General features: G+C 64.6%; 205 protein-coding genes, 4 tRNA genes and 1 pseudogene (2 of these 210 only partly in view). 122 read left to right on the top strand and 88 right to left on the bottom strand.

The features are described from left to right. The 3 genes from ACZ1II_RS09575 to miaB all read right to left on the bottom strand — a co-directional run. Nucleotides 1-149: the start of an IS5 family transposase gene (locus tag ACZ1II_RS09575; protein WP_465144525.1), read on the bottom strand. 979 nt of this gene lie to the left of the window's left edge; the window shows 149 of its 1128 coding nt (coding positions 1-149); its start codon is at nucleotides 147-149; the stop codon falls past the left edge of the window. 78 nt (nucleotides 150-227) lie between these two features. Next, nucleotides 228-923, bottom strand: coding sequence for an alpha/beta fold hydrolase (locus ACZ1II_RS09580; protein WP_465146217.1), 696 nt, complete (start codon nucleotides 921-923; stop codon nucleotides 228-230). Continuing rightward, the gene (miaB, locus tag ACZ1II_RS09585) at nucleotides 920-2254 is read right to left on the bottom strand and encodes a tRNA (N6-isopentenyl adenosine(37)-C2)-methylthiotransferase MiaB (RefSeq protein WP_465146218.1); all 1335 of its coding nucleotides are present in this window, start codon (nucleotides 2252-2254) and stop codon (nucleotides 920-922) included. The genes ACZ1II_RS09580 and miaB overlap by 4 nt, the downstream gene beginning before the upstream one ends. A 513-nt stretch (nucleotides 2255-2767) precedes the next feature. On the opposite strand from miaB, the gene ACZ1II_RS09590 reads away from it, so the two are divergent. From ACZ1II_RS09590 to tatC, 10 genes are all read left to right on the top strand, one after another. Beyond that, nucleotides 2768-3226, top strand: coding sequence for a surface-adhesin E family protein (locus tag ACZ1II_RS09590; RefSeq protein ID WP_465146219.1), 459 nt, complete (start codon nucleotides 2768-2770; stop codon nucleotides 3224-3226). 112 nt (nucleotides 3227-3338) lie between these two features. Continuing rightward, nucleotides 3339-3569, top strand: a complete 231-nt coding sequence (locus ACZ1II_RS09595; RefSeq protein ID WP_465146220.1) for a hypothetical protein — start codon at nucleotides 3339-3341, stop codon at nucleotides 3567-3569. 121 nt (nucleotides 3570-3690) lie between these two features. Further along, nucleotides 3691-5439 carry an arginine--tRNA ligase gene (gene argS / locus ACZ1II_RS09600; RefSeq protein ID WP_465146221.1) on the top strand — a complete coding sequence of 583 codons (1749 nt, stop codon included), beginning with the start codon at nucleotides 3691-3693 and terminating at the stop codon, nucleotides 5437-5439. Between the two features lie 3 nt (nucleotides 5440-5442). Then, nucleotides 5443-6225 (top strand): SPOR domain-containing protein, encoded by a 783-nt coding sequence (locus ACZ1II_RS09605; protein WP_465146222.1) that lies wholly within the window; start codon nucleotides 5443-5445, stop codon nucleotides 6223-6225. Between the two features lie 276 nt (nucleotides 6226-6501). Beyond that, a complete protein-coding gene (nagZ, locus tag ACZ1II_RS09610) occupies nucleotides 6502-7512 on the top strand; it encodes a beta-N-acetylhexosaminidase (RefSeq protein WP_465146223.1) in 1011 nt (336 codons plus the stop codon). A 2-nt stretch (nucleotides 7513-7514) separates the two neighbouring features. Continuing rightward, a complete protein-coding gene (locus tag ACZ1II_RS09615; protein WP_465146224.1) occupies nucleotides 7515-8327 on the top strand; it encodes a segregation and condensation protein A in 813 nt (270 codons plus the stop codon). Between the two features lie 17 nt (nucleotides 8328-8344). After that, entirely contained in the window at nucleotides 8345-9010 is a 666-nt protein-coding gene (scpB, locus tag ACZ1II_RS09620) for an SMC-Scp complex subunit ScpB (RefSeq protein ID WP_465146225.1), read from the top strand. Between the two features lie 107 nt (nucleotides 9011-9117). Beyond that, nucleotides 9118-9357 (top strand): twin-arginine translocase TatA/TatE family subunit, encoded by a 240-nt coding sequence (locus ACZ1II_RS09625; RefSeq protein WP_465146226.1) that lies wholly within the window; start codon nucleotides 9118-9120, stop codon nucleotides 9355-9357. 24 nt (nucleotides 9358-9381) lie between these two features. Continuing rightward, nucleotides 9382-9792: a Sec-independent protein translocase protein TatB gene (tatB, locus tag ACZ1II_RS09630; RefSeq protein WP_465146227.1), complete on the top strand. Its 411-nt coding sequence runs from the start codon at nucleotides 9382-9384 to the stop codon at nucleotides 9790-9792. Between the two features lie 36 nt (nucleotides 9793-9828). Continuing rightward, a complete protein-coding gene (gene tatC, locus ACZ1II_RS09635) occupies nucleotides 9829-10647 on the top strand; it encodes a twin-arginine translocase subunit TatC (RefSeq protein ID WP_465146228.1) in 819 nt (272 codons plus the stop codon). 157 nt (nucleotides 10648-10804) lie between these two features. Here the strand turns inward: tatC and ACZ1II_RS09640 are convergent, their stop codons facing one another. The 3 genes from ACZ1II_RS09640 to ACZ1II_RS09650 form a co-directional block, all read right to left on the bottom strand. Continuing rightward, nucleotides 10805-11224 (bottom strand): hypothetical protein, encoded by a 420-nt coding sequence (locus tag ACZ1II_RS09640; protein WP_465146229.1) that lies wholly within the window; start codon nucleotides 11222-11224, stop codon nucleotides 10805-10807. Continuing rightward, nucleotides 11224-13620: a DNA translocase FtsK gene (locus tag ACZ1II_RS09645; RefSeq protein ID WP_465146230.1), complete on the bottom strand. Its 2397-nt coding sequence runs from the start codon at nucleotides 13618-13620 to the stop codon at nucleotides 11224-11226. The genes ACZ1II_RS09640 and ACZ1II_RS09645 overlap by 1 nt, the downstream gene beginning before the upstream one ends. Before the next feature lie 111 nt (nucleotides 13621-13731). After that, entirely contained in the window at nucleotides 13732-14292 is a 561-nt protein-coding gene (locus ACZ1II_RS09650) for a thiamine phosphate synthase (RefSeq protein ID WP_465146231.1), read from the bottom strand. Between ACZ1II_RS09650 and ACZ1II_RS09655 the strand changes: the two genes are divergently transcribed. Both ACZ1II_RS09655 and ACZ1II_RS09660 read left to right on the top strand, forming a co-directional pair. Next, the gene (locus ACZ1II_RS09655) at nucleotides 14291-14953 is read left to right on the top strand and encodes a YggS family pyridoxal phosphate-dependent enzyme (RefSeq protein WP_465146232.1); all 663 of its coding nucleotides are present in this window, start codon (nucleotides 14291-14293) and stop codon (nucleotides 14951-14953) included. The two genes, ACZ1II_RS09650 and ACZ1II_RS09655, sit on opposite strands and share 2 nt — an antisense overlap. Before the next feature lie 97 nt (nucleotides 14954-15050). Next, a complete protein-coding gene (locus ACZ1II_RS09660; protein ID WP_465146233.1) occupies nucleotides 15051-15476 on the top strand; it encodes a hypothetical protein in 426 nt (141 codons plus the stop codon). A gap of 243 nt (nucleotides 15477-15719) precedes the next feature. Here the strand turns inward: ACZ1II_RS09660 and ACZ1II_RS09665 are convergent, their stop codons facing one another. Continuing rightward, on the bottom strand, nucleotides 15720-16226 hold the full coding sequence (locus ACZ1II_RS09665) for a hypothetical protein (protein WP_465146234.1): 507 nt from the start codon (nucleotides 16224-16226) through the stop codon (nucleotides 15720-15722). Nucleotides 16227-16561: 335 nt separating this feature from the next. Between ACZ1II_RS09665 and rplU the strand changes: the two genes are divergently transcribed. The 4 genes from rplU to ACZ1II_RS09685 all read left to right on the top strand — a co-directional run bounded on the left by rplU (nucleotide 16562) and on the right by ACZ1II_RS09685 (nucleotide 18707). Continuing rightward, nucleotides 16562-16858 (top strand): 50S ribosomal protein L21, encoded by a 297-nt coding sequence (rplU, locus tag ACZ1II_RS09670; RefSeq protein WP_132268078.1) that lies wholly within the window; start codon nucleotides 16562-16564, stop codon nucleotides 16856-16858. 24 nt (nucleotides 16859-16882) lie between these two features. Beyond that, nucleotides 16883-17152: a 50S ribosomal protein L27 gene (gene rpmA, locus ACZ1II_RS09675; protein ID WP_021233962.1), complete on the top strand. Its 270-nt coding sequence runs from the start codon at nucleotides 16883-16885 to the stop codon at nucleotides 17150-17152. 262 nt (nucleotides 17153-17414) lie between these two features. Continuing rightward, on the top strand, nucleotides 17415-18002 hold the full coding sequence (locus ACZ1II_RS09680; protein WP_465146235.1) for a GNAT family N-acetyltransferase: 588 nt from the start codon (nucleotides 17415-17417) through the stop codon (nucleotides 18000-18002). 192 nt (nucleotides 18003-18194) lie between these two features. Beyond that, nucleotides 18195-18707 (top strand): GNAT family N-acetyltransferase, encoded by a 513-nt coding sequence (locus ACZ1II_RS09685; RefSeq protein WP_465146236.1) that lies wholly within the window; start codon nucleotides 18195-18197, stop codon nucleotides 18705-18707. Nucleotides 18708-18719: 12 nt separating this feature from the next. On the opposite strand, the gene ygfZ is transcribed toward ACZ1II_RS09685, so the two are convergent. Then, on the bottom strand, nucleotides 18720-19478 hold the full coding sequence (ygfZ, locus tag ACZ1II_RS09690; protein WP_465146237.1) for a CAF17-like 4Fe-4S cluster assembly/insertion protein YgfZ: 759 nt from the start codon (nucleotides 19476-19478) through the stop codon (nucleotides 18720-18722). Nucleotides 19479-19687: 209 nt separating this feature from the next. On the opposite strand from ygfZ, the gene ACZ1II_RS09695 reads away from it, so the two are divergent. After that, a complete protein-coding gene (locus tag ACZ1II_RS09695) occupies nucleotides 19688-20266 on the top strand; it encodes a nitroreductase family protein (RefSeq protein WP_465146238.1) in 579 nt (192 codons plus the stop codon). Nucleotides 20267-20362: 96 nt separating this feature from the next. On the opposite strand, the gene ACZ1II_RS09700 is transcribed toward ACZ1II_RS09695, so the two are convergent. Continuing rightward, the gene (locus ACZ1II_RS09700; RefSeq protein WP_465146239.1) at nucleotides 20363-20704 is read right to left on the bottom strand and encodes a hypothetical protein; all 342 of its coding nucleotides are present in this window, start codon (nucleotides 20702-20704) and stop codon (nucleotides 20363-20365) included. Between the two features lie 194 nt (nucleotides 20705-20898). Between ACZ1II_RS09700 and ACZ1II_RS09705 the strand changes: the two genes are divergently transcribed. Further along, nucleotides 20899-21576, top strand: a complete 678-nt coding sequence (locus tag ACZ1II_RS09705) for an HPP family protein (RefSeq protein ID WP_465146240.1) — start codon at nucleotides 20899-20901, stop codon at nucleotides 21574-21576. A 2-nt stretch (nucleotides 21577-21578) separates the two neighbouring features. Here the strand turns inward: ACZ1II_RS09705 and rarD are convergent, their stop codons facing one another. Beyond that, nucleotides 21579-22478 (bottom strand): EamA family transporter RarD, encoded by a 900-nt coding sequence (gene rarD / locus ACZ1II_RS09710; RefSeq protein WP_465146241.1) that lies wholly within the window; start codon nucleotides 22476-22478, stop codon nucleotides 21579-21581. 206 nt (nucleotides 22479-22684) lie between these two features. On the opposite strand from rarD, the gene ACZ1II_RS09715 reads away from it, so the two are divergent. Together ACZ1II_RS09715 and ACZ1II_RS09720 are read left to right on the top strand one after the other, a co-directional pair. Continuing rightward, nucleotides 22685-23095: a glycine zipper 2TM domain-containing protein gene (locus ACZ1II_RS09715; protein ID WP_465146242.1), complete on the top strand. Its 411-nt coding sequence runs from the start codon at nucleotides 22685-22687 to the stop codon at nucleotides 23093-23095. Nucleotides 23096-23387: 292 nt separating this feature from the next. Then, nucleotides 23388-24098, top strand: a complete 711-nt coding sequence (locus ACZ1II_RS09720) for a hypothetical protein (protein ID WP_465146243.1) — start codon at nucleotides 23388-23390, stop codon at nucleotides 24096-24098. Between the two features lies 1 nt (nucleotide 24099). On the opposite strand, the gene ACZ1II_RS09725 is transcribed toward ACZ1II_RS09720, so the two are convergent. Together ACZ1II_RS09725 and ACZ1II_RS09730 are read right to left on the bottom strand one after the other, a co-directional pair. Beyond that, entirely contained in the window at nucleotides 24100-25566 is a 1467-nt protein-coding gene (locus tag ACZ1II_RS09725; RefSeq protein ID WP_465146244.1) for a succinylglutamate-semialdehyde dehydrogenase, read from the bottom strand. 95 nt (nucleotides 25567-25661) lie between these two features. After that, on the bottom strand, nucleotides 25662-27074 hold the full coding sequence (locus ACZ1II_RS09730; RefSeq protein WP_465146245.1) for a protein adenylyltransferase SelO family protein: 1413 nt from the start codon (nucleotides 27072-27074) through the stop codon (nucleotides 25662-25664). A 67-nt stretch (nucleotides 27075-27141) separates the two neighbouring features. Here ACZ1II_RS09730 and ACZ1II_RS09735 point away from each other — a divergent pair, with 67 nt between their 5' ends. From ACZ1II_RS09735 to ACZ1II_RS09755, 5 genes are all read left to right on the top strand, one after another. After that, a complete protein-coding gene (locus tag ACZ1II_RS09735; RefSeq protein WP_465146246.1) occupies nucleotides 27142-28002 on the top strand; it encodes an alpha/beta fold hydrolase in 861 nt (286 codons plus the stop codon). Between the two features lie 22 nt (nucleotides 28003-28024). Next, nucleotides 28025-29152 carry a glycosyltransferase gene (locus ACZ1II_RS09740; protein ID WP_465146247.1) on the top strand — a complete coding sequence of 376 codons (1128 nt, stop codon included), beginning with the start codon at nucleotides 28025-28027 and terminating at the stop codon, nucleotides 29150-29152. Nucleotides 29153-29278: 126 nt separating this feature from the next. Beyond that, nucleotides 29279-30073: a tetratricopeptide repeat protein gene (locus tag ACZ1II_RS09745; protein WP_465146248.1), complete on the top strand. Its 795-nt coding sequence runs from the start codon at nucleotides 29279-29281 to the stop codon at nucleotides 30071-30073. A 2-nt stretch (nucleotides 30074-30075) separates the two neighbouring features. Further along, nucleotides 30076-31422 (top strand): outer membrane protein assembly factor BamB family protein, encoded by a 1347-nt coding sequence (locus tag ACZ1II_RS09750; RefSeq protein WP_465146249.1) that lies wholly within the window; start codon nucleotides 30076-30078, stop codon nucleotides 31420-31422. A gap of 65 nt (nucleotides 31423-31487) precedes the next feature. Further along, nucleotides 31488-32855 (top strand): methyltransferase family protein, encoded by a 1368-nt coding sequence (locus ACZ1II_RS09755; RefSeq protein ID WP_465146250.1) that lies wholly within the window; start codon nucleotides 31488-31490, stop codon nucleotides 32853-32855. A gap of 168 nt (nucleotides 32856-33023) precedes the next feature. Here ACZ1II_RS09755 and ACZ1II_RS09760 read toward each other — a convergent pair whose 3' ends face one another. From ACZ1II_RS09760 to ACZ1II_RS09780, 5 genes are all read right to left on the bottom strand, one after another. Continuing rightward, nucleotides 33024-34466, bottom strand: coding sequence for an ATP-binding protein (locus ACZ1II_RS09760; RefSeq protein ID WP_465146251.1), 1443 nt, complete (start codon nucleotides 34464-34466; stop codon nucleotides 33024-33026). A 13-nt stretch (nucleotides 34467-34479) separates the two neighbouring features. Then, a complete protein-coding gene (locus ACZ1II_RS09765) occupies nucleotides 34480-35214 on the bottom strand; it encodes a response regulator (protein WP_465146252.1) in 735 nt (244 codons plus the stop codon). 36 nt (nucleotides 35215-35250) lie between these two features. Beyond that, complete coding sequence (locus ACZ1II_RS09770) at nucleotides 35251-36024, bottom strand: EF-hand domain-containing protein (RefSeq protein WP_465146253.1); 774 nt, start codon at nucleotides 36022-36024, stop codon at nucleotides 35251-35253. Between the two features lie 189 nt (nucleotides 36025-36213). Continuing rightward, on the bottom strand, nucleotides 36214-36615 hold the full coding sequence (locus ACZ1II_RS09775) for a cupin domain-containing protein (protein WP_465146254.1): 402 nt from the start codon (nucleotides 36613-36615) through the stop codon (nucleotides 36214-36216). Between the two features lie 223 nt (nucleotides 36616-36838). After that, entirely contained in the window at nucleotides 36839-38659 is a 1821-nt protein-coding gene (locus tag ACZ1II_RS09780) for an aminopeptidase P family protein (RefSeq protein ID WP_465146255.1), read from the bottom strand. Nucleotides 38660-38710: 51 nt separating this feature from the next. Between ACZ1II_RS09780 and ACZ1II_RS09785 the strand changes: the two genes are divergently transcribed. After that, a complete protein-coding gene (locus tag ACZ1II_RS09785; RefSeq protein WP_465146256.1) occupies nucleotides 38711-40822 on the top strand; it encodes a S9 family peptidase in 2112 nt (703 codons plus the stop codon). 121 nt (nucleotides 40823-40943) lie between these two features. Next, a pseudogene (locus ACZ1II_RS09790) lies at nucleotides 40944-41341 on the top strand (acyl-CoA thioesterase). A gap of 227 nt (nucleotides 41342-41568) precedes the next feature. Here the strand turns inward: ACZ1II_RS09790 and ald are convergent. Next, the gene (ald, locus tag ACZ1II_RS09795; RefSeq protein ID WP_465146257.1) at nucleotides 41569-42684 is read right to left on the bottom strand and encodes an alanine dehydrogenase; all 1116 of its coding nucleotides are present in this window, start codon (nucleotides 42682-42684) and stop codon (nucleotides 41569-41571) included. Between the two features lie 135 nt (nucleotides 42685-42819). On the opposite strand from ald, the gene ACZ1II_RS09800 reads away from it, so the two are divergent. After that, complete coding sequence (locus ACZ1II_RS09800) at nucleotides 42820-43275, top strand: Lrp/AsnC family transcriptional regulator (protein WP_465146258.1); 456 nt, start codon at nucleotides 42820-42822, stop codon at nucleotides 43273-43275. 193 nt (nucleotides 43276-43468) lie between these two features. On the opposite strand, the gene ACZ1II_RS09805 is transcribed toward ACZ1II_RS09800, so the two are convergent. The 3 genes from ACZ1II_RS09805 to ACZ1II_RS09815 all read right to left on the bottom strand — a co-directional run bounded on the left by ACZ1II_RS09805 (nucleotide 43469) and on the right by ACZ1II_RS09815 (nucleotide 47957). Further along, on the bottom strand, nucleotides 43469-45223 hold the full coding sequence (locus tag ACZ1II_RS09805) for a cation:proton antiporter domain-containing protein (protein ID WP_465146259.1): 1755 nt from the start codon (nucleotides 45221-45223) through the stop codon (nucleotides 43469-43471). A gap of 110 nt (nucleotides 45224-45333) precedes the next feature. Continuing rightward, the gene (locus ACZ1II_RS09810) at nucleotides 45334-47031 is read right to left on the bottom strand and encodes an amidohydrolase (RefSeq protein WP_465147271.1); all 1698 of its coding nucleotides are present in this window, start codon (nucleotides 47029-47031) and stop codon (nucleotides 45334-45336) included. A 29-nt stretch (nucleotides 47032-47060) separates the two neighbouring features. Further along, nucleotides 47061-47957 carry an NAD(P)-dependent oxidoreductase gene (locus tag ACZ1II_RS09815; RefSeq protein ID WP_465146260.1) on the bottom strand — a complete coding sequence of 299 codons (897 nt, stop codon included), beginning with the start codon at nucleotides 47955-47957 and terminating at the stop codon, nucleotides 47061-47063. Between the two features lie 209 nt (nucleotides 47958-48166). Between ACZ1II_RS09815 and ACZ1II_RS09820 the strand changes: the two genes are divergently transcribed. Next, nucleotides 48167-49420: a threonine ammonia-lyase gene (locus ACZ1II_RS09820; protein ID WP_465146261.1), complete on the top strand. Its 1254-nt coding sequence runs from the start codon at nucleotides 48167-48169 to the stop codon at nucleotides 49418-49420. Nucleotides 49421-49777: 357 nt separating this feature from the next. Further along, the gene (locus ACZ1II_RS09825) at nucleotides 49778-50617 is read left to right on the top strand and encodes an arginyltransferase (protein ID WP_465146262.1); all 840 of its coding nucleotides are present in this window, start codon (nucleotides 49778-49780) and stop codon (nucleotides 50615-50617) included. 13 nt (nucleotides 50618-50630) lie between these two features. Here the strand turns inward: ACZ1II_RS09825 and ACZ1II_RS09830 are convergent, their stop codons facing one another. The 3 genes from ACZ1II_RS09830 to ACZ1II_RS09840 form a co-directional block, all read right to left on the bottom strand. Then, complete coding sequence (locus ACZ1II_RS09830; protein ID WP_465146263.1) at nucleotides 50631-51221, bottom strand: lysozyme; 591 nt, start codon at nucleotides 51219-51221, stop codon at nucleotides 50631-50633. A 96-nt stretch (nucleotides 51222-51317) separates the two neighbouring features. Beyond that, the gene (gyrB, locus tag ACZ1II_RS09835) at nucleotides 51318-53867 is read right to left on the bottom strand and encodes a DNA topoisomerase (ATP-hydrolyzing) subunit B (protein ID WP_465146264.1); all 2550 of its coding nucleotides are present in this window, start codon (nucleotides 53865-53867) and stop codon (nucleotides 51318-51320) included. Between the two features lie 234 nt (nucleotides 53868-54101). After that, nucleotides 54102-54227 (bottom strand): hypothetical protein, encoded by a 126-nt coding sequence (locus ACZ1II_RS09840; RefSeq protein ID WP_334181740.1) that lies wholly within the window; start codon nucleotides 54225-54227, stop codon nucleotides 54102-54104. Between the two features lie 175 nt (nucleotides 54228-54402). Between ACZ1II_RS09840 and guaA the strand changes: the two genes are divergently transcribed. Continuing rightward, nucleotides 54403-55983 carry a glutamine-hydrolyzing GMP synthase gene (gene guaA / locus ACZ1II_RS09845; protein ID WP_465146265.1) on the top strand — a complete coding sequence of 527 codons (1581 nt, stop codon included), beginning with the start codon at nucleotides 54403-54405 and terminating at the stop codon, nucleotides 55981-55983. 63 nt (nucleotides 55984-56046) lie between these two features. Here guaA and ACZ1II_RS09850 read toward each other — a convergent pair whose 3' ends face one another. Continuing rightward, nucleotides 56047-56538, bottom strand: a complete 492-nt coding sequence (locus tag ACZ1II_RS09850; protein WP_465147272.1) for a methylated-DNA--[protein]-cysteine S-methyltransferase — start codon at nucleotides 56536-56538, stop codon at nucleotides 56047-56049. Nucleotides 56539-56636: 98 nt separating this feature from the next. Here ACZ1II_RS09850 and ACZ1II_RS09855 point away from each other — a divergent pair, with 98 nt between their 5' ends. Next, complete coding sequence (locus tag ACZ1II_RS09855; RefSeq protein WP_465146266.1) at nucleotides 56637-57074, top strand: GNAT family acetyltransferase; 438 nt, start codon at nucleotides 56637-56639, stop codon at nucleotides 57072-57074. Between the two features lie 61 nt (nucleotides 57075-57135). Here ACZ1II_RS09855 and ACZ1II_RS09860 read toward each other — a convergent pair whose 3' ends face one another. The 3 genes from ACZ1II_RS09860 to ACZ1II_RS09870 form a co-directional block, all read right to left on the bottom strand. Then, complete coding sequence (locus ACZ1II_RS09860) at nucleotides 57136-57552, bottom strand: hypothetical protein (protein ID WP_465146267.1); 417 nt, start codon at nucleotides 57550-57552, stop codon at nucleotides 57136-57138. A gap of 245 nt (nucleotides 57553-57797) precedes the next feature. Further along, nucleotides 57798-59216 (bottom strand): metalloprotease TldD, encoded by a 1419-nt coding sequence (gene tldD / locus ACZ1II_RS09865; RefSeq protein WP_465146268.1) that lies wholly within the window; start codon nucleotides 59214-59216, stop codon nucleotides 57798-57800. A gap of 158 nt (nucleotides 59217-59374) precedes the next feature. Continuing rightward, complete coding sequence (locus tag ACZ1II_RS09870; RefSeq protein ID WP_465146269.1) at nucleotides 59375-60700, bottom strand: NupC/NupG family nucleoside CNT transporter; 1326 nt, start codon at nucleotides 60698-60700, stop codon at nucleotides 59375-59377. A gap of 160 nt (nucleotides 60701-60860) precedes the next feature. On the opposite strand from ACZ1II_RS09870, the gene ACZ1II_RS09875 reads away from it, so the two are divergent. The 8 genes from ACZ1II_RS09875 to ACZ1II_RS09910 all read left to right on the top strand — a co-directional run bounded on the left by ACZ1II_RS09875 (nucleotide 60861) and on the right by ACZ1II_RS09910 (nucleotide 66278). Then, nucleotides 60861-61481, top strand: coding sequence for a queuosine precursor transporter (locus ACZ1II_RS09875; RefSeq protein ID WP_465146270.1), 621 nt, complete (start codon nucleotides 60861-60863; stop codon nucleotides 61479-61481). 102 nt (nucleotides 61482-61583) lie between these two features. Further along, entirely contained in the window at nucleotides 61584-62483 is a 900-nt protein-coding gene (gene argB, locus ACZ1II_RS09880) for an acetylglutamate kinase (RefSeq protein ID WP_465146271.1), read from the top strand. Between the two features lie 47 nt (nucleotides 62484-62530). After that, complete coding sequence (locus ACZ1II_RS09885; RefSeq protein WP_465146272.1) at nucleotides 62531-63082, top strand: hypothetical protein; 552 nt, start codon at nucleotides 62531-62533, stop codon at nucleotides 63080-63082. 187 nt (nucleotides 63083-63269) lie between these two features. Next, complete coding sequence (locus ACZ1II_RS09890) at nucleotides 63270-63554, top strand: YggT family protein (protein ID WP_465146273.1); 285 nt, start codon at nucleotides 63270-63272, stop codon at nucleotides 63552-63554. 1 nt (nucleotide 63555) lies between these two features. Continuing rightward, on the top strand, nucleotides 63556-64452 hold the full coding sequence (folD, locus tag ACZ1II_RS09895; protein ID WP_465146274.1) for a bifunctional methylenetetrahydrofolate dehydrogenase/methenyltetrahydrofolate cyclohydrolase FolD: 897 nt from the start codon (nucleotides 63556-63558) through the stop codon (nucleotides 64450-64452). Beyond that, nucleotides 64449-65180: a hypothetical protein gene (locus ACZ1II_RS09900; RefSeq protein ID WP_465146275.1), complete on the top strand. Its 732-nt coding sequence runs from the start codon at nucleotides 64449-64451 to the stop codon at nucleotides 65178-65180. Before folD ends, ACZ1II_RS09900 begins: the two co-directional genes overlap by 4 nt. Nucleotides 65181-65204: 24 nt before the next feature. After that, nucleotides 65205-65840 carry a MarC family protein gene (locus ACZ1II_RS09905; RefSeq protein WP_465146276.1) on the top strand — a complete coding sequence of 212 codons (636 nt, stop codon included), beginning with the start codon at nucleotides 65205-65207 and terminating at the stop codon, nucleotides 65838-65840. Nucleotides 65841-65909: 69 nt separating this feature from the next. Continuing rightward, nucleotides 65910-66278, top strand: coding sequence for a hypothetical protein (locus tag ACZ1II_RS09910; RefSeq protein ID WP_465146277.1), 369 nt, complete (start codon nucleotides 65910-65912; stop codon nucleotides 66276-66278). A gap of 4 nt (nucleotides 66279-66282) precedes the next feature. Here ACZ1II_RS09910 and ACZ1II_RS09915 read toward each other — a convergent pair whose 3' ends face one another. Both ACZ1II_RS09915 and ACZ1II_RS09920 read right to left on the bottom strand, forming a co-directional pair. After that, nucleotides 66283-66894 carry an LON peptidase substrate-binding domain-containing protein gene (locus tag ACZ1II_RS09915; RefSeq protein ID WP_465146278.1) on the bottom strand — a complete coding sequence of 204 codons (612 nt, stop codon included), beginning with the start codon at nucleotides 66892-66894 and terminating at the stop codon, nucleotides 66283-66285. 1 nt (nucleotide 66895) lies between these two features. Further along, entirely contained in the window at nucleotides 66896-67798 is a 903-nt protein-coding gene (locus ACZ1II_RS09920) for a tetratricopeptide repeat protein (protein WP_465147273.1), read from the bottom strand. Nucleotides 67799-68065: 267 nt separating this feature from the next. On the opposite strand from ACZ1II_RS09920, the gene ACZ1II_RS09925 reads away from it, so the two are divergent. The 3 genes from ACZ1II_RS09925 (at nucleotide 68066) to ACZ1II_RS09935 (ending at nucleotide 70617) form a co-directional block, all read left to right on the top strand. After that, nucleotides 68066-68140, top strand: a tRNA-Gly gene (locus ACZ1II_RS09925). 47 nt (nucleotides 68141-68187) lie between these two features. Further along, nucleotides 68188-68262: transfer RNA gene (locus ACZ1II_RS09930), tRNA-Gly, on the top strand. Between the two features lie 129 nt (nucleotides 68263-68391). Beyond that, nucleotides 68392-70617 carry an O-linked N-acetylglucosamine transferase, SPINDLY family protein gene (locus ACZ1II_RS09935; RefSeq protein ID WP_465146279.1) on the top strand — a complete coding sequence of 742 codons (2226 nt, stop codon included), beginning with the start codon at nucleotides 68392-68394 and terminating at the stop codon, nucleotides 70615-70617. 206 nt (nucleotides 70618-70823) lie between these two features. Here the strand turns inward: ACZ1II_RS09935 and ACZ1II_RS09940 are convergent, their stop codons facing one another. The 5 genes from ACZ1II_RS09940 to bioF are packed head-to-tail and all read right to left on the bottom strand — an operon-like array spanning nucleotide 70824 to nucleotide 75241. After that, nucleotides 70824-72077 (bottom strand): adenosylmethionine--8-amino-7-oxononanoate transaminase, encoded by a 1254-nt coding sequence (locus ACZ1II_RS09940; RefSeq protein ID WP_465146280.1) that lies wholly within the window; start codon nucleotides 72075-72077, stop codon nucleotides 70824-70826. Next, nucleotides 72074-72703, bottom strand: a complete 630-nt coding sequence (gene bioD / locus ACZ1II_RS09945) for a dethiobiotin synthase (protein ID WP_465146281.1) — start codon at nucleotides 72701-72703, stop codon at nucleotides 72074-72076. Before bioD ends, ACZ1II_RS09940 begins: the two co-directional genes overlap by 4 nt. Next, complete coding sequence (locus tag ACZ1II_RS09950; RefSeq protein WP_465146282.1) at nucleotides 72700-73464, bottom strand: methyltransferase; 765 nt, start codon at nucleotides 73462-73464, stop codon at nucleotides 72700-72702. The genes bioD and ACZ1II_RS09950 overlap by 4 nt, the downstream gene beginning before the upstream one ends. Then, a complete protein-coding gene (locus ACZ1II_RS09955; RefSeq protein ID WP_465146283.1) occupies nucleotides 73461-74081 on the bottom strand; it encodes an alpha/beta fold hydrolase in 621 nt (206 codons plus the stop codon). The genes ACZ1II_RS09950 and ACZ1II_RS09955 overlap by 4 nt, the downstream gene beginning before the upstream one ends. Next, entirely contained in the window at nucleotides 74078-75241 is a 1164-nt protein-coding gene (gene bioF / locus ACZ1II_RS09960; protein ID WP_465146284.1) for an 8-amino-7-oxononanoate synthase, read from the bottom strand. Before bioF ends, ACZ1II_RS09955 begins: the two co-directional genes overlap by 4 nt. 141 nt (nucleotides 75242-75382) lie before the next feature. On the opposite strand from bioF, the gene ACZ1II_RS09965 reads away from it, so the two are divergent. Next, complete coding sequence (locus ACZ1II_RS09965; RefSeq protein ID WP_465146285.1) at nucleotides 75383-76435, top strand: L,D-transpeptidase family protein; 1053 nt, start codon at nucleotides 75383-75385, stop codon at nucleotides 76433-76435. Nucleotides 76436-76584: 149 nt separating this feature from the next. Beyond that, a complete protein-coding gene (locus tag ACZ1II_RS09970; RefSeq protein WP_465146286.1) occupies nucleotides 76585-77073 on the top strand; it encodes a hypothetical protein in 489 nt (162 codons plus the stop codon). A 16-nt stretch (nucleotides 77074-77089) separates the two neighbouring features. Here ACZ1II_RS09970 and ACZ1II_RS09975 read toward each other — a convergent pair whose 3' ends face one another. The 3 genes from ACZ1II_RS09975 to ACZ1II_RS09985 are packed head-to-tail and all read right to left on the bottom strand — an operon-like array spanning nucleotide 77090 to nucleotide 77805. Next, nucleotides 77090-77296 carry a hypothetical protein gene (locus ACZ1II_RS09975; RefSeq protein ID WP_465146287.1) on the bottom strand — a complete coding sequence of 69 codons (207 nt, stop codon included), beginning with the start codon at nucleotides 77294-77296 and terminating at the stop codon, nucleotides 77090-77092. After that, on the bottom strand, nucleotides 77296-77517 hold the full coding sequence (locus ACZ1II_RS09980; protein WP_465146288.1) for a DUF4169 family protein: 222 nt from the start codon (nucleotides 77515-77517) through the stop codon (nucleotides 77296-77298). The genes ACZ1II_RS09975 and ACZ1II_RS09980 overlap by 1 nt, the downstream gene beginning before the upstream one ends. Nucleotides 77518-77559: 42 nt before the next feature. After that, nucleotides 77560-77805: a GlsB/YeaQ/YmgE family stress response membrane protein gene (locus tag ACZ1II_RS09985; protein ID WP_147216752.1), complete on the bottom strand. Its 246-nt coding sequence runs from the start codon at nucleotides 77803-77805 to the stop codon at nucleotides 77560-77562. Nucleotides 77806-78775: 970 nt separating this feature from the next. On the opposite strand from ACZ1II_RS09985, the gene ACZ1II_RS09990 reads away from it, so the two are divergent. From ACZ1II_RS09990 to ACZ1II_RS10000, 3 genes are all read left to right on the top strand, one after another. Beyond that, complete coding sequence (locus ACZ1II_RS09990) at nucleotides 78776-80686, top strand: ribonucleoside-diphosphate reductase subunit alpha (RefSeq protein ID WP_465147274.1); 1911 nt, start codon at nucleotides 78776-78778, stop codon at nucleotides 80684-80686. Between the two features lie 210 nt (nucleotides 80687-80896). Then, nucleotides 80897-81916, top strand: a complete 1020-nt coding sequence (gene trhO / locus ACZ1II_RS09995) for an oxygen-dependent tRNA uridine(34) hydroxylase TrhO (RefSeq protein WP_465146289.1) — start codon at nucleotides 80897-80899, stop codon at nucleotides 81914-81916. Continuing rightward, entirely contained in the window at nucleotides 81906-82514 is a 609-nt protein-coding gene (locus ACZ1II_RS10000; protein WP_465147275.1) for a glutathione S-transferase, read from the top strand. Before trhO ends, ACZ1II_RS10000 begins: the two co-directional genes overlap by 11 nt. Nucleotides 82515-82554: 40 nt before the next feature. Here ACZ1II_RS10000 and ACZ1II_RS10005 read toward each other — a convergent pair whose 3' ends face one another. Continuing rightward, entirely contained in the window at nucleotides 82555-82884 is a 330-nt protein-coding gene (locus tag ACZ1II_RS10005) for a hypothetical protein (RefSeq protein ID WP_465146290.1), read from the bottom strand. 103 nt (nucleotides 82885-82987) lie between these two features. Further along, the gene (locus ACZ1II_RS10010; RefSeq protein WP_465146291.1) at nucleotides 82988-83194 is read right to left on the bottom strand and encodes a helix-turn-helix transcriptional regulator; all 207 of its coding nucleotides are present in this window, start codon (nucleotides 83192-83194) and stop codon (nucleotides 82988-82990) included. Nucleotides 83195-83585: 391 nt separating this feature from the next. Between ACZ1II_RS10010 and istA the strand changes: the two genes are divergently transcribed. Continuing rightward, nucleotides 83586-84836, top strand: a complete 1251-nt coding sequence (gene istA, locus ACZ1II_RS10015) for an IS21 family transposase (RefSeq protein ID WP_465144065.1) — start codon at nucleotides 83586-83588, stop codon at nucleotides 84834-84836. After that, entirely contained in the window at nucleotides 84836-85678 is an 843-nt protein-coding gene (istB, locus tag ACZ1II_RS10020) for an IS21-like element helper ATPase IstB (protein ID WP_222614186.1), read from the top strand. The genes istA and istB overlap by 1 nt, the downstream gene beginning before the upstream one ends. 206 nt (nucleotides 85679-85884) lie before the next feature. Here the strand turns inward: istB and ACZ1II_RS10025 are convergent, their stop codons facing one another. From ACZ1II_RS10025 to ACZ1II_RS10050, 6 genes are all read right to left on the bottom strand, one after another. Then, entirely contained in the window at nucleotides 85885-87531 is a 1647-nt protein-coding gene (locus ACZ1II_RS10025) for an IS1634 family transposase (protein ID WP_465144544.1), read from the bottom strand. 396 nt (nucleotides 87532-87927) lie between these two features. Beyond that, a complete protein-coding gene (locus tag ACZ1II_RS10030; RefSeq protein ID WP_465146292.1) occupies nucleotides 87928-88257 on the bottom strand; it encodes an META domain-containing protein in 330 nt (109 codons plus the stop codon). A 377-nt stretch (nucleotides 88258-88634) separates the two neighbouring features. After that, nucleotides 88635-88949, bottom strand: a complete 315-nt coding sequence (locus tag ACZ1II_RS10035; protein ID WP_465146293.1) for a DUF6481 family protein — start codon at nucleotides 88947-88949, stop codon at nucleotides 88635-88637. A 141-nt stretch (nucleotides 88950-89090) separates the two neighbouring features. Beyond that, nucleotides 89091-89246 (bottom strand): hypothetical protein, encoded by a 156-nt coding sequence (locus ACZ1II_RS10040; RefSeq protein ID WP_465146294.1) that lies wholly within the window; start codon nucleotides 89244-89246, stop codon nucleotides 89091-89093. Next, entirely contained in the window at nucleotides 89239-90285 is a 1047-nt protein-coding gene (gene rsgA, locus ACZ1II_RS10045; RefSeq protein ID WP_465146295.1) for a ribosome small subunit-dependent GTPase A, read from the bottom strand. The genes ACZ1II_RS10040 and rsgA overlap by 8 nt, the downstream gene beginning before the upstream one ends. A gap of 682 nt (nucleotides 90286-90967) precedes the next feature. After that, on the bottom strand, nucleotides 90968-91198 hold the full coding sequence (locus tag ACZ1II_RS10050) for a hypothetical protein (RefSeq protein WP_465146296.1): 231 nt from the start codon (nucleotides 91196-91198) through the stop codon (nucleotides 90968-90970). Nucleotides 91199-91609: 411 nt separating this feature from the next. On the opposite strand from ACZ1II_RS10050, the gene ACZ1II_RS10055 reads away from it, so the two are divergent. The 9 genes from ACZ1II_RS10055 (at nucleotide 91610) to ACZ1II_RS10095 (ending at nucleotide 101881) form a co-directional block, all read left to right on the top strand. After that, the gene (locus ACZ1II_RS10055; protein WP_465146297.1) at nucleotides 91610-92497 is read left to right on the top strand and encodes an ArdC family protein; all 888 of its coding nucleotides are present in this window, start codon (nucleotides 91610-91612) and stop codon (nucleotides 92495-92497) included. Further along, nucleotides 92494-92814 carry an RNA polymerase sigma factor gene (locus ACZ1II_RS10060; protein WP_465146298.1) on the top strand — a complete coding sequence of 107 codons (321 nt, stop codon included), beginning with the start codon at nucleotides 92494-92496 and terminating at the stop codon, nucleotides 92812-92814. The genes ACZ1II_RS10055 and ACZ1II_RS10060 overlap by 4 nt, the downstream gene beginning before the upstream one ends. A gap of 57 nt (nucleotides 92815-92871) precedes the next feature. Continuing rightward, nucleotides 92872-93780 carry a nucleotidyltransferase and HEPN domain-containing protein gene (locus ACZ1II_RS10065; protein ID WP_465146299.1) on the top strand — a complete coding sequence of 303 codons (909 nt, stop codon included), beginning with the start codon at nucleotides 92872-92874 and terminating at the stop codon, nucleotides 93778-93780. Between the two features lie 546 nt (nucleotides 93781-94326). After that, entirely contained in the window at nucleotides 94327-96339 is a 2013-nt protein-coding gene (rlxS, locus tag ACZ1II_RS10070; RefSeq protein ID WP_465146300.1) for a relaxase/mobilization nuclease RlxS, read from the top strand. A gap of 84 nt (nucleotides 96340-96423) precedes the next feature. After that, complete coding sequence (locus ACZ1II_RS10075; RefSeq protein WP_465146301.1) at nucleotides 96424-96843, top strand: CopG family transcriptional regulator; 420 nt, start codon at nucleotides 96424-96426, stop codon at nucleotides 96841-96843. Continuing rightward, nucleotides 96840-97061 (top strand): helix-turn-helix domain-containing protein, encoded by a 222-nt coding sequence (locus ACZ1II_RS10080; RefSeq protein WP_465146302.1) that lies wholly within the window; start codon nucleotides 96840-96842, stop codon nucleotides 97059-97061. The genes ACZ1II_RS10075 and ACZ1II_RS10080 overlap by 4 nt, the downstream gene beginning before the upstream one ends. A 648-nt stretch (nucleotides 97062-97709) precedes the next feature. Beyond that, nucleotides 97710-100088: a sensor histidine kinase gene (locus ACZ1II_RS10085; protein WP_465146303.1), complete on the top strand. Its 2379-nt coding sequence runs from the start codon at nucleotides 97710-97712 to the stop codon at nucleotides 100086-100088. Continuing rightward, complete coding sequence (locus tag ACZ1II_RS10090) at nucleotides 100085-101179, top strand: hypothetical protein (RefSeq protein ID WP_465146304.1); 1095 nt, start codon at nucleotides 100085-100087, stop codon at nucleotides 101177-101179. The genes ACZ1II_RS10085 and ACZ1II_RS10090 overlap by 4 nt, the downstream gene beginning before the upstream one ends. An 18-nt stretch (nucleotides 101180-101197) precedes the next feature. Then, complete coding sequence (locus ACZ1II_RS10095; protein WP_465146305.1) at nucleotides 101198-101881, top strand: hypothetical protein; 684 nt, start codon at nucleotides 101198-101200, stop codon at nucleotides 101879-101881. A gap of 7 nt (nucleotides 101882-101888) precedes the next feature. On the opposite strand, the gene ACZ1II_RS10100 is transcribed toward ACZ1II_RS10095, so the two are convergent. Next, nucleotides 101889-103595, bottom strand: coding sequence for an N-6 DNA methylase (locus ACZ1II_RS10100; RefSeq protein ID WP_465146306.1), 1707 nt, complete (start codon nucleotides 103593-103595; stop codon nucleotides 101889-101891). A 197-nt stretch (nucleotides 103596-103792) separates the two neighbouring features. Here ACZ1II_RS10100 and ACZ1II_RS10105 point away from each other — a divergent pair, with 197 nt between their 5' ends. The 3 genes from ACZ1II_RS10105 to ACZ1II_RS10115 all read left to right on the top strand — a co-directional run bounded on the left by ACZ1II_RS10105 (nucleotide 103793) and on the right by ACZ1II_RS10115 (nucleotide 107358). Further along, on the top strand, nucleotides 103793-105037 hold the full coding sequence (locus ACZ1II_RS10105; protein WP_465146307.1) for an AAA family ATPase: 1245 nt from the start codon (nucleotides 103793-103795) through the stop codon (nucleotides 105035-105037). Beyond that, complete coding sequence (locus tag ACZ1II_RS10110; protein WP_465146308.1) at nucleotides 105034-105918, top strand: hypothetical protein; 885 nt, start codon at nucleotides 105034-105036, stop codon at nucleotides 105916-105918. The genes ACZ1II_RS10105 and ACZ1II_RS10110 overlap by 4 nt, the downstream gene beginning before the upstream one ends. Before the next feature lie 564 nt (nucleotides 105919-106482). After that, nucleotides 106483-107358, top strand: a complete 876-nt coding sequence (locus ACZ1II_RS10115) for a hypothetical protein (protein ID WP_465146309.1) — start codon at nucleotides 106483-106485, stop codon at nucleotides 107356-107358. 312 nt (nucleotides 107359-107670) lie between these two features. Here ACZ1II_RS10115 and tnpC read toward each other — a convergent pair whose 3' ends face one another. The 4 genes from tnpC to ACZ1II_RS10135 form a co-directional block, all read right to left on the bottom strand. Next, the gene (tnpC, locus tag ACZ1II_RS10120) at nucleotides 107671-109197 is read right to left on the bottom strand and encodes an IS66 family transposase (protein ID WP_465147276.1); all 1527 of its coding nucleotides are present in this window, start codon (nucleotides 109195-109197) and stop codon (nucleotides 107671-107673) included. 154 nt (nucleotides 109198-109351) lie between these two features. After that, a complete protein-coding gene (gene tnpB / locus ACZ1II_RS10125) occupies nucleotides 109352-109705 on the bottom strand; it encodes an IS66 family insertion sequence element accessory protein TnpB (protein ID WP_011608149.1) in 354 nt (117 codons plus the stop codon). Beyond that, on the bottom strand, nucleotides 109702-110067 hold the full coding sequence (gene tnpA / locus ACZ1II_RS10130; protein ID WP_465146310.1) for an IS66-like element accessory protein TnpA: 366 nt from the start codon (nucleotides 110065-110067) through the stop codon (nucleotides 109702-109704). The genes tnpB and tnpA overlap by 4 nt, the downstream gene beginning before the upstream one ends. Nucleotides 110068-110530: 463 nt before the next feature. After that, nucleotides 110531-111658, bottom strand: a complete 1128-nt coding sequence (locus ACZ1II_RS10135) for an IS5 family transposase (RefSeq protein WP_465144525.1) — start codon at nucleotides 111656-111658, stop codon at nucleotides 110531-110533. Between ACZ1II_RS10135 and ACZ1II_RS10140 the strand changes: the two genes are divergently transcribed. Next, the gene (locus tag ACZ1II_RS10140) at nucleotides 111641-112501 is read left to right on the top strand and encodes a hypothetical protein (protein WP_465146311.1); all 861 of its coding nucleotides are present in this window, start codon (nucleotides 111641-111643) and stop codon (nucleotides 112499-112501) included. The two genes, ACZ1II_RS10135 and ACZ1II_RS10140, sit on opposite strands and share 18 nt — an antisense overlap. A 507-nt stretch (nucleotides 112502-113008) precedes the next feature. On the opposite strand, the gene ACZ1II_RS10145 is transcribed toward ACZ1II_RS10140, so the two are convergent. Beyond that, nucleotides 113009-113284, bottom strand: coding sequence for a hypothetical protein (locus tag ACZ1II_RS10145; RefSeq protein WP_465146312.1), 276 nt, complete (start codon nucleotides 113282-113284; stop codon nucleotides 113009-113011). A gap of 119 nt (nucleotides 113285-113403) precedes the next feature. Between ACZ1II_RS10145 and ACZ1II_RS10150 the strand changes: the two genes are divergently transcribed. From ACZ1II_RS10150 to ACZ1II_RS10165, 4 genes are all read left to right on the top strand, one after another. Then, the gene (locus ACZ1II_RS10150; protein WP_465146313.1) at nucleotides 113404-113613 is read left to right on the top strand and encodes an SDR family oxidoreductase; all 210 of its coding nucleotides are present in this window, start codon (nucleotides 113404-113406) and stop codon (nucleotides 113611-113613) included. A 655-nt stretch (nucleotides 113614-114268) separates the two neighbouring features. Then, nucleotides 114269-116404, top strand: a complete 2136-nt coding sequence (locus ACZ1II_RS10155) for a class I SAM-dependent DNA methyltransferase (protein ID WP_465146314.1) — start codon at nucleotides 114269-114271, stop codon at nucleotides 116402-116404. Next, nucleotides 116401-117627 carry a restriction endonuclease subunit S gene (locus ACZ1II_RS10160; RefSeq protein WP_465146315.1) on the top strand — a complete coding sequence of 409 codons (1227 nt, stop codon included), beginning with the start codon at nucleotides 116401-116403 and terminating at the stop codon, nucleotides 117625-117627. The genes ACZ1II_RS10155 and ACZ1II_RS10160 overlap by 4 nt, the downstream gene beginning before the upstream one ends. 5 nt (nucleotides 117628-117632) lie before the next feature. After that, nucleotides 117633-120827, top strand: a complete 3195-nt coding sequence (locus ACZ1II_RS10165; RefSeq protein WP_465146316.1) for a type I restriction endonuclease subunit R — start codon at nucleotides 117633-117635, stop codon at nucleotides 120825-120827. A 361-nt stretch (nucleotides 120828-121188) separates the two neighbouring features. Here the strand turns inward: ACZ1II_RS10165 and ACZ1II_RS10170 are convergent, their stop codons facing one another. The 4 genes from ACZ1II_RS10170 to ACZ1II_RS10185 form a co-directional block, all read right to left on the bottom strand. Beyond that, nucleotides 121189-121824 (bottom strand): hypothetical protein, encoded by a 636-nt coding sequence (locus ACZ1II_RS10170; RefSeq protein WP_465146317.1) that lies wholly within the window; start codon nucleotides 121822-121824, stop codon nucleotides 121189-121191. 202 nt (nucleotides 121825-122026) lie between these two features. Next, nucleotides 122027-123274 carry a hypothetical protein gene (locus tag ACZ1II_RS10175; protein ID WP_465146318.1) on the bottom strand — a complete coding sequence of 416 codons (1248 nt, stop codon included), beginning with the start codon at nucleotides 123272-123274 and terminating at the stop codon, nucleotides 122027-122029. A gap of 161 nt (nucleotides 123275-123435) precedes the next feature. Continuing rightward, nucleotides 123436-124623, bottom strand: a complete 1188-nt coding sequence (locus ACZ1II_RS10180) for a tyrosine-type recombinase/integrase (protein WP_465146319.1) — start codon at nucleotides 124621-124623, stop codon at nucleotides 123436-123438. Nucleotides 124624-124786: 163 nt separating this feature from the next. Then, nucleotides 124787-124862: transfer RNA gene (locus ACZ1II_RS10185), tRNA-Thr, on the bottom strand. 732 nt (nucleotides 124863-125594) lie between these two features. Between ACZ1II_RS10185 and ACZ1II_RS10190 the strand changes: the two genes are divergently transcribed. Next, nucleotides 125595-126764, top strand: coding sequence for an aminotransferase class I/II-fold pyridoxal phosphate-dependent enzyme (locus tag ACZ1II_RS10190; protein ID WP_465146320.1), 1170 nt, complete (start codon nucleotides 125595-125597; stop codon nucleotides 126762-126764). A 3-nt stretch (nucleotides 126765-126767) separates the two neighbouring features. On the opposite strand, the gene ACZ1II_RS10195 is transcribed toward ACZ1II_RS10190, so the two are convergent. Beyond that, nucleotides 126768-127646: a DUF3617 family protein gene (locus ACZ1II_RS10195; protein ID WP_465146321.1), complete on the bottom strand. Its 879-nt coding sequence runs from the start codon at nucleotides 127644-127646 to the stop codon at nucleotides 126768-126770. Between the two features lie 293 nt (nucleotides 127647-127939). Between ACZ1II_RS10195 and ACZ1II_RS10200 the strand changes: the two genes are divergently transcribed. The 3 genes from ACZ1II_RS10200 (at nucleotide 127940) to ACZ1II_RS10210 (ending at nucleotide 129667) form a co-directional block, all read left to right on the top strand. Beyond that, nucleotides 127940-128368: a hypothetical protein gene (locus ACZ1II_RS10200; RefSeq protein ID WP_465146322.1), complete on the top strand. Its 429-nt coding sequence runs from the start codon at nucleotides 127940-127942 to the stop codon at nucleotides 128366-128368. A gap of 331 nt (nucleotides 128369-128699) precedes the next feature. Further along, nucleotides 128700-128948 carry a hypothetical protein gene (locus tag ACZ1II_RS10205; protein WP_465146323.1) on the top strand — a complete coding sequence of 83 codons (249 nt, stop codon included), beginning with the start codon at nucleotides 128700-128702 and terminating at the stop codon, nucleotides 128946-128948. Between the two features lie 32 nt (nucleotides 128949-128980). Continuing rightward, nucleotides 128981-129667: a DUF2490 domain-containing protein gene (locus tag ACZ1II_RS10210; protein WP_465146324.1), complete on the top strand. Its 687-nt coding sequence runs from the start codon at nucleotides 128981-128983 to the stop codon at nucleotides 129665-129667. A 219-nt stretch (nucleotides 129668-129886) separates the two neighbouring features. Here ACZ1II_RS10210 and ahpF read toward each other — a convergent pair whose 3' ends face one another. After that, complete coding sequence (gene ahpF, locus ACZ1II_RS10215; protein WP_465146325.1) at nucleotides 129887-131497, bottom strand: alkyl hydroperoxide reductase subunit F; 1611 nt, start codon at nucleotides 131495-131497, stop codon at nucleotides 129887-129889. A gap of 145 nt (nucleotides 131498-131642) precedes the next feature. Further along, nucleotides 131643-132209: an alkyl hydroperoxide reductase subunit C gene (gene ahpC / locus ACZ1II_RS10220; RefSeq protein ID WP_465146326.1), complete on the bottom strand. Its 567-nt coding sequence runs from the start codon at nucleotides 132207-132209 to the stop codon at nucleotides 131643-131645. Nucleotides 132210-132408: 199 nt separating this feature from the next. On the opposite strand from ahpC, the gene ACZ1II_RS10225 reads away from it, so the two are divergent. Continuing rightward, nucleotides 132409-132783: a hypothetical protein gene (locus ACZ1II_RS10225; RefSeq protein WP_465146327.1), complete on the top strand. Its 375-nt coding sequence runs from the start codon at nucleotides 132409-132411 to the stop codon at nucleotides 132781-132783. A 188-nt stretch (nucleotides 132784-132971) separates the two neighbouring features. Here ACZ1II_RS10225 and ACZ1II_RS10230 read toward each other — a convergent pair whose 3' ends face one another. From ACZ1II_RS10230 to ACZ1II_RS10240, 3 genes are all read right to left on the bottom strand, one after another. Then, complete coding sequence (locus tag ACZ1II_RS10230) at nucleotides 132972-133826, bottom strand: SMP-30/gluconolactonase/LRE family protein (RefSeq protein WP_465146328.1); 855 nt, start codon at nucleotides 133824-133826, stop codon at nucleotides 132972-132974. A 127-nt stretch (nucleotides 133827-133953) separates the two neighbouring features. Further along, on the bottom strand, nucleotides 133954-135753 hold the full coding sequence (locus tag ACZ1II_RS10235) for an IlvD/Edd family dehydratase (protein ID WP_465146329.1): 1800 nt from the start codon (nucleotides 135751-135753) through the stop codon (nucleotides 133954-133956). A 22-nt stretch (nucleotides 135754-135775) separates the two neighbouring features. Then, a complete protein-coding gene (locus ACZ1II_RS10240; protein ID WP_465146330.1) occupies nucleotides 135776-136927 on the bottom strand; it encodes an aldose epimerase family protein in 1152 nt (383 codons plus the stop codon). Nucleotides 136928-137103: 176 nt separating this feature from the next. Here ACZ1II_RS10240 and ACZ1II_RS10245 point away from each other — a divergent pair, with 176 nt between their 5' ends. Next, nucleotides 137104-138420: a sugar MFS transporter gene (locus ACZ1II_RS10245; RefSeq protein WP_465146331.1), complete on the top strand. Its 1317-nt coding sequence runs from the start codon at nucleotides 137104-137106 to the stop codon at nucleotides 138418-138420. Between the two features lie 200 nt (nucleotides 138421-138620). On the opposite strand, the gene ACZ1II_RS10250 is transcribed toward ACZ1II_RS10245, so the two are convergent. Continuing rightward, nucleotides 138621-139373 (bottom strand): FadR/GntR family transcriptional regulator, encoded by a 753-nt coding sequence (locus ACZ1II_RS10250; protein WP_465146332.1) that lies wholly within the window; start codon nucleotides 139371-139373, stop codon nucleotides 138621-138623. A gap of 130 nt (nucleotides 139374-139503) precedes the next feature. Between ACZ1II_RS10250 and ACZ1II_RS10255 the strand changes: the two genes are divergently transcribed. The 11 genes from ACZ1II_RS10255 (at nucleotide 139504) to ACZ1II_RS10305 (ending at nucleotide 154021) form a co-directional block, all read left to right on the top strand. Next, entirely contained in the window at nucleotides 139504-141030 is a 1527-nt protein-coding gene (locus ACZ1II_RS10255) for an aldehyde dehydrogenase (NADP(+)) (protein ID WP_465146333.1), read from the top strand. A 79-nt stretch (nucleotides 141031-141109) separates the two neighbouring features. Next, nucleotides 141110-142114 carry an AraD1 family protein gene (gene araD1, locus ACZ1II_RS10260; RefSeq protein WP_465146334.1) on the top strand — a complete coding sequence of 335 codons (1005 nt, stop codon included), beginning with the start codon at nucleotides 141110-141112 and terminating at the stop codon, nucleotides 142112-142114. 2 nt (nucleotides 142115-142116) lie between these two features. Continuing rightward, nucleotides 142117-143043, top strand: coding sequence for a Gfo/Idh/MocA family protein (locus ACZ1II_RS10265; RefSeq protein WP_465146335.1), 927 nt, complete (start codon nucleotides 142117-142119; stop codon nucleotides 143041-143043). Between the two features lie 22 nt (nucleotides 143044-143065). Further along, nucleotides 143066-144631, top strand: a complete 1566-nt coding sequence (locus tag ACZ1II_RS10270) for an alpha-N-arabinofuranosidase (protein WP_465146336.1) — start codon at nucleotides 143066-143068, stop codon at nucleotides 144629-144631. After that, nucleotides 144628-145512 carry a 2-dehydro-3-deoxygalactonokinase gene (locus tag ACZ1II_RS10275; RefSeq protein WP_465146337.1) on the top strand — a complete coding sequence of 295 codons (885 nt, stop codon included), beginning with the start codon at nucleotides 144628-144630 and terminating at the stop codon, nucleotides 145510-145512. Before ACZ1II_RS10270 ends, ACZ1II_RS10275 begins: the two co-directional genes overlap by 4 nt. Next, the gene (locus ACZ1II_RS10280) at nucleotides 145509-146141 is read left to right on the top strand and encodes a 2-dehydro-3-deoxy-6-phosphogalactonate aldolase (protein ID WP_465146338.1); all 633 of its coding nucleotides are present in this window, start codon (nucleotides 145509-145511) and stop codon (nucleotides 146139-146141) included. Before ACZ1II_RS10275 ends, ACZ1II_RS10280 begins: the two co-directional genes overlap by 4 nt. Before the next feature lie 22 nt (nucleotides 146142-146163). After that, nucleotides 146164-147186: an arabinan endo-1,5-alpha-L-arabinosidase gene (locus tag ACZ1II_RS10285; protein WP_465146339.1), complete on the top strand. Its 1023-nt coding sequence runs from the start codon at nucleotides 146164-146166 to the stop codon at nucleotides 147184-147186. A gap of 100 nt (nucleotides 147187-147286) precedes the next feature. Further along, nucleotides 147287-148717, top strand: coding sequence for a glycoside hydrolase family 43 protein (locus tag ACZ1II_RS10290; protein WP_465146340.1), 1431 nt, complete (start codon nucleotides 147287-147289; stop codon nucleotides 148715-148717). Between the two features lie 248 nt (nucleotides 148718-148965). Then, entirely contained in the window at nucleotides 148966-151518 is a 2553-nt protein-coding gene (locus ACZ1II_RS10295) for a TonB-dependent receptor (RefSeq protein WP_465146341.1), read from the top strand. 153 nt (nucleotides 151519-151671) lie between these two features. Next, on the top strand, nucleotides 151672-153747 hold the full coding sequence (locus ACZ1II_RS10300; RefSeq protein WP_465146342.1) for an MGH1-like glycoside hydrolase domain-containing protein: 2076 nt from the start codon (nucleotides 151672-151674) through the stop codon (nucleotides 153745-153747). 112 nt (nucleotides 153748-153859) lie between these two features. Then, complete coding sequence (locus tag ACZ1II_RS10305; protein WP_465146343.1) at nucleotides 153860-154021, top strand: hypothetical protein; 162 nt, start codon at nucleotides 153860-153862, stop codon at nucleotides 154019-154021. Here the strand turns inward: ACZ1II_RS10305 and ACZ1II_RS10310 are convergent. After that, on the bottom strand, nucleotides 154018-156078 hold the full coding sequence (locus ACZ1II_RS10310; RefSeq protein ID WP_465146344.1) for a protein-disulfide reductase DsbD family protein: 2061 nt from the start codon (nucleotides 156076-156078) through the stop codon (nucleotides 154018-154020). The genes ACZ1II_RS10305 and ACZ1II_RS10310 overlap by 4 nt on opposite strands. Nucleotides 156079-156175: 97 nt before the next feature. On the opposite strand from ACZ1II_RS10310, the gene ACZ1II_RS10315 reads away from it, so the two are divergent. Both ACZ1II_RS10315 and ACZ1II_RS10320 read left to right on the top strand, forming a co-directional pair. Further along, nucleotides 156176-157852 (top strand): alkaline phosphatase family protein, encoded by a 1677-nt coding sequence (locus ACZ1II_RS10315; RefSeq protein WP_465146345.1) that lies wholly within the window; start codon nucleotides 156176-156178, stop codon nucleotides 157850-157852. Further along, nucleotides 157849-159093: a UbiH/UbiF/VisC/COQ6 family ubiquinone biosynthesis hydroxylase gene (locus ACZ1II_RS10320; RefSeq protein WP_465146346.1), complete on the top strand. Its 1245-nt coding sequence runs from the start codon at nucleotides 157849-157851 to the stop codon at nucleotides 159091-159093. Before ACZ1II_RS10315 ends, ACZ1II_RS10320 begins: the two co-directional genes overlap by 4 nt. A 219-nt stretch (nucleotides 159094-159312) precedes the next feature. Here the strand turns inward: ACZ1II_RS10320 and ACZ1II_RS10325 are convergent, their stop codons facing one another. The 3 genes from ACZ1II_RS10325 to hemC form a co-directional block, all read right to left on the bottom strand. Beyond that, a complete protein-coding gene (locus ACZ1II_RS10325) occupies nucleotides 159313-160209 on the bottom strand; it encodes a hypothetical protein (RefSeq protein ID WP_465146347.1) in 897 nt (298 codons plus the stop codon). Between the two features lie 91 nt (nucleotides 160210-160300). Next, nucleotides 160301-160996 (bottom strand): uroporphyrinogen-III synthase, encoded by a 696-nt coding sequence (locus tag ACZ1II_RS10330; RefSeq protein ID WP_465146348.1) that lies wholly within the window; start codon nucleotides 160994-160996, stop codon nucleotides 160301-160303. Nucleotides 160997-161004: 8 nt separating this feature from the next. Next, entirely contained in the window at nucleotides 161005-161949 is a 945-nt protein-coding gene (gene hemC / locus ACZ1II_RS10335) for a hydroxymethylbilane synthase (protein WP_465146349.1), read from the bottom strand. A 60-nt stretch (nucleotides 161950-162009) separates the two neighbouring features. On the opposite strand from hemC, the gene tsaD reads away from it, so the two are divergent. The 5 genes from tsaD (at nucleotide 162010) to ACZ1II_RS10360 (ending at nucleotide 167065) form a co-directional block, all read left to right on the top strand. Next, complete coding sequence (gene tsaD, locus ACZ1II_RS10340; RefSeq protein ID WP_465146350.1) at nucleotides 162010-163044, top strand: tRNA (adenosine(37)-N6)-threonylcarbamoyltransferase complex transferase subunit TsaD; 1035 nt, start codon at nucleotides 162010-162012, stop codon at nucleotides 163042-163044. After that, nucleotides 163041-164045, top strand: a complete 1005-nt coding sequence (locus ACZ1II_RS10345; RefSeq protein ID WP_465146351.1) for an NAD(P)H-dependent glycerol-3-phosphate dehydrogenase — start codon at nucleotides 163041-163043, stop codon at nucleotides 164043-164045. The genes tsaD and ACZ1II_RS10345 overlap by 4 nt, the downstream gene beginning before the upstream one ends. After that, nucleotides 164042-165565 carry a lipopolysaccharide biosynthesis protein gene (locus ACZ1II_RS10350; protein ID WP_465146352.1) on the top strand — a complete coding sequence of 508 codons (1524 nt, stop codon included), beginning with the start codon at nucleotides 164042-164044 and terminating at the stop codon, nucleotides 165563-165565. The genes ACZ1II_RS10345 and ACZ1II_RS10350 overlap by 4 nt, the downstream gene beginning before the upstream one ends. Nucleotides 165566-165619: 54 nt before the next feature. Further along, on the top strand, nucleotides 165620-166342 hold the full coding sequence (locus ACZ1II_RS10355; protein WP_465146353.1) for an OmpA family protein: 723 nt from the start codon (nucleotides 165620-165622) through the stop codon (nucleotides 166340-166342). A 135-nt stretch (nucleotides 166343-166477) separates the two neighbouring features. Continuing rightward, on the top strand, nucleotides 166478-167065 hold the full coding sequence (locus tag ACZ1II_RS10360; RefSeq protein WP_465147277.1) for a hypothetical protein: 588 nt from the start codon (nucleotides 166478-166480) through the stop codon (nucleotides 167063-167065). A 75-nt stretch (nucleotides 167066-167140) separates the two neighbouring features. On the opposite strand, the gene ACZ1II_RS10365 is transcribed toward ACZ1II_RS10360, so the two are convergent. Continuing rightward, nucleotides 167141-168088, bottom strand: a complete 948-nt coding sequence (locus ACZ1II_RS10365; protein WP_465146354.1) for a complex I NDUFA9 subunit family protein — start codon at nucleotides 168086-168088, stop codon at nucleotides 167141-167143. A gap of 258 nt (nucleotides 168089-168346) precedes the next feature. On the opposite strand from ACZ1II_RS10365, the gene ACZ1II_RS10370 reads away from it, so the two are divergent. Together ACZ1II_RS10370 and ACZ1II_RS10375 are read left to right on the top strand one after the other, a co-directional pair. Continuing rightward, a tRNA-Leu gene (locus ACZ1II_RS10370) sits at nucleotides 168347-168433 on the top strand. A gap of 347 nt (nucleotides 168434-168780) precedes the next feature. Next, nucleotides 168781-170256, top strand: a complete 1476-nt coding sequence (locus tag ACZ1II_RS10375; RefSeq protein ID WP_465146355.1) for a lipopolysaccharide biosynthesis protein — start codon at nucleotides 168781-168783, stop codon at nucleotides 170254-170256. An 8-nt stretch (nucleotides 170257-170264) separates the two neighbouring features. On the opposite strand, the gene ACZ1II_RS10380 is transcribed toward ACZ1II_RS10375, so the two are convergent. The 3 genes from ACZ1II_RS10380 to ACZ1II_RS10390 form a co-directional block, all read right to left on the bottom strand. Beyond that, nucleotides 170265-171422 (bottom strand): acyltransferase family protein, encoded by a 1158-nt coding sequence (locus tag ACZ1II_RS10380; RefSeq protein WP_465146356.1) that lies wholly within the window; start codon nucleotides 171420-171422, stop codon nucleotides 170265-170267. Between the two features lie 113 nt (nucleotides 171423-171535). Further along, nucleotides 171536-172483: a glycosyltransferase family 2 protein gene (locus ACZ1II_RS10385; RefSeq protein ID WP_465146357.1), complete on the bottom strand. Its 948-nt coding sequence runs from the start codon at nucleotides 172481-172483 to the stop codon at nucleotides 171536-171538. Nucleotides 172484-172542: 59 nt separating this feature from the next. After that, a complete protein-coding gene (locus ACZ1II_RS10390) occupies nucleotides 172543-172692 on the bottom strand; it encodes a hypothetical protein (RefSeq protein WP_465146358.1) in 150 nt (49 codons plus the stop codon). Here ACZ1II_RS10390 and ACZ1II_RS10395 point away from each other — a divergent pair. Next, nucleotides 172691-174937, top strand: coding sequence for an FdhF/YdeP family oxidoreductase (locus ACZ1II_RS10395; protein WP_465146359.1), 2247 nt, complete (start codon nucleotides 172691-172693; stop codon nucleotides 174935-174937). The two genes, ACZ1II_RS10390 and ACZ1II_RS10395, sit on opposite strands and share 2 nt — an antisense overlap. 24 nt (nucleotides 174938-174961) lie before the next feature. Here ACZ1II_RS10395 and ACZ1II_RS10400 read toward each other — a convergent pair whose 3' ends face one another. After that, nucleotides 174962-175900: an autotransporter domain-containing protein gene (locus tag ACZ1II_RS10400; RefSeq protein WP_465146360.1), complete on the bottom strand. Its 939-nt coding sequence runs from the start codon at nucleotides 175898-175900 to the stop codon at nucleotides 174962-174964. Continuing rightward, on the bottom strand, nucleotides 175900-178086 hold the full coding sequence (locus tag ACZ1II_RS10405) for an ATP-binding protein (protein WP_465146361.1): 2187 nt from the start codon (nucleotides 178084-178086) through the stop codon (nucleotides 175900-175902). Before ACZ1II_RS10405 ends, ACZ1II_RS10400 begins: the two co-directional genes overlap by 1 nt. 653 nt (nucleotides 178087-178739) lie before the next feature. On the opposite strand from ACZ1II_RS10405, the gene ACZ1II_RS10410 reads away from it, so the two are divergent. The 3 genes from ACZ1II_RS10410 (at nucleotide 178740) to ACZ1II_RS10420 (ending at nucleotide 183929) form a co-directional block, all read left to right on the top strand. Continuing rightward, the gene (locus ACZ1II_RS10410) at nucleotides 178740-179534 is read left to right on the top strand and encodes a response regulator (RefSeq protein WP_465146362.1); all 795 of its coding nucleotides are present in this window, start codon (nucleotides 178740-178742) and stop codon (nucleotides 179532-179534) included. Nucleotides 179535-179689: 155 nt separating this feature from the next. Next, nucleotides 179690-180625, top strand: coding sequence for a dioxygenase family protein (locus ACZ1II_RS10415; RefSeq protein ID WP_465146363.1), 936 nt, complete (start codon nucleotides 179690-179692; stop codon nucleotides 180623-180625). Between the two features lie 127 nt (nucleotides 180626-180752). Continuing rightward, entirely contained in the window at nucleotides 180753-183929 is a 3177-nt protein-coding gene (locus ACZ1II_RS10420; RefSeq protein WP_465146364.1) for an autotransporter outer membrane beta-barrel domain-containing protein, read from the top strand. 253 nt (nucleotides 183930-184182) lie between these two features. Here the strand turns inward: ACZ1II_RS10420 and galE are convergent, their stop codons facing one another. Further along, complete coding sequence (gene galE, locus ACZ1II_RS10425) at nucleotides 184183-185187, bottom strand: UDP-glucose 4-epimerase GalE (protein ID WP_465147278.1); 1005 nt, start codon at nucleotides 185185-185187, stop codon at nucleotides 184183-184185. 592 nt (nucleotides 185188-185779) lie between these two features. On the opposite strand from galE, the gene ACZ1II_RS10430 reads away from it, so the two are divergent. The 9 genes from ACZ1II_RS10430 (at nucleotide 185780) to ACZ1II_RS10470 (ending at nucleotide 195115) form a co-directional block, all read left to right on the top strand. After that, on the top strand, nucleotides 185780-186412 hold the full coding sequence (locus tag ACZ1II_RS10430) for a polysaccharide biosynthesis/export family protein (RefSeq protein WP_465146365.1): 633 nt from the start codon (nucleotides 185780-185782) through the stop codon (nucleotides 186410-186412). An 88-nt stretch (nucleotides 186413-186500) separates the two neighbouring features. Next, the gene (locus tag ACZ1II_RS10435) at nucleotides 186501-187619 is read left to right on the top strand and encodes a glycosyltransferase family 4 protein (RefSeq protein ID WP_465146366.1); all 1119 of its coding nucleotides are present in this window, start codon (nucleotides 186501-186503) and stop codon (nucleotides 187617-187619) included. Further along, the gene (locus ACZ1II_RS10440) at nucleotides 187619-188995 is read left to right on the top strand and encodes a hypothetical protein (RefSeq protein WP_465146367.1); all 1377 of its coding nucleotides are present in this window, start codon (nucleotides 187619-187621) and stop codon (nucleotides 188993-188995) included. The genes ACZ1II_RS10435 and ACZ1II_RS10440 overlap by 1 nt, the downstream gene beginning before the upstream one ends. A 41-nt stretch (nucleotides 188996-189036) precedes the next feature. Continuing rightward, entirely contained in the window at nucleotides 189037-190284 is a 1248-nt protein-coding gene (locus ACZ1II_RS10445) for a glycosyltransferase family 4 protein (RefSeq protein ID WP_465146368.1), read from the top strand. Then, nucleotides 190274-190807 carry a serine O-acetyltransferase gene (locus ACZ1II_RS10450; protein WP_465146369.1) on the top strand — a complete coding sequence of 178 codons (534 nt, stop codon included), beginning with the start codon at nucleotides 190274-190276 and terminating at the stop codon, nucleotides 190805-190807. Before ACZ1II_RS10445 ends, ACZ1II_RS10450 begins: the two co-directional genes overlap by 11 nt. Beyond that, a complete protein-coding gene (locus tag ACZ1II_RS10455; protein WP_465146370.1) occupies nucleotides 190804-191274 on the top strand; it encodes a serine O-acetyltransferase in 471 nt (156 codons plus the stop codon). The genes ACZ1II_RS10450 and ACZ1II_RS10455 overlap by 4 nt, the downstream gene beginning before the upstream one ends. 26 nt (nucleotides 191275-191300) lie before the next feature. Next, nucleotides 191301-192740 carry a lipopolysaccharide biosynthesis protein gene (locus ACZ1II_RS10460; protein WP_465146371.1) on the top strand — a complete coding sequence of 480 codons (1440 nt, stop codon included), beginning with the start codon at nucleotides 191301-191303 and terminating at the stop codon, nucleotides 192738-192740. Next, entirely contained in the window at nucleotides 192737-194089 is a 1353-nt protein-coding gene (locus ACZ1II_RS10465; protein ID WP_465146372.1) for an O-antigen ligase family protein, read from the top strand. Before ACZ1II_RS10460 ends, ACZ1II_RS10465 begins: the two co-directional genes overlap by 4 nt. 18 nt (nucleotides 194090-194107) lie before the next feature. Continuing rightward, a complete protein-coding gene (locus ACZ1II_RS10470; protein ID WP_465146373.1) occupies nucleotides 194108-195115 on the top strand; it encodes an acyltransferase family protein in 1008 nt (335 codons plus the stop codon). A gap of 106 nt (nucleotides 195116-195221) precedes the next feature. Here ACZ1II_RS10470 and ACZ1II_RS10475 read toward each other — a convergent pair whose 3' ends face one another. Further along, nucleotides 195222-196265, bottom strand: coding sequence for an NAD-dependent epimerase (locus ACZ1II_RS10475; RefSeq protein ID WP_465146374.1), 1044 nt, complete (start codon nucleotides 196263-196265; stop codon nucleotides 195222-195224). A 99-nt stretch (nucleotides 196266-196364) separates the two neighbouring features. On the opposite strand from ACZ1II_RS10475, the gene ACZ1II_RS10480 reads away from it, so the two are divergent. The 7 genes from ACZ1II_RS10480 to ACZ1II_RS10510 all read left to right on the top strand — a co-directional run bounded on the left by ACZ1II_RS10480 (nucleotide 196365) and on the right by ACZ1II_RS10510 (nucleotide 206608). Next, the gene (locus ACZ1II_RS10480) at nucleotides 196365-196880 is read left to right on the top strand and encodes a hypothetical protein (RefSeq protein WP_465146375.1); all 516 of its coding nucleotides are present in this window, start codon (nucleotides 196365-196367) and stop codon (nucleotides 196878-196880) included. A 108-nt stretch (nucleotides 196881-196988) separates the two neighbouring features. Further along, nucleotides 196989-198155, top strand: a complete 1167-nt coding sequence (locus ACZ1II_RS10485; RefSeq protein ID WP_465146376.1) for a nucleotide sugar dehydrogenase — start codon at nucleotides 196989-196991, stop codon at nucleotides 198153-198155. A gap of 234 nt (nucleotides 198156-198389) precedes the next feature. Then, entirely contained in the window at nucleotides 198390-199577 is a 1188-nt protein-coding gene (locus ACZ1II_RS10490; RefSeq protein WP_465146377.1) for a glycosyltransferase, read from the top strand. A 661-nt stretch (nucleotides 199578-200238) separates the two neighbouring features. Next, nucleotides 200239-201660: an O-antigen ligase family protein gene (locus tag ACZ1II_RS10495; protein WP_465146378.1), complete on the top strand. Its 1422-nt coding sequence runs from the start codon at nucleotides 200239-200241 to the stop codon at nucleotides 201658-201660. Between the two features lie 75 nt (nucleotides 201661-201735). Further along, on the top strand, nucleotides 201736-203940 hold the full coding sequence (locus ACZ1II_RS10500; protein WP_465146379.1) for a GumC family protein: 2205 nt from the start codon (nucleotides 201736-201738) through the stop codon (nucleotides 203938-203940). Nucleotides 203941-203946: 6 nt separating this feature from the next. Beyond that, nucleotides 203947-205107 carry a hypothetical protein gene (locus ACZ1II_RS10505; RefSeq protein WP_465146380.1) on the top strand — a complete coding sequence of 387 codons (1161 nt, stop codon included), beginning with the start codon at nucleotides 203947-203949 and terminating at the stop codon, nucleotides 205105-205107. A gap of 145 nt (nucleotides 205108-205252) precedes the next feature. Continuing rightward, nucleotides 205253-206608, top strand: coding sequence for a UDP-glucose dehydrogenase family protein (locus ACZ1II_RS10510; RefSeq protein WP_465146381.1), 1356 nt, complete (start codon nucleotides 205253-205255; stop codon nucleotides 206606-206608). Nucleotides 206609-206661: 53 nt separating this feature from the next. On the opposite strand, the gene ACZ1II_RS10515 is transcribed toward ACZ1II_RS10510, so the two are convergent. From ACZ1II_RS10515 to otsB, 4 genes are all read right to left on the bottom strand, one after another. After that, nucleotides 206662-206916 carry a hypothetical protein gene (locus ACZ1II_RS10515; protein ID WP_465146382.1) on the bottom strand — a complete coding sequence of 85 codons (255 nt, stop codon included), beginning with the start codon at nucleotides 206914-206916 and terminating at the stop codon, nucleotides 206662-206664. 257 nt (nucleotides 206917-207173) lie between these two features. Next, on the bottom strand, nucleotides 207174-208592 hold the full coding sequence (gene otsA, locus ACZ1II_RS10520; RefSeq protein ID WP_465146383.1) for an alpha,alpha-trehalose-phosphate synthase (UDP-forming): 1419 nt from the start codon (nucleotides 208590-208592) through the stop codon (nucleotides 207174-207176). A 219-nt stretch (nucleotides 208593-208811) separates the two neighbouring features. Next, nucleotides 208812-210626 (bottom strand): glycoside hydrolase family 15 protein, encoded by a 1815-nt coding sequence (locus ACZ1II_RS10525; RefSeq protein ID WP_465146384.1) that lies wholly within the window; start codon nucleotides 210624-210626, stop codon nucleotides 208812-208814. Further along, nucleotides 210623-211444: a trehalose-phosphatase gene (otsB, locus tag ACZ1II_RS10530; RefSeq protein WP_465146385.1), complete on the bottom strand. Its 822-nt coding sequence runs from the start codon at nucleotides 211442-211444 to the stop codon at nucleotides 210623-210625. The genes ACZ1II_RS10525 and otsB overlap by 4 nt, the downstream gene beginning before the upstream one ends. 307 nt (nucleotides 211445-211751) lie before the next feature. On the opposite strand from otsB, the gene ACZ1II_RS10535 reads away from it, so the two are divergent. From ACZ1II_RS10535 to ACZ1II_RS10565, 7 genes are all read left to right on the top strand, one after another. Then, nucleotides 211752-212504 (top strand): HAD-IIB family hydrolase, encoded by a 753-nt coding sequence (locus tag ACZ1II_RS10535; protein WP_465146386.1) that lies wholly within the window; start codon nucleotides 211752-211754, stop codon nucleotides 212502-212504. An 18-nt stretch (nucleotides 212505-212522) separates the two neighbouring features. Next, entirely contained in the window at nucleotides 212523-213080 is a 558-nt protein-coding gene (locus ACZ1II_RS10540; RefSeq protein WP_465146387.1) for a hypothetical protein, read from the top strand. A gap of 100 nt (nucleotides 213081-213180) precedes the next feature. Next, complete coding sequence (locus ACZ1II_RS10545; protein WP_147218359.1) at nucleotides 213181-213639, top strand: Dps family protein; 459 nt, start codon at nucleotides 213181-213183, stop codon at nucleotides 213637-213639. 183 nt (nucleotides 213640-213822) lie between these two features. Continuing rightward, entirely contained in the window at nucleotides 213823-214443 is a 621-nt protein-coding gene (locus ACZ1II_RS10550; RefSeq protein WP_465146388.1) for a 6-phosphogluconolactonase, read from the top strand. Then, nucleotides 214431-214922 carry an NUDIX domain-containing protein gene (locus tag ACZ1II_RS10555; protein WP_465146389.1) on the top strand — a complete coding sequence of 164 codons (492 nt, stop codon included), beginning with the start codon at nucleotides 214431-214433 and terminating at the stop codon, nucleotides 214920-214922. The genes ACZ1II_RS10550 and ACZ1II_RS10555 overlap by 13 nt, the downstream gene beginning before the upstream one ends. 28 nt (nucleotides 214923-214950) lie before the next feature. After that, the gene (locus ACZ1II_RS10560) at nucleotides 214951-215436 is read left to right on the top strand and encodes a GNAT family N-acetyltransferase (protein ID WP_465146390.1); all 486 of its coding nucleotides are present in this window, start codon (nucleotides 214951-214953) and stop codon (nucleotides 215434-215436) included. A 90-nt stretch (nucleotides 215437-215526) separates the two neighbouring features. After that, nucleotides 215527-216786, top strand: a complete 1260-nt coding sequence (locus tag ACZ1II_RS10565) for a multidrug effflux MFS transporter (protein WP_465146391.1) — start codon at nucleotides 215527-215529, stop codon at nucleotides 216784-216786. Nucleotides 216787-216826: 40 nt separating this feature from the next. On the opposite strand, the gene ACZ1II_RS10570 is transcribed toward ACZ1II_RS10565, so the two are convergent. The 6 genes from ACZ1II_RS10570 to crtY all read right to left on the bottom strand — a co-directional run bounded on the left by ACZ1II_RS10570 (nucleotide 216827) and on the right by crtY (nucleotide 222243). Beyond that, the gene (locus ACZ1II_RS10570) at nucleotides 216827-216976 is read right to left on the bottom strand and encodes a lmo0937 family membrane protein (protein ID WP_021232111.1); all 150 of its coding nucleotides are present in this window, start codon (nucleotides 216974-216976) and stop codon (nucleotides 216827-216829) included. Nucleotides 216977-217476: 500 nt separating this feature from the next. Further along, a complete protein-coding gene (locus tag ACZ1II_RS10575; protein WP_465147279.1) occupies nucleotides 217477-218439 on the bottom strand; it encodes a phytoene/squalene synthase family protein in 963 nt (320 codons plus the stop codon). Between the two features lie 69 nt (nucleotides 218440-218508). Next, nucleotides 218509-219105, bottom strand: coding sequence for an LOG family protein (locus ACZ1II_RS10580; RefSeq protein WP_465146392.1), 597 nt, complete (start codon nucleotides 219103-219105; stop codon nucleotides 218509-218511). Next, the gene (locus ACZ1II_RS10585; RefSeq protein ID WP_465146393.1) at nucleotides 219105-219572 is read right to left on the bottom strand and encodes a hypothetical protein; all 468 of its coding nucleotides are present in this window, start codon (nucleotides 219570-219572) and stop codon (nucleotides 219105-219107) included. Before ACZ1II_RS10585 ends, ACZ1II_RS10580 begins: the two co-directional genes overlap by 1 nt. Beyond that, the gene (locus ACZ1II_RS10590; protein ID WP_465146394.1) at nucleotides 219569-221047 is read right to left on the bottom strand and encodes a phytoene desaturase; all 1479 of its coding nucleotides are present in this window, start codon (nucleotides 221045-221047) and stop codon (nucleotides 219569-219571) included. The genes ACZ1II_RS10585 and ACZ1II_RS10590 overlap by 4 nt, the downstream gene beginning before the upstream one ends. Then, nucleotides 221044-222243 (bottom strand): lycopene beta-cyclase CrtY, encoded by a 1200-nt coding sequence (crtY, locus tag ACZ1II_RS10595; protein WP_465146395.1) that lies wholly within the window; start codon nucleotides 222241-222243, stop codon nucleotides 221044-221046. The genes ACZ1II_RS10590 and crtY overlap by 4 nt, the downstream gene beginning before the upstream one ends. A gap of 74 nt (nucleotides 222244-222317) precedes the next feature. On the opposite strand from crtY, the gene ACZ1II_RS10600 reads away from it, so the two are divergent. Then, complete coding sequence (locus tag ACZ1II_RS10600) at nucleotides 222318-222857, top strand: N-acetyltransferase family protein (RefSeq protein WP_465146396.1); 540 nt, start codon at nucleotides 222318-222320, stop codon at nucleotides 222855-222857. Between the two features lie 5 nt (nucleotides 222858-222862). Here the strand turns inward: ACZ1II_RS10600 and ACZ1II_RS10605 are convergent, their stop codons facing one another. Then, the gene (locus ACZ1II_RS10605) at nucleotides 222863-223471 is read right to left on the bottom strand and encodes a uracil-DNA glycosylase family protein (protein WP_465146397.1); all 609 of its coding nucleotides are present in this window, start codon (nucleotides 223469-223471) and stop codon (nucleotides 222863-222865) included. A 171-nt stretch (nucleotides 223472-223642) separates the two neighbouring features. On the opposite strand from ACZ1II_RS10605, the gene ACZ1II_RS10610 reads away from it, so the two are divergent. Next, nucleotides 223643-225007: an FAD/NAD(P)-binding protein gene (locus ACZ1II_RS10610; RefSeq protein ID WP_465146398.1), complete on the top strand. Its 1365-nt coding sequence runs from the start codon at nucleotides 223643-223645 to the stop codon at nucleotides 225005-225007. A 194-nt stretch (nucleotides 225008-225201) separates the two neighbouring features. Here ACZ1II_RS10610 and ACZ1II_RS10615 read toward each other — a convergent pair whose 3' ends face one another. Further along, nucleotides 225202-227487 carry a TonB-dependent receptor gene (locus ACZ1II_RS10615; protein WP_465146399.1) on the bottom strand — a complete coding sequence of 762 codons (2286 nt, stop codon included), beginning with the start codon at nucleotides 227485-227487 and terminating at the stop codon, nucleotides 225202-225204. A gap of 73 nt (nucleotides 227488-227560) precedes the next feature. Continuing rightward, a protein-coding gene (locus tag ACZ1II_RS10620; protein WP_465146400.1) for an MFS transporter crosses the window boundary here: on the bottom strand, nucleotides 227561-227662 show its 3' end. The gene runs 1134 nt beyond the window's last position; 102 of the gene's 1236 nt are visible here — the last part of the coding sequence; its start codon lies off the right edge, out of view; the stop codon is at nucleotides 227561-227563.

A 227662-nucleotide genomic window follows, 5' to 3' on the forward strand; every position in this document is an offset into this window, starting at 1 on the left:
GAGTACATCGCGTCGAAATCCCCCGACATCACCTCAAACGCCTCGTCGACAATTGCACGGATTGCCCGCAGCGGATGATCCGCCGGTACCCGAGCTTCGCAGCTCACGTAAGAAAACAGCCCTTCGCTCCGGTGATCGCCGCCGCGCATCTTCAATCCTTCAACCTCGGTCGAGGCGACTTGAATCACCTCAACGGCCTCAAGGGAAGTTCCTTTTTCCGCGACCTGTTAAGCCGCCAACCAGCGCCGGAACGCCGCATTGACCGCTTGGGGCTGCTCCATCGGCGCCATATGCCCGGCATCCGCGATCACCTCATAGACCGCGCCGGGCAGTGCCCGCACCATTTCCTCGGCCAGATGCGGCGGGGTGAGGGCATCCTCTGCGCCCACCATGACCATCGCCGGAACCGTCACCGAACCCAGCGTCTCCAGCGAATCCGCGCGGTCGATGATCGCCGCCTGCTGGTCCATGTAAGTGCCGAAACCGACGCGCAGCGCCATCTGCACGACTTCCTCGAACAGCGCCTCCGGACAGTCCGGCGCGACCAGCTGGCGCAGCGATCCGCGCAGCACCGCTTCGAACCCGCGCGAGCGGGCCGTGGCGATGGCGGCGCGGCGCAGCGCCGCCTGTTCCTCGCTATCGGCGCGGGCATTGGTATCGACGAGGGCGAGCCGCGTGACCCGCTCCGGCGCGCGGCGCCAGATTTCCATCGCGACATAGCCGCCCATCGAGAACCCGGCGATGGCGAACCGCTCCGGCGCAGCGTCCAGCACCCGGCCCGCCATCAGCGCGATCGAATCGTCCTGCAGCGTATCGCCGACAGTCACTTCCGCGATATCGGCAAGCCCCGCGATCTGCGCCTGCCAGACGTGCCGGTCGCAGGACAGCCCCGGAACCAGAACCAGCGCCTGCTTCCCGGTCACGCGGCCACGGTCTCCAGCAGCCTGCCGGAAACGGCGTTGTAGCCGCTGTCCACCAGCTCCACCCGGACCAGATCGCCCACCGCCACATCGCCCTCGAAATAGACTGATTGCAGCCACGGCGACTTGCCCAGCCACTGGCCGGGCAGCTTGCCCTTGCGCTCCACCAGCACTTCGCAGGTCTTGCCGACCGAGGCCGCGTTGAAGGCGGTCTGGTCACGGCCCAGCGCGGCCTGGAGGCGCATGATGCGCTCGGTCATCACTTCGGCGGGCACCTGCCCGGTCATCGTCGCGGCAGGCGTGCCCGCACGGGGGCTGTACTTGAAGCTGAAGCACTGCGCGTAGCCCACCGCATCGACCAGCGCGAGCGTCTCCTCGAACTCGGCATCGGTCTCGCCGGGGAAGCCGACGATGAAGTCGCCCGAAAGCGCGATATCGGGCCGCGCCGCGCGCACCCGTTCGAGCACTTTCAGATAGCTCTCGGCGGTATGGCTGCGATTCATCACCTTCAGCACCCGGTCGCTGCCCGCCTGCACCGGCAGGTGGAGGAACGGCATCAGCTTCGCCACTTCGCCATGCGCGGCGATCAGGCCGTCGGTGAAGTCGTTGGGGTGGCTGGTGGTGTAGCGGATGCGGACGAGATCGGGGATTTCGGCGAGTTCGCGGATCAGTCCGTCGAGACCGACCTGGCGCCCCTTCGCATCCTCGCCCGTCCAGGCATTGACGTTCTGCCCGAGCAGCGTGATCTCGCGCGCCCCGGCATCGACCAGCCGCAGTGCCTCGTCGATCAGGTCGGCATGGGGGCGCGAAACCTCGGCGCCGCGCGTATAGGGAACGACGCAATACGTACAGAACTTGTCGCAGCCCTCCTGCACGGTGAGGAACGCGGTCGGACCCGAGCGGCGGCGCCGGGGGAGGGCGCCGAACTTGGTCTCGGCAGGCATGTCGGTATCGGTGACGCGCTTGCCCTCTGCGGCGACGCGGATCATCTCCGGCAGGCGGTGATAGGCCTGCGGGCCGACCACCATCTTCACCGCGGGCGAGCGCTTCATGATCTCGTCGCCCTCGGCCTGCGCGACGCATCCCGCCACCGCGATCAGCGGCGAGGAACCGTCCGTGCGGCGTAGACGGCCAATGTCGGAATAGACCTTCTCGGCTGCCTTTTCGCGGATATGGCAGGTGTTGAGCACCACCAGATCGGCCTCCTCACCCTCCGGCGCGGCCGTGATGCCCTGCTCGGCCAGCAACTCGCCCATGCGCTCGCCGTCATAGACGTTCATCTGGCAGCCGAAGCTCTTGACCCGATAGGTCTTGGGAATCTCGATGGAAGGCATGGGGGCGCCGATACACGCATTTCGGGCGGTTTTGAAGGGTTGTCGGTGAGGGGGAGGAAGAGAAGATTTCCGGGGGATGATCCCCCGGACCCTCGAAATGTCAGCCTTGCGCGCGGTTTCGTCGTCGCGCTGCACTTGCCGGGTGGGATGAGAAAGGCCTTCGGCCGAGGCTGGACCAGTCAACGCCGCAACGGTTGCATCGGCCCCGAACGAGGAAACCGTCGTCCCCGCGAAGGCGGGGGCCCCGCTTTTCTCGGCGAGGCCAGATAGAAAAAGCGGGATCCCCGCCTTCGCGGGGACGACGGGAATTGCGGGAAAGAAACGTCTCGCATCCCACCTCGTCATCCTGAACTCGTTTCAGGATCCATCGTGCCGCCGAAACCGGAACCTTGTACAGCAAGCCGCACTCTCGGTTGATTAGCTAAAGGGCGGTGCCTCCTGGCGAGATGGACCCTGAAACGAGTTCAGGGTGACGGCGCGGAATGCGGGTAGGCGGCCGCACCCACGCGTCATATGAGTGAACCTGTTGTCAGTGTTGATGGCGACAGGGGGATAAAGGTGGGCGTACTCAGAATATTAGCCGTGGCTGTGGCGCTGCTTCCTTCGCCAGCTCTGTCAAAGGCCGACTGGCGGTTCATTTCGGATGCCGCATGGGAAGGCGACAATACGCACTACGTGCTTCAAGTCGATAAAGCCTCACTGCGGCGCAATGGGCCCAACGCCACCTATTGGGTGCGCATTGCAAACTCTGAAAACTTCACATGGACCAACGAAGGTGTCGTTTTACACGCGCGATTGGGGCCGTCGCTGTATGAAAATAACTGCACGACACGTCGTTTCAGAGTGATCCAAGGGTCAATCGTATTTGGTTACGAAGGTCCAACGATCCCCTTGAGTCGACCAGCCGGTTGGCAATATATTGTGCCGGACAGTCTCGCTGAGAAGGTTCACGCATTCGTGTGTGGACCTTAAAACGGCGTCGTTTTACGCGAGGCTTAGAGTCTCGAATGTCGGCGCATCCCGAAACTCCACCCACCCCCAAACCATTTTCCTACAACCACCCCCTCGCGATACCTTGCGCGGCATGACCCAGCCCCGCACCCGCCGCTCCAATTCCCATTACCGCTGGACCAAGGCCAAGGCGCTCGCCTTTCTGGACTTGCTCCACGAGGGCCGCTCGGTCGCGGCGGCGGCGCGGGAGGTGGGGATGAGTCGCCAGTCCGCCTATCGCCTGCGCGCGGCTGGGCGAGGGCTTTGCCGCCGTCTGGCACGAGGCACGGCGCCGCGCGGCTATCCGCAGGGCGGTATAAGGTGACACTTCCGGCACAAGGTGACGGTTTTCCCCTGGACCGTGTCAACCGTGTCAACCGTGTCAACCAGACTGTCACCTTGCAGCCTGTTCCCCTTTCGCCGCAGTTACGCTATCCGCGCGCGTCATGAGCGATAACCAGACCCTTTACGCCGCCTTCGCAGGCCACCTCAACGCCGCGCTCGATGCGCTCGAAGCAGCGGGCACGCTGCCCGGCGGGTTGAAGCGAAGCGCGATCACGGTCGAGCCGCCGCGCGATCCCTCGCACGGCGACCTTTCGACCAATGCGGCCATGGTCCTCTCCAAGCCCGCAGGCATGAAGCCGCGCGATCTGGCCGAGGCGCTGGTTGCAGAGCTGTCGAAGCTCGATGCGGTGACGTCCGCCGAGATCGCCGGACCGGGCTTCATCAACTTGCGCCTCTCGGCCGCGACCTGGATCGCCGAACTGCGTGCGATCGGCGCGCTGGGCTCGAACTATGGCCGCTCGGAAATGGGCGGCGGCACCACCGTCAACGTCGAATATGTCTCGGCCAACCCGACCGGCCCGATGCACATGGGTCACTGCCGCGGCGCCGTGGTCGGCGATGCGCTGGCGACGCTGCTGGAGTTTGCGGGCCACAAGGTCATCAAGGAATATTACGTCAACGACGCCGGTGCGCAGGTGCAGGTGCTCGCCCGCTCGGCCCACGTCCGCTACCGCGAGGCGCTGGGCGAGGCGGTCGGGTCGATCCCCGAAGGCCTCTATCCGGGCGACTACCTTGTTCCGGTCGGCCAGCAGCTCGCGAACGAGTTCGGCAACAAGTACGTCGCCGCCCCCGAATCGGAATGGCTGACGCTGTTCCGCGAAAAGGCCGTCGCCGCGATGCTGGTGATGATCAAGCAGGACCTCGGCCTGCTCGGCATCCACCACGACCTGTTCTCCTCGGAAGCCGAACTTCAGGCCTCGGGCAAGCCGGACGAAGCCGAAGCCTGGCTGCGTTCCAAGGGCCTCGTCTATGACGGCGTGCTCGAAGCGCCCAAGGGCAAGACGCTGGAAGACTGGGAAGCGGTGGAACTGCCGCTGTTCAAGTCGACCGCGTTCGGTGACGATCAGGACCGCCCGATCAAGAAGTCGGACGGCACCTGGACCTACTTCGGCGCCGACCTCGCCTACCACTTCCAGAAGGCCCAGAGCGCGGATGCGCTCGTCGACATCTGGGGCGCGGACCACGCGGGCACCGTCAAGCGCATCAAGGCCGCCGTCGCCGCCATGACCGGCGCCGATGGGGAGCCGACCCCGTTCGAGATCAAGCTGGTCCAGATGGTCCAGCTGCTGCGCGACGGCGAGCCGGTGAAGATGTCCAAGCGTTCGGGCAACTTCGTGACTTTGGCCGAAGTCGTGACGGAAGTGGGCAAGGACGTGGTGCGCTTCACCATGCTGACCCGCAAGCCCGAAGCGCAGATGGACTTCGACTTCGCCAAGGTGGTCGAAGCCTCGAAGGACAACCCGGTGTTCTACGTGCAATACGCCAATGCCCGCGTTCACTCGACCTTGCGCAAGGGGCAGGCCGAGGGCGGCTTCACCCCCTCGGGCGAGCACCTCGAACTGCTGGGCGAAGAGGAACTGGAGCTGGTCAAGCTGGCCGCGCAGTTCCCCCGCATCGTCGAAGCCGCCGCCGCCGCGCGCGAGCCGCACCGCATCGCCTTCTTCCTTGGCGATGTCGCCGCGGCCTTCCACGGCTACTGGAACCTCGGCAACGACCGCGTGGAAAAGCGCTTCGTTAACGCTGCCGACGCTAACCTGACCGGCGCACGGCTTTTCCTGGCCGCGCAGATCGGGCAACTTGTCCGCAATGGCCTCGCGCTGCTCGGCGTCGAGGCAGTGGAGGAAATGTAAGTCATGGCGAATTGGGGCCAGAATCAGGAAGGCGAGGACCGGGACGGTGAAAGCCGCAGCGGGTCCTTCCATGACGACCTGAACGCGGGGCGCTCCGCCTCCGGTTTCGAGGGCGCGGAGCAGGCTCCCCGCAAACTCGAACTCGGTGACGAGGACGTGCGCCTGCCCTGGCTCGAAGGCGAGGACGAGGAGTTCGAGGACCAGCAGGGCGGCGGCAACGGCCAGACCCTGCTGCTCGTCGGGCTTGCCGTCGCCGCCATCCTCGTGATCGTCGGCGGCATCTGGTGGGCCACCCGCCAGAAGACCGAACAGCCGCTGGTCGCCAGCGGCGGCGTGATCGAGGCACCCAAGGAACCCTACAAGACGCGGCCGGAAAATCCCGGCGGCGATGTCGTGGCGGGCACCGGCGACACCAGCTACGCGGTCGCCGAAGGCCAGTCCCGCATGCCGCAGATCGGGCAGGGCGAGGCCGACAGCGCCCCGGCGCCGCAGCCGTCGCCCAAGCCTTCGCCCTCCGCCAGCGCCTCCGCCAAGCCGGAACCTGTCGTGACCGGCGTGGGCGTGCAGGTCGGCGCTTATACCTCGAAGCCCACCGCCGAAGCGGGCTGGAACGCGCTGAAGGTGCAGTATCCCGCCCTGTCCGGCGTGAGCCACCGCATCGTCGAGGGACAGGCGGATATCGGCAAGGTCTACCGCCTCCAGGCCGTGCCCGGCGATCTCGCGGCGGCGCGGGCGCTTTGCGGTGGGATGAAGTCGGCTGGGCTGAGTTGTCAGGTTAAGCAGTAAGTGAAGGGAAAAGCAGGGGCCATCGCCCCTGCACCCCGAAACTGTCGAGGTCACGCCCTACCTCGCCGTTGCGCGCCCATGGCGGCGTCGGGAGACTTATTGGCTGCGCCGCAAGGAGCGCACAACGGTTAGGCGGCGCGCGAGGTAGACATTACGAGGGTCTGGGGGATCTCCTGAGCTTGTCGAAGGGCCCCAGGACTTCTCCCTTCTCCTTTCCACACTTCCCACCCCTGGAAATCTTGCGAAAACCGCAGAATCCTGCGACCAACCGCACTTATGACACCCGCGATCTTCGGCCTTTCCGGGCTGACCCTCAGCGCCGACGAGCGCGCGTTCTTCCGCGATGCCGATCCGGTTGGCTACATCCTGTTCGGCCGCAATGTGCAGGACCGCGAGCAGCTTCGCGCGCTGACCGATGAGCTGCGGGCGATCCACGGGCGCGAGCGGCTCTACATCACCATCGACCAGGAAGGCGGCCGCGTCGCGCGGATGAAGCCGCCGGTGTGGACTGCCTATCCGCCGGGCGGGGCGTTCGACAGGCTCTATGAACTCGCTCCCGCCAGTGCGATCGAGGCGGCGCGGGACAATGCCGAGGCGCTCGGGCTGGACCTTGCCGAAGTGGGCGTGACTGCCGATGCGCATCCGCCGCTCGACATACGGCACCCCGGCGCGCACGATATCGTGGGGGACCGCTCCTTCGGCGGCGACCCGATGCGCGTCGCGGCGTTGGGGCGGGCGACGCTTCAGGGGCTGGCGCGGGCCGGGATCGTCGGCTGCATGAAGCACATCCCCGGCCACGGCCGCGCGATGGCGGACAGTCACAAGGAATTGCCGACCGTCGAGGCGAGGGAGGAAGAGCTGGAACTCGACATCGAGCCGTTCCGCACTTTGAAGGACGTGCCTTTCGCGATGACCGCGCATGTCCGCTATACGGCGTGGGACGCGGAGAACCCGGCGACGCTTTCGCCTTTCGTGATCCGCGAGATCATCCGCGAGCGCATCGGCTTCACCGGCCTGTTGATGAGCGACGACCTCGATATGCAGGCGTTGTCCGGTAGCGTGCCCGAATTGGCCGAGCGCGCGATTGCGGCGGGCTGCGACATTGCGCTCAATTGCTGGGCGAAGATGGACGACATGGTCGGCATTGCGAATCGCGTTCCGGCGATGAGCGCGCAGGCTCTCGAAAAGCTCGACCTTGCGCTGGCCTCGGTCGCGGGGGCGCAGGCCACCGGAACCCACGCAGAACTGCTCGCGCGTCGCGACGCTCTGTTGGCGCTGGCGGCTTGAGCGTGGACGCTTCTTCCGAACTTCCTCTCGATCTGCCCGCTGCCGATGGCGGCTGGGAGGGCGAGGAGCGCGCCGAAGCTCGCAAGGAAGCGCTCTATCTGGAGATCGAGGGCTGGGAAGGCCCGCTCGATCTGCTGCTCGATCTTGCGCGGCGGCAGAAGGTGGATTTGCGCCGGATCTCGATCCTCGAACTGGTCGCCGCCTATCTCGACTATATCGACCGGGCCGAGGCGCTGCGGCTGGAACTGGCGGCGGATTATCTGGTGATGGCGGCCTGGCTTGCCTACCTGAAGTCCTCGCTGCTGCTGCCCAAGGACGAGCAGGCCGATCCCAGTCCCGAGGAACTGGCCTTGCGGCTGCAATTGCGTCTGCAACGGCTCGGCGCGATGCGCGAGGCGGCAGCGCGGCTGATGGGGCGCAACCGGATGGGCCGCGACGTCTTCGCGCGCGGTGCGCCGGAAGGGCTGCGGGTGGAGCGCAAGTCGGCCTGGCAGTGCTCGTGGTACGATCTCGTGCGGGCTTATGGCGACGTGAAAGTGCGCAGCCAGCCGGTGGTCCACATGGTCCGCGAGCGCATGGTGATGACGCTGGACAGCGCGATCGCCCGTGTCTCCACGATGCTCGGCGTCTCGCTCGACTGGATGGATCTTCGCGATTTCCTTCCTCCGGCGAGCGAAAGCTGGGCCAATCCGCAATTGCGGCGCTCGGCGCTGGCCTCCAGCTTCGTCGCCGCTCTCGAACTCGCGCGCACCGGCAAGGCCGAGATCGCGCAGGAGCAGACGTTCGGTCCGCTCCGCCTGAAGGCCTGTAAGTAAGATGGCTGGCAAGTAATATGACGGAACCGATGGACGACCTTCTCCGCGCGGTGGAGGCGACGCTGTTCGCCGCCGAGCAGCCGCTGACGGTCGAGCAGATTTCGAACCACCTCGGCCAGGCCGACGTGCGCCCGGCGCTCGCTCGGCTGCGGAAGGACTACGAAGGGCGCGGCGTGCTGCTGGTGGAGCGCGGCAAGCGCTGGCACTTCGAGACCGCGCCGGACCTGGCCCATCTGCTGCGCCGCGAGAAGGAAGACGTGCGCCGTCTTTCGCGCGCGGCGACCGAAGTGCTGGCGATTGTCGCCTATCACGAGCCGGTCAGCCGCGCTGAGATCGAGGCGATTCGCGGGGTCCAGACCGCCAAGGGCACGCTCGACGTGCTGATGGAAGCGGGCTGGGTGCGCGTTGCCGGGCGCCGTGAGGTTCCCGGGCGCCCGGTGATCTACGCGACGACGCCCGATTTCCTCGCGCATTTCGGGCTGGGATCGCTGCGGGAATTGCCGGGCCTGGAGGAACTGCGGGCGGCGGGCCTGCTCGATCCTGTGGATGACGAGATGATCGAGACCGCGCTGCGCCCTGGCAAAGTGCCCGGAGAAGACGCGGAACCTGAGGACGAAGAAGCTGAGGACGGGGCGGCGGAAGAGCTTGTCGATCCGGACCTCTTCCTGGAAGATGACCGCTAAGCGACCGCAGTTGGTCATATCAATGACGGACTGGCAAGTTCGCGGTAAAATGCCTAGATGGGCTCTATGCGGTCGGAATCGGTCGCACGGTTTTTGGAGTTGAGGTTATGGGTAGCTTCTCGATCTGGCACTGGATGATCGTCCTGGTGATCGTGCTCGTGCTGTTCGGACGCGGCCGCGTGTCGGAAATCATGGGTGACTTCGGCAAGGGCATCAAGAGCTTCAAGCAGGGCATGAACGAGGAAGAGAACAAGACTTCCTCGACCACGGCCCCGCAGATCACCGCCCAGCCAGGCGATGCTCCGGTTGCTTCGGCGAAGGCCGAGAACAAGACCGAGCAGTCTTAAGAACGCTCTGGACCCGCGCTCGCAATGTTCGACGTAGGTGCTTCGGAACTTCTTCTGATCGTCATCGTGGCGGTCGTCGTCATCGGACCGAAGGATATGCCTTTGGCGATGCGGACGGCCGGGCGATGGATCGGCAAGATGCGCAAGATTTCCGGCCATTTCCGCGCCGGCATCGACGCCATGGTGCGCGAGGCCGAGCTTGAGGAGATGGAGCGCAAGTGGCGCGAGCAGAACGAGGCCATCATGAAGGCCAATCCGGTTCTGCCCGACATCAACCAGATGCAGGCGCCGACCGGTTCGGAAACGCCCTCGCTACCGCAACCGGCCGAAGCTGCGCCAGTTGCCGAGGGTGACGGGGTGGGCGAGCATCAAGCCAAGCCCGCGCCGAAGCCTGCCGAGCAGGCCGAAATGCATCTTCCGCCGCCGCCGCCCTGATCTTTCAGACCAAGTTCCTCTTTTAGAAGCCGCACCATGCAGCCCTTCCGCATTTCAGACATAGACGATACGCAGGCGCCGCTGCTCGAACACCTGATCGAGCTGCGTACCCGGCTTCTGCGCGCCTTCCTGGCCTTCGCGGTGGCTTTCGGGGTCTGCTTCTATTTCTCCAGCGATATCTTCGCCTTCCTCGTTCGCCCGCTGACGGAAGCGTTTCCGCCCGGGCAGGGCAAGCTGATCTACACCAAGCTCTACGAAGCCTTCTTCGTGGAAGTGAAGATCGCGCTGTTCGCGGCGTTCTTCGTCAGCTTCCCGGTGATCGCCAACCAGATCTGGCAGTTCGTGGCCCCCGGTCTCTATGCCAAGGAAAAGAAGGCGTTCCTGCCGTTCCTGGTGGCGACGCCGGTGCTCTTCACGATGGGCGCCGCGCTGGCCTATTACGTGGTGATGCCCACGGCCTTCCACTTCTTCCTGACCTTCGAGGGGCAGAAGGGCGGCCTCAAGCTGGAAGCGCTGCCCGGCACGGGGGACTATCTGGCGCTCGTCATGCAGTTCATCCTGGCCTTCGGGATCAGCTTCCTGCTGCCGGTGCTGCTGATGCTGCTCAACCGCGCCGGGATCATCACCCGTGCGCAGTGCGTAGGTGCGCGTCGTTATGCGATCGTCGGCATCTTCATCATTGCCGCCGTGGCGACGCCGCCGGATGTCGTCTCGCAGCTGCTGCTCGCGATTCCGTTGCTGGCGCTTTACGAAGGCACGCTGCTGTTCATGTGGTTCACCGAAAAGCGCGATGCGCGCGAGAAGGCAGCCGAGGAAGCGCAGGCACCTGCCGAGACAGGCGCGCCAACGGCCTGATCGCTACGTTGAGGTGACGGGATAAGGACGCGCATCACCTGACGATGGCGCCGGGAGACCCACTCGCTGCCAATGAGCGCACACCGGATAGGCGGCGCGCGAGGCAGACATTCCGAGGGTCTGGGGGATCATCCCCCAGCACTTCCCTTCCCTGATCCTACCGCGGCAATCTGCCCGTACAAACGTACTTGAGCACAAGCCCGTCCTCCCCGGCCCACTGCACGGCTGAGACGGCAGGGCTGGCCTCGCTCCAATCCCGCAAGACGGTCCCATCGGGCCGAACGATCTGCCAATGGTAGGCGAGCGCTCGACTTCCGGCGCAGTCCACCGCGCGGTCGGTATAGAGCAGGGTCCCGGTCGGATATCCCGCGTTGGGGCGAAGCAGGACCTGCATCTGCCGGAACTGCCGCCCGATCATGCCGGTGTGGACGCTGGCTTTGTCGACATAAACGCGGCGGCCCATCAGGTTCTCGACCTGGGGCACGAAGAGGCGCTGCCACTGGGCCGCCGTGCCTGCGGCGACGGCGGGCGTCGCCAGCAGGGCCAGCAGCGGAAGGCAGCACCCGATCGGCGGCATCAGAGCGGTGACCCGTTCTCGTCGCGGTAGATGTCGCGGCGGCCGACATGGTTTGCCGGGCCGACGTAGCCGTCCTGCTCCATGCGTTCCACCCACTTGGCGGCGGTGTTGTAGCCCACGCCCATCTGGCGCTGCAGCCAGGAGACCGAGACCTTCTGGTTCTCGAACACCAGCTGGCAGACCTGCCGGTACTTGCGCTCTTCCGGCTGGTCCGAGGCGGTAGCGTCGAGGTCGTCGAAGCCGAACGAGCCTTCTTCCGGCTCGTTGGTGACGGCATCGACGTAGTCGGGCTTGCCCTGCGCCCGCCAGTGATCGGCGACGTGTTCGACTTCCTCGTCCGAGACGAAGGGGCCGTGGACGCGCTTCACCGGGTCGGAGCTGGGCTTGTAGAGCATGTCGCCCTTGCCCAGCAGCTGTTCGGCACCCTGTTCGCCAAGAATGGTGCGGCTGTCGATGCGGCTGGTGACGGCGAAGGACACGCGGGTCGGCAGGTTGGCCTTGATGACGCCGGTGATGACGTCCACCGAAGGGCGCTGCGTGGCCATGATCAGGTGGATGCCCGCGGCGCGGCTCTTTTGCGAGAGGCGCTGGATCAGAACTTCGATTTCCTTGCCGACGGTGACCATAAGGTCGGCCAATTCGTCGACGATGAGGACGATCTGCGGCAGGGTCTCGTAATCGAGCTGGCGGTCTTCGTAGAGTTCCTCGCCCGTTTCGGGGTCGAAACCGATCTGGATGCGGCGGCCGAGCGGCTTGCCCTTGGCGGCGGCGGCGCGGACCTTTTCGTTGAAGCTGGCAAGGTTGCGGACCGAAATCTCGCTCATCTGGCGATAGCGGCGCTCCATTTCCTCCACCGCCCACTTCAGCGCGCGCACGGCCTTGGGCGGCTCGGTGACGACCGGCGAGAGCAAGTGCGGGATATCGTCGTAGCTCTTGAGTTCCAGCACCTTGGGATCGACCAGGATCAGGCGGCACTGCGCCGGCGTCAGGCGGTAAAGCAGCGAGAGCAGGATGGTGTTGAGGCCGACCGACTTACCGGAGCCCGTCGTACCAGCAACCAGCAAGTGCGGCATCGTCGCAAGGTCGGCCACCACCGGCTCGCCGGCGATGTCCTTGCCGAGGATGATCGGCAGCATGCCCTTGTGCTCGGCGAAGGCTTCGGAGGCGACCATCTCCTTGAACGAGACCATCTGGCGGTCCGCGTTCGGCAGTTCGATGCCCATGACGGTGCGGCCGGGGATCGAGGACACGCGGGCCGAGATCGCGCTCATGTTGCGGGCGATATCGTCGGCCAGGCCGATCACGCGGCTGGACTTGATGCCCGGCGCCGGTTCCAGTTCATACATGGTGACGACCGGGCCGGTGCGCACGGCGGTGATCTCGCCCTTCACGTTGAAGTCGTCCAACACGGTTTCGAGCAGGCGCGCGTTGCGTTCGAGGCTGAGCTTGTCGATCTTCGGCTGCGAATTCGGCGGCGGGTCTTTCAGCAGGTCGAGGCCCGGCAGTGCGAACTTGTCGAACATGTCCTTCTGGCGATTGCCGATGTTGAGCTGCGCGGGGGTGGCCGCGGCCTTGGGGTCGCTGATCTCAGGCGCCTTGCGCGGCTTTTCCGCCGGGCCGTCGAAGGCGGCGGCGGACGGCGCATCGATGCGGGGGGCCGCTTTGGGCTTGTCGGTTTCCTCCGCCACGGTGCGCGCCTTGGCCTTCTCGGAGGCGGCAGGCGCGGCTTCGCCTTCGCCGCGCAGGCGTCCGATCCGGCCGGGCAGGGTCAGCAGGCGCACCCAGTCGACGGCGAAGACGCGGCCCGCAAGCGCGACACCGGCCAGCGCGCAGAGCAGCGCCAGCACCAGCTTGATCCAGCCCTGCACGATCTCGGGCGCGAAAGCGGCGAGGCCGGTCACGGCCTTGGCGCCGAGCAAGCCGGTGATGCCGCCCATCGAGGCGGGCAGCACGCCACCGGGCGCGGTGAAGACCAGCGACATGACCGTGGCGATCAAGGTCATCGCGATCGCCAGCACTGCCACCGGGCGCCACCAGCGCTGGTTGGAGTGCTCGATCTCGTTGTCGTCCTCTTCGACCAGCAGCCAGAGCTTGCGGGCGAAGACGTAGAGCAGGGGAATGAACAGCGCCGAGACCGGCCCGAACAGCACCAGCGCGCGCTCCGCCACCCAGGCGCCGACCGTGCCCATCCAGTTCTGGGCCGGGCCGCCTGCGGCGGTCGAGGCGGAGGGGTCGGTCTGGTGATAGCTTACCAGCGCGAGGGCGAGGAAGGTCATCGCCGCGAACAGCGTCAGCGCGCCGCTCAGTTCGGATGCGCGGCGCAGCGAGCGCTTGAGAACGGCGCGCCAGTTCGGCTTGGCGATACGCCGTCCGGGCGCGAGGGGCCGGGTGGCCATTAGGAATTCCCCCTGAAATCGGGCTCTGATCAGGCCCCGGATAATGCGCTCCGGCGGGACTCGCCGTCAAGAATGGATCGGGAACAGGCTTGTGGGCGACTCGCTTGCTCCTCAGGCAAGGCCCTGGATCGCCGCCCATTTTCGCGTCGGCAGATGGCACGCGCGATGGCGGGTCATGCCGCCGAGGGCAATCACCGGCACGGCGGATCGTGCGGCGAGAAGGTGGAAACGCACCGGCCCGAGCGTCGCCGCGCCGGGGTGGGAGCGGGTCGGGTAGACCGGCGAGAGCAGCACCGCGTCGGCGCGGGCGCGGTGGGCGCGGGCCAGTTCGCGCAGGGAATGGACGGTGACGAGGCGCAGTGTCGCAGGGCCTCGGGCCAGCTTTTCCGCCGGCCCATAAGCGCCGTCGGCCTTCCAGGTCCGCGCCTGCTTCGGTGTGCCGGAGACGACCACGCGGTGCCCGAAGCGCCGGGCCACGCGGGCGAGGGCCTTGAACCGGGCGCGGCGCTCGGCTGGAGCGAGGTGGTAATGCCGATAGATAAGCCCCGATCCGCGCGGCAGGCGGGCGAGTGCCACCTCTAGTGCGGGATCGTTGCGGGCATCGCTGATCAGCCAGATATGGGGAAGAGGCGGGTGGCGGTTCGGCACGAAGCCGCTATAGCAGCGCGCCATGGATCAGCCAGCAACTCCTCTCGCCGACATTCGCGCCCGTATCGCCCAGGCCGCCCGCATTGCCGGGCGCGAAGAAGCCTCGGTCGAACTCGTCGCCATTTCCAAGACCCATCCCGCCGAGGCGATCGCGCCGCTGATCGCGCAGGGCCAGCGCGTGTTCGGCGAGAACCGCGTGCAGGAAGCCGAGGCCAAGTGGCCCGCCCTGCTGGAGGAACACCCCGAGCTGCGGCTGCATCTCGTCGGCCAGCTTCAGTCGAACAAGGCCGAGGACGCGCTGGGCCTGTTCCACAGCATCCATTCGCTCGACCGGCCCTCACTGGTCGCGGCGCTGGGCAAGGCGATGGACAAGACCGGCCGCCGCGTGCCCTGCTTCGTGCAGGTCAATATCGGCGCCGAAGACCAGAAGGGCGGCTGCGCGATCGCGGACGTGCCCGCGCTGCTGGCCTCGGCGCGTGAGGCGCAGATTCCGGTCGCGGGCCTGATGTGCGTGCCGCCGCTCGGGATCGAGGCGGCACCGTTCTTCGCGCTGCTCGCCAAGATCGCGGACGACAACGGTCTCGACCAGCTCTCGATGGGCATGAGCGAGGACTTCGAGACCGCAGTGATGCTCGGCGCGACGCACGTGCGGGTCGGCAGCGCCCTGTTCGGCGCGCGCGGCTAGGTTCGCGAAGGGCCGGCGCGATTTTTCTCGCGTTTGACCCGCATCAAATCCCTCGCGGTGAAAAACGGTCATGGGTGGTCCCGCAAGGAGATCACCCATGTCGCAGCGTTTCGACAGGCAACAGCTTCGTGAACTGGCCGTCACCATGGGGACGGCGGCCGGATCGCAGGTGCCCGTCGACCGCGGCTTCGGTTTGCCGACGCGGCTCTATGCCGCGACGGTGGCGCTCTACCTTGGCTTCATCGCCGTCATGGCCGCCTCGTTCCTCGATACGGAGCTGGCGATCCCGATGGTGATCTTCGCCGGCTTCGTCGTCTTCGCCTTCGGGCTTGCGGCAAGCTGGACGTGGATGAGGCCCGAAAACGACACCGTCGCATCGGACTGGGGGCAGTTCCGGGTGCGCGGCATCGAAACTTCGAGCGGAAGGCTGACCGCGGGCGAGGCGACCATTCAGGTCCTCCTGCTTCCCGTGCTGATCCTGGGCTGGGGACTGGCCGTCGCCGTCATCGTCGCCCTGAAGTGACTGTACTTCCCGATTCGTGACCTGGGCCGGGGGGCTTTCAGGCCGCGACCGGTCCGTTCGGATAACCCCTCCCTCGCAAGGGGGAGGGGTTTTTCGTGTCTCAGAGCTTGCTTGGAAAGTTCGGCACCGGCCCACTCCCCCACCCGGCCTCCCACTCAGTGTATCCTTGATGGGAGGTCGGGTGGGGGAGTGGGCCGGTGCCGAACCCGAAAGTCGTCGGTCGGCGACTTTCGAAGCAGGCTCTCAACCCTTGAGACGCGCGTCGAGCGCGGAGATCACGTCGTTCTGGCCGTTCACGAGGGCCTGCACTTGCTCACGCGCGGTATCGATGGCCTTGGCGCTGGGCGATTCCTCGACAGGCTCGGCCTGGCGGGCATCGGCATAGAGCGAATCGAGATCGGCCAATGCCGCTACGGTCGTGTCGCGGCTGGCCTGGAGCGCCGAGACCGCGACTTGCGCCGAAATCCACGAATCGCTGGTGGGCGTCGCACGGGCCGCAGCCGAAACCGCACGGTCGGCGGCAGGACGTTTGGCGGCAAACTGCTTGTCGGATGCCTGTGCGGCGGCGACGAGGCCGCTGATTCGGGTACTCAGGTCGGCGCTGGGCGGGGGAAGCTGGACCGGCGGCGGTGCCGGTTCGGCTGCGGCGGGCATGGCGGTGCGCTCCACCGCACGGTAGGCCAGCGAGGGATAGCTTCGCGCCGTGGAGCAGGCTGCGAGGCTCAGCGAAAGCGCGGAAAGGAGCGCCAATTTCGGGAGGTGGCCCTGAAAAAGGGCGGTGCAACGGACTGGTGCGCGGGTCATGGGCATGCCATAGCACGGCCAAGGCCGATCGCGAGCGTCAATCCATGGCAAGCCATGGTCCAATCGCGTTTCCCGGCCTTTCCTCGGCCACTCCTTGCCAGCACTCCCCGGTTGACACGAATCGGTCGCTGGACTAACGGCACCATTCTTTCCGGAACCCCATGCAAATGGGGATGCCGGTGCGTCGCCCGCAAGGCTCCACGGTTCCTTCCTGGACCAGAGCGGCCGGGGCAAAGTTGTTTCGGCCTGTTTAGGGCTCATTGAGATTAGGTAAGGGCACCATGTTCGCAGTTGTGCGCACGGGCGGCAAGCAGTATCGGGTTGCCGCCGGAGACAAGATCGCGGTTGAAAAGCTGGCTGGTGAAGCCGGTGAGACCATCACGCTGGGCGACGTTCTGCTCGCCGGCAACGACGGCGAAGTCGCTGACGCCTCGAAGATCACGGTTTCGGCCGAGATCATCGCTCAGGCCAAGAGCGAAAAGGTCGTGGTGTTCAAGAAGCGCCGCCGCCACAACTATCGTCGCAAGAACGGCCACCGCCAGCAGATGACCCTGCTGCGCATCGTGTCGGTCGCCTGAGCCAAAGATCGGAAGGACTGAGCAATGGCACATAAGAAAGCAGGCGGTTCGTCGCGCAACGGTCGCGACTCTGCGGGCCGCCGTCTTGGCGTTAAGAAGTTCGGCGGTCAGGAAGTGATCGGCGGCAACATTATCATCCGTCAGCGCGGCACCCGCGTGTACCCGGGCGTGAACGTCGGTATGGGCAAGGACCACACCCTCTTCGCGCTTGCCGAAGGTCGCGTGCGTTTCCACGACGGCAAACTCGGCCGCAAGTACGTGTCGGTTGACGCCATGGCAGAAGCCGCCGAATAATCGGATGGTCGATAAAAGGGCCATCCTTACGGGATGGCCCCGCCGATCTTCTTAAGATCGGCTGAACGAGGGAGAGGGGCCAGCCCGTCTCCCTCTTTTCGTGTCTCCCTCACGCACGGCACAACCGTTTCGCAGAGCAATCGAATCCTTACATTTTCTTACGAATTTGCGCGGATATTTCAGGCTCTTCGGGCGTTGTGCGTAATCGCAATGTCACGCGCAAATTCTAAGGAAGCGCGGGGCGGATGAGTGGAGATACTCTATGTTCGTTCGCAGCGAACGGCTGTTCCTGAGGCCCGGCTGGTCCGAGGACCAGGATGAACTGCTGGCCCTGATCGCCGACGAAGCCGTCGTGCGCAATCTTGCGCATGCGCCCTGGCCTTATACCGGCGAGGATGCCCGGCGCTTCCTCGATGCGCCGCAGGACATGCTGCTGCCGCGCTTCCTGATCACCCAGCCCGGCGCCCACGGCACCCGCATCGTCGGCTGCATGGGTCTCTCGCTGCTCGATGGCGAGGTGAATCTGGGCTACTGGATCGCCCGCGAGCACTGGGGGCAGGGCTTCGCGACCGAGGCGGCACGCGCGGTTCTCTCGCTGGCGCGGGCGATCGGCCACAAGCGGATCGTCGGCAGCCACTTCCTGGACAATCCCGCTTCCGGCCGCGTGCTGGAGAAAGTCGGCTTCCGGCCTACCGGCCGCGTCACCGAGCGGTTCAGTGAAGGACGGGGCGCACATGGTCTCTCGCGCGAATATGCGGTCGAATTCGATTCGCCCGGCGATTGCGACGATGACCGTCCGAATTCCGGTTTTGGCAGCGGCCAGACCGTTGCAACCAGGCGCGCTGCCTGAGTCGCGACCGCTCATAAGTGTTTAAGAAAAAGGCGCTCTTCGGTGGATGTTGCAATCCACTGGAGAGGCCGCCACAGCACTTTCCCGGCCCGCAGCAAAATTCGTGCAAAGCAACTCTCTTTGTGCATAGTATGGGGGACAAAACATAAGAACGGAGAACTGCCCATGTTCGTCCGCACGGAGAGATTGTTTTTGAGGCCCGGTTGGCCGGAAGATGTCGACGACCTTGTCGAGGCCATCTCCGAGGATGCCGGTGAGCGCAAGCTCGGCGCGAGCGAACTGCCGCGTTCGATGGGAGCCATGCGCGATTATCTGGCAAGGCCGCGTGACCCGCGCCTGCCGCACTTCTTCATGTATCTGCGTTCACCCAGCGGGCCCAAGCTGGTGGGCGGCATCGGCCTCGGGCGGACCGAGGACGAGGTGGAACTCGGCTACTGGATCGCGCCTTGCCATCGCGGACGGGGCTTTGCCCGTGAAGCGGTGCGGGCGGTGTTGGCGCAGGCGCAGTCGCTGGGCCATCGCCGCGTGGTCGCCAGCCATTTTGCCGACAATCCCGCCACCCGCGAGGTACTGGAAGAAACGGGCTTCGCAGACAGCGGGACCGAGCGCGAAGGCTTCAGTCACGGCGAGCCGGTGCGGGCCAGGATCTACGTCGCCAATCTGACGGAGCGGCCTTTCCGTCATGCGGTGGCGGTTCCAGCCTGAAGCGCCAGTCTTTCAGGCCGAGAGTTCAAGCCACTTCGGTGCGAGCTTCGGGTCGATGTCCTCGACGCGCAGATGGTCCACCGCAAGCCCGAGTTCGGGATAGGCGGCGCGGCGGCGCTTTTCGTCCGAGCGGGCGAGGGGCACCACGATCAGGCGGCGCTTGACCTTCTGCCGCCAGTTCATGCGCGCGGTATTCTCCTGCCCGACATAGCAGCCCTTGGTGAAGCTGACGCCGTTCAGTTCCACGGCATTGCATTCCAGCCACAACGTCTCGCCCTCGCCCAGTTCGGCGCGGCCTTCGGGCACGCCCATGGCCAGACGGTGCGCGCGCCAGGCTGCATCGGCGCTTTCGGATTCGGAAGGATCGGTCGGGTCCACCGGCGCGATCCAGCGTTCGCCTAGGCCGTGGTGGCGCGGATCGGCGGCGGCGCCGTCGCCGGAATGGGCGCGCCAGTGGACTGCCAGCGAATCGTCGCGGGCAATGTCGATGGCGCGGCGCAGACGGTACATCGACAGGCGCTTGACCAGCGCGTCGGCCACTTCGGCCTCGCAGTCGATCAGCAGGCCCGGTCCGGCCTTGTTGGCGCCGGGCCAGACGATGAAGTCGAACAACGCCTTGCCCTGCGGCGAGAGTAGGGCCGTCCAGGTTGGCAGCACTTGCGTCACGTCGGCGGTGACGAGGCCTTGCAGGAACTGGGCGACGTCTTCGTTCGAATCGGGGCGGGGGGAAAGCCGGATAAGGGCGCGGTCGAACAGGCGGCTGGCGGTCATGCCCGATAAGTGGGGCAGAGCGCGCCCATGCGCAAGGCGCTGGATTCGGGAGAAAGGCATAATTTGCAGCGAGCAGGCCGCTCATGGCGAGGTCGATGACTTTTCCAAAGATTGGAACAGTTCCGTTTAAATTATCTCGATTCCCCGATGCTCTTTCGCAGGCTATCCCTCGCTTCCAGAATTTCACCACTCTGCCAAGGATACCCGAGATGACCGGACGCACTGCCCATCCCAAAGTCGAAAAGCTGATCGTCGATCGCTGGTCGCCGCGCGCTTTCGACGGCAGCGAGATTCCGCAGGAAGACCTCGACGTGATCTTCGAAGCGGCGGGCTGGGCGCCTTCGGCTTACAACGTGCAGCCCTGGACTTTCCTCTATGCGAAGAAGGGCGATGCCAACTGGGACCTGCTGCTCTCGCAGCTGATCGAGTTCAACCAGGGCTGGGCCAAGGACGCTTCGGCGATCGTCTATGTCGTGTCCGATAGCCAGATGCGCTCCGACAAGGGCAATTCCGACAACCACAGCCACAGCTTCGACGCCGGTGCCGCCTGGGCGTTGGCCGCGCTTCAGGCGCAGGCGCTGGGCTATCACACCCACGGCATGACCGGCCTGAAGTTCGGCGAGGCGGAACAGGCGCTCGGCATTCCCGCCGACCACCGTCTGGAAGCTGCCTTCGCCATCGGCCGGATCGGTGACAAGAGCCAGCTTCCCGAATTCCTCCAGGAGCGCGAAGTCGCCTCGAACCGCAAGCCGGTGGCCGAGATCGCCAAGGCGGGCAAGTTCGCCTGACCGGATAGGGCGCTCCGGACCCTCCTCCCTCCTGACATCGGGGCGCTTTGAGAAGCCCGGTCCGCCCTTCCCTTGGGCGGGCTGGGCTTTTCCGTTTCAGAACTTGCGCTTTACCCCGACCATGAGCCGGTTGCTGACCGTGCCGTTGGGGAAAACTGCGCTATCCAGGTGCACGTCGGCACTGGTATTTTCATCCAGCTTCATTTCGAGCCGAGGCACGGCGCTCGGCATTTCGAATTCGTCCGGCAGGGCGCGCAGACGCTCCTTCTCGGGATCGGACGCGCAGACCACGATCTCGCCGGGACGGCCTTCCGGGCAGCGGGGCCGCACCACCCTGAAATCGGCGCCGGGAGAACTGCGCATCTGCCTGAGATCGAAGGAATCAACCGTCTGCTCGGAAGCGACAGGGGCAGCGGCGGCAGCATCGATCGCGGGCATAAGTGCGGCTCCATCGGACCCGAGCAGGCAATCATCCGATCGTGGCCGATTTGCGGCAACCTCTTCTCCGAGCGATGACGAAGGCGGTTACAATTTGGCTATCGCTCGCCCAAGCACGACTCGGCTCGCCATCAGGGGGCGAGGCGGCCATAGGCGACCCGTTCGTTCATGCGTTTGCAGAAAGGTCGGGGCCGGTGGCGGCTGGATGGTTGAATAAGGCGGGAAGCTCTAGCCGAAATTTCGCGTGGGTACGCGGTGCGTTCGGCGGGATGCTGGGTATTGCGCTCGCGGGCGGCATCACCCTGCTGCTCGAAATGAAGGGCGTGGAGATGGGCGGGCTTTCCACGCTTCCGTTCCTCGTCGCGCCGCTGGGCGCTTCGGCGGTGCTGGTGTTCTGCGTTCCCGCCAGCCCGCTGGCGCAGCCGTGGTCGGTGATCGGCGGGAACATGATCTCGGCGATCATCGGGCTTGCTCTGGGGCATCTGCTGGGCAGTCCCTGGCTGGCGGCTTCGCTGGGTGTGGGTCTGGCTATCGTTGCCATGTCGCTGACGCGCAGCCTTCATCCGCCGGGCGGGGCCTGCGCCTTGCTCTATGCGCTCGGCGCGGCGGGGGAGCAGCACTGGGGCATCGGCTATCTGGTGCCGCTGGCGCTGAACCTGATCTTCCTGTTCCAGGTCGGTTGGCTCTACAACAACCTGACCGGCCATCCCTGGCCGCACCGCGCGCCGAAGGTGCAGCACAAGGCGCCGGAACCTTACACGCGCGAGGATATCGAGGCGCTTCTGGGCGAGTGGGACGAAGCGCTCGATGTCGACATCGACGATCTCGACGCTTTCGTGCAGGCGCTGCTGAAGCGGGGCCGGAAAGCCTGATTTCAGGCCGTCGCGGCCTTGCGTCTGCGGGACAGCAGGTCCCAGCAGAACACTGCGATAGCGGTCCAGATGAACAGGAAGCAGACGACCTGGGTCGACTTCAGCGGTTCGCCGAAGACGAAGAGGCCCATCAGGAACACGCCCGTGGGCGTCACGAACTGGATGAAGCCGAGCACCGAGAAGTCCAGCTTGCGTGCCGCCCCTGCGAAGAGCAGCAGCGGAATGCCGGTGACGATGCCCGCGCAGGCCAGCAGCAGGCTGGTGGCGAGCGACTGCCCCATGGCGAGGCCCGCCGGGCCGGTGCCCTGCCAGAGCAGCATGCCCAGAGCGGGCACCAGCAGCACCAGCGTCTCCACCGTCAGGCCGGGCAGCGATTCGACTGGCGCCAGCTTGCGCACGAGGGCATAGCCCGCAAAGCTCAGCGCCAACCCCATGCTGATCCACAGGGTATCGAGTGCGCCCCACGACAGGATGGCCACGCCGATCGCGGCAAGGCTCACCGCTGTCCACTGCATCCGCGACAGCCGTTCGCGCAGGAACAGCGTTCCGGCCAGCACGTTGACCAGCGGGTTGATGTAGTAGCCGAGGCTGGCGGCAAGGACATGGCCTTCCATGACCGCGATCACGTAGACCAGCCAGTTGGTGCCGATCAGCAGCCCGCTCAGCGCCAGAGCACCAAGGATGCGGGGATTGCCCAACGCCGCGCGCAGCTGGTCGCCTTGCCGCAGCACCGCCACCATCACCAGGCAGAACGGCAGGGTGAACAGCAGACGCCAGGCGACGACTTCGAACGGCGAGACCGCATGAAGCGCAGCGAAATAGAGCGGAAACAGGCACCAGATGAAATAGGCGCCGAAAGCCTGGGCAAGACCGCCGGAGCGGCGCGGGGGTGTGGGCTGCATCGAAAATCCCGTGAGTGGCCTGCTGCGATAGGTGTGAAAATGCCGGTTCGGCAAGCGGTTCGTCGCAACACGGTCTTCGTTTCATCGATATTGCGAATTCTGACAGCCATGTTGCGGCTCGTTCAGCTTCGTTGCCTTAAAGCTGAATGCGTACCGCGGATCGAGCCTCAAACGGCACCCTCCCGGCAATGACGAGGAGATTTGAGATGAACGCATTCTTCAAGGCTACCGCCCTCGCTGCCGCAACGGCCAGCCTGGCGACCGCTCTTCCCGCTTCGGCTGCCGTCAGCTTTGCGCCGACGCACGAATTTCAGGCCCCTGGCGAGCAGGACTACGGCCACTGGCGCGAACGCTATTCCCGTGAAGACCGCCGCCGCGGCTACGGCAACCGCGACCACTACTATCGCGGCGACCGCGGCTATCGGGGTGACCGTCGCTACTACGATTGCCGCCGCTCGGGCGGCACCACCGGCCTGCTGGTAGGCGGTGCGGCAGGCGCCCTTGCGGGCCGCGCCATCGACACCCGCGGCGACCGCGCCACCGGCACCGTGCTTGGCGCTGCCGCCGGTGCCCTGCTGGGCCGCGAAGTGGAACGTGGCGGCTCGCGCTGCCGCTAAGCTGACAAAACAGGAACTGGCTTCCCCGCGAGGACGGCGACTTGCGGGGGAGACCTCCCGGACTTCATGAGTACGGGTGGGAGAGGGCGTCTGCGACCTTAGGGCCGCAGGCGCCTTCGACCTTTTGGGGCGGTTCCCGCTCCGTAACCGGTCGCGCCTTGGCCATCCCATTTTGGAACGCGGGCCGCTTTAACCCCGTGCTGCGCTTGAGTTTTCGCCGTTTACCGGGAAAGTTCGATCCCTACTGCGATGCTGCGGCGATCTTTCGGCCCAGCACAACAAGGACGGGATTATGAAGGCTGCCGCCACGAGGGTTTCCGTTGCCGGTCTGGGGCTTCTCGCACTGGCGGGCGCGCTGGCGCTGGCGGGCTGCAATTCGAAGCAGAAGCCCGAGGCGGCGGAAAGCGATTCGGCCATGGGCGGCTCACTAGGAGACCGGATCGTCGTCGATCCCGAAAAGGCTGGTGGAAGCACCTCTGCTGCGATCACCCTTCAACCCGCCGCCCGCACGCCCGAAGCCGTGGCCGCCGCGAAGAAGTCCGCTGCCGACGCCGCCGGGGGCAAGCTCCTGCCCGCGCCTGCGCCGCAGCAGGGCGGCGCCTCGGCCTTGGCGCAGAATGCGGCTTCGGCTGCGCAGATCAGCGATGCCGCGCGCAAGGCGAAAACCGACTGCGCAGGTAAAGTGCAATATTCCGAGGGCTGGGCGAAGAAGCTCCCCGCCGCCATTCCCGTCTATCCGCGCGGCGCCGTGCAGGAAGCGGCTGGAACCGATGCCGAGGGCTGCGCGCTGCGCGTGGTCAATTACGCCACCCCGGTCTCGCCTGAGGATGTCGTGAGCTTCTATTATTCGATGGCCCAGCGCGGCGGCTACAGCGCCGAGCATCGGATCGACGGCGGCGACCATGTGATCGGCGGCCGCAAGGGTGGGCAGGCCTATGTGGTCTATGCCCGCAAGCTGGACGGCGGCGTGACCGAGGTCGATCTGGTCGCCAGCGGGAAGTAGATTACCGCAGGCCAACCCCGATCATCGCGCGGGGCTGTTCCATCTCGCCGGAAGCGACCGGATAGGCGCAGTAATCCGCCGCATAATAGCCGCTCGGATGGTGGTTGCCGGAAAGCCCTATCCCGCCCATCGGTGCGGCATGGCTCGGCCCGGTGGTCGTGCGGTTCCAGTTGACGATCCCGGCGCGGATATTTGCCCAGAAGCGGTTGTAGTCCTGCGGCGACCCTCCCACCAGCGAGGCGGCGAGACCGAAGCGGGTGTTGTTGGCCTCGGCAATCGCCTCGTCGAAATCGTCGACGCGGATCACCTGGAGGATCGGGCCGAACAGTTCGACATCGGGGCGGTCCTTCATCGCCGTCGTGTCGATGATCGCCGGGCTGAGGAACGGCAGCGTCTCGTCGCTGCGGACCAGATGCTTGATCGCCCGTCCGCCGTTGCTCAGCAGATAGAGGAAGCTTTCGGTCAGCCCGTCCGCGGCCATGGTGTCGATCACCGGGCCCATGAACGGGGCCGGTTCGTCGAACGGGGCGCCGACGATCACGCGGTCTGCCAAGGCCTTCACTTCCGCGATGGCGGCATCGTAGAGCGAACTTTTCACGATCAGTCGCCGCGCGGCGGTGCAGCGCTGTCCGGCGGAGGAAAACGCGGACTGCACGATCAGCGCGGCGGCGTCGGTCAGCTTGGGCGTGTCCCACAGGACGATCGGATTGTTGCCGCCCATCTCCAGCGCCACCAGCTTGTCGGGCCGGGCGGAGAGGCGGCGGTTGATCGAGATGCCCGTATTGGCCGAGCCGGTGAATAGCACTCCGTCGATGCCGTCGTGCGCCACGAAGTCCTGCCCTTCGAGCGGCCCTCCCGCCGCGAACTGCATGACGGCGGCGGAAATCCCGGCGCGGTGGAAGCACCGCGCGAGCATCTCGCCGGTAGCGGGGGCCTTTTCGCTCGGCTTGAAGATCACTGCATTGCCCGCGAGCAGGGCGGGCACGATATGGGCGCTGGGCAAGTGCGCGGGGAAGTTGAACGGCCCGAGCACGACCAGCACGCCGTGCGGCTTGTGGCGCACGGCCATCGTGCCTTGAAGTGCCGAATCCAGCTTCCGCTGGCTGGTGCGCTCGGCATAGGCGCGGATCGAGACTTCGACTTTGGCGACCACGCTTTCGACTTCGGCGCGCGCTTCCCACAAGGGTTTGCCGACTTCGCGGGCGATCGTGGTCGCCAGCTTTTCCGCGTCCTTGCGTACTTCGTTGGCGAAGCGGCGCAGCAGTTCGATGCGGGTGGCGAGCGGCTGCGCGGCCCAGGTCGGCCAGGCGCGACGGGCACGGCTGACGACTTCGTCGACGTCGCAAGGCTTGCCGCGCCAGATCTCTGCGCCCGTCGCCGGCTCGTAGGAGACGATATCGGTCACATTTCCGGCCTCGCTGGCGAGGGAGGGTTGCCGGGTGCTGTATGCGCTCGCTGTCGCGCCCATGAAGATGCTGGTCCGCTCTGGATAACTCGCTGTCGGATAGGCTCTTGCACGAGTATTCCTACCGGGATGCTAACGGCCGATGTAATCCTTTGGGGTCAGCCTCCCGACAAGTGACCGGCGGGCGTGGGTGCGGGGCCGAGCTGGCGGCCCAGTTCGCGGATTTCCGCGACGCGGGCGTGAAGCGCGGACCAGTCGTCGTGCCGGTCGATTTCGCTCCAGATGCGTTCGACCTCGTCGATCAGCGTGCTCGGGGGTAGCGCCTGCTGCCAGAACGGGTTCGAGGTATCGGCGGCCGGAGCGTAAGTGCGCAGCAGTTCGCCGAATCGGTCCTGCCCCCTGTCCCGTCCGCCTCGGTGATGGAAGAAGAAATGCTCGGGTGCCTCCCCGCTCGCAACCATGGCCTGCTCGGCAGCCTGGATCAGCGCCGAGTCCTGCTCAAGTCCTTGCGGAGTTACGCCAAGGCGCCAGGTGAAACGGCGGCTCATCGCCTGCTGGTAGAGCGGCGCGAAGCGGTCCAGCGCGGCCACCAGCGGCTCGGTCGTCGTCAGCATGCTGAGGGCGATGGCCAGCTGGCCGCAGTTCCACAGCACCGCCTCCGGCTGGCGTCCGAAGGCATAGAGGCCGGAATGGTCGAAATAGGCGGCGGTGAAGCGTGGGTCCCAGCGCGGCAGCCAGCGCCAGGGGCCATAGTCGAAGCTCTCGCCCGAAATGTTCATGTTGTCGGTGTTGAGCACACCGTGCACGAAGCCCGCGACCATCCAGCTCGCGGCGAGATCGGCCATGCGCTCGACGACCTGATGGAGCAGGATCACGGCGGGTTCGTCGCGGCCCGGCGCGTCTTCAGGGGGCAGGTTGCCGGGGAAGGTTTCGAGGCAATAGGCCACGAGCGCTTCCATGTGATCCTTCTCTTCCAGCGCGAGCAGGCGTTGGAACGTGCCGATGCGGATATGGCCGTGGCTGAGCCGGACCATCGCTGCGGAGCGCGTCGGCGAAGGCTCGTCGCCGCGCCAGAGTTCCTCGCCGGTCTCGATCACCGAGAACGTCTTGCTGGTATAGACGCCCAGCGCCTCCAGCATCTCGGTGGCGAGAATCTCGCGCACCGCGCCTTTCAGCGTCAGCCTGCCGTCGCCGTCGCGGCTGTAGGGCGTCTGGCCCGAACCCTTGGTGCCGAAGTCGAGCACGCGGCCTTCACCGTCCAGCATCTGGGCATGGAGGAAGCCGCGTCCGTCGCCGATATTGGGGTTGTAGTTGCGGAACTGGTGGCCGTGATAACGCAGCGCGAGCGGGCGGGGCAGGTTGCCCGGCAGCGGCTCGAAACGTCCGAAATGGGCGATCCAGTTGTCGTCGCCCAGCCCGTTTAGACCGACCGCAGCGGCCCAGCGGTCGTTACGGAAGCGCAGGATATGCTTCGGAAAATCGGCAGGGGCCACCGGACTGGCGATCCAGTCGGCGATAGCCTCGATACGGGGGGCAGGGCGGTAGGCACTTGCTTGCGGTTCGCTTCGCATCGGGCAATAGTGGCGATCCGATGCCCGTCGATCAAGCCGGGCTACAAGATGAGGTCGCGGCTTCGGCATGACGGTATTCGAGGATCGGTTCTGGTCGAGCCGGGATGGGTTGAAGCTGCACTTTCGGGATTATCCCGGTGAATCGGAGGGACGTCCGCCAATCGTCTGCCTCCATGGTCTCACCCGCAACGCCCGCGATTTCGACGTTCTGGCCGAGCGCCTCTCGCCGCGCTGGCGGGTGATCTGCCCCGACATGCGCGGGCGCGGTGACAGCGAATATGCCCGCGATTCGGCCAGCTACAACCCGGTCCAGTACGGCGAGGACCTGCTCGAACTGCTGGAGCAGGAAAAGATCGACCGCTTCATCGCCATCGGCACTTCGCTGGGCGGCTTGATGACGATGGGGCTGGCCATGATGATCCCGGACCGGATCGTGGCGGCGGTCATCAACGACGTCGGGCCGTTCCTCGAACCCGCCGGGGTGGAGCGGATCAAGGACTACGTGGGGCAGGGGCGCAGCTATCCCACCTGGGTCCATGCCGCCCGCGCGCTGGAGGACAACCAGAGCGAGGCCCATCCCGGCAAGCCGCTGGATTTCTGGATCGGCCGGGCCAAGCGCCTGATGACGGTTTCGAACGCCGGGCGCGTGGTCTTCGACTACGACATGAAGATCGCCGAGCCGTTTCTGGGCTATGACGTCGACGACCAGCCCGATCTCTGGCCCGCCTGGGAAGCGCTGGCGGGGCGGCCGGTGCTGGTGCTGCGCGGGGCGCTTTCCGACCTGCTCTCCGCTGCGACGCTGGACAAGATGCTGCGCCGCCTGCCTGGCGCCGAGGCGGTGACGCTGGACGATGTCGGCCATGCCCCGACCTTGGACGAACCCGAATCCGTCGCCGCGATCGAGCGGCTGCTGGCCCGCGCCGCCTGAGCCCCTTCTGAGCATCACCGCCTTGCGCATTCTCCACCTCCATTCCAGTTTCGCGGCGGGCGGCAAGGAGCTGCGCGCGGTGCGGCTGATGAACCTGTTCGGTCCCCGGATTGGCCACGCAGTCGTCTCGGCCCAGCCCGGTGCGCATGGCGCGGCGGCGCTGCTCGAACCGGGGCTGCCGGTGGAGTTTCCCGAGGACTTCCCGAGCCTTCAGGGGCGCCCGACGCCCCGGCGGCTCTGGCGGATCGCCCAGGCGATGGCCGATTTCGATCTCGTGCTGACCTATAATTGGGGGGCGATGGACGCGGTGATGGCGCATGGCCTGTTCGGCGGGCTGCTCGGCCTGCCGCCGCTGGTCCATCACGAGGACGGCTTCAACGAGGACGAGGCCATGGGCCTCAAGCCCGCGCGCAACCGCTTTCGCCGCATGGCGCTGCGGCGGGCCTCGGCGCTGGTCGTGCCCTCGCAGCGGCTGGAGCAGATCGCGCTCACCGCATGGCGACAGCCGCGCGAGCGAGTCCGGCTGATCACCAACGGCATCGATTGCAGCGCCTATCTCGACCGCCCCCGGCCGGACATGCTGCCGGGGCTGGTCAAGCAGCCGGGGGAGCGCTGGGTCGGCACTCTGGCGGGCCTCAGGCCGGTGAAGAACCTGCCCCGGCTGGTGCGCGCCTTCGCGGGCCTGCCGGAGCCGTGGCGGCTGGTCATCCTCGGCGAAGGTCCGGAGCGGGCGGCAATCGCGGCAGCGGCGGCGGAGCGGGGCGTGGCGGACCGCGTGCATCTCCCCGGTTTCGTGGCCGACCCTTCCCATGCGGTCGGTCTGTTCGACGTTTTCGCGCTCTCGTCCGACAGCGAGCAGTTTCCGATCTCGGTGGTCGAGGCGATGGCGGCGGCCTTGCCGGTGGCCGCGCCTGCCGTGGGTGACGTCGCGCAGATGGTATCGGTGGAAAACCGGGCGCTTATCACCCCGCCCGGAGACGAGGCCGCATTGGCCGCGACGCTGGCCCGGCTGGCGGGCGACGACGGGCTTCGCGCGCGTCTTGGCGCCGCCAACCGCGCCTTTGCGCGCAGCCATTACGACGAGGAAACGATGCTGGCCGCCTATAGCCGCACTTACGGCGAGGCACTGGGGCAAGAACGCCTGATTTGACACACCGACATCATTCAGCAAGGCTTCACCGCATGGGGTGCAGCGATCATCCCCGTTGAAAAGCCGTGGTCATTCGCTAAACACCCCGGCAACCATTTCCGATTTTCCGCAGAAAGCGCCCGAAACTTGGCTCTGCCTCCTTCCAACAGCACTCCGACCAATCCCAAGTCTGCCGAGCGACTCGCCGCGCAGCAGGATGTTTTCCTGCGCGAGGTGGACGACGCCCTGCGGCAGGACCAGATGGAAGGCTTCTTCACCCGCTACGGCAAGCCCGTGATCGCGGCTGTGGTTCTGGCGCTCGCGGCCTTCGGCGGCTGGCTCTACTGGAATCACCGCCAGAATGAGCAGCGCAATGCCGATGCCGAGGCTTACGTCCAGGCGATCGACAGCATGAAGGCGGGCAATCTCGATGCCGCCAAGGGCAAGCTCGAAGCGCTCGCCAAAGGCACGGGTGGCAGCCCGATCTCGGCCAAGCTGATGCTGGCGGGCATTGCCGCCGAGCAGAAGCGCCTGCCCGATGCCGTCAAGCTCTACGACGAAGTGGCGAACGACGCCAAGGCGCCGCAGCCGCTGCGCGATCTGGCCGCCGTGCGCGGTGTTGCCGTCAATTTCGACGCCATGAAGCCGGAAGAGGTGGTTTCCCGTCTCAAGCCTTATGCCGCTCCGGGCAATCCCTGGTTCGGCGTGGCCGGTGAACTGGTGGGCATGGCCTATATCAAGATGAACAAGCAGGATCAGGCCGGTCCGCTGTTCGCCGCCATCGCCAAGGACGAGCAGGTCGAGTCGGGTCTGCGCAGCCGCGCCCGCCAGCTTGCCGCCGTGCTGGGCGTCGATGCGATCGACGATGTAGTGGACGAACGCGGCGAGCCGCTTGGTAAGGCCAAGGCCGCGGCGCAGCCTGCGCCCGCCGCCGGAGAATGAACATGGTTGAGAAGAAACATACTTTCGGCCGTGCAGGCGTCGTTTCGCTGATCGCGCTGGCGCTTGTCGCCGGTCTTTCCGGCTGCAAGTCGAGCGGCAAGGGCCCCAAGACCCCGACCGTGGGCGAGCGCGTGCCGATCCTTTCGCGGATCGAGAGCGGCGCCAAGGTCGATCCGACGCAGGAAGCCGTCTCGGTGATCCTGCCGCCGCAGCATGAAAACAGCGAGTGGGCGCAGGCGGGTGGCAATGCCGCTAAGTCCTACGGCCATCTGGCGCTGGCCGATCACCCGAGCCGCGTCTGGAGCGCTCAGATCGCTGGTTCCACCAACCGCGCCCGCCTTGCCGCGGCGCCCGTGGTGGCGGACGGCAAGCTCTTCGTGATGGACACCGACGGCGTCGTTCACGCTCTTGACGCGAAGACCGGCAGCCAGCTCTGGACCAAGAACTTCTCGGTTTCCGGCAAGACCGAGAATTCGATCTTTGGCGGCGGCGTCAGCTACGACGGCGGCAACCTCTACGTCACCACCGGGCTTGGCGAAGTCGCCGCGCTCAAGGCGGCGGACGGCAGCCAGATCTGGACCAAGAAGCCGGGCGGCCCGCTGCGCGGCTCGCCGACGATCGGCTTCAATTCCGTCTACGTGATGACGCAGGACAACCAGATCTTCGCGCTCAACGCAGCGGACGGCAACGTGCTGTGGAACGAATCGGCCTCGCTCTCGCAGGCGGGCGTGTTCGGCGTCGCTGCTCCGGCGGCCGGTCAGGGCACCGTCATCGCCGGTTACTCCTCGGGCGAACTCGTGGCCTATCGCTACGAGAACGGCCGTCAGGTCTGGTCGGACGCGCTGTCGCGCACCTCGATCTCGACCGAAGTGGGCAGCCTCACCGACGTCGATGCCGATCCGATCATCGACCAGGGCCGCGTCTATGCGCTGGGCCAGGGCGGCCGCATGGCGGCTTACGAGCTGATCACCGGCCAGCGCATCTGGGAACTCAACCTCGCCGGCATCTCGACGCCGATGGTGGTGGGAGACTGGGTCTTCACGCTCGACGATCACGCCGAAATCCTCGCCATCGCCCGCAATACCGGCAAGGTCCGCTGGCTGACGCAGCTGGCGCGCTACCAGAACGCGAAGAAGCGCAAGGGTCCGATCTTCTGGGTCGGTCCGGTGCTGGCGGGCGGCAAGCTCTGGGTCGGCAATTCGCGCGGCGAACTGGGCACCGTCGATCCGGCGACCGGCACGCTGACGCCGTTCGTCGAACTGAAAGACCCGATCTCGCTCGCCCCGGTCGTGGCGAACCAGACGCTTTATGTGCTGGACGATTCGGGCCGGATCACGGCGTTCCGCTGAGCCTTGTTGGCCGGGATACGCCAGTATTTCGGACCTCTTAACCAAATTCGGGTAATCGGGGCGCCATGAACAGCGCCCCGATTACCGCGAAAACCCGGCCCGCCAGCGATGTTTCGGTGGGCGTCGGCCTTGCCGGACTGGCGGCGCTGCTCGGCTGGCTGCTGGTCTGCCGCAACTGGGCCACCCTGGCCGAGACCTTCGCGCTTCCCGGCCCCCATGCGCCGATGAGTGGGCCTTATGCCTCGGTCGCCACGCTCTTTGTCACCGGCACGGCCATGGCACTGTGGTCCGTCTTCGTGGACAAGGTCCATCTGCGGCCCTCCACCGGCATCGACTGGAGCCTGCGCCGCTCGTTTTCCGAAACGCTCGACCTTTCCATCACCAAGCTCGCGGGCCTTTGGGCGACCTGGGCGCTGATCGGCGCGTTCTACTGCATCGGCCGCTGGTATTGGGACGGGCAATACCTCTTCGCGATGGAAGTGATCGGCGCGGCGGCGCTGCCGGTCTTCCTGCTGTCGATCCCCTATGTGTTCTGGCTGGACCGCAAGCTGATCGAGCCGCGCGACCAGGCCTGGCACTTCGGCGCCCTGCTGATCGGCCGCGAGGCCTGGGAGCTGGAGGCGGTGAAGAAGCACGGCCGCGCCTGGACGATCAAGGCCTTCTTCGGCGCCTTCATGATCTCGATCCTGCCCGGCGGCTTCGCGCAAGTGGTCGAGGCGAATTTCGGCGCGATGCTCCACGATCCGGTGCCGCTGGCGTCGACGGTGATCGCGCTGCTGTTCCTGATCGACGTGCAGATCGGCACTGTCGGCTATATCTTCACGTTCCGTCCGCTCGATGCCCATATCCGCAGCGGCAATCCGCTGCTGGCGGGCTGGGTGGCGGCGCTCATGTGCTATCCGCCCTTCGTCTGGGGCACGATGGGCCGGGCCGACGTGCTGGGCTACGAGGTCAATACGCCGGGCTGGTCCTACTGGCTGCAAGGTCACACGGGGCTGCTGTGGTTCTGGGCGGCGCTGATGGTGTTCCTCACCGCCGTTTATGCCTGGGCGACGTTCGCCTTCGGCTTGCGCTTCTCCAACCTCACTTATCGCGGGGTGCTGACCCACGGCCCCTATCGCTTCACCCGGCACCCCGCCTATCTGTCGAAGAACCTGTTCTGGTGGACTTCGACTTTGCCCTTCCTCGTCACCAGCCATGCGCTGACCGACATGGTGCGCAACACCGTGCTGCTGGGGGTGGTCAGCGCGATCTATTACTGGCGCGCGCGCACCGAGGAAGCGCATCTGCTCGCCGAGGATGCGAAGTACCGCGAGTATCATGCGTGGATGGCGGAGAATGCCTTCATTACCCGCTCGTTGGCAAATTTGGCCGGGCGGCTACGCCCTCGGGGCGGCGAGCCGAGGCGGGTGGAAGTGGATACGCGAACCTGATCGGATCGCGGTGTCGGTTTGATGTAACCCGTAGGCTTCGCATACAACCCCGTCGCCCTCGCGAAGGCGGGGGCCCCGCTGCCTTTTTCCGACCTCGCGTATGGGGCAAGAAAAGCGGGATCCCCGCCTTCGCGGGGATGACGGGATATGTGGTTCGTTCGTGTGGTGTCAGCCGACCGGAAGTTCCAGACGCGCCGTCAGGCCCTCGACTGTGCCATCCGCCGAAACCCGGTTTGACAACACAAGCGCGCCGCCGTGCTGGTCGGCGATGGCGCGGGCCAGCGCGAGGCCCAGCCCGGCGCCGCCGGTGGCGCTGTTGCGCGAGGGGTCGCCGCGGGTGAAGGGGTTCATCATTGCCGCGATCGAATCCTCGGGAATGCCGGGGCCGTCGTCCTCGATCAGGATCACTGCCCGCCCATCCTCGCGCGAGAGCGAGACGCGGGCGCGCTCGCCGTAGCGCAGTGCATTGCCGATGAGATTGCGCAAGGCGCGGCGGATCCAGGTCGGGCGCAGTTCGAGGGCGATGCGTTCGGTTTCGCCGACTTCGACCGGCTCGCCCATGTCCTCGTATTCCTCGATCACCGAGAACATCAGCGCGGAAAGCTCGGTGCGTTCGAGCGGATCGCTCGGGCGGCCGACGCGGGCGAGCGAGAGGATGTCGTCGAGGGTGTGGACGATATCCTCGATCGTCATGGCCATGCGGGCGCGTTCGCCGTCGTCCGGGACCGATTCGATGCGGACGCGCAAGGCTGCGAGCGGGGTCTTGAGGTCGTGGCCGATGGCGCCGAGCATGACGTTCTTTTCGTCGAGAAGGGCGGCGATGCGCGCTTCCATGGCGTTGTGGGCCAGAATCAGGTGCTGCATGTCCTCGGGGCCGGAGGGCGCGAGCTGGCCTTCGATATCCTGCTTGGCGGCGAAGCGTTCTAGGCGGCGGGTCAGGGCGGCGAGCGGCCGGGTGATGCGGCGCAGGATCAGGGCGACGGCGGCCATGACGACGACGTAGATCAGCAGCGTCTGGACGACGATCGGGGTGATGAGGACATTCTCGGGGCGCGGGGCGCGCACGCGTGAGATGATCCAGCTGCCGTTCTCGTCGGTGCGGACGCCGACGACGAGCAGGTTGGAGCGCATCAACCGCTCGGTGTCCTCGTGCGAGAGGCCGTAGTCGGCGGCGCGGTCGAGGGCATTGCGGCGGGCGACGCGGTCGCGCGCGACGTCGCGGTGGACCACGACGATCTCGCGCACCGGGAACTCCTGGTCGGCGAGGATCTTGGCAAGGCCCGCTTCGGCCTCCTCGTCGCGGGTCTCGCCGGGGGCGGCGGGGGAGCGGGTGCTGTATTCGAGGTGATAGCCCTTGGGCGGCGGCCCGGAGAGCGGCACGCGGGGGCCGTCGCGCTGCCCGTCGCGGTGGCGAACCAGCGCGCGGGGGCCGCGGGTCTCCATGATGAGGCGGAAGGCCGAGGCATTGAGCATGCTCGCCTCGTAGCCCTCGCGCTGGGCACGGTAGACGAAGAACGCGCCGAGGCCCTGCACGAGCATGAGCGCGACCGCCACCGCGAGCAGCATCTGGCCCATCAGGCTGTGGGGACGCGGCATCTTCAGGCTGGACATGAGGGCGTTCCGATCAGTCCGCTTCCAGCGGCACGCGCCGGACATCGGTGGCCAGCATGTAGCCGCCGCCCCAGACCGTCTGGATCAGTTGCGGATTGCGCGAATCGACTTCGATCTTGCGGCGTAGGCGGCTGACCTGGTTGTCCACCGCGCGGTCGAACAGATGGGCCTCGCGGCCTTGCACCATGTCGAGCAGGCGGTCGCGGTTGAGCACCTGGCGCGGGTGTTCGAGGAAGGCCATGAGCAGGCGGAACTCGACCGAGGAAATCGCGACGGTGGCGCCCTCGGCATCGGTGAGGCGGCGCTTGAGCGGATCGAGCAGCCAGCCCTCGAAGGCGAAGGCCTCGTTCTCGGGCGCCTGCGCGGGCACGCGATTGGCGCGGCGCAGCACCGAGCGGATGCGGGCGACCAGTTCGCGCGGCTCGAAAGGCTTCACCACATAGTCGTCGGCGCCGATCTCCAGGCCTACGATGCGGTCGGTCGCCTCGCCGCGGGCGGTCAGGAAGATCACCGGAATGTCCTGCGCCTCCACCAGATGGCGGCAGAGCGAGAGGCCGTCCTCGCCGGGCATCATGATGTCGAGCAGGACGAGGTCGGGCTTCTCGCCCTGCAGCAGGGAGCGCGCCTCGGCGGCGCTGGTGGCGGCCCTTACGGCAAACCCCTGGCGCGACAGATAGTCGGCCAGGGGCTCGCGGAGTGCAGCTTCGTCGTCGACCAGCAGGATGCGGGCGGGCGAGATGTCGTTCATTCCAGTCCTTTTCCGACCGCTTTCAAGGGCGTGCCGTCAGTTCTTTGCAGGCGGCGGCGCGTCAGGTCCACCCCGTTCACCTTTCCGGCCCTTCCATTCGGCGCGCATCTTGTCATGCGCGGCGTGGCGTTCCTCGGGCGTGACCTTGCCGTCCTTGTTGGCGTCCATCGCATCGAAGCGCTGGAGCGCGGCGGCGACGAATTCGGCCTTGGTGACGCTGCGGTCGCCATCGGCATCGGCCTTTCCGAAGCCCATCATCGGGCCTTTCATGCCGTGGCGGGGGCCGTGGCGTTCAGGCCCGTGGCGCTCAGGATGGTCGCGGCCGGGCTGGTCTTTTTCAGGACCGCCCATTTCCGGGCCACCGGGAGGCGGGGGCGGCATTGCGCCATCCGCGCCCGAAGGCGGCGGGGGCATATCGCCCGGACGATCGCCGCCCGGCCCGCCATCCGGCCTGTCGCCATCTGGACGCGGGCCGCGATCGCCTTCGGGACCGCGATCGGCGAGGAATTCGGCCTTGGAGATCGCGCCGTCCTTGTTGGTGTCGAGCCGGTCGAACAGGGCCTCGCGCATCTGCTGGCGGCGCGCTTCGCGGTCGGCGCGGTCGAGCTTGCCATCCTGATTTACATCGAGGCGGGCGAACATCGCTTCGGCGCGGGCCTGGGCCTCGGCGCGGGTCTCGGTGCGGGGTTCGGTACGCTCGTGGTCGCGCTCGGGCGCTGCCGCCGGGCTTTGCGCACAAGCCGCGCCGCCGATCGCCAGGGCGACGGCGGAAATGCCGATGGTGATCTTGCTGAAGCGGTTCATCCTCATGGCTCTCTTTTCTTGGCGAAATCGGCGAAAGCCGTTGGGCGGGGAAGTGAGGGGGAAGAAACGCCCCGCGGCTTTCTGATGCCCGGTCTAATCGCCGCTTGTCGCGCAGTTGTGCCGTCTTGCGGGTTTATTGTCGCCAATTGTCACAAGCCCGGTGCTTCATTCGGCACGGGGCAAGCCTGTCTTAAATCATCGCGGGCGATGCTGGGTTCCCTCGCCTGCCGTAATGAACAGGGCGGTGGCAGGGCCTTCGACATCGGCGGTGTGCCAGGCGCCGGGCGGATTGATCGCATATTCGCCGGGGCCGATGGTGACGGTGCGGGCGCTGCCGTCTGCCAGTTCCTGATGCAGCGTCATGGCGCCGGAGAGGCAGACGACAAGCTCGTCGCCCGCCGGGTGCATCTCCCAGCTGTCCCAGCTTTCGGCGAAATCGTACATCGAGACGAGGCGGCCTTCGGCGCCGTCTCCGGCGGTGCGCGCGGAATAGGCGGCGTACCATTCCATGCCGGTGAAGACTGGCTGCGCCTCGGCCACCGCGCCGAGGCCGAGATGGACCGGATGGGTCCTGAGATCGTGGACTGCCTGCGTCATTGCGCGACTCCTCCCGGCGGGCCTGCCGCCGGGAGGATGCTACGCCTGAGAGTCTGATTGGAAAATGCCCTATGAGGGCATTTTCAAGACGGCACCGGCCCACGCCCCCACCCGACCACCCAACGATAGTACCCTATGGGAGGTCGGGTGGGGGCGTGGGCCGGTGCCGCGAAATTCGCGATGCGAATTTCCAAACAGATTCTGCGTTTGCAGGCTCACAATATCAGAGCGGGCGGCACTGCTCTTCGAGCCAGCTCTTCACTTCGCCATCGAGCTGGGGCCCGATCACTTCAAGCACCTTGGCGTGATAGGCGTTCCACCACGTCACTTCGTCCCGCGTGAGCAGGCCGGTATCGACAAGGCGGCGCTCGATCGGCGCGAGGGTGAGGGTCTCGAAGCCGAGGTATTCGCCGTCCGCCCCAGCGAACTGGCGCGGTTCGACCAGCACGAGATTCTCGATGCGGATGCCGTATTCGCCCGCCTTGTAGTAGCCCGGCTCGTCGCTGAGGATCATGCCGGCAAGCAGTTCCTGCGACGTGCCCGACTGGCCGCCAGCGGGCTTGCCGATGCGCTGCGGACCCTCGTGGACCGAGAGGAAGCTGCCGACGCCGTGGCCGGTGCCGTGGGCATAGTCGAGGCCGACCTGCCACAGGAACTGGCGCGCCAGCACGTCGAGCTGGCCGCCGTTGGTGCCCTTGGGGAACACAGCGCGGTCGATGGCCATCGTGCCCTTGAGCACGCGGGTGAAGCGGTCCTTCACTTCGGCGAACGGTTCCTCGTTGCCGATCCAGACGGTGCGGGTGATGTCGGTGGTGCCGTAAGGGTACTGGCCGCCGGAATCGAAGAGGTAGACGCTCTCCGGTGCCAGGGTCAGGCTCGAATCCTCGCTGACGCTGTAGTGCGGGCTGGCGCCGTTGGGACCCGCGCCCGAGATCGTGTCGAACGAAAGGTCGCGCAAGTCGCCGCAAAGCTGGCGGAATTCGAGCAGCTTCGCCGCCGCGCTCAGCTCGGTCACTTCGCCCTTGGGACCTTCGAGCGAGAGCCAGTGGAGGAAGCGCGTCACCGCCACGCCGTCGATCGCCTGGGCCTTGCGCTGGCCCTGCTGCTCGACCGGGTTCTTCACCGCCTTGGGCAGGATCGTGGGATCGCGCTCCTCGACGATCGTGGCGCCCGCCGCGCGCAGGGTTTCGAACACCGCGGCCACGGCATTGTCGGGATCGACCGCGACGCGCTTGCCCGCCAGCTTGCCGAGGCCCGCGACGAAAGCATCGCGCGGCTGGATACGCACGGCATTGCCGAGGTGCTGGCGCAGTTCGGGCGTCACTTTCTCGTCGGCGATGTACAAGTCTGCGGTGCCGTCGGCATGGGCGATGACGTAGGACAGGGTCACGGGGGTGCGCTTCACGTCGGTGCCGCGCACGTTGAGCAGCCAGGCGATCGAATCGAGCGCGGAGACCACCGTGGCGTCCAGCCCGCGCGCGGTCAGCCATTCGGAAACGGCGGCGCGCTTGGCCTTGCCGGTCTCGCCCGCGAGGGCATCGTCATGGACGAGCGCCGGGTCAGCCGAGGGTTCGGGCTGGTCCGCCCAGACCGCGTCGATCGGATTGCCGTCCACCGCGACGAGGGTGCCGCCGTTGCGGGCCAGCGCGGCGCTTGCAGCCTCCGCCCACTTCGAGCCGTGGAGCCAGGCGTCGTAACCGATCTTCGCGCCCTTGGGGGCGTTCTCGCCCAGCCAGAGGGCGGGGCTGGTCTGCGGCACGCTTTCGTAAGCGTAGAACTGGCCGTCGACCTGCTCGCGCACTTGCAGGGTATAGCGCCCATCCACGAACATCGCGGCGGCGGGTGAGAGCGCGGGGTCGGTCAGCACCACGGCGGTCCCGGCCGAGCCGCCGAAGCCGGTCAGCCAGGCCAGGCGCTGGGCATAGGCGCCGACATATTCGCTCATGTGCTCGTCCGAGATCGGGATCACGAAGCCGTCGAGGCCGCGCGATTTCAGTTCCTGGCGCAGGGCATCGAGGCGCGCTTCATGGGTATTCATCAACATGGGAAGGGTATCCGGCTTGCGGGGGTCATGTGCGCAACATAGATGGTGCTCATGGCAGATTCCACCCAGACCCTTTCCGGTCCTCCACAGGCAGCGAAGAAGTCGCACGCCTTCACCCACCACGGCATCACCGTTGAAGACGACTACGCCTGGCTGCGCGACGCCGGTTATCCCGAAGTCACCGACAAGGCCGTGCTGGACCATCTCGAAGCGGAAAACCGCTGGTTCGAGGCGCGCATGGCAGGGCAGAAGGCCCGGACCGACGCGCTGTTCACGGAAATGCGCGCGCGCATCAAGGAAGCCGACAAGTCGGTGCCGCAGAAGGACGGCGACTGGCTCTACTGGATCGAGTTCGAGGAAGGCGCCGAGTACAAGAAGTGGTGGCGCAGGCCCGTCGCAGCCAAAGACGATGGTTCTGCCGACGAGCTCATCCTCGACGAAGTGGCGCTGGCCGAGGGCAAGGAATACTTCAACCTCGGCGCCATCGCGACCAGCAACGACGGCAAGCTGCTCGCCTATTCGGTGGACGACAACGGTTCCGAGCGCTTCACCGTCCGCATCAAGGTCTTGGCCACCGGCGAGCTTCTTCCGGATGAGATTCCCGGCACGCTGTCCGGTCTCGTCTGGGTCGCAGGCGACAAGGGCCTCGTCTATTCGCTCGCCAACGAGCAGTGGCGCACCGACAATGCCCGCCTGCACTGGCTGGGGCAGCCGCTCGAAAACGACGTCGAACTCTATCACGAAGATGACGAGGGCTTCCGCGTCGGTTCCTCGCTCTCGTCGAACGAGAAGTGGCTGCTGATCGGCACCAGCGATCACGAGACCAGCGAATGCCGCATGGTCCTCGCCAGCGATCCGCTGGGCGAGAAGATCCTCGTGAAGCCGCGCCAGAAGGGCGTGGAATACGATGTCGATGAGCGCGACGGCGTGCTCTACATCCACACCAACGACACCCACGAGAACTTCCGCTTCGCCACCGCGCCGTTGGACAACCCCGGCGAATGGACGACGCTGATCGAGGGCACCGATGCCTTCTACCTGACCGGCGCCGACCTGTTCCGCGATTTCTACGTGACCGAAGGCCGGAAGCTGGTGGGCCACGGTGCCGGGCTCGACCAGATCGAGGTTCGCTACTACGACGATCCTTCCCGCGTGGAGCCGATCACGTTCCCCGAAGCCAGCTATTCGGCGGGCCTGTCGAACAACCCCGAATGGCACATGGACGTGCTGCGCCTGACCTACGAATCGATGGTCAGCCCTTCGTCGGTCATCGACTACGACGTGGCGGCGCGCACGATGGAAGTGCTCAAGGTCCAGGAAATCCCCTCGGGCTACGATGCCTCGCTCTATGCCACCGAGCGGCTGGAAATCGCGGCGCGCGATGGCACCATGATCCCCGTCTCGATCGTCTATCGGCGTGACCGTGAAGGGGCGGGGCCGCTGCATCTCTATGCTTACGGCGCTTACGGCATTTCCATCGATCCGGGTTTCTCGACCACGCGCCTCAGCCTCGTCGATCGCGGTTTCGCTTATGCCATCGCCCATATCCGCGGCGGCGACGATCTGGGCCGCGCCTGGTACAAGGCGGGCAAGCTGGAGCAGCGGACCAATACCTTCAATGACTTCGTCGATGTCGCGAAGGGCCTCATCGAACGCGGCTTCACCGAGTCGGGCCGGATCTCGATCTCGGGCGGCTCGGCGGGCGGCGAGCTGATGGGCGCGGTGGTCAACTCCGATCCCGAACTGTTCGGCGCGGTCGTGGCACATGTGCCCTTCGTGGACGTGCTCAGCACCATGCTCGACGACACCCTGCCGCTGACGCCGGGTGAATGGCCGGAATGGGGCAACCCCATCGAGGACAAGGCCGCCTTCGAGCTGATCCGGAGCTACTCGCCCTACGATCAGGTCAAGGCCCAGGCCTATCCGCCGCTCATGGTGACGGCCGGTCTCAACGATCCGCGCGTGACTTATTGGGAACCCGCCAAGTGGGTGGCCAAGCTGCGCGAGCTGAAGATCGACGACAACGAACTGATCCTCAAGACCAACATGGGCGCGGGCCACGGCGGCAAGTCGGGCCGGTTCGAGAGTCTGAAGGAAACGGCGGAGGAATTCGCCTTCATCCTCTGGCAGCTCGGCGTCGATCCTTCGACAGGCTCAGGATGATCTTCGGCAGGCGCATGATGATCGTTCGACAGGCTCAGGATGGGCGGGCTTGGGTGGTATTCCCGAGGCCCGTTCAGGCTGAGCTTGTCGAAGCCCCGGCCACCATGCGAACTTGTCTGCCATGACCTTCACGCTCACTTTTACCGCTCTGCCCGAACACATCGACATCATGGGCCACGTCAACAATGCGGTCTGGGTGCAGTGGATGGAGGCCATGGCCACCGCGCACTGGGAAGCGGTGGCCCCGCCCGAACATCAGGCGAAATACGCTTGGGTCGTGACCCGGCACGAGATCGACTATCGCGGCAATATCCGCGAGGGCGAGAGCGTGACCGGGGAGACCTTCATTCCCGAAGGCCCTACCGGCGCGCGTTTCGTGCGACGGGTCGATTTCCGCAATGCGGGGGGAAGATTCTCGTATCGGCCCGGACGACCTGGGCGATGATCGAGATTGCCTCCCAGCGCCTGATGCGGGTGCCGCCGGAGGTGGCGGCGCCGTTCTGGGACGGGGCCGAATAACCACCCCCTTTCCGACAGCACTTCGTCACCCTGAACTTGTTTCAGGGTCCATTCGTCAGCACGGGCTCCCGTTGAGAGAGGGAACGCCGCAGCGTCCTCGTCTGGGAACGGGCACCGGGGCATGCGGCACGATGGACCCTGAAACAAGTTCAGGGTGACGACGGCTTTTTGACGGGTGGCGGTGTCAGTGTCGTCCCGGCGAGCGTCGGGACGACACAAGAGCAAACTCAGCCCAGAACTTCGCTAACCGGCACGTAATCGTAGCCAAGCTCGGTCGCGACAGCCTCGTAAGTGACCTTGCCGGCATGGACGTTGAGGCCGTTCGCAAGGTGCGGATCGGCCTTGAGCGCCGCCTTCCAGCCAAGGTTGGCGATCGCCAGCGCGTGCGGCAGGGTCACGTTGTTCAGCGCATAAGTGCTGGTGCGGGCCACGGCGCCGGGCATGTTGGCGACGCAGTAGTGGACGATGCCGTCGACCACGAAAGTCGGCTCGGCATGGGTGGTGGCATGGCTGGTCTCGAAGCAGCCGCCCTGGTCGATGGCGACGTCCACCAGCACCGCACCGGGTTTCATCGTGGCCAGCATCTCGCGCGTCACCAGCTTGGGCGCGGCGGCGCCGGGGATCAGCACGGCGCCGATCACGAGGTCGGCCTCGGCCACGCTCTCGGCGAGGTTGGCGGTGCTGGAGAAGCGGGTCTTGGCGCGCGCCTCGAAGTGGATGCCGAGGCGTTCGAGCACATCGGGGCTGCGGTCGAGAATAGTCACGTCGGCGCCGAGGCCCACCGCCATCTGCGCGGCATTGAAGCCGACCACACCGCCGCCGATCACCGCGACCTTGCCCGGCATCACGCCGGGAACGCCGCCCAGCAGCACGCCGCGGCCGCCGTGGGCCTTCTCCAGCGCGGTGGCACCGGCCTGGATCGACATGCGGCCCGCGACCTGGCTCATCGGCTTGAGCAGCGGCAGCTGGCCGCCGGGGCCGGTCACGGTCTCATAGGCGATGGCGGTGACGCCGGACTTGACGAGATCGGCAGTCTGTTCGGGATCGGGCGCTAGGTGCAGGTAGGTGTAGAGAATCTGGCCTTCGCGAAGCATGGCGCGCTCGCCCGCCTGGGGTTCCTTGACCTTCACGACCATTTCGCAGCCGTCGAAGACCTCCTTCGCCGTGGCGATGATCTTCGCGCCCTGGCGGGTGTAGTCGGCGTCGCTGGCGCCGATGCCGAGGCCGGCGCCGCTTTCCACCCAGACTTCGTGCCCGTGCAGCACCAGTTCGCGGGCGCTCTCCGGCGTCAGGCCGACGCGGTATTCGTGGTTCTTGATTTCCCGGACGGTACCGACACGCATATTCTCTACTCCGCAAAAACTCTTCTGCCGGTGAGATACACCCGTGGCCCTGCAAAGTTTCACCGAATTGGGCCTTGTCAGAAACTCTGGCAGGAATATTTCCCACCTCTGAAACAAACGACAAGAGAATTTTCCATGGACCGGGCGGACCGCGCACTTCTTGAAGCGTTACAGGCGGACTCGTCGCGTTCGATCGCCGAACTCGCGGCACTGGTGAACTTGTCGCCTTCGGCCTGTCATCGCCGCATCCGGGCTCTGGAGGAGCAGGGGCTGATCCTGGGCTATGCCGCGCGGGTGGACGCGCGGCGGCTGGGGCTGTCGGTGGAGGTCTTCGTTGAGATCACCCTGACCAGCCAGAGCCGCGAGGCTATGGAGCGCTTCGAACGCGCGGTGGGCGATTTCGACGATATTCTCGAATGCCACCTGATGTCCGGCGCGGCGGACTATCAGTTGCGTGTCGCCGCTGCCGACCTCGATCACTACGACCGCATCCACCGGGACTGCCTCGCGCGGCTGCCGGGGGTGTCCTCGATGCGGACGAGTTTTTCGCTGCGCCGGATCAAGCGGTTCGAGGGTTACTCGGTGCCGTGAGGAGCCAGACAGGCGATCGTTGGATAGTCCGCATCATTGCAGATCAAAGCTCCGTCGCCCCCGCGAAGGCGGGGGCCCCGCTGCCTTGCTCCACGGCGCGGCGGTAGAAAGAAGAAGCGGGGTCCCCGCCTTCGCGGGGACGACGGGGGTGTTTGTCGGGAAGGCCGGAGAGGGCAGGCAATGCCCACTCCTCTCAATGGGCGTCGCGCAGGTCCTGCGTGAGGATGCGGTCGCGGGCGGCGCGCAGGTCGCCGGTCTCGTACTGGATCGACAGGCGTTCCTTGTCGCTGGAGCGGTACATCTCCTCGGCATTCTCGATCTGACCGGCCGAAAGGCCCAGCACTTCCAGCGCCTCGCGTGCCATGACGACCGCCGATTCCATCACTTCGCGGACCATGAAGGTGACGGGCGCGTCCTTCAGGCGGATCATCGCGCGCCGGTCGTAGACACGGGCGACGATGCGGGCATTGGGGAAAGCCTCGTGGACGTTCTGGAGGAAGCTCTCGGAAAGCTGGTCGCCGTCGATGCAGAACACGATCATCTGCGCGCTGCCCGCTCCGGCCTGGCGCAGCAGGTCGATGCGGGTGCCGTCGCCGAACCAGACTTTCGCGCCGAAGCCGCTGGCCACGTCGATCATCTCGATATCGGTGTCGATCAACGTCACCTGAATCTCGGCGGCGATCAGTACTTGCGCGACGGTCTGGCCGAAGCGGCCATAGCCGACGACCAGTGCGCTGGCGCCGTCCTTGCGCGGGCCTTCGCGGGTTTCCTTGCTGACCGGCATTTCGCGGATGCGCGCGGTGGCCATCATCAGGAACGGGGTGGTGACCATCGACAGGGTGACGATCGCGCTGAACAGGCTGGCGGCGCGCGGTTCGATCAGCCAGGCGCTCTGTGCCTGGGCGAAGAGCACGAAGCCGAATTCGCCGCCCTGGCTCAGCAGAAGGCCGAGCGCCAGCGCGCTGCGCCAGTTCATCTTGAACAACAGGCCGAGACCGAAGATCACCGAGGCCTTCACCGCGATCAGCGCCAGCGCCATCAAGGCGACGAACATCGGGCGTTCGGCGATCGCCGAAAGGTCCAGCATCATGCCCACCGACATGAAGAACAGGCCGAGCAGGATCGAGCGGAACGGCTCGACGTCGGCCTCAAGCTCGTGGCGATAAGGGGTATCGGCCAGCATGACCCCGGCGATGAAGGCACCGAGCGCGGTCGAGAGGCCAAGCGACTGCATCAGCGCTGCCGAGGCGATCACCGTGAACAGCGCCGCGAAGACGAACATCTCGCGCTCGCCCAGGTTGCCGATCAGGCGGAACAGCGGCCGGATCACGAAGCGGCCCGCGAGGATCAATCCGGCGATGGCGGCGAGTGTCTCCAGCACCAGAATCCAGCCCGGAGGACCCTCGGGCAGATGCGGGTTGCGGTTCATCGCCGCGATGATCGTGATCAGCGGGATGATCGAGAGATCCTGGAACAGCAGGATCGCGAAGGAGCGCTCGCCGAACGGGGTGTTCAGGCGTCCCGCGCTTTGCAGCATCGGCAGGACCTGCGCGGTCGAGGAAAGGCCCAGCGGCAGGCCCAGCGCCAGCGCGGCGGCGAGGCTGAATCCGGCGGTGAAATAGATCACCGCCGAGACCGCGAGGCCGCAGAGCGCCACTTGCAGGAAGCCGAGACCGAAGATCTCGCTGCGCATCCGCCACAGCCGCCGCGGCGCCAGTTCGAGGCCGACGATGAACAGCAGCAGGGTGATGCCCAGCTCCGCAATGCCCAGCTTGTTCTCCGCATCGCCGACGAGACCGAAGGCGTAAGGCCCGAGAATGGCGCCCGCGAGCAGATAGCCCAGGGTGGCGCCGAGGCCGAGGCGGCGGAACAGCAGGACGAAGGCAAGCGCCGTACCGAGCAGCAGGAAGCCGTCGTTCAGCAGGAATGCCTGGGAATGATCTTCCATCGGAGCCTTTCGGGCGGGAAGCGAAAATATGGGAGGCGAACCGCTGTCTTACGGCGTTCCGCTCCGAGGCGTAACCCCTCGATCGGGTGATTCGCGGTAAAAGCTTCGGATCAGCGACCCGCTGCGGATTCGCCGGTGGGAACGCCCTTTGCCGGGATTACGCGGTCCTTGGCAGCCGACCATGCCATTTGCCCGCCGATCCAGGTTTCCAGCACTTTGGTCGCGCGCAGCTTGTCGGGCGCGGCCAGCATCGGGTCGGCATCGACGAAGAGGAAGTCCGCGCGGTAGCCCTTGGCGATGCGGCCGAGACGGTCCTCGGCGAACATCGCGTAAGCCGCGCCGGTGGTATAGGCGCCGAGCGCGGCCTCGCGGCTGAGGACTTCCTGCGGCTGCCAGCCGTTGAAGGGCTGGCCGTCCGCACCCTGCCGGGTGATCGCCACGGCAAGGCCGACGAAAGGCTGGGCCGGTTCGACCGGGGTGTCCGAACCGAAGGCGAGCGTCGCGCCGGTCGCCGCGATCGACTTCCAGGCATAGGCGCCGCCGAGGCGGTTCGGTCCGAGGCGGGCTTCGGCCATCGTCCGGTCGGAGGCTTCGTGCTGCGGCTGCATCGAGGCGATCGTGCCGAACTTGCCGAAGCGCGGCAGGTCGGCGGGATCGACGATCTGCGCATGTTCGATGCGCCAGCGCCGGTCGCCCTTGTAGGTGGCGGAAAGCTCCTCGATCGCATCGAGCACGGTGGCATTGGCCTGATCGCCGATGGCGTGGGCCGCGACCTGGAAGTGGTCCATCGCCGCGCGGCTCATCAGGTTGCTGAGCTGCGTCTCGTTCATGCGCGGCAGACCCCTGGTGCCCGCCGCGTCGGCATAAGCCTGCTTGAGCCACGCCCCGCGCGAGCCGAGAGCGCCGTCGAGGTAGAGCTTCACCCCGTTCATCTTGAGATGATCGTCGTAGAGCCACGGCGTCGGGCGGGGGCCGCCGATCAGCGTCATGTTGTCCACACCGTCGGCATAAGTGACGATGCGGATGCGCAGCCGGCCTGCATCGGCGGCGCGGCGCATCGATTGCCAGTCCTCGATCGAAGTGCCCATGTCGGCAATCGCGGTGACACCCTGCGCCAGGAGCGCGAGCTGTGCTTCGCCGAGCGCGGTGTCGCGGTCCTCGGGGCGGGGCTTGGGCATCTTCGCTTCGATCAGCGCCATGGCGCCGTCCACGAAGACGCCGGAGGGTTGCTTACCCCCGGCAATCCGCAAAATCTCGCCGCCGGGCGGGGGCGTGGTCGTCGCGGTGACTCCGGCGGCGGAGATAGCAGCGGAATTGGCCCAACCGGCATGGCCGTCGACACGGGTGAGCCAGGCAGGCTTGCCGCCGGTCGCAGCGTCGAGTTCGGCGGCGGTGGGCATGCGGTCCAGCCCCCACTGCACCTGATTCCAGCCGCTGCCGAGAATCCACGGCGCATCCGGGTGGGCGGCGGCCCAGGCGGAAATGCGCGAGAGCGCTTCGTCGAGGGTCTTGGCCATCGACAGGTCGAGCGTCATCTTCGCGAAGCCGGTGCCCATGACGTGGCCGTGGGCGTCGATCATCCCCGGCACGACCGCGCGGCCCTTGCCGTCCACTTGGTAGTCGACTTTCTTGGGCCGCTTGTCGCCGTGTTTGTAGACTTCGGCGATGCGCCCGTCGTTGCCGATCAGGAAGCCCTCGAAGCGCTCGACGCCGCCCTTGCCGTCCGCCGTCACGCCGTCGACATTGTCCACCAGCACGTCGGCCAAAGCGGAAGGCGCCAGCGCGGGGCTGGCGGTGGCGGCGAGCAGCAGCGCGAAGGCTGCGCCTTTCGTGGAATTCACTTGATACCCTTCTTGGGGAGACGCTTGATGATCGCGCTGGTGTCGAGGCGGCCGCCGCCCTGCGCCTGGATATCGGCGAAGAACTGGTCGATCAGCGCCGCGACCGGCAGCGAGACGCCAAGCCCGCGCCCTTCGTCGAGGCTGAGGCCAAGGTCCTTGCGCATCCAGTCGATCGCGAAGCCGAAGTCGAACTGGTCGTCGTTCATCGTCTGCCAGCGGTTGTCCATCTGCCAGGACTGGGCGGCGCCGCCGGATATCGCCTCGTAGACCTTGCCCATGTCGAGGTGCGAGGCCTGGGCGAAGCGCACGGCTTCGGCCAGGGCCGCTACATTGCCGGCGATGCAGATCTGGTTGGCCATCTTGGCGATCTGGCCGGAGCCTGCCTTGCCGACGTGGACGATGCGGCTGGAATAGGCCTCCATCACCGGATGCGCGGCCTCGATCGCCTCGTCCCGGCCGCCGCACATCAGCGTGAGCGTGCCTTTCTCGGCGCCGATCTGCGATCCGGTCATCGGTGCGTCTACGCAGTGGATGCGCAGGTCCCGCGCCTCGACCGAGATCTGGCGGGCGATGCGCGCCGAGACCGTCGTATGGTCGATGAAGACGCCGCCCTTCTTGAGCATGCGGAACACGCCGTTGGGGCCGAGCACGACTTCCGACAGGTCGTCGTCGTTGCCGACGCAAGTGATGACGACATCGGCGTCCTGCGCGGCGTGGGCCGGGTTCGCGGCGATGCGGTGCGCAAGGCCGGGATTGTCCTGCGACCACTTGTGCGCCCGCTCCGGCGAGCGATTGAAGATGGTGAGTTCGTGACCGGCCAGCGCGATGTGGCGCGCGATCGCGCCGCCCATGACACCCAGGCCGATGAAGGAAACCTTGCGTTTTTCGCTCATGGCAATCGTTCTAGCGCTTTTTGCACGAAAGCAAACCGCAAGCGGCAGGGAAATCTTTTCGTTCCGGCGCAGTCGGCAGACAATTCGACTGCAGGAGCCGATTTCGCAGCGGCCAATTCGAACAATAATATTACAGCGTTAAACGGCGCCAGGAATTTTTCCTAACGTGCGGCTTTCCATTCGGCACGCTTTCCTTTAGGCGCGCCACCATGGAACAGCCATTGCTCAAGATCGCTGCGGAGCCCGAAGAGGCCACGCTGACTGCCGAAGACGTTCGTGCGGCGGCGGAGCGCATTATTGGCAAGATCGTCCGCACCCCGACGCTCCATTCGACCACGCTGAGCGCGATCACCGGCGCGGATATCTGGCTCAAGTTCGAAAACCTCCAGTTCACTGCCGCCTACAAGGAGCGCGGCGCGCTCAATGCCCTGTTGCTGCTCGACGAGGAGCGCAAGTCGCGCGGCGTGATCGCCGCTTCCGCCGGAAACCACGCGCAGGGCCTGTCGTACCACGGCACCCGGCTGGGCGTGCCGGTGACGATCGTGATGCCGCGCACCACGCCGACGGTGAAGGTGATGCAGACCGAGAGCGTCGGCGGCAAGGTTGTGCTGGAGGGCGAGAGCTTCGACGAGGCCTATGCCCATGCCCGCAAGCTCGAAACAGAACTGGGCCTGACTTTCATCCATCCCTTCGACCATCCGCACGTCGCGGCGGGGCAGGGCACCGTCGCGCTGGAAATGCTGGAGGACGTGCCCGATCTCGACACGCTGGTCCTGCCGATCGGCGGCGGCGGCCTCGCCACCGGCATGGGCACGGCGGCGCGCGCGATCAATCCGGACATCCGCCTCGTCGGCGTCGAGGCGCAGCTCTATCCCTCGATGTACAACCTGCTGAAGGGCACCAGCCTGCCGATCGGCGGCGATACCCTGGCGGAAGGCATCGCCGTGTTCTCGCCGGGGCAGTTCACCTCCTCGGTGCTGCGCGAATTGCTCGACGAGTTCCTGCTCGTCAGCGAATCGGGCATCGAGAGCGCGCTCGCCCTGTTGCTCCAGATCGAGAAGACGCTGGTGGAAGGGGCAGGTGCTACTGGCCTCGCGGCGGTCATGGCGAACCGCGAGCTGTTCGCGGGCCGCAAGGTCGGCATCGTGCTGTCGGGCGGCAATATCGACACCCGCCTGCTGGCGAACGTGCTGCTGCGCGACCTTGCCCGCTCGGGCCGTCTCGCCCGCCTGCGGATCGGCTTGCAGGACCGGGCGGGGGCGCTGTTCAAGGTCGCCAAGGTGTTCCACGAGCACAATGTGAACATCATCGAGGTCTTCCACCAGCGCATCTTCACCCATCTCCCGGCCAAGGGCCTCGTCACCGAGATCGAGTGCGAGGCACGCGACAAGGAGCAGCTCGACGCGCTCGTGGCGGCCCTGCGGCGCGAGGGCTACGAGGTGAAGAAAGTCGAGACCGAGTAGTCTCCACCTGCGAATCGCGAAAATTCGTCTACAATAAGGCGGCGGGCGGCATCGGCTTCCCGCCGCCTTATTGTGAATCGGCCTTATTGCGAATCGGGCCGCATGATGGGAAGGGGGACACGTTCGGGCGTTAACTGCGCACACGCATTCTGCTAACCTCTTGCCGCGAGAAAGAACCAAACCGGGACAACCGGGTGGATTCACCACCCAATTGGTCTCGATTCCGGGGCGGGTGGGGCAGGTTTCGTGGTTAAAACGCTTTCAACCGGCGCATCGGCTATGCATATTCAGGGCTAACAAGGAAGCATCGCCGACGTCGCGGCGGACTTCCATCACGCTAGAGGATCAGTTTCGTTCGTGACGGCACCCGTTCGCTTTCCCCGGTTCTTTGTGACCAGCCCGGCTCCCTGCCCCTATTTGCCGGGTCGCAGCGAGCGGAAGGTCTTTACCGAACTCAAGGGCCCTCACGCCGATTCGCTCAACGATGCGCTGGGCCGCATCGGCTTCCGCCGCAGCCAGACCGTTGCCTATCGCCCCTCCTGCCTCGACTGCAACGCCTGCGTCTCGGTTCGCGTCGTCGCCGATGAGTTCACGCCCTCCGGCACCCAGAAGCGCCTGCTGAAGCGCAACGGCGATCTCGTCGCCACGGTCTGCCGCCCCTGGTCCACCAGCGAGCAGTTCGAACTGCTCCAGAGCTATCTCTCCGTGCGCCATCCCGAAGGCGGGATGACTTCGATGGACGAAGTCGATTTCGCCGACATGGTCGAGCACACCCCCGTCACCAGCTACGTGATCGAATATCGCGAGCCTTCGGAAGACGGCGTGACTCCTGGCCGACTGGTCGGCGCCTGCCTCACCGACCGCCAGTGCGACGGGCTGTCGATGATCTACAGCTTCTACGATCCCCATCACGAGGCTCGCCAGGGGCTGGGCACCTACATCATTCTCGACCATATCCGCCGCGCCACAGAGATGGAGCTGGCCTACGTCTATCTCGGCTACTGGGTCGAAGGCGCGCCGCGCATGCAGTACAAGGTGCGCTTCCGCCCGATGGAAAAGCTGGGCCGCGCGGGCTGGGAACGCTTCTCGCCGGTCGAGCAGGATCGCCTGATCTCGGCAGCCGTCGCCAATCCGCGCAGCCGCGACGACGTGAACGAGGGCGCCCGCAAGGACGGCGTTCCCTCGATCACGCAGTAAGGCCTGTTCCGCGCTATCCGGCTGCGTAAAGCGCGGCCTCTTCGGCGCGTCGCCGCTTCAGGCCCTCAAGCACTTTCCCGTCATTGTAGATACACTTGCCTAACTCGGCGGCGGCTGCGGCGAAGCGGCCCTGCCGCTGCAGCTTCGTCAGCGTGGCCTTGGCGATGGCGCCGGTGTTGTAGTGGAACGAGACGAGCGCATCGAACTGGCTGGGTGACGTGGCGGCATCGCCGATCGCGGCGATGACTTCACGAACATAGCGCGTGATCTCGCTGTCGAAGCGGGCGTCGCACTGGGCCTGGGTCCAGACCGTTCCCGGTCCGATGTCGGCTCCGGTGGAGCCCCAGCCGATCGTCCACGGTTTGCCGTCCTTGCTGCCGGGATCGGGATAAGCCTCCAAAAGCCCGTCGGCGCGGCGTCTGGCGCAGCCTTCCCATTTCCGGATCAGCGTCCGGCCTACGGAACCGAGCACGAAACCGTCGGTGGGGGCTGCTACGGCGAGCGCCGCATCGATAGCCCGGTCGAGCTTGGAGACTTCCTGCGCCGTGAATCCGCGCCCGAGCAGCAGGCGCACTTCGTCGAAAATCGGCTTGCGATGGAACATCGGCCTCTCCTTGGTTGAGAAAGGCCGATCAAGTAAGCCGGATGCGGGCTTGTAGGAAAACGGTTTCTTTTCGCGAAACCGTTTTCCTGAAGGCCATCAGACGTCGAGGTTGGCGACGTTCAGCGCATTTTCCTGGATGAAGTCGCGGCGCGGTTCGACCACATCGCCCATCAGGCGGGTGAAGATTTCGTCGGTGACGTCGGCGTCCTCGACTTTCACTTGCAGCAGTGCGCGGTTTTCCGGGTCCAGCGTGGTTTCCCAGAGCTGGTCGGCATTCATTTCGCCCAGACCCTTGTAGCGCTGGATCGACAGGCCCTTGCGGCCCGTGGCGAGCACGGCGTCGAGCAGCTGCGATGGGCGGCTGATCGTGTCGCTACCGGCCATCGGGCGGGTTGCAGGCGCATCCTCGTCACTCTCGGCGGCTTCGACTTCGACCGTCTCGGTTCCCGCGCGCACGAGGCGGGCGGCGCCGGAGTAGACGTCGGTGTTCTCGGATGCGAGGCGGGCGAGCTTGCGGGCTTCGGCGCTGGCGACGAACCCGGCCTCGATCTTGTGGTGATCGGTGACGCCGCGCCACAGGCGCTCGACTTCGAGATTGCCCGCTTCGGTCAGGCGTGCGGTCCACTTGGCTTCCGGATCGCCGCGATCCAGCCACTCGGCGGCGCGGTTCAGCGCTGCCGCGCGGTCGGCGGGCGAGAGGTCGGCGGCGAGCGCACCGGCGATCGCCAGTGCCTCGATGATGACCGGATCGAAGCGACGCGGCACGAAGGCCATGATGTTGCGCATGCGGATCGCATGTTCGACCAGCGCTTCGAGATCGCTGCCCATGCGGGCGCCGCCGGTGGTTTCGAGCACCCGGCCGGCAAGACCGGCCTCGACCAGATAGCGGTCGAGCGCGGCATTGTCCTTCAGGTAGACTTCGCTGCGGCCCTTGGCGACCTTGTAGAGCGGCGGCTGGGCGATGAAGAGGTGCCCGGCACGGATGATGTCCGGCATCTGGCGGTGGAAGAACGTCAGCAGCAGGGTGCGGATATGCGCGCCGTCGACGTCGGCGTCGGTCATGATGACGATCTTGTGGTAGCGCAGCTTTTCCAGGTTGAAATCGTCGCGGATACCCGTGCCCATGGCCTGGATCAGCGTGCCGACTTCCTTCGAGGAAATGATGCGGTCGAACCGCGCGCGCTCGACGTTGAGGATCTTGCCCTTGAGCGGCAGGATCGCCTGGATCTTGCGGTCGCGGCCCTGCTTGGCGGAACCGCCTGCGGAGTCACCCTCGACCAGGAACAGTTCGCACTTGCTGGGATCGCGTTCCTGGCAGTCGGCCAGCTTGCCGGGCAGCGAGGCGATGTCCATCGCGCCCTTGCGGCGGGTCAGTTCGCGGGCGCGCTTGGCGGCTTCGCGCGCGGCGGCGGCGTCGACCACCTTCTGGATGATGGTCTTGGCGTGGCCGGGGTTTTCCTCCAGCCATTCGCTCATCTTGTCCGCCATCAGCGCTTCGAGCGGCTGGCGCACTTCCGAGGAGACCAGCTTGTCCTTGGTCTGCGAGGAGAACTTGGGATCGGGCAGCTTGACCGAGACGATGGCGGTCAGCCCTTCGCGCATGTCCTCGCCCGAGAGCGAGACCTTTTCCTTCTTGAGCAGGCCCGAACGCTCGGCATAGCCGTTGAGCGTGCGGGTCAGCGCCGCGCGGAAGGCGGCGAGGTGGGTGCCGCCGTCACGCTGCGGGATGTTGTTGGTGAAGCAGAGCACGTTCTCATAATAGGAATCGTTCCATTCCAGAGCGACTTCCATGCCGATGCCGTCCTTGTCCGCGCCGATCGCGATCGGTTCGGGCATGAGCGCCTGCTTGTTGCGGTCGAGGTACTTCACGAAGGCGCCGATGCCGCCTTCGTAATAGAGGTCGTGTTCGACGGCTTCCTCGTGGCGCTTGTCGCGCAGCTTGATGCGCACGCCGGAGTTGAGGAACGCGAGTTCGCGGTAGCGGTGTTCCAGCTTGTCGAAGTCGAACTCGGTGACGTTCTTGAACGTCTCGGTCGAGGCCAGGAAGGTCACGCGGGTGCCCTTCTTGAAGCCGTTGTCGTCCGGGTTCTCGCTGACTTTCGGGGCTGCGCCGCGCACTTCCAGCGGGGCCACGGCATCGCCGTGGGCGAACTTCATCCAGTGTTCCTTGCCCTCGCGCCAGATCGTGAGTTCCAGCCATTCGGACAGGGCGTTGACCACCGAGACGCCCACGCCGTGGAGGCCGCCCGAGACTTTGTAGGCATTGTCGTCCGAGGTGTTCTCGAACTTACCGCCGGCGTGGAGCTGGGTCATGATGACTTCGGCGGCGGAGACGCCTTCCTCGGCATGGATGCCGGTGGGAATGCCGCGGCCATTGTCTTCCACCGAGACCGAGCCGTCGGCGTTGAGTTCGATCAGCACGAGGTCGCAGTGACCTGCCAGTGCCTCGTCGATGGCGTTGTCGGAGACTTCGAAGACCATGTGGTGCAGGCCCGAACCGTCGTCAGTGTCGCCGATGTACATGCCGGGGCGCTTGCGAACCGCGTCGAGGCCCTTGAGGACCTTGATCGAGTCCGCGCCGTAGCTGTTCTGGTTCTTGCCGTTGTCGGGCCCGGTGCCGGGCGTGCTGTCTTCGGTGCTTGCCATGCCGAGCATATAGGGTTTGGCGGCTATAAACCCAAGCAAAACCGGGTCCGGGGCGGGGCTTTTCCACAGAGTCTGAGGTGGAGTTGTACGGGGTGTCGCCGGGCGGTTGCCGGAGAGCGGCCGGTTGCGCCCACTGCACGGCGGTCTGACGGCAAAGCGGGAAAGACGGTTGCCCCAGACGCAAAAAAGGCGGCCACTTGGGCCGCCCTTCTGTCTAGTCGGAATTGCCGACCCTCAGATGAGGGTGACGGCAAATGCCAGAGCGCTCACACCCAGCGCTGCGGCAAAACCGAACGTCTTTTCGACGATGGTCATTGAAATGCTCCTGCAAACATCTTGTTTTCTTTTTATCGCATGCATGGCTCTTCTCGTCGCTCATGCTGCGAGTGCGAGATAGGCCTCTTTGCAATTTTCGCAACGTCAAAAGCAACAATCTTGCTTGCAAGTAATGCAATCAATGTGGCGTTTCTTGGAAGCGCCTGAAATCGGGCGCGCGATACTGGACACCTGCACGAACCCGCTATAGTGGCCGGCCATGACTAATCCGACTCCTGACCAGACTACGCAGACGTCCGATTCCATCCTGATTGTCGATTTCGGCAGTCAGGTAACGCAGCTTATTGCGCGTCGTGTGCGCGAAGCCGGCGTCTATTCCGAAATCGCCCCGTTCAATGCCGCGAAAGAAGCCTTCGCCCGCATGAACCCGGCCGGCGTGATCCTGTCCGGATCGCCCGCCTCGGTGCTCGACGAAAACGGCCCGCGCATTCCGGCGGAAATCCTCGAAAGCGGGCTGCCGCTGCTCGGCATCTGCTACGGCCAGCAGTCGCTGATGCACCAGCTCGGCGGTGAAGTGCTGTCCGGTGATTCGGGTGAATTCGGCCGCGCCTTCATCGAGATCGGCGACGATTGCGCGCTGTTCGACGGGCTCTGGGCCAAGGGCGAAAGTCATCAGGTGTGGATGAGCCACGGCGACAAGGTGACCAGCCTCGCCCCCGGCTTCCGCCCGGTGGCATCGAGCGCTGGCGCACCTTTCGCGGTGATCGCCAACGACGAGAAGCGCATCTACGCGATGCAGTTCCACCCCGAAGTCGTGCACACGCCCGACGGCGGCAAGCTGCTCAAGAACTTCGTCCGTCACGTCTGCGGCCTTGCCGGCGATTGGACCATGGCCGAGTTCCGCAAGACCAAGATCGAGGAAATCCGCGCGCAGGTCGGCGACAAGCGCGTGATCTGCGGCCTTTCGGGCGGCGTCGATTCGGCGGTTGCGGCGCTGCTGATCCACGAAGCGATCGGCGATCAGCTGACCTGCGTCTTCGTCGACGGCGGCGTGCTGCGCATGGGCGAGGCCGAGCAGGTCGTCAGCCTGTTCCGCGGCCACTACAACATCCCGCTGGTCCACGTCGATGCCTCAACGCTGTTCCTCAAGGGTCTTGAAGGCGTCACCGACCCCGAAGCCAAGCGCAAGTTCATCGGCAAGACCTTCATCGACGTCTTCGAAGACGAAGCGAAGAAGATCGGCGGCGCGCAGTTCCTGGCGCAGGGCACGCTCTATCCGGACGTGATCGAATCGGTCTCGTTCACCGGCGGTCCTTCTGTGACGATCAAGAGCCACCACAACGTCGGCGGCCTGCCCGAGCGCATGAACATGCAGCTCGTCGAGCCGCTGCGCGAACTGTTCAAGGACGAAGTCCGCGTGCTGGGCCGCGAACTGGGTCTGCCCGAGATCTTCGTGGGCCGCCACCCGTTCCCCGGACCGGGCCTGGCGATCCGCATCCCCGGCGAAGTGACGCGCGAGCGCTGCGATATCCTGCGCAAGGCCGACGCGATCTACCTCGAGGAAATCCGCAACGCTGGCCTCTATGACGCGATCTGGCAGGCCTTCGCGGTGCTGCTGCCGGTGAAGACCGTAGGCGTGATGGGCGACGGCCGCACTTACGACAGCGTCTGCGCGCTGCGTGCAGTGACCTCGACCGACGGCATGACCGCCGACATCTATCCCTTCGACGCCGGCTTCCTGTCGCGCGTGGCAACCCGCATCATCAACGAGGTCAAGGGCATCAACCGCGTGGTCTACGACTACACCTCGAAGCCGCCGGGCACGATCGAGTGGGAATGATCTCCATCGCATCCTAAATTCGTGAAGAGCCGGTGTCCCTTGAGGAGACCGGCTCTTTCCGTTTCAGAGCAGGAGTTTCGGGCCTTCCAGTTGCAGTAGGAAGGCCTTGGTCTCCAGTCCTCCGGCAAATCCGGTGAGGGAGCCGCTGGCGCCGACCACGCGGTGGCAGGGGGCGATGATCGAGATCGGGTTACGGCCGTTCGCGGCACCGACAGCACGGCTGGCAGTGGGGGTGCCGAGGTTTCGGGCGATCTCGCCGTAGCTGCGGGTCTCGCCGAAGGGGATTTCCAGAAGTTGCGCCCAGACGCTTTTCTGGAAATCGGTGCCGCGAAAGTCGAGCGGGAGGTCGAATACGCGGCGCTCTCCGGCGAAGTATTCGGCCAGTTGCGCGGCGGTGCGAGCGAGAACCGGATGGTCGGCATCGTCCTGCACTTCGCCGAGGCGTACGCGCGCGGGATCGTCGTTTTCCCAGAGCACGGCAACGAGACCGACCTCGCTGGCGATCAGGGTCAGTTCGCCCACCGGTGAGGGCATCTTGCTGCGGGCGAGGGCCATGCGGGTGTCCTTGCTTGTGTTCGGCTTGGCCATGGCAGGTACACCGCGGGCGAAGCGCTGCAAGGAATTCCTTGATTTCCGCAAGGCTTCGAGGATGGATGGAGGGGAAGGGGACCGAATTGGAAATAGTGGAGGCTTTGGCCGAGCATCGGGATGCCGTCATCGCGCTCTGGCGCGATGCGGGGCTGACGCGGTCGTGGAACGATCCGGTCGCGGACTTCGATCTGGCGCTTGTCACGCCAACGAGTGCGGTGCTCATCGCCCGCGATGGCGGCGATCCGGTGGGCACGGTGATGGCCGGTTTCGACGGGCATCGCGGCTGGGTCTATTACCTCGCCGTGGCGGAAGCTCGCCGCCGTCAGGGAATTGCGCGGCTGCTGATGGAGAGCGCCGAGCGATGGCTGGCGGCGCGGGGATGCCCGAAGGCGCAACTGATGGTGCGCGGCGAAAACGCCGGGGCACTGGGGTTCTACGCTGCGCTGGGCTACGAAGTGCAGGACGTGTTCACGCTGGGGAGACGGCTCGACGATCGGTGACGCAGGGTAAAGCGGCCGTGGTTCGCACCCCGACCGCTTTCCTGGGACTATAACGTCCGTTTTATCTCGAAGCCGTTGTCTTGGGCTTCGTATAAGGCACGAAGTCCTGCAAGCCCACGAAGCCGTTCCACATGCTGGGCATCGTCCGGTCGCGAAGCTGAATGGTATCGAGACGGCAGAGCTGGCTCGAATAGAGCTTGGTGACCAAGATATCGTCCGAATCCAGCGTATCGGCGTTGGTCGGCCGGTTCACGTAATAGGTGCTGCCCACCTTGTAGACGATCGCCGTCTTGTCGATAATCTGCGTGCTTTGCGCCTGGTTGAGCGGGATGCAGGTCACCGGCTTGCCGGCCACGCGGCCATTGAGGATCTTGGCGAGTTGCTGCTCGCCGGTCAGTTTCTGTTTGGCGTACACGGTGGGCGCGGCGAGCAGGCTGGCCGCGATCAGCGTGGCGCCGACGACATGCTTCAGTGACATGGTCTTTACCTCACTTTCCCAACCCTAGATCGACGGTATGGCACGGTTCGTCTGAACCTGCGCTGAAATTATTTTGGGTTTTTGTCGACCTCGTGGTCGGCAAAACGGGCATCCGCCCGTTTTGTGCAGCACCGGCCCACACCTCCACCCGACCTCCCACTAGTGTATTCTGATGGGAGGTCGGGTGGAGGTGTGGGCCGGTGCCGCAAGCTCGTCACGGATGTGACGAGCGTACCCGACAAAAATTATGCCGTGCCGCCGACCGTGATGCCCTCGATCAGCAGTGTGGGCTGGCCGACGCCGGCGGGCACGCTCTGGCCGCCCTTGCCGCAGACGCCGACGCCGCGATCGAGTTCCAGGTCGTTGCCGATGCCGGTCACGCGGGTCAGCACGGAGGGGCCGTCGCCGATCAGCGTTGCGCCCTTGATCGGGGCGCCGATCTTGCCGTTCTCGACCTTGTAGGCCTCGTTGCACGAGAACACGAACTTGCCCGAGACGATGTCGACCTGGCCGCCGCCCATCGACTTCACGAAGATGCCGTTCTTCATGCGCGAGAGCAGTTCCGCCGGATCGTCGTTGCCTGCCTTCATGAAGGTATTGGTCATGCGGACCTGCGGGGCATGGGCGTAGTTTTCGCGGCGGCCGTTGCCGGTCGACTGCACGCCCATCAGCCGCGCGTTCATGCGGTCCTGCATGTAGCCCTTGAGGATGCCGTCCTCGATCAACACGGTTTCCTGCGTCGGCGTGCCCTCATCGTCGATCGAGAGCGAGCCGCGGCGGTCGGCGATCGAGCCGTCATCGACGATAGTGACACCAGGCGCGGCGACGCGCTCGCCGATGCGGCCCGAGAAGGCGGACGTGCCCTTGCGGTTGAAATCGCCCTCAAGCCCGTGGCCGACGGCCTCGTGCAGGATCACGCCGGGCCAGCCGGGGGCGAGCAGCACGGTCATCTCGCCCGCCGGAGCATCCACGCTTTCGAGATTGACGAGCGCTTGGTTCAGCGCGGTGTCGATCGCGCGGTTCCAGTTGGCCGGGTCGAACAGCGAATCGTAGAGATGGCGGCCGCCCATGCCGAACGAGCCGGTCTCGCGGCGACCGTTGCTTTCGGCGACGATCGAGACGCTGAGCCGCACGAGTGGGCGTACGTCGGTGGCGATGAAGCCGTCCGGGCGCACGATCTCGATCACCGACCACTGGCCGGTCAGGCTGGCGCTGACTTGCGAGACGCGCGGATCGCGGGCGCGGGCGGCGGCATCGATCGTCTCCAGTAGCTTCACCTTCTCCTCGAAGGGCACGAGGTCGAGCGGGGAGACGTGGGTGTAGAGGTGGCGATTGCTCTTCTGCGGAGCCGGGGCGCGGACGGCACCGGCGGGATCGAGCAGTTGCAGGGTCTCGCCCGCGCGGCGGATGGCGGCGGGGGAAATCTCGTTGGCGTGGGCGAAGCCGGTCATCTCGCCGGTGACGCCGCGCAGGCCGAAACCGGCGTCGCGCGAGTAGTCGGCGGTTTTCAGGCGGCCATCATCGAAGCCGAAGGCCTCGGTGGCCATGAACTGCATGTAGAGTTCGCCGTCCTCGCAATTGCGCAAGGTCTCGGCGGCGAGCGCCTGGGCGTCCTCGGGCGAAAGCTGGCGGTAGAGGAGCGAGCGCGGATCGGTCATGGTCATGCCCCCCGATATAGGCCGCGCGGGGGCTGTTCTTCAAGCTATGCCAAACCCGTCATCCCCGCGAAGGCGGGGATTCCGCTTGTTCTTGCGGCGTGGTGCGAAGGAAGCGGGCCCCCGCCTTCGCGGGGGCGACGAGGTTTGTTTTCGAAAGTTTCGCTTTAGGCGAGGCCGAGGAACAGGCCTGCCAGCGCGGCGCTCATAAGGTTCGACAGGCTGCCCGCACAGAGTGCGCGGACGCCGAGACGGGCGATGATCGGGCGCTGGTTCGGCGCGAGGCTGCCGGTCACCGCCATCTGGATCGCGATCGACGAGAAGTTGGCAAAGCCGCAGAGCGCAAAGGTGACGACGGCGACGGTGCGCGGGGACAGCGCGGTCATCTGGCCGAGGTCGATGAAGGCGACGAATTCGTTGAGCACGATCTTGCTGCCGAACAGGCTGCCCGCCTGCATCGCTTCGTGCCAGTCGGGCGTGGCGAGCAGGTAGAAGACCGGGGCGAAGATATAGCCGAGCAGGCCCTGGAAGGTCACGCCGGCAAAGCCGAACAGGCTGCCGATCCAGCCGACCAGGCCGTTGGCCAGCGCGATCAGCGCCACGAAAGCCAGCACCATCGCGCCGACCGCGACCGCCAGCTTCACGCCGGTCTGGGCGCCCTGCGAGGCGGCCATGATGATGTTGGCGGGCTTTTCCTCTTCGTGCTCGACGGCTTCGGGTTCGTCGATGTGGACGCCGGGCAGGTGGGTCACGTCGGCGCGGTTGAGCGCGGCGGCGGCGGCGCCTGCCGGGGGCAGGGTGCCTTCGTGGACTTCAGGTTCGTCACCCGTGACCGGACGCGGATCGGGCATGATCATCTTCGCCATGAAGATGCCGCCCGGTGCCGACATGAAGGCGGCGGCGACGAGGTAGTCGATGCGGATGCCCATCGAGGCATAGGCGGCCAGGATCGTGCCTGCCACGCCCGCCAGGCCCACGCTCATCACGCAGAACAGCTGCGAGGGATTGAGCGCGGCGAGATAGGGGCGGATCACCAAGGGTGCCTCGCTCTGGCCGACGAAGATGTTCGAGGCGGCGCAGAGGCTTTCGACTTTGCTGATCCCGGTCAGCTTCTCCAGCCCGCCGCCGATCCAGCGGACCACAAGCGGCATGATCTTGAGATAGTAGAGGATCGAGATCAGCGAGGCGAAGAAGATGATCACCGGCAGCGCGGAGATGGCGAAGCTGTGGCCACCGATCTCGGGGCTGGCGAGCGGGCCGAACAGAAAGTCTACGCCCGCATGGGCATAGCCGAGCAGGCTTTCCACGCCCGAGGCCGCGCCGCCGAGCAGGTCCTTGCCCAGTGGAACGTAGAGCACGAGCGCGGCAAGACCCGCCTGAAGGGCAAAGGCCGCACCGACCACGCGCAGGCGGATCGCCCGGCGATCGGTGGAGAGCAGAAAGGCGGCGACCATGATGAGAACGATGCCGAGCAGGCTGTAGGCGACGTGCATCGTGCCCATTTCTCCGAAAATACGTGCTGAATCTGTGCGCAAACCTAGAGGGGCGCATTCGTGACGGCTAGTGCAATTGTTCCAAGCCCGTTAGAGCATCGTCATGGAACCGCAAGCCCCGGCAAGCGCGCAGTCACGCGCGATTCTCATTCCCCGCTCCATGTTCGTCTTCTCCACGCTCTATGGCGGACTGGTTGTTCTGGCGGGCGTGCTGGGCATCAAGATCGCCTCGCTCGGCCAGTGGCCGGTGCTGGGCGACCTCGCAGTCGAGTCGGGAATCTTCGCGTTTCTGCTGCTTGTCGTGCTGTCGAGCGCAGTGGCGGAACTGCATGGGACGACGGTTGCCAACCGCCTCGTGCGCTTCGGCTTCATCCCGCTGATCGTCTCGATGTGCCTGCTGACGCTGGTGATCCACGTGGTGCCGCCTGCTCCGTTCTGGGACGATCAGGACGCTTATGCCCGCCTGCTCGGCCAGGGCGCGCGCATGCAGTTTGCGGGTCTCGTGTCCTACGGCGTGTCGCAGACGCTCAACGTCACGGTGTTCGCGCGGCTTTCCGCCGGAAGCGAAGGGCGGATGCTGATGCTGCGCGCCTGGATCGCCAGCCTGCTGTCGCAAGTCGTGGATACGCTGATCTTCATCACGATCTCCTTCGCGGGCGTGCTGCCGATCTGGGACATCATGGGCGGACAGATCATCGCCAAGCTGGTGCTCTCGACGATCATGGTGCCGCCGTTCATCTGGCTCTTCGTGAAGCTTGGCCGTAAGCTGGACGGAGAGTGATCGGCTCGCGGGATCAGTCCGTGGGATCAGGCAGCGAAACAATCGGTCGTTTTTCCCCGGAATTGGGGTTTAAATCCTGACCGAGGGGTCTAATAGCGCCCCATGCCGATTCCGCACGATCCCGCCATGCTCTCGAAAGCCGAGACGCTCGTCGATGCGCTGCCCTACTTGCAGCGTTATGCCGGTCGCACGTTCGTCGTGAAGTACGGCGGCCATGCCATGGGCGATCCCGAACTGGCGCGAGATTTCGCCGAAGACGTGGTTCTGCTGAAGGCCGTGGGCATCAACCCCGTGGTCGTGCACGGCGGCGGCCCGCAGATCGGTGCGATGCTCAAGACCATGGGCGTCGAATCGCGCTTCGTCGATGGCCTTCGCGTCACCGACAAGGAAACCGCGAAAGTCGCCGAAATGGTGCTTTCTGGCGTCATCAACAAGGAAATCGTCGGCTGGATCGCCGAAGCTGGCGGCAAGGCCATGGGGATTTCCGGCAAGGACGGCGGCCTCGTCACCGCGAGCAAGGTGCAGCGCACCTCGAAGGACCCGGACAGCAATATCGAACGCGTGGTCGATCTCGGCTTCGTGGGCGAGCCTGCGAAGATCGACATCGGCGTGATCGAGACGATCTCGGCGGCGGGCATGATCCCGGTCATCGCCCCGATCGCGCCGGGCGAGGACGGCCAGACCTACAATATCAATGCCGACACGATGGCCGGTGCCGTCGCCGCGGCGCTGGGGGCCTCGCGCCTGTTCCTGCTCACCGACGTGCGCGGCGTGCTCGACAAGCAGGGCGAACTGCTGACCGACCTGACGCCTGCCGACATCGTCAAGCTCCAGCAGGACGGCACGATCTCGGGCGGCATGATCCCCAAGCTCGAAACCTGCATCCATGCGGTCGAGGCGGGCTGCGAAGCCGCCGTCGTGCTTGACGGGCGGGTTTCCCATGCCATGTTGCTGGAAATATTCACGCAGGAAGGTGCAGGCACGCTGATCCGGGCGGGCTGAGCCGATCTGCAAGAGGAACTATCCGGCTGAAAGGCGTTTCAAGCCCCATGCGTAATACCGTCGTCATCGCCAGCGCCGTTTCGGCCATCGCTCTCCTGCTTGCCGCGTGCAATCAGAAGCCGGCTGCCGAAGCCAGCAGCGAAGCGACGGAAGCGGCCAGCGAGGCCGTCGCCGCTTCCGAAGGGCCGGTCGCGGATGCTTCCGAAGCTGCAGCCAGCGGTCTTGCAGCCCAGCTCGACCAGACCGCGCTCGGCGAGCGCCGCGATCCTGAGCGGGTGCTGCGTTACTACATCAATGCCCTGCGCATCGGCGACTGGGACGATGCCGCCAAGGCCTGGACGCTCGACGCGCAGATGACGCCCAGCCGTCTGGCCGAGGAATTCGGCGGCGATGCCGGTCCCCGGATCGCGCTGGGCCGGGGCGATACCAGCACTGCCGCGGGTTCGATCTACTACGAGGCGCCGGTCGTTCTCGACTTTGCCGACGGCCGGCCCGCACGCCGGGGCAGCATCGTCCTGCGCCGCGTCAACGACGTACCCGGAGCCAGTGAACAGCAGCTCAACTGGCGCATCGAGCGGATGTCTACCGTTACGCGTTGATTGTTTGGAAAATGCCCGTTCGGGCATTTTCGTTGCGACACCGGCCCTCTCCTCCGGCGGCCCTCTCCCCCGGCGGTTCTGTAACCGAGCATTGCCGGAACCGTCCGGAGCCGTTCCCGCGCTTGCTCGACCGGCCCCGCCTCGGCTATCAGGCGCAGGCTTCATTCCTCAGAAAGGCCCCACGCCCATGCTCGGCGGTGTGATCAACGCCCTTATCTACCTCGTCCAGATCCTGACCACGCTCGTGCTCGTCCAGTTCGTGCTCAGCCTGCTGATCTCCTTCAACGTGGTGAACCTGCATAACCGCTTCGTGGAGGCGGTGTGGCGCGCGCTCAATGCGCTGCTCGACCCGATTCTCGGCCCGATCCGGCGGATCATGCCCAATACCGGCGGAATCGACTTCTCGCCGATGGTGCTGATCATCAGCCTCAACGTGATCATCATGATCCTCCAGCCGATGGCCTATGCCTGACATGACCGCAGCGAACATCATCGACGGAAAGGCCTTCGCCGAAGGCCTGCGCACCCGCATCGCCGCCGTCGCCGCCGATTTCGAGGCGAAGGCCGGTCGAAAGGCCGGCCTCGCGGTCGTGCTCGTGGGCGAGGACCCGGCCAGCCAGGTCTATGTCCGCAACAAGGGCAAGCAGACCGTGGCCGCAGGCATGGAGAGTTTCGAGCACAAGCTGCCCGCCGACACTTCGGAAGCGGACCTGCTGGCCGTGGTCGAGCAGCTCAACGCCGATCCGGCGGTGGACGGTATCCTCGTCCAGCTGCCGCTGCCTTCGCACATGAACGAGCAGAAGGTCATTGCCACGATCAATCCCGACAAGGACGTGGACGGCTTCCATGTCGTCAATGTCGGGCGTCTCGCCACCGGGTTGCCGGGCTTCGTGCCCTGCACGCCGCTGGGCTGCGTGATGTTGCTCAAGGATCGGCTGGGTTCGCTTTCGGGCCTCGACGCCGTGGTGATCGGTCGTTCGAACATCGTCGGCAAGCCGATGGCGCAGCTGCTGATAGCCGAAAGCTGCACCGTCACCGTCGCGCACAGCCGTACCAGGGATCTGCCCGAAGTCGTGCGCCGCGCCGACATCGTGGTGGCTGCGGTGGGCCGTCCGGAGATGGTCAAGGGCGACTGGCTGAAGCCCGGCGCGACCGTGATCGACGTGGGCATCAACCGCGTCCCGGCTGCCGAGGAAGGCAAGACCAAGCTGGTGGGCGATGTCGATTTCGCTTCGGCTGCCGCTGTGGCGGGCGCGATCACGCCGGTTCCGGGCGGGGTCGGGCCGATGACCATTGCCGTGCTGCTGCGCAACACCGTGGTCGCGGCGCACCGCAATGCCGGTCTCGCGCTGGACGAGACTGCGCTTTGAACCGGGCGCTGTGCCGGGTGCTGACGGCCACGGCGGGCGGGGTCGCCCTGTTGGCGATCACCGCCGCCCCGGCCGATGCCCGGCGCAGGCCGGACTATGCGCCCGGTGTGGGCACCGCCAATCCCAGCGCGCTGGTCGCCGCCGAGATCGCCTTTGCGCGGGCGGCGCGCGAGAAGGGGCAGTGGAAGGCCTTCGACGAATTTGCCGACGATGACGCGGTGATGTTCGTGCCCGAGCCGGTGCGGGCGAAGCAGTGGCTCAGCGGACGCAAGGAACCGGCGGCGCCCGTGCAGTGGCAGGCCTCGCAAGTCTGGATGAGCTGCGACGGCACCATGGGCGTCACCAAGGGCGGCTGGCAGCAGCCGGACGGTTCGGTCGGCTATTTCACGACGATCTGGCAGAAGCGCAAGAAGGGCGACTATCGCTGGGTGCTCGACCAAGGCGACAGCCTGACGCAGGCGCTGCCGAATTCGGACATGCTCTCGGCCTCGGTCGCCGACTGTGCCCGCCCCGGAGACAGGCCGGATACGGATGCGCTGATCGTCGAGGGCAAAGTGCCGGATGCGGCGCCGGGCATGGACGGCAAGGGGCGTTCGAAGGACGGCACCTTGCGCTGGAGCTATCACGTCAACGCGGACCATTCGCGTTCGCTGTCGGTCTCGTTGCTGAAGAACGGGACGATGACCGAAGTGCTGCGCAGCGACGTAGCCGCGCCCAAGGCGCAATAACGGGGCCAAGGGGCAAAAACTCGCATGTATGAAATCTTCCTCAGCGCCTTCGTCACGCTGTTCGTGGTGATCGACCCGCCGGGCTGCGCACCGATCTATGCGGGCCTTTCCGCCGACGCGACCCGCTCGCAGGCGATCTCGATGGCGGCACGCGCCTGCATGATCGCGACCGCTATCCTCGTGGTCTTCGCGCTGTTCGGCGCGCGGCTGCTGGGCGCGCTCCATATCGAACTCAATGCTTTCCGCATCGCGGGCGGCATCATGCTGTTCATGATCGCCATCGACATGGTCTTTGAAAAGCGCACCCAGCGCCGCGAGGAACGGGCCGAGAAGATCATCGCCCACCATGCCGAGACGCCGGAGATCGACGATGTCTCGGTCTTCCCGATGGCGATGCCGATGCTGGCCGGACCCGGCTCGATCGCGACGATCATGCTGCTCACCTCGCGCGCGCACGGCGCCGAACAGACCATGGCGATTCTCGCCGCCATGGTTGCCGTGATGCTACTGAGCTTCGCTGCGCTCGCCGCTGCCGGGCCGCTGATGCGGGTGCTGGGCGACAAGGTCGAGGCTGTCATCACGCGCCTTCTCGGCGTGCTGCTGGCGGCGCTGGCCGCGCAATACGTGATTGACGGGGTGAAGACGGTCCTGCTGCAATAGCGGCGAAATTCATCCCGCGTTCAGCGGTTTGGGGCAGTCTCACCTTTCTCTGCCGCAGAGGAGGGTGCGATGCTCCGCTTGCTGTCTGTCTGTTCCGCCGGAGCCTTGCTCCTCGCCGCAACTGCCGCGAACGCCGGGATCGTCGGGCCGCCGCCTCCCGGCGATAACGGCCTGCCCGACTGGCGTGCCCACAGCGAAGCGGATGATGCGCGTTACCGGCTGGACCTGCGCCAGCCCGAGCGCACCATTCGCGAAGGGCGCAAGTCCGGAAGATTGTCCAAACGGGACGCCAAGGCCCTGCGCAAGGAAGGGCGCATGATCCGCACGATGGCGGCGCGCTATAGCAGCGACGGTCTTTCCGCCTCGGAAGCGCGCGAACTCGACATGCGGGCCCGCGCGCTCGACAGCCTTGCCGGAGCGCCCGGCACGGGACGTTGAAGCCTTATTGCAGAGTCACGCCGTCGTCGTCGTCATCCGAATGGCGACCGAAGAACTGCATCAGCTGCACCAGCAGTTCGCAGCGCGCGGGCAGGCTCTCGGCTTCGAGCAGGGCCTGCTTGGCGGCGGCGTCGAACGGCGCGATCTGCGAGACGCCGTTGATCAGCGCCATGTCGTCTAGCCGTCCGACCTGATCCCAGTCCACCGCATAGCCCTGGGCATCGGCGAATCGCTTGGCCTCGCGTTCGAAGCTGGCGCGCTCGATCGGGGCGAGCACTTCATCTTCGCGCTCGGGCAGGAGTTCGGCGTCGACCTGCCGGAACGGCGTCGTCACGTCTAGTTCGCGGGTTATGCGGAACCGCGATTCGCCGGTCAGCACGATATTGAAGCGCCCGTCCTCCAGCGCCTCGACATCCCCGATCCGCCCGAGGCAGCCGATCGTGAACAGCGGCGCGCCCTCGACCGGACGCTGCGGCTGGATCATGCCGATGCGCCGGTCGCGGGCTAGGGCGTCGCTCACCATCGCCCGGTAGCGGGGCTCGAAGATGTGGAGCGGCAATTGCAGCCCCGGATAGAGCACCGCGCCCGGAAGCGGGAAGATGGTGATTCGCGCCACGTCAGCCGAACAGGACAGTGGAGAGCTTGCGGCGGGTCGCCGAGACCCACGGATCTTCCAGCCCGGTCGCCTCGAAGATCTGGAGCAGCTTGGCGCGCGCGGCGCCTTCGTTCCATTCGCGGTCGGCGGCAACCATGCGCAGCAGCGTGTCAGCGGCGGCGTCGCGCTCACCGGCGGCGAAAGCGGCATTGGCGAAAGCGAGCTGGGCTTCCATATCGGCGGGCCGCTCGGCAGCGGCGGCGCGCAGGGCGGCGAGTTCGCTGTCCTCCGGCTTGTCCTTGGCGAGCGTCAGCGCCGAACGGGCGCGCTCGACCAGCGGATCGGCGGCGAGGGCCGGTTCGAGGCTGTCGAGCACCTGCTCGGCTTCCTCGATGCGTCCGGCCAGCACCAGTGCGCGCACGAAGCCGGCAATGACTTCGGCGTTCTCCGGCGCCAGTTCGAGGATCTGCATGAAGATCGCGGCGGCACGCTCGCCGTCGCCTTCGGACAGGGCTTCCTCGCCCATGGCGATCAGCGGGGCGAGGTCCTGCTGCGGTTCGGCGCCGCCCGGCTGCACCGGAAGCTGCGACAGCAGCTGGTCCAGCATCTGCTTCAACTGCGATTCGGTGCGGGCACTGGTCAGGTCCGCTACCGGCTGGCCCTGGAAGATCGCATAGACCGTGGGGATCGAGCGCACCTGGAACTGCGAGGCGATGAACTGCTCTTCATCGACATTGACCTTGGCGAGGATCACGCCCTTATCGGCATAGTCCGCGGCGACCTTTTCCAGCACCGGCGTCAGCGCCTTGCAGGGGCCGCACCATTCGGCCCAGAAATCGAGGATCACCAGCTGCGTCATCGACGGTTCGGCCACCGTCTTGCGGAACCGGTCGACCGCCTTCTGTTCGTCGAGGTTGAGACCCATGCTGGCCAAGATACGTGCTCCTGTAAAAACGAATGGCACCCTAGATCGGCTTTCGGGACGGATTTGTGAAGGGTGGTTGTCGTTTCGGGTCCGGTTCCGCCGAGAGAGGCGATGCGGCCCGCATGGCGCCGCTTACCCGGAAAATCCCGATATTCCGGGATTTTGAAAATTCTTTCGATTTTCCTCTTGCAGCCCCCAAAGGTCACTGCTAGTGGCGCGCCTCCACCCCGGACCTGCCGGTTACTCCAGCAGGTCTCGAACGTCAGAGCGGGCGTAGCTCAGGGGTAGAGCACAACCTTGCCAAGGTTGGGGTCGAGGGTTCGAATCCCTTCGCCCGCTCCAGTTCACATAGGGACTCCCGGTTCGCCGGAAGTTTCCGAAACGCCAGAGCGGGCGTAGCTCAGGGGTAGAGCACAACCTTGCCAAGGTTGGGGTCGAGGGTTCGAATCCCTTCGCCCGCTCCAGTTTCCTTCCGTGGAAATCCAGACATCCTCACAGCCTGATATGCGCACTAAGCGGATACCCTGATTCGCGCGTAGACGCGGCGTGAACCTCGTTCGCCTACTCCGGCCCTTGTATGCCTTGGAGGGAACGTGAGCGGGTTGGAAGCGCTGCTGCTAAAGGCGAGGGGCGCAACCCGGCGCGGTGAGGCCGCTGCGGCGCGGGCGCTCTATCATGAGGCATTGACCCGCTTCCCCCGCAACCTTCGGGTGCGCGCGGCGCTGGAGACACTCGACGGCGCGAAGGCCGATCCCACCCCGGCGCAGTTGGAGGCGATGATTGCCGCCTACCGCTCCGGCCGCATGGCCGATGCCGCACGCGAAGGCGAGAAACTGGCCGCCGAGTTCCCACAGAGCTTCACCGTCCACAACCTGCAAGGCGCCGCGTTCCTCGCGCTGAGCGCGTTTCCCGCCGCCGAAGCCGCCTTCCGCCGCGCCGCCGAGGTCGATCCCGGTGCCGCGGCCTGCCGCAACAATCTGGCCATCGCGCTGCGCCGCCAGAATCGATTCTCCGAAGCCGAGGAGATTTATTGCGAGGTGATCGCCCGCCACCCCGGCTATGCCGACGCGCGGTTCAATCTCGCCAACCTGCTCGACGTTCAGGAGCGCCATGCGGAGGCGGAAGAGGGCTTTGCGCAGACCGTTGCCCTCGATCCCGGCTACACCGAGGCGCATTACAACCTCGGCAACCTGCTGGCGAAGCGCGGTGCGCGGCTGGAGGCGGTTGCCGCCTATCGCCGTGCTCTGGCCTTGAAGCCGGACCATGCGCTCGCCTGGAACAATCTGGGCGGCGAACTCCTGCTGCTGGATCGGCTGGACGATGCGCTCGCCGCCTATGCACAGGCGCTGGAGGCCGATCAGGGCAATACGCAGGCGATTGTCAATCGCGGTAAAGCGCTCGTGCTCAAGGGCGATCTGCCCGAGGCTATTGCCGCCTTCCGCAGGGCTTCTGTGCTCGATCCGGAGGACCGCTCGGCATTGCTACAGGCGCTATTCGAGGAAGCGCATATCTGCGACTGGAGCCACCGCGCCGAGTTCGCGCTGACGGAGGGACCCGCCGCCGCTGCCGTCCAGCCCTTCGCGGCACTGCCGTTCGTGGACGACCCGGCGCACCAGTATCGCCGCTCGCTGGCCTGCGCGGCGGTGAAGTTCGGCCCGCCGCCACAAACCCTGCCCGATCCCGCACCATCCGCCGATGGACGCATCCGCATCGGCTACTTTTCCGCCGACTTCCACGACCACGCGACGATGTACCTGATGAGCGGCCTGTTCCGCGAACACGACCGGACCCGCTTCGACATCCGCTTCTACAGCTACGGCCCGCGCTGCGACGGCGACGCCTCGCGAAGGGCGCTGCGCAGCCATGCCGATGCCTTCACCGAAATCGGCCACCTGACCGACGCCGAAGCCGCCGCTCAGGCCAGAGCGGACGGCCTAGACATCGCCGTCGATCTCAAGGGCTACACACGCGGCACCCGCACCGCGATGTTCGGGCGAAGGCTCACGCCCGTGCAGGTGAGCTACATGGGCTACCCCGGCACCATCGGCCACGCCTGCATGGACTACTTCATCGCCGACGCCGCCGCCCTGCCACCGGGCGGCGAGCGCTGGTTCACCGAAAAGATCGTCCGACTGCCCCATTGCTACCAAGCCAACGACGACCAGCGCGCGATCATACCCGACACGCGCGGCCGCAAGGGCTGGGGCCTGCCCGAACGCGGTTTCGTGTTCTGCTGCTTCAACCACACCTACAAGATCGCCCCCGAGGCGTTCGACATCTGGATGCGGCTGCTAAATCGGGTCGAGGGCAGCACACTCTGGCTCCTGCGCTCGAACCGCTGGGCGGAGGAAAACCTGCGGCGCGAAGCGACAGCGCGCGGCGTCGATCCGGCGCGGCTGGTGTTCTCTCCCGGCATTCCGCACGGGGAACACCTGGGGCGCCTGGCACTGGCGGATCTGTTCCTCGATACTTTCGCTGTGAACGCCCATACGACCGCCAGCGATGCGCTCTGGGCCGGACTGCCGGTGCTGACGATGCCGGGGCGCCAGTTCGCCGCACGGGTGGCGGGAAGCCTCGTCCACGCGGCGGGGATGCCGGAACTGGCAGTGCCCGACCGGGCCGCTTACGAAGCGACGGCACTTGCCCTGGCTCATGATCCTCGCGGGCTGCGCGATCTTCGCGAACGTCTCGCAGCCAATCGGCTGACTTCGCCGCTGTTCCGTACTGCCGATTATACGCGGCGGGTTGAGGCGGCGTTTACGGAGATGCAGCGGCGGCGGTTGGCTGGGCTTTCGCCGGATCATTTTGAAATCGAATAAAGGGAGAAGTCCTGGGGGATGATCCCCCAGACCCTCGGAATGTCGACGTCGCGCGCGCCCTATGCGTAGTGCGCTCCTTGCGGCGCAGCCAATATGCCTCCCGACGCTGCCATGGGCGCAAGACGGATAGGTCGTACCTGACCTCGACAGTAATGGGGTGCAGGGGTTTTGACCCCTGCTCTTCATCCTTCATCTTAAAATCGTTCTTAAAACGAAATCACCGCTTCCCCGACAGCCTCCCAAACCTGCCCAAGCTGATTATCGGAAATGCAGTAAGGCGGCATGACGTAGACGGTGTTCCCCAGCGGCCGCAACAGCACGTCCCGCTCGCGGAAGAACGCCATCAGGCGCGGGGCGAGGTCGCTCATGTAGCCGCTGGTGCCTGAGGTCCTGAGGTCGAGCGCGGCGATGGTGCCGATCGTGCGGGGATTGTCGAAGTGGCAGAACTGGCCGAGCTTCTCGATCCACGTCGCCTGTTTCCCGGCCAGCGCGGCGATGCGTTCCAGCACCGGTTCCTCGCGCCAGATAGCCAGGTTGGCGGCGGCGGCGGCGCAGGCGATCGGGTTCGCGGTGTAGCTGGAGGAGTGGAAGAACATCCGCGCGCGGTCGGTGGAGTAGTGCGCCTCGAAGATCGCTTCGCTGGCCATCGTGACAGCGAGCGGGACGGCACCGCCGGTCAGGCCCTTGGAGAGGCAGAGGATGTCCGGGACCACGCTTGCCTGTTCGCAGGCGAGGAGGGTGCCGGTGCGGCCCCAGGCGGTCATCACTTCGTCGGCGATGAAGAGCACGCCGTGGCGGGCGCAGATCGCCTGCATCGCGGCGAGCGTCTCGGGCGAATAGACCAGCATGCCGCCGGCGCCGAGGATCAGCGGCTCGACGATCAGCGCGGCGGTGTCCGGCTGGCGGCAGATCGCTTCGAGTGCGTCCAGCGTTGCCTGCTCGGCCCCGGCGGCGGGGAAGGGAATGCGGCCCACGTCGAACAGCAGCGGTTCGTAGGGCTGGTTGAACACGCCGCGCTCGCCCACCGACATCGCGCCGATGGTGTCGCCGTGGTAGGAGTTTTCCATCACGACGATGCGGTGGCGGTTCTCGCCGCGCCAGTGCCAGTAGCCGAGCGCCATCTTCAGCGCGACTTCCACGCTGGTCGAACCCGAATCGGAGAAGAACACCCGCGTCAGGCTTTCCGGCATGATCGCGCGCAGGCCTGCTGCGACTTGCTCGGCGGGTTCGTGGGTCCATCCGGCGAAGATGATCTGGTCGAGCTTCTGCGCCTGCTCCGCGATGGCGGCCTTGATGCGCGGATGGGAGTGGCCGTGGGTCGTCACCCACCACGAGGACACCGCGTCCACCACTGCCTTGCCGTCAGCCGTGTGGAGCAGCGCGCCCTCGGCATGGGTGACCAGCGGGACCGGCTCTTGCAGGCCGTGCTGGGTGAAGGGGTGCCAGACCGATGACGTCATTGCGTGAAATCTCCGATATGGAAGTTTTCGGCGAAGGCCTTGGCGAGGTTCTCCGGGGTCAGCGAGGCGAGGCGGGGCAGGCGGCCGAGGCGGCGGACATTGGCCATGGCGCAGATCGTCGCCTCGCTGTCTTCCATCGGATCGCCGACGAAGGCCACGCCCAGCACTTCGACGCCGCGCGCGCGCAGGGCCTCGATGGAGAGCAGCGAATGGTTGATCGTGCCGAGCATCGTGCGCGCCACCAGCACGACCGGGGCGTTCCACCGCGCGAACTGGTCGGCATAAGTCGTGGTCCGGGTGAGCGGGACCATGACGCCGCCTGCGCCTTCGACCACCAGCGGACCGTCCACTTGCGGCAAGGCGAGGCGCTCGGGATCGATTTCCACCCCGTCGATCTCGGCGGCGAGGTGCGGCGAGCAGGGGGTGGCGAGGCGATAGGCTTCGGGCAGAATATGGCTGGCAGGCAGGCCGGAGAGGCGCGCCACGCGGTCGCCGTCGCCGCCGTCTTCTTCGAGGCCTGCCTGGACCGGCTTCCAGTAATGTGAGCCGAGGGCGCCCGCGAGCGCGGCGGCGAAGACGGTCTTGCCGATCTCGGTATCGGTTCCGGTGACGATAAGCGGTCTCATGAAAGGCTCGATTCTCGGTGTAGGTGGCAGGTCACGACTTCGTAAGTCACTTTGCATCCGTTTTGGGGGCATCCGCTTTGGGCGAAACGTGCCATGACGCGGCGAAGCTGGCCGGGGGAAAGGGGGCGGTGTCCGGCTTCGGCGGTCTGCGCGCCGATGGCCTTGAGGGCGTGGAGGAAGGCCAGCGGATCGGCGTGATGCTCGACGGGGTGCTCGACCGCGTGGACGAGGTCGCCGAAGGCGGCGATGTCCGCGAAGTGGGGCGTGCCGGGTTCCAGCCCCTCCGCTTCATGCGCGGCGCGCCATTCGGCGAAGCTGCCGGGGCCGAGTGTCGTCACCATGAGGTGCCCGCCCGGTGCCAGCCAGCCTGCCATGCGGGCGAGGGCGGCCGGGGTATCGTCGAACCATTGCACGGCGAGGCTGGAGCAGATCAGGTCGAACGGTGCGCCGTCCGGTGCGCCATATTCGCCATCGAGCACGGCAAAGCGGTGCCGGGCGCTTTCGCCCAGGCGGCTGCGACAGCGCTCCAGCATTTCGGGCGCAAGATCGGTGACGAGCCAGTCGCCATCCAGCCCGGCCAGCGCCTGCGTGAGAAAACCGGTGCCGCAGCCGATCTCCAGCACGCGCGGGTTTGGAGGCAGGTCGAGCGCGGCGATCCGGGCGGCGAGTGTTTGTGCGACCTCACGCTGGATGCGGGCATGGCCGTCGTAGTCGGGCGCGGCGGCAAAGGCGCGGCTGACGCGCTCGCGGGGGGCGTTCATGCCAGCGTCTCGATCATGTCGCGCACGGCTTGCGCGCAGAATTCCGGCACTTCGAGCGGGAGGAGGTGCCCTCCGGTCTCGCATTCGATCCGGCGCACGGCGGCGTTCCGGAAGACATGTGCGCGCATCGCTTCGGGCAGAAGCGGGTCGCGCGCGCCTTGAAGCGAGATGATGGGGACGGCGGGCAGGGTGGCCTCCTCATCGCGCAGGCGCACGAGGTCGCCGTGCAGCAGGGCGGCGTCGATTTCGCCGAACGCTGCTTCTGCGCCACATTGGCGGTGGAAATCCGCAAGCACGGCGCGCGGGTCTTCGCCGAAGCGCCGCAACATACGGTCCAGCACGCGGAGCGGTACGCCGGGATAGTCTGCGGATGCCGAGAAGCGCTCGAAACCGTTGATCGCGAGCACGCCGACGAGACCTTCGGGTGGGTCGGTCAGAACGCGCATGGTTCCGAAGGAATGAGCCACGGCAAGGCAGGGACCGTCCACCGCGACGGCCTTGGGTGTGCCGAAGTAGCCGCGATCGTCGATCTCCAGCGGCAGTTCGGCCAGGAGATCGGCCAGCGGTGTCCAGAACGTGTGGTCGAAGCCCCAGCCATGGGCGAAAAGCAGCTTCACCGGCAGGCCTCGATCGCGTTCAGCAGGGCATCGATATCGCTTGGCGCATGGGTCGCGCGCAGCGCCAGGCGCAGGCGGCTGGTGCCGGGCGGCACCGTGGGCGGGCGGATCGCGGAAGCGAGCAGTCCGCGCTCTTCCAGCTTGCGGGAGAGGTCGAGCGCGGCGACCTCCGCGCCGATCACGGCGGGGACGATCTGCGTGCTCGATGCGCCGTGATCGATGCCGAGCGCGGCGAGGCCGGAGCGCAGCTGCTGACCCAGCGCGGCAAGATGGGCGCGCTCGGCATCCATGCCCGGCACGAGGTCGAGCGCGGCGTCGATGGCGCCCAGCACGGCAGGCGGCGGGGCGGTGGTGAAGATGAAGCCGCTCGCCGCGTTGACGAGGTAGTCGATCATCACTTGTGACCCGGCGACATAGGCGCCGAAACCGCCGAGCGCCTTGCTGAAGGTGCCCATGACGAGGTCGATCCCGCCGGGCACTTCCGCCGAGAGGCCCGCGCCGCCGGGGCCGAGCACGCCGGTGGCATGGGCTTCGTCCACGAACAGGAATGCGTCGTGGCGGGCGGCGATCTCGGCCAGGCGGGCAATGTCGGCGCGGTCGCCGTCCATCGAGAACACGCTCTCGGTGAGGATCAGGCGGGCGGAGGCTTCGGCGCCCTTGCTCGCCAGCAGTTCCTCCAGATGATCGAGGTCGTTATGGCGGAAGCGGTGCTGGCGGGTGCCCGAGATCGCGAGGCCCGCGTGCATCGAGGCATGGATCAGCCGGTCGGTGAAGACTGCTGAACCGGGTACGGCGGCGAGCAGGGCGGGGATCACCGCGGCATTGGCCTGCCAGCCGCTGGCGAAGACCAGCGCGGCTTCGGCATGCTTGAACCGGGCGATGCGGGCCTCGATCGCGAGATGGGTGGCGCTGGTTCCCGTCACCAGTCGCGAGGCGCCGGAGCCGGTGCCGTGGGCTTCCGTCCAGGCGCGGGCGCGCTCGATCAGCAGCGGGTGGCGGGCGAGGCCGAGATAGTCGTTGCTGGAGAAATCTATCAGTTCGTGCCCGTCGCGGTGGACGCGGCCACCCTTTTCGAGTGCGGCGGGGCGCAAGGTGCGGCGTTGTCCGGCGCGGTCGATCCGGTCGAGCGCCGCTGCGAAGAAGGAATCGAGCCTGCTCATCGCCCCTGCCGGTATGGCAAGCGGGCGTCCGGCACAATGCTTGGCTGGCCGGGAGGGGCATCGATTTCGCGGCGGGACGTGAAGCCGCCGCCTTCCTCGCGCGTTGGAACGGCAAAGGAAAAACCGAAGGATGCCCGTCTGATGCGATCCCTGCCGCTCTCTCTTGCCGCCCTATTGCTGCTGTCCGCCTGTCATTCCGGTGAAAATTCCGGGAGCGGAGATGCGCCTGCGAAGTCTGCCGATCCCTTTGCTTTCGTATCAGCCTCGAAGCAGGGGACTTCCGGGCAGGCCGACAATCCGGTGCTGCGGGCGCAAGTCGCGCTGGATCGGCGGGGGTTTTCGTCGGGCGTAATCGACGGGCGCGAGAGCGCTTCCTACGAACTGGCCTTGCGCGGCTTTCAGGAGGCGCGCGGGTTGCCGGTGAGTGGCAGGCTCGATCCGGCGACGCAGCAGGCGCTGGGTAACGATCCGGGCACACGCCGTGTCGTCATCCCCGCCGTTTTCGCGCGGGGACCTTTCGTGCCCGACTTGCCCAAGGACATGGCCGGGCAGGCGAAGTTCGACCATCTCGGCTATCGCCGTTTGTCCGAGGCGCTGGCAGAGCGCTTCCATACCACGCCGGACGTCCTGCTGGCGCTCAACGGATCGGGGACGGTGCTCGGCGCCGGGCGTGAGATACGCGTGCCGGACATTGCCGATGCGCCGCTCGTGCAGCTTGCCGATGACAAGACCGGCTGGGCGAAGACGCTGCAAAGCCTTGGCGTTCAGTCCGAGCAGCCCAAGGCGGACCATATTGTTGTCGACAAGTCGGACGGCGCGCTCAGGGCCTACGACGCGGGGAACAAGCTGATCGCGCAGTTCCCCGTCACCACCGGCAGCGGGCACGATCCGCTGCCGCTCGGCACCTGGAAGATCGTCGGCGAGGCGCGCAATCCGGACTATCACTTCAACCCCGACCTGTTCTGGGATGCGAAGAAGAACGCGAAGGACAAGCTCCTGCCGCCGGGGCCGAACGGTCCGGTCGGCGTGGTCTGGCTCGATCTTTCCAAGGCACACTACGGCATCCACGGCACGCCCGAGCCGCAGAATATCGGCAAGACCGAGAGTCACGGCTGCGTGCGCCTGACCAACTGGGATGCGGCGCGGCTGGCGCAAATGGTCTCGGCGGGGACGAAAGTCGTGTTTCAGGCCTGAACCGCCGGTCTGGTAAACGCGGCACTAACGCTGGCGGGGTGGACAGAGCCTGGGCCGGGATGGACCGAATCCGCCCGGCTTGCGCTCTACCCCACGGGAATCCTAGGCCTTTCAGGGCAAAATCCGCTTTCATACATCAAGGACCTGCCATGAAATTCCGCCCCACTCTTGCCCTTGCGATCGCCGCCGTTCCGGCTGCTCTCTTCGCCGTACCAGCTGCGGCGCAAGTGACGGCCGAGGCCAATGTGGCGCGCGCGGAAGGGGACTGGGGCGGCGAACTGGCGGTGGGCGTGCCGGTGATCTCGGACGGCGGCTTCAGCATCACGCCGGGCGCGGGCGTGTTCTTCCACCACCGCGACCATCCGGGCTACGTCAACCAGGACTCGCAGTGCTTCAGCAAGTCCAGCGGCGACCGCGTTTCGGACGGCAAGTGCGACAATTCGGGAACCAAGATCTTCGGCAAAGTCGAGGCGATGTACCGCCTGCCGACCGCGCTGGGCTTCGGCATCGGTGCGCGCCTGATCGGTGACGACGTGCGGGCTTACGGCACCGTGTCGATGCCGCTGCTGCCCCGGATCGACGTGAAGGGGAACTTCGGCGACCACTATCTGGCCGCCGGTCTCCAGGCCCGCTTCTGATGGTGAAAGTCGGGGCTTACCAGCCTTCGAGGAGGTCGAGGTAGGCCACCACATCGTTGTCGGTGGCGATGAACAGGCCGTCCTGCACCTCTTCGGGCTGACAGGCGGCCATGTCCATCGCTTCTGACAGCGAGCCGTAGAACAGGGTGCTCGCCGCGCCGCCCTCGGGGCCGGAATCGAGGTGGTAGAGGCGCACGGTGGCGTCGAGGTAGGTGGTGCGCATCAGTCCGTGCTTTCCGCTTCGGGGCCTTTCGCTTCGGGACGCTCGCGCCTGGCGCCCTCGACCGTGCGGGTGAGGCGCGCGGCTTCGGCCTCGGCGGCGCCGCGCTCGGCCTTGGTGCGGCCATGGCGCGCGCGGTTCTCGTCCGCCTGATGCTTGTCGGCATCGCGCGCCCTGGCCTTGCGGGCCATGCGGAGGTTGATGATCTCGGCCATGACGGCCATGTTACCGCCTGCGACCTGCGAGGGGAAGGGCGCGGCTCTCTGTTACATGCCGATGCCGAGGAGGCGGCCGATGAAGATCAGCGCGATGGCGCCGATGATCGAGGCCAGGCACCCGGCGCGCTGGAAGTCCGCCTGCCCGCGCGTGGTGACGAGACCGGCCACCAGCGAGCCGCCGATGCCGAGCAGGATCGTCGCGATCCATCCCATCTCGACCGCGCCGGGATAGAAGAAGCGCGCCAAGGCGCCGATGATGAGGCCGCTGATGATGGCGCTGATGATATTGATCATGTCTCGTCGAAGTCCTCGTTCAGGCCGAAGGGGTTGGCCGAAGTCTGCGCGTGCTAAAGTCGCGAGCGGGGCGCGGGTTGCAATCGGACCTCGTCGAAAGGGGTATCGAGCTCGACGGGAAGCGCAGCGGGATTCGCGGTCGCGGGCATTACTTCCCGAGAATGGGGACAATGCCGTTCAAGTGTCTCGACAGAGGGGAAATGTCCGCAAATCCAGCGACTCGTTTCGTCGCAAACACGATTCGCTTCATCGCCGTTTTATGTGGAAAAATTTTTAGCCGCGGTCTCGAAATAGCCTCTTGCGCGAGAGCTGGATGACGGAGTTCCCATGCGTCGCGAGGCGCCTTTGGCTGTAAAGAGGCAAGACCTGCCGGGCGTTTCCCCGGAGCCTGCCCTCTTGCGTCAATTTCCAGAACAGGCACTATGGGTTGTGGCGCGTTGATCGCGGGGCATCTAGACCTAGAGAAATCGTCCTTGGGCCGTCAGGTGTCCCGAAAGGCGGTTTTCCGGTGTCCGGAACCTCTTGCGAGCAGCGCGCGCCAGGGTCGGTCAGGAATTTCGTGATCTGTTTTCAGCCGTTCGCGGTGCGTCGAGCGACGAATCGGGACAGGCTTGGGAATGGGTGGGGCCGGACCTGGGGCAATGCTGAACGCGCTTTCTGGCGCTTCGATGACAGGGGCCGGAAACGGGTCCTGATGAACGGGTGGCTTTTAGCGGATTTTGAGCAAGCGGGGGCGAAATTGGATTTCAGGAACGGAAGCGACGCTGACGTGAACAGCTCCGACTTTATGCAGGCAGATATGATTCAGGATGATGGGCAGGTTGAAATGCCCGGTTTCGAGACTTCTCCGCGGGCTCCGGCCCCCACGATTGAAATGGTCAAGCCTGAAAAGGTCGCCGAAAAGGCGAAAACCGTAAAAAAGGCAGCGGCGAAAAAGGAAAAGGAGGCGGGCGATAGCCCGGCGATCGCGATGGACAAGACCGATACCGCTACGGCCGCTCTTGTGGCCGACGCCATGCTGGCGGCCGTTACTGCCGCGCCCGAAGCGAAGGCGCGTCCCGATTCAAAGACGATCAATGCGCGCCGCTTCACCATCGTCACCGACGATTCGCGTGACGCGCTGCTGACCGACTTCGGTAAGGAAACGCTCGACGACCGCTACCTGCTGCCCGGCGAGAAGTATCAGGACCTCTTCGCTCGCGTGGCCGATGCCTATGCGGACGATCAGGAGCACGCCCAGCGTCTCTACGACTATATCTCGAGGCTGTGGTTCATGCCTGCCACCCCCGTTCTTTCGAACGGCGGCACCGGGCGCGGTCTTCCCATCTCGTGCTACCTCAACTCGGTGGACGACAGCCTTGAGGGCATCGTCTCCACCTGGAACGAGAACGTCTGGCTTGCCTCGCGCGGCGGCGGCATCGGCACTTACTGGGGCAACGTGCGCGGCATCGGCGAGCCGGTTGGCCTCAACGGCAAGACCAGCGGCATTATTCCCTTCGTGCGCGTGATGGATTCGCTTACCCTCGCGATTTCGCAGGGTTCGCTGCGCCGCGGTTCGGCCGCCTGCTACCTCGACGTCTCGCACCCCGAGATCGAGGAGTTCCTGGAGATCCGCAAGACTTCGGGCGACTTCAACCGCAAGGCGCTCAACCTGCACCACGGCGTGCTGCTGACCGACGAGTTCATGGAAGCCGTCCGCGACGGCAAGGACTTCGACCTCAAGAGCCCCAAGGATGGTTCGGTGCGCGGCACCGTCCACGCCCGCTCGCTGTTCCAGAAGCTGGTCGAGGTCCGCCTCGCCACGGGTGAACCGTACCTCGTGTTCTCCGACACCGTGAACCGCACGATGCCCAAGCATCACCGCGATCTCGGCCTCAAGGTTTCGACCTCGAACCTCTGCTCGGAAATCACCCTGCCGACTGGCCGCGACCACCTCGGCAACGACCGCACGGCGGTGTGCTGCCTCTCCTCGCTCAACCTGGAAACCTGGGAAGAGTGGAAGGGCGAGAAGCGCTTCGTCGAAGACGTGCTGCGCTTCCTAGACAACGTCCTTCAGGACTACATCGACCGTGCGCCGGACGAGATGGCCCGCGCCCGCTATTCCGCCGCGCGCGAGCGTTCGGTCGGCATGGGCGTGATGGGTTATCACTCCTACCTCCAGAAGCGCGGCATCGCCTTCGAGAGCGCGATGGCCAAGGCGCTGAACATGCAGATGTTCCAGCACATCGCCGCCAAGGCGGACGAGGCTTCGCTCATGCTCGCGCAGGAGCGCGGCGCTTGCCCGGACGCGGCCGACATGGGCGTGATGCAGCGCTTCAGCTGCAAGATGGCGATCGCGCCCACCGCGTCGATCTCGATCATCTGCGGCGGCACTTCGGCCTGCATCGAGCCGATCCCGGCGAACATCTATACCCACAAGACGCTCTCGGGCAGCTTCGTGGTGAAGAACCCCTATCTGGAGAAGCTGCTCGCCTCGAAGAGCAAGGATTCCAACAACGTGTGGAATTCGATCCTGGAGCACGGCGGCTCGGTCCAGCACCTCGACTTCCTGACGCCGGACGAGAAGGCGGTCTACAAGACCAGCTTCGAGATCGATCAGCGCTGGCTGCTCGAATTCGCCGCCGACCGCACGCCCTATATCGACCAGGCGCAGTCGCTGAACCTGTTCATCCCGGCCGACGTCGACAAGTGGGACCTGATGATGCTGCACTTCCAGGCCTGGGAGAAGGGCATCAAGTCGCTCTATTACCTGCGCTCGAAGTCGGTGCAGCGCGCGGGCTTCGCCGGTGGCGGCGGCGTGGAGGCGGACAACACGCCTGAAGCGCCCAAGTTCGAGATCGGCGAGACCACCGACTACGACGAGTGCTTGGCCTGTCAGTGATCTGATTGCACAGGCGATTTCAAGGAGACCCCGGTGAGCCGAGCTTGCCGGGGTTTCTTCTTGCCTGCGCGGCATTCATTTTTCCGCGATTCCGCGCTCGAGCAATCGATCCGACTACATCGGATCGATTGCTCCAGGCTTCCGGTTTACCGCATTTTCCGAGTCATCAGGTGATTCCACCTGATTGGAAAATGCTCTAAGGGCCGCGCCATGCAGAATGGCTGTGCTCCCCTCACCCCTTCCGGCGATAGCGTCGGCCGTGCTCCGATATGTGTCGCGGCGCTCTATCAGTTCACCCGATTCGCGGATTTCGCCGCACTGCGGGCGCCGCTTCTGGCGCTTTGCGAGGAGGAGGGCATCAAGGGCACCTTGCTGCTCGCTGCAGAGGGTATCAACGGCACGGTCGCCGGTAGCCACGAAGGCATCGCACGCCTGCTTGTCCATGTGCGGGCATTGCCGGGCTGCGCGAACGTCGACGTAAAGCTCTCGGGTGCCGAGGACATGCCGTTCCACCGCATGAAAGTCCGCCTCAAGCGCGAGATCGTGACGATGGGCCAGCCCGATATCGATCCGCTCGCGGTGGTCGGCACTTATGTCGAGCCGCAGGACTGGAACGCGCTGATCTCCGATCCCGACACGATCGTGATCGACACCCGCAACGACTACGAAGTGGCGGTCGGCACGTTTGCAGGCGCCATCGACCCGCACACCGCGACCTTCCGCGATTTCCCCGAGTGGTTCCGCGCCGAGCGCGAGAAGCTGCTGGCGGCCAAGCGCGAAGGCGGGAAGCCGCCGAAAGTCGCGATGTTCTGCACCGGTGGTATTCGCTGCGAGAAATCCACCGCGTTCCTCAAGCAGGAAGGCGTGGAGGAAGTTTTCCACCTCAAGGGCGGCATCCTCAAGTACCTGGAAACGGTGCCCGAGGAAGAGAGCCTGTGGCAGGGCGAGTGCTTCGTGTTCGACCAGCGCGTCACCATCGGCCACGGCTTGGTGCAGGGCAGCCACGCGCTATGCCATGCCTGCCGCCGGCCGGTGAACGCCGAGGATCAGGCCTCGCCGCTCTACGAGGAGGGCGTGAGCTGCCCGGCCTGCCACCATGAGCGAAGCGACGAACAGCGTGCCTCCTATCGCGAGCGCCACCGCCAGGAAAACCTCGCTGCGGCACGCGGCGAACTTCACGTCGGCGCCGTGCGCAGGCCGGAGCATGCCGTCGATGACAATGCCGACTGACCCGATCCTCTACAGCTTCCGCCGCTGCCCTTACGCGATGCGGGCGCGGCTGGGGCTGCTGGTAAGCGGCATGACCTGGGAACTGCGCGAAGTGAAGCTTTCGGCCAAGCCGGCGGAAATGCTGGAAGCCTCGCCCAAGGGAACGGTGCCGGTTCTCGTACTGCCCGATGGTAGAGTGATCGATCAGAGCCTCGACATCATGCGTTGGGCCTTGAAACGCAATGATCCCGAAGGTTGGCTCGCACGCGACGACGAAGCGCTGATCGCCGTTAACGACGGACCGTTCAAGCACGACCTTGATCGCTACAAATACCCGGAACGCCACGGCAGCGATGCCGCCGCGCACCGAGAGAGCGGTCTCGCCTTTCTACTCGAACTCGATGCACGCCTGGTCCAGAGTCCCCAGCTTTGCGGCACGACACGCGGAATTGCCGACGCGGCTATTATGCCTTTCGTTCGCCAGTTCGCGGCAACCGATCCCGACTGGTTCGCGTCACAGTCTCTTGCGCGATTGCAAACGTGGTTAGCCGACCATCTGACATCTCCCCTGTTCTCGGCAACTATGTTCCGCACGCCGCCGTGGCAGTTTGGAAGTTAGTCAGTGTAAACACGGAGATGCGAGACACTTTTATCGAGGCTTAATCGTCGTTCGCGAAGTCTGGGGTGTAGATGCGATGCCAAGGCCCCTCACTTTCATATACTTCGTGCCAGCTTTCGGTGAGAGACGCTTCTGCCATCATGGCATCCTTAATGTCATCTTCATCGGGTAGATGGAGAACAGGCGTGCCTCCAAAAATGAATCCGCCCGATGGTAGCAACTTGTATTCGCATCCGTGGGGATCTGTTGACTCGTCAATTAGGTCATTAAGCTCATGCTCGGAGCAACAGAACACTCCGACGGCGACCTTGTTTTCGATTACTCGGACAAACCACGGCCCGTGGAGCTCAAGGGGCAGGATTTCGAACATGCTTATCCTTTCCATTTAGAGGCTGCTTTTCAAATTGTCGAAAGTGACGATTAGTTCAAAATCGGTCTTAAGGTCCTGCGGGCTCCGGGAGCGGCGCGGGAAATCAATCATTGGAATTGGATGTCTGATTGTTCATCCATTGGGTTACGGCGCTCTCCCGCCAGCCGCAGCGCCGCGCAGCGATGCGGACCGGCGCCAGGAAGGTTCCGGTTTTGACCTGGCGGTAGAGCGTCGCGCGAGACAGACCCGTGCGGTCGAGCACGGAATTGAGGCGCAGGAAACAATCAGGGGGCATCATGTCACGTGGCATGTCCTCCGATTTGATAAGGTGGACTGGCCGGCCAACCAGCAAGATTGGGCTAAACTGAGGCGGTTGCAAGTGCACTGAACCGCGCAGAACGGCGCGTAATCGCGCCAGGCTCCCCGAGCTGCATCGAATGGGACGTCATGGGACCTTTTGGACACCGAAAAAATTTGAGCACCGGACCCGGCGATTTCGGCTGCCGCGTCTCAAGGCGTCTCAGCGCAGCAGTGCGTTGTGGTTTTTCGCATTATGATGTGAGTGCTGGTCGTAATCTCCCCAAATGTGCTGGTTGAAAATTCCCCAGTTTGAGGACTGCGCCTGATCGGCATGGGGGCATGCCCCCATGCCGATCAGGCGGCACAATTATCCCTGCTGATGCCGAAGGAAGGGCGAGCAGGTGATAGGACTGAGGGAGGTCGTTTTGATCCAGGAACTCAAGAGACAGGGGCTGAGCATCAGCGCCATCGCGCGCCAGACCAGCCTCGACCGCAAGACCGTGAAGAAATATCTGGCCAACGGTCTGGAGGCGCCAACCTATTCGCCACGTAAACCCATAGCGAATGCCGTCGAGCCATATCGGGCCCATCTGCTGGAACGATTGGAGAGCTATCCCGGCCTTTCAGCACGCAGGCTGCATCGCGAAATCCGAGAGATGGGGTTCAAGGGAGCTTATTCCTCCCTGACCGAATATCTGCGCGAGGTCCGGCCGCCCGTGCCCAAGACCTATGAGCGGCGCTTCGAAACCGCCGCCGGCGTACAGGCTCAAGTTGATTTTGCCGAATTCCAGACGATCTTCACCAGCGAGCCTGGTGTCGTGCGCAAGGTCTGGCTGTTCAGCATGGTCCTGGGGCACAGTCGGTGGCTTTGGGGGCGGTTCTGCCCGAACCAGGGGCTGGAAACGGTGATGCGCTGCCATATCGCCGCCTTCGAAGCGATGGGGGGCTGCTGCAGCGAAATTCTCTACGACCGCATGAAGACCGCCGTCATCGGCGAGGACGCTGCCGGGGTGGTCACCTACAACGCCTCGCTGGTGGCGCTGTTGGCCCACTATGGCAGCGCCCCGAAAGCCTGCCAGCCTTACCGGGCCAAGACGAAGGGTAAGGTGGAAAGGCCGTTCGGCTATATCCGGCAGGATTTCTTCCTTGGCCGCAGCTTTCGTGATCTCGACGATCTGAACGCCCAGTTCGGCACATGGCGTGCCGATATCGCCAATGCCAGGCAGCACGCGACCACCGGGCGGATCGTGAAGGAGCATTTTGAGCAGGAACAGCCTCATCTGCTGCCGCTGCCCGGCATGCGCTACGACACGGTCCTGACGGTCGAACGGCGGATCAGCCGGGAAGGCATGGTCGCGGTGGCTGGCAATTATTACAGCGTACCCGATACCACTCGCCGCCGCGTGGTCGAAGTCCAGCATCACACGCATGAGGTGCGGATCTTCGAGGAAGGACAATTGATTGCCCAGCATCCCGTGATCGAGGGCAAGAACCGCAGGCGGGTCGAGCCCGGGCATCGCAAGGCACAGGCGGCGAAACCCGCACAACTCCTGCCCACAACCTCGGACAAGCCGGTCGGTCAGCGACCATTGACCTTTTACGGCGCCGTAGGTGATCGTCTGGCTGCTCTCAATGCCACAGGTGCTGCGTGATGTCCGTCTCCGACCGCATCCGGCAGAGCCTGCTGGCTCTCCACATGGCCCGTGCCCTGGAAACGCTCGATCACACGCTGGCCAGGCTGGAAAAGGGCGAAATCAGCGCGATCGAGGCCATCGACGACCTTCTGGCCGAGGAACTGAACTTGCGGGAGGGGCGGCGTATCGGCGTGGCATTGCGCACCGCCCGCCTCATGCCGGTCAAGACGCTCGAAAGCTTCGACTTCTCCTTCCAGCCTTCATTGGACCGGCATCGCATCACCGCACTCGCCCAACTCGAGTTCATCAACCGCGCGGAAGTTCTCCATTTTCTCGGGCCGCCCGGTACGGGCAAATCCCATCTGGCCACCGCCATCGGAGTGGCAGCGGTCAAAGCCGGGCGCAGCGTTTATCGCTGCTCGCTGGCCGAGCTGATCGAAGCGCTGACCAAGGCGGAGCGCGAAGGTCGTCTGGTCGAGAAAATCCGCTTCTACACCCGCGCGTCGCTTCTGATCGTCGACGAAATCGGCTACCTGCCCATCACTCCGGGCGGGGCTAACCTCTTCTTCCAACTCGTCAACGCCCGCTACGAAAAGGGCGCAATGATCCTAACCTCCAACCGCGGCTTCGCCGAGTGGGGCGAAGTCTTCGGTGATCCCGTCGTGGCCACCGCGCTACTGGACCGACTGCTTCACCATGCCGTCGTCGTTCAGATCGAAGGCGCAAGCTACCGATTGCGGCAACATGCCGATCTGATCCCCGAGCATACACGCGCCCACGCCAATCTCACCCCGCCGCCCGCTCCAAGGCGTCGCGGCAGGCCGCCTAAAAATGGAGCTGTCGATCATCTCAATGGCTGATCACCAAATCCGCGCTGGGGATTTTTGCACCAGCACTTCTGAGGAATATTCGATCAGCATTTACATATGACGACCGAAGGCTCGGGCGCGCTTCTGTGGCCCAACTTGAACAGTGCGTTTCGAAAATGCATTTTTGTTCAATGACATGCGCGCGCAGGCGCAAGTGTTACCACTACATTTTTGGGGTCGGTTGAGTTTGCAGAGGCTCAGGTTTGCGGTGGCAACTCGCTGATATTGGCCGGCAGCGCGATGCCGGTTGCCTTGAAGACATTCCCCACCTGGCCCGAGACGTGGGTACGGGTGGTAATGACCTTGCCGTCCTTTTCGATGGTGGCTTCCTGAAGACGATCGAGATCGTTGAGGAGCGGCTGCCATTCGGGCTGGAAGCCCTTTTCCTGACAAAGACGGGTGAGTTCCTTGGCCAGCGTCAGAGCGAGGAACGAGACAAACACATGGCCGCGGATAGCGGCATCGGACTGATGGAAGATGGGACGGGTATCGAAGCTCGCCTTGGCGACGCGGAACAGGGCTTCGACCTGAAGCAGGTCACGGTAGCGGATGGCCGCCTGCAGCGGGGTGATCCGGGCATTGGTGCGCAGCACGCTGATACCATCGTAGCGGGCCTCGTCAGCAAGCTTGCCCATGTCGATCTCGAAGGTCTTGCCGCTGGCCTTGAGATAGCGGCGATAAGCTGAGTTACCAACCAGGGCCTTGTCACCCTTCTTCAGCTGGGTCTGGAGGCCATCGATGATCGCTTGCCGATCGGCTTTGTCCTTCCTTGCCTCAGCTTCGTTGAGTGTGACGACATAGCGCTGGGCATCTGCGCCTTTGCCAACGCGCACTTCCTTGATCCACAGCTGAGTGTCTCCTGCCTGCCGCTCGAGAACCAGGGGCACCATCGGGGCCGTGTCGTTCAGCACGACATCGCGGATGACGCTGCTGGTGCGCTCTCGCGCACCCAGGATGTATTCCATGCCCAGCTCTTCAAGGGCGGCGATCGTATCGGCGCTGATCATGCCGCGATCGGCCACAACGCACGAGCGGGTGATGCCGAAGCGGGTGCGCAGGCGCGTGACGATGGGCATGAGCACCTTCACGTCAGCCGTGTTGCCCGGGACCATCTCGGTACAGATCGGACGCCCCTGGGCGTCGATCACGACGGCCAGGATCAGCTGGGCAAGCTCGGGCCGGTGGTCCTTGGAATAACCGCGCCGTCCCAGCGTGTCGCCGCCGGCGCCGTAGAACGAGAGCGACGTCGTATCCATGAATACAAGACTGAGGTCGGTGAACAGGTCTCGGCGGCGATCGAACAGCTTCTCCTCGATCACGTCTTTCACGCAGCGAGGTGCCAATCCCCCTTCTGCCTTCTCCTCGATCTCCTCGCCGAGCCAGGCCATGGCGCGATAGAAGTGATGGAGGGCAAGATCCTCGCTGCCGTCGATGGCGTAGCTCTCCATCCAGTCCAGGCAGGCTCGGTCCGAGCCGGAGACGAACAGGCGGTGCAGTGTGGCGACGAATACGGCGCGCTCCACGGCAAAGCCGAACTGGCGGCCTTCCAGCACCTCTTCCAGTACCGCATCGACACCAAGCCGCTGCCACAGGCGCCCGAACAGCAACGGGCCGCCAATCCTGCGAGCTGCGATCCGGCCTGCATCGATATCGGACAGAATGACGCTGCGTTCGGCGTGGCGGGCAATCGAGGCGGCCAGCCTGTCGAGTTCACCACTCGCGGCCAGCACATCCTTGCGGCCCAGAGCCTTGATCGTGCGCTGACGGACGGTTTTGCCCTCGCGCACACTCTCGACCAGGTAAAGATAGCGGTGCCCGCGAGCGACTCGTTCGACGACATACATGGTCAGGTTGTTACTACCTGCACCTGTGAAGATAAACCAAACCACCAGTCACAGGCGAAATGTTGTTAGCACACCCCATTTTGCCGCCAAATCCACTACCAGCAAAATCAGCTACTTAACGCCTGACGTTCCCCGCATGTTCTGCCAGCACTGTTCAACTTGGGTGTGGCTGAGCCTTCGGTCGTCGCCGGTCGCCTGCGACGAGGTGATGTCAGGACGGCGTCGCTCGCCGCCGGGACTGCGCATGGCCGGTCACATGGCAGACGTGATCAACGAGCCCGCGACCAGCACTCGCATCCGGTCGGGGGTGAAGCGCCGTCGTCCGGGAACTTGCCTTCGGTGAGGTGCATGCGGTTCCATTTCCAGTAGGGCGCCACCACTTGGTTGCCGTTCCGATCAGCGAACTTCTGAGATTAGCCGCAAACGAGCGGCGCTCCCGCCAGTCGCATAAATAATGAGCATTTTGCCGGAGCGCTCCCATCGTTTGGCTTTGCCCATGAGCCGCCAGAATTTCCCTGCGAAGTCTCCCTTATTCTTCTCCCCGCAGCCCATCGAAGTAAAGATAATGGGGCCGTCTGTGCCCGTGAACCCACCGGCGCTCGTCCACCGAACGTATGCCGAGCCGCCGCTGTTGCATTCCCACTTGCCTCCGATAGCCCCGTCAGCGCCCGTGAATAGCACTGCGGCCGGTGACTTAGTGCGCTTAGGGGCACCGTCCGTTCCCACGCTGATAACCTGTCATCGAGTGCCCGGTCTCTGATGCACAGCGGATTGCTCTGCCCGTGGTGTCAGGCGAACTGAGAAACTGACCCCCGCATTGCCTTGAGCAGAATGTTACCGGTAGGATCGCCGTCCCGACGGAGATGGAGACTGTTCTATCGTCCGGATTCGGGGAAGTCGGACGGTCATGGCAGTTGCTCTCCCGGCGCCAGGCACTGCGATGAACCATTGATGTGTACGACACATGGAAGCGACAAATTTGGGGCGCAAGCCGACCGGCGGTTTTTTGGCCTGCCAGCATAATTTGCTCGGCACAGTGGACCGATTGTGGGTCGAAAAACGGGCTTGATCACAACGGAAACTAATCGCGCGCTTCAGTGACATTACTTCTTGCGCGCCTTGCGAGCGGCGTAACGCGCGTCGCGGGCCGCTTTTCGCTCCGCTTCGGTAGGTTCCGGCGCTGGCCGCTCTGCTGCGATCCGTGCCGCCTTGTCCAAAGCGGCTTGCTCGCGAGCTTCCTTTGCCGCCCGACGTTTCTCGGCCTGCGCCTGTTCACGCACCTGCGCCTTCGCAATCCGTTCCGCCTGAACCACCGGGTCAATCGGGGGCTTTGCCTTCAGTTTCGCCAATGCCTTGGCCCGCGCCTCTGCCGCGGCGTTACGCCGAGCTTCGATGTCCGGCTCCTTGTACGCTACCATTCTCTAAAACCCACACAATGCTGGAAACAGGAAAGATGGAAGGATCCGCCGTATACGGGCCCTATGGATCAAGTCATTTGCGGATTGGGTCAGGCGATTTGCAGACTGCCTTGGCCACCCCGGCACCCTATCCTTTACTGCCTAGCTCGCTTTCTTCGCTTTGTGCTCGGCCAGAAGTTTATCGAGTTCGGCAATCCGGAGCCGTTCAGGTGTGTCCTTCGAAAGCCCTTTCAAACGGCATTCGGCCCACAAACTCCTGCGCTCGGACTCCAGAGCTTTGAGATAGAGGTCAGCCATTTTTCTTATTCCTTTTGACGGCGTTGGTCGAACCCCGTCGACGGTCGGGGGTGTTCTGTGAATTTCCGGAATCTTCAAGAACCAGTTTGCGCCAGCGTTGCAGCCGGGCAGGGCTCAGCATCCCGCTGCGCACCATTGCCTGCACCATGCAGCCAGGCTCGGAGACATGCTTGCAGTCGGTGAAGCGGCATTGCGGGGTCCACGCAGTGATATCGTCGAACACTTCGGCGATTCCGTCAGCGGCTTCCGGAAGATTGAACTCGCGCATGCCAGGTGTATCGATCAACCAGCCCCCGTCGATCGGACCATTGAGACGGTGCATTTGTCGCACTGTCGTCGTGTGCCGTCCCTTGCCGTCGTTTTCGCGAATGGGCTGGGTCGCGATGTCGGTTGATCCGCGCATGCTGTTGATCATCGTCGACTTGCCGACACCGGACGAGCCCAGCAGTACGACGGTTCTGCCCTTGCCGCAATACGGCGCCAACCCCGCAACGCTGCCGGTGTCGCGCCCGTTAATCAGTTCAACCTGCAGGCCGGGCTGCAGCCCCCGGGCGATGTCCACGAACTCTTGGGGTTCGGCCGCCAGGTCAGCCTTGGTCAGAACCACCACCGGCGTCACGCCAACCTCACGCGCCATGACGAGATAGCGCTCGAGCCGTGCCACATTGAAGTCGTGGTTGCACGATGTGACCACGAACACCGTATCGACGTTTGCGGCGATCAACTGGAGGCGACGTTTGTCCGTCGGGGCCTGCCGCTTGAAAAGGTTGATGCGGTCCAAGATCCTGACCGGCTCCAGCCTCGCCCGATCGACTATCAGCCAGTCCCCGACCGTGGCGCGGTCTTCAGCATCTTCCGCTGATGGCAGTGCGGACGGGATCATCCCGGTGAGACCGCTACCTGCAACCTCTATCCAGCCACGATGAACTGCGATGACACGCGCCGGGCAAAGTTCATCGCTGCGTTCATCCTCCTGCAGTTGGTTGCTGAAACTCGCTCTCCAACCGAGGTCGTGAAGGGTGGGGTCGGGCATATCCATCAGTAGGGCAGGCTCACTTCGCGCGGTAGACTCTAAGGAACGGGGTGCATGGAATTGGAACCGCAGGACGAAGAAGTCGCACGCGACCCACTCGTCTCCTATAAGGCTGCGGCTACACGCATATTCGGCGGTGCGCCATGCTATGAGAAATTAAAGCCCAGAAATTGAGCCTAACCAACCACTGCCACATCCTAGAAACCGGAAACGACAGCTTCCGCTTTCGGTAAGTGCCACGCGCGATTCTCCTCGAAAGGTCGAAGCGCGTAAGAGTGCCGTTCTGGTGGGCCATCCTTGTGAGTCCTCTCAAGGAGGTTTTGGTGCCATTTCGTGGCCCCATTTTGCTTAAGATGGCCTGGGACTGTCTGACAAACTCTTAGACCGGTGAGGCTCAAGAATGCCAGAATTCAGCCATTTTTGCGAGCGTTTGGGACGATCTGAGAGGGAAAAGTGGTGCGCTTGCGTGATGCGTGCCCTGATCTTCGGGTTCGTCGTGCTCATTCATGGCGATTTCTCGTGAGATTTCAGTGATGGGGGTTTGATTACGCTTACGTGACTCGAAATTCATGTCTAACTTGCTGTATAAAAATGGTTTATATTTCAGACTAGCCTAGTAGGCCCCCTGATAGGCCCCCAAAAAAGTTTTTGTACAAATTGGCAGAAGTTCGAGTCCTGGAGCAGAATTTCATACCTTGTTTTTGCATGCTTCAGGGCATTCGAAGGACCGGCGTGTGTTGACAACCGTTAGCCCTTGGGCCGGGCGACGATGCCCCATCGAGACGAACAGTTTTCTGAGATCCACGTCGGACATGCCGATTTTGGCGGCAAGGTCACGCATGGGTTCGGACCAGGCAAACTTGGTGAGGTCTTCAGGCAGAACCTGGATGCCGTTCCATGCAGGATAGTAGCGCGACATGGTCGTCCTTCGTAGGCAGGGGCCTGAATTTGTATTGAGTGGATAATGCAGATTGAAGTCCGGCTGTCCCGCGCGCTGCGCGGCCGGGCTCTATTTCGCTTTGCTCAACCGAGCCGCCTCACGGCGTCTCGTCCCTTCGGGTGACGATCCCTGACAGGGGCGGCCCGGTGGGCCGGATGTTGTCGCCGTGCCTGCGGCCCGGCGGCGTATGCCTCGGCTCCAGGGTGACGGGGGGCGTCACGGACCCATAGCCCCGCCATGGCGCGGCGCAACCTGGGCGTTGCCCAGGTCCTCCTCTTCGTTCCGGCCCCTCGGGTGCACCCCGCCATCTTGGCGAGGCTCCTGGTCCGCTCCTGCCGCCCCCCGCCACCCCGGCGCCGGGTCATGGCGGTTGAGAAAAGGAGTAGGGTAATGAGCCAGATTCAGCGTCTTGGCCTGTATGAAGAGGTCACGTTCCGCATCATCGCCGAGCTTGAAGAGGGACGGCTTCCCTGGGTGCGGCCATGGGACAGCGCGCGGTGTCCCTGCATGATGCCGCGCAATGCGGTGTCCGGGCGGATCTATTCGGGGATCAATGTCCTCATCCTGTGGTGCGAAGCGGTGGAACGCGAGTTCGCTTCGCAGCGCTGGCTGACTTATCGGCAGGCCGAAGCAGCAGGTGGGCATGTCCGGCGCGGCGAGAAGGGGACGGTCATCTGTTACGCTGATCGGTTCACGCCCAAGGACGAGGCCGAGAAGGCGAGGGGAGAGGATCGCGAGGCGCGCACGATCGCCTTTCTGAAGCGGTTTGTGGTCTTCAATGTCGATCAGATCGAAGGGCTGCCGGAGCGGTTTGAGGAGGCCGATACGGTGCTGGATCCGGTTATGGCGATTGCCGAGGTCGACCGGCTGATTGCCGCTACCGGCGCTGATTTTCGGATTGGCGGGGACGAGGCCTATTACTCTCCCAAGCATGACTATGTGCAAGTCCCGCCACAGGCTGCATTCCATGAACCGGTGAACTGGTTTCGCACGGCGCTCCACGAGCTGGGGCATTGGAGCGGGCATACCAGCCGTTTGAACCGGGATCATACCGGGCGGTTTGGATCGGCCTCCTACGCCAAGGAAGAGCTGGTCGCGGAGATGACGGCGGCCTTTGCCTGCGCTTCGCTCGGCATCCATCCGACGGTGCGGCACAGCGACTATATCGGCTCCTGGCTCGAGGTTCTGCGCGCTGATGAAAAGGCGATCTTTCGGGCGGCCAGTGCGGCCAGCAAGGCGGCCGATTTCCTCCTCGCATTCGGGGATGACGCGGCATGAGGGGGCCGCGGCTTTCGCTCTGGTGGCGGAGGGGGTGGGCTGCCCATCAAGCTCCATCTTCGCAGCCCGTCGTGCCGCCGGCCATCGACCTCGAGGCACTGGGGGAGCCGCCGCCCGGACTGCTGGAGCGGCTGGAGGCGGCCATGGCGGCGCTGCCCGGCGTGGACCGTGAAGTGTTCCTCGCTGCGCGCATCGACAACATGAGCTACGTGGAAATTGCCCGGCGCACCGGCCGTTCGGTGAAGGACATCGAGAGGCGGATGAGCAGGTCCATCGGTTTAATTACGCGCATACTGGAAGAAGGCGGCGGGCCATGAGCCTGCCGTCTTTTCCTTGCACCTGCCGCCCCTTACGACCACAGTCGAGCCAAGCCCATGAAGACCGATCTCGACCATCTCCCCGACCGCAAGCGCCACGATCTCGAACGCGTGGTGCAGATCATCTTTGCGGAATTCGAGGATGCACGCGCGCTTTCCACCCAGAAATGGAAGCGGGAAGGGCGGATCGCTCAGGTCATTCTCTATGGCTCCTACGCCCGGGGAAACTGGATCGAGGATCACGAAGGCGGGTACTATTCCGACTACGATATCCTCGTGATCGTCAACGACGAGCGGCTTGCCGATCCAGAATACTGGCACCGTGCGCAGGACCATCTGATGCGCGAATGGAGCATCGCTAAGCGTATCTCGGCGCCGGTGGGCATGGTGGTCCACAGCACGGCCGATGTGAACGGCCAGCTCTCGCGTAGCCGCCCCTTTTTCATGGATGTCGTGCGCGAGGGCGTGGTCCTTTATTCGCTGGAAGAACAGCACTTCGCGATGCCCAAGCCGCTGGATACGGCGGTGGCCTTTTCGGAGGCTGAGCAGAACTACAAGCAGTGGTTTGAGAGTGCGGTCGGCTTCTTGGATTCGGCGCAATACAACATCTCGAAGGGCCGACAAAACCATGGTGCATTCATGCTGCATCAGGCGACCGAGCACGCCTACCACGCCCTGTTACTGACGCTGACACTCTACAGCCCGAAATCGCACAACATCGAGTTTCTGCGGAACAAGAGCGAGGACATCGCCCGCGATCTGATCCCGGTGTGGCCGCGAGACACAAAGTTCGCTCGGCGATGTTTCGAGCTGCTTCAGCAGGCCTACGTCAAGGCAAGATACTCGCCTTACTACACGATCCGGGACGTCGAACTGGAGTGGGTCGTCCAGCGCGTGGAAATGCTCCATGCGCTGACGAAAGAGGCCTGCGAGACCCATCTGAGGAAGAAAGGCAGCCACATCTAGGCGCTCTGGTTCCTTCAAATCGAGCGTCCATTTCAGGGCGCCGCCGTGATCGGTGGCGCCCTTTTCCTATCGAACTTTCGGAGCGTAAGGCTGGTGTGATCCGATTGGTTCGCTGTTTGAATTCGTCTCCTTTGCCGGCCTGGTTACACCCGGAAAGGAGTATATGGCGGCATCTGCAAGCGAGACCAAATCGGCGAGCTTTGACCGGATATCACCCAGCAGGCCCCGTCCGAAACGGCCGCTGAATACCTCCGCAGACCTGTGAAAGTAGCAACAAGCAGGGTTCTTGATGTTGCCGTACGCGTGCCGTGGGAAGGTGGCCTCGCGCTTCCGGAGAATAGGGCAGAGGAGAGGGTGTGGAGGGCAGGAGAGGGTAAGAAGGGGGCAGGGCAAGTTAAAAGGCGTCGTCTCGCGCAGCGACCCAACTCATTGTCTGCACATCGTTTTTTGAGAGACTCGGGGCGTGGAATTACTGACCCTTGCCTCCACTGATGGAGGTTCGGCCTCGGAAATGGTGGGATTTGAATGGCTTGGGCTTGTACGGCGATGGAGGCCCTTGAAGCCACGTGCGCGCAATCCTTCATCGAGGTCTTTGCCAGCGAGGTACGCGCGATGGATGACGACTTCCAGGTATGGCTAGGCCATGTCGGCAAGGAACGGCCTCTTCGCCACGACCTGCGCCGTGCGGTCAATCAGGCCGGAGGCGCGCGGCGAACCTCGGGTGGCGGGAAGGGGCGTTTCACCGGTAGCCGGACTGGCCGTGGCGGCGTTACCGGAAAGTTGCTGGGAAGCGGCGATCGTTTTGGCGGGCCGCGCTCGCGCCGGGTCATCGTCAAGACCCGGTATGTGAAGCTGGCCGGGAAGGGCGCGAAGGCCGCCGTCGCGCACCTGCGTTACCTTCAGCGTGACGGCACCACCCGCGAGGGCGAACGCGGCACGCTCTACGGTCCGGAAATCGACGTGGCGGATGGCAAGGCCTTTCTCGAGCGCGGTGCCGGCGATCGCCACCAGTTCCGCTTCATCGTCTCGCCCGAGGACGGCCAGCACTACGAGGATTTGAAACACCTCACGCGCCGGCTGATGCAGCAGGTCGAAACTGACCTGGGTACCCGCCTCGAATGGGTGGCAGTCGATCACTACAACACCGGCCATCCTCATACCCACATCGTCGTGCGCGGCGTCGACGAGCGCGGCAAGGACCTGGTCATCGCCCGCGACTATATCAGCAGCGGTATTGCCGCCCGTGCTTCGGAGATCGTCAGCCTCGATCTCGGGCCACGCACCGAACTGGAAATCCAGGAAGCGCGGCGCTCCGAGATTACCGCCGAACGCTTCACCCGCCTCGATCGAACTTTGCTGACCTCGCTCGATGAGCAAGGACTGGCGCCCGCCTGGCACCGTGATCCTGTCGAGCAGGGCCTGCGCGCAGCGCGCCTTGGCACGCTCGCTCGCATGGGGCTCGCAATCGAAGAGGAGAAGGGCCGCTACCGCCTCGATCCCGATATCGAGAGTACCCTGCGGACGATGGGACGGCGCGGCGACATCATCGCCACAATGCATGAGCGCCTGAAAGCGCGCCCGGAACTGGCCCCCCACGACTATACCATCTTCGAGCCCGGCACGGACCGCGCCATCGTCGGGCGTATTGAGGCTCGCGGGCTCTCCGACGAGCACCGGGATCGCCATTACATGATTGTCGAGGCCACCGACGGCCGCACCCATTATGTCGACCTTGGACACGAACTGGCGGACGGTGCCATGCAGGGTCGGTTGGTCAGGATCGAGCAGGCGCGCTTCGGCACCCGTATTGCAGATCGCACCGTTGCCGAAATCGCCGCTGCCAATGGCGGGGCCTACAGCGTCGCGAAGCACCTTGCCCACGATCGCACGGCCACCCACGATTATGCCCAGGCCCATGTGCGGCGTCTGGAAGCCATTCGGCGTGCACAGGGCGGGGTGGAACGCCAACTCGACGGCACCTGGACAATCCCGGCAGATCATCTTGAGCGGGTTAAGCAGTACGAACAGCGCTTGAAGCAAAACCGTCCGGTCACAGTGGAGGTTCTGGCCGAACGGCCTCTGGAGCAACTGGTCCGGCATGATGGGCCGACCTGGCTCGACCGGCAATGCGTTGCGAAAGATCCCGAGCAGCTTCAGGGCCGAATGGGGGGCGAGGTGCGCGGCGCACTTCAGCAGCGCCGGCAGTGGCTGATCGAGCAGGATCTCGCCGAGCAGGACGGCAACACGATCCGCTTCAAGGCGAACCTCCTTGCCAACCTTCAGCAGCGCGAGCTTCGCCGCGTGGCTGGTCAGCTCGCGGACGAGCTAGGCATTCCCTTCGCAGAACACCGGCATACCCATATCGAAGGCACCTATCGCCGGGCCGTGGAGGTCGGCGGTGAGAAGTTTGCCCTGATCGAGAAGTCGCGGGAATTTACGCTGGTGCCTTGGCGCCCCGAACTGGAGAGGAACCTGAACCAGCAGGTGTCGGGGATCATGCGCGAAGCGGGAATCACCTGGCGGCGCGGGCTCGATCGCGGTGGGCCCGAAATCTCATGATGGTCACGAGATGCCGCGGAAAGTACCCTGCGTGCACCAGAGAGTGTCTTTCTCGACGACTGCCCGGCTGGCATCCTGGCGGGCATGCAGACGCGCAAGACCCGCCATCAGCTTTATCTGCCCGATCACCTCTCGGCGCGCCTCGACGCGCTGGCCGCGGAGCCTAGCAATTCCAAGACCGCGATCATGACCGAGGCGCTTGGCACTTGGTTCGAGCGACGTGAGGATGTCGAGGCGGAGAGACAATTCGGGAAGAATCTGGCGCAGCAGGTGAGGGTGGTCGAGCGGATCGAGCGGAGGCTCGATTACCTCACCGAAGTGGTTGGGCTGTTCGTGCGACATCAACTGACGCTGACGGCGCACCATCCGGGATTCGATGCGGTGACCCGAAAGCTGGGTCAGGCTCGATATGACGCCTTCGTCCGGCTGGTTGCGGAGCAGGCCGCTCGAAGCGGAGGCGAAAAGGCGGGTGAAGGTCGGATCCCGAGCAAAGGAGCGAAATGATGCACGAAGAAAGGTCGCGGGCAATAAGCAGCAAGCACGTCCATCCGGCGCTGACCGAGCCCTTGGCCGTCAGGATACCTGAAGCTTGCCGCCTGACCGGGATCGGCCGCTCGAAGCTCTATCAGATGATAGCCGACGGTTACATCGAGACCATCAAGGTCGGCGCTATCACCTTGGTGCCAATGCGAACATTGCGGCGGCTGATCGAGCGTCCTTGATTGGGACGCCGCGTAATTGATGTAGCCCCCATCCTGGGTGCTACGAAGTCGGATGACCGCTTCAATGCAGGAGAGTGACCAAGAAGGCAAATATTTTCAATCTGGAACGAGAAAAAGAAACGGCAATGCGAAGATTAATTAAACAACATTTGCGACTTTAGACTTTGAGAAGGCCGCTAAGCAATAGCTGTCTTTCGAGAGCGGGAATGTAAGACAACTTTGATCATCTGCAACCGGATAATCCTTTTCTTGACCGACGTCCTGCCCGGCCGGAAGGTTCCGTTGTAAGAGACCGTTTGAAAATTCGCGAAATGCGAATTTTGCGGTACCGGCCCTCTCCCCACCCCGCTACCCGTCGGTAGTATCCTGCGGGCGGCAGGGTGGGGAGAGGGCCGGTACCGCTACGAAAATGCCCCTGCGGGCTTTTTTCAACGGACTCTAAGCAGAGCTGACTGCAAATCGGATTGACTCATCTTCGTACCAGTAAAACGGGCCATGGTTCAGAAGCGTAGGGCTTTGCACTTCCACTTCCTAAACTGATCTCATGTCGCTAACGTCGAAGCGTGACATCGATTTGGCGTAGCCGAAATGCAGGTTTTTCAATGGTTTTCAACGCGGTTGGTCTCTTTGCAGTTTTGGCGGTGAATGATGTCGGATGAAGCGGCAAACCGTAAGATCATTGCGGAAGAACTGGCTAAAGATGCGCCCGACTGGAAGCGGATAGAGGACGCTAGTCGACGGGTCGTTGACAGCGATCCTTCGAGCGTACGTTTCTCGGTTGATGCAGCACACATCCAGCGCCTCGGGGAGCATCTGGTCGGGAAGCAGGAAACAGCGCTTTCCGAACTGATCAAGAACGGTTTCGATGCTGACGCATCGACGGTTTCCCTCAGCTTCGAAGGAGAGAAATCCCGCGGCGGAACTCTGACCATTGAGGATGACGGCCTTGGAATGACCGAAGAGGTCATTCGTGCTGCATGGATGAGAATTTCTACCAATTCTAAGACGGAAGAGCCCGTGTCATTGCGTTACAGGCGAACGCGGGCCGGGAAGAAGGGTATCGGGCGTTTCGCAGTCCAGCGCCTCGGCCGCAGGCTTGTGCTTACGACCAAGCCGGAAGGGAGTACTCAGGGCTATCGTGTCCATTTTGACTGGGATGCCGCCTTCACGCCGGGGCGCGACCTCAACGACGTCTTCAGTTCGATCGAGCGTTTCCAGAAGGAAGCCGACGAGCATGGAACCCGCTTGGAAATTGTCGACCTGCGCGATTCCTGGCCCAAAATGGCGATCGACAAGGTATGGCGGGCGGTCGTGCTCCTTCAGCCGCCTTTTGATCTAGCAGCTGCGCGTGAAAAGGCAGATCTCTCAACCCCTAAAGGCAGTTCCAAGGACGCCGCCGATGCGGCGATTGCTACGCCCGACGCGCCCGAACGCGACCCGGGGTTCCAGGTCACGATAAATGGTGTGCGCCAGGAAACGCAGGAAGAGCTGTTTTCCATCGAGAAGTCCTTCCTCGATTTGGCGCTTGCCAGGATCACGGCTACCATCGACGAGGAGGGCGTTGGCAGGGTGTATCTGCATTCGCAGAAGTTGGGCCTCGATGCGCAGGCAACAAGCGATGAGCGCTATCTGGCGACTGGCGCGTTGCAAGCCGAAACGCGATACTTCATTTACGCGCGTGACATGTTGTCCGGCCTTAGTCAGGATGTGGCCACGCGAATGGGGCGGGAGTACGGCGGTGTCCGTATTTACCGAAACGGGTTTCGCGTGCTCCCGTACGGCGAACCCAAGGATGACTGGCTTGGGTTCGATGCTGACACTGCTCGCCGCAATATTCTGTTGCCTGCATCCAATCGTAACTTCTTCGGAGAGGTCAGGCTTAGCGCGAAGCAAAACCCTCTTTTCGAAGAAACCAGCAGCCGCGAAGGACTGCTTGAGAACGAAGCGTTTGACGAACTCCGTTCCTTCGTCCGCTGGGCCCTAGAGTGGGCGATCACGCGCGTCGGCGAAATCCGTGAGCGAAAACTCACGGCCCATGCGCCGGATTTCGTCTCACGAAAGCGTCCATCCGATCTGCTCAAAGATCTTCGTAGCGCGAACTCTTCGTCTCAAAGGGAGGACGGTGAGGGCGTGCCACCGGCCGCTATCCCGGACGGCGCACCCGCAATTGCTCCGCGGCCTGTCACCGATGCGCAGTTGGCCGAGATCGAGGCTGCGCAGATCGCTTTTGAACAGGAGGTCGAAGCCAGTCGTGCTGCTTCTCTCGAGTACGAAGAAATGCTGCGCATTCTGGCGTCCCTTGGTCTTTCAATCAGCGTGTTCGGCCATGAGGTAAAGGGCGCGCGCGGTGCGATGGCATCCAACATCATTCTGATGAAAGAAGCGATCGGGGAACTGCCCGATGGAAATGCGCGGACTGAACTCGACGAGCGTCAGATCGAGTTGTCACACGCAGCTGACCGATTGTTCGACATCGGAGGATACATCGCTGGACTTATGACCAGTACCGAAGTGCGCGCGCTGCGGGACCTATCGGTCGTTGGTGCGATCGAGCGGTTCCGGAAACAGTTCAGCGATTACATGGGTCGGCAAAAAGTCGAGTTCGCCGTCGATGTTCAACCAAAGCATATCCGCACGGCGCCTGTGCATGGCAGCGAACTCGATTCCGTGCTGCTGAACTTCCTCACGAACTCCATCAAGTCGATGGCTCGTGCCAAGGTTTCGCCCCGCAAGGTTCGGGTCGAAGCGCGGCTGGAAGGCGAGCACATCGTGATTGCCTTCGAGGACAATGGTGCAGGTATTGCCGCAGAAGACCGGGATAAGGTATTCAACGCCTTCTTCACAACGACCGGGGGCTCGGCTAAGGATGAAGTTGCCGGACCTGGCACGGGTCTCGGTCTCAAGATTGTCTCGGATATTGCGAGCAGTTATGGCGGCAGCGTTGGCGTTGCAGACCCGTCCGAAGGATACACCTGCCGCATGGAATTCCGGATCCTGGCTCATAAGTCGTCTGTGAGTGCGTCATGACCATGAAGGGGATCTTTGTCGATGATCAGGATCGCAGCGTCGCAGCGCTGATCACAACCCGTGATACGCTCGACTTCGAATACATGCAGGTCGACCGGCTTACACACCTTGCGCAGGCGATCATCGCGAAAGCACCTCTTGTTGTTGCCCTTGATTATCGGCTCGACGAGGATTTCGACAAGATCGATCCGACTGATGGCTACAAGGGCAGTGCCCTTGCCCAGCACCTGCGGGATGAATCTATCAGTCGACCGGGCTCAGATTTCAGCATTGTGTTGGTCTCGGCGGAAATGAACATTTCCAGCGTCTACGAACCTGACAGGACTGCGCACGATCTGTTCGATCGGGTCTACCCCAAGGAACAGATCGAGAAGAACCGTAGCGACGTGCAGCAGGAGCTGATTGCTCTTGGCGCTGCCTATTCGAACCTCAGGTCGATGGCGCCTGACTTCAAGGTCGCTGCGATCCTGTCCCTGAACGAGAGCGAGGAAGAACAGGTTCTCTCGCAAGACCTGAAATTCCCGATAGAAACGGCAGCGGCCCCTCACATTGTGGTGAGGACGGTCCTCAAAACCATAATCCTACAGCCCGGCCTCCTTTTGGACGACGCGGACGCGGCCGCGATCCTGGGCATTGAGCAAGATAGTTTTGAAGGATTGATCGCGGTACTTGAGGATGCAGGGCTGAAGTACGACGGACTGCTGTCAACAGGTTGGCGGCGATGGTGGGCGCATCGCCTTGAAGAGTGGGCGCACGATACCTTCAAAGGACAGGCCACGTCCCTGTCGGCCGCTAAGCGAGCGGGATTGCTCAACCATCGGTTCGGGACCACGGTCGTGCCCGCCCACTCCCCTTGGAACGATGCGACAGATGAGCTGATTGCCGTGGCATGTGGGGTCTGCAGGCGACCTGTGGAGATGCGCCACACCGTCACATCGTTCCAGCCGCAATTGCCCAGATATGCAAGACGTCGTAAAATCTGCTGGGATTGCATTCAGTTGGACAGGCACGACGACGCCAGAATACCCATTGACGAGACTGATGAAGAGATGGTCGCCGTCATCAAGGTCGCTGAACGTACTGAACATTGAAACTGGCGGTATTTTGCGATGATAAGCGCTGAAAAGGTCGCCGGCGCGCTCAGGCGGATAGCAGATCGCCTGGGCGAAAACGGTATTCTGACGCAGGACGGTGTCGGTGTGCTACGGGATCGGGCGGGGCAGGTCAAAAAGGGACGGGACAGCCTGTCCTGGAACCTTACGATTGATCACGGCCGCCCGCTGGTATTCTCCCGTATCCGAGATAAGAACGGGCGCGAGGTGACCCCGTCAATCGTCGTCGCTATCGAAACTGCGGAGGCGCAAGATGGTATGTCGTTGTTTCGACGGCTGGATATGGCGTTGGAGGTCCATGATCTGAAGGGCGATCCCATCGCCCGCTGGCATCTGGATCTGGCCAACGAGAATTCTGGAGGAATGCAGGACGGTCCGCTCTACCATTTGCAGTACGGCGGTCATAACCCTGGGGCCCGGCATCTCGACCATCCGCTGAAAGGGCCTCGTTGGTGCCATCCCCCCATGGAGGTAGGGCTTTTTTGCGAGACCGTTGCTGCGAACTTCTACGTGGACGCCTGGCGCCGCAACCTGCGCGACGACGGTGGTTGGTGTGATTCCGTGCGGACACTGCAGAAGCTTTGCTACCAGCCCTATGTCGAGCGATTGACGCGATGCCTCGGCAACAGCACATCAACCGCTCTGGCTGACATGTGGGCCGACCGGTGGGCCTTGGCTTGATTTGCTCTTATCGGTCGCTTCGCCGCCGTTCTGGCCTTCTGCGGTTCCTGATGCTGGTCAAGGTCGAATGAAGGAGGCTCACTTTCTTGAGCGCTTTGGCATCGATGGCGCCGCAGATCACCTTGTCCGCCAGAGCCATGGCGGCAGCAAAATCGTTCCCACGCAGTGCCTTGTCAACGGCCGCAAAAGCCGTTTCGATGACGTCGGGCGAAAGGTCAGGCATCAATAGCCGTATGCCTTCGGCGTCTCTTGGCTCATGCTTCAGAACACCCGAGCCGTACCGCCGCCCCACGATCTCGCCAGAGATTTGCGAAAAGGTGGTCATCATGCTCAGACAGGCAAGCATGCGCCGAGCCGGGGGCAGTGTATCGCTGAATGTCACACGATGAACCGTGTTTGTGGACGAGCACCGCAGCTCGTTGAGAACGAGACGCGGTCCCGCGTGATGCATTACAGGAAGAAACGCGTCGGGCAGCTTTCCATCGGACGTCTCAGACCAGCATGGGCGTTTCTTGAACGTGCTGACCTTTTGCTTTCGCTCCAGATCGAACGTCTGGAGATAAGCCGTAATACGCGGATTGCCTTCGCGTCCACGGGAGCTGACCAGCCAGCCTTTGCTGCCCCTGTCGAGATAGGCGCCGTGATCAGCAGCCGTAAACCTGCACCCCGGCGCAGCAACGAACTTGGGCAGGACAGGCTCGAGATCGGCTTCGGTCAAGCCGGCCTCGTTCGCCTGGCTCCTTGAGAGCACGAAGAAATCGTTTGCTCCGGTCACCAGACCTATCGAAACCGACGCAAGGGTGCCAAGCGCTATGGCGTGGGCGTCCAATTGATCATATAGGACTCGTGCGCCATCCGGCCAGCCAATCAGGGCAGGGCGGGACTCCCGGCCTACGTTTTGCCATTCGCCCACATCCCAGCGCGCAATAAGCGCTCGAAGCTCCGTGAGCGTCGTCGCATCGTCGACGTCCAGGCAGCCGTCCTCGCGCTCGTCCTCACGCAGACCGTCAGCGAGGATGATCACGGTCTCCTCATCGGTGCCTTCTTCAAGAAACAGGCGCTCATGCACTATGAATGCGGCGCATCGGTCGAAGCGTTTGGCAAAGAATTCGCGGATGGGCTGTGCGTAGTCGGCCTGCATCAACGCGCCCGGCAGGACCCAGGCCATACGTCCCCCCACCTCGAGCAATCCGATGGCGTGCGATATAAAGTAAGCCCACAGGCCGGCGCGGCCACCAACGCCAGAGATCGCTCCTGACCAATTGGCGATTGTCTCGCGCGCCGCAGCGCCCAACTTCTGATGCCGGATGTAGGGCGGGTTTGCCAAGACAGTCTGGAACTTGGCAGGCCAGCCAGGAACGTCGCGGCATTCGAGGAAATCGCGCAGGACAAGCCTGTTGGCGGGATCCCACCCTGCAAAATCTCCGTTCAGGTAGTCGAATGCCACGGGATCTGTGTCGCATCCGAAGATGAGCGCTTCAGGCGTGGTCGCCCCCATATCCTTCAGGCGGGTGCGGGCCGAGGCCAGGAAACCGCAACCTCCGAAACTGGGCTCGAGAACGGTATCGGTTGGTAGTCGAATGGCCCAGTCGGCCAGCATCTGACTAAGGACCGGAGGCGTGTAGAAGGCCCCGATCTGGCGCCTCTCTTCGCGCGGACGGGCCGACACGACACTCGGAGCGCCTTCCTTGATGTCTGCTGCCCGATCACTCACCACTTCACCTCACGTGCCCCTGATCTCTCCCTTGGTCTATTAGATCAGAGCCGACGCGTTAGCGGTTGGCAGGAGAAACGGTCAAGATGCCCAGGTGCCCAATTGATCGCAAAGGTATCGGAAAAGGGCTAAAAAGCGCAGTTTCGCGAAACGCTCATCGCTGCTAGCGTTGCAAGCACCGAGACCGGGAAGAGCAGATGTACGCCAAGAGATTGACCATTTCCGACTTCAAGTGTTTCGGCGATGCCGTGCTCGATCTCCAGTATCCAGGGCGCGCGCGCCAGCCGGTTTCGGAAATACCGAACATAAATCTGATCCTTGGCGACAATGGTGGCGGAAAGTCCTCGGTCCTGCGAGCGGTTGCGATTTCCATTCTGGCATCTTCACTCGCTGAGTCTGGTTTTGTGCCCTATCGCCTCGTCCGGCGGCCGGCCCGAGGGGGGCGTCCTCCTCACGTGGCCCGCCTGAAGGTACTCGGGGTGCCCCCAGAGCGCCAGCCCGGCGCGAGACACGGCACTATCGAACTGTCGGCCAGCTTGGAGACCAAAGGTGGTCGAGGCAGCCTCGATCGCTTGGTTCCGGACCCCGATCCCGACATTGCGCATTTGTTGGATGACGACTTCTCGGCCGATATGTTCGTTGCTGGCTATGGTGCCACGCGTCGGGTGGAGACAGGGGGCTACAGCGAGAGTACTGCGCGGCGATCGCGAGGCCTTCGCTATCAGCGCGTCGCCGGCTTGTTCGAGGACCATGTCACACTGCGCCCTCTCGAAAACTGGCTATTGCCACTCCGGGAAGAGAACCAGGTCCGCTTTGATCAGGCCGTGGATACGCTGGCGGGATTGCTTCCTTCCGACATTCAGTTTCGCGGTGATTTCGATCGTGAGGAACGCCAGTTCATGTTCGACTTCGAAGGTGTGCCCACGCCCTTTTCGTCTCTCTCGGATGGCTACAAGGCCTTCATTGGCTGGGTTGGAGATCTGATCGGTCATCTCGTCGATGTCGCGCCCACGTCAGCAGCGCTTGAAGACATTCCTGGCATCGTGCTTGTCGACGAGATCGATCTGCACCTTCATCCCGCCTGGCAAAGAGATATCGTGCCGCTGCTGGGTCTGGCGTTCCCTCTTATCCAGTTCATCGTCTCCTCGCACAGCCCTCTTGTCGCCAGCACGGTCAGGCGCGAAAATGTCTTCGTGACCGAGCGCGCTGTCGACGGTACCGTCACGGTCAACCAGTTGGGCGAATTCGTGTTCGGCAGAAGTATGGAGCAGATCCTGCTGTCATCCTATTTCGGCCTGAACACCACCCGGCCGGAGGCCTTCCAGAGGCAGGCGTCTGACTTATTCAGACGGGTCGCGGATGGGGATTCATCGGCAGCGCTCGATTATCTTGAACGTTTGGCGGGCTTGGCAGATACGGACCGGAGCGAGCCGTCAGCGTGATCCGTTACTCGTCGACGCGCGCCGATATCGAGGCTGCCGTATCTGACATCGATGCGCGCTGGATACAGAAGGCTCAGCAAAGGACGGACGCGCTTCGGCTGGCCGGCGCGTATGCCGAAGACAGTTCGATCTGGAGTGTGGTCAAGCCGGTATTCATCACCCTTCAGCAAAACAAATGCCTGTTTTGCGAACGTCAGTTCGCCAGTCCTGAATATGGGCGCATCGAGTATGACCTCGAGCATTTCCGGCCCAAGTCCGCGGTGTCGCTCTGGCCGGACCCATCCCGGCACTCTCAGCTGACGTATGGTTTCCCAACGGGCTCTGCAGGAGCTGGTTACCATTGGCTTGCTTACGATCTTGGCAATTACGCTGCGGCCTGCAAAATCTGTAACTCCATCTTCAAGGTGGACTTCTTTCCCGTAGAAGGTGTTCGGGGGCAGGCTGACGCCTCGTTGGACGAGCTTACGGCAGAAAGGCCGTTGCTGTGTTACCCCATAGGAGACGATGACGAAGATCCTGAAGATCTGATCACATTTGTCATCACCACCGCATGTCCGAGGCGCAAGCGCGGCCGAAGCGCGCGTCGAGCTCAGGTGATGATCGATTTTTTCGACCTCAATGGCCGTGAAGACCTGCATCGGGAGCGGGCGCGCATGATAGCGCTGCTCGGAACCGCATTGGTTGCCCTGGCGGAAGGCCGAGCAGACGACAGCGACTATGCCGTCCTGAGACTGACGGCAGATCCGCGAATGCCGCATGCAAACTGCTTGCGATCGTTCCGCCGCTTCTGGGATGATGATCCGGAGACTGCGCGCAAGGCCTATGATCTTTGCCGGGTATATGGGCTTGAGGAGCCGGGCGCGCCACCGCCAGCGCTGTAAATGACAAGACGAAAAGGGGCGTAGAGCCCCCGTGTATTGACTTTCGTAAGCGCGAATGACCTAACATACCAAATTTTCCCGCCGCCACATTTGACCGCGAACAGAGCCAGCCTTGTATCCAGTTCATCGTTGGCGACGAAAGCCGATATCAAACAGGCAAGCAATGCATGCCTGTCGCCTGCCCATTTGGCTACGGGCGAGATCTCGCCTTTTCGACCTATGCTTTATGAACCCAGAAGCAGACTCTCTTACTCTTCGACCTGGTCCGCAGGGGGGTTGGGTTCATCTTTATGGACTTTCGATTAGGGCGACAAGTGATGAAGGCGGCCCATAATTTGTCGAACTCCGCGCATAGGTGGCGGACGCATCCCGACAGATAGGCCCTGTTCACGCGATAACCGCCCTAAAGGAGCAGATGTGCTCGACGACCTGTGCTTTGTATGCGGCGCTCCTCGCAAGTCCGAACTGATTCAATGCCATCGCCTACGGCGGCCAACGCCGATTGCTTGACGGAATACGCTGATAAAGGATGATGGATCTCAAATGAGCAAAGGTGGCAGAATCTTGGCGAACAAGCATGAAATGAGTGTGAGTGAACAGGCTTTTTCAGACTGGCTGACCCGCCAGGGATGTCCTTGGGTCTTCATCGATCAAGCTCAGGGATTGTCCGCCCATGGCGCCAAGATGGCCAGACCGCGGCGCCCCCTACATAGACCCGACTTTCTTATTTTCCTTGATGGGATCGGCACGGTTGCCGTCGACGTGAAGGCCTATCAGGAACGCAAGCGCTCAATCGTTCTCGAAGGAAATAACTGGAACGAACCGGAAGAGTCGTTCCAAGTTATGTATGTTCGCCTGAGCTGGTCAGAGATTGTAGAACTGCACGAATTTCAACGAGTGTCGAATATTTCGACATGGATTTGCTTCTATTTCGAAACGCAAGATCTTGAGCTTGCTTGCCTGTATCGCGTAGATGCGATTTACGACGCCTTCGCGCCATTTTTTGCCGCGCAGGATCGCGGAATCTGGAATGAAGATAATCCAGCATTTGAAATCTTCGACGGGTGGAAAATCGAAAGAGGTCCGGATCCGATTCTCAATACGGCGGTGGATTTTTTTGACTTTATAATCGAAAGCGAAACCGATTTGCTAATAAATGCCAAAGACGCACAGGGGAAATGCTTCGCGGCAGTCCACATCCCGCCAATCTTGGTCAGACTAGACAGCGAGAGCCAGATTACCGAACTGATCTCAATTCAGCAGTCCGAACAAGCAACGCAAGCTCCGACCGAGGCCATGGCGAATTTCGCCAGAGATATCGCGGTCGCGCTAAAGCTAAATCTGCCAAAGACCTTTGACCGACTTGGGTGCAGTAACTTTATCGAAAAACACAAAGCCGATTTCAACGCCTGGAAGGATAAGAAGAAGAACGGCGCCTAAAGGTATATAGCCGGTCTTCTGGAGTGTTCGCTTTCAGCGGTCGGGTCGTTTGGCTACGAATTGCAAAATTTGCCCGTTTGCTATATGGCAGATTCTTGTCTGATCCAGACGTTGGCAGCATGCTTGGTGAACAGTTATATCTGGTCGCGAGTTTTGCCCTCTGCACCTAGGGGCCGAGATTCGATCGCTGAGCGTCTCCAAAGGGTCGTGACGCTTACATTTTGGCCGGCGTATTCTAGTCTGGTAAGCGGTAAAAATCTCCCACGTGGCGGTGGAGCCACCCCGTCAGGTTTGGCGATGTCTTTTCGGTGATCAAGCAGCGGTGACGATGTTGCTCATTTCGAACATGGTTTGCCCGGCGTTTGTATTGACCCAGTTGTATGGGAGCAGATCGTCGATCGGATCGGTGTCGGAGCGGCTGATGATTCGGGCGAGTACATCGGAGAGGTAGGCGTAGGGCTCGAGGTCCAGCATCTTGCAGGTTTCGACCAGCGAGGCGATGGCCGCCCAATTTTCGGCGCCGAGTTGGTGACCGGCGAACAACGCATTTTTTCTCTGCAGAGTCACTGGCCGGATGGCACGTTCGGCGGCGTTGTTGTCGAGCTCGATCCGTCCGTCGTCGAGGAACCGGCTGAAGCCCGCCCAACGTTTCAGCGCATATTTCATCGCGTCGCTTGTCGCGGAGCCAGCCATGATGCGGGGGCTGATGGCAGTGAACCAAGCATGGAGGCTATCGATCAGCGGACGGCTTCGCTCCTGCCGTACAGCAAGGCGCTCCTCGGGCGGGCGACCACGGATGTCCTTTTCGATGCCGTAAATCCTCGCGATGCGCTGCAACGCATCCTGCGCGATCGGAGCATCACTGCCCGCGTCGACAAACTTACGTCGCAGGTGCGCCCAACAGTAGGATTTCCAGACGCCAGCATTGGCGCGGTCGTCCTTGCCAAACTGGTCGTAGGCTTGCCAGGCATCGACCTGCAGGATGCCTTGGTAGGCTCCCAGCAGCTGTCTGGCCCACATGGCCCCGCGGCCGGGCATATAGGTGTAGAGCGCCAGCGGCGGATCGGCACCGCCATGGGCCCGGTCGTCACAGACGATGACCCACATGTAGCCGGTTTTGGCCTTGCCGGTCCCCGGTGCCAGCACCTTGACGGTGGTTTCGTCGACGAACAGCCGTGATCGTGCAAGTGCATCCACGCGCATCCGGTCGACGATCGGCAGCAGCGCCGCAATGCCCCGGCCGACCCAGTTGGCCAGCGTGGCGCGGCTGATCTCGATGCCCTGCCGCGCGAAGATCTTCGACTGGCGGTAAAGCGGAAGGTGGTCGCAGTATTTGTTGATGAGAACATCGGCGATCAGCGCTTCGGTCGGCAAGCCGCCCGGCACCACGCGCGCCGGTGCCGGGGCCTGGTGTACGCCATCGGTACAGCACCGGCATGCATAGCGCGGCCGGATCGTCACCATGACGCGGTGCTGCGCCGGGATGATGTCGAGCCGTTCCGCACGGTCCTCGCCGATCTTGTGCAGCGCGCCGCCACAGGCGCATTCCAGGCTGTCGGGTTCGATCACCACCTCGAAGCGCGGCAGATGCGCCGGCAGCGATGCGCGCTGTGTATCGGCGGGCCGGCGTTTGCGAGGCACGAGGCCATGACGCTCGGCTTCTTCGTTTGTCTTATCCTGCAGGCCCTGGGCTTCGCCAAGGGCCACGGCCTGGTCTTCCAGCGCCAGTGCGAGCTGATCGGCAGGAAGCTTCTCCGAACGCTTGCCGAAGGTCGTGCGGTTGATCAGCTTGAGGATATGCTCGAGCCGCGCTGCGCGGGCGCGCTCAGCCAGCAACATCGCCTTGAGCTGCTCGACGTCGTCGGGAAGCTCATCGTATCCGGCTTCTGCGCCGGTCGCTGCGGGGAGTTCTGGATGCGCCGCCACACCTGCATTCTAGGGGATTTTGCCTCGGGAGGAACAGCCTTGCGCCAAGCAGAATCAGGCATGCGGCCTACTGCGCATGAAGCGGTTTGGGCACGCGCGGCACGTGCACGCGCGACCAGTCCAACCCCTCGATCAACGCCGAGGCTTGCGCCGCTGACAGCTTCATCACCCCGTCTCCCGGGCGTGGCCAACGGAACTTCCCATCGTGCAAGCGCTTCGTCACCAGCACCAGCCCGGTGCCGTCCCAGACCAGGAGTTTGATCCGGTCCGCCCTGCGCGCTCGGAAGATAAACAGCATACCTGAGAAGGGATCGAGCCTGAGTTCGCGCTCGACCAGCGAGGCAAGGCCCACCATTCCTTTCCTGAAGTCCACGGGCTGCGTTGCGACCAGTACCTTCAGGGGGCCGGGCGGGATAATCACGCGCTCACCCGCGCGGCCAACAATACCCGCTCGATGTGATCCGCGCTCACGTCGGGCGGGATGCGGATCAACAGCCCGCTTGCCTCGACGACGATCTGTCCGCTGACTGGTGGCACTGCCGCGCTGGACAGCTCGTCGACCTTCCCACGCGCGACCATTGCCGGCACAAAGGTCATCGCCTCCGCGCGCTCCCGCAATCCGCGCCGCCATGTGTACAACTGCTGGGGAAACAGCCCGTGGCGGCGCGCCACCGCTGACACATTGGCACCCGGCTCCAGGCTTTCCGCGATGATCTGCGCCCGCGCCTCGGGCGTCCAGTACCGCTTGCCCCGCGCACTTTCGATCACGTCAAGCCGCTGCACCTGACCCGGGGCGCTCGTTTCGAAACATGTTTCGAAATCAGTTTCATCACTCACTGGTAACCTCGCCGTTCAATGCGACGAAACTACCAAACTCAGAGCTTCTGAAAATGTGGGGGATTTTGACCGCTTACCTAGTCTGGAGCAATGACTTACTTTCATCACACCAGTCGCGAAGTGCCCCCCAAGGTATGGCAAGCCGTACGCGACCAGCTCGACAGGTGTCGCCGCCAGCTTCGCGCTATCGAGGCCGCAGCCTGGGGAGTTTCTGAAGAAGACGGCCACCCATCAGCCGAGGAGGAGCTCGCCGCCGAGAAAGAGGCCTTAGCACGCCGCGGAAAAAGTCAGTTTCGGACCGTTTGAGCGCCTGATTTTGATTAGGTTTAGCGCCAACGGGGTGGTGTCATCGGTATCTGTTGACTGCCGCGCTTGCCAGGACCCTTCTTTCTGCGGATTTCGGGCACAGTTATGCTGCCACCAGCAGCTTTGGTAGCCTGATGAGATTGTAAGCCGCAGCGGTCAATGTGAAGTTCCACCCCACGCGGGCTTGCCCTCGATGTCGGGTCTTGCGCAGGTTTCCGCTGGTCTTGGCCCAGCCAAAGACCTCTTCGATCCGTTTCCTGATCCGCTGAGAAACCGCGTAACCAGGGTGGCGGGTGGTGCGCCCATCAATGGCGGAGCGCCTGCCATTGACGTTCTGTGCCACGTGCGGGGTAACTCCGATCTCGCGCAACGCGGCGACGAAGTGGACGGTATCGTAGGCTTTGTCTGCCGCCAGCGTGATGCGATGACGCCCCTTCATACGGCTAAGCATGGTCAGCGCGGCCTCCCGTTCGGCCGTGCCCGTGGCATGGGTGAGCGTTGCATCCACAACCAGACCGTGCCGGTTTTCCATGAGGACATGGGCCATGTGGCACAGCTTCGCGGCCTGACCGCGTGCCTTCTTGAATAGCCGGGCATCAGGATCGGTGGTTGAGGCGTGGGTGAGGTTGCTCCACTTCTCGCCATGGAAATCGCGCTCAGCATTGCGCCCCTTGGCCTTGGCGTGACCGTTTTGTCCGGTACCCGAAGCGCTGTCGTCGTCGTCACCGTCCGAGGCGGTGTCATCCTTGGGCCTGAAGCTCTTTATGCTCGCCCAGGCTTCGATCAGCGTACCGTCCACCGAGAAGTGGTCGTCTGACAGCAGCGCCTGCACGCGCGATTGCCCTACGATCGCGGACAGAAACTTGGCGGCGATATCGCCGCCAAGCAGCCTCTCGCGGTTCTTGGTGAAGACCGTCACATCCCAGATCGGCGCATCCATCGCCAGCCCTACGAACCAGCGGAAAAGCAGATTGTAATCCATCTGCTCCATCAGCTGGCGTTCCGAGCGGATCGTATAGAAGGCCTGCAGCAGCAGCGCACGCAGCAGCTTCTCGGGCGGGATCGACGGCCGGCCAATACGCGAGTACATCGCGTCGAAATCCCCCGACATCACCTCAAACGCCTCGTCGACAATTGCACGGATTGCCCGCAGCGGATGATCCGCCGGTACCCGAGCTTCGCAGCTCACGTAAGAAAACAGCCCTTCGCTCCGGTGATCGCCGCCGCGCATCTTCAATCCTTCAACCTCGGTCGAGGCGACTTGAATCACCTCAACGGCCTCAAGGGAAGTTCCTTTTTCCGCGACCTGTTAGAGCGTATGCTTTTGTGCGCGCATAGTCGCCTGATCCTACTCCTTGAGCAGCTTGAGGTGCCGGTGTTTCTGGGAGAATATCTCACCTCGTTCCGCGAATTCGAGGGCGGTCTGGGCGATACTGACCATGCTGAGTGGGATCCCGAGACGCAGGTGAGCGAGCCGCTGAACTTTTTGGCTCGCACGCTATTGGACGTCGAGGCTAGCCTTGGGCCGTCCGATGCGCCGACGGGCATAGATCCTGTGGCCCAAATCGACGGCATCCTGCGGCTGACGTCGACGATCCTGACGCGCGCTAAAGTCATTCCTAAGTCGGAGAAAGATGTCGAAAAGGCGCTCTTCGAATTCATCAGGCTAGTCCACCCGAGCGCGCGCCGGCAGGTCGAACTATCGCAGGTGATCAAGCCCTTTAAGGCGGACATCGGCGTAGATTCTCTCGGTGTGTTAATCGAGGTGAAGTTCGTGACATCCGAGAGGGAAACCCGTTCGGAGACGCCGGGGATCTTCGAGGACATGTTCGGCTATCGAGGGGATCAAGCTTGGAGGCATCACTTCGCGCTGATCTATTGCACCGACCATTCCATCACACAAGGTGAGCTCGAGGCGCAATTCGATCGGTCGGGATGCCCAGTTGATTGGACGCCGGTCGTGGTGCACGGAGCCGGGTCTCGCGGCGCGAAGGCGGTGGAGGAGGGCCGGGGAAGGAGCCGCTCTCACGGGGTGCACAACGGCCGGCAGTCGCTACGGCCCATATCGCGTTAGTCCCCGGAAGCCCGCAGCAGGTCGCCAAGCGCCACCCGTTGCTGGATGTCAAACACAAGGATATTGCCGTGGGATCGGAACCACCCACCTTTTCTTAAGCTTGCGGCTCGCCGAGCGGCAGATAACCTCCGTTCGGCACATATCGGAGATTGACGTAGCTGGACATCCGCAAAAACCTCAGATTTCTTGAGCTTTCCAACGCCAAGCAATTGAAATTGTCGGATAGGATTTTGCTAGATCCAGGGTTATTGCGGGTGTCCAGCTCCCTCCTGACCGGTCTGATTGCTTCCCGCGATTTCGTCCTTGAGACTCCTTATTCGAAGGCGGGCCACTTGAGCCAATGGATGGATAAGCACACCATCCACTTTTAGGGAGCGCAAATCGTTGCCTAAAAGTGGACAAAGGGCCAGTTTCGAACTTAGGACTGCAGTGCCCCTATTTGGGCAAACCCCGTTGGCAAACGTACGACCACGAACCGCTGAAGCCATCGTTCGCCGGTTGGTTCCCTTACATAGAGGGATGACGGCCGTATTCGACCTTATATTCGGGTACACCGTCTACTTCGATTCGAAACGGCTTCAAGCTCGCGGCGATCCGCGCCAAATCCGCACGCGCCTCGTTCCCATCCTCATTGTCATGAGCCTGCAGGAATCGCTCCCAATCATCAGTACGAATGAGCACCCGAACCCGCTTGCCATGCTGCATGCCGTAGAAAACACGGTAATGGCCGTCTGCCAGCTGCGCCGTGTCTGCAAAGTCAATCGTGATCTTATCGTTTGTCATGAATACCGTTGAGCCTGCTTCGAGCGTGCGATCAGCTTTGCCTAATTAAGGGGATGCTGCAAGTAGTGCTGGCGTCTAACGGCTATGGAAGTGGCGCCTCGTAACATCCGGGTAATCCCGTGCCTCCCGGCGCGATCGAAATGCCAATGCTGGATTCTTCCAAGCGAAAAACAAAAGCAATTGCTGCGCAACTGGAACTGCCGATGGGCTGCGTTGGCCAATCGATCGAAGTCCCCAAGGCATCGCTGTTTCGCGTCAGTGATGAGGCATCCTACATCCGCGGAGCGGAACTTGCAGTCGATGGTGCCTGGACCGCTGGCTTTTTTTAGTCCCGAAAGGAGATCATGAATTCGAAAAAGCGGGTCTAACTCGCTCAGGGGCCGGTCAATTCCATCTCTCAATCGCCTGACTTGATCGGCAATTGCCGATCAAGCAGTTCGTCCGGACTTGAGAACGAAAAATACGCCGTTGAGTGTCCATAATGGGTCGGTTTCGCGGTGTGCGCAACGCCTTGGTTTAGGGCTTTGAATGGGCTCGGCAAACTCGCTGCAGCTCTCCGGTAAATGCTGTCAAAGCAACCGTACCACGCCGCCAAGGCACACAGGTTCTGGTTGCCTGCCTCCGCAAACCTCAGCAAACCCGGGAACGAAGCGAGCGACCTCGAAGACTGACAGACCGATCGAACTAGCGGCGAATGCTGAAGGTGCGTTTAATCTGACAGTGCCCGACAGCTTTACTGCTCGCACGCTGGCGGCGTCCGACCGACCCGCGTGCTGAAGCGGATGCGGTTGGAGGTCCGCATCCTGCGCCACGCGAGCGGCTGGCGCTGGAAGCGCGTCGGCGACGTCGGTTCGCAGCGCAATATACCAAGGCGGCGAACGCTGCGGCGTGGCGGCCCCCTTGGTCAGATCAGGACGCGGCATAACTTCGCCATGGGCGTGGCAGCCGAAGCGGCGCCCCACATTCTGATAGTCGACCCACTGAATGATGCTGACGCACCGCAACTCATTGCCGCTCTGCCGGAAAAAAGCGGCAATGGCATCATGCCTCTGTCGTGATGAATGCGTGGCTGCTATTCCCCGGTCCAGCGAATGGGAGCAGAGCAGCGTAATGGATTCCAATATCGAAGCACTTGAAAAGCGCCTATGGACGGCGGCGGATCAACTGCGCGCCAACAGTGATTTTGCCAGTAACGAGTATTTCTTGCCCGTCATGGGCCTGATCTTCCTGCGCCATGCCTACAGCCGCTATCTGGCAGTTAAACCGGTGATCGAGGCGGGCTTGCCGAGCCGCGGCGGCGTGACCAGGCCCCTGACGAAGGAAGACTTCACCAGCCGGGGCGCGATTTTCCTCCAGCCCGAAGCGCAGTTCGATCATCTTGCCAGCCTGCCGGATGGCGCGGATCGCGCAAACGCGATCATTGCGGCAATGGAAGCAGTCGAAGGCGACTACGCTGCGCTGGCGGGCGTGCTGCCCAAAAATGAGTATCAGCAACTGGAAAACGACGTTCTGGGCGACGTGCTGCGCATCTTCAACGATCCCGCGCTCCAGAATGCCAAGGGCGACGTTTTTGGGCGGATCTACGAATATTTCCTGACGCAGTTTGCCGATCAGAGCGCGCATGACGGCGGCGAGTTCTTCACGCCCCCATCCATCGTGCAGATGATCGTCAACGCGATCGAGCCGGATCATGGCAGCGTGCTCGACCCCGCCTGCGGTTCGGGCGGCATGTTCGTCCAAAGCGCCCACTTCATCGAGAAGATGCAGCAAGACCCGACCAAGGTCGCCACCTTCTACGGTCAGGAAAAGAACGCCACGACCATCCGGCTCGCCAAGATGAACCTCGCCGTTCACGGCCTGGAGGGCCGGATCGAACCCGGCATCACGTATTATGCCGACGCGCATGAACTGGTGGGCAAAGTCGATTTCGTGATGGCCAATCCCCCGTTCAACGTGGACGAGGTGGACGCCGAGAAGATCAGGAAAGACCCCCGCCTGCCGTTCGGCCTGCCCGGCGTGAACAAAGGAAAGAAGGTTTCCAACGGCAATTATCTGTGGATCAGCTATTTCTACAGCTATCTGTCGGATGCGGGCCGCGCGGGATTCGTCATGTCGAGCCAGGCGTCCAGCGCGGGTGGAGAGGAAGCCAAGGTCCGGAAAAAGCTGATCGAGACCGGCCATGTCGATGCCATGATCGCGATCCGGGGCAATTTCTTCTACACCCGCACCGTCCCCTGCGAATTGTGGATGTTCGACAAGGCGAAGGCGGCGGAGCATGTCGACAAGGTGCTGATGCTCGATGCGCGCCAGGTGTTCCGCAAGGTGACCCGCAAGGTTTTCGACTTCTCCCCCGAACAGTCGCAGAATTTGACGGCGATCTTCTGGCTTTATCGTGGGCAGGAGGAGCGGTTCCGGGAACTGGTCGCCGCCTATCTGAACCGGGCGATGGCAGAGGCGCTGGCGAGCGACGCGGCGATGGGGCTGTTTCTGGACGCGCTGGACGGACTGATCGAGACGCTGGACGAAGGCGCGCCCGCAGATTTGACCAACGCTCGCGAGGTTTTTCAGGCGGATTGGGGCGCTTATGTCGCAGCGACCAAATCACTGGGCGACGAATGGGCCGACGGCACGGTCGCCATTGCCGAATTACATGACGGCCATGACGATCTGGAGCCATTGGCGGAAACCAGCCGTGATCTGGTGAAGCAGGCCGACCAGTTGTTCAAGCTGGCGGAAAAGGCGCATCGCGATACGGGCGGCAAGCGCGGCAAGGCCAGCCCGGTCAAGCGGCTGGAGGAGGCGCGGGGCGATGCCGTCGATCAGTTGAAACTGGTGCGCTATTTCCACCGACAGGCGCACTGGCTGCTGAGCCGCTTTCCCGATGCGCGGCTGGCCGCGGTCCCGGGGCTGGTCAAGCTGGTGGATCGGGCGGAACTGGCGGCGAACGACTGGTCGCTGACGCCGGGCCGCTATGTTGGTGTGGCCCCGGAAGAAGAGGATGAAGATTTCGATTTTGAAGGCGTGATGCGCGATATTCATATCGAGCTGGCGGGGTTGAATGACGAGGCGGCGGCGCTGGCGGCGCAGATTCAGGCGAATTTTGTGGGGCTGGGATCGTGAGCTGGGCGTCGCGCCCCCTTTCACTCATTGCCGATTTCAATCTTGGCAAGATGCTGGACCAAAAGAAAAATCGTGGGCAACTGTTGCCATATCTGGCGAACGTAAATGTGCGCTGGGGCGAATTCGAACTAAATGATCTTCGTGAAATGCGGTTCCAAGATCACGAGATGGATCGGTTTGGGTTGCGCCATGGCGACATCGTCATGTGCGAAGGAGGTGAACCGGGCCGCTGTGCGATATGGAAAGAGCAAGTTCCCGGTATGATGTATCAAAAGGCCTTGCATCGCATCAGGCCTCACAGTTGCTTGGATAGCCGTTTCCTTTATTACACCTTCCTACAAATGGGGCGGAGCAATGCCTTTAGCGGCCTATTCACTGGCTCGACTATCAAGCACTTACCTAAAGAAAAGCTTGCCAAGCTGGAAATCCGGTTTCCGTCATTGGCTGAACAACAACGTATCGTCACGACGCTATCGGCATATGATGACCTGATCGAGAATAACAGGCGGCGGATTGCCTTGTTGGAGGAGGCCGCACAGCATCTTTACAAAGAATGGTTCGTCCGCTTCCGCTTCCCCGGCCATGAACATGTCAAAATCATCAACGGCGTGCCGGAGGGATGGGAACGGAAAAGGATCGGGCGCATCACGACGAAGATCGGTAGCGGTGCGACACCGCGCGGCGGTAGCGCTGCCTATCAGGATAGCGGGATCACGCTAATCAGGAGCCAGAATGTCTATGATTTTCTGTTCGAAGACGATGGCCTGACATTCATCAGTGATGAACAAGCGGCAAAACTGAACAATGTAACGCTTCAACCGGGCGACGTGCTTCTGAATATAACCGGCGCGTCAGTCGGTAGGTGTTGTCAGGTGCCAGAGCGTCACTTGCCCGCCAGAGTGAATCAACATGTGATGATTGTTAGGCACGATCCGTTGCAGTGTGGGCCAAATTTCCTGACGCATGCCATCAACTCCAATCGGAACAAAGAAATTCTCCTCAGTATCGCAAGAGCTGGAGGGGCAACACGAGAAGCCATCACAAAAGATACGGTTGCTAATTTCGAGATATTAATGCCGTCATCGACATTGATGGTCGATTTTGAAGAGGCGGTACAGGCTATGTTTGAACAACACCAACGGTTGGCGGCTATGAACGCTGCACTCGCCAAAGCCCGCGACCTACTCCTCCCCAAGCTGATGAGCGGAGCGATCGCCCTATGAGGCCGTTGAACGAAGACACGCTGGTTCAAGCGACCATGGCCGACTATCTGGCCGATGCGCTAGGCTGGGACAGCGTGTATGCGTTCAACACCGAAATATTGGGCGCGGAGGGAACGCTGGGCCGCGCCTCCGAACAGGATGTCATCTTGACCCGCCATCTGGGCGAGGCGCTGATCCGGCTGAATCCCGGCCTGCCGGACTCCGCGTATGCCGATGCGCTGCGCCAGATTACTGATGCGCCGCTGGGGTCGAGCCTGATGGCTATCAACCGGGACGCCTATGCGCTTGTCAAGGATGGCGTGCAGGCCAGCTTCCGCAATGCGAAGGGCGAACTGGTCAAACAGCGGCTGCGCCTGATCGATTTCGACACGCCCGAGAACAACCATTTCCTGTGTGTGCGGGAATTGTGGATCAAGGGCGACCTGTATCGTCGCCGTGCCGACATTGTCGGCTTCGTCAACGGCCTGCCGCTGTTGTTCGTGGAGTGCAAGGCGGTCCATAAAGACATTCGCCATGCCTACGAGCAGAATCTGTCCGACTATAAGGACACGATCCCGCACCTGTTCCACCACAATGCCTTCATCATCCTGACCAACGGGCATGCGGCGAAGATCGGTTCGCTCTCCAGCCGCTATGAACATTTTAACGACTGGAAGCGGCTGGAAGAAGACGAACCGGGCGTTGTCGATCTGGAAACGATGCTGAAAGGCGTCTGCGCCAAGGCCAATTTCATCGACATTCTGGAAAACTTCATCCTGTTCGATGATGGCGGCGAACGGATGGTCAAGATCGTGGCGCGCAACCACCAGTTTCTGGGCGTCAACCGCGCCATCGCCGCGGTGAAGGATCGTAAGGCGCGCGACGGCAAGCTGGGCGTGTTCTGGCACACGCAGGGCTCGGGCAAGAGCTATTCCATCGCCTTCCTGACGCAGAAGGTGCATCGCAAGATCGGGGCGAACTTCACCTTCCTCGTCTGCACCGACCGCATCGATCTGGACAGCCAGATTTACGGCACCTTTGCCGGGTGTGGGCTAGTCAATAATGACAAGGCGCAAGTACGGGCCGGCACCGGCGCGGAGCTGAAGTCACTGCTGGCGGTGCAGAAGCCCTATGTCTTCACGCTGATCCACCGCTTCAATCAGGATGTGAATCCCATCGATCCCTATTCGGATCGCGACGACATCATCGTCATCACCGACGAAGCGCACCGGACGCAAAACGGCCTGTTGTCGCTCAACATGCGCAACGCCCTGCCCAATGCCAGCTTTCTGGGCTTTACCGGAACGCCGCTGATGAGCGGCGACGAGACGACCAAGCAGACGTTCGGCGATTATATCTCCACCTATGATTTCCAGCGCGCGGTGGAGGATAACGCGACCGTGCCGCTCTATTACGATGCGCGCGGGGACAAGCTGGGTGTCGCCACAAATGACCTGAATGAGAAGATCGCCGCGAAGCTGGAAGAGCTGGAACTGGACGATCCCAGTGTAACTGAACGGCTCGAAAATGAGCTCAAGCGCGAATATCATATCATCACCGCGGAAACCCGGCTGGACAAGGTCGCAGCGGATTTCGTGGAGCATTACACGACCGCATGGGAAAGCGGCAAAGCCATGCTGGTCTGCATCGATAAGGTGACGTGCGTCCGCATGCACGCGCTGATCGCGAAGCATTGGGATTTGCGGATCGCCAGCCTTGAAAAGGAATTGGCGCAGGCGACTGACGAACAGGATCTGGCCGACCGGCAGCGCCAGCTTGCTTGGGTCAAGGCCACCAGGGCAGCCGTGGTGGTTTCGGAGGAGCAAGGCGAAGTCGACAAGTTCCGCAAATGGGATTTGGACATCGTACCGCACCGGGCGCTGATCAAGAACGGCTTTGAAACGGACGACGGCAAACGCATCGATCTGGAATCAGCCTTCAAGAAACAGGACCATCCGTTCCGTATCGCCATCGTGTGCGCCATGTGGCTGACCGGCTTCGATGTACCGAGCCTATCGACCTTGTATCTGGACAAGCCGTTGAAGGCGCACACGCTCATGCAAGCTATCGCACGGGCCAACCGGGTCAGTGCAGGGAAAAATAACGGCCTGATCGTCGATTATTGCGGCATATTAAAGAATTTGCGCAAGGCCTTGGCTACCTATGCCGGCACGCCGGGGGGCGGCCTGGGCAATCCGGGCGATCTCCCTCCGGAAGTCGATCCGGTTCGACCGCCTGAAGAATTGTTGGCCGATCTGGAAGAGGCGATCGAGGCGGCGGAAGGATTTCTGGCCGCGCGTGATTTCCGGTTGCTCGACATTCTGGAGAAGGTCGGATTTGATCGGAACAAAGCGATCATCGACGCCAAGGAAGCGGTCAACGAGAATGACGAAAGCCGCAAACGGTTTCAGATCATGGCGCGCGAGGTGTTCAAGAAATTCAAGGCATGCGTGAACTTCCGGGCCGTGAATGCCTACCGCCAGCGGTTTGCGGCAATCAAGGTCATCTACAACAGCCTGGACGAGGATGTGAAGAAGGCCGACATTTCCGATATCATGCGCGAACTGCATGCTGTGGTGAATGCCAGCATCGAAACGCAGGTTGATCACAACGATCAAGATTATCGGCTGTATGACATTAGCCGGATAGACTTCGAGAAGCTGAAGAAGGAATTTGAACGCAGCCCTCGCAAAAACACGACCGTGCAAAGCCTGAAGGATGCCATCCAGAAAAAGCTGGAAATGATGCTACGCCAAAATCCGCTGCGCACCGATTTCCAGAAACATTATGAGCAACTGGTCTCGGACTATAACAGCGAGAAGGATGCCGTGAACATCGAGCGGACCTTCGCGGCGCTCCTGGTGCTGGCGGAGGAACTGGATGGCGAACAGCGCCGTGCAGTGCGCGAAGGATTGGACGAAGAAACCCTGGCCCTGTTCGATTTGCTGATGAAGCCTGACTTGGAAAAGAGCGACATCGTCAAGCTGAAGAAGGTCGCCGTTGGGCTATATGAAATCTTGAAACAGCAATTGAACACCATGCAGGATTTTGCCGGGAAGCAGGCGACGCGCGATGCGGTTCGCGTGGCGATAACAAACTTCCTCTACGATGATAGAACCGGCCTCCCCCAAAGCTATGAGCCGAACGAAGTGGACTTAAAGGCACAAGCGGTCTTTGCTCACATGATGACTAGGCGCAGTCTGGATCGGCATGCCGCGTGATGCTTCGACATTGGAGGTAATTTGAAGGGGCAGGAGGCCTCTGTCTGAATGGATCGACCGGTTCCGGTGAGAGCTGACAATCGCAGCCCCTCGTCGGAACGGCTCATATTGGTCGACACCTGCCGGATTGCGGACGGTCCTCACCTGGAGGACTGAAACGGGTGCTGAGCGTCCAAAATGGTCGTTTTCGGCATTTCCCTAACAGGCACCCGTTGATCATCCCGCGTCGTGAAGTTGGCCGCCAACGCCCGCTCATTTCTATCAGAGTAATTTTGGCCGGCGTCTCAGATGGCAGTCTTGAGAATATCTGGACCCGTTCTATGTGCCGCCCTCTTATTGCGAACGGCTATTACAAACTCGTTCAGGAAGGCCTGATGCCTGCCAGCATCACGCCGCCGAATGCCCCGCCCAGACCGCCGACCGCCACGAGGTGATAGGCAGGCTCCCGCATCGCCAGCGACAGCACGATGACCGCCAGCGACAGCGCAACGATCGCCGCTCCCACCGCACGTCCGCGCCAACCGCCATGGAAGCGCTCTTCTCCGGCCTTGGAGGCGCCGGCCGCTAGACCTGTCTGCCAAAGTCGCAGTCCGGTCCGGAATTCTTCGTGGAGGCGCCTGCGCGCGGGAGCATCTTGAGCGACGATGATCAGCGTCGGTCCTTTCCTGCGACTGAGCCTCACATAGTCCTCCGCGCTCCATCCGGATATTGCCGCGAACGAAACCGGCCCCCGCCGTGCGAACTCCAGCCCCAGCGAACCGATGGTCAGACTGTCGCGGGTCGGAAAGCCGAGCCCTGCGACCATCGGCGGGACAACGATACCCAAGAGCGCCAGGCCCATGGCGCCGAACACCAAATGATACTGATAAACCGCGAAGATTCCTATGAAAATGCCCAGGGAAAAGCCCAACGGAACGGCGAGCTGATGCCACCGCGTGTAGACGCGCACCGAGTGACTTGTTTCGGGAGCCCTGTTTTCTACCATGCCTTGGTTCATGTATTCTTCCGAGCGCCGCCCGACCCTCATGGGTGCCGGGGGTCTCAGCCTTGCAAACATTTCATGACTTTACAATCCGCAGCCGGAGACGTGCTCGTGGCCGAACGCCGCGCGGTGCCAGTCGCCGCAATGGTGGGTATCCCGAACCTATCAGACTTTGTGCGGGCAGCTTTACCTCATTGAAAAGATTACGGTCGCGCCTTCAGCCGACGTCCGAAACCGACCATTGGCTCCGCCACGCGTTGGACTGAAAACCGTGGTCGTCATCCTCACCGAAGATGCGCTCGGCTTGGAAACGTGCCTCCATGCCGTCGATCGAGAGCATGGCTTCTCGCCGCAATAACTCGGCGCGAAGCCACGGCACGAAAGTGGAGACGCGACCGTGTTCCGGCTTTGCCTCCATTCGTGACAGGCTCTGTTCCAGCGATCGCAGCCTCTCCAGCCGTGCCATATCTTCAAGCAGACCGTCGAGACACGCGCGTCGCCGCTCGGCGATGAACTCTTCGCGGAAGGGCCGCTCTCGCTCTCGCTGGGCTGCCCGCCGCGCCAACTCCTCTTCGGCACGGCGCTCGCGTGCTTCACGCTTTACTACGGCCAGCACCGCAAGAGCGACAGCTATGTCGCTTGCGAGGGTCTCCAGTTTCTGGACTTTACCGTCTCGAAAGGTCTTGCGGGGCTCCTGACCGCTGGCGACATAGGTGCCTTCCATTTCGATGCCGAGCTGCCCGGTGCAGATGTAATCCCACTCGGGAACAGTGGGGTATGGCACGCGCTCCCAGTCCCAAGGGTTTCCTCGCCGGCGCTCCGTTTTTCGTCTCCAGGCCGCTTCCGCTGCCTCCTCCTCCGCCGTCGGCTTATGTTTTTCGCGCTTGAAGGTTTCGGTAACCGACAGCTCGATCGTCTCGCCATCTCCATGGAAGCAAGCACGCCGCTCGCCAACTTCGAGATGAAAGTCCTGCTGCTCCACCGCCGCCATGATCCGCTTGAGGATCTCACCCAGGCGATCAATCGAGGCTGGAGCAATCTCGCATTTGATGACGTCAGGGCCTTCAACGCTCACAAGGCCCCTGTGCGAGGGCGAAGCGGCACGCAGTCCCGCAAGAGTTCTTTCGATAATGGGGTGCGATACTGCGCCGACAGGCTCATCGCTGGCGCGCACGCGAGCCGTTTCGCGGGCCGCTGCTACCGCAGCAGTTTCACCGCGCAACTCGGGAGCAGCGATCGTGACGTTGTCGGGCGTAGTTCGCGACGCCTTCGTCAATTTGGCTTGCACGACGCTCTTCCCTGCGTTTCTCTTGGCCCAGTAGCCGGGTGGCGGTGTCGGTATCTCGTGCTTGCGACAGATCTTGTGGATCGCGACATCTGAAAGCGCGAAATCCTTCGCGATGTGGGTGATGGGCTTGGACCAGACGAGATCGTAGAACTCACGCCGAGAGTAGGTACGGGCCATCCAGGGTTTCCTGCTGCTGATCGCTGCCCATCCTAGCCAGCGATGCGCAAAGAAAAAGCCGCTGCGGTACTACCCCACCGAAGCGCATCAGGCATCAAAGAAGGACCTTCGCTCGCTGACCAGCAAGCTTGCGATCACGTACCGAACTTGAGGTGCAGAACCTAGGCGCCGTCCCTGAGCTCCACGAGATGGTCGGACCACCATTGCGCCATGCGGACTCGCTCCTCCCAATGAGCACCGCGGTGATATGCACCACGCACCAGATCGCGTTCACGGTGTGCAAGGGACCGCTCGATCGCATCCGGATGCCAGAGACCACATTCGTTGAGCAACGTGCTCGCAGTCGCGCGAAAACCGTGCGAGGTCATCTGGTCGCCGGTGTACCCCAACCGACGGATCGCAACATTGAGGGTATTTTCGCAGATAGGCTTCAAAAAGGTCTTGTTCGCAGGGAACAGAAAGCTGCCGGAATTCCCGAAATCCCTAAGCTGTCTCAGGAGGGCGAGAGCCTGAGTTGAGAGCGGCACGGTGTGCAGCTTGCGCATCTTCGTCCTTTCGGCAGGCACGCGCCACACCGCAGCTTCAAAATCGATCTCCGGCCACTCAGCCTTCCTGAGTTCCCCCGGCCGAAGGTAGACATGTGGCAGCAACTGTAGTGCCAGCTTGGTCTCGATCTTTCCGCCATACCCATCAATTGCGCGCAAGAGCTCGCCAAACTGAGCCGGCTCCAGAATCGCGGCGTGATGCTTTACCTTGGGGTTAATCAGAGCTCCGCGCAGGATGTCGGCGGGATTGTGCTGAGCTCGTAGGGTCGCGACTGCATATCGGAAAATGCGTCCAGCGAACGATCGGGCGCGAATAGCCGATTCATGATGCCCCTTCCGTTCGAGCCTCTTAAGAGCCTTGAGTAGCTCATGTGCAGTTATGTCGGCGATTGGGCGGTTGCCAATGGCCGGGCCCAGGACATCCACGAACCACCGGGCTTTCTTGAGTGTCGAGGCGGCCTTACCCTCCAACTCCATCTTTTCGATCAGTTCGTCGGCCACCAGACGGAATGTGGTGCGAGCGGCGATCTCCGCTTCCACCTTAGCCTGCGTCCGGGCCGCGACAGGGTCGACGCCACTTTCGAGCTGCTCGCGGGCTTCATCTCGCTTTTCCCGGGCCTCCTTGAGGCCGACATCCGGATAGCGTCCAAGCGCCATCTTCTTTTCGATCCCGTGGAACCGGAATTTGACCCGCCAGAGCAGCGATCCGTTGGGATTGACGAGGACGTAAAGCCCTTTGCTGTCCGCGACTTTATAAGCCTTTTCGCGGGGTTTGAGGGCGTTGATCTGGGTTGTGGTCAGCATCTGGGGGCCCCGAATCGAGAGGATCGAAAAGGCCCCCGATTCGGGGCCCCCAATTCACCTGGATGGAGGTGGACAGAGGGGGACGCCACCGGAAAGCCGATGTCGTATTATACCTGATTTCCGGGGTTTTTTGGAGCGAAAAAACGCTTGACAAAGGGAATTATGGTGCCGCTTACGTGACTCGAACACGTGACCCCATCATTACGAATGATGTGCTCTACCAACTGAGCTAAAGCGGCTTGCCTTGATTGGAGCGGGTAATCCCATTCCGGGGCAGGGGGCGCCTTTACCGGGGAGTGGGGCTGCGTGCAAGGGCCTTTCTTATACAGATCGCGATGGCACCGTATTCTTATGCATATTGCGAATCTTGGGCGATCGTCGCGGCATGATTTTGTGTGAACGCGACGTGAGCCATGCACGCTCCGCAAGCCGTGGAGCGTTCTGGTTGTGATCGTTGCGGAGAGGCGCGGTGCCGGCCCACTGAAACGCCAGACCTCGACAGGGAGGTCACCCCCTGCGATAACTTCCCCCCCGGGATTATCGCGTTCTGGGCGAACGTGGTCCGGCACCGCGATCCGGTCGCGGCCGGATGGGAAACCTTACAAAGCCAGCGGCAGTCTCCAGAAAACTGGTTCCAGAGGGGACTGGTTCGGCCGATATCGGCCAGACTGCCGCCGAGTTATGCGAAAATCGCCTGCCGTGAGAGCCTTGCCGTGGGGTCGCATCACGGGTCGGCCGGTTCGCAGCAGTGTCCGCATCGGAGACGTTGCCGCCGCTGATTCGAACAGGGCGGTTATGGCAGGTTCGCTGCTTGGGCGCCGTGAGGCAGATCACGCTTCATACGGACGGGCGCATTAAGGCGACCCGCCACGCGCTTTCCCCCGTGGCGCCGGGCTTGTGCGCTGCAAAAATACGATGGGGTGCAACAAGAGCATTTCAACTCGGGAGGAAAACGCTTTAGCACCGCCGCCATGAAAGCTCCCGAGATCGCGCAGGTTGACCCGTTCCACGCCATGGCCATCGGCCGTCTTGCCTATGAACTGGCGGAGCAGGGGCGCGACGTGATCCACATGGAGTATGGGCAGCCCTCCACCGGAGCGCCCGCCGCCGCGATCGCCGCCGCCCACCGCGTGCTCGACAGCGATCCGGGCGGCTACTGGGAAAGCACCGCGCTGCTGGATCGCATCGCCCGGCACTATCACGACACTTACGGTGTCGAGGTCGGCCGCGAGCAGGTGATCCTCACGTGTGGGGCCTCGCCGGCTTTCGTGCTGGCGCTGTCCAGTCTCTTCACGCCCGGCGCGCGTGTAGCACTGGCCCGGCCGGGCTATGTCGCCTATCGCAACACGCTGAAGACGCTCTATCTCGAACCCGTGGAAATGGCCTGCGGTCCGGCCGAGCGCTATCAGGTGACCGCGGCTGCGCTCGATGCGCTCGATCCCGCGCCGGACGGGCTGATCCTTGCCAGCCCCGCCAATCCCACCGGCACCGTGATCGTGCCCGAGGAGCTTGCGGCCATTGCCGAAGTCTGCCGCCGCAAGAACATCCGCGTGATTTCGGACGAGATCTACCATGGTCTCACCTATGGCGTGACGGCCCAGTCCACCTTGCAGCATCTGCCCGAAGCGGTGGTGGTGAACAGCTTTTCCAAGTACTACTCGATGGCTGGATGGCGGCTCGGCTGGCTGGTGGTGCCGCAGGAATGCGTGGGTCCGGCGCGGGCGCGGATGAGCAACCTGTTCCTGACGCCTTCGGTGCTTTCCCAGCACGCCGGCCTCATTGCCATGGACGAGACGGCGGAACTGGAAGGCCATGTCGAAAACTATGCTCGGAACCGGGAATTGTTGCTGGCGGCGCTGCCGAGTCTCGGGCTTGACCGGATCGCACCGCCGGACGGAGCCTTCTATATCTACGCCGATATCGGCCACCTGACCGATGACAGCCTTGGTTTCTGCCAGCAATTGCTGCGCGACACCGGGGTTGCCACCGCGCCAGGCGTCGATTTCGACCCGGTCGACGGCCACCGCTTCATCCGTTTCAGCTTCGCGGTTTCGACCGCTTTGGTGGAAGAGGCGATCGCGCGCATGGTGCCCTGGTTTGCAGAGCGCAAGGCAAGCGGGAAGGTTACACCAAGCGCGTGACAGTCACGCCGGGCAGTCGCCGATCCGCGTGCCGGTGATGCGTCTGCGATATCGCGTTTTGAGTGACCTGCTTTCGGCGAATATCGATAGGGCTGTGTCCATCGTCTTGCCGTTCACTTTGCCGTGAAGGTCGTAGCTGAGAGACCCGAAGCCATAGCTACAGGTCTTGCCGCCGGTCACCTTGCGGCTTTTTACGCGGACGGTCGACATCGTGCAGAGGCCCTCGTCCGACGGGCCGATTGCGGCGGAGAGGAGCGTTTCCAGTGCTGTGTCACGATTTTCGTGCGCGATGCAGACGGTATAGACCCTCTTGGGTAAAGGCTGGAATTTGGGATCGGGTGTCTCGCTGAAGGTCGGAGACTGGTCGATCCGCCAAAGACCCGGCGCGACATGCGGCCTTCCGCCAGTCACGACGATTTCCGCGTCGGACGGTTCGGGTGGTTTCGGAGAGGACAGGGCGACGGGGTGGGGTGGACGTATGCCAGTCGGTTCGTTTTTGGCCGGTTCGTCTTCAGCTGGTTTGTGCTCTGCAGGTAGCCATCGCGGCGGTCGGTAGGCGACCGAGGCGATCCGCTCATCAAGGCAGGCCTTGGCCGAATTTGCATCGCGAAATCCGTCCTTGATACAGGCATTTAGAACCGTACAGACAAAGCGGTCGATATGCTCGGCCCCGCTGGAAATCTCGACATCGCACTGTTTCATGTGCGCCCCCCATAGTGCGTAGTTGAGCTTGACCTTGCGCATCTTGCGGCCGATCACGATGATGTCTTCGCTCTCCACTGACGGTGCCTGTGCCTGTGTGGGGGCAAAGGAGGCGGCTGAAAACAGCGCCAGGGTGAGTATCCCAGCCATCAGAAAGCGGGCGGTGCGGCCCTTTTCCATCCTGTCTCCCATGCGATGAGGGTATGCACATCGGGGCGGGGAGCAAGGATGGCGATGGTTTGCTAACGTTTGCCTTTCAGAGTTTTAATCAAAGCAAGCGGATTTTCCTGTCGAGAGGCTGTGTCACGAAAGGGTGTTTCACCAGCTCCGGTAAGATTGTTGCAAGGCGCGGCGCGGCAAGAACCTTGCAGCCTGTGCGGATTTACAGTTCGCAACACTTGGTGACTTTGGCGGACGTCAGCCAATGAGACGGTGGCGAGTCCCGTGGATCAGGTTGGTTTTGATAGCGTGGCATGGACCGTGCAATTGCGCACTCCTGCCAAGCCTGTGCAAGCAGTGCGCCTGGCGAGGGAATGGATCGCATTCGCGAGGCGATGCTTCTGTTCCGGCCCGACTTGCGCACGCAGGAACGGGAAAGTGCCGAGTTTGCCGAAGTCGAAGCCATGCTTGCTTGCAGTGCGATCGAGAGCGCGGTGCTTGCCCTGATTGGCGAAGGCGAGGTTTTCACCTGGTCTCGCGGTCTGGGTGGAAATTGCATGGCCACCTTGGTCATGCCGGATGGCTCGGAGGAGCTGATTTGCGAAGCGGCGACGAGCTCTCTTGCCCTGCTCATGGCTATGTGTCGGAACTGTTATTGCGATTGGAGCGCCGGACGCAACACAAAGCGTGCAATCTTCAGAGTCGTCGGGGCTTCGTCTGCATTGAGCAAGGTGCAGCTTTAAGCAAATGGACGCCACGATGTTCGATTGGATTGCCACTTTAGCTTGCCAGAGCAGCTTTGAAGGCGATGCCGATTGCGTTGGACGTGTGGTTGGCCGCCAGTTCGTTGGCATGCTCACCCGATGATTTTTAAGATTGGGGGCTGATCGAGCGCCGTTCGCCGATGAGGCAGTTGGAAAACCCGTTGGTGACGCCGCCAAGGATCTCTCACTTGCGTCCTTATGGCTGGTCGATTCAGGTGTGAGTCATAGTCTCGCGCAAGCGAACGCTGCTGGCCCATTCAGTAACTCGGCCAAGAATGGTTTGGGTACTTGCGCCGGGCTGGAGCGGCCGATGCGATCGATCGCGCGTTCCAGCAGGCCTGAACGATGCGCTTCGCAATGGAATTTTCGCAAAGTCGAACCAAAACCAGCGGAACGTTTTATTGCTGCTGAGTTGATCGGTATCGGCCAAGCGCAGGCAATCGGCTCACGTGAGAACCGGCGGTATTCCCTGAAGGTTCGGTGTTTTCTGCTTGTGCTGGGCGATCCTAGCCATCAGCAAAAACTTGTTGGACATGGGGCGGAAAAGATCGATTCATAAGGAGCATATCTGTTTCTTCGATCTGGGTTCCCATGCGCCGCGTTATTGCCTGCTGCCTCGCACTTACTTCGTCGTTCACTGCTGCCGTTGCCTCGGCGGAAACCCACGAGGACGAGCAGGTCTGGATCAACCTTACGGCGATGGGGCCGATTACCGGCGACGTCGTCTATTTTGCGGAGCTTCAGCCGCGCATGGGTGACGGTGCCTCGCGGCTCGACCAGCTTCTGCTGCGCGGGGCGGTGGGCCTGAAGCTCTCGCCTGCGGTCACACTCTATCAGGGTTATGCCCATGTCGTGCTGCCGGTGGATGGCAGCAGGGACATGAACGAAGAGCGCAGTTTCCAGCAGCTCAACTGGTTCGTTGGTAAGCCCTGGGACGGCGAACTGACCTCCCGCACGCGGCTTGAACAGCGCTGGCGTTCGGACGGCAGCGATACGGGCTGGCGCCTGCGCGAAATGCTGCGCTACGAAAAGCCGCTGAAACCGGGCAGCAATACGGTGAACGCGCTCGTTTATGCCGAGGGTTTCGTCGCGCTTAACGATACCGACTGGGGGGCGCGCGGCGGGTTCGACCAGTTGCGCTCTTTCGTCGGCGTCGAACTCGGCGTGAAGGGCGCGACGACGGTGGAACTTGGTTATCTTAACCAGGTGATCGACCAGACCCGCGGGCGGACGCGGGTGAACCACGTGGCTTCGGTTTCGCTGTTCTTCCGGCACTGAGCGCGGGGTTTTCGCGGCCATTCTTCCACGCACTCCCCCGTACGTCCGTCGTCCCCGCGAAGGCGGGGACTCCGCTTTCTTTTCCTATGGTCGTTGATGGAAGAAGAAGCGGGCCCCCCGCCTTCGCTGGGGCGACAAGGGAACTTGGCTGAGGATACGTAATGGAAAAGGGCGGAAGTCTTTCGACTCCCGCCCTTCCTCTTTTCAGCGTCGCGTCGATCAGGCCGCTTCGGCAGCCTCGACGATCTCTTCCGGGGCCGCGTTGCGGATCAGGTAGTCGAAGGCCGACAGCGCCGCCTTCGAGCCTTCGCCCATGGCGATGATGATCTGTTTGTAGGGCACCGTGGTCACGTCGCCTGCCGCGAAAATGCCGGGCAGGTTGGTGGCCGCCTTGTCGTCGATCACGATCTCGCCGCGAGCAGTGAGTTCGACGCCGGAGTCCTTCAGCCATTCGGTATTGGGCACCAGACCGATCTGAACGAACACGCCTTCCAGATCGACCTTCTGTTCCTTGCCGGTCTCGCGGTTCTTGTAGACGAGGCCGTTCACCTTGTCGCCGTCGCCTTCGACCTCGGTGGTCTGGGCATTGGTGAGGATCACCACGTTCTTCATCGACTGCAGCTTGTCGACCAGGACCTGGTCGGCGCGCAGCTTGGAGTCGAATTCGATCAGGGTGACGTGGCCGACGATGTTGGCGAGGTCGATCGCCGCCTCGACGCCGGAGTTGCCGCCGCCGATCACCGCCACGCGCTTGCCCTTGAACAGCGGGCCGTCGCAGTGCGGGCAATAGGCCACGCCCTTGTTCTTGTACTCTGCCTCACCCGGCACGCCCAGGTTCCTCCAGCGGGCGCCGGTGGTCAGCACCAGCGAACGTGCCTTGAGCGAAGCGCCGTTGGCGAAGACGACTTCGTGATAGCCGCCCAGTTCCTTCGCCGGGATCAGCTTTTCGGCGCGCTGGAGATTCATCACGTCGATGTCGTATTCGGCGACATGGCTTTCCAGCGCGGCGGCGAGTTTGGGGCCTTCGGTATAGGGAACCGAGATGAAGTTCTCGATACCCATGGTGTCCTGCACCTGGCCGCCGAAGCGTTCCGCGACCACGCCGGTCGAGAAGCCCTTGCGCGCGGTGTAGATCGCCGCCGAGGCACCGGCAGGACCGCCGCCGACGACGAGCACTTCGAAGGGCTTCTTGCCCGCGAGCACGGCGGCGGCCTTCTCATCGGCGCCGGTGTCGAGCTTGGCGAGGATTTCCTCGATGCTCATCTTGCCCGAACCCCACATCTTTCCGTTCAGGAAGACGGCGGGAACGGCCATGACGCCGCGTTCCTCGACTTCCGCCTGGAACGTGCCGCCCTCGATCAGGGTGGCGTTCACATGCGGGTTGTTGAGCGAGAGCAGGGTCAGCGCCTGCACGACGTCGGGGCAATTGTGGCAGGAGAGCGAGAAGTACATCTCGAACTCGTGCTCGCCCTCGATGGCGCGGGCGATTTCGAGCGCCTCTTCGGAAACCTTGGGCGGGTGTCCGCCGGCCCAGAGCAGGGCGAGGACCAGCGAGGTGAATTCATGGCCGAGCGGGAGCCCTGCGAAGCGCACCCAGGCGCTGGCGTCGCTCGCGCGGCGGATGATGAAACTGGGGCGGCGGCCACCGCTCATGGCGTCGTCGCCGTCGAAAGTGGCGGTGACCTTGTCCGAGAGCGAGGCGATGGTTTCGAGCAGCTCGCGGGTCTCGGCAGACTTCTGCCCGTCGTCCAGAGAGGCGACGAGCTCGATCGGCTCGCGCAGCATGCCGAGATATTGCGAGAGCTGTTGCTTCAGGTTGGCGTCGAGCATGGTCTTGGGTCCTTCGAATTTCGTGATGAACGGGGCGGTCCGGGTTCCGGCTTTTCCGTGTGGGAGGCGCACGGGGTGCGGCTCCGGAAGAGGGAACTCCGGGCCGCACACCGTCAGTACGCGACCCTAAAGGTTCGCGTGGGTCTTAGAGCTTGCCGACCAGGTCGAGCGAGGGAGCGAGGGTTTCTTCGCCTTCTTCCCACTTGGCCGGGCAAACCTGGCCGGGGTGCTCGCGCCAGTACTTGGCAGCCTTGATCTTGCGGACGAGTTCGGCGGCGTTGCGGCCCACGCCCTCGGGGGTGATTTCGACCAGCTGGATCACGCCGTCCGGATCGACCACGAAGGTGGCGCGGTCAGCAAGGCCAACGCCTTCGCGCAGAACGCCGAAGTTGTTGGTCAGGGCGTGGTTCTGGTCGCCGAGGAAGGCGTACTGGATCTTGCCGATCTTGTCCGAGGTGTCGTGCCAGGCCTTGTGGCTGAAGTGCGTGTCGGTCGAAACGCCGAAGACTTCGACGCCGAGGCCCTGAAGGGTTGCGTACTGCTCGCCGAGGTCTTCGAGTTCGGTGGGGCAGACGAAAGTGAAGTCAGCGGGGTAGAAGAAGAACACGGCCCACTTGCCGGCGATGTCCGCTTCGGTGACATCGAAGAAGTCCTTGCCGGCCTGGAAGGCGGTGTTCTTGAACGGCTTGATCTGGCTGCCGACGATACCCATGGATGTAAGCTCCCTCGATTGGGTGTTGAAGTTCGAGGAGGGAGATAGGCCGACAGTGTGACGATGTGTAGGGCGTTGATCCGATTGACTTGATCGGAATGGCCGATCAGTCGCGGTGGACTGAACGTTTCTGTCGATAAAATGCTCGCACATGCGAAAAGCCGTGCGGTGGCGGGGTGAATAGGGCTACGGCTGCGGCATGAAGACGATACGACTTGCGCTGTTCCTGGCCGTCTGCGCCTCGCTTGGCGGCTGCAACAACTGGCCGACCTCGCTGGACAATCGTGCCTCGGAAGATGTGCGGTTCCGCTATCATCATCGTCTCTATGACGAATGGTCTTTCTGGGCGCCGGTGCAACAGGGGAAGGCGGTGCTGTTCGCCCATGAGCACCGGGTTCGCGACATGTCCGGGCTGGAGATCACCCAAGGCGGTCTGACCTACCGCTACGGCGCCCGCGCATTGGCGCCGGTGCAGCGGTTCTGCGCGGGCAGTTCGAGCTGTGCTCTCGTCTATCTCGGCGAAGGACGGCTGGAAGCGCACACTTCGGCACTGCCCGACGCAGTTGAAGGATAGGTGACGGGTCTTCGACAAGTCCAATCTGCTGTCTGTTTAGGAAAGCCCGATGTCCCAACAGATACAGTGCATCTGGCCTTTTTCGAAGTCGAAGAAGATCGCCACACTTTGTTTTGGGGGTAGAGGGTTGTTCTGCTTGTCGAGGGTGGCGGGGTAGTATGGTAGAGGTTCTCCACCCCGCCGCTTCGTTAGCCGAGGTAAATTCCGGCCGGATTGCCGGTGACGCCGGATTCGACTTCGAACAGCGCCCCATCAAATTCGGAATCGGGTAAGCCGGTCGCCGCCGAAGTCACGAACATGCGGTCCAGCTTTTTACCCGCGAAGGCGATGTTGGTGATGCGCTTCGCCGGCAGTTCGATCGAGCGTTCGCGCGTGCCATCAGGGGCGAAGCGGCTGATCCGGCCGCCGTCCCAATGGGCGGTCCAGAGGTAGCCCTCGGCATCCGTGGTCATGCCATCGGGATAGCCGTCTTCCTCGGAGAAGCGGATGAACTCTTCGCGGTTGTTGGCGCCTTTCTCGTCCACCGCGAAGCGGTAGATCACGCGGCGGCCCGAATCGGCATGGTACATCCAGTTACCGCAAGGCGAGAAGGCCGGGCCGTTGGGCACCGTGTAGTCGGTGTCGATCACCTGCCATTCGCCCGAGGGCGAGAGGCGGTAGAGCGAGCCGGTCACGTCCTTTTCGGCCATGTCCATCGTGCCGCACCAGATCGCGCCGTGGCGGTCGGCCTTGCCGTCGTTCATGCGGTTGCCGGGCAGGTGCGGCTCGGGGTCGTTGCGCTCGGAAATCGTCAGCGGATCGAGCGTGATGTTCGCCACGCCGTCCTGGAAGCCGCCGATCAGGCCGCCTTCCGCGCGCGGGGCGACCCAGCCGAGGCGGGCAGGCATGTCCCAGCGGGTCACGGTGTTGTCGGCAAGGCTCAGGCGATTGAGTGCGGGGGCGAGGATGTCGACCCAGTAGAAAGCATTGTCGCGCGCGCTCCAGAGCGCGCCTTCGCCGAGGGTATCGCACACTTCGCGATCGATCTTGCGCCAAAGGGTCATGTAACTCTCCCGTGGAAATGGCCAGATGTTTATGGATCGGCCCCCGCCCCGTCCTTTCCCTTAAGGGGACAGGCAGGGACGGGGGCCGAAAGGTCATCCGGTGGCTAGGCCGGACAGGATTTCGATCTTAGTGGTTATCGCGCGGCAGACCCATGGTCTGGGCGATGCGCTGGTACTTCTCCGCGCCTTCGAGGATCGCGCCGGTATCCATCTGGCCGACGACCGAGCGCTGGATTTCCTGCCACGGGGTCTGCGAGGCCGGGTAGGCATAGCCGCCCTTGGCTTCGAGAGCGGCACGGCGAGCGGCCAGTTCCTCGTCGGAGATCAGCACGTCCACGCGGCCCTTCTTGAGGTCCATGCGCACGCGGTCGCCCGATTCGAGCAGGGCGAGGCCGCCCATGGCCGCGGCTTCCGGCGAGGCATTGAGGATCGAAGGGCTGCCCGAAGTGCCCGACTGGCGGCCGTCACCGATGCACGGCAGCGAGTGGACGCCTTCGGTGATGAGGTACGAAGGCGGACGCATGTTGACGACTTCCGCCGCGCCCGGATAGCCGATCGGACCGGCGCCGCGCATGAACAGCAGGGTGTCGGGGGTGATACCGGTGGCCGGATCGTCGATGCGGTGGTGGTAGTCCTCGGGACCGTCGAACACCACGGCATTGCCTTCGAAGGCATCCGGGTCTGCGGGGTTCGAGAGGTAACGGTCGCGGAACTCCTTGGAGATCACGCTGGTCTTCATGATGGCGGCGTCGAACAGGTTGCCCGACAGCACCAGGAAACCCGCTTCCTCGACCAGCGGCTGGTCGAAGGGCTTGATGACCTTCTCGTCCTCGATCGTGGCGTCGCGGCAGTTGTCGCCCATGGTCTGGCCGTTGGCCGTCATCGCGCCCTCGTGGATGAGGCCCTGCTTGATGAGCTGCGCGACCACGGCGGGGACACCGCCTGCACGGTAGTAGTCCTCGCCGAGGTATTCACCGGCGGGCTGGAGGTTCACCAGCAGCGGGATCTTGTGGCCGATGCGTTCCCAGTCCTTCAGCGGCAGGTCGACGCCGATGTGGCGGGCGATCGCGGCAAGGTGGATCGGGGCATTGGTTGAACCGCCGATGGCGGCGTTGACGGCGATGGCGTTATGGAAGGCGTCGAGCGTCAGGATGTCCGAGGGCTTGAGGTCCTCGTGAACCATGTCGACGATGCGCTTGCCGGTGCGCCATGCGCATTCCTGGCGGTCGCGGTAGGGCGCGGGGATCGCGGCCGAACCCGGCAGCATCATGCCGAGCGCTTCGGCGAGCGAGTTCATCGTCGTCGCCGTGCCCATGGTGTTGCAGTAGCCGGTCGACGGGGCCGACGAGGCGACGAGCTTGATGAAGCCGTCGGCGTCGAGTTCGCCTGCCGCCATCATTTCGCGGCCCTTCCAGACGATCGTGCCCGAACCGGTGCGCTCGCCCTTGTGCCAGCCGTTGAGCATCGGGCCGACCGAAAGCGCGATCGCCGGGATGTTCACGGTCGCGGCCGCCATCAGCAGCGCCGGGGTGGTCTTGTCGCAGCCGGTGGTCAGCACCACGCCGTCGAGCGGGTAGCCGTAGATCGCTTCGACCAGGCCGAGATAGGCCAGGTTGCGGTCAAGGCCTGCGGTCGGACGCTTGCCGGTTTCCTGGATCGGGTGGACCGGGAATTCCAGCGCGATGCCGCCCGCCTCGCGAATGCCCTCGCGAATGCGCTCGGCCAGCACGATGTGGTGGCGGTTGCAGGGCGACAGGTCGCTGCCGGTCTGGGCGATACCGATGATCGGCTTGCCCGAGCGAAGCTCTTCAAGGCTGATGCCGAAGTTCAGGTAACGCTCCAGATAGAGCGAGGTCATGTCGATGTTGTCGGGATTGTCGAACCAGGCGCGCGAGCGCAGCTTCGGTGCAGTCTTGTTGTCGGTCATGGGCGATCGTTTCTTTTCGAGGTCAGCGCGAAGAAGTGGAAACGCGGTAGATCATGACATGCTTGTAGGGCTTGCCGGGATCGACGCGGGTGGACGGGAAATTCGGGTGGTTCGGCGAGTCCGGGAACTTCTGCGGTTCCAGCGCGATCCCGTCGCCCATGCGGTAGAGGTGGCCGTTCTTGCCGATGAACGTGCCGTCCAGGAAGTTGCCTGCGTAGAACTGCACGCCCGGTTCGGTCGTCAGCAGTTCGAGCACGCGGCCCGAGACCGGGTCTTCGAGGCGGGCGGCCAGTTCTGGGGTCTTGGTAACGCCCTTGTCGAGCGCGAAGTTGTGGTCGTAGCCGCGGCCCATGACGATCTGCTCGTCCTTGCCGTCGCGGATGCCTTCGCCGACCAGGCGGGCCTTGCGGAAGTCGAATACGGTGCCGGTCACGTCACGCAGTTCGCCGGTCGGGATCAGCTTGTCGTTCACGGGGGTGTAGTGACCCGCCGGGATCGTCAGCAGTTCCTGCATGGCATCGCGCGGGCTGCCTTCACCGGCCATGTTGAAGATGGCGTGGTTGGTCAGGTTGATGACGGTCGGCTTGTCGGTGGTCGCCTCGAAGACGATCTGGAGGTTGCCCTTCTCGTCCAGCGAGTAGGTGACCTTGGTCTTCACCGTGCCGGGATAGCCCGAATCGCCGTCGGGGCTGACGAGCGAGAACACCGCCGTCGCCACCGGGCCGGACTTGATCTGCTCGACCTTCCAGTTCTGCACGTCCCAGCCCTTGCCGCCGCCGTGCAGCGACTGGCCGTGGTCGTTCTGGGGAAGCTGGTAGGTCTTGCCGTCGAGCGTGAACTTGCCGTCGGCAATGCGGTTGCCGTAGCGGCCGATGGTGGCACCCCAGTAGTTCGGGCGCTTCTCGTAGCTGGCGATATCGTCATAGCCGAGCAGGATGTCGGCGGACTTGCCGTCACGATCCGGGGCCATCATCTTCCACAGCGTGGCGCCGTACGTCAGGATCGTCGCCGAGACGCCGTTGGCGGCTTTCAGCGTGACCGCGCCCACCGGGGTGCCGTCGGCAAGTGTGCCTGCCGGGGCCTGCGAGGCATCGGCGGCAAGTGCGGGATTGGAAAGAGCCAAGGCCGGGGCGGATATCGCCATTGCCATCAACGCCTTGCGCAGTTTCCTCATTATCCTGGCTCCCATATCTTTCCTGTAAGTCGTTTCCGCAACGTGTTACCGGACGCTGTCAGACGACGACGCCCATTGACGATATTGCTTCCCGCATATAGTCCGACAAATAGAAAGAGCGCAAGCCGGTTTGCCGCAGGGCACGGCAGCGGTTCACTGGTTTAGAGAGGATAGTCATGCCCCCAGTGGTTTCATCTGGAGATGCCCCGGTGCTTCACGCGCAGCCAGCGGGCGTCCGCTACGGCCCGGCGCTGACGCTGCTTGCCAGCCTGTTTTTCATGTGGGGCTTCATCACCGTCATCAACAACACGCTGCTGCCGCACCTGCGCAGCGTGTTCGACCTGAGCTACACCCAGACGACGCTGATCGAATCGGTGTGGTTCATCGCCTACTTCGTCGCCTCGATTCCCTCGGCCAAGCTGATCGAGCGGATCGGCTACCAGAAGTCGCTGGTCACCGGCCTGCTGATCATGGCGGCGGGCGCGCTCGGCATGATGCTGGCGGCGAGCATTCCGTCCTACGGCGTCACGCTGCTCATGCTCTTCGTGATCGCCAGCGGCATTACCCTGCTTCAGGTGGCGGCGAATCCCTATGTCGCCGTCGTCGGCAAGCCCGAGACCGCGTCTTCGCGCCTCAATCTGGTGCAGGCGCTCAACTCGGCGGGCACGATGCTGGCCCCGCTGTTCGGCGCCTATCTGATTCTCGGCCGTTCCAAGAGCGGTACTTCGGCCGCCGGAACCGTGCTGACCGATGCCGAGCGTCTGGCTGACGCCCATTCGGTGATCCTGCCTTACGCGCTCGTCGCCGTGGTGCTGGTGATCCTCGCCGTGGTGATCGCCAAGTTCCCGCTGCCCGCGATGGGTTCGGCCAACTCGCGCCTCGCCAAGGAGCAGCGCAAGCACCTTTCGCTGTGGAATCACCGCAACCTCGTGTTCGGCATTCCCGCGATCTTCATCTACCTGATCGCCGAGATCGGCGTGGCGAACCTCTTCGTGAACTTCGTCAGCCAGCCCGACATCGCCAACCTGACGCACGAGCAGGCGGGCAAGTACCTCACCTTCCTGTGGGGCGGCATGATGGTCGGCCGTTTCGCCGGTTCCGCGATCATGCAGCGCTTCGACGCCGGCAAGGTCCTGGCGTTCTTCTCGGTCGGCGCTTTCGCGGTGATGGTCGTGACGATCTTCGCCCATGGCCCGGTCGCCATGTGGTCGCTGATCCTCGTCGGCCTGTTCCACTCGATCATGTTCCCGACCATCTTCACCCTCGGCATCAAGGGTCTTGGCCCGCTGACCGAGGAAGGCTCGGGCCTGCTGGTGATGGCGATCGCGGGCGGTGCGCTGGTGATCGTGCAGGGCTGGCTGGCCGACAATTTCGGTCTCCAGAACTCCTTCATCCTGACGGCGGTCTGCGAACTCTACGTGCTGTTCTATGCGCTGTGGGGCAGCAAGGCGACCAATGGGGAGCCGGACCTCGTTCCGGAACCCGCCGAGTAATCGGACGGTCTAGCGTTTACGAAAAAGGCCCCGGCGATCGCTCGCCGGGGCCTTTTTCATAGCTGGGTGTCCGTTTGCGGCTTGGACCGTAACAATCTGCTCCATCGCCCCCGCCCTTCGCGGGAATGATGGGGTTTGGTTCGTGATGGGTCAGGGCAGGGGTGGGGCCAGGAGTAGTGAGTAAAGGCGGGCTAAGGAGGCTACTCCGCCCCGCTCGCCTTCACCATTGCGCTGCGGGTGTCTTCCAGCGCCAGATCGACCAGCACGTTCATTGCCTCCGCCGCCGCAGCAGCATCGCCTGCCGCAATGGCATCATAGACGCGCACGTGGTCGGGAATCGGGTTGCGGGGCAGGGCGCGAGCGCGCTGCTTGAACTGGGTGGTCCAGTTCACTGCCGCGCCGATCGAGGCGCTGAGCACCAGCAGGGCGTCATTGCGCGTCGCCTGGAGAATCGCATTGTGGAAATCGCGGTCCGCAGCGCGCCCGGCCTCGGTGGTGAGGGTGTGGCGGCGCATCGCCGCCAGCGCGTCCTTCATCGCCTTGAGGTCGTTCTTGTCGCGGCGCTGTGCGGCGAGGCGGGCAGCGGCGGGCTCGACGATGGCGCGCAGTTCGAACAGGCTGCGGACGAATTCGATGTCCGGCTCGCCGGCGAAGGCCCAGCCGAGCACTTCGGGGTCGAGCAGGTTCCAGCGATCGCGCGGCAGCACGCGTGTACCGGCCTTGGGGCGACTGGCGACGAGACCCTTCGCGCTCAGCACCTGAATGGCCTCGCGGTAGGCGCTGCGCGAGACTTGCAGCTCCTCTGCGAAAGCCACTTCGCCAGAAAGAATGTCCCCAGGTGCATATTTGCCGGACAAGATGGCCGTTCCCAGTTTATGGGCTATCGCGCCGTGCAGACGGCGTCCGGGACCGCGGGCCTCATCTGCGGGCCTCGCGCTTTCTTCATCATTCACAAAATTGGCTTTTGACACTGTTATTGGCACCTCTCCGATGGAACCTAACAGTCCTTCTCACGTGAAGGAACGACAAACATTGCGTTTCCTGTGCGCTGAGAATATGTCGGAGTAAATAGGGAGACCCCAAATGACCGAATTCCGTTCCATCGTGGCCGCAACCGGCGAACCTCAGGGTGAACCGCTGGCCGTGAACGGCGCTGCCGATGTCGCTGCCGCCTGCGCCGCAGCTGCCGCAGCCTTCGATACCTACCGCGCTACCGACCGTGAAACCCGCGCTTCGTTCCTGGAGCGAATCGCTGACGAGATCCTCGCCATCGGTGAGCCGCTGATCGAAGCCTACATGGCCGAGAGCGGTCTGCCGCGCGGTCGCGGTGAAGGTGAGCGTGGCCGCACCATGGGCCAGCTGCGTCTGTTCGCCGATGTCGTCCGCAAGGGCCAGTGGCAGCAGCTGCGCATCGATCCGGCTCTGCCGGACCGCGCTCCGCTGCCCCGTCCCGACCTGCGCCTGCGCATGATCCCGGTCGGCCCGGTCGCCGTGTTCGGCGCCTCGAACTTCCCGCTCGCCTTCTCGACCGCCGGTGGTGACACCGCTTCGGCGCTCGCCGCCGGTTGCCCGGTCGTGGTCAAGGGTCACCCGGCCCACCCGATCACCGGCAGCCTGATTGCCGCCGCGATCACCAAGGCGGTCAAGGACGCCGGTCTTCCCGAAGGCGTGTTCCAGCACCTCGTCGGTCCGTCGAACGAACTCGGTGCCGCGCTGGTTCAGGACCCGCGTATCGCTGCCGTCGGCTTCACCGGCTCGCGCGGTGGCGGTCTTGCCCTCGCCAAGCTGGCTGCGGCCCGCGAAGTGCCGATCCCGGTCTATGCCGAAATGTCGAGCATCAACCCGGTCCTGCTGCTTCCCGAAGCGCTCAAGGCGCGCGGCGAAGCACTCGGCACCGCTTTCGTCGGTTCGCTGACGATGGGCGCCGGCCAGTTCTGCACCAACCCTGGCCTGATCCTGGCCGTCGAGGGTGAAGGTCTGGACGCCTTCGTCGCTGCCGCCACCGGCGGTGTTGCCGAAGCCAAGCCGCAGACCATGCTGACCACCGGCATCGCCGCCGCTTATGCCAAGGGCGTCGAAGCGCTTGAAGGCAACGCGGGCGTCGAGACCATCGCCAAGGGCGAAGAAGGCAGCAAGACCACCGGCGGTGCGATCCTGTTCCAGACCACGGCTGCGCAGTTCCTGGCGGACAAGGCCATCGGCCACGAAGTGTTCGGCGCTGCGTCGATCGTCGTGCGCTGCAAGGACGAAACCGAACTCGCCGGCCTGCTCGAAGGCCTCGAAGGCCAGCTGACCGCCACCCTGCACATGGACGCTGCCGACGAAGCCGCCGCTTCGCGCCTGCTGCCGGTGCTGGAACGCAAGGTCGGCCGTATCCTCGTCAACGGTTGGCCGACCGGCGTCGAAGTGTGCCACGCGATGGTCCACGGCGGCCCGTTCCCCTCGACCACCGACCCGCGCACCACGTCGGTCGGCAGCCTTGCGATCGACCGCTTCCTGCGTCCGGTCAGCTACCAGAACTTCGCACAGGGCCTGCTTCCGGCAGAACTGCGCGACGCAGCCTACGGTGACGGCGCTCCCCGCCTGATCGACGGCACGCTTACCCTCTAATCAGTCCAACCCAATACCCGCGGCGCGCTCCCCCAAGAAGGCGCGTCGCGGTTAGGGCCAGTCCCTTCGGGAGAGATCCATGACCTACCTTCGCCTGCTCCAGCATCGCGCGCCCGACGGCGTGCGCTCCGTTATCCTTGCCGAGGGCGCTGCCGCCCACTTCCTTCAGGGCGTCACCACCACCCGCGAACTCGCGCTGCGCGCCATTGCTGATGGTGTGACGCTGGCCGAGGCTGCCAAGGCTTGCACTGCGGGCGAAGCGGTTGATATCGCCGCCGAATTCGCGGCCGGCACCCTGCTGGCCCCGATCGACCACGACGATTCGGCTCACCTGCTGATGACCGGCACCGGCCTCACGCACCTCGGTTCGGCCGAAGGCCGCAACAAGATGCACGCTGCCGCCGCCTCGGGTGAGCACGTCACCGATTCCATGCGCATGTTCCTTGAGGGCCTCGAAGGCGGTAAGCCCGCCGCCGGCACCGAAGGTCAGCAGCCGGAATGGTTCTACAAGGGCGACGGCCAGCTGCTCGTCGGCCCCGGCGAAGCGCTGACCATGCCTTCGTTCGCCAAGGACGGCGGCGAAGAACCGGAACTCGCCGGTATCTACCTCGTCGGTGAAGAAGGCACCGTGTACCGCCTCGGCCTCGCGCTCGCCAACGAGTTCTCGGACCACGTGACCGAGCGTCACAACTACCTCTGGCTCGCCCACTCGAAGCTGCGTCAGGCCGCGCTTGGCCCGGAACTGCTGCTCGGCACCCCGCCGGAGAAGATCGAGGGCACCAGCAAGATCGTCCGCGACGGCGAAACGATCTGGGAAAAGCCCTTCCTCTCGGGCGAGGCGTACATGTCGCACACGTTTGCCAACCTTGAGCATCACCACTTCAAGTACGACCTGTTCCGCCGCGCCGGCGACGTGCACGTCCACTTCTTCGGCACTGCCACGCTCTCGTTCAGCGACGGCGTGACCACGCAGGAAGGCGATGTGTTCGAAATCTCGGCCGCGCCGTTCACCCTGCCGGTAGCAAACCCGCTCGCCCGCGCTGCCGCCCCGGCCGCACCGACGACGACCGTGAAGGCGCTCTGAGCATGGACCCGATCCGCATTGCCATCGTTGGCGTCGGCAAGATCGCCCGCGACCAGCATATCCCCGCGATCGAGGGCAACCCGAACTTCAGCATCGGCGCCACGGTCAGCCCGAATCATCGCGGCCCCGAAGGCATCCCGCACTTCAGCAGCCTTGAAGAGCTGATCGAGAGCGGTCCGGCGATCGACGCGGTGGCGCTCTGCACCCCGCCGCAGGTCCGTTACGACCTCGCCGCGCTGGCGCTGTCGAAGGGCATGCACGTGTTCCTCGAAAAGCCGCCGGGCGCGACCCTGGCCGAAGTGGCCGCGCTGGAAAGCCGCGCCGAGAAGGTGGGCGTCACCCTGTTCGCCTCGTGGCACTCGCGCTACGCTGCCGGTGTCGCTCCGGCCCGCGCCTGGCTGGCCGAGCGCACCATCCTCAGCGCCAAGATCGTCTGGCGCGAGGACGTGCGCGTCTGGCATCCGGGTCAGGACTGGATCTGGGAGCCGGGCGGCCTTGGCGTGTTCGATCCGGGCATCAATGCCCTTTCGATCGCCACCCACATCATGCCGCGCCCGTTCTTCCTGAAGGAAGCCACGCTCAGCCTGCCCGCCAACCGCGCCGCGCCGATCGCCGCCGACATCGAGTTCCGCGATACCGCCGGTGCCGAAATCCACATGGACCTCGACTGGCGCCAGACCGGCCCGCAGTCGTGGGACATCATTGTCGAGACCGATGCGGGAACGCTGAAGCTCGCCAATGGCGGCGCCGTGCTCACCCTGTCCACCGGCACCGAGCATAACGAGGACCTCGAATATCCGGGCCTCTACGCGCGCTTCGCCAACCTGATCCGTGGCGGCCGCAGCGATGTCGACATCGCGCCGCTGCGCCTCGTTGCCGACGCATTCCTGCGCGGCAAGCGCGAACTCGTTGAAGAATTCCACGACTGATATCCCAGGGAGGGGACTGAAAATGCTGAAGGCGCTTCGCCTCACCACTGCTGCCGTCCTGCTGAGCGCCACCGCGCTTGCAGGCACGGCACAGGCTGACACCAACGGCCAGCCGACCACCGCGACGATCGAAGCCGACAAGCCCGGCCCGGTCTACCACAAGGAAGTGTTCACCCAGTTCGCCGAGCATCTCGGCACGGGTATCTACGGCGGCCTGTGGGTCGGCAAGAACAGCAAGATTCCGAACACCAACGGCTTCCGCAATGACGTCGTCAGCGCGCTCAAGGACCTTGCGGTTCCCGTCATCCGCTGGCCGGGCGGCTGCTTCGCCGACGAATATAACTGGCGTGAAGGCATCGGCCCGCAGAACACCCGCCCGGTCAAGGTCAACACCCACTGGGGCGGCGTGACCGAGCCGAACACCGTCGGCACCCACGAATTCTTCGAACTGCTGCGCCAGGTCGGCGCGGAAGCCTATATCGCCGGCAACGTCGGTGACGGCACCCCGCGCGAAATGGCCGAATGGGTCGAATACATGACCGCGCCTGCCGGTTCGCTGGCGCAGCTGCGCGCCAAGAACGGCCACAAGGAACCGTGGAAGGTCGCCTACTTCGGCATCGGCAACGAGCTGTGGGGCTGCGGTGGCAACATGCGTCCCGAATTCGCGGCCGATGAAACCCGCCGTTACGCCACCTTCGTCAAGGCGCCTGCGGGCACCAAAATCCTGAAGGTCGCCGCCGGCGCCAATGTCGACGACTACAACTGGACCGAGACGATGATGCGCGTCGCCGCCGATCGTCTCGACGGCGTTTCGCTGCACTACTACGTCCACCCCGCCGGTGGCTGGCCGCCGCGTGCGCCTGCCGTCGACTTCGACGAGAACGGCTGGGCCGATGCGCTGAACGGCGCGCGCCACATGGACGAGCTGATCACCAAGCACTCGGCGATCATGGACAAGTACGATCCCGAAAAGCGGCTCTTCCTGGCCGTGGACGAATGGGGTTCGTGGTACGCTCAGGATCCGGGTACCCATCCGGGCTTCCTGCGCCAGCAGAACACCCTGCGTGACGCGCTGATCGCCTCGGTTCACCTGGACATCTTCGCCAAGCACGCCGACCGCGTGCGCATGACCGCCATCGCGCAGATGGTGAACGTGCTCCAGGCGATGATCTTCACCGATGGCAACAAGATGGTGCTGACGCCCACCTATCACGTCTTCGAGATGTACAAGCCGTGGCAGGATGCCACCGTGCTGCCGATCCAGATCAAGTCGCCCTGGTACTCGAAGGACCAGTACACGATGCCTGCGGTCAGCGGCTCGGCGGTGAAGGCGAAGGACGGCAAGATCCATGTGGGCCTGTCCAACCTCGATCCGAACCAGCCGAACACGGTGACGATCAAGCTCGACGGCGTGAACGCTTCGGCGGTCACGGGCCGTATTCTTACGGCACCGGCGATCAATTCGCACAACACCTTCGATGCGCCGAACGCGGTCAAGCCCGAGGCCTTCTCCGGCGCGAGCGTGCAGGGCGGCAATCTTGTCGTCACCCTGCCTGCCAAGTCGGTCGTGGTGCTCGAACTGCAATGAGCGTGAACCACGTCCTCGGCGATTGGGGCACCACCCGCCTGCGGCTGTTCCGCCTCGACGGCGAGGACGTGGTCGCCCGGCTCAGCGGGCCGGGCGCGCTCGAAGGCCATGCCGAAGCGGCTCTGGCCGAGAGGCTGGAGACCTGGAAGGCCGAAGGGCCGCTCTCCGAAGTCGTGCTTTGCGGCATGGCCGGGGCGCCCGGCGCGCTCGTCGCGGCAGGCTATGCGGCCAGCCCGGCGGACGCCGCCAAGTGGCTGTCCTCGCGCACGCGGCTCGAAGTGGCCGGTATCCCGGTTTCGGTCCTTCCGGGGCTGAGCTGCAAGGATTCCGAGGGTGTGCCCGAAGTGATGCGGGGCGAGGAGGCGCAAGTCTTCGGCGCCCTCGCGCTCCACCCCGAACTTGGTGTGGGCGAGCATCTGGTCGCGCTGCCGGGCACTCACTGCAAGTGGGTCTCGGTGGTGAACGGCACCATCGTCGGCTTCCGCACCCACCCGACCGGCGAACTCTATGCGCTGCTGGCGGGCCAGTCTACCCTGACCGGGCCGGATACGCCGGGTGAGGGCACGTTCGACGAGGGTTTCGCACGCGGCGTCGAGCGCTGCGAGGAACCGCTGACCGGCGCCCTGTTCGAAGCCCGCGCCGCGCGGATGCTCGATGGACGCTCGAAAGACTGGTCGCGCGGCTATATCTCCGGTCTGCTGATCGGCGGCGAAGTCGCCGCACAGGTGCCTTCCGGTGTTACGGTGGTACTGATCGGCGACCCGGCGCTTTCCGCGCTCTATGATCGCGCGCTGGCGGCCCGAGGCGGCTCGTCGCGCAAGATCGATGGCGATGCGGCGGTTCTCGCCGGGCTCGCCATCGCGAAAGGACAGAAGGCATGAAGATCGAAGACGTTCTGGCCGCAGGCCATGCACCCGTTGTAGCGATCCTGCGTGGTATCCAGACCCACGAGGCGGTCGAGATCGGCACCGCGCTGGTGGAAGCCGGCGTTCGTATCATCGAAGTGCCGTTCAACTCGCCCGATCCGGCAGGCTCCATCGGCGCCATGGCAGAAGCGCTGGGCGACCGTGCGGCCATCGGCGGCGGCACCGTGATCGGCACCGACCTTGCCGAGACACTAGCGGGCGTTGGCGGCACTTTCATGGTTTCGCCCAATGTCGATCCGGCCGTCATCAAGCGTTCGATCGAACTCGGCATGGATGTCCTGCCCGGCTTCCTGACCCCGACCGAGGCCTTCGCCGCCGTGGCGGCAGGCGCCAGCGACCTCAAGTTGTTCCCCGGCTCGGTGCTGGGCAGCAGCTACATCAAGGCGATCCGCGAAGTCCTGCCCAAGACCAGCCGGGTCTGGGCCGTGGGCGGCGTGGGCGCAGCCAATGTCGCGGAATACCGCGCGGCGGGCGTCTACGGCATCGGCGTGGGCGGCAGCCTCTACAAGCCCGGCTTCGATGCCGCGACGGTCGGCGCCAAGGCCGCCGAGATCGTCGCCGCATGGAACGCCTGCGCAGCATAACAAGACAAGTTCGGAGAGTAGCGTGTTCAGGAAATTCCTCGGTATCGCCAGCCTTGCGGTTCTGGCCGTCGCCGGGTCGGCGGATGCGCAAGTGCAGGGCGGCGAAAAGCCGGCCACGCTCAATTCCCAGCTGACCGGCGACCTCACGGTGCACGATCCGGTCATCATCCGTGAAGGCGATACCTACTACGTCTTCAGCACCGTGGGCCGCTATGTCGGCATCAAGACCTCGAAGGACCTGAAGGCCTGGAAGGACGCGGGTGCGGTCTTCGCCGAGATTCCGGCCTGGGCCAAGCAGGCGATCCCCGGCACCGAAGGTATCTGGGCGCCCGACATCTCCTATGTGAACGGCGAATACCGGCTCTACTATTCGGTTTCGACCTTCGGTTCCAACCGCTCGGCCATCGGCCTCGCCACCAGCAAGACGCTCGATCCGAAAGCCAAGGGCTACGGCTGGAAGGACCAGGGCCTTGTCGTCATGTCTACGCATGACGATGACTTCAATGCCATCGACCCCAACTTCGTCGAGGACGCGCAGGGCCGCCAGTGGCTCTCGCTCGGCAGCTTCTGGACCGGCATCAAGCTCTTCCCGCTCGACGCGAAGACCGGCAAGGTCGCGCCCGGCACCGAGCCTTATTCGATTGCCCGCCGCCTTGCCCCGGCAGGCGGCCCGGCGCCCGTCGAAGCGCCGTTCATCATTCCCCACGGCGGTTACTATTACCTGCTCGCGAGCTACGACTATTGCTGCAAGGGCGTGAACAGCACCTATTACACCGTCGTCGGTCGCTCGAAGAAGATCACCGGGCCTTACCTCGGCAAGGACGGCAGTGCGATGATGGAAGGTCGCGGCACGATCTTCCTGCGCGCCGATCTGGAGGAGCAGCAGCGCTTCCGCGGCCCCGGCCATGCGGGCGCCTTCACCGACAAGGACGGCACCACTTACGTCGTCTACCACGCTTACGACAAGCAGGCCAACGGCGCGCCCACGCTGCGCATTGCCCCGATCCGCTGGGATGCGGACGGCTGGCCTCTTGCCGAATACTGAACCCACCTGACGGCACCCCGATTCCGATCGGGGTGCCCTTTTTTCTGATCGCCGGACAATTCGAGCGGCGACACGAAACAGATTTCAAGGAGAGGACCTCATGAACTTTTCCCTTTCGCGCCGCGCTTTCGCCGCCAGCGCCGCCCTGCTGCCCATCGCCTGCAACCGCGCGGGCGAAGCCGCACTCGGTGGTGACGAGAAGGCAGGCATCACCGACCCGCTCAAGGGGCCGATCAACCCGTTGGTGAAGAACCGCGCCGATTCGCAGATCTTCCGCCACGACGACGGCAATTACTACCTCACCGGCTCGGTCCCCGAGTACGACCGCCTGATCCTGCGCCGTTCGAAGACCCTAGCGGGCCTCGCCACCGCCGAGGAACGCGTGCTCTGGCGCCATGAGAAGACCGGCCCGATGTCCGGCTTCCTCTGGGCGCCCGAACTGCACCTGATCGACGGCAAGTGGGTCATGTATTTCGCGGCAGGTCCCAGCGGCGGCGGCGAGGACGTGTTCCGCATCCGCACTTATGCGATCGTCTGCGACGGCGCCGACCCGATGACCGGCAAATGGTCGGTCCTGGGCGAGTTTAAGATGCCGTGGGACAGCTTCAATCTCGATTCCACCAGCTTCGTCCACAAGGGCCAGCGCTACTTCGCCTGGGCCCAGCGCGAAGAGGGCATCGACACCAATTCCAACCTCTACATCGCGCCGATGAAGGATGCGCTGACCCTCTCGGCCGATCCGGTCCGCCTTACCGTGCCGACGCTCGACTGGGAAACCCGCGCCTACAAGGTGGCCGAGGCCCCCGCGGTCCTGGCGAAGAACGGCCGCCTGTTCATGACCTACTCGGCCAGCGGCACCGGCGCCGTCTATTGCCTCGGCATGCTGACGATCGACGAGAACGCGAATCTCATGGACCCCAAGGCCTGGACCAAGTCGCAGAAGCCGGTCTTCGCGACCTGCCCGGAAACCTCGGTCTACGGCCCCGGCCACAACAGCTTTACGGTGGACGAGCACGGTAACGACATCCTCGTCTACCATGGCCGGGACTACGAGAAGATCGAAGGCGACCCGCTGCTCAACCCGGACCGCCACACCCGCGTCCAGCGCATCTATTACGGCGCCGACGGGGCGCCGGACTTCGGCGTTCCGGTCGGCAACGGCGCGCTGCCCGAGCGCTTCACCCCCGCCGTGCGCCGCGACGTGATGCTCGGCCATGACGGCACGAAGCTTGTCCTCGCTAAGGGCCTGCCGATTCCGCAGACCCAGTTCCGCGAAGTTGCCGGTACCGACGGCGCGGTGCATCTCTCGCCGATCCTCCAGCGCGACCATGGCTTCACGGTCGGCAAGGACGGCGTGGTCACCCTCGCTGCCCTCGACAGCGCCGATCTTTTCCTGCGTGAGGCGGGAGAGGCCAAGGATACCGTGCGTTTCGTCTCCAAGGCCGACTCGTCGAAGGCACTGGCCTTCTCCGGCGATGCGATCAAGCTGGCGGACAAGAACGATCCGAGCACCAGCTGGCTCGTTGGTTGACCGGCAACAAGTCAGACAAGAACCCTTGTATATCGGCCGGAAAGCTTGCTTTCCGGCCGATTTTGCGACCATTCTGCCACACCCGTCCCAGCTTTTTGACAGCCTTCCCGCTTTTCCGCTTGCAACGCATTAGTCAGACTAATAATTAGTCAGAGTAATTGAAGGGGCATGGTATCGGCCAGCCCCATTGGGAGGGTTGATCCATGGCACTCAAGCCATTCGCATTCTGCACCGCATCCATTTTTGCAATGAGCCTCGCCACGGTCGCTCATGCCCAGGATGCCGCTCAGTCCGACGATCAGCCTGCGCAGACCGAAGAGATCATCGTCACCGGCGTTCGCGCGTCGCTGGCGAGTGCGCAGCGCATCAAGGAAAACTCGATCCAGATCGTCGACTCGATCGTCGCTCAGGACATCGGCAAGCTGCCGGACAACACCGTGTCCGACGCGCTCCAGCGCGTGACCGGCGTTCAGGTGACGCGCGGCGCCGGTGAAGCCGGTACCGTTCTCATCCGCGGCCTGCCCAACACCGCAACGCTGCTGAACGGCCGCGAAGCCTTCACCGGGACCGCGCGCGGCGTATCGCTCCAGGACATCCCGGCGGAACTGCTGGCCGGTGTCGACGTCTACAAGACCAGCACGCCCGACCTCGTCGAAGGCGGTGTCGCCGGTGTCATCGACGTGCGCCTGCGTCGTCCGTTCGACTTCAACGGCCTGGAAATCGCCGGTGGCGGCCGCGCGGTCTATTCGGACCAGTCGGACAAGTGGGGCTACCTCGGTAACGCCCTTGTGAGCGATCGTTGGGAAACCCCGATCGGCGAAATGGGCCTGATGCTTTCGGCATCGTACAATCGCCGCCGCTTCGAGGACAACACGGCGTTCGACTTCGTGTCGAACCCGATCGCCGATCCTGCCACGGGCAACATGGTCGGTGTGCCGGACACCGTCGGCGGCCTCTACACCAACGGCGACCGCAAGCGCATGGCGTACAACGGTTCGTTCCAGTGGCGCCCGGCTCACAACCTCGAAGTCTATGTCGACGGTCTCTACACCCAGTACAAGAACCGTTACGATACCGACTTCTTCGTCGGCCTGCCCAAGGCGGGCAACGTCACATCCGTTACCCCGAGCGCGGACTATCCCGATCTCGCCAGCGGCGTGACGGTGAACGATGCCTACACCATCACCAGCAATCAGGCCTATCAGGACAAGACGACGACCTGGCAGGTGAACGGCGGCCTCAAGTACGATGCCGACGATAACACGACGATCTCGACCGAGCTGACCTACAGCCGCAGCACGATCAAGAACCGCAACATGATCGTGGACACTTCGTTCAACGCCCCGACGGCGGTGTACGAATTCGATCGTGGCGGCACGCCCTACATCGATATCCAGGGTGTGGACCTGACCGATCCGGCCAACTTCACGCTGCGCACGCTGTTCGACAACCACAGCGTTGCCGTCAGCAAGCAGTGGGCATGGCGCGCCGATCTCGAGCATCGCTTCGATGACGGCTTCCTGTCGAGCTTCAAGGTCGGCGCCCGCTACACCAACCGCCGCGTGAGTTCGCAGGCTACGGCTTCGGTGCCGATCGCCGCGGCCAACCCGGTTCTCGTCAGCACGCTTCCGGAAGATTTCTGGGACCTGTCGCCGAGCGGCCTCGTAAAGGGCCGTGCCGGTATCGGCTCGTTCCTCGACGCCAACGGCGACTATCTGCTCAACAACAGCGATGCCGTCCGCGCTCTGTTCGGTCAGGCGGCAGGTGATCGTCCTTACACGCCTGAACTCGCCTTCTTCGATGTCGAGAAGACTTATGCCTTCTACGGCCAGGCCGCTTACCGCTTCGATATCGGTGCCATGCCGGTCGACGGCGTGGTCGGTGCCCGCGTGGTCAACACGGTACAGAACCTGGCCGGCAACGGAATCGACAGCAAGCAGAACTATGTGAATATTCTGCCGAGCATCAACATCCGCTTCGGTCTGGCCGATAACCTGAAGCTCCGTCTGGCGGCCGGCAAGACCATCACCCGCCCGAACTTTGCCGATCTCAACCCGCTGGTTACCTACACGCCCAGCGGTTCGACCGGCAACCAGGGCTATGCTGGCACTGGCGGTGGCGGTAACCCGGATCTCGCGCCGATCAAGTCGGACGCTTACGATGCCACGCTGGAATATTATATCAGCAACAATGCATCGATCACGGCTGCCGCATTCTACCGCAAGTTCGACGGTTACATCCAGACCTACTCGGCTCCCGAGCAGTACCAGGGCCAGACCTGGTTGGTGAACCGTCCGCGCGGCGTGGAGGGTACGCTCAAGGGTATCGAACTGGCTTACCAGCAGTTCTTCGACTTCCTGCCGGGGCCTCTCAGCGGTCTGGGTGCGCAGATCAACGGCACCTACATCGAAGGCAAGAACGACGACCCGATCAATGGCGGTACCCAGCGTCTCGTCAACGTGTCGAAGTATTCGTACAATCTCGTTGCCATCTACGAGAAGTATGGCGTTTCGGCGCGCCTGGCCTACAACTGGCGCTCGAGCTTCGTCGACAGCTACAACTCGGGCGGTACGCAGGCGAGTTCCGTCGTCGCCAGCCCGACCGGCCAGCTCGACTTCTCGATGAGCTACGATGTGACGCCGCAGTTCACGCTGACCTTCGATGCGACGAACATCACCGACCGTACCTATCAGGATCGTTTCAAGGGGCTGAACTCGCTGACCGGCGTCTATTCCAGCACCCCGCGTGACACGCGCACTTACGACCGCACTTTCGAGTTCGGCGCGCGCTTCAAGTTCTGATCTGACAAGGCAGGCCGCGACACACGTCATTCCGTGTCGCGGCCGGCCATGGGCGGCCGTCCCTCCGGGTTCCTCTCCCAACACAGGCCCGGGGGGACGGCCGCCTCTTTATTTTCCTGCCACTGACGCTCGCCAGACCATGAAGGGGTAACGATGCGCGGAAACATCCGGACGATCCTCGCCACCGCGGCACTTCTTGCGAGCGGGGCCAGCCTGCCGCCCGCCGCATCTTCCAAGACCTCTGCCGTTTCTGCTGTTGCCCCGGCGTCGCCCAAGCTCGATACGGCCGCCATCGCCAAGGCCCGCTTCGGCAACGACGCCGCCTGGTACGAACCGCGCATTCCCTTCTTCGAGAGCGCCGATCCAAAGATCGATGCGGTCTACTACTACCGCTGGGGCCTGTTCCGCGCGCACCAGCGCGACCTTGGTGCACAAGGCTACATCACCACCGAATTCGCCGACGACGTGGATTGGCAGCGCGAGCCTTTCGCCAGCCTCAACGACGCCAGCGGCTTCCATATCGCCGAGGGACGCTGGCTGAATGACCGCCGCTTCACCGGCGACTACATCGATTTCATGTACGAAGGCGGCAACGACCGCCACTTCACCGACCACATGGCGGATTCGGTCTGGGGCCGCTACCTCGTCGACGGCGACCGCGAGGCGGTGCTCGCGCACCTCAAGACGATGCGCCACATCTACCGCCTGTGGGACGAGAAGTTCGACTTCACCAAGGGCCTCTACTTCGTCGAGCCGCTGCTCGATGCCACCGAGTACACCGTGTCCTCGATCGACGCCTCGGGCGGCAAGGACGGATTCCGGGGCGGCGATTCCTTCCGGCCTTCGGTCAACAGCTATATGTTCGCCAATGCCCGCGCGCTTTCGCGTATGGCCGAGATGGCGGGCGATACCGCCATGGCGAAGGAATATGCAGGCCGCGCCGAGGCCCTGCGCACTCGCGTGCTGGAAGACCTGTGGACTCCGAAGCTCGGCCACTTCGTCGATCGCTATCAGGTCTCCAACGAGCATGTGAAATACTGGGACCAGATCCGTAACCGCGAACTGGTCGGCTACCTGCCGTGGATGTTCGATCTTGTTCCGGACGACGCGAAGTATTCCGGTGCATGGTCGCATCTGCTCGATCCGAATTCGCTCGCGGGCAAGGCGGGCATGCGGACGGTGGAGCAGGACTACCAGTATTACATGCGCCAGTACCGCTACCTCGGCACCGCGCCCGAGTGCCAGTGGAACGGCCCGATCTGGCCCTACCAGACCACGCAGGTTCTGACCGGCATGGCCAACCTGCTCGATCACTACGGCCAGAAGGGGCCGGTGACGCGCAGCGACTACATGCGCCTGCTGCGCCAGTATACGCAGCTACACTATCAGGGGGGCGGCAAGAGCGCGCGCCTCGACCTCGAGGAGGATTACCACCCCGAGACCGGCAAGCCGATCGTCGGGCTGGACCGCAGCCATCACTACTTCCACTCGGGCTATCTCGACCTGATCCTGACCGGCCTCGTCGGCATCCGCCCCCGCGCGGACGACGTGCTGGAAGTGAACCCGCTGCTGCCGGCGGCGGGCGATCCGCAGGCGCTCGGCTGGTTCCACATCGAGCGCGTGCCCTATCACGGCCATGAGGTCTCGGTGACATGGGACATGGACGGCAAGCGCTATGGCCGCAAGGGGCTGACGATCGCGGTGGACGGCAGCGAAGTCGCGCACCGCGACGACCTTGGCCGGGTCGAAGTGCCGCTGGCCCGCAAGGCCAATGCCCCCGTCGTGCGCGAGATCAATCTCGCCGTGCAGCTGGTGCGCGGCAATTTCCCCAAGGCCAGCGCTTCTTCGGGCACGGATGCGGAAAAGCTCCACGACGGCATCGACGGTCGCGCTTGGTTCTATCCGGAACTGCCGAACGGCTGGGATTCCGCGTCGGGCGGCGGCGAGCAGTGGTATGCGGTGGACTTCGGCAAGACGGTCTCGCTCGGTTCCGCCGAACTCGCGTTCTTTGCCGATGGCGGGACCTTCGCCGCGCCGCGCAAGGTCCGGGTCGAAGCGTGGCAGGACGGTCGCTGGCAGGTGGTGGCGAAGCCCGCCGCCGCGCCGCTGGCGAATGGCGTGACGCGGCTGACCTGGACGTCGGTTCAGGCCGAGCGCCTCCGCGTGGTCATGACGCCTGCGGGCGGGAAGGCGATCCGCCTCGCCGAACTCAAGGCCTTTGCGCGTTGATCGGGTTTCCGGCGGATCGTGCAAGCCACTGAAAGTCCGCCGGAAATTTCTGTTCTTAACGCAAAAGAAACCGTCTCGCGAAATCCGGAATTAACCGCGAGACCGGCTCTCTATGGGCATGTCTCACGGCTATCCTTTCGCCTCGCTGGCCTCTGCCGCCTCGTCCTTCTTCGGCCTTTCGGCGATGATGCCGGGGTGGCTGGCCGGTCTCGCCGCCGCGCATATTGCCTGCGCGGTGCTGTTCATGGGCCTGTTTCGGCACGAGACCAGCTAAGCCCCGGCCTTTCCAGCGAGTAATTCGGGCGTGAGCACTTGCGGAAGCTGCTCGGCCTTGCCTGATCCCCCCGCGTACCAGACGTAGAGCGGCACCCCTGCTGCGCCTTGGGCGGTGAGGTAGCGGGTGATTTCCGGATCGCGCCGGGTCCAGTCGCCGCGCAGCACCACGACGCCGGCCTTCTCGAAAGCGGCGCGCGTGTCTTCGCGTTCGATGGCGACCTGCTCGTTGACCTTGCAGGTCAGGCACCAGTCGGCGGTCATCCACACGAAGACCGGCTTGCCCGAGGCGCGTGCCTCGGCGAGGGCCTCCTCGCTGAAGGGCTTGGCCGCCAGCAGCGATTCCGAAGCTGCCGAGGAAGGTGCGGGCTGCGGCAGCAGCGCGAGCGCGAGAACGGCGAGAGCGGCAGCGACCAGCGCGGCAGACTTTGCCGACTTGCCCCGGCGCTGCGCCTTGCCCGCCGCGAAGAGCGCGACGAGGATCAGCAGCAGGCCGCCGAGCGCCGCCAGCGCGAAGCCGGTCCCGCCAACTTTCCACGTCAGCCAGGCGAGGGCGAGAACGGTGAGGCCCATGGGCAGCGCCATCCAGTATCGGAACGTGACCATCCAGCGGCCCGGCTTGGGCAGGCGCCTGCGTAGCGCGGGAACGAAGGCGACCGCCAGGAAGGGTAGGGCGATGCCGAGGCCGAGCGCGGCGAACAGGCTCATCGCGGGCAGGACCGGCAGCAGCAGTGCCGCGCCCATGGCGCTCGCCATGAACGGGCCGGTACAAGGGGTGGCGACGAAAGCGGCCAGCAGCCCTGTAGCGAAAGCGCCGCGCGTAAAGCTCGACGGCGAACCGCCCGAGGCAAATCCCGGTACGGTGAATTCGAACAGGCTCAGCAGGTTGGCGGTGATCGCTGCCGCCAGGAACAGCAGGCCGACGACGACCAGCGGCTCCTGCAGCTGGAAGGCCCAGCCGACTTGCTCGCCGCCCGCTCGCAGCGCCAGCAACAGCGCCCCGAGGCCGAGGCAGGCGAGGATCACGCCTGCCGTATAGGCGAGGCCCTCGATCCGGGCATGGGCCTCGCTCTCACCCGCGCGGGCGAGGCTGAGCGCCTTGAGGCTGAGGATCGGGAAGACGCAGGGCATTACGTTGAGCAGCAGCCCGCCCGCCAGCGCCGCCAAGAGCAGCAGCGGCAGCGAGGGCAGTTCGGGCGCGGCGGCATCGTTCGCGATCGGCGTGCCTCCGGCGGGCACCGTGCCTGGGCGGGCGGTGAAGGCGATGCCGTCTCCGGCGCCGTTGAGGCGCAGCACGCCGGTCAGCATGTCCGCTCCGCGCGGGTCGAGTTTGACGCGGGGCAGGGTGACGATCAGCAGGTCGCCCTTCCAGGCGAACTGCTGCGCGCCCGCGTAGTCGATCAGCTTGTCCTCGCCCACGAAGACATGGGGGCTTTCCAGCGGCGTCGCGGCGGGCAGGGGAATGGCGAGGCGCACATGGCTATCGTCGAGGCTGAAGGTGCCCGCCGCATCGAGCGGGGCGGGCAGGCGGCGCTGCCATTCCGCGAAGCGCGGGTCGGCTTCGGGGGCAGTCTTGGCAGCGATCGGCACTTCCACCGCGAGGTCGGCCTGCTCGGGCACGCAGATCTGCTCGGTACAGGCCAGCCACTGCGCGCGCAGATGGACCGGAATCCGGCTGCCCGGTACCGCGTTCGCGGGCACCGTGAAGGGCACCAGCACCGCGTAGTCGCTCTCGTAGACGTGGTTCATCAGCCCGGAGACCACCAGCGTCTGCGGCACTGGATAGCGCGGGCTTCCGGCCCTGGCGCCGTCCGGCAGGGTCCAGTCGAGCTGCATGCCGAGGCCTGCGTCGCCCGGATTGGACCAATAGCCGTGCCAGCCCTTCTCGGGCGACATGTGGATGGCGATCGTCGTCTCGCCGCCCGGCGCGCTCGCGGGACCGGCCACCAGTTCGGCGGCAATATGCGCGGGAGCAGCTTGCGCGGCCAGCGGCATGAGCAGGAGCGCCAGAATCTGACACATGAGTGCCATAAACAGGCGGTAGCGGCGCTTTTCCATGAGACTCCCGTGCGTTGGGTGGCGCTTGCGTCGCACGCGCATTCCAGACATCGGTGCATCTGCGCCGATTGTACCCAGATTTCAAGGAAGACCCCCGATGCGTCCGCTCTCCCTGTCGCTTGCCCCGCTGGCACTTGCCGCCGCTCTCGCTGCCTCGGCCCCGGCCATGGCGCAGGAAGCGCCTGCCGCAGCGGCCCCCGCAACCGCACCGCAGGGTGAGCCGAAGCTGATCGTGGCGATCTCGGTGGACCAGTTCTCCGCCGACCTCTTCGCGCAGTACCGCGAGCACTTCACCAAGGGCTTCACCCGTCTGCTGCAGGGCGCGGTCTTCCCCTCGGGCTTCCAGTCGCACGCCGCCACCGAGACCTGCCCCGGCCACTCCACGTTGCTGACCGGCGTGCACCCCGCGCGCAGCGGCATCACCGCGAACTCGTGGTATCAGCCCGGCATCGCCCGCGCTCAGAAGGAAGTCTATTGCGTCGAGGATGAGACCAACCCCAAGTCCACGCCGGACAACCCGGTGGTCAGCCCCGCGCACCTGAAGGCGCCGACGCTGGGCGACCTCATGAAGAAGCGTAACCCCAAGACCATCAACGCCGCCGTTTCCGCCAAGGACCGCGCTGCGGTGATGATGAGCGGCCATGATACCGATGCGGTCTACTGGATCGGCACCAAGGGCTTCACAACGTTCGAAAACCGCCGGATCAGCAAGGCGGTCGAAGCCCAGAACGCGGTTATGGCCAAGCGCGCTGCCGCCGGTGACGGGGCGCTGTCGGTGCCGGGCTGGTGCGGCAATGTCGACCGGGCGACGCCGATCAAGAACTTCACCATCGGCACCTACCGCTTCCCGCTGGCGGCTGGCGACTACAAGTCCTACGCCAACGGCCCTCGCATCGACACCGCCACTGCCGAGATGGCCGTGCGCATGGTGGACGAGCTGGGCATGGGCAAGGACGCCGTGCCCGACGTGCTCTCGGTCAGCTTCTCTGCCACCGACAAGGTCGGCCATGCCTTCGGGACCGAGGGTGTGGAAATGTGCATCCAGATGAACGTGCTCGACGAAGCGCTGGCGACCCTGTTCGACGGTCTCGACGCGCGCGGCATCGACTACGAGGTCGTGCTCAGCGCTGACCATGGCGGCTTCGATGCGCCCGAGCGCCAGCAACTGCGCGGCAATCCGGAGGCCACCCGCATCGACCCGGCGCTTTCCGCCGACAAGCTCGCCGCCGCGGTTTCGCAGGATACCGGCGTTGCCGTGAAGAACGGCCCGCTGTTCTACGGCGCGGGCGAATCGGGTAGCGTCTGGTTCTCTGCCGAACTGACGGCGGAGCAGAAGCAGAAGGTCATGGCCGCGCTCGTCGCCCGCCTGAAGGCCAATCCGCAGATCGCCGCGGTCTATACCCAGGACCAGATCATGCAGTGGCCCGAACCCAAGGGCAATCCGCAGGACTGGACGATGGAGCAGAAAGTCCGCGCTTCGTTCGTGCCGGGCCGTTCGGGCGAAGTGCAGATGCTGACGAAGCGCGCGGTGGTGCCCGGCAAGCCCGCGCCTCTCAAGGTCGCCACCCATGGCAGCCCCTGGGACTACGACCGCCGCGTGCCGATGCTGTTCTGGCGCAAGGGTATGGTCGGCTTCGAGCAGCCGACCCCGGTGGAGACGGTGGACATCGCCCCGACCCTTGCCGCGACGGTCGGCCTGACCGCGCCTGCGGGCACCTGGGACGGAAGGTGTCTCGACATCGACGCCGGAGAGGCCGATAGCTGCCGTCGATGAACGACTCTGCAGCGACACAAGACCAAAAGGCGGAATACCGCGACCTGATCATCCTGGGCGGCGGCCTCGTCGGCATGACGCTGGCGCTCGCCGCGGCCCGGGCGGGTATCACCAGCCATGTCATCGACCGGGCCGACCCGGCCGACCTGACCGCCGAGGGCGCGGATGGCCGCGCCTCGGCGATCTCGACCGCGAGCTGGAATCTCTTCACCAACATCGATCTCGCGCCTTCGCTGAAAGACCTCGGCTGCCCTATCGATTCGATTGCCGTCACCGATTCGATGAAGCCAGGCCGGATCGACTTCACGCCCAAGCCCGAGGAAGGCTCGCTGGGCCGCATGTTCGCCAATCGCGACTTGCGTCTCGCCCTCTTCGCCGCCGCGCGGGAAGAACCGAACATCGCCTGGCACGTCCGCACCGAGGCCGTACGCCGGGATCGCGGGCCGCATGGGGTGGAGGTCGAACTGTCCGATGGCCGCGTGCTGAGGTCGAGCCTGCTGGTCGCAGCGGAAGGTCGCCAGTCGCCGACGCGCGACGAGGCCGGGTTCTCGCTGGCCAAGTGGGATTATCATCACCGCGCGATGGTGACCGGATTGTTCCACGAGAAACCTCACGCGAACACCGCCTGGGAAATCTTCTATCCGGCGGGACCTTTCGCGCTGCTGCCGCTGCTCGACGACAACCAGGGCCGCCACCGCAGCGCGCTCGTCTGGACCGTGGCGGAAAAGGATGCGGCGGGCATCATCGCCATGCCCGACGCGATGTTCCTCCACGAAGTGGAAAGCCGCATGCACGGTGTGCTCGGCAAGATCACGCTCTCCGCGCCGCGCATGAGCTATCCGCTGCGCTTCCACCATGCCGGGCATGTGATCGACGAGCGCCTCGCGGTGATCGGCGATGCCGCCCACGGCATGCACCCGATTGCCGGGCAGGGCCTCAACCTCGGTCTGCGCGACGTGGGCGCGCTGGTGGACGTGCTGACCGAAGGCATGCGTCTGGGCCTCGAACCGGGCGATGCGCAGCTGCTGGCGCGCTACGAAAAGTGGCGCAGCCTCGATACTTTCATGGTCATGTCGGTGACGGACGGGCTGACTCGCCTGTTCGGCATTCCCGGCCGCCTGCCCAGCGCGGCGCGCCGCCTCGGCATGGGCGCGGTGCAGCGCCTGCCGAGCCTCAAGCGCTTCTTCATGGACGAGGCGCGGGGGATGTCGGGCAAGCTGCCCGAGCTTTTGCAGGGGTAGGGGGTAGGGAGCCAGGGCGCGACGTTGGAGCCAAAAGACGCGTCATCCTGAACTTGTTTCAGGATCCATCGTGCCGATCGACCCGCCGTCGATGTTCAGAAATGGATACTGAAACAAGTTCAGGATGACGGTGGATATGGGCGCAACGAAGCGTGCGGGGCGCCTCGCTCGACAGTCAGGGGAGCGCGAGGGTGTTAACCCTCGCATCCACCCTTGTTCTTATTCAGACGGAACGGCTTCCGAAGCATCCGCCGAGGGCAGGTCGGTCGGCAGCACGCCGGGTGTCGCCAGCGGGCTGGGCTGATCGACAGCGTGGCCTTCGGCGTCCGTCAACCGGCGCGGTTCCAGCATGGCGGTGGTTTCGAGCAGGTTGAGCGCGTCCTGCACGTCCTGAAAGCGGCGGGCGTCGGCGATCCAGGTCTGCGCGGCCTGGGCGTTGGGCAGGCGCTCGACTTCACTGATCGCATTGCCCATGCGCCGCGCGGTCAGCATCAGGCGGGCGCGGTCGATGCGGGCGGTCGGCGTCAGCAGCGTTGAGGATTCGCGGCGGACCACGAAGAGCGCGGAGAACTGGCGGCGGGCCTTCTGCCACAGGCTTTCGTTGCTCTGATTCTCGCTGAGTTCGGGCGAGAGCGCTTCGAGGCGAGCGGAGAGTTCGTCGATGGTGACGGGGTTCTTCGAGAACTCGATCACCGTCTGCACCGCGCGCGGCTGGGCATTGGTGAAGCGCAGGCGCAACTGGTCGGCAACGTAGCTGAGCGGCTCGCCGCGATCGACCATGCGGCGCGCGGCGAAGGCGATCAGCAGGCCCTCGGCGCGGGCGGCATTGCCCGAGGCGGCATCGGTCTGGAAATCGATCCGCGAGAGGCGGTCCTCCAGCAGTGCGAGCCGTCCCTCGACCGAGCTGAGCGAGGAAAGCTGCTCGGGAGAAGCGGGCGCGGTGGCCGCGGGAAGCGCGGGCGCCGGTGTCGGGGCCGGTTCCGCTGCCGGTTGTTGCTGATCCTGCGCCTGTTCCTCGGCGCGCTGGGGCAGCAATTTATTCAGCAGCCCGTCTTGCGCGGCCCAGACGACCAGAGCGCCACCCAGCAGGAAGGCGATGAAGGCGACGAAGAACACCCCCCCGCGTGAACGAGAGCCGGTAGCCGAAATGGGCGCCGGAGGATTTTGCGGCGAGGTGAAGTCCTGCATCAAGTTTGGTTCTGTCAGTTTACGATCCCGAGGGGAAGTCTTTGCACATCTCGGCGGCCAAGGCCAGCAGTGCGGCATCGTCGGGTGTCTGGGCACTGCGCGCGGAAATCCAATGGTTTCCGGCCCGCTCGGCCACGCGCGGGCCGATGCAGGCGAGGGCGATCCGGCGTCGGTCGACCGAGAGGCGCGTGCATTCGGCAGCGAAATGGGTGGCGGCCTCGCCCGAATGGAGCAGCACGACCGCCGGTTGTTCGAGTAGTGCCGTCAATTCGGCAGGCATGGCGAGCGGTGTGCTGGCATAGACCTCGCGGGTGATCATCGTGTGGCCGCCGGGGAGGACAAGTTCGATACGTTCGCGTCCGGCAAGGCGCAGCAGGCGGCTATGTTCGGGTGCGAGGTGGGCCATGACCGATTGCAGGCCGCCGTGGGCAATCCTCACGACCTTCAGTCCGGCCACGCGCGCGGCCTCGGCGGTCTTCGCGCCGACCACATAGGCGGGAAGGCCGCGATAGCGGCCGATTTCCGCGCCGCCGTGGCGCAGGGCATTGGCGCTGCCGAGCAGCACTGCGTCTACTTCCTCGCGCGGGGCCGGATCCCATGGCAGCGGCGCGACTGCGAACAGCGCAAAGCCGTGAGCCTGAAGCCCCAGTTTCTCCGCTGCCGCTATCGTTGCCGAAGTCCCCGGTTCGGGACGGATGACGATGACCGGCGGCATCAGGGGGCTCAGGCGGCGCCGCTGAAATGCACCGCGATGGCCGGAACCGCGCGGGCGAGCAGGTCGGCGGCGAGGTGGGCCGGGCCTGCGGGATCGCCGGCGGCGAAGCGGGCCTCGCCCTCGACCTTTTCCGCGCCGTCCGGGCTGTAGAGCGCCGCGCGCATGATCAGCGCTTCGCCCTCGTGGCGGGTGAGGACGGCGATTGGGCTATGGCAATTTCCGCCGAGGCCCGCCAGCAACGCGCGTTCGGCAAGCACCGAGGCGCGGCTCTCCGCGTCATCGACGGCGGCGAGAAAGGCCAGTGTGCGCGCATCGCCGGCACGGCATTCGACCATGATCGCGGCCTGGGCGGGGGCGGGGAGCCAGTCCTCCGCGTCCAGCGGATGGCCGGTTCCGGTTTCGCCAAGGCGCTTCAATCCGGCGGCGGCGAGGAAGGTCGCATCGGCTTCCCCGGCGGCCAGCTTGGCGAGGCGGGTGGCGACATTGCCCCGGAAGGTCACGACCTTGCAGTCCGGACGGGCGTGGAGCAGCTGCGCGGCGCGGCGCGGCGCGCTGGTGCCGACCACGGCGCCCTGCGGCAGCGCGCGGATGCTCTCGGCGCCCACCAGCACGTCGCGCACGTCCTCGCGGGGGAGAATCGCGCCGATCGCGAACATTTCGGGGCGAATTGTCTCGACATCCTTGGCGGAATGGACGGCAAAATCGATTTCACCGCTCGCCAGCCAGGCGTCCAGCTCCTTCGTCCACAGCGCCTTTCCACCGATTTCCGCCAATGCGCGGTCCTGAATGCGATCGCCGCTGGCGGTGACGGCAACGATCTCTATATGCGCGGGATCGATTCCGTGTGCGGCGGCCAGCCGGTCGCGCGTTTCCTCGGCCTGAGCCATCGCCAGCGGCGAACGGCGGGTGCCGAGGCGGAAGTTTTGTTTTTGCGTGTCTGTTTGCGTCGTCATCGGCGGGTTGTGCTACCCGGCAATGTCGTCCAGTGGAAGGGTCGTTCAGGGAAAGTTGGAATGCGGACTGTACTGGGCATCGAAAGCTCGTGCGACGAGACGGCAGCGGCGCTGGTCACCAGCGACCGCACGATTCTCGCCCAGCGCATCGCTTCGCAGGACGAGGCGCATCGGCCATATGGCGGCGTCGTGCCCGAAATCGCCGCGCGCGCCCATTCCGAGAAGATCGCGCCGTTGATCGAGGCGACCCTGGCCGATGCCGGGATGACGCTCGACGATGTGGATGCCATCGCCGCGACTGCCGGTCCCGGCCTGATCGGCGGGGTCATGGTCGGCCTCGTCACCGCCAAGGCGCTGGCCATGGCGACCGGCAAGCCGCTGATCGCCGTCAATCACCTCGAAGGCCATGCGCTTTCGCCCCGGCTTGCCGACGGCGATCTGCAATATCCCTATCTGCTGCTGCTGGTTTCCGGCGGGCACTGCCAGATCCTGCTGGTGGAAGGCGTCGGCAAGTTCCGCCGTCTCGCCACGACCATTGATGACGCGCTGGGCGAGGCTTTCGACAAGTCCGCCAAGCTGCTGGGCCTCGGCTATCCGGGCGGCCCGGCGATGGAGCGGCTGGCGCTGGAGGGCAATCCCAAAGCGGTGCCGCTGCCGCGCCCGCTGAAAGGCTCGGACGAGCCGCATTTCTCCTTCGCGGGCCTCAAGAGCGCGGTCATGCGCGCCAAGCAGTCCGGCGAATATGCCGATGCCGATATCGCCGCTTCGTTCCAGCAGGCCGCGATCGACTGCCTGATCGACCGGGCGCGGCGCGCGCTGGATTCGGTCGGCAAGGTCAATGCCCTGGTCGTTGCCGGGGGCGTCGCCGCCAACAAGGCGATTCGCGGCGCGCTCGAAACGCTGGCCGCCGACTACGACCTCGATTTCGTGGCCCCACCGCTGGGCCTCTGCACCGACAATGCGGCGATGATCGCCTGGGCGGGCGTCGAACGCTTTGCGATGGGCCAGTCAGACCCGCTCGACGTTGCCGCGCGCCCGCGCTGGCCGCTCGATCCCGATGCCGAGACCGTGCGCGGCGCGGGGGTGAAGGCATGACAGCTCAGATTGGCGTGATCGGCGCCGGTGCCTGGGGCACCGCGCTGGCGCAGTCGCTCGCGGGCGACGGCAGCGAAGTCCTGCTCTGGGCGCGCGAGCCGGAGCTGGTGGAGCGCATCAATACCGAGCAGCGCAACGCGACCTATCTGCCGAGCGCGGTACTGGCGGAGACGGTGCGCGCCACGAGCGACCTTGCCGAACTGGCGGCGCTGCCGGTGCTGCTTGCGGTGGTTCCCGCGCAGTTCCTCGGCGGCGTGCTGGCGCAGCTTCCGGCGCTCGGCTTCGCGGGCGATCTGGTGCTCTGTGCCAAGGGTATCGAGGCGGGCAGCGGGCGGCTCATGGCCGAAGTCGCGGCAGGCGCCGTGCCGACTGCCGAGATCGCGGTGCTTTCCGGCCCGACTTTCGCCCATGAAGTGGCTGCCGGGCTGCCGACTGCAGTGACGCTGGCCTGTTCGGGCGGCAAGGCGCAGTGGCAGCGGCTCTCGCCGGTCATCGCGCGGCCTGCGCTGCGCCCCTATTATTCCGACGACGTGATCGGGGCCGAGATCGGCGGCGCGGTGAAGAACGTGCTCGCCATCGCCTGCGGTGTCGTCGACGGCCTCAAACTCGGCCAGAATGCCCGCGCGGCGCTGATCGCGCGCGGCTATGCCGAGATGCTGCGTTTCGGCCTGGCGCGCGGCGCCCGCGGCGAAACGCTTTCGGGCCTCTGCGGCCTTGGAGACCTCGTGCTGACCTGTTCCTCTACCTCCAGCCGCAATTTCTCGCTCGGCCTCGCGCTCGGGCAGGGGCTGACCGCCGCCGAAGCGCTTTCGGGCAAGAATTCCGTGGCCGAAGGCGCCGCGACTGCGCCGGTTCTCGCCGAAATCGCCCGCCGCGATGCCATCGAGATGCCGATCGCCGAGGCCGTCTGCCGCCTGCTGGAAGGCAAGGCCCCGGCCGGAGAGGTCGTCGCCCAGATTCTCGCCCGCCCGCTGCGTGCCGAGCAGGAGCCGCTTTCTTGACCGACGCCGTCGCCAGCCGCACCGCAGCGGAGCAGGCCAAGAAGGAACACGACGATATCGCGGCGCTCGCCAAGGGCGGCCGCACCAATCTCTTCGGGTTCTTCCTGCGCCTTGCCGCGCGCATTCCCTTCCTGTTCATCGCCGGTCGCGCCTCGGTTTACGGCCCGGCGGCGCTGGGGCGCTTCGCCTCGGCGCTGGTGGTGATCGAACTGACCTCGATGATCTGCACGATGGGCGAGAAGCGCGGCCTCGCGCAGCGCCTGTCGGACAGCGAGGGGCAGGCCCATCCGGCCAACGTGATCGCCGACGGCATGGTCATCGCCCTGATCGCATCGAGCGTGGCGGCGCTGTTCTTCTGGCTGGTGCCCGCGCCGATGTTCCCCGGCGGGCACTATACCCAGATCGACCGGCTGATGGTGATCGCCATCCTGCCGCTGACGATGACCGAGATCTGGCTGGCGGCGCTCGCCTACCGGCTACGGGTGACGCCCACGGTCTGGTCGCGCGCGATAGTCGAGCCGTGGACGATCTCGATCCTTGCCGGGGCGATGATCTGGGTCGCGCCCGAGAGCGGGCTTTCGATCGCCTATATCGGCTCGGTGCTGGCGGCGGCAATCACCGCCTTCATTCCCTTCATCCGCGAATACGGGTTGCCGCAAGGCTGGCGTCCGCGCTTCGGCGACATGCGGCGGCTGGCGCTGCGCTCGACCCCGATCGCGCTGGCCGACACGATCGAATGGGCGACCCGCCGCGTCGACATCTTCCTGCTCGGCTTCCTGGCGCCATCCTCGGCGGTCGGTGTCTACTATGCCGCACAGCAGGTCGCGAGCCTGCCGCAGAAGCTCAAGACCAGCTTCGAGCCGGTGCTCGGCCCGGTCATCACCCGCAATCTCAAGCAGAAGGACTATGCGGCGATCGCGCGGCAGGTCTGTCAGGTGGGCTTCTGGATCACCGCCGCGCAGGCCGGCATCGCCCTGGCGCTGGGCATTCCGGGCGCGGGCGTGATGGGCCTCGTCGGCCGCGAGTTCGTCGGCGGCACCGGAGCGCTGGCCTTCCTGCTCGCCGCCGAAGTGGTGGCGGCCACGGCCGTCGTCAGCGAGGCGGCGCTCGTCTACGTCGCCCGCATGCGCAACCTCGTGGTCTCGGTGGTGACGATCGCGCTGCAGGCGGTGCTGACGCTGGGCGGGATTCTGGCGATGCAGAAGCTGGGCTACAATCCGCTGTTCCAGGCCGCCACGGCGGCGGCCGCGCTGATGGTCTCGCTGGGCTTCGCCTCGCTGGTGAAGTCGAAGATGCTGGCCGGCTACCTCAAGGAGCCGATCAACAACTGGCGCTGGGCGCTGGTCTGGGCGGCGGCGCCTGCGGTGGTGCTGGGCTATCTCGCTACCCGGTTCCTGTCGGAATGGGCGGCGCTGGCCTTCGGCATTCCCGCGATCCTCGGCTCCTATTTCCTGGTGATCTGGAAGAAGGCTTTCGGCCCCGAAGACCGCAAGCTGTTCCAGAAGACCAAAACCGCGTGATTTCCGTCTCTCAGGTGGTTTCGCAGCGGAGAGCCTTGCTCTAGGCTTTCCCGCATGAATCCCCGCCGCGCTTCCATCGTTGCCGCCGGTGCCGCATTTTGTCTGGCACTTTCCTTCGTCTCGACCCGCATGGAAGGCCCGGTCTTCATCGGCCGCCTCCAGCACGATGCCGAGGCGGCGCGCGACCGCGCCGGGGGCAAGGGCGTCACTCTCGCTTTTCGCGACCGGTACGGCTGGCTGACCCGCCATCCGGTGCTGTCGGGCGGCAAGGACCTCGATGCCGAGACCCGCACGCGGGTCGCCGCCGCGGTCGATGACGTGGCCGGGATCGGCGGCATCCGCTGGACCCGCGACGGCGAGGGGCAGGTGGCCAAGCTGCGCTGCCAGAACGATGTCGAGGCCATCCTCGCCTCGCGCACGATCCGCTTTACAGAAGCGAGTGCCCGGATCGACCCGGTCAGTGAGCGTCTGCTCGACGAAGTGGCAAAAGCGCTGCGCCCCTGCCTCGGCAGCATCATCGCCGTGACCGGCCATACCGACGCCACCGGTAATCCGGAGGCGAACAAGGCGCTCTCGCTGGCGCGGGCGGAATCGGTGCGCTGGGCCTTGATCGGGCGCGGCATTCCCGCCGACGGGCTGCGGGCTGCGGGGCTGGGATCGAAGACGCCGATCGAGGGGCTGGACCCGCTCGACCCTGCCAATCGCCGCATCGAGTTCTCGGTGATCGCGAGTGCGCCGATCAAGCCGACGCCGATCGATACGCCGGGTGCGGAATGAGGACGCAAATTACGATGAAAGGAGCCGCCGATGCCGCTATGGCTTGAGATGGCCGTTTCGGTGCTGCTGACCTATATGGCGGGCTTCGGCATCGGTTGGCTGGTGTGGAACCGGAAGGGATAAGTTGTGGTGGAAATGATTTCGGCCAATTGGCTGATATTCGTCGTTGCGTTGCTGGTCGGCATCGCGATTGCCTATTGGCTGTTCGCGCGCGCCTCCAAGCCTGCGCCGCGCCAGCACCGTCCCGACGTGCTGGACGAAGGTGCGGCCCCGGCACAGCGCAACCAGGCGCTGATAGACGATGCCCCGCCCGCCGCGCAGTTCACGGCTCCGGTCCACATCGATCCCCCGGCCATGGCGGGAACGATGGCCGGTATCGGCGAAGTGATTGCGGTGGCCGCGCAAGAGGAAGTGGACGCGGCAAAGGCTCCGCCTCAAACCATCGCGGCGGAGCCGGAAGCAGCGCCCGTCGCTGCGACCCCTGAGGGCGATGACTTGCGCAAGATCAAGGGCCTCGGCCCCAAGATGCTGACCCTTCTTCATGCGCTGGGGATCACCCGCTTCGAACAGATCGCGGCCTGGAGCGATGCCGATCTCGACGAACTCGACGGCAAGCTGGGCGCCTTCGCGGGTCGCCCGCGCCGCGATAACTGGGTCGAGCAGGCGCGCCTTCTCGCCAGCGGCGATACTGGCGCTTACGAAGGCAAGTTCGGAAAGCTCTGAGCCAGAGACCAGAACGCCAAAAGGGGCGGGAAGTGCGAACTTCCCGCCCCTTTTCCGTTTCCCGCTTGGGAAGGTTCAGGCTGCAGCCTTGGTGCCGAAGCGGCCGTGGTTGCGGAACGGCGTCATCCAGCGGTCGAGGAACAGTTCCAGCGGACGCGGGGCGATGCCAAGGTCGGTGAGACCGGGCAGGCTGCCGCTGGCGACGTTGCCGGCCTTGAGCAGCTTGAGCTGGTCGCCGCTGATCGGCGTGCCCGGCAGCGCGGCGATCAGGCTGGAGATGCCGTCGGACAGTTCCACGAAGCTGCGGTCGCGCTGGGCGGCTGCGGCGATGCGCTTGTTGAGGTTGACCATCGAGATCACTTCCGGACCGGCGATCTCGAAGGTCTTGCCGCCGTGCACTTCGGGCGCGCTCAGCGTTTCCGCGACGGCGAGTGCGACGTCATCCACGAAGATCGGCTGGAGCTGCGCCTGCGGGGCGAAGACCGGCAGGACCGGCAGGCGCGAGACGAGGTTGCCGAACATCATTAGGAAGTTGTCGTCCGGGCCGAACATGACCGAGGGACGCAGGATCGTCGCGGCCGGGAAGGCGGCCAGCACGGCCTTCTCGCCTTCGGCCTTGGTGCGGGCATAGGCGACGCTGGACGAGGCGTTCGCGCCGATGGCCGAGATGTGGACGAAGGCCGTTGCACCGGCGGCCTTGGCGGCAGCGGCGATGCGGCCTGCGCCTTCACCCTGCACGGCGTCAAGATTGCCGGTGAAGGCGCCCACGAGGTTCACCACGGCATCCGATCCGGCCAGCACTTCGGCCAGCGATTCGGGCTTGGTCACGTCGACGCCCGCGAACTGTACCTGGCCGATATTGCCGAGCGGCTTCAGGGCGTAGGACTTCTTGGGGTTGCGGCTGGCGATACGCAGACGCGCGCCGCGGGCGAGCAGTTCCTGGGCAACGTGCTTGCCGACGAAGCCGCTGCCGCCCAGCAGCGTGACGATCTTGCCGTAGAGAGGGTCGGTGGCTTGGCTCATGATCAGAACGGGTCCTTCAGCGTGGCGCAGGCGCGGCTGAAGGAGAAAATAGCCGCCTGCGCCGGTTTCGCGCATGATAAGCGCCCTTGGCACAAGCCCGGTTCCCGAGCAACCGGCGGCAGGCGCTGGACCGGGATTTTGCCTTTTTTCGTGTGATTTGAAAAAAGTTGAAGGAGGGCCGTTGACACGAATCGAGGACCCGCTTAGAGGCGCCCTCCTACCCGGCGAGGACGGCACAAACGGCCCCCTCGCTTCCGTGCCCAGATGGCGGAATTGGTAGACGCACCAGCTTCAGGTGCTGGCGCTCGCAAGGGCGTGGAGGTTCGAGTCCTCTTCTGGGCACCATTTCTCAGGCAGCTGAGAAACGGCAGGGGCCGCCGCAAGGCGGCCCCTAGTCGTATGTGCCTTGCACATTCCATTTCCTCGAAAATTTCGGCAGCCGAGGCGCAATACGCCTTTCGGAGCACCCCCTTCGGGCAAGGCCCGAACCTTCGGGGTGAGCAGTGGTGCTGGAATAATCCGATGAACTCGTGAGATTCCCGAAACTTGGCTCTTTGTGGTGATGGTGCGCCGCCGGGCGCGCGGCTAATCTGCGGCTTCCGGCGGGGCGTATCGCGGGGAAGCCGTTCGGCCATCTTCCCTACCACGTCGCGCCGATCGGTCCTGGCAGCGGTGGAAGAGCAAGGCGGACGATGGCGAAAACCGAGGAAATGGGCCGTCGTGCCACCCGCGGCGTGGCATCGACCGCCGTCTCCCAACTCGTGAAGATATTGGCGACGATGGCGACGACGATCGTCGTCGCCCGCATTCTCTCGCCTTCGGACTACGGCGTGGCGGCCATGGTGGCGCCGCTTACCGGCTTCGTCATGACCGTCCAGAATCTGGGTTTCGCACAGGCCGTGGTGCAGGCGCGAGACCTCGATCCGGAGCATTCTAACGCGCTGTTCTGGCTCAATGTGCTGGTCTCGGCGGCGGCTGCGCTGGTCATGGTCGTACTGTCGCCTGCGGTCGGCGCTTTTTACGGCGATGCGCGGGCGGGATACGTCACTGCGGCCACCGGGCTGACGATCCTGATCACCGGCTTCAAGCTGCAACACCAGGCCCTGCTCAATCGCGAGATGCGCTTCCAAGCGCTGAGCGTGAACGATGTGATCGTGTCCATCGGCACTTTCGTGCTGACCGCGCTGGCGGCGCTGATCCTCCGGAGTTACTGGGCGATCTGGATGGGCATCATGCTCAATGCGGCGATCAGCACGGCGATGATGTGGCGGGCCTGCAAGTGGCGCCCCCGGCTTGGCGCTTCCTTTGCCGGGGTGCGCAAGCTGGCGGTCTTCGGTGCGAACCTGACGGGCTTCAACCTGGTCAATTTCTTCGCCCGCAACCTCGACAACGTCATCATCGCCAAGGCCGAGGGGGCGAACGCGGTGGGACTCTACGACCGTAGCTACAAGCTCATGCTGTTCCCCTTGCAGAACATCAACCAGCCGCTCAGCCGGATCATGTTGCCGGTGCTGAGCCGGGTGCGCGACGAACCCGCACGGTATCGCCGTGTTTACGAGCTGGCCTTGCGGGCCATGGTCCTGGGGGCGATGCCGGGTATCCTGGCGGCGGCGATCTGCAGCGAGGAGCTGGTGCCGCTGCTGCTGGGCGAGCGCTGGGCGGCGGCGAGTCCGATCTTCTTCTGGCTGAGTCTGACCGCGATCGTGCAATGCGTGCCGGATACGACCGGATGGCTCTACATCAGTTCCGGCAATGCCCGGCGCATGATGTACTGGGGGATGTTCTCCAGCACCGTCTCGATCGTCAGCTTCCTGATCGGTGTCCATTGGGGGGCGGTGGGCGTGGCCTGTGCCTATTTCCTCGGCCAGCTCGCCTCGCAGCCGCTGCTCTATTACTTCGCCACGAAGGATACGCCGATCGCGCAGTCCTTCATGTACTTCGTGCAATTGCCCTCGCTGGTCGGCGGGCTGTTTGCCTGGGCTGTGGTTCAGGCCGCGAAAGGCGGCAATATGTCCGCCGTGGGATTGATCGCTCTGGCGGTGATCGCCAGTTACGGCGGCGCGGCTGCGGCGCAGGCCTGCACGAAGGGCGGGCGCTGGGCCATGGGCGAGATGCTGAGTCTCGCTGCAAACCTCCTGCCCGAGCGGCTGCGGCGTAGCCGGGCCTGAGGGGCCGTTTACGGCGTGGCAGTGGACGGCGTTCCCGCAGTAGCGGCTCGGCGAGGCGGCAGCACTCCGGCGTAAAGGAAATTCAGCATCGGCACGCTGCGGACGATCAGCCAGATCGCGAAGGCGGCGGCGAAAGTCGCCGCGCTGATCAGCGACCATTCCAGCCAGACGCCCCATTGCACCCGGTAACCGGCGATGGTGAGGGCGATGGCGATGGGGAGGTGGAACAGATAGACCACCAGTGAGGAATCCACGACCATCCGGACTCCGCGGCGTTCGCGGTGAAAAAAGGTCCGGCCCAGCGCAATCAGCGTCTGCGCCCAGCCGAGCGCGGCGAACCCGCCGGCGCTGCGCTCCAGAATCCAGTTGCGCTGGTGGTCGGCATGGAGCGCGACGGCGGTGGCGGCTAGGGTCAGCGCGATCACGGCGAGGCGCGGCCTGTCGAAAGCGGCGCGGACGGCGGGCGCGCGGTGCAGCACCATGCCGATGACGAAGAAGGGCAGCGCCGCCACGAAGTCGGCTATGCGCAATAGCCCCTGCGCGAGGCCGTCTTCCGGCAGGGCGGAGCGGGCGAGGCCCAGCACGAGCGCGCCGTAGACGGCCAGGCCGGTCGCGGCGAGGAGGAAGGCCGGAAAGAAGCGCCGGGCTGCCAGAGCGTCCCAGCGCTCCGGCAGGGCCATGGTCCGCAGCTTCGGCGCGATGAGACAGGTCAGCGCGGTGAGGGACTGGAGGTAGAGCAGCACGACCAGGAACCAGAGATGGCGCAGCACTGTGCCGGTCGTGGGATAGAGTGCGGCAAGGCCGGGCGGACTGTCCGGTCGCACCGTCGCCGCCAGCCAGTTGAGCACCGGGACGATGGTGACGAGCGAGACGAGCAGCGGCACCCCGAGCCGGACGAAGCGGCCGCGCAGCCAGGCGCGGGCCTCCCGGCGGGCCAGCAGCAGGGCGCTGAAATAGCCGGCGATCAGGAAGAAAGCGGGCATGCGGAAGACATGGATGACATGGGCGAGGTCGGTCATCAGCGGATCGCTCTCCATCACCGGCACCATCCAGGCCCGTCCCGGACGATAGGCGAGCGCGACGTGATAGGGGATGCCGAGCAGCATGAGGCCGCCGCGGACGGCATCCCAATGATGTTCTCGGGCAGCTGGGGGGGAGGCTGGCATCGAATGCCCTTCTGCTGGAGGGGGCGGAGAGCGGGCCGCCATGCTTTGCGGTTTCGCGCGGCGATGCAATTATCCGAAAGGGGCAGTGGTGCGACCTTCGGCGCGCAGAGGGATCAGGTGCGATTCCGTGCGCCCCAGGACGCCACCCGCCGAAAGTTTTCGAGACCGAGTACGGTGGCACCGAGCAGCAGCAGCGGCGATCCCATGGGTAGCGCCCCTCCCAGTTCCACTGCGCGCTGCCGGGCGCGGCGGCCCTGTTCGCGGTCGCCGCGGCGGAAGGCGCCATCGGCCAGCCAGTAGAAGTAGTCGCCCAGAATCTTGCGCCTGCGGGCTTCCTCGATGGCTTCGGTCGGCTGTTCCAGCAGACCTTCCGCCACCGCGATCAGGTCACCGAAAGTGGAGCGGCTCAGCGAGATTCGGTGTGGCGAATCGTGCTGGACATAGACGCCGCAGCCTTGTCGCGAATGACCCGGTCGCGCCCCGGCGAGCAGGGCGCGGCAGACCAGTTCGCCGTCCTGGTTGCGGCGGACGCTTTCCTTCCACCCGCCGATCCCGCGCAGGAACGCCGTACGCCAGAGCACCGCGCAGGGCGGGGTCCATTGTCGGCGCACCAGCCAGCGGTCGAGTAGGTCGGCGGCGTCGATATACCGTTCCTGATGCCGCTCGGCCCGGCCCCGGCTTTCGTCGAGCAGCAGCCAGGGACCGAAAGCGACATCGGCGCCCTGTTCCAGCGCCTGAACGAGGCCTCGCAGCAGGTCGCCCATCACGAAATCGTCGCTGTCGAGGAACATGACCCAGTCGCTCGTCACGGCCTTCAGGCCCCGGTTACGGCTTTTCTGCGCGCCCAGATTGCCGGGGTTGATCGTGATCGTCAGCGATTTGACGTCCAGCGAGGCGAGGGTGGCTTTGGTGGCGGCTTCGGTCGGGCCTTCCTCGTCGTCGATCACCACGATCACTCGGCAGGCGATCCCGGGCTGCGCGAAGACGGACAATACCGCTCTCTCGATGGAATCGGCGGCGCGATAAGCGGGGATCACGACCGTCACTTGTTCCTGTGGCATCGCAATGGCTCCTGCCTTCTGGAAGGTGAGCGCTCCGTCCTTTTATCCGAACGCGCCGGTCAGATGAAGTTGAACTTGAGGCCCTCGGCGAGGGAGGTCGTGTCCGTGACGCGGCCTTGCATTTTTCGCGGCGGCACTTGAGCGCAGCCATGCTGTTTTTCGCGCGTTCCATTGGCTATGCCGGACAGGCGAAAAGGAACCGGGTTCATGGCCGAAAATCACACTGCGGAAGGCAATCTCGAAGGCATCGGCGATTACAAGGGGCCGGCGGGCGGCTGGGGCGCGCTGGGCGCCGTCGCGCGCACGGTGCGCGAGCAGATGAAGGCCAGCCCGGATACCCGCGCGCTGCTACAGATGAATCAGCCCGACGGGTTCGACTGTCCCGGCTGCGCCTGGCCCGACCCCAAGCACACGTCCTCGTTCGAGTTCTGCGAGAACGGTGCCAAGGCGGTGACCTGGGAAGCGACGGTCAAGCGCGTCGATCCCACCTTCTTCGCGCAGCACAGCGTCAGCGAACTCTGGACCTGGAGCGACCACAGGCTGGAGGACGCCGGGCGCCTCACCGAGCCGCTGCGCTACGATCCCGAGACCGACCATTTCGTGGCCCTAAGCTGGGACGAGGCCTTTGCCCGCGCCGGTGCCGTGCTGCGCGATCTGGACGATCCCCATGCCTGCGAATTCTACTGCTCGGGCCGTGCCTCCAACGAGGCGGCATTCCTCTATCAGCTCTTCGCGCGCGAGTTCGGCACCAACAACTTCCCCGACTGCTCGAACATGTGCCATGAGGCGACGAGCGTGGGGCTGCCAAAGTCGATCGGCATCGGCAAGGGCACGGTGACGCTGGAAGACTTCGACCATGCCGATGCGATCTTCTGCATCGGCCACAATCCCGGCACCAACCACCCGCGCATGCTCTCGACCCTCGCTGCCGCCTCCAAGCGGGGGGTGCCGATCGTCGTCGCCAACCCGATGCGCGAGCGCGGGCTGGAGCGCTTCAAGTCGCCGCAGCATCCCACCGAGATGCTGTCCACCCACGCGACGCCGCTGGCTTCGGCCTATCATCAGGTCCGTATCGGCGGCGACATGGCGATGCTCAAGGGCATGATGAAGCTGGTGATCGAGGCCGACGCGCTCGACCATGCCTTCATCGCCGAGCATACCGAGGGGATCGATGCGCTGAGGGCCGATCTCGAAGCGACTTCGTGGGACTGGATCGAGACCACATCCGGCCTGACGCGCGACGCCATCGAGTCGATGGCCAGGGTCTACATCAATGCCGAGCGGGTGATCGTCTGCTACGGCATGGGCATCACCCAGCATCGCCACGGCACCCAGAACGTGCAGTCGATCGCCAACCTGCTGCTGCTGCGCGGCAATTTCGGCAAGGCCGGTGCAGGCATCTGCCCCTTGCGCGGTCACAGCAATGTGCAGGGCGACCGCACCGTGGGCATCACCGAGATTCCCGCCGAAGCGATGCTCGAACGGCTCGATGCGACGTACGGCATCACCTCGCCGCGCGAGCACGGCCACAATGCCGTCGAAGCGCTGGAGGCCATGCGCGACGGGCGCTCGAAGGCGCTGATCGGTCTCGGAGGCAATCTCGCCGTCGCCATGCCAGATCCGGAGGCCTGCTTCGCGGCGGTGCGCAAGCTCGATCTCTCGGTCAGCATCCTCACCAAGTTCAACCGCACCTGCCTGCTCACCGCGAAGGAGACGCTGGTGCTCCCCTGTCTCGGCCGCACCGAGCTGGACGAGCAGGCCACGGGGGCGCAGTTCGTGACCGTGGAAGACAGCATGTCGATGGTTCATGCCTCGCGCGGGAAGCTGAAGGCGCCGGGTCCGCTGGTGCGCTCGGAACCGGCGATCGTTGCCGGTCTCGCCAAGGCGGCGATGCCACGCAGCCTGATCGACTGGGACGCGCTGGTGGCCGATTACGACCGCATCCGCGAGGGGATCGAGCAGGTCTATCCCGACTTCCACGACTTCAACCGCCGCGTCCGCGAGCCGGGCGGCTTCCGCCTGACCATCGCGCCGGATCACCGCGTCTGGAACACCCCCAGCGGCAAGGCGCAGTTCATCGCCCATCCGGTGGAAGTGGAGCAAGGCGCGCGGCCGCTGCTGCTCACCACGATCCGCAGCCACGACCAGTACAACACCACGATCTACAGCCTCGACGATCGTTACCGCGGCGTGACCGGCCGCCGCGACGTGATCTTCGCCAATGAGGTCGATCTGGGCATGCTGGGTCTCGCACATGGCGATCTGGTCGATGTGACCACGACGGCGGGGCGCGTGCTCAAGGGCTTCACGGTGGTCAAGCACGCCATCGCCCGCGGCTCGCTGGCGGCCTATTATCCCGAGGCGAACTGTCTGGTGCCGCTGGAGGATTTCGATCCGGTCAGCGGAACCCCGGCCTACAAGTCGATCCCCGTGGTGATCGCCCGAGCGGCGTGACCCTCTCCCGCCGGGGGAGGAATGTCAGAACGATTTGCGCAAGGAAATCCCTGCAGAAGTCGTGTTCCCCGCCAGCGCATCGAAGCTGCGCGAGGCATAGAGATCGAGGTGCAGGCGGTCCGTCAGCTTCATGTTGGCGCTTACGCCCACTTCCCACCAGGCGTCCGAATAGTGCTGCGCATCGAGCAGGCCGGAGCGGGGAATGTCGTTCAGGTCCTCGAACTGGCCGCCGGTGACTTGCGAGACGGCATTGCTCGTCCAGTTGCGGGAGACCGAGAGACCGGCATAGTGATCGGCGTTCCGGCCGAAGGCATGGTCCACGCGCACGGTGCTGCCGAGCGTCCAGGTCGGCTCGCGGGTTTCGAGGTCGACCAGCCCGGTGAAGTCAGGGGCCGGGCGCAACAGGCGGCCCAGCGCGTAGGAGCCGACGACCGTCGGCGTCACGAACCAGCGCGGCGAGAGCGGGAAGATTCGCCCGAAATCGCCGCCCACCGCGTAATAGGCGCTGCTTCTGGCGCCGGTGCTCTCGCGGCGCGTGCCCCAGTCGGTGGTGATCCGGCCGTAGTCCTGGCGGCCATAGCTGGCCCAGCCGTCCACCACCCAGTTGTCGAAATTGCCGCCCGCGCCGAGCGTGCCGACGTAGTAGTCGGAAGGCAGCGCGGTGAAGGCCTGCATCAATGTGCCGTGGTAGCGCATCAGCCCGCCGCGCACATAGCCGCGCCCGACCTGCCGCGTCAGCGAGAGCGCCTGCCACGACCCGTCGGGGCCGTCGTCGCGGTTGCTCACACCTGCCGAGGCAGTGACCGTCCAGGGTGCGGGTTTCGGCGTTTCGGGTGCCGTATCGTCCGTGCTTTCGGCTTCCGTTACGGTTTCGGCGGCGGTGTCCTGTGCCAGTGCGGCGGGAGCGACGGGCAGGGCGGTCATGCCCGCCGCGAGCAGGCATGCCGGTATCAGACGCGGCATCAGGCGGCCTTTCGCAGGGTCGGGTCGAAGGCCGCCGGCACGGTCACGCGCGCGGCGAAACCGTCTCCGCCATGCACGAAGTTGACATCGCCGCCATGGGCGCGGGCGATCGAGCGGCAGACCGCAAGGCCCAGTCCGGTGCCCTTCTGGCCCGATTTGCGCGCGGTTTCGGAGCGGTAGAACGGCTCGAAGGCGCGGTCGAACTCGTCCTCGGGAATGCCGGGACCGGCATCGACGATCTCGGCCACGGCTTCGCCGTCGAGCAGGCTGACGCGGACCTTGGCGCTATCGCCGTACTTGATGGCGTTCTCCAGCAGGTTGCCGAGCAGGCGGCGGATGCCGACCGGGTCGACCTCGACCGGGATGTGCACATTGTGCTCGATCGTCACCTTTCCGCCCACGAGCTGGGCATCGGCGACGCTGCCGGCGATGAGATCGGCGAAGTCCACCCGCTTGCGCGGCCCCGGCGTGGAGGCGTCGCGGATGAAGGCGATGACCTGGCTGATCATCGCTTCCATCTCGGTCACTTCCTTCAGCAGCCCTTCGCGCTGGTCGTCGGGTACGTCCTCGATGCGGAAGCGCAGGCGGGTGAGCGGGGTGCGCAAGTCGTGGCTGATGGCGCCGACCATCGCCGTGCGGTCGTCCACGAAGGCGCGCAGGCGGAAGCGCATCTGGTTGAAGGCATTGGCGGCGCGGCCGATCTCGGCCGGGCCGGACAGCGGCAGGATCGTTGCCGAAGGATCGCGCCCGAGCTGTTCGGCGGCCTGCGCGAAGTCCTTGAGCGGCACGACGATGCGGCGCGCGAAGAGCCAGGCGAGCGGGCTGATGATCGCCAGCGACAGCGCGAACCACAGCATCACCCGCTTCTGCCAGGCATTGGGGAAAGGCTCGGCGCGCGGGGCGACGGCCAGCCACTGACCGTCTGGCTGGCGGGTTGCGGCGACGAAATCGCCTTCGATGAACGGCGGTGAGGTCAGCGCGAAGAAACTGCCGCCCGAATGGCGGAAGGGGATCGGCTGCGGCTTGCCGGGGATCGCGGGCTGCGGCGTGGTGGCGTTTTCGACAGTGCCTGTGGCCGCGCGCGAAGCGGCAGCGCCGGGTGCAACAGTCGGCGAGGCCAGCGTGACCGGCGGCAAGGGAATCGAGACCGTGACCGGGCGGCTGCTCAGCGTGGGCCGGGCGATCGGTTCCGGCGTGGCGATCGGCAGGGTAGCGCGCGGAATGTCGTTCATGCTCGGCATGGCCGGGGCAGGCAGGCCCGAGCCGAAAGTGCCGCTGCCCACCGGGCCGAGGGCGCCGCCCGGACGCATGCCGGGCGCGATGATCTGGCCGGGCTGGCCATCCTGGTTCGGAATGCCGCTGGAGGGATAGCCGGTGGAGCTGCCGGGGGCACCGGACTGATTACCAGCCCCTTGGCCGGGACTGCCGTTTCCGGGATTCTGTCCACCCGGACGTCCGCTAACTGGATTGGCGCCGCCTGGCCGGGCGCCGCCGGGATTAGCGGCCGGAGAGCCTGGAATCTTGCCGCCGGGCATGGCCGCGCCCGGTACCTGACCGCCGGGGCGCCCGCCGTTCGGCAGGGATGAATGGGGCATCGAGGGCACGCGGGGCATCGTTCCGCCCGGCGGCATCCCACCCGGCATCTGGCCGCCGGGGAAGTGCCCGCCGGGCAGGCCGCCGGGACCTGCCGCGCCGCCGGGCGGCGGGCCGCCGGGGATTGACTGGGCATCGGCCGAGCCGACCAGCAGCGAGGAAATCTCGGTGGTGCGGACGGACTTGGTCTTCAGGATCGCCAGCGGCGAGCGGGTGTTGCTCGGCACCGCGACACCGCCGACCGGAAGCTGGGTATAGAAGGCCAGCACGACGTCCCTGCTGTCGCGCCCGAGACGCTCGGCAAGGGCATCGCGCGAGGATTCGGACACCAGCCAGCCCTGTCCGCTCACATCGGGCGGTCCGACCATCGGCTTGCGCTCCAGCCGGTCGGGGAGGTCCTGGGTGGTGAGGGCGCTGGCGACTTCGTCGATGTTCCAGCGTGCAGTCGGGCTGGGCGGCAGGATCACTGTGAGGCCGAGCGTCACCAACTGGGCGCCGATCAGCGCGCAGACGAGGATGACGATCATCTGCATCGCCAGCGGCAGACCGAGTCGGCCGGTAAGTCGGGGCATGACGGGGCGAGGCAGGCTCATATTCCAGCCATTGCCACGAATTCGCGGCGATTTCGAGCCACGGCATCACTGATCGGTGCGGGTGTCCGGCGATTTTGCGGGGCGGGCTCGGAAGAGAGGGACACTTCCCTACCGAACCCGCTCCGCGCCCCCGCCGTGCGGCACGAAGCCGACTGGCGAGGACGGTCACCTCGGGTCCTGTCCGGCAGCCGTGTCCCCTGCGGTGCCGAAAGGTAAACTCTGTCGCATCGGGCGGCACCCGTGCGTTGCCGCGCCGGGTAACACCGGTTTGTGTCAGTATCGGGTAACAGACCCAACGACACTATCGGGCATATGGTTCCGGGGCCGTCGCAGGACAGGGCGGGTGCGACTACGTGACCTGTCGCTGCGACGGACCCGGCGCCGCTCGGCGCCTTGGCGGTGGCTAACCGAACAGCGGTTCCGGCCGTTCCGGAGGAATGCAGCATTGCGGCGAAAACGACGGGGGGTGTCGCATGTGCCGCGCTGCAGTCCATCCAGGACGGAACCTGACGAACTTGAATGTCCATGGCGCTGCTTCTTGCGGTGCGAGTTTGCCTGCGGATTTCACGAAGATTGCAATGTGGCCGCGATTTTGTCGCAAGCTGTATCCGGGCTGAAATCCGGGTGGAACACGGGGTTCCTATTGGCGCACAATGATCCTAGAACGCGCACCGATGGACCTCGAAACCCGCATCCTCATCGTCGACGACGATGACGGCATCCGCTCGCTCATCAGCGAGTTCCTGGGCAAGCACGGCTATGCCACCGAAACGGCTGCCGATCCGGCCGAAATGCGCGACCATCTCGCGCGCGGGCATTTCGACCTTATCGTGCTCGACGTGATGATGCCGCGCGAGGACGGGCTTACCGCCCTGCGCGGCCTCGGTCCCGATGCCCCGCCGGTCATCATGCTCTCCGCCGTGGGCAGCGATGTCGACCGGATCGTCGGGCTGGAGATGGGGGCGGACGACTATCTGGCCAAGCCCTGCAATCCGCGCGAGCTGCTGGCCCGCATCCGCACCGTGTTGCGCCGCCGCGCCAACATGGGGGCGGTGGAGCGGATCGTCTCGCCTTCCGCGATGCCCGAGCAGCGCCCGGTCAACGACATCCATTCCGGCGAGTGCCTCCATTTCGCCGGGTGGCGCATGGATCTGGGCCTGCGCCTGCTGTTCGATCCGGCCAATCGCGTCATTTCGCTGTCGGACGGTGAGTTCCGCCTGCTCAAGGCCTTTGCCGAGCATCCGCGCCGGGTGCTCACCCGCGACCAGTTGCTCGACTGGTCGCGCGGCGAGGACAGCGATCACTACGATCGCGCCATCGACGTCCAGCTCTCCCGCCTGCGCCGCAAGCTGGCGGAAGGCGACGGCGGCGGCGATATCATCCGCACCGTGCGCAACGAGGGCTACCTTTTCGTCCCGTCGGTTTCCGGAGACATTTCACCTGCGTGACAGACTGCGGCCCGGCGATGAGCCGTGCCGCGACAGAGATGAAATGCTTCTGAAATCCGATCGCAAAGGCGCGCTTCCACTCCTTCTCGTGACTTGATCCGCGACGCCGGTCTCCCGGCCCGTCGCGTGCGTTGCGACACGAGGGGAGATTCGAGATGGAAGACCATGACCATGATGGCGGCCTTGCCCACGACCTGAAGACGATCGGCAGGAACCTGATGGGGCGTCGCCGCGCGCTGGGCATCCTGGCCAGCGCGGGCGGTTTTGCTACCGTGACCGCCTGCGGGGGCGATGACGGTTCGTCTTCTTCCGGTTCCAGCAGTTCGACCGGCTCGACGAGTTCGTCCAGCACGTCGAGCACCAGCTCGACGAGCACCTCCTCGACCAGTTCGTCCACGACGACTTCGGGCGGGACCTCCAGCAGCAGCTGCATCGCCGACCCGACCGAGACCAACGGACCCTATCCGGCGGACGGCACCAACAGCGCCAGCGGATCGACCTCCAATGTGCTGACCGTCAGCGGCGTGGTCCGCTCGGACATCCGCTCCAGCTTCATCAATTCCACCACGACGGCGGACGGCGTCCAGCTGGAACTGACGCTGCAATTGGTGGACGTGAACAACGGCTGCGCCGCCATCGCGGGCGCGGCGATCTATATCTGGCAGTGCGATGCGGCGGGCAAGTATTCGCTCTATTCCAGCGGCGTGACCACCGAGAGCTATCTGCGCGGCGTGCAAGTGACCGATGCCGAGGGCAAGGTGACGTTCACGACGATCTACCCCGCCTGCTATTCCGGGCGCTGGCCGCATATCCATTTCGAGATCTTCACCGGCGGTCTGACTTCCGCGAGCACCGGCCGCACCGCCAGCCTGATCTCGCAGCTGGCCCTGCCCGCCGCGACCAATACCGCCGTCTATACCGGCGATACGCGCTACACCGCCAGCATCGCCAATTACAACGCGATCTCGCTCTCCTCGGACAATGTCTTCGGAGACAACAGCTCGGCCCAGATCGCGCAGATGACGCCCACGCTGAGCGGCAGCCTGACTGCCGGATATACCGGCACCGCGCTTATCGGGATCGCCGCCTGAGGCGGCTCACAGATATCGCCGCCTGAGGCGGGAAACCGGGACCGCCGTTTGACCGGCGACACTCCAGCACGGTCGGGAATGTCCCGGCCGTGCCGAAGTCTTACGCTCATCGAGAGACCTCTTCATCATGAACTCGCTGCAAACCTCTTCCAGCATCGGCGCGCTCGTACTCGCGCTTTCCGCGGCGCCTTCGCTTGCGGCCACGACTGTCTCCACCTCCACCACCAAGGCGCTCGTCACCTCCAGCGCGGGCGACGTGACGGTGACCGAGGACGGTACGATCACTTTGCCCAGCGGCAGCGCGATCACCGTGGACAGCAAGAATGCCGTCGACCTCGAAGGCGCTCTGGCACTGGACGATGCCGATGGCGCCACCGGCATCACCGTCAATGCCGGGACCACTTCGACGATCACCGTGGGCGAGGATGCCACGCTTGCGGTGACCGAGGACTTCGTTCCCGCCGACACCGATTCGAACGGCATCGCCGATGGCTCCATCGCCTCGGCCAGCAACCGCTACGGCATCCACGTCCTGTCGGGGGCGACCACCAGCGGCTCGATCCTCAACGAGGGCACGATCACCGTCGAGGGCCTGAACTCGGGCGGCATCGTCGTCGATTCGGACTATGTGGGCGACATCAAGAACACCGGCACGATCAATGTGATCGGCGACAACTCGGTCGGTATCTCGACCAAGAGCGTCGATGGCGACGTGACGGTGGAAGGCACCGTCTACGCGACCGGCGCGGGTGCCCAGGCGCTTTTGGTGGACGGCGATGTCAGCGGCACCGTGACGATCCAGGGCACCGTCTCGCAGCGCGCTTCCTATACCGACGACGACAGCGCGACGATGGTGCTTTCGCGCGCGGCGCTGCGCTCGGGCGCGGCGGCGGTGGAGATCACCGGCAATGTCGCGGGCGGCATCTATGTCGCGGCGCCCCCGGTCGACAACGACAGCTCCAACGACGACGAGGACAACGACGGCGTCGACGATGACGACGAGGGCACCGGCGCGGTCATGGCCTATGGCAATGGCCCGGCGATCCAGGTCGGCGGCACCAGCGACATCACCGTGGGCGGGGTGTCGAGCAATTCGGGCACTTACTCGATCGCCATCGACGGCTCGGTGGCCTCCAATGCCTATTACAGCAATACTGATGCCTATGGCCTGGTGATCGGCGGGCAGGGGGGCAATGTGACCCTGACGAACGGCATCGGCGTGACCGGCACCCTCAGCGCCACGACTTACGATTCGGCTGCGACGGCGCTGCTCATCAATGCCGGCAGCACTGTGACCAGCCTGTACAACAGCGGCTCGATCGCGGCCTCGATTACCTCGCAGGGCGAAGGCTCCTCCACTGCGATCCGTGACCTGTCGGGCACGCTGACGACGATCGACAACACCGGCTACATCGGCGCGAGCGGATCGAGCACCGACACCCGCACCGCGATCGATCTTTCCGCCAACACCACCGGCGTGACCATCAACCAGTACCTCAACGACGCCGATGCCGAGACCAGTGCCGACTATCTCGAGGACAACGATACCGACACCGATCCTACCGTCTACACCGCGATCGTCGGCAATATCCTGCTGGGCTCGGGGAACGACACCATCAATGCCTCGTCGGGCACGATCACCGGCAACACCCTGTTCGGGGACGGCGACGATACGCTGAATCTCTCGGGCAACACGGTCTATACCGGCGATGTCTACTTCGGCAGCGGGACCGGCACGGCGACGCTGGCGGGAACCTCCAGCTTCGTCGGGACGATGGACTTCGACGGCAACGTCGGCACGCTGACCCTGTCGGGCAGCTCGGTCTATTCGGGGAACTTCGGCAATGCCGACAACCTGACCGTGACGGTGGGAAGCGGCGCCAAGCTGGCGGCCAGCGCTTCCGACAATATCAGCTTCGGCAGCTTGATCGTGAAGTCGGGCGGTTCGCTGGGCGTCTACGTCGATACCGCGGAAGGCACGACTTCGCTCTATTCCGTGGCCAATGCCACGCTGGAGGACGGCGCCAAGATCACCGCCACCGTCACCGACCTCGGCGATGCCGAAGGCACCTACACGGTGCTCACCGCCAGCAGCCTCGACGTGCAGGGCACGCTGAACGCTACCGATACGGACCTGCCGTTCATCTACAACGGCGAAGTCTCGACCGACGCCAACAGTATCTACCTCACCATCGCGCGCAAGACGACCGATGAGCTGGGCCTCACCCGCAGCGAGGCTTCGGCCTGGGATGCGACCTATGCGACGGCCCAGAACGACGACAGCCTGACCTCCAGCCTGCTCCAGGTCGAGGACTCGGCTACGCTTCAGAGCCAGGTCGCCGGTCTTCTGCCCGATCATTCGGGCGGCGTCTTCGATGCCGTGACCCATGGCGATCGCATGGCCGCGCGCCACCTCTCGGACGAGACTTCACTGTTCACGATTTCCGACATCGGTGGCTGGTTCGAGCCGGTCTACTGGCGCACCGCCAAGGATGCCGGTTCGACGGCGGGCTACAAGGCGAACGGCTGGGGCCTCTCCGCCGGTGTCGAGCGCCGGACGAACCTCGGCTACTTCGGCGTGTCCTATGCCTGGCTCCATGGTACTGTGACCGATAACGGCGGCACCGGCGATCTCGGCGTCGGCCAGCACGACCTCGGCCTGTTCTGGCGCACCGCCAAGGGACCGTTCATGGCCTGGGCGCGCATCGGGGCCTCGAAGATATCGGTCGATTCGACGCGGACTTTCACCGGCACGATCGACGATACCGACTTCACCTACTCGGCCGACGGCAAGTGGAGCGGCTGGATGTTCTCGGGTCTTGCCGGTGCGTCCTACCGCTTCCAGATGTCGCGCCGCTTCAACCTGAAGCCCAAGGTCGAGCTGGAGCAGTTCTGGCTGAAGGAAAACAGCTACAGCGAAACGGCGGACAGCGACGCGATCGCCCTCAGCGTGGCCAGCCGCACCAGCAAGATGGCCACGGTGACGCCGACGCTCACCGCATCCTATTCGCTGGGCACGATCTCGCCCGACTGGCGCCCGCTGACTTTCCAGGTGGAGGCCGGTCGGCGCGAAGTGGTTGCGGGCAAGCGGGGCAGCACCACGGCCTGGTTCAACGGCGGCGACACATACGACGCGGGCGAGGCCTTCACCATCACTCCCGAGAGCCTGAAGGGCGCCTGGGTCAGCGAAGTCTCGATGCTGGCGGGCGGCTATGACTTCACCTGGAAGATCACCGCCCGCGCCGAGCGCACCCAGGACGCCACCGACTTCTCGACCCGCGCGTCGCTGAGCGTGGCGTTCTGAGAAAGGCGTTCGGGTGCTGAACTTCCAAGCGCACTAAGGCCGAGATCATCATGGTCGATATCGATTTCACCCGGAATCGATATCGGCCCCCACCCGTGATCCATGCCCCTACCCGTCATCCCCGCGAAGGCGGGGATCCCGCTTTTCTTGCGCCATGGCGATAGGTCGCAGAAAGGCAGCGGGGGGCCCGCCTACGCGGGGGCGACGAGGTTATTTTTGCAATTATGGTGTGCCGTTCAGCACGCCGAACTGCCTACTCGGGCCGCAATTCCGTCAAGCGGCGCTCCCAAGCTAGGGCATGTTCGACGATCGTGCCGAGATCGGCATATTTCGGCTCCCAGGGCAGCGTCGCCTTGATGCGGCGATTGTCCGAGATCAGCGAATCCGGATCGCCCGCCCGGCGGCCCTGCAGGCGGCGGTCGATCGTGCGGTTGGTGACGCGGTCCACCGCGTCCAGCACTTCGAGCACCGAGAAGCCTTGGCCATAGCCGCAGTTCATCGTCAGCGATTCCCCCGGCGCGGCGACCAGCGCTTCAAGCGCCAGGACATGGGCATTGGCGAGGTCCGAGACGTGGATATAGTCGCGCACGCCGGTACCGTCCGGCGTGTCGAAGTCGGTGCCGAACACGCCGACATGCTCGCGCTTGCCCAGCGCCGCTTCCACCGCCACCTTGATGAGGTGCGTAGCGCCCGCCGTCGACTGGCCGGTGCGCGCCTGGGGATCGGCCCCGGCGACGTTGAAGTAGCGCAGCGCGCAGTAGTTGAACGGATGCGCCCGCGATACGTCGCCCAGCATGATCTCGGTCATCAGCTTTGACATGCCGTAGGGATTGATCGGCAGCTTCGGGCTGTCTTCGGTGACCGGGGAAACTTCCGGAATGCCGTAAGTCGCCGCGGTGGAGCTGAAGATGAAGTGCGGCACCCCCGCCTTCACGGCAGCGTCGATCAGGGCGCGGCTCTTGGCGGTGTTGTTGTGATAGTACTTGAGCGGGTTCTCGACCGATTCCGGCACGATGATCGAACCGGCGAAGTGCATCACCGCCTTGATGCCCTGTTCCTCGAAGATCCGCGCGAGCAGCGCCGCATCCTCGATATCGCCTTCGTAAAGGGGCACGCCTTCGGGAATGGCGAAGCGGAAGCCGGTGGTCAGGTTGTCGATCACGGCGACTGACCAGCCCGCATCCTTGAGGGCGAGAACGGCGTGGCTGCCGATGTAACCGGCACCACCGGTAACGAGAACGGGAATCTTGGCGCTCATGGTCTCGCTCTGCTGCATGGCAACCGGGTTGCCGTGGTCTTTCAATATGAGGTCTTTCAATATCCTGTTGGACGGTCGATTCTCTCCGCGCAAGAGGGCAGAAGGGGGGCGGTCTCACCAACCGGGTTCAAGGAATAGGCCGTCATGCTGCGGTGCGTCAAATTGAACTGCCTCCATCGCGGCGCTATCCTTTCGCAAGTGCTAACCAATCAAAGGCGCGCTTTCAGGAGAAATACTGAAATTTAACTGATTTTACGCTTCCTTCGTCAGTTGAATGCCACATGAACGACCGTCGATGCGGCTGTGATCGTTTGTAGGCGCATCGCGGATTCGTTGCCGATGAGCTTTTCGAACCCACCGCACCCCGATCGATTTCGCACTTGCGGAAGAGTTTTGCGACGTGCCGTTTTAGGAGTGGGTCTCGCCGTTTTTGAACAGGGCTCAAGCACTTGCACCCCTATGCTCCGCCGATTACCCGAATAGGTGATTGACTTAGGCCTTATGGAGACGACCGTAAGTGCACTGCACAAGAACGCTTCTCGGGCTCGCTGTCCTTTTTTCCGGCACGCTTCTGGCGGGTTGTACGTCGACGATGACTCGCAACCCGAATGTACCGGTCGGCGAGGCCGCTTATAGGACCATTCCGGCAACGATTCCGGCGCCCACCGTCTATGCGATCGCGCCGAAGGACGTTCTTCAGGTGCGCGTCTTTGGCGAACCCGATCTCTCGGTGGAAAAGGCGCGCGTGGACGAGGCCGGTTTCATCCAGCTTCCTTTCGCCGGACAGGTCAAGGCAGCGGGCCGCAGCGCGCCCGAGGTCAAGGACGAGATCACCGGCATTCTCGCGCGCAAATACCTTAAAGACCCGCAAGTCGCGGTCGCAGTGGACGAGCCGGCACCGCGCTTCGTCACGGTCGAGGGCGAGGTCAAGGTGCCCGGTTCCTTCGAGCTGACCGGCGATACCACGCTGCTGGGCGCGCTGGCGAAGGCGCAGAGTCCTTCGCCCACCGCGAAGCTCGATCAGGTGGTGATCTTCCGGACCATCGACGGGCAGCGCATGGTCGCGCGCTTCGACGTGAAGGACATTCGTGGCGGCGTCAGTCCCGATCCGATCATTATGGACGGCGATCTCGTCGTGGTCGGCAATTCGAAGATCAAGACGCTCTGGCAGGACTTCCTGAAGACGGCGCCGCTCTTCAACGCCTTCGCGGTGATGGCCCGCTGACGGCGGCGGCTGCCTTTCGCCTTTCGGCCATGGCGGCGCGGCGAAAGGATAAGCGATGTTGTATCCTGAAAACGACGGGACTGATCCTATGAACTATCGAGTCGCCTTCCTGTCCCCCGTGCCCTTCTTCAAGGGCGGGGCGGAGCGATCGCTGTTCGACCTGATGGCGAACCCGCATGTCGACCCGCTGCTGGTCGTTCCGGCGGAAGGTCCGGTTTCCGAGCAGGCGGCGAGCCGGGGCATTCCGGTGGAAGTCGTGGATTTCGGGCAGGTCGCCGCGATCCGGCGGCCGGTGCGACCCTCCAGCGTCGGCGCGGCGGTGGGCGACTGGATCGGCGCCGCGCGCAGGCTCAAGGACGTGACCAAGCGCCACGGCGCGCAGATCGTGCATAGCAACGGGCTGAAGGCGCACTGCATCGCGGGGCTTGCCCGCAAGCTCGGCGGCGAGGCCTGCGTGTTCCACCTCCGCGACATCGCCGTTCGCGGGTCCGAGCGGCTGATCTGGAAAAGTCTGGCGCGCAGCTCCGACCACACCGTGCTCGTCAGCCGCGCCTGCTGGCCGGGTGAGGCGCTGCCGCAGAACGTCTCGGTGGTGTTCAACGGCGTAAAGCGCGACGATGTGCCCCAATCCTTCCATGCGCGCGCTGCGGAAGGCGGGCTGGTCGTCGGCATCTGCGGGCGCATCCATCCGTTCAAGGGCCACCATGTCGCGCTCGACTGGCTCGGCGCCGCGCATCGGCGCGGACAACGCATCACCCTGCTGGTGCGCGGCGAGGCGGAAGAGGAAGACCGGCCCTATCTCGAAAGCCTGAAGCGTCAGGCCGAGGCGCTCGGCCTCAAGGACTTCGTCCGTTTCGAGGGCCGCTTCGAAGGACTGGCGGCGATCTACAACGGCATCGACGCCGTGCTCGTCCCCTCCGAGACGCCCGATCCGCTGCCGCGTTCGGTGATGGAGGCAATGTCGATGGGCCTGCCGGTGGTCGGCTACCCGGCGGGCGGTATCGTAGAGATGATCGACCATCGCGAGAACGGCTGGCTGGCAGGCGATGCCGAGGCGTTCTGCACGGCGATGGAGGAAATCTCCAGCCTCGGCCCGATGCTTGTCGAACTCCAGAAGCGCGCCGCGCGCACGGTGGCGGAGCGCTTCGGCATGGAGCGCATGCACCGGCAGGTGAACGATGTTTATTCCGCGGTGCTCGGCAGGTGATGCGCTGGTGGCAGGATAGCGGCGGCCTCGGTTCGGCACGGCGCCGCGCCCGGCGCGCGCGCCTGCGCAACGGGGTGCTGGCGGGGGCGTTGCTGCTCAGCCCCGGTGCCTTACTGGCCGCTGCCCTGCTGCTCCAGCCCGCCGCCGTTCGTTCCGAGCGCCATGTCGCCGCGCCTGTCGGGCAAGTAGTGGGCATTGCGGGCAACAATCTGACCCCCGCCGATCTCGACCGCGTGGCGGCGCTGGGGCTGCACTATGTGCGCAGCGATTTCAGCTGGGCGGGGACCGAGCGCAAGCCCGGCACTTACGACTTCGGCGCCTATCTGGAGTTCGCGCGCGAGGTTCATGCGCGCGGGATGCGCCCGCTGTTCATCCTCGACTACGGCAACCCGGTCCACACGCCTTTCACCAAGATCCAGTGGCGCGGGCGTGACGAGCGGCGCACCTCGCCGCCGGTCGCCCCGGACCAGATCAAGGCCTACAGCGACTGGGCCGCTGCCGCTGCCAAAGCCTTTGCGGCCTACGATCCGATCTGGGAAGTCTGGAACGAGCCGGACCATCCCCGGTTCTGGCCGCCCAAGCCGGATGCCGCTGCCTATGGCCGCATGGCGCTCGCTGCCTGTCAGGCGATCCGCGGCGCCGACGGTTCCGCCGAAGTCTATGGCCCCGCCGCTTCCAAATGGGTGGACGGCGCGTTCCTTTCGGCGCTGGCCGGATCGAAGGCCGTGACCTGCTTCAGCCGGATCAGCGTCCACCCCTACCAGATGACCGGCGACGCCACTCGCGACGCGGCGCTCTGGGACGGCCTGCGCCGCCGGATCGCGGCAGGCGGGCAGGTAAAGACACCCCGGATCGCCAATTCCGAATGGGGCCGCCCGGTCGTCGGCCGCGTCGACGATCAGGCGCAGGCGCGCTACCTCGTGCGCACGCTGGTCTCGGCACTGGCGGCGGATGTGGCGCCGAACATCTGGTATTCGTGGAAGGACGCGGGCAGCGATCCCGACTACGACCAGCACCACTTCGGCCTGCTGCTGCCGAATGGCACGCCCAAGCCCGCCTATTTCGCCTTGCAGACGCTGCTGAAGGAACTCGGTGCGATGCGCTATGCCTGCCCGGTCCAGCGCGCCGGGGTGGAAGGCGCGATCTTCTCGGGCGGCAGCGCGGCAGAGGCACTGGTCTGGGCCAAGACCGGCGCGGCCCTGCTGGAACCGGCGAAGCTGGTGCCTTCCGGCTGGAAGCTCGCAGGGCTTCTGGACATGACCGGCAAGGCCCTCCCCACCGGCGAGCAGCGGCTGAGCAATGCCCCTGTCTATTTGCGCCTGCGCCCCGCCTCCAGCGGCGCGCGACCGGCGCTGAACTGCCCGCAAAACCCATGAGCGATATGAGCACTGCACCTCGCAACGGAGACAGCACGTCCATGACGTCCCGACGAATTCTCTTCATCATCCGCTCTTACCGGCCCGATCAGGTGGGCGGCGGCGCCAAGTCCGTGCAGACGCTGGCCGAGGGCCTCGTCGAGCGCGGCCATGACGTGCACATCCTGCGCCTCGCCCCGCGCGGAGAGGAAGCCGCGACCTTGCGGGCGGGGCTGGAGGCCGGGGTGACCGGGCCGGGCAAGCCGACGCTCCACGTCCTGCCGATCCGCAACATCTACTGGCCCTACGACAAGCGCCGCCGCTCGCCCGCAATGAAGGCGGTCTGGCACACGCTGGACCTCTGGAACTTCCGCGCCGCGCGCGACGTGCGGCAGATGCTGGACATCATTCGTCCCGACGTGGTCAACACCAGCATCATCGACGGTTTCTCCACCGCGATCCTGCGCGAGGCCAAGCGCAGCGGCGCGCGGCTGATCCATACGATGCGCGATTACTACCTGATCTGCAGCCGCTCCGGCATGTACCGCGCGGGCGAGAACTGCACCTCGCTCTGTTCGGGCTGCAAGGTGGTGGCCGGCGTCAACCGCCGCCAGACGCGCAATGTCGACATGTTCCTGTCCAATAGCGCCTTCGTCGCCGAGACCCACCGCCGCCACGGCGCCTTCGGGGACGACAAGCCCTGCGCGGTGCAGTGGAACGTCAACGACCGGCCGCTGGTGCCCGAGGCGAGGGCACTGGCCGACGGCGCGCCGATGGTGTTCGGCTATATCGGCCGCCTCGCCCCTACCAAGGGCGTGGAGAAGCTGATCGAGGCCGTCCGCCAGCTGCCGCAGGGCGGTCGTCCCTGGTCGCTGGTTATCGCGGGCGACGGCGAACCCGGCTATGTCGATGGTCTGAAGGCGCAGGCGGCAGGCGATCCGCGCGTGAAGTTCCTCGGCTGGCAGGCGGCGGAAGACTTCTACGGCGCGGTCGACGTGGTGATCTGCCCCTCGGTCTACAACGAGCCGCTGCCCCGCGTGATCTACGAGGCCTATGGCTTCGCGCTGCCGGTCGTGGCCTCGCGTGTCGGCGGCAATCCCGAAGTCGTCACGCCCGGCGAGACCGGCGAGCTTTACGACGGCGAGGACGCGGCCGAACTGGCCGAGAAGATCCAGCACTTCCGCACACTTCCGGCCGAGACTTATGCGCATTACAGCGCGGGCGCGCTCGACATGGGCGGCGTCTTCACCTCGGGCGCGGTGATCGACCGCTACGAGAGCCATCTGGAGAAGCTGTTCGATGCGGCCTGAGCGTGAAATGGCCGTGACCTTCGGGGAAGCGCCGCCGCTTCCTTCCGTGCCGACACGCCTGCCGGTGGGACGGATGAGTCCCAGCAGCGGCGTGCTGCGCGCCTGGCAGCGCATGAGCGCGCTCTGGGCCTCGGGACCGGCAGGGCGCTTGCTCGCACGGGCGATCCGGGGACATATCCGGCGCGCCTATGGCTGCTACATCGCGCCGACGACGAAAGTGGGCGAGGCGGTCTACCTGCCGCATCCGGTGGGCGTAGTGATCGGCGACAATGCCGTGATCGCGGACGGCGTGACGATCTACCAGAACGTCACCATCGGTCAGGACGGTGCGGCCGGGCGCTGCCCGCGCATCGGCGCCGGGGCGACGATCTTCGCGGGCGCCACCGTGATCGGCGATATAGAGATCGGCGCGGGCGCGGTGATTGGCGCCAATGCCGTGGTCAAGACTTCGGTTCCGGCGGGACATATCGCCGTGGGTGTGCCCGCGCGCATCCTGCCGCCTCGCTCGCAGGTGCTGCGATGAGCGGCACACGCGCGATGGAAGGCGCAGGCCTCGTCTCGCTGTGGCAGCGCATGTGCCGCCTGCACGCGCACGGCGGTGCGAGCCGGGCCATGGCGACCATGATCCGGCGCTACATCCACTGGCGCTACGGCTGCCACATCTCCCCGCTTTCGCGCCCGGCGGGCTGGATCAACCTCCCCCATCCGGTGGGCATCGTGGTCGGCCACAACGTCGAGATCGGCGAGAACGCGACGATCTACCAGAACGTCACGCTCGGCCAGTCGGGGCGCGGGGAAGGCTATCCGGTGATCGGCGCGGATGCGGTGATCTATGCCGGAGCCGTGGTCGTCGGGCCGCTGCGCATCGGCCGGGGCAGCCGGATCGGCGCCAATTCCGTGGTCCTCAGCGATGTGCCGGAAGGTGCCACTTCGGTCGGTGCCCCGGCGCGGATCGTGACGCCGAAGCACAAGGACCTCTCGGCTGCATGAAGGCCCGGCTCATGAAATTGGGGCGCATGAAGCTTTCCAAAGGCGCGATCACCACCGCGGCGCTCGGCATTTCCAGCGGGCTGAACTTCCTCTCGCTGATCGTCTGGACGCACCTGCTCAGCCCCGCCGAGTTCGGCACGTATGCGCTCGTCTCGGCGACGGTGCTGTTCCTCAATGCCGCGATCTTCGAGTGGCTGCGCCTCACTGCCTCGCGTCTGCTCTACGATCCCGCCGCCGAGCACCAGCTCAATCCGGACATCGCCAATGCGCTTTCGATGGTCGGCCTCGGGCTGATCCTGCTGCTGCTGCCGGTGGCGCTGTCGCTGCGCGCGTTCCAGATCCATTTCCTCGGCGTCGCGCCGGACTGGTGGCCGGCCATGTGGCTCTGGCTGTTCTCGGAAATGCTCTTTGCGATCAGCACCGTCACCGCGCGCCTGCGCCTGCTGAGCTGGCGTTTCTTCGCGATGATGACGCTGCGCTCCTCGCTCTCGCTGGCGGTGGGTGCGGTGCTCGTGTGGTTGTTCGACATGGGCGCGCTGGGCGTGGCCCTGGGCATCCTCGGCGCGCAAATCGGCTGCGCAGTGCTCGGCAACGTGACCGACGCCGCCTGGCGAGGACTGCGGCCCTTCCGCGCCCGCCGTGCCGACCTCCAGGAAATCATGCGTTACGGCGCGCCGCTGATCGTCAGCTCCGGCCTCGGCTATGCCAGCGCCGTGGCGGACCGCTACATTGTCTCCTCCACGCTCGGCAAGGCGGCGGTCGGGCAATACTCGGTCTCGGTCGACCTCATGCAGAAGACCGTCATCTTCCTGATGCTGGCGGTCAACCTCTCGGCCTATCCCGCCATCGTCCGCGCCTTCGAGAAGGACGGGCGCGAGGCGGGCGAGAAGATCCTGGCCGAGAACTTCATCATCTACCTGATGATCGGCGCCCCGGCGGCGGCTATCCTGGCGGCGCTCTCGCCCGGCGTGGCACGGCTCTTCGTCGGCCCCTCGTTCCGCGACACCGTGGCGATGCTGCTGCCCTACGTGGCGATCGCGGCGATCCTGAAGGCGCTGACGACCTTCCACCTCTCGGTCGCGCTGCAACTGGTCAAGAAGACCCGGCTGCTGATCATATCGCCCGCCGTCAATCTGGCGCTGCTGGTGCCGAGCGGCATCATCGGCGTGAAGCTGGCGGGCCTCACCGGCATGGCGATCGGCATCGCCATCTCGCAGATCGGCAGCTTCGCGCTGTTCTATCTGGTGGTGAGCCGCCATGTCCGCACCCCGCTGCTGACGCGCGCCTCGCTCTTCGTGGTCGTACTCTCGCTGGCGCTCGGCGCGGCGCTGGTTCCGCTCAGGGGCTTCAGCGAGCCGGTCGCCTGTCTCGGCCTGCTCGGTGCGGCAGGGGTCGTCTACTGCCTGGTGATCTGGCGCGGTCGCGGCTGGATCATGCGCAATAGTCAAGGCTGGAGCCCGGCGTGAAGGCGGACGCCTATCCTCGGCCCATTCCGCCGCGACCCGCTCCCGCCCCGCGCCGGTCCGACAAGCGTAGCTTCGCCGCGCTCCTGACCGTGCTGACCGGCGGTGCCGTGCTGCTGATCATGGCGCGCGAGGTCTTCGGCGGGGCGGCGCGCTACTACTTCGACCGCTTCGGCCTTGGCCCGCTCTGGTTCGTTCCCGATCTCGCGGTGATTGCGGTGGTTCTGATGCGGCTGCTGCTCGCCGCCGTGACCCTGCGCCTGCCGACGCCGCTGATCTGGCTCTTCGCCGCGACTGGCGTGCAGGTGGCGGTCGGCGTGGTCGTCTATCAAAATCCGGTTGCGGTGTTCTCCGGCTTCAAGCTGCTCTGCCCGGTGATCGCCGTGCTCATGCTGCCGCCGGGCTATATCAACGCGAAATGGTGGCGCACGGTCTGCCTCGTGCTGCTGGTCATGGGCATCGCCGGGGTCGCCGCCGATACCCGCATGACGATGCCCTGGACCGGCTATTCGGTCTCGCAGTTCGGCGTCGAGCGCGAAGCGGGCCGCGAGTGGTGGATTCACGGTCAGGAGCGCATCGCCGGGCTCGGCGCCGCCAGCAGCGCCTCGGCCAGTATCCTGCTGCTGCTGGCGCTGATCGTGCTGCGACAGGCGCGTAACTGGCAAATGCGCCTGCTGATCTACGTGGCGACGCTCTGGGCGCTGAACACCACGACCTCGCGTACCAACCTGATCGCACTGGCCGTGGCCATGCTGGTCGATTTCTGGCCCTGGCACTGGTTCCAGAACCTCGGGCCGGGCCGCAAGTCGTTGGGCGCGCTGCTCTCGATCTGCTTCTTCCTGCCCGCGCTCGCCGGGCTGTGGCTGCTGGCGATCGACGGCGTGGGCGAGATATCCGTGGGCATGAGCAGTACGGTCGTGCGCCTCCACGTCACCTGGCCGGGGGTCTGGGACATGATCGTGGACGGCGGCCCCGCCACCGCGCTGCTCGGCCACGGCTTCGGCTCGGTCGGCCCGGCGGCGTTCTACACCGGAGTCTATGTCTCGCCGTTCAGCGCGGTCGACAACCTGTTCCTCTACATCCTCTACCAGTTCGGCCTGTTCGGGGTGCTGATGGGGGTGGAACTGATCCGCAGGCTCGTGCGCATTCCCCGGCCGGACCGCCATATCGGCTTCGTGATCGCGATCCTTTCGGCGACGATCAACTGCCAGGGCGCCGCGCCGCTGGTGCTGATCGGCCTCGCCGCGTCGCTGGGCGCCTATCCGGCGCTGGCGAACACCGCGCGAGATGCTGGGCGCAAGGCGATCCGCCTGCTTCCCAAACCGAACACCTGGCAGCCCCGAACCCTGTGATGACGCAGCGAGGAACCCATGAGAATTAAGGGGCTGGACGCCGCGCGCGGTGCGGCCATCGTCTTCGTCGTGTTCGGCCATGTCTGGCGCGGACTGGACGGGCAGGGGCTGGTCGAACCGCGCCTGTTCGAGACGATCGACCGCGCGGTCTATCTCTTCCACATGCCGGTGTTCTTCCTGATCTCCGGCATGCTGTTCAAGGCGCCCGAGACGCTGCGCGGCGGTCTTTCGCGCAGCGCCGTGAACCTGCTCTGGCCGATGTGCCTCTGGGCCTGGGCCGAGGGCTGCGTCCATCTCGTGACCGGCGCGGGCAACAAGGGGCGGATCTCGCCCTTCGAAGTGCTGACCTACCCGTTCCCGCCCAAGAGCGTGTTCTGGTTCCTGCTCGCGCTGTTCCTGTTCCAGGCGGCAGCGATTGTCCTGCGCGGCCGTCTCGCGGCGACGGCCATCGCTTTGGGTAGCATGGCAGTGGTCGTGCTGGCGCAGCCGCAGGGCCTGACCGGCCAGATCGTCCAGCACGCGCCGTTCTTCTTCGTCGGCCTGTTGGCGGGCACGCGCTGGCTGGAAAAGGGCCTGCCGCTCATGGCCTGCCTCGCCGCATTCGTGGCGGCGGAAGCGGTTGCCTGGGCGCTGGCGGTCTCCCCCTTCGACACCGTTCCCGCTTACCTTTGCGGCTTCGTGGCCTGCGTGGGTTTCCTCGGAATCTGCCTGAGCGGACCCGCTTTCGGGCGTAAACTCGGCGAGCGGACGATGCCGATCTACCTCACCCACATCATCTTCGCGGCGGGTATGCGCGTGGTGCTGACGCGGCTCGGGCTGAAGGATGTGGCGACGGTCGTGCTGGTCTCGACCGCCGCAGGCGTGGTGCTGCCGCTGATCCTGTTCGAGATATCGCGGCGTCTCGGCGTGGCGGGCATTTTGGGCTTCGAACCACTGCGAAAGCGCCGAGCGGACGACAGGACCACCACCCGGAATCCCGCTCAGCCTGAGCTTGTCGAAGGCCCCTCGGCAGGGCGCAGCGCCTGATCCTTCGACAAGCTCAGGATGAGCGGGTGTGGTGCTGTTTGTGTGAGCAAGAAAAAAGGGGCCGCGTCAGTGACGCAGCCCCCTTTTTTCCGCCAGTTCTGACTGATCAGACCTGATAGTAATCCCGATACCAGTCCACGAAGTTCGCTACGCCTTCCTTCACCGAAGTCGTCGGACGGTAGCCGGTAAGCTGCTGGAGCAGCGAAGCGTCGGCCCAGGTGGCGGGCACATCACCGGGCTGCATCGGCATCATGTTGATCTCGGCCTTCACGCCCGTCGCCGTCTCGATGGCGCGGACGAAGTCCATCAACTGCACCGAATCCGAGTTGCCGATGTTCACCGCACGCCACGGCGCCACCGGCGAGAGGCTGTCGTGCTCGGCAATGTCCTCGGCGCTTTCGGGGCGGACCGGGGCGCTGTCGATCAGCAGGCGGATGCCCTGCACGAGGTCCTCCACATAAGTGAAGTCGCGCTTCATGTCGCCGTGGTTGTAGACGTCGATCGGCTTGCCCGCGAGAATGTTCTTGGTGAACTTGAACAGCGCCATGTCCGGACGGCCCCAGGGGCCGTAGACCGTGAAGAAGCGGAACATCGTGATCGGTAGGTCGTAGAGATGGGCATAGGAATGCGCCATCGCTTCATTGGCCTTCTTCGTGGCCGCATAGAACGACATCTGGGTGTCGACCTTGTGCGTTTCCGCATAAGGCATCTCGGTATTGGCGCCGTAGACCGAGGAGGTGGAGGCCATCAGCATGTGCTGCGGCGGATAGGCGCGCGCGGCTTCCAGCAGTTCGAAGACGCCGATCAGGTTCGCCTCGACATAGGCACGCGGATTGTCGATCGAATAGCGAACGCCCGCCTGCGCGGCGAGATTGACGACGATATCCGGCTTCTCGTCGGCGAAAAGCTGCATCAGCCGGTCTGGGTCTTCCAGCTTGCCCTTGATGAAGCGGAAATGCTCGTTCTGGCTGAGCATCGCCAGGCGGCGCTCCTTCAGGGCGACTTCGTAGTAATCGTTGAGGCTGTCGAGGCCGATCACGCGAAAACCGTCATCCAGCAGTCTGCGACAGAGGTAGTACCCAATAAAACCCGCGGCACCCGTAATCAAAGCCGTGCGGGGGGCTGCCTTGCCGACGACGTCATCAGTCATGCTAAAGTCCAGATTTTGTGGAGATGTCCGTACTTTGTGCAGGTGCGGTGAAGTCTTGGCAAGTGACCTTTGGGGGCAGGCGTCCGAAGTGGGGAACGGGTGGCCGACAGTTTGCATCCGGTTATCGGCAGTAGAGCCGCTTATCGATGCGCGGTGCCATCCTACAAATTCGGGCGTTCCACGCGCCTTTCGAACGTGCCGATGCTTTTGCGGTGCAGCAATTCACAGGCTGGGACGATCCTGCTCTCCGGCATGGTCGGTTGCGGCTGCCTCACAGGAAGCCATTGCGGCATGACATTGGTAAATGTCCTTGAAACTATTATTTTCTATCAACAAGATGTCTGCAAGATGAACAGGTGGGGAATGTCGGTTGACCGGTGGTCTGTCCGAATCGGTGACGCACATCATGAAGACGACATACCGTTTTCGATTCCCGGATTCAGCTTTGTTGGGGCAATATTGGGTGCGTCGCAGCATCACGATGTCGCACCCGCACAGGTCAATTTGCAGCGGCAAATGGATTCCGTCGCGTTACTGCACCCGATTATCCCATATTTCGGCGAAGCGCTTGAACCGTCAGGCGATCCTCGGCACAGCATGCCTGCCCATTGGTAGCAGTTTCAGTGGCCGGAACTTTCCGATATGCCCCCCTCGGAAGTTCCGGTCGCTGTTACCGGCACGAAATTGCCGAGCCTGCCCGCCGGGCCGGTCAGAGGAGCGAAAATGAAGATCGCTGTTGCAGGCGTTGGTTATGTCGGTCTGTCGAATGCGCTGCTGCTGGCGCAGAACCATGAGGTCGTGGCGAAGGACGTGGTTCCCGCCAAAGTGGACATGATAAATGCCGGTCGCTCGCCGATCGTCGACACCGAGTGCGAGGAATTCCTCCGCCGCGACGATCTGAATCTGCGGGCGACACTCGACCCTGTCGAGGCCTATACAGGCGCCGACTACGTGATCATCGCTGCGCCGACCAACTACGACGAAGTGACCAATCGCTTCGATACCACGCTGGTCGAGGCGGTGATCCGCGAAGTCATGGAACATGCGCCCGATGCGGTCATGGTCATCAAGTCGACCATCCCCGTTGGCTTCACCACCGCGACCGCCCAGGCGATGGGCACGCAGAACCTGATCTTCAGCCCGGAATTCCTGCGCGAGGGCCGGGCGCTTCACGACAATCTTCATCCCAGTCGAATCGTGGTCGGCGAGCAGTCGGAGCGGGCGAAAGTCTTTGCAGAACTGCTGCTGGAAGGCGCGATCAAGAAGGATGTACCGGTTCTTTTTACCGATCCTTCCGAAGCCGAAGCGATCAAGCTATTCGCCAACACCTACCTCGCGATGCGCGTCGCCTACTTCAACGAGCTTGACAGCTATGCCCTGTCGCGAGGACTGGAAGCGCGCCAGATCATCGAAGGTATCGGCCTCGATCCGCGTATCGGCTCGCACTACAACAATCCTTCGTTCGGTTACGGCGGATACTGCCTACCCAAGGACACGAAGCAGTTGCTGGCCAATTACCACGACGTTCCGCAGACCATCATCGGCGCCATCGTCGAGGCCAACCGCACCCGCAAGGACTTCATTTCCGACGCGGTCCTGTCGCGCAAGCCCAAGGTCGTCGGCTTCTACCGCCTCGTCATGAAGGCCGGTTCCGACAATTTCCGCCAGAGCTCGATCCAGGGCATCATGAAGCGGATCAAGGCCAAGGGCATCGAGACCGTGCTCTACGAGCCGAGCTATCCCGAGACGAGCTTCTTCAACACCCCGGTCGAATCCGATCTGGAAACCTTCAAGCGGCGGGCCGACGTGATCGTCACCAACCGCATTCTGCCCGAACTCGACGACGTGAGGGACAAAGTCTTTTCGCGCGACCTGTTCGGGTCCGACTAGCCTTTCGGCGCCACCGAAACGGTTCGGCGCCGATACGAAGGAGGCGAGAAATATGTCTATGTTTCAAAGCTTCCGGTATCAACGTTGGACCATTTCGGTCGTATCCCTTCGGGACGGCCGACCGGCTTTTCTCTATAACCGAAACGGCGCAGAGGCGGCAGGCGTGCTCTCTCCTGACGGGAGTGCTTCTGCGCACTGATCGCGCCGCGATTCTATTCGAAGGACCACTTGCCGATGAAACACAGTGTTCCTGTCGCCGAGGCTCCCGCAGCAGGCTCGCAGGCCGTGATCCGGGGGGAGCGCATCGCACTCGTTCACGATTGGCTTCCGGTGGTCTCCGGGGGCGAGCGGGTGCTCCAGCAGATGGCGCAGTGCACGCCGGGAAGCGATATCTACACGCTGTTCAACTTCCTTCCCGAGGAAGTCACGCGCGATGTCTTCGGTGCCGACCACCGGATACATACGTCCGGTCTCAACGATCTGCCGCTGGTCGAGCAGTATTACCGCTTCCTTCTTCTGCAATCGACCCGCGCCATCGAGGGCTTCGACTTGTCCGAGCATGATGTCGTGCTCAGTTCCTCGGCGGCATTGGCCAAGGGGGTCATCACCGGGCCGGGACAGTTGCACGTCAGTTACGTGCACAGTCCCGCGCGTTACGCCTGGGATCTCACTCACGAATACATCGCCACGGTCGGCGGAAAACTGGGCGGGTTGAAGCGGGCGGTCGCGCGCGAGATGATGCACCGCTTCCGCCTCTGGGACATGCGTACCGCGCAGGGCGTCGACCATTACATCGCGAACTCGCAGTTCATCGCCCGGCGCATCTGGAAGATCTACCGCCGTGAGGCACAAGTGATCTATCCTCCGGTCAATACCGGCAACTTCGTGCCCGGCAATGCTGCGCGCGGCGATCATTTCGTAACCGCCTCGCGCCTCGTGCCCTACAAGCGGGTCCAGATGATCGTGGAGGCCTTCAACCGCCGTCCGGACCTGCACTTGCGGGTGATCGGCGACGGGCCGGACATGAAGAAAGTCCGCCAGATCGCCGGGCCGAATATCGAGATTCTCGGCCACATCCCGTTCGAGCAACTGATCGCGGAATTCCAGACCGCGCGGGCTTTCGTTTTCGCCGCTCTGGAGGATTTTGGCATTGTTCCGGTAGAGGCGCAGGCCTGCGGAACCCCGGTGATCTGTCTTGGCAAGGGCGGCACGGCGGAAACCGTGCGTCCGCTCGGCGGCAGCACGGCAACCGGCGTCTGGTTCGAGGAGCAGACTCCCGAGAGCCTCGTCGATGCGATCGATCGTTTCGTGGAAGGCGAGGGCGACATTCGGCCCGAGGACTGCATCGCCAATGCTGCCAGCTTCGGTGAGGAACGGTTCCGCCAGCAGTATTCGGACTGTGTGAATAGTCTTATTAGCTGATGTACTTTACCTTGTGTGTTCGAAGGTTGTCTTTCGCCGGTTGAATCGAGCATCGTCGCCGCGACGGCACCGGGTGCAAGGCCCTGGAATAGCTGCCGTCCCAGCGCAAGTTCCAGGCAAATTTCGCGCTGCGAAACGCACGGAATTTGCCTTAACGGCAACTGATCCCCGCAATCATCTCCATCCCGACACACTCGCGGACCTGCTTATGCGGCTATCATGGAAGAGCTTGAAAGTACGACGAGAGGGGGCAGATCGAAGATCAACGCCCCCGTGCGGATTTGCCCTTCATTGTGCAGCGCGGTATAGTCCAAGCCAGACGATTGACCTGTATAGCGCAGTTCCAGGAGGACTCATGAAGCAGAGAAACGTGCCGGTTTCGGCGATTGCTGGCAGCGTCTCTTTCGCTCCGGTCCCCGGTCTTTAGGTCGTCTGTACGACAGTCTTTCTTTATCGGATACTGCAATAGGTCAGAATTGGTTCTGTCATGGCGAGCACGAAACGTGCTCCGGGCAGGGGCTTTGCCCGTTTGAACGGAAAGGCCGAGAAGTTTCCGATACCTGCCGAGCGAAATGATCGAGGGCAGGGGTCTTGCATCCCGAACTGCAATCATAAGGAAAAAGCTCTGTCTGGGTCGTTAGCTGAGAAACGCGGTGCCATCGTGCCGAAAATCCGACCGGGCAATCCTGCGGTGCAGGCCGGATTCCTGGTGCTGGTCGCGCTGCTTTTCGGTGGCGGGGGGTCGGCGTTGGGCCTTGCCAATCTCGTGGTGCAACTGGCGGGATTCGCCGTTCTGGCCTTCAATGGTCCGGCCGTTTTTGCTTTCTTCCGCACCGCACCCCGCCCGCTCGTCGTTCTGGTCACGGCGACCTTGCTGCTGCCGCTCTTGCAGATCGTTCCCTTGCCGCCGGCGATCTGGCAGGCGCTGCCGGGCCGCGAGTTCGCAGTGCAATCGCTTGAACTGACCGGCGGCAGCCAGGTCTGGAAGCCCTTCTCGCTGGATCCCAACCGCACCGCGATCGCCTTCTTCGCACTCGTTCCGGCGCTGGCGATCCTCGTGACGGCCTGGCAGCTTTCGCGCGAGGACAAGCGCGGGCTGCTGATCCTCGTTGTCCTGTGCGGACTGGCTGCCGTGCTGCTGGGCGCCCAGCAGTTGGCGACCGGAAACCGCCATCTCGTTCTCTACGCGCAGACTTACGGCTCGCCCGACCTTCAGGGCACTTTCGCCAACCGCAACACCGGCGGGCTGATGCTCAACGTTGCGCTGGTGACGCTGGTGGCGGTGTTCCCCTTGCGGCAGATCCGCGCGATCTGGACCCTTGGCGGCGCGGCCACGGTGCTGCTGCTGGTCGTCGGCGTGGTGCTTACCCGTTCGCGGTCGAGCATGGCGCTGCTGCTGGTGCCCGCCGCGCTCGCCCTGTGGCGCTGGCTGCGCTGGCGCCGTCCTGCCCTCAACCGACGCACGGTGCTGCTGGCGGGCGCGCTGGTGCTGGTGCTGGCGGGGGGTGCGAGCCTGCTCGCAAGCAACCAGCGGGTGCAGAGCGCCTTCGGTCGTTTCGATGCGGTGGAGGACGAGCAGCGCCCGCTGATCTGGAAGGATACCGTGGTCGCCGCCGGACGCTATTGGCCGGTCGGCAGCGGCATCGGCTCGTTCGACGACGTGTTCCAGCCCGACGAGGCACTCGAAAACCTCAGCTATGGCCGCGCCCAGCGCGCCCATGACGATTTCCTCGAAGCGACGCTGGAATCCGGCGTGGTCGGGATCGCACTGGTGCTGGGCTGGGCGGTCCTGCTCGGGCGTTTCGGCGTGCAGGCGCTGCGCCGCGGCGGCACCGGCCTTGCGGCGGTCGGGACTTTCGCGCTGGTCGCGCTCCAGTCGATCACCGACTACCCCCTGCGCAGCCAGACCATGCTGTGCCTTTTCGCGCTCATGCTGGCGTTGCTGGCCGATGCGGACCGGGAAGATTCCGAGACTCGGCCCGAGAGCCGCCGCACGCCGCGCAGCGAAGCCCCCCGCAAGGCGCGGCGACATGAGGGCCGACAGGGACAGAAGGACGGCCACCGTCCTTCCGCCCATCTTTAGGGATTCCCTGAACTTATGAACGAACTTCGGGTCAATCACCGCTCGCGTGGAAACAACAGGATGGCGGGACATATCTTGAACGATGCTTTTCTCGATCGGGTCGAACTGGAACGCCCCACTCAGGGTGATCCTTATGGCGAGGAGTCCGGCCCGGACCTGACGGCGCTGCTCAAGACCATCATGGGCATGGTGCGCCGCAATCTGGCGCTGATCGCGGCCATCGTCGCGGCGACGCTGGTGCTCGGCGTGATCGCCACCCTGCTGATCGCCCCGCGCTACAGCGCGCAGGTGCGCGTCATGATCGAAGACCAGACGGACCAGATCATCGAGGGCAGCGAGCTTCAGAAAGCCACCAATGCCCAAGATGCCGAGCGCTTCCTGCAGACCCAGCTCGGCATCATCCAGAGCCGCTCGCTGGCGGAAAGCGTGGTCGAGAGCGGCCGTCTCGACCGCGATCCCGCCTTCTACGAGGCGATGGGCAAGGACATGCCGACGCAGGAGGACGTCCTCAAGTCCGGCGGCACCAAGAAGCTCGACCAGATCCGCAAGGAAGCCGCGATCGAGGCACTGCTTGGCAATCTCACCGTGACGCTGCCGCCGGACAGCCGCATCGCCAGCATCGGCATGAGCAGCCGCAGCGCGGTCTATTCCGCCAAGCTGGCCCAGCTTTACGGCGAGCGCTACATCGAGCGGAACCTCAACCAGAAGTACGACAGCTCGTCCTATGCCCGCCGCTTCCTTGCCGATCAGCTCGACGAGGCGCGCGCCAAGGTCACCCAGTCGGAGCGCGATCTCAACCAGTACGCCAGCGCCGCCGGGCTGATCCGCGTGACCAGCCAGGGGCAGGATGGGAACCAGGAATCGGTGCTCTCCGTCACCAACAACAGCCTCGTCCAGCTCAACGACGCGGCTTCGAAGGCGACGGCGGACCGGATCGCCGCGCAGGATCGCTGGCTGACCCTGGCCAAGGCCGCGCCGCTCGCGATTCCCGAGGTCAACGCCAATCCGGCGGTGTCGAACCTGCTGGCCGAGAAGGCCAAGGTCGAGGCGAGCCTTGCCGAGGAGCGCACCCGCCACCTCGACGACTTCGTCACCGTCAAGTCGAAGCAGGCCGAGATCGCCGAATACGACGGCCGCATCGCTGCCATTTCGGATTCGATCAAGAAGTCCGCCTATCTCGAATACCAGTCGGCGATGGAGCGCGAGAAGTCGTTCACCGGGCAAGTGAACTCGCTGCGCGGCGAGGCGCTGAAGGAGCAGGATCGCGGCGTCCAGCTGGCGGTGCTCAAGCGCATCGCCGATACCAACAAGACGCTCTACGACACGCTGCTTTCGCGCTTCAACCAGCTCAACGCGACGGCGGGCGCCTCGTCGAACAACCTGACCCTGGTGGACCGCGCGGAAGTGCCGGCCAAGCCCTATTCGCCGCGCCTTCTGGTCAATATCGTCGCCTCGCTGGTGCTGGGTCTGGTGCTTGCCGCCGGGGCCGTGCTGCTGCGCGAGATTTTCGACGATGCGATCCGCTCGCCCGAGGATGTCGAGCGCAAGCTGGGCATGCCGCTGCTGGGCCTGATCCCGCTGGAGAAGGGCGGCGACGTGGCGAGCCAGTTCGACGACCGCCGCTCGCGGGTCAGCGAGGCCTATCGCTCGCTCGTCACCAACTTGCGCTACTCGACCGCCAGCGGGTTGCCGGACGTACTGATGGTGACAAGTTCGCGCCAGTCCGAGGGCAAGTCGACCACCGCCCGCGCCGTCGCCCATGATATCGCCGTGCTCGGCAAGCGGGTGCTGCTGGTGGACGCCGACTTGCGGCGGCCGACGCTGCACAACTTCATGAGCGACCGTCAGGCGACCGGCCTGACCGATGTGCTGACCGGCGAGAAGACGCTCGATGCCGCGATCCAGCCCAGTGAGGTGGCGACGCTCAGCTACATGTCGGCGCTGCCCACGCCGCCCGATCCGGCGCTGATCCTCTCGGGCGAGGGGGTCGGCCACTTCATCGAGGAGGCGCGCCGCAAGTTCGATGTCGTGGTGATCGATGCGCCGCCGCTGCTGGGTCTTTCGGACGCGGCGCTGCTGGCAAACCATGCCGACGGGGTGCTGTTCATGGTCGATGCCTCCAACTTCCATCGCGGTGCGGTGAAGTCGGCGCTGCGCCGTCTGGCCCTCATCAAGGCGAACATGCTGGGCGTCGTGCTCAACCGCTTCGCACCGAAAGTCGGCAGCGAGGACTACGACTACTACGCGGCCAATTATTACAGCTACGGCGAAAAGGACTGAGCCGGGATGACCTCGCTCTTCGGCCGCGTGGCATGGTTCGCGATCCTGGCTCTGGCCGCCCTGCTGGCGATCGGCGTCCAACTGGACCGGGAAGGGCGTCGCAACCCTGCTGCGGCAATGCTGGTTCCTCCGTCGCTGCTCTCGTCCTCGCTGCAGCCGTTGGCTCAGGCAGCCTACCGCAGCGGCCATGTCGATGCCGGTCTGGCCTATGCCCGCGCCATGGTGCGTCGCCGTCCGGTGCCGGCCGAAGGGCTGGGACTGCTTGCCTTCGGTCACCTCAAGAAGGGTGACGAGAAGGCGGGGCTGCATGCGGTTGTCGTGGCGGGCGATCGCGGCTGGCGCGACCGCTTCACGCAGGAAACACTGGTGGTCCTGGCGATGCAGGCCGGCAAGTGGGACATCGCGGCGCAGCGCACGATCGCGCTCTGGCGAATCGGCATCAGCGACGACCGCCTTCGCGGCATGACGGCCGACCTCCTCTCGCGTCCGAAAGGTGCCGATGCCTTCGCGGCACAAGTGGGTCCGGAGAAATATTGGGCCAATGCTTTCCTGCCCTGGTCCGGCCTTGCGATCGGGCCAGATGCGCTGAGGAAAGTGGCCGGTTCCATGGCGCGCCAGGGCGCGCGGGTGGACTGCGCGGCGCTGTCGCCGAAGACGCTGGCCCTCGTCCGCATGGGCCGCGCAGAGTCCGCCTCGATCCTGTGGCGCGATCTCTGCGCGAACGGCCACTTCACCGAGCCGACCGACCTCGCCTTCCGCGAGGACCTTGGCGACGACGCGCCGATCGGCCCGTTCGACTGGCAATATCCCGAGGAGCCGGGACTGGAGCGCACATTCACGCAGGCCAAGGGCGGCATCCTGGTGCAATACCGCAACCGTGAGCCGCTGCGCAGCGTCGTCGCCAAGCGCAACGCCTTGCTCAAGCCGGGCAATTATGTAGCCCATCTCGACGGTGCGGCGCGGGCCGAGGCGGGCGCTCGGCCCATCGTGTTCCAGATCATCTGCTATGCGAAGGACGGCAGCGGGCGGCGGCTGGGCAACGGGGAAATGAGCCCCGGCGGCACCCCCTTCTTCGTCCCGGACACGCTCTGCGAAAGCCAGGAACTGATGTTCCTTTCCGGTCGGGGCGAAGGCGAGATCGGCAACCTGCGGATCGTGCCGCGTTAAGAGGTCATCTCGAATGCTCCGCTCCCGCGGGAACGAGAGAGATTTCGGCTAAGTAGCTGCCCGAATGGCTGACTTGCCGAGCGGGCAGGGGGCAGGGATACCTGTCCTCCGTTCATCTCCCTCGTTCGGAAGGACTGGAAGCGCCATGAAGATTGCGATGGTAGGCTCGGGCTATGTCGGTCTCGTTTCGGGTGCCTGTTTCGCCGATTTCGGCCATGAAGTCGTCTGCATCGACAAGGACGAGGGCAAGATCCGGCGGCTGCTCCATGGCATGATGCCGATCTACGAGCCGGGCTTGGCCGAACTGGTGGAATCCAACGTCGCGGCCAGGCGCCTGTCCTTCACCACCGATCTTGCCGCGGGCATCGCCGGGGCGCAGGCGATCTTCATCGCCGTGGGCACGCCCTCGCGGCGAGGGGATGGCCATGCCGATCTGTCCTACGTCCATGCCGTGGCGCAGGAAGTGGGCGAGCATCTGGCGAACGACGCGGTTATCGTCACCAAGTCGACCGTGCCGGTGGGCACCGGCGACGAGGTGGAGCGCATCATCCGCGCCTGCAATCCGGCACACCGGGTCTCGGTTGTGTCCAACCCCGAATTCCTGCGCGAGGGCGCGGCCATCGGTGACTTCAAGCGGCCCGACCGCATCGTCATCGGCGCCGAGGACGACTTCGGCCGCGAGGTCATGCGCGAGGTCTATCGCCCGCTGTTCCTCAACGAATCGCCGATCCTCTTCGTCAGCCGTCGCTCGTCCGAACTGACCAAATATGCCGCCAACGCCTTCCTCGCGGTGAAGATCACTTTCATCAACGAGATGGCCGATCTCTGCGAGAAAGTCGGCGGCAATGTGCAGGACGTGGCGCGCGGGATCGGCCTCGACAACCGCATCGGTTCGAAGTTCCTCCACGCCGGGCCGGGCTATGGCGGCTCCTGCTTCCCCAAGGATACGCTGGCCCTGCTCAAGACGGCAGAGGACTACGACAGTCCGGTCCGCATCGTCGAGGCTGTGGTCAAGGTCAACGACGCCCGCAAGCGCGCCATGGGCCGGAAGGTCGTCGATGCCCTCGGCGGGGTGGAGGCGGCGCGCGGCAAGCGGGTTGCGATGCTGGGGCTGACGTTCAAGCCGAACACCGACGACATGCGCGATTCGCCTGCGATCGCGATCGCCCAGACCCTCGCCGATGCCGGGGTGCGCGTCGCCGCCTACGATCCGGAGGGCATGGAGCAGGCCAAGCCGTTGATGCCCGAAGTGGAGATGAAGCCGGACACTTACGCCGCCATCGAGGGCGCCGATGCGGTCGTCCTCGTGACCGAGTGGGATGCTTTTCGTGCGCTCGATCTCGCCCGCATCAAGGCCGTGGCCAAGGCCCCGGTGCTCATCGATCTGCGCAACGTCTACAAGCCGGAGCATCTGCGCGAGGCCGGGTTCACCTATCTCTCGGTGGGACGCGGCACGTCTGCGAAGGAAAAGGTGCGGGATGCGGGGCCGGTTACGGCCTGAAGCGTCACCGGCTGGAATGTGGAGAAAGGCCCGCCCACCGGCGGGCCTTTTCGTTATGCGAGAGAGAAATGCTGGACGATCTGGGTGTCCAGCGGCTCGGCAAAGCGGACGGCGAGTTTGCGTGCGCCCTCGCGGATCGCGGTCGCCGCAAAGGGGCCGACGGCGCCGATCCACAAGGTCAGGTCGCCTTCGATCGCCGTAGCGGGCGCATCGGTTTCCACCGCGCAGCCGAGGCTGGCGAGGTCGGAAATGCGGACCGTGGTGGAACCGCCTGCACTCACGCATTCGCCGTAGAGGGTCGTGCTCATAATCTTCCAAATGCCTGTTCTTGGCAGTCCCGGTTTTCCCGGACCCCGCCTGGTCATCCTGCGGCCCGCGACTTTGCCGCGTGACCTTGCGGCAGAGTCACCTGCCGCATTTCCCTTCTTAGCGATGTTAGAGGTCAGATTGGTGGCAGGCGAGTGACGTTTTGCAAATAACAGGGGTTTTCATGAGGTTTTCCTGATGAATGCACGCTCTTCGGGGGTAGTCCGAGCGTGCCTGCCACCAATCCATCAGTCTATCGTCACGCGGCCTCGTTGTGCTTCGTCGTACCCGCCTTCTGGGGCTTGCCACCTTCTAGCGCCTTCACGAAATCCTCGCGCCAGCGCTGAACGTCGTTCTCGCGCACCGAGGCGAGCAGGCTGGCATGGCGCTTGCGGCGTTCGGCCAGCGGCATGTCGAGCGCCTTGCGGATAGTCTCGGCAACATGTTCGATCGAATGCGGATTGACGAGCAGGGCGTCCTTGAGCTGGTGCGCCGCGCCCGCGAACTGCGAGAGGATCAGCACGCCGGGATTGTCCGGGTCCTGCGCCGCGACATATTCCTTGGCGACGAGGTTCATCCCGTCACGCAGCGGAGTGACGAGGCCGATGTCCGCCGCACGGTAGAACCCGGCGAGCTGTTCGCGCGGATAGCCGCGGTTGACGTAGCGGATCGGCACGAAGGCGACATCGGCATGGGCGCCGTTGATATGCCCGGTCTTGCGCTCCAGGTCCTCGCGGATCTGCTGGTAGCTGGCAACGTCCCCGCGCGAGGGCGGGGCGATCTGGAGCAGCACGGCCTTGCCGGAATCCTCGGGATTGTCGGCCAGGAAGCGCCCGAAGGCCTCGAAGCGTTCGCCGAGGCCCTTGGAATAGTCGAGCCGATCGACGCCGATCAGGATCTTGCGGCCGCGCACGCTGGACTTCAGGCGGTCGTGGGCTTCCTTGGCCTCGGCTCCTTCCGCAGCCTCGGTGAATTCCGCGAAGTCGATGCCGATCGGGAAGGCGCGGGCGATCACCTTGCGGCCCTTGTATTCGACCGAATTGTCGAGGCCGACCTTCAGGCCCATTTCCTTTTGCACATAGTGCAGGAAGCTCTCCAGCCACTCGGTGTTCTGGAAGCCGATCACGTCGTATTCCAGCATCGAGGCGACCAGCCGCTCGTGGAACGGCAGCGAGACCAGCAGGCGCGTCGGCGGCCAGGGCGTGTGCAGGAACAGGCCCATGCGGTTCTTCACGCCCTTCTCGCGCAGCTGCGAACCGAGCGGGAGCAGGTGATAGTCGTGGACCCAGACGAGGTCGTCGTCCTCGATCAGCGGCAGCACCGAATCGGCGAAACGCGCGTTGACCCGCTCGTAACCCTCGCCGAAGTTCCGATCGTATTCGGTCAGGTCGATGCGATAGTGGAACAGCGGCCAGAGCGTGCGGTTGGCATAGCCGTTGTAATATTCCTCGATGTCCTGCGGTTCGAGGTCGATCGTCGCGGTGGTCACGCCGTCGTTGCGCTGCATGTCGAGGTGGCCGGTGAAGTCCTCGGTTTCCTGTCCCGACCAGCCGAACCAGATGCCGCCATGCTCGCGCAGCGCCGAGTTGAGCGCCACGGCAAGTCCGCCCTGCGCTCCGGCTGCCCCGGCCGCCTTGGGAACCGAGACCCGGTTCGAGACGACGATCAATCTACCCATTGCAAATCCCCTGTGGCGCGTCCTGAAGAGATGGTGGCGGACACGCTTCGCGGGACCGGATCGAAAACCCGTTTGGAAAATGCCCGAAAGGGGCATTTTCGGCTCGGCACCGGCCCTCTCCCCCACCCGACCTCCGAACAAGCGTACCCTGTGGGAGGTCGGGTGGGGGAGAGGGCCGGTGCCGCGAAATTCGCGTATCGCGAATTTCCAAACGAACTCTCAGCGCCAGTCCCGCCATGACCGGGACAGCTGCCCGGCACAATTGATGATACCTACTAGCGAATAGGTCTGCGGAAAGTTCCCCCACAGCTCGCCGGTTTCGAAATCCATGTCCTCCGACAGCAGCCCGGACTGGGTGCGGTGGTCGAGCATGGCTTCGAACAGGCGGCGCGCTTCCTCGTCCTGACCGCTGCGGTGGAGCGCCTCGATCAGCCAGAAAGTGCAGATGTTGAAGGCGGTTTCGGGCAGGCCGAAATCGTCCTCGCTGTCGTAGCGGAGCATGTGCTCGCCCCGGCGCAGCGCCTTCTGCACCGCCTGGAGGGTGGCGCGAAAGCGCGGATCGTCGGCCTCGACATAACGCAGCTCCACCATCTGGAGCAGGCTGGCATCGAGCTGCGAACCGCCGAAGCTGGCGGCATAGTGGCCGCCCGCGCCGCTGTCGTCGAACTCGGGCGCCTCCACTTCATGCCAGGCATGCTGGTCGATGTTCTTGCGCACGGTCCCGGCCCGCTCGCGCCAGACGGCGGCGCGGTCGTCGAGGCCGAGGAAGTCGGCGGCATTGGCCAGGCGGTCGCAGGCGGCCCAGCTCATCACGCTGGAGTAAGTGTGGACCGCCGTGCGGGTGCGCAGTTCCCAGAGGCCCGCGTCGGGCTGGTCGTGGGTCTTCCACGCCATCTCGCCGACCTGCTCGAGGCTGGCGAAGTCCTCCTTCGTTGCGATCCGGAGCAGGCGCCGGTCGGAGAAGGCCTGGATCGCGGGCAGCACGATCTGGCCGTAGCAATCGTTCTGGACCTGATAATAGGCGGCATTGCCGATCCGCACCGGCCCCATGCCGCGATAGCCGGCAAGGTCCGGGGCCTCCCATTCGATGATCTCGCGCGCGCCGCTGACCGCGTAGAGCGGCTGGATCGCGCCGCCCTCGGCATCGTCGACGATATTGCGCAAGTAGGCGAGGTACTTCTCCAGCACGTCCAGCGCGCCGAGGTGATTGAGCGCCTGCACCGTGTAATAGGCGTCGCGAATCCAGCAGTAGCGATAGTCCCAGTTGCGCTGGCTGCCCGGCGCTTCGGGGATCGAGGTGGTGAGCGCGGCGACGATCGCGCCGGTCTCCTCGTGCTGGCAGAGCTTGAGCGTGATCGCGGCGCGGATCACCGCATCCTGCCAGTCGAGCGGGGTGGCGAGGCCGCGCACCCAGAGCCGCCAGTAGTCGCCGGTGTGGCGCAGCATCGATTCCAGCTCGTGCTCGATATCGCCGGTGAACGGCTCGTCGGGGCCGAGGAAGAAGTGCTGCGGGCCTTCCAGCCGGTAATAGCGCTCGTCCAGCACATAGCCGACCGGGGCATTGGTGGTGAGCCGCAGGGTGTTGCGCTCGACGAGGTAGCGGATGTGGTTGGAGCCGCGCGTGGTCGGCGCCAGTTGCGCGCCGTAGCCGCTCATCGGCGTCAGCACCGTGCGGATACGCGGCGAGCCGCTGACCGGGCGGACGATGCGGGCATAGGCGACCGGGCGATACGTGCGGCTGGAGCGTTCGAAGCGCGGGCAGAAGTCGATCACTTCCACCGCGCCGCCGTGCGCGTCTTCCAGCCGGGTCACGAGGATTGGGGTATTGCGCGAATAGCGCTGGGTTACGGAAGTCTGGTTCTCCAGTTCGAAGCGCCAGGTCCCGGCGTCCTGTCCTTCGGGGCCGCGCAGCAGGGCGCAGAACGTGGGGTCGCCGTCGACGCGGGGCACGCAGCCCCAGACGAGGGCGCCATGGGTGTCGATCAGGCCGGAGACCTGACAATTGCCGATGGGCCAGAGTTCGAGCGCGCTCATGCGGGGCTGTTCTCCTTGGGTGAATTCGTGTCTGCGATGGCCGCGAGCCAGCGATGGACTTCGGTGACGCTGCCGAGCCGCCACGCGGCGTGGGTCTGGCGCATGGGGCCGACGAGTATGCCCGCGCCGCCGAGCGTGGAAACGGCGGCGAAGGCGTCCTCGTCGGTCACGTCGTCGCCGACGAAGAGCGGGGTCGCGCCTGCGAAAGGCGGCATATCCATGAAGCGGCGGACTGCGCTGCCCTTGTCGGAGCCGGGCATGGCGAGTTCGATCACCTGCTTGCCGTGCTTGAGCTTCAGCGCGAAGGCCGCGGCCGTTTCCTCGGCGCAGGCGAGCAGGGCGGGGAGCGCCCCGGGGTGGCGGCGATAGTGCACGGCGATGCTGAACGGCTTGGGCTCGACCAGCAGCCCGCCATGGGCCTTGGCGAATGCGGAAAGGCGGGCGGTCACTTCTTCGGGAAGCGGCTGCGCCAGCGCCTCGACATCGCGGCTTCCCGCCGGACGGAATTCGCCGCCGTGGGAGCCTGCCACTGCCACGTCGAGCGGGCCGAGCAGGGCTTCGAGTGCGTCCAGCGAACGGCCCGTCACGACCGCGAAACGGCCTTCGAGGCGCTTGGAAAGGCGGGCGATTAGCGCGGGCAGGTCGGGCGGAACGGTGACGCCGTCCGGATGGTCGGCGATCTCGACGAGCGTGCCGTCGAAGTCGAGGAACAGCGCGACAGGCTCGGCCGCCGGGGCAGCGAGGAACGGAGGAGGCGGCAGATCGCGGGGAAATGCTGCATGTTCCGCCAGCGAGGGGGTTTCGCGTGGATCGGTCATTGCGGTCAGTCTTGCACTTTCGCAGGAGGATGGCCACCCCCGTCACGGCGAAACGCGCGCCGGGCGGGCCGGATACCGCAGTGCAACGAACGGTCCCGCGCCCGGTTCCAACGCCGATGACGCCTGCGGTCCGGCCTGCATTTCGGGACAAGGGGAAATATCCCCGTTTTCGAGGCAACTCGTTGCGGTCCATGGAATTTCCGGCACGTTTCGCGGAATTTGTCATCGTATTGGCGCAGGAACACGATTTCCTTCCGGCGCCGATGATGGCAGGGCCTCTCCACACGCAAATGCGAAAAGGCAGGTAATGAAGCAGATCGTAGCGTTCGACCTCGACGGCACTCTGGCGCTGAGCAAGCAGCCGCTGACCGACGAGATGGCGCAGCTCATGGCCGCGCTGCTGGAAGTGGCGCAAGTCGCCGTGATTTCCGGCGGCGACTGGCCGCAGTTCGACAAGCAGGTGGCCAGCCGCCTGCCCGCCCACGCCGACCGTTCGCGGCTCTGGCTGATGCCGACCAGCGGCGCCAAGCTCTATGTTTACAAAGAGGTCGCCTGGACGCCGGTCTACGCGGAACTGTTCACCGACGAGCAGAAACGCGAGATTCTGGAGGCTTTCGACGCCTCGCTGGCCGCCACCGGCTTCACCCCGGAAGAGACCTGGGGCGAGCGGATCGAGGATCGCGGCAGCCAGATCACTTTCTCCGCGCTCGGCCAGCAGGCCCCGCTCGAAGCCAAGGAAGTCTGGGACCCGGACTTCGCCAAGCGCAAGGTTATCCAGGCCGATCTGGTGAAGCGCCTGCCCGGCGTCTCGGTGAACCTCGGCGGCGCGACTTCGGTGGACGTCACCCAGCCGGGTGTGGACAAGGCCTGGGGCCTCCGCCGCCTTGCCGAGCACAGCGGCGTGGCCGAGGCGGACATGCTGTTCATCGGCGACGCCATCTTCCCCGGCGGCAACGACTACCCGGCCAAGGCCATGGGTCTCGACACGATCTGCGTGCGCGATCCGGCTGACACCGCGAACGTCATCACCGCCATCGTCGCCTGCCAGAAGGCGGGCTGACCCAAGCACGCGGCGCCGATGCCCGCGTTCTATCTCACGCTCATCGCGGTCCTGCTCGCCGGTTTCGGCGCGCGGGACCAGATGACCATTGCCGGTCTCTCCACACGACAGGGCCAGCGCCCCGGCGTCCTGCTGGTGGCGCTGCTGAGTGCGGGGCCGACTGCCGCGCTTGCCGCCTGGGTCGCGGCAATCATGCTGGCTCAGCTGCCGCCGCCCGCGCGGGCGATCTTCGCGGCCATCGCGCTGGGGCTGGCTGGCCTCGAATCGCTGATCCTCGTGCCGCGCCGCCGTCCCGCCGAGCCGACCAATTCGCTCGGTGCGCTGCTGCTGGTGCTCTTCGCGAGCCAGATCACCGATGCGCCGCGGTTCCTGATCTTCGGCATGGGCGTCGGCATGGCTGCGCCTCTCGCCTCGGGCGCGGCTGGGGGGCTGGGCGCTGCCGTTCTCGCCGGGATGGCATGGGCTTTCCCGCAGATTCTCGACAATCCCGCCGCGCGGTGGGTACGGCGGATCGTCGGCCTTGTACTGGTTGTGGCGGCGCTGGTGCTGTTCCTGCGGGAATTTTCGATACTCTGATCGGAAAATGATCGCGAACCGGGGCTTCATTTCCGCGTTCACCCTTCTACATAGATCACGAGTTCAGACACACCAGCCAGTAACCAGGGGAACCATCGTCATGACTTCCAAGGACAATTCCAAGGCCGCTCTGATCGACAGCCTGAACGGGCTGCTCGCGGACACTTTCGCGCTCTACGTGAAGACCAAGAACTTCCACTGGCACGTCCGCGGCCCGCAGTTCCACGATCTGCACCTGCTGTTCGACGCCCAGGCCACCGAAGTTTTCGGCCTGACTGACCTGATCGCCGAGCGCGTGCGCAAGCTGGGCGGCACCACGCTGACCTCGATCGGCGCAATCGGTGCCAAGACCTCGATCAAGGACGAGGACAACACCGGTCTCGACGCGCAGGCGATGGTCAAGGAACTGTTCCAGGACAACACCGCCTATGTCGCCACGCTGAAGGCGACCAAGGAACTGGCCGGCGAAGCGGGCGACAATGCCACCGACGGCATCATCGACGACTGGACCGACCAGGCCGAACAGCGCGCATGGTTCCTGCGCGAAATTCTCGCCTGAGGGCCTGAAAACACTTTCCACCGGAGCGAAGGCGCTGTCCCTTTGCGGGTTTCGTTCCGGTACAGGAGGGCGTCGTTTCCTTGGCGGAAGCGGCGCCGTTCCTTTTTTGGCGGCCCGTTTTTAGTAGGGGCGCGCTGACGCTTCCTCTCGCGCAATCGGCAAAACCGGCCTAAGCATCAGGGCATGCCGAAACTCGAATTGATCGAAGGCGCCGACGACGGCGTCATTGCCGAATGGTTTGCTGAGCGCCTCAGGGCCGCGCTGGCGACCAGCCCCGAGGACATCGCCGTGACCGTGCCGGGCGGCTCCACGCCGTTCCCGATCTTCGACCGGCTAGCGGCGATGGACCTGCCCTGGCACCGCATCGCGGTCTGGCCGGGGGACGACCGCATCGTCGATGAGGACCACCCCGCCAGCAATGTCGGCAAGATTCGCGCCCGGCTGGAACCCGTGGGCGCGCGCATCGTGCCCCTCACCGAAGAGGCGCAGCCGCCGCACTTTGCGATCGCCTGGCTCGGCATGGGCGGGGACGGGCACATTGCCTCGCTGTTCCCCAACATCGATCCGCAAGTGGACGATCCTCACGCGGTGCGCCGCCTGACCCCCGATCCGCTGCCGCCCGAGGCTCCGTTCGACCGCCTCAGCCTGACCATTCCGGCGCTGACCGACAGCGACGAGATCATGTTCGTGATCCGCGGCGCCGACAAGCGTGCGGTGTTCGATGCCGCCGTGAAGGGCGAGCACGACCTTCCGGTCGCCCGCCTGCTGCGCACCGCCCGGCACAAGGTGACGTGCTTCTGCTGAGCGCTCTGCTCCATCTCCTGCCCGCGCCGCTTCACCGCAGGCTCTACCGGCTCGCGCATTGGGCGCGCAAGCAGGTCTGGCGGGTGTGGCGGCCCAGTCTCGACGGGGTGCGGGTGCTCGCGCTCGATGGTGAGGGGCGGGTGCTGCTGGTGCGGCACTCCTACGGTTCGGACAAGTGGATGCCGCCCGGCGGCGGTCTGAGCCGGGGGGAAGAGCCGATCTCAGCGGCCCGGCGCGAGTTGCGGGAGGAAACCGGCTGCCACCTTTCGGAGGCACGGCTGCTGACGGTGGCGACCGAGGACCTCGTCGGCGCCAGCAACCATGTCCATGTCGTGGCCGGGCGCACCGACGACCAGCCGCGCGTCGATGGGCGCGAGATCGTCGAGGCACGGTTCTTCGCGCTTGATGATTTACCGGAACGGATGGCGGCACGGCTTCCCGCCGAACTGCGGCAATGGGTGGCCGATTACTGTGATTGAAGGGCAGCTTCTGGAAACGGACCGCCTCTTGCTCCGCCCCCCGATCGCTGCGGATTTCGAGCCGATGCGGCAGATGTTCTGCGACCCGCATGTCGTCGCCCATATCGGCGGCAGCCCGCTACCGCGCGCTGATGCCTGGGGCCGCTTCCAGCGCGATGTCGGGCACTGGACGCTGGAGGGCTTCGGCCAGTTCACGGTGCTGGAAAAGGCGTCCGGCCGTTATCTGGGCAAGCTCGGCCATGCCCGTTTCCTGCGCGATCTTGGGCCGAAGGCGCAGGCGGAAATCGAGATGACCTGGACGCTGGCCTCGGGCTTTCACGGGCAGGGCTACGGCACGGAAGCGGGCCGCGCGGCGCTGGAGTGGTTCGATGCGAGAGGGATCCGCCGCACCGCCTGCATCATCGCCGAGGCGAACCTGCCCTCGCTCCGGCTGGCGGACAAGCTCGGCTACCGGGAAGTGGACCGCCTGGCAGGCGAGAGCGGTTCGAGAATCGTGCTGGTGCGCGAGGGCTGAACGGCCCGTAGACGTTCCCAGACGGCCAAATGCGCCGTCCGGAGCGCGAAAACGCTGGCCAGTGCCGTCCAAGTGCTGCATGCGCCGCGCATGACCTCCGACACAGCGAATCCCGCGCCGTTTCCGATGCGGGGGGTCGAGTTCGTCGTCCTCATGGCCGCGCTTCAGGCCCTTCAGGCGCTCTCGATCGACATCATGTTGCCCGCCCTTGGCGAGATCAGCCGCGACCTTTCGGTTGGCGATCCCAACCAGCGCCAGCTGATCGTCGGGGTGTTCCTGATCTGCACGGGGCTGGGCTCGCTGTTCCCCGGTGCCATCGCCGACCGCTATGGACGGCGTCCGGTGCTGCTTTTCGCGACCGGTGCCTACGTCCTCAGCGCGCTGGCCTGCGCCCTGGTGACGAGCTTCCCGATGATGCTGGCCGCACGCGCGGTGGCGGGCCTGTCCACTTCGGCGCTGATGGTCATGCCGATGACGGTCATCCGCGACCGTTTCGAGGGCGATCGCATGGCGAGCATGCAGTCGCTGGTGTCGATGACTTTCATGGTGGTGCCGATGATCGCGCCGATGGTCGGCCAGGGTGTGATGCTGGTGGCGGGCTGGCGCTGGATATTCGGCCTCATCGCCGTGCTGGGCGCCTGCGTCTGCGCCTGGACCGCGCTGCGCCTGCCCGAGACGCTTCATCCCGACTACCGGCAGGAAATCCGCCCCAAGGTCATCGCCGCCAATATGGCGCTTACCCTGCGCACCCGCGAGGCATCGGGCTACCTGTTCGGCGTGGCCTTCGTGCAGGGCGCGATGTTCGGTTATATCAACAGCGCGCAGCAGCTGGTGGCCGAGCACTTCGGCGCGGGCTTCTTCTTCCCGGCGGTGTTCGGCGGCATGGCGCTGGTCATGGCCTCGACCAACTTCGTCAATTCGCGGATCGTCCAGCGCTTCGGCGCCCGGCGCGTCTCGCAGACGGCGCTGTTCGGCTATATCGCCAGTTCGGCGCTGCACTTCGCGCTCGCCATGAGCGGCGAGACGCTGTGGGTCTTCATCCCGCTGATGACGTTCTCGATGTGCATGATGAGCTTCATCGGCTCGAACTTCCAGTCGATCGCGATCCAGCCGTTCGCGCGCACGGCGGGGGCGGCGGCCTCGATCATGTCGTTCGTGCGCATGGTCATGGGATCGGTACTGGGCGCGCTGATCGGGCAGGCCTATGACGGCACGCCGCGTCCGATCCTGGCCTCGATGGTGGTAGCAGGGCTGACGGCACTGATCTTCGTGCTCTATTCGGAGCGCGGGAAGTTGTTCCGGCGCCTCAACTATCCTCCGGGCTACTACGCACCCGGCAAGCGTCCCTGAACGAAAACGAAGAGGGGGGCTCCGGGCCCCCCCTTTGCGGCTAGACCGCCCGGCCGCCGCGGAACAGCTGGACGAGGCCGACGACGATCGCGATCACCAGCAGGACGTGGATCAGCGCGCTCGAAACGTGGAACACGACGAAGCCGAGCAGCCAGAGGACCAGCAGGACGGCAGCAATGGTGAAGAGCATGGCGGTTCTCCCTTATTGTTACGAAGTGTAAACGCCCGTAGGCGCGGGAGGCTCCCATCCTTTCGCCGTGGTTTTCATATCTTTCGTGGAGATGCCCAGGCGTAACGGTTCGTCTCAGGTGCGGCGCGGGCGGCAGATCGGCGCTGTGCGGCAGGTTGTAGGGCCGGGCGAGTCGCGGCATGGTCGCTCCGCGACCGCGAATCGCCCTTGGGCGCATTTCGTTCGCGAGTTTTTCGGGTCCACCGCATTTGTCGTCGCAGAGCCTAAACAGGGCCGCGACGTGTTGAGGGCTGGAGTTTTCCGGCTTCCTATCCCCACCAACCCTGGCCTTAATCTCGTCGTCCCCGCGAAGGCGGGGACCCCGCTTCTCTTCTGTGCGCCCGCAAGGAAGCGGGGCCCCCGCCTTCGCGGGGGCGACGGAGTGTTGTTATGGCGAGCTTGTGAGCGGAGGGGTTTAGAGCGGACAGGGGTTTGAAAGGCGCTGGCGCCGTTCTTGCGGATCAGGCCTGCGCCAGCGCCCGCAATTCCCGGCGCGACAGCGCGGGACGGGGCGCCTCGCCTGCCGGTTCGCCGCCCGCACGGGCCTCTTCCAGCGCCGACCAGACATGGCCCAGCTTCTCGCTGCGGGTCGTGCCGACGCGGTGGTCCCAGGCATGGGCGCCGAGCCGCTCGACCTCGCGGGCGATGCCGCCGTAGATGTTCGCCGCCGAGAGCACGGCCCAGCGCTGGCGGAAGGCCAGCCGAGTCGCGCCCACGCGGGCCGAGGCCTCGTAGTCCCGCGCAAGAGCGCAGGCGCGCGCGACCATCGGCACGAGGGCATGGCGGTAGTGCGGCTTGGTGACTTCGCCGGGCGGAATGTCCGCCTCGACCAGCCATTCGACTGGCAGGTAGCAGCGGCCATTGGCGTCGTCCTCCCAGACGTCGCGGACGATATTGGCGATCTGGAAGGCGATGCCGAGATCGCAGGCGCGGTCGAGCGTATCGTCGTCCTTGGGCGCGACGCCCATGACCGCCGCCATCATTACCCCCACCGCCCCGGCGACATGGTAGCAGTAGCGCAGCATGTCGGTCTCGGAGCGCGGGCGCCAGTCGGCGGCGTCGAGCGCGAAACCGGCGAGCACGTCCTCCACCATCTCCGCCGTCAGCGGCACTTCGCGCATCAATTGGCCGAGCGCGTCGAAGGCGGGGGTGCCGGTGCTCTCGCCCGCCATGGCCAGTTCGGTCAGGGTGCGGATGGTTGCCAGTCGGTCCTCGGGCGCGAGACGGGTGCCGAGCCGGACCGGGCCGATGGCGTGGCCGTGGTCCTGCTCGTCGGCAATGTCGTCGCAGGCGCGGCACCAGGCATAGAGCAGCCAGACCCGCTCGCGGGTCTCGCGGTCGAACAGGCGGCTGGCCGCCGCGAAGCTCTTCGATCCCTTGCGGATGGACCGGCGCGCCTCCTTGACGAGGTGCGCGCGGTCCAGCGCTCCGGGACGGACGGCGGTGCCGCGCAGCGCCGCTTCGAGCAGCTTCTCAGTCGGCACCGGCAAGACTCACAGCGTGCTGGGGTCCATGTTGACGATCGGCACGATCGGCTCGTGGGCTTCCATGCGTTCGAGCAGGAGGTCCAGCTCGGTCTCGGCAAGGATGATGCCCTGGTGCGCCGGGCGCACGAAGCCGACTTCGGCCATGTGGCGGTTGAACGCCAGCAACCCGTCGTAGAAGCCGAGGGAATTGAGCACGCCGACCGGCTTGTCGTGGTAGCCGAGCTGCGCCCAGCTCACCGCTTCCCACAGCTCGTCCATGGTGCCGACGCCGCCGGGCAGGACCAGGAAGCCGTCCGACAGGCGGGTGAATTCGGCCTTGCGTTCGTGCATGGTCTTGACGACGTAAAGCTCTGTGCAGTCGTGGTTGGCGACTTCGCCGCCCTTGCCATTGCTGCCGGTGAGCGCCTCGGGGATCACCCCGATCACTTCGCCGCCCTGTTCGAGCGCCCCTGCGGCGACGGCGCCCATCAGGCCGAGGCGGCCGCCGCCATAGACGACGCCCACGCCGCGCGAGGCAAGGGCGGCGCCGACGTCGCGGGCCAGCTGGACGTAACGGGGATCGGCGGGGGTGGCGGAGCCGCAGTAGACGGCGATACGTTTCATCACTCGATAACCTTCACTTGGAATCGCGTGCCGTCCGGCAGATCACGGACCTGCCGGGCGAGATCGCCCGTCAGGTAGATCAGCTCGACGAGGCTGATCCTCACCAGATGCTCGTGCCCGTAATCGCCGGACAGCAGCGCGGAAACCGTCCGGCTATAGACTTCGCCCATCGCGGTAAAGCCCAGCCGCTGCGTGGCGGCATCAACGAGCGCATCGGCGCGCCAGATCAGCTTCGTCTCGTCCTGCGCCATATGGGCCTGCGCAGCGGCTTCGTCGCCCAGCGCGGTGAGGCTCAGCAGGTCGGGATCGAGGTAATGGTAGGTGCCCTTGCGATCGATCACCAGCAGGTGGCCCATCAGGCTCTGGCCGACGATTTCGGCGAAATCGACATCGGTCCAGCCCCAGGCCTGCCGCAGCGCATGGAGCGCGCGCGCCGGTTCGGTCACGACGGTTCCGCCGAAGCTCACTTCAGCCCCTCCAGCATGAGCTTCGCGGTCGCCTTGGCCGAACCGACGACGCCGGGAATGCCAGCGCCCGGATGGCAACCGGCCCCGACGAGGTAGAAGTTCTTCAGCTTGTCGTCGCGGTTGTGGCCGCGGAAATAGGCGCTCTGGGTCAGCAGTGGCTCCAGACTGAAGCCGTTGCCGTTGTAGGCGCCGAGATCGCTTTCGAAGTCCGGCGGAGCGTAATGGAACTTGGTGACGATGCGGTCGTCGATATCCGGGATCAGGCGGCGGCCGACTTCGGCGAGCACGCGCTGTTCGAGGATCGGGCCGACTTCCGCCCAGTCGATCGGCAGCTTGCCCATGTTGGCGACCGGGACGAGCGCGTAGAATGTGCTCTTGCCTGCTGGGGCCATCGAGGGATCGGTGACGGTCGGGTGGTGGAGGTAGATCGAGAAGTCGCGCGGCAGCACGCCATGCTCGAAGATATCGTCGAGCAGGCCCTGGTAGCGCGGGCCGAACAGGATCGTGTGGTGCGGGATGCCGGGCCAGGTGCCTTCGAGTCCGAAATGGACCACGAAGAGGCTGGGCGAGAAGCGCTTCTTCTTCAGCTTGTGCGCCATGTCTTGCCCGCGCTGGTTCTGGGACAGCAGGTCGCGATAGGTATGCATCAGGTCGCCATTGCTGGCGATCGCATCGAAGCGCTGCTTCCAGCCGCTTGTGGTCTCGACTTCGGTGACCTGATCGCCGAGCGTGTGGATCTGCACGACTTTTTCGCCGAGGCGCAGCGTGCCGCCGAGCCGCTCGAACAGGCGGGCCATGCCCTGTGCCAGCTTGTTGGTGCCGCCGCGCGCCCACCAGACGCCGCCGTCCTTCTCCAGCTTGTGGATCAGCGCGTAGATCGCGCTGGTGGTCATCGGATTGCCGCCGACCAGCAGGGAGTGGAACGAGAGCGCCTGCCGCAGGTGCTCGTCCTTCACGTAGTGGCTGACCATCGAATAGACCGAGCGCCAGGCCTGGTAGCGGGCGAGGGCCGGGGCGGCTTTGATCATGCTGGAGAAGTCGAGGAAGGCCTCGTGACCCAGCTTGACGTAGCCTTCCTGGTAGACCCCGGCGGCATAGCGCAGGAATTCGTCGTAACCGGCAAGGTCGCGCGGGGCGACGCGGTCGATCTCGCGGCGCAGCGCGGTCTCGTCGTTCGAGTAATCGAACGTGATGCCGTCGGTCCAGTTGAGGCGGTAGAACGGCATGACCGGCATCAGGTCGACGTCGTCGGCGATGTCCTGCGAGGACAGGGTCCAGAGTTCGCGCAAGGCGTCGGGGTCGGTGATGACGGTGGGACCGGCATCGAAAGTGAAGCCGTCGCGCTCCCAGGAGTAGGCGCGGCCGCCCACTTTGTCGCGCGCCTCGACCAGCGTGGTCTCGATCCCGGCGCTTTGCAGGCGGATGGCGATGGCGAGGCCGCCGAAACCGGCGCCGATGACGCAGGCCTTCTTCATCGCATTGTGCCCTTGGGGGCAAGGTCGCTCAGCCGATAGCCGCGCCCCGCAAGGCTGGCGATCGCCGCGCCCACCGGGACGGGAGGCTTGCCGGAAAGCACCCGCGCCATGTCGGCCACGCGCGGATTACCCGCGTAGAAACGCTCGATCAGCCCCTCGGGCAGGGTGTAGAACCGTTCCAGCACGGCCCGGCGTTCCTCGGGCCGCGCGGCCCCGAACAGCATGCGCGTCAACATCCGGTAGAAGCGCCCCCCGCGCCAATGATTTGCGGCCCATGCATGACTCCTCCTTCCTAGGCTGACGCCGGAGAGGTTGTCGAGAGTGGTCAGGTGCATGGCAAATCTTACAGCATCGGGAAAGGAATAGGATGTCATCGGGTTGACGAGCGCGGCCCGCGTTCCGGCACGGGCGAGACCGAGGTCCGGCGCGGCGTTCCAGAACTTTTCGAAATCGCCGCCCGCGATCACCGGCAGCACGCCGGTTTCCTCATAAGTGACGGAATCGACGTGCCAACCCATGGCTACGGCGTAATCCCCGACGCGCTGGCGCAGTACGGGCAGATCGAGCGCGGGGTCGCTCGAATAATAGGTATCCTCGACGAAGACCTCGCGCTCGGAAAAGGGCAGGCAATAGACGAAGCGGTAGCCGTCGTGCTGGTCGACGCGGGCGTCCATGACCACCGGGCGTTCTAGCCGGTGCGGCACGGAGAGGCGCAGCATCTGCCCCAGGAACTTCTGCCAGCCGCCGGTCAGGTGGGGCAGGCCGTGTGCGCCTCGCGCGTCGATCACGGCATCGGCGGCGATGCTCCGCCCATCGGCGAGCAGGACCGCCTGCGGACTTGCCTCGGCCACGGATACCCCGGTCAGCAGGGATTCGGCCCCCAGCGTGGTACGCACCAGCGCATCCAGCCGCGTGCTGGTGACGCTGGCATAGGGCGTCGAGAGCAGGCGCGAGTGGCCGGGGAAATGGACCTCGTAGCCGCTCCAGCGGCGGGCGATCAGCGGCTCCACGAGGTCGCGGTGGGCAGGGGAGACATCGGTTTCGAAGAACGACCAGACATGATCGCCGCCGATCCGCTCGCCCTGCTCGACCAGCAGCACGCGCAAGTCCGGGCGATGCCGCGCCATCGCCAGCGCGATCAGCGATCCGGCAAGACCGCCGCCCAGAATGGCCAGATTGGAGGAAAATGTCGCCATAACCGTATCGTTTAGGGGGAGGTTCCGCGTGCCGCAACTTGGCAGGACGGGGACTTTGCGGCATTGTCGTGACAATGACCGAGGAATTGATCATCTGCGACGCTTCGCTCGAAGACGCCGCGGACATTGCCGAAATCTACGCGCATTATGTGCTCGAAAGCACTGCGACTTTCGAAACCGAGCCGCCTGATCGCGCGGAAATGGCCCGTCGCATCCGCGATATCTTCGATTCGGGCTATCCGTTCCTTGTCGTGCGGGACGGTGAACAGGGGCGCGCCGTCGGTTTCGGTTTCGCTCATCGCTACGGCCCGCGTGCAGGCTATCGCTATAGCGTGGAGACCACGGTCCATGTCGCTCAGGATTGCGTGGGGCGCGGGATCGGCGGGCGTCTGCTTGAGGCTTTGCTGGCGGAATGCGAAAAGCGCGGTTTCCGGCAGGCTTTCGCGGTCATTGCCGAAAGCGAGCCGATCTCGGTGGTGCTCCATGCCCGCGCCGGCTTCCGCCCGGTCGGCACGCTCGACGGTGCGGGCTGGAAGCATGGCAAATGGCTCGACGTCTTCGTGATGCAGCGCCAGCTGGGCGAGGGGAAACAGAGCCTGCCCGAGCCGGAATAGCGCAGCTAGTCGGCCTTCGGAGCCTCCAGCGCCCGGCGAATTCGCGCGCGCAAGTCGGGCAGGACTTCGGTCTCGAACCAGGGATTGCGGGCCATCCACAGGCGGCTGCGCCAGGCGGGATGGGGCAGGGGGAACAGGCCTTCTGGCGCGTTCCGCCAGTTCCGCACCGCTTCGGTCAGGTTGGGAGCGAAGCCGCGCGGCAGGTAGAGTTTCTGCGCATACTGGCCGACCAGCAGGGTCAGGCGAACCTGGGGCAGGGCCGCGCGCAGTCGCGAATGCCAGAGCGGCGCACATTCCGGGCGCGGCGGCAGGTCGCCGCCCTGACCCTTGCCGGGATAGCAGAAGCCGCTGGGCATATGCGCGACTTGCTCGGGATCGTAGAAAATGACGGGATCGAGGCCGGTCCATTCCCGCAGGCGGTCGCCGCTGTCGTCATCCCAGGCCCGGCCGCTGGCGTGGACTTTGCTCCCCGGTGCCTGCCCGATCACGAGAATGCGCGCGCCGGCGCCTGCCTGCACGACCGGGCGCGGTTCATGCGGCAGCCCGCCGTCGCAGACACGGCAGGCGCGGATGGCATGCAGGAGTTCTGGCAGTGGTTCCAAAAGGTCGATCACAGAGGTCAGATGGCGGGGCCTTGGCCTTCGTGCAAGTACTGCTAAGCTGCCTAGCATCGGCGGCTCGTCTGCCGCTTCAACCGCCATGTCATATTCTCAACCAATCTAGTTGATAATATCCGCAAGTCTTCGCTAAAGGCTTGGCCCTGAATACGCCACGGAGCATGCCCTTTGAACAGTCAGAATGGAAACGGCGCGCTTCCCGTCGCGATCGTCGGTGCGGGGTTCAGCGGAACCCTGATGGCGATCAACCTCCTGCGCAACGGCGTCCGCGTCGTCCTGATCGAGCGCAAGGACGCCCAGCTCGCCAAGGGCCTAGCCTTCGGCACCCGCTGGCCCGAGCACCTGCTGAACGTCCGCGCCGCCAACATGAGCGCCTTCCCCGACGATCAGGCCAATTTCCTGCGCTGGATCGGCCATAGCGGCGACGAGCAGGCCAACCGCTTCGTCCCGCGCCTGTCCTACGGCCTCTACTTGCGCGAACTGCTGATCCGCGCGCTGGCCGAAGCCGGACAGGATGCCCTGATCGTCAATGCCGAGGCCTGCTCCACCCGCTTCGAGGACGGCCGCGTGATCGTAGACATGGCCGACGGCGACGTTATCGAGGCCCGCGCCCTCGTGCTGGCGCTCGGCAATTTCCCCCCATCGCCCCATCCGGTGCTGGCCGCGATTCCCGAGGACCGCCGCTTCACCGATCCCTGGCAGCCCGGCACGCTGGAAAAGCTGGACGAGATCGACCACGTCCTGCTGATCGGCACCGGCCTCACCGCCGCCGACATGGTGCTCTCGCTCGACAAGGCCGGGTTCAAAGGCAAGATCACCGCGCTCTCGCGGCGGGGCCTCAAGCCGCTCGCCCATGCCGAAAGCGGTCCCTCGGTGGACTACGTGCCCGCCCCCGAAGAGCGTGGCTCGCATCTCGTGCGCCGGGTGCGCAATCGCGCTGCCGAGATCGGCTGGCGCGCCGCCGTCGACGAACTGCGCCCGCACACCCAGAACCTCTGGCGCCGCCACGACGAAGCCGGACAGCGGCGGTTTCTCCACCACTTGCGCCCCTACTGGGACGTCCACCGCCACCGCCTCGCCCCCGACGTGGCGAAGCGCATTGCCGAGATCGAGGCGGAAGGACGACTGGAATTCGTCGCCGGCAAGCTCGTCAGCGCCGAACCTAGCGAACGCGGGGTCTCGGTGGCCTATCGCCCGCGCGGCAAGGACGGCCTCGTGCGGCTGGAAGTCTCGCGCACGATCAACTGCACCGGACCCGAGGGCGACCTGATGCGCAGCGGCGCACCGCTGGTGAAGGACCTGCTCGCGCAAGGCAAAGTGCGCTCGGACGCACATCGGTTGGGGCTGGATGTCGATCACCTCGGCCGGGTGCGCGATGCCGAGGGCGCGCCGCAGGACACGCTCTTCGCGGTCGGTCCGGTTACCAAGGGCGAGGCTTGGGAGATCGTCGCGGTGCCCGATATCCGGCGGCAGGTGTGGAACCTTGCGCGCTATCTGGCGGATGCGCATTGGGTTGGGGGTGAGGGGCTTTAAGAACAGAGAAGACCGGGGGATGATCCCCCGGACCCTCGGAATGTCGACCGTGCGCCGCCTATCCGTAGCGCACTCCCTGCGGCGCAGCCAATAAGTCTTCCGACGCTACCATGGGTGCGCAACGGAGTTGGTCCGCGTGACCTGGACGGTAATGGGGGTGCAGGGGGTATTAACCCCCTGCTTTTCCCTTTCCCTCAGAAGTCCTTACGCAACATGATCCCGGCATAACGCTTGTCGTCACGCGGAACGTAGCGGACGATCCCGGCGAGCGTGCCGTTGGCGAGGAAGTTCGAGTAGCTCTGGTTCGTGATGTTCTTCACGAAGCCGCGCAGCTGCCAGTCGCCGGTCGTGCCGATCAGCGCCACGCTGGCGTTCCAGATGTAGTAGCCCGGCTGGATCGTGCCCGGCGTCTGGGTCAGCTGGTACTGGGTGCGGCTCTTGAGCGTGATGTCCGACTGCACTTCGAGGTCGAGCGAATTCGACAGCGCGAAGCGGTAGGCGGCGTTGCTGTAGAGCTTCCACTTCGGTGCGAAGGGCAGGACTTCGCCGTTGATGTTGCAGCTCGACGGGGCGCCTTCGGGGCAGATGAAGTTCAGCACCTTGGCGTCGGTATAGGCCACCGAGGTATCGAGCGAGAGGCCCGGAATCGGGCGCAGGCCGAAGTCGAGTTCCACGCCCTTGGTCTGGACGGTGCCGGCGTTGATCAGGCGGGTGACCTGCGCGCCGCCGACCACGTCGTTGTAGTTGGCCTGGTAGTTGTGGAACTTTGTCGAGTAGACCGCCAGCGCGTAGGTGATCTGGTGGTTCAGGGCCGAGCCCTTGATGCCGCCTTCGAACGAGTCCGAGGTTTCCGGCTTCAGCGCGATTTCATCCAGCGGCGTCGTGGCATTCAGCGAACGCATGTTGAAATAGGCGTTGTAGGCCGGGCCCTTGTAGCCGCGCGAGTAGGTGAAATAGGCCTGGTTGCCCGGCAGGAAGTCCGCCTGGAGACCGCCGCGATAGGAATCGCCACGGGTCGAGGTGGAACCGGCCGAATTGTGGTAGGCGCGGATGCCCGCCACGTCGAGCGCGGTCGATCCCGAGTTCGTCGGGTCGTTGGTCGATGTGCGGACGTGGTAGTAGCTGAGGTCGTCCCAGGTCGAACGATAGCCCGCGATGGCGCGCAGCCAGGGGGTGAAGTTGATGTTGGCCTCGCCGAACAGGGCGTAGTTGTCGCTCTTCACGCCGTAGTTCGCCACGCCGGTCACGACGTTCTCCGCGCCCGAGATCAGGCGGGTGAGCGTGCGGGTGTAGACTTCGTCGGTCTTGGCGTGGAGGTAATAGGCGCCCACGACGTAGTCGATGAACTTGCCCTTGGGCGAGGTCAGGCGCAGTTCCTGCGAGAACTGCTTGTTGTTGACGATGCCGTAGTCGTCGCCCTCGGGGAAGGTGGCCGACAGCTCGGACAGCGCGTCGTAGTCCTGGTGCTGGCGGTTCTTCCATTCGCGATAGGCGGTGATCGAGGTGACCGTGTAGTCGCCCAGGCCCCACTCGGCGGTCAGCGAGCCGCCGTAGTTCTTGTCGCGCACGTCGGTGTCGAAGTCGGTGCTGACTTCGCGGTTTTCCGGGCCTGCGGTGATGCCCTTGCTCGCGAGGAACGCGGCCAGTGCCGGGGAATTGGTGACGGTGCCGGTCGGATAGGCGATCTGGCTGGTGCGTGCATAGACACCGCTCGGGGTGGTGTCGTGCGAGTAGAGATAGTCGCCCGAGAGGGTGAGCTTCAGGGTGTCGGTCGGCGTCGCCTCGATCTTGGCGCGGGCGCCGTAGCGCTCGTAGCCGTTGACCTCGTTGCCGGTGGTGACGTTGCGGACGTTGCCGTCATAGTTGGCGTAGAGGCCGTCGATCCGGGCGGCGACGTTCGGGGCGATGCCGCCGGTGACGCCTGCCTTGATGCGATATTCCTCGTCCGTCGTGGCCGAGCCTTCCGCATAGGCGTGGAACTGCTGCGAAGGCGCGGCGGTGACGACGCTGATGACGCCCGCCGAGGCGTTCTTGCCGAACAGGGTGCCCTGCGGGCCGCGCAGCACTTCGATGCGCGAGACTTCGCCGACGTCGAGCGTGGCCTGGCCGGGGCGGGTCAGGACGACGCCGTCGAGCACGGTCGAGACCGAGGATTCGACGCCCGGCGAGGTGCTGATCGTACCGACGCCGCGCACGAAGACGGTGCGGTCCTTGTTCGACGCGCCGTTGCGGAAGTCGACCGAAGGCACCGTGGCGCTGAGGTCCTGAAGGTTGTGGATCGCGCGGTCGTTCAGCGATTCGCCGCTGACGGCGGTGATCGCGATCGGCACTTGCTGGAGCGACTCGTCGCGATAGCGCGCGGTCACGACGATTTCGCCGGAATTGGTTTCGGGGGCTTCGTCGGCATAAGCAGCTGCCGGGAAAATAACCGCGGAGGCCAGCAGCAGGGTGCGGGCGGCGCGGAGCGGGGTCATGGTCATCGGAATCTCCCTGGATCGCGCGGACCTATACTCAACCGTTTAGGTTGAGAAAGATAGTTTTCCTTTAGTCGCCCTATGCGCGAGATGAACCGGCGTCCTCTGCCGGGACGATCTTGGGCATGGTGAGCTGAATCCAGCCGAGTGCAAGCAGGTAGGACACCGCAGCGAAGGCGAA

Source organism: Novosphingobium sp. BL-S-20 (genome assembly GCF_055521635.1).

Bases quoted from the DNA above. Each gene is read 5' to 3' on its own strand.
- miaB (WP_465146218.1), bottom strand. From the start codon at position 2,254: ATGCCTTCCATCGAGATTCCCAAGACCTATCGGGTCAAGAGCTTCGGC.
- ACZ1II_RS09590 (WP_465146219.1), top strand. From the start codon at position 2,768: ATGAGTGAACCTGTTGTCAGTGTTGATGGCGACAGGGGGATAAAGGTG.
- ACZ1II_RS09595 (WP_465146220.1), top strand. From the start codon at position 3,339: ATGACCCAGCCCCGCACCCGCCGCTCCAATTCCCATTACCGCTGGACC.
- argS (WP_465146221.1), top strand. From the start codon at position 3,691: ATGAGCGATAACCAGACCCTTTACGCCGCCTTCGCAGGCCACCTCAAC.
- ACZ1II_RS09605 (WP_465146222.1), top strand. From the start codon at position 5,443: ATGGCGAATTGGGGCCAGAATCAGGAAGGCGAGGACCGGGACGGTGAA.
- nagZ (WP_465146223.1), top strand. From the start codon at position 6,502: ATGACACCCGCGATCTTCGGCCTTTCCGGGCTGACCCTCAGCGCCGAC.
- scpB (WP_465146225.1), top strand. From the start codon at position 8,345: ATGACGGAACCGATGGACGACCTTCTCCGCGCGGTGGAGGCGACGCTG.
- ACZ1II_RS09625 (WP_465146226.1), top strand. From the start codon at position 9,118: ATGGGTAGCTTCTCGATCTGGCACTGGATGATCGTCCTGGTGATCGTG.
- tatB (WP_465146227.1), top strand. From the start codon at position 9,382: ATGTTCGACGTAGGTGCTTCGGAACTTCTTCTGATCGTCATCGTGGCG.
- tatC (WP_465146228.1), top strand. From the start codon at position 9,829: ATGCAGCCCTTCCGCATTTCAGACATAGACGATACGCAGGCGCCGCTG.
- ACZ1II_RS09640 (WP_465146229.1), bottom strand. From the start codon at position 11,224: ATGCCGCCGATCGGGTGCTGCCTTCCGCTGCTGGCCCTGCTGGCGACG.
- ACZ1II_RS09645 (WP_465146230.1), bottom strand. From the start codon at position 13,620: ATGGCCACCCGGCCCCTCGCGCCCGGACGGCGTATCGCCAAGCCGAAC.
- ACZ1II_RS09655 (WP_465146232.1), top strand. From the start codon at position 14,291: ATGGATCAGCCAGCAACTCCTCTCGCCGACATTCGCGCCCGTATCGCC.
- ACZ1II_RS09650 (WP_465146231.1), bottom strand. From the start codon at position 14,292: ATGGCGCGCTGCTATAGCGGCTTCGTGCCGAACCGCCACCCGCCTCTT.
- ACZ1II_RS09660 (WP_465146233.1), top strand. From the start codon at position 15,051: ATGTCGCAGCGTTTCGACAGGCAACAGCTTCGTGAACTGGCCGTCACC.
- rplU (WP_132268078.1), top strand. From the start codon at position 16,562: ATGTTCGCAGTTGTGCGCACGGGCGGCAAGCAGTATCGGGTTGCCGCC.
- rpmA (WP_021233962.1), top strand. From the start codon at position 16,883: ATGGCACATAAGAAAGCAGGCGGTTCGTCGCGCAACGGTCGCGACTCT.
- ACZ1II_RS09680 (WP_465146235.1), top strand. From the start codon at position 17,415: ATGTTCGTTCGCAGCGAACGGCTGTTCCTGAGGCCCGGCTGGTCCGAG.
- ygfZ (WP_465146237.1), bottom strand. From the start codon at position 19,478: ATGACCGCCAGCCGCCTGTTCGACCGCGCCCTTATCCGGCTTTCCCCC.
- ACZ1II_RS09695 (WP_465146238.1), top strand. From the start codon at position 19,688: ATGACCGGACGCACTGCCCATCCCAAAGTCGAAAAGCTGATCGTCGAT.
- ACZ1II_RS09700 (WP_465146239.1), bottom strand. From the start codon at position 20,704: ATGCCCGCGATCGATGCTGCCGCCGCTGCCCCTGTCGCTTCCGAGCAG.
- rarD (WP_465146241.1), bottom strand. From the start codon at position 22,478: ATGCAGCCCACACCCCCGCGCCGCTCCGGCGGTCTTGCCCAGGCTTTC.
- ACZ1II_RS09715 (WP_465146242.1), top strand. From the start codon at position 22,685: ATGAACGCATTCTTCAAGGCTACCGCCCTCGCTGCCGCAACGGCCAGC.
- ACZ1II_RS09720 (WP_465146243.1), top strand. From the start codon at position 23,388: ATGAAGGCTGCCGCCACGAGGGTTTCCGTTGCCGGTCTGGGGCTTCTC.
- ACZ1II_RS09725 (WP_465146244.1), bottom strand. From the start codon at position 25,566: ATGGGCGCGACAGCGAGCGCATACAGCACCCGGCAACCCTCCCTCGCC.
- ACZ1II_RS09730 (WP_465146245.1), bottom strand. From the start codon at position 27,074: ATGCGAAGCGAACCGCAAGCAAGTGCCTACCGCCCTGCCCCCCGTATC.
- ACZ1II_RS09735 (WP_465146246.1), top strand. From the start codon at position 27,142: ATGACGGTATTCGAGGATCGGTTCTGGTCGAGCCGGGATGGGTTGAAG.
- ACZ1II_RS09750 (WP_465146249.1), top strand. From the start codon at position 30,076: ATGGTTGAGAAGAAACATACTTTCGGCCGTGCAGGCGTCGTTTCGCTG.
- ACZ1II_RS09755 (WP_465146250.1), top strand. From the start codon at position 31,488: ATGAACAGCGCCCCGATTACCGCGAAAACCCGGCCCGCCAGCGATGTT.
- ACZ1II_RS09760 (WP_465146251.1), bottom strand. From the start codon at position 34,466: ATGTCCAGCCTGAAGATGCCGCGTCCCCACAGCCTGATGGGCCAGATG.
- ACZ1II_RS09765 (WP_465146252.1), bottom strand. From the start codon at position 35,214: ATGAACGACATCTCGCCCGCCCGCATCCTGCTGGTCGACGACGAAGCT.
- ACZ1II_RS09770 (WP_465146253.1), bottom strand. From the start codon at position 36,024: ATGAGGATGAACCGCTTCAGCAAGATCACCATCGGCATTTCCGCCGTC.
- ACZ1II_RS09775 (WP_465146254.1), bottom strand. From the start codon at position 36,615: ATGACGCAGGCAGTCCACGATCTCAGGACCCATCCGGTCCATCTCGGC.
- ACZ1II_RS09780 (WP_465146255.1), bottom strand. From the start codon at position 38,659: ATGTTGATGAATACCCATGAAGCGCGCCTCGATGCCCTGCGCCAGGAA.
- ACZ1II_RS09785 (WP_465146256.1), top strand. From the start codon at position 38,711: ATGGCAGATTCCACCCAGACCCTTTCCGGTCCTCCACAGGCAGCGAAG.
- ald (WP_465146257.1), bottom strand. From the start codon at position 42,684: ATGCGTGTCGGTACCGTCCGGGAAATCAAGAACCACGAATACCGCGTC.
- ACZ1II_RS09800 (WP_465146258.1), top strand. From the start codon at position 42,820: ATGGACCGGGCGGACCGCGCACTTCTTGAAGCGTTACAGGCGGACTCG.
- ACZ1II_RS09805 (WP_465146259.1), bottom strand. From the start codon at position 45,223: ATGGAAGATCATTCCCAGGCATTCCTGCTGAACGACGGCTTCCTGCTG.
- ACZ1II_RS09815 (WP_465146260.1), bottom strand. From the start codon at position 47,957: ATGAGCGAAAAACGCAAGGTTTCCTTCATCGGCCTGGGTGTCATGGGC.
- ACZ1II_RS09820 (WP_465146261.1), top strand. From the start codon at position 48,167: ATGGAACAGCCATTGCTCAAGATCGCTGCGGAGCCCGAAGAGGCCACG.
- ACZ1II_RS09830 (WP_465146263.1), bottom strand. From the start codon at position 51,221: ATGTTCCATCGCAAGCCGATTTTCGACGAAGTGCGCCTGCTGCTCGGG.
- gyrB (WP_465146264.1), bottom strand. From the start codon at position 53,867: ATGGCAAGCACCGAAGACAGCACGCCCGGCACCGGGCCCGACAACGGC.
- ACZ1II_RS09840 (WP_334181740.1), bottom strand. From the start codon at position 54,227: ATGCATGCGATAAAAAGAAAACAAGATGTTTGCAGGAGCATTTCAATG.
- guaA (WP_465146265.1), top strand. From the start codon at position 54,403: ATGACTAATCCGACTCCTGACCAGACTACGCAGACGTCCGATTCCATC.
- ACZ1II_RS09850 (WP_465147272.1), bottom strand. From the start codon at position 56,538: ATGGCCCTCGCCCGCAGCAAGATGCCCTCACCGGTGGGCGAACTGACC.
- ACZ1II_RS09855 (WP_465146266.1), top strand. From the start codon at position 56,637: ATGGAGGGGAAGGGGACCGAATTGGAAATAGTGGAGGCTTTGGCCGAG.
- ACZ1II_RS09860 (WP_465146267.1), bottom strand. From the start codon at position 57,552: ATGTCACTGAAGCATGTCGTCGGCGCCACGCTGATCGCGGCCAGCCTG.
- tldD (WP_465146268.1), bottom strand. From the start codon at position 59,216: ATGACCATGACCGATCCGCGCTCGCTCCTCTACCGCCAGCTTTCGCCC.
- ACZ1II_RS09870 (WP_465146269.1), bottom strand. From the start codon at position 60,700: ATGCACGTCGCCTACAGCCTGCTCGGCATCGTTCTCATCATGGTCGCC.
- ACZ1II_RS09875 (WP_465146270.1), top strand. From the start codon at position 60,861: ATGTTCGTCTTCTCCACGCTCTATGGCGGACTGGTTGTTCTGGCGGGC.
- argB (WP_465146271.1), top strand. From the start codon at position 61,584: ATGCCGATTCCGCACGATCCCGCCATGCTCTCGAAAGCCGAGACGCTC.
- ACZ1II_RS09885 (WP_465146272.1), top strand. From the start codon at position 62,531: ATGCGTAATACCGTCGTCATCGCCAGCGCCGTTTCGGCCATCGCTCTC.
- ACZ1II_RS09890 (WP_465146273.1), top strand. From the start codon at position 63,270: ATGCTCGGCGGTGTGATCAACGCCCTTATCTACCTCGTCCAGATCCTG.
- folD (WP_465146274.1), top strand. From the start codon at position 63,556: ATGACCGCAGCGAACATCATCGACGGAAAGGCCTTCGCCGAAGGCCTG.
- ACZ1II_RS09905 (WP_465146276.1), top strand. From the start codon at position 65,205: ATGTATGAAATCTTCCTCAGCGCCTTCGTCACGCTGTTCGTGGTGATC.
- ACZ1II_RS09910 (WP_465146277.1), top strand. From the start codon at position 65,910: ATGCTCCGCTTGCTGTCTGTCTGTTCCGCCGGAGCCTTGCTCCTCGCC.
- ACZ1II_RS09920 (WP_465147273.1), bottom strand. From the start codon at position 67,798: ATGGGTCTCAACCTCGACGAACAGAAGGCGGTCGACCGGTTCCGCAAG.
- ACZ1II_RS09940 (WP_465146280.1), bottom strand. From the start codon at position 72,077: ATGACGTCATCGGTCTGGCACCCCTTCACCCAGCACGGCCTGCAAGAG.
- bioD (WP_465146281.1), bottom strand. From the start codon at position 72,703: ATGAGACCGCTTATCGTCACCGGAACCGATACCGAGATCGGCAAGACC.
- ACZ1II_RS09950 (WP_465146282.1), bottom strand. From the start codon at position 73,464: ATGAACGCCCCCCGCGAGCGCGTCAGCCGCGCCTTTGCCGCCGCGCCC.
- bioF (WP_465146284.1), bottom strand. From the start codon at position 75,241: ATGAGCAGGCTCGATTCCTTCTTCGCAGCGGCGCTCGACCGGATCGAC.
- ACZ1II_RS09965 (WP_465146285.1), top strand. From the start codon at position 75,383: ATGCGATCCCTGCCGCTCTCTCTTGCCGCCCTATTGCTGCTGTCCGCC.
- ACZ1II_RS09970 (WP_465146286.1), top strand. From the start codon at position 76,585: ATGAAATTCCGCCCCACTCTTGCCCTTGCGATCGCCGCCGTTCCGGCT.
- ACZ1II_RS09975 (WP_465146287.1), bottom strand. From the start codon at position 77,296: ATGCGCACCACCTACCTCGACGCCACCGTGCGCCTCTACCACCTCGAT.
- ACZ1II_RS09980 (WP_465146288.1), bottom strand. From the start codon at position 77,517: ATGGCCGTCATGGCCGAGATCATCAACCTCCGCATGGCCCGCAAGGCC.
- ACZ1II_RS09985 (WP_147216752.1), bottom strand. From the start codon at position 77,805: ATGATCAATATCATCAGCGCCATCATCAGCGGCCTCATCATCGGCGCC.
- ACZ1II_RS09990 (WP_465147274.1), top strand. From the start codon at position 78,776: ATGGACAAGACCGATACCGCTACGGCCGCTCTTGTGGCCGACGCCATG.
- trhO (WP_465146289.1), top strand. From the start codon at position 80,897: ATGCAGAATGGCTGTGCTCCCCTCACCCCTTCCGGCGATAGCGTCGGC.
- ACZ1II_RS10000 (WP_465147275.1), top strand. From the start codon at position 81,906: ATGCCGACTGACCCGATCCTCTACAGCTTCCGCCGCTGCCCTTACGCG.
- ACZ1II_RS10005 (WP_465146290.1), bottom strand. From the start codon at position 82,884: ATGTTCGAAATCCTGCCCCTTGAGCTCCACGGGCCGTGGTTTGTCCGA.
- ACZ1II_RS10010 (WP_465146291.1), bottom strand. From the start codon at position 83,194: ATGCCACGTGACATGATGCCCCCTGATTGTTTCCTGCGCCTCAATTCC.
- istB (WP_222614186.1), top strand. From the start codon at position 84,836: ATGTCCGTCTCCGACCGCATCCGGCAGAGCCTGCTGGCTCTCCACATG.
- ACZ1II_RS10025 (WP_465144544.1), bottom strand. From the start codon at position 87,531: ATGTATGTCGTCGAACGAGTCGCTCGCGGGCACCGCTATCTTTACCTG.
- ACZ1II_RS10035 (WP_465146293.1), bottom strand. From the start codon at position 88,949: ATGGTAGCGTACAAGGAGCCGGACATCGAAGCTCGGCGTAACGCCGCG.
- ACZ1II_RS10040 (WP_465146294.1), bottom strand. From the start codon at position 89,246: ATGGCTGACCTCTATCTCAAAGCTCTGGAGTCCGAGCGCAGGAGTTTG.
- rsgA (WP_465146295.1), bottom strand. From the start codon at position 90,285: ATGGATATGCCCGACCCCACCCTTCACGACCTCGGTTGGAGAGCGAGT.
- ACZ1II_RS10050 (WP_465146296.1), bottom strand. From the start codon at position 91,198: ATGTCGCGCTACTATCCTGCATGGAACGGCATCCAGGTTCTGCCTGAA.
- ACZ1II_RS10055 (WP_465146297.1), top strand. From the start codon at position 91,610: ATGAGCCAGATTCAGCGTCTTGGCCTGTATGAAGAGGTCACGTTCCGC.
- ACZ1II_RS10060 (WP_465146298.1), top strand. From the start codon at position 92,494: ATGAGGGGGCCGCGGCTTTCGCTCTGGTGGCGGAGGGGGTGGGCTGCC.
- ACZ1II_RS10065 (WP_465146299.1), top strand. From the start codon at position 92,872: ATGAAGACCGATCTCGACCATCTCCCCGACCGCAAGCGCCACGATCTC.
- rlxS (WP_465146300.1), top strand. From the start codon at position 94,327: ATGGAGGCCCTTGAAGCCACGTGCGCGCAATCCTTCATCGAGGTCTTT.
- ACZ1II_RS10075 (WP_465146301.1), top strand. From the start codon at position 96,424: ATGCAGACGCGCAAGACCCGCCATCAGCTTTATCTGCCCGATCACCTC.
- ACZ1II_RS10080 (WP_465146302.1), top strand. From the start codon at position 96,840: ATGATGCACGAAGAAAGGTCGCGGGCAATAAGCAGCAAGCACGTCCAT.
- ACZ1II_RS10085 (WP_465146303.1), top strand. From the start codon at position 97,710: ATGTCGGATGAAGCGGCAAACCGTAAGATCATTGCGGAAGAACTGGCT.
- ACZ1II_RS10090 (WP_465146304.1), top strand. From the start codon at position 100,085: ATGACCATGAAGGGGATCTTTGTCGATGATCAGGATCGCAGCGTCGCA.
- ACZ1II_RS10095 (WP_465146305.1), top strand. From the start codon at position 101,198: ATGATAAGCGCTGAAAAGGTCGCCGGCGCGCTCAGGCGGATAGCAGAT.
- ACZ1II_RS10105 (WP_465146307.1), top strand. From the start codon at position 103,793: ATGTACGCCAAGAGATTGACCATTTCCGACTTCAAGTGTTTCGGCGAT.
- tnpC (WP_465147276.1), bottom strand. From the start codon at position 109,197: ATGTTGCTGGCTGAGCGCGCCCGCGCAGCGCGGCTCGAGCATATCCTC.
- ACZ1II_RS10135 (WP_465144525.1), bottom strand. From the start codon at position 111,658: ATGCGCGGCGGCGATCACCGGAGCGAAGGGCTGTTTTCTTACGTGAGC.
- ACZ1II_RS10145 (WP_465146312.1), bottom strand. From the start codon at position 113,284: ATGACAAACGATAAGATCACGATTGACTTTGCAGACACGGCGCAGCTG.
- ACZ1II_RS10155 (WP_465146314.1), top strand. From the start codon at position 114,269: ATGATGCTGACGCACCGCAACTCATTGCCGCTCTGCCGGAAAAAAGCG.
- ACZ1II_RS10170 (WP_465146317.1), bottom strand. From the start codon at position 121,824: ATGAACCAAGGCATGGTAGAAAACAGGGCTCCCGAAACAAGTCACTCG.
- ACZ1II_RS10175 (WP_465146318.1), bottom strand. From the start codon at position 123,274: ATGGCCCGTACCTACTCTCGGCGTGAGTTCTACGATCTCGTCTGGTCC.
- ACZ1II_RS10180 (WP_465146319.1), bottom strand. From the start codon at position 124,623: ATGCTGACCACAACCCAGATCAACGCCCTCAAACCCCGCGAAAAGGCT.
- ACZ1II_RS10190 (WP_465146320.1), top strand. From the start codon at position 125,595: ATGAAAGCTCCCGAGATCGCGCAGGTTGACCCGTTCCACGCCATGGCC.
- ACZ1II_RS10195 (WP_465146321.1), bottom strand. From the start codon at position 127,646: ATGGAAAAGGGCCGCACCGCCCGCTTTCTGATGGCTGGGATACTCACC.
- ACZ1II_RS10200 (WP_465146322.1), top strand. From the start codon at position 127,940: ATGGACCGTGCAATTGCGCACTCCTGCCAAGCCTGTGCAAGCAGTGCG.
- ACZ1II_RS10205 (WP_465146323.1), top strand. From the start codon at position 128,700: ATGCGATCGATCGCGCGTTCCAGCAGGCCTGAACGATGCGCTTCGCAA.
- ACZ1II_RS10210 (WP_465146324.1), top strand. From the start codon at position 128,981: ATGCGCCGCGTTATTGCCTGCTGCCTCGCACTTACTTCGTCGTTCACT.
- ahpF (WP_465146325.1), bottom strand. From the start codon at position 131,497: ATGCTCGACGCCAACCTGAAGCAACAGCTCTCGCAATATCTCGGCATG.
- ahpC (WP_465146326.1), bottom strand. From the start codon at position 132,209: ATGGGTATCGTCGGCAGCCAGATCAAGCCGTTCAAGAACACCGCCTTC.
- ACZ1II_RS10225 (WP_465146327.1), top strand. From the start codon at position 132,409: ATGAAGACGATACGACTTGCGCTGTTCCTGGCCGTCTGCGCCTCGCTT.
- ACZ1II_RS10230 (WP_465146328.1), bottom strand. From the start codon at position 133,826: ATGACCCTTTGGCGCAAGATCGATCGCGAAGTGTGCGATACCCTCGGC.
- ACZ1II_RS10235 (WP_465146329.1), bottom strand. From the start codon at position 135,753: ATGACCGACAACAAGACTGCACCGAAGCTGCGCTCGCGCGCCTGGTTC.
- ACZ1II_RS10240 (WP_465146330.1), bottom strand. From the start codon at position 136,927: ATGAGGAAACTGCGCAAGGCGTTGATGGCAATGGCGATATCCGCCCCG.
- ACZ1II_RS10245 (WP_465146331.1), top strand. From the start codon at position 137,104: ATGCCCCCAGTGGTTTCATCTGGAGATGCCCCGGTGCTTCACGCGCAG.
- ACZ1II_RS10255 (WP_465146333.1), top strand. From the start codon at position 139,504: ATGACCGAATTCCGTTCCATCGTGGCCGCAACCGGCGAACCTCAGGGT.
- araD1 (WP_465146334.1), top strand. From the start codon at position 141,110: ATGACCTACCTTCGCCTGCTCCAGCATCGCGCGCCCGACGGCGTGCGC.
- ACZ1II_RS10265 (WP_465146335.1), top strand. From the start codon at position 142,117: ATGGACCCGATCCGCATTGCCATCGTTGGCGTCGGCAAGATCGCCCGC.
- ACZ1II_RS10270 (WP_465146336.1), top strand. From the start codon at position 143,066: ATGCTGAAGGCGCTTCGCCTCACCACTGCTGCCGTCCTGCTGAGCGCC.
- ACZ1II_RS10275 (WP_465146337.1), top strand. From the start codon at position 144,628: ATGAGCGTGAACCACGTCCTCGGCGATTGGGGCACCACCCGCCTGCGG.
- ACZ1II_RS10280 (WP_465146338.1), top strand. From the start codon at position 145,509: ATGAAGATCGAAGACGTTCTGGCCGCAGGCCATGCACCCGTTGTAGCG.
- ACZ1II_RS10290 (WP_465146340.1), top strand. From the start codon at position 147,287: ATGAACTTTTCCCTTTCGCGCCGCGCTTTCGCCGCCAGCGCCGCCCTG.
- ACZ1II_RS10295 (WP_465146341.1), top strand. From the start codon at position 148,966: ATGAGCCTCGCCACGGTCGCTCATGCCCAGGATGCCGCTCAGTCCGAC.
- ACZ1II_RS10300 (WP_465146342.1), top strand. From the start codon at position 151,672: ATGCGCGGAAACATCCGGACGATCCTCGCCACCGCGGCACTTCTTGCG.
- ACZ1II_RS10305 (WP_465146343.1), top strand. From the start codon at position 153,860: ATGGGCATGTCTCACGGCTATCCTTTCGCCTCGCTGGCCTCTGCCGCC.
- ACZ1II_RS10310 (WP_465146344.1), bottom strand. From the start codon at position 156,078: ATGGAAAAGCGCCGCTACCGCCTGTTTATGGCACTCATGTGTCAGATT.
- ACZ1II_RS10315 (WP_465146345.1), top strand. From the start codon at position 156,176: ATGCGTCCGCTCTCCCTGTCGCTTGCCCCGCTGGCACTTGCCGCCGCT.
- ACZ1II_RS10320 (WP_465146346.1), top strand. From the start codon at position 157,849: ATGAACGACTCTGCAGCGACACAAGACCAAAAGGCGGAATACCGCGAC.
- ACZ1II_RS10330 (WP_465146348.1), bottom strand. From the start codon at position 160,996: ATGCCGCCGGTCATCGTCATCCGTCCCGAACCGGGGACTTCGGCAACG.
- hemC (WP_465146349.1), bottom strand. From the start codon at position 161,949: ATGACGACGCAAACAGACACGCAAAAACAAAACTTCCGCCTCGGCACC.
- tsaD (WP_465146350.1), top strand. From the start codon at position 162,010: ATGCGGACTGTACTGGGCATCGAAAGCTCGTGCGACGAGACGGCAGCG.
- ACZ1II_RS10345 (WP_465146351.1), top strand. From the start codon at position 163,041: ATGACAGCTCAGATTGGCGTGATCGGCGCCGGTGCCTGGGGCACCGCG.
- ACZ1II_RS10355 (WP_465146353.1), top strand. From the start codon at position 165,620: ATGAATCCCCGCCGCGCTTCCATCGTTGCCGCCGGTGCCGCATTTTGT.
- ACZ1II_RS10360 (WP_465147277.1), top strand. From the start codon at position 166,478: ATGATTTCGGCCAATTGGCTGATATTCGTCGTTGCGTTGCTGGTCGGC.
- ACZ1II_RS10365 (WP_465146354.1), bottom strand. From the start codon at position 168,088: ATGAGCCAAGCCACCGACCCTCTCTACGGCAAGATCGTCACGCTGCTG.
- ACZ1II_RS10375 (WP_465146355.1), top strand. From the start codon at position 168,781: ATGGCGAAAACCGAGGAAATGGGCCGTCGTGCCACCCGCGGCGTGGCA.
- ACZ1II_RS10380 (WP_465146356.1), bottom strand. From the start codon at position 171,422: ATGCCAGCCTCCCCCCCAGCTGCCCGAGAACATCATTGGGATGCCGTC.
- ACZ1II_RS10385 (WP_465146357.1), bottom strand. From the start codon at position 172,483: ATGCCACAGGAACAAGTGACGGTCGTGATCCCCGCTTATCGCGCCGCC.
- ACZ1II_RS10395 (WP_465146359.1), top strand. From the start codon at position 172,691: ATGGCCGAAAATCACACTGCGGAAGGCAATCTCGAAGGCATCGGCGAT.
- ACZ1II_RS10390 (WP_465146358.1), bottom strand. From the start codon at position 172,692: ATGAACCCGGTTCCTTTTCGCCTGTCCGGCATAGCCAATGGAACGCGC.
- ACZ1II_RS10400 (WP_465146360.1), bottom strand. From the start codon at position 175,900: ATGCCGCGTCTGATACCGGCATGCCTGCTCGCGGCGGGCATGACCGCC.
- ACZ1II_RS10405 (WP_465146361.1), bottom strand. From the start codon at position 178,086: ATGAGCCTGCCTCGCCCCGTCATGCCCCGACTTACCGGCCGACTCGGT.
- ACZ1II_RS10410 (WP_465146362.1), top strand. From the start codon at position 178,740: ATGATCCTAGAACGCGCACCGATGGACCTCGAAACCCGCATCCTCATC.
- ACZ1II_RS10415 (WP_465146363.1), top strand. From the start codon at position 179,690: ATGGAAGACCATGACCATGATGGCGGCCTTGCCCACGACCTGAAGACG.
- ACZ1II_RS10420 (WP_465146364.1), top strand. From the start codon at position 180,753: ATGAACTCGCTGCAAACCTCTTCCAGCATCGGCGCGCTCGTACTCGCG.
- galE (WP_465147278.1), bottom strand. From the start codon at position 185,187: ATGAGCGCCAAGATTCCCGTTCTCGTTACCGGTGGTGCCGGTTACATC.
- ACZ1II_RS10430 (WP_465146365.1), top strand. From the start codon at position 185,780: ATGACTCGCAACCCGAATGTACCGGTCGGCGAGGCCGCTTATAGGACC.
- ACZ1II_RS10435 (WP_465146366.1), top strand. From the start codon at position 186,501: ATGAACTATCGAGTCGCCTTCCTGTCCCCCGTGCCCTTCTTCAAGGGC.
- ACZ1II_RS10440 (WP_465146367.1), top strand. From the start codon at position 187,619: ATGCGCTGGTGGCAGGATAGCGGCGGCCTCGGTTCGGCACGGCGCCGC.
- ACZ1II_RS10445 (WP_465146368.1), top strand. From the start codon at position 189,037: ATGACGTCCCGACGAATTCTCTTCATCATCCGCTCTTACCGGCCCGAT.
- ACZ1II_RS10450 (WP_465146369.1), top strand. From the start codon at position 190,274: ATGCGGCCTGAGCGTGAAATGGCCGTGACCTTCGGGGAAGCGCCGCCG.
- ACZ1II_RS10455 (WP_465146370.1), top strand. From the start codon at position 190,804: ATGAGCGGCACACGCGCGATGGAAGGCGCAGGCCTCGTCTCGCTGTGG.
- ACZ1II_RS10460 (WP_465146371.1), top strand. From the start codon at position 191,301: ATGAAGCTTTCCAAAGGCGCGATCACCACCGCGGCGCTCGGCATTTCC.
- ACZ1II_RS10470 (WP_465146373.1), top strand. From the start codon at position 194,108: ATGAGAATTAAGGGGCTGGACGCCGCGCGCGGTGCGGCCATCGTCTTC.
- ACZ1II_RS10475 (WP_465146374.1), bottom strand. From the start codon at position 196,265: ATGACTGATGACGTCGTCGGCAAGGCAGCCCCCCGCACGGCTTTGATT.
- ACZ1II_RS10485 (WP_465146376.1), top strand. From the start codon at position 196,989: ATGAAGATCGCTGTTGCAGGCGTTGGTTATGTCGGTCTGTCGAATGCG.
- ACZ1II_RS10490 (WP_465146377.1), top strand. From the start codon at position 198,390: ATGAAACACAGTGTTCCTGTCGCCGAGGCTCCCGCAGCAGGCTCGCAG.
- ACZ1II_RS10505 (WP_465146380.1), top strand. From the start codon at position 203,947: ATGACCTCGCTCTTCGGCCGCGTGGCATGGTTCGCGATCCTGGCTCTG.
- ACZ1II_RS10510 (WP_465146381.1), top strand. From the start codon at position 205,253: ATGAAGATTGCGATGGTAGGCTCGGGCTATGTCGGTCTCGTTTCGGGT.
- ACZ1II_RS10515 (WP_465146382.1), bottom strand. From the start codon at position 206,916: ATGAGCACGACCCTCTACGGCGAATGCGTGAGTGCAGGCGGTTCCACC.
- otsA (WP_465146383.1), bottom strand. From the start codon at position 208,592: ATGGGTAGATTGATCGTCGTCTCGAACCGGGTCTCGGTTCCCAAGGCG.
- ACZ1II_RS10525 (WP_465146384.1), bottom strand. From the start codon at position 210,626: ATGAGCGCGCTCGAACTCTGGCCCATCGGCAATTGTCAGGTCTCCGGC.
- otsB (WP_465146385.1), bottom strand. From the start codon at position 211,444: ATGACCGATCCACGCGAAACCCCCTCGCTGGCGGAACATGCAGCATTT.
- ACZ1II_RS10535 (WP_465146386.1), top strand. From the start codon at position 211,752: ATGAAGCAGATCGTAGCGTTCGACCTCGACGGCACTCTGGCGCTGAGC.
- ACZ1II_RS10540 (WP_465146387.1), top strand. From the start codon at position 212,523: ATGCCCGCGTTCTATCTCACGCTCATCGCGGTCCTGCTCGCCGGTTTC.
- ACZ1II_RS10545 (WP_147218359.1), top strand. From the start codon at position 213,181: ATGACTTCCAAGGACAATTCCAAGGCCGCTCTGATCGACAGCCTGAAC.
- ACZ1II_RS10550 (WP_465146388.1), top strand. From the start codon at position 213,823: ATGCCGAAACTCGAATTGATCGAAGGCGCCGACGACGGCGTCATTGCC.
- ACZ1II_RS10565 (WP_465146391.1), top strand. From the start codon at position 215,527: ATGACCTCCGACACAGCGAATCCCGCGCCGTTTCCGATGCGGGGGGTC.
- ACZ1II_RS10570 (WP_021232111.1), bottom strand. From the start codon at position 216,976: ATGCTCTTCACCATTGCTGCCGTCCTGCTGGTCCTCTGGCTGCTCGGC.
- ACZ1II_RS10580 (WP_465146392.1), bottom strand. From the start codon at position 219,105: ATGAAACGTATCGCCGTCTACTGCGGCTCCGCCACCCCCGCCGATCCC.
- ACZ1II_RS10590 (WP_465146394.1), bottom strand. From the start codon at position 221,047: ATGAAGAAGGCCTGCGTCATCGGCGCCGGTTTCGGCGGCCTCGCCATC.
- crtY (WP_465146395.1), bottom strand. From the start codon at position 222,243: ATGGCGACATTTTCCTCCAATCTGGCCATTCTGGGCGGCGGTCTTGCC.
- ACZ1II_RS10600 (WP_465146396.1), top strand. From the start codon at position 222,318: ATGACCGAGGAATTGATCATCTGCGACGCTTCGCTCGAAGACGCCGCG.
- ACZ1II_RS10615 (WP_465146399.1), bottom strand. From the start codon at position 227,487: ATGACCATGACCCCGCTCCGCGCCGCCCGCACCCTGCTGCTGGCCTCC.